This is a genomic window from Vibrio sp. VPAP30, from assembly GCF_001188205.1.
Taxonomy (GTDB): Bacteria; Pseudomonadota; Gammaproteobacteria; order Enterobacterales; family Vibrionaceae; genus Vibrio; species Vibrio bivalvicida.
On sequence record NZ_LBLS01000036.1, the window covers coordinates 1 to 230686 of the forward strand.

General features: G+C 44.2%; 205 protein-coding genes, 11 tRNA genes and 2 pseudogenes (1 of these 218 cut by a window edge). 105 read left to right on the plus strand and 113 right to left on the minus strand.

Translation table 11 applies throughout. The features are described from left to right. The first annotated feature begins 136 nt into the window (after nt 1-136). Nucleotides 137-213, plus strand: a tRNA-Asp gene (locus ZX61_RS15355). 768 nt (nt 214-981) lie between these two features. Here the strand turns inward: ZX61_RS15355 and ZX61_RS15360 are convergent. Beyond that, a complete protein-coding gene (locus ZX61_RS15360) occupies nt 982-2367 on the minus strand; it encodes a cation:proton antiporter (protein WP_200904251.1) in 1386 nt (461 codons plus the stop codon). A 91-nt stretch (nt 2368-2458) separates the two neighbouring features. Between ZX61_RS15360 and metH the strand changes: the two genes are divergently transcribed. After that, entirely contained in the window at nt 2459-6136 is a 3678-nt protein-coding gene (gene metH / locus ZX61_RS15365; protein ID WP_049845497.1) for a methionine synthase, read from the plus strand. A 63-nt stretch (nt 6137-6199) separates the two neighbouring features. Here metH and mgtE read toward each other — a convergent pair whose 3' ends face one another. The 12 genes from mgtE to ZX61_RS15425 form a co-directional block, all read right to left on the minus strand. Continuing rightward, the gene (mgtE, locus tag ZX61_RS15370) at nt 6200-7555 is read right to left on the minus strand and encodes a magnesium transporter (RefSeq protein ID WP_049845498.1); all 1356 of its coding nucleotides are present in this window, start codon (nt 7553-7555) and stop codon (nt 6200-6202) included. A 112-nt stretch (nt 7556-7667) separates the two neighbouring features. Continuing rightward, nucleotides 7668-7946 (minus strand): HPr family phosphocarrier protein, encoded by a 279-nt coding sequence (locus ZX61_RS15375; RefSeq protein ID WP_004409805.1) that lies wholly within the window; start codon nt 7944-7946, stop codon nt 7668-7670. 3 nt (nt 7947-7949) lie between these two features. Continuing rightward, on the minus strand, nt 7950-8813 hold the full coding sequence (gene rapZ / locus ZX61_RS15380; RefSeq protein ID WP_049845499.1) for an RNase adapter RapZ: 864 nt from the start codon (nt 8811-8813) through the stop codon (nt 7950-7952). Next, a complete protein-coding gene (ptsN, locus tag ZX61_RS15385; RefSeq protein WP_049845500.1) occupies nt 8813-9259 on the minus strand; it encodes a PTS IIA-like nitrogen regulatory protein PtsN in 447 nt (148 codons plus the stop codon). Before ptsN ends, rapZ begins: the two co-directional genes overlap by 1 nt. Nucleotides 9260-9263: 4 nt before the next feature. Then, nucleotides 9264-9551, minus strand: a complete 288-nt coding sequence (gene hpf, locus ZX61_RS15390; protein WP_004748604.1) for a ribosome hibernation promoting factor — start codon at nt 9549-9551, stop codon at nt 9264-9266. Between the two features lie 24 nt (nt 9552-9575). After that, the gene (locus ZX61_RS15395; protein WP_049845501.1) at nt 9576-11042 is read right to left on the minus strand and encodes an RNA polymerase factor sigma-54; all 1467 of its coding nucleotides are present in this window, start codon (nt 11040-11042) and stop codon (nt 9576-9578) included. Nucleotides 11043-11092: 50 nt separating this feature from the next. Beyond that, nucleotides 11093-11818: an LPS export ABC transporter ATP-binding protein gene (lptB, locus tag ZX61_RS15400; protein ID WP_004748600.1), complete on the minus strand. Its 726-nt coding sequence runs from the start codon at nt 11816-11818 to the stop codon at nt 11093-11095. Between the two features lie 2 nt (nt 11819-11820). Further along, complete coding sequence (lptA, locus tag ZX61_RS15405) at nt 11821-12318, minus strand: lipopolysaccharide transport periplasmic protein LptA (RefSeq protein WP_049845502.1); 498 nt, start codon at nt 12316-12318, stop codon at nt 11821-11823. Further along, nucleotides 12299-12862, minus strand: a complete 564-nt coding sequence (gene lptC, locus ZX61_RS15410) for an LPS export ABC transporter periplasmic protein LptC (RefSeq protein WP_049845503.1) — start codon at nt 12860-12862, stop codon at nt 12299-12301. Before lptC ends, lptA begins: the two co-directional genes overlap by 20 nt. Further along, nucleotides 12859-13416, minus strand: coding sequence for a 3-deoxy-manno-octulosonate-8-phosphatase KdsC (kdsC, locus tag ZX61_RS15415; RefSeq protein ID WP_049845504.1), 558 nt, complete (start codon nt 13414-13416; stop codon nt 12859-12861). Before kdsC ends, lptC begins: the two co-directional genes overlap by 4 nt. Then, nucleotides 13416-14381, minus strand: a complete 966-nt coding sequence (locus tag ZX61_RS15420; RefSeq protein WP_049845505.1) for a KpsF/GutQ family sugar-phosphate isomerase — start codon at nt 14379-14381, stop codon at nt 13416-13418. Before ZX61_RS15420 ends, kdsC begins: the two co-directional genes overlap by 1 nt. A gap of 18 nt (nt 14382-14399) precedes the next feature. After that, on the minus strand, nt 14400-15365 hold the full coding sequence (locus ZX61_RS15425; RefSeq protein WP_049845506.1) for a calcium/sodium antiporter: 966 nt from the start codon (nt 15363-15365) through the stop codon (nt 14400-14402). A 243-nt stretch (nt 15366-15608) separates the two neighbouring features. Here ZX61_RS15425 and mlaF point away from each other — a divergent pair, with 243 nt between their 5' ends. The 8 genes from mlaF to ZX61_RS15465 all read left to right on the plus strand — a co-directional run bounded on the left by mlaF (nt 15609) and on the right by ZX61_RS15465 (nt 21041). Then, nucleotides 15609-16406: a phospholipid ABC transporter ATP-binding protein MlaF gene (gene mlaF, locus ZX61_RS15430; RefSeq protein WP_049845507.1), complete on the plus strand. Its 798-nt coding sequence runs from the start codon at nt 15609-15611 to the stop codon at nt 16404-16406. Beyond that, complete coding sequence (mlaE, locus tag ZX61_RS15435) at nt 16406-17194, plus strand: lipid asymmetry maintenance ABC transporter permease subunit MlaE (protein WP_049845508.1); 789 nt, start codon at nt 16406-16408, stop codon at nt 17192-17194. Before mlaF ends, mlaE begins: the two co-directional genes overlap by 1 nt. Nucleotides 17195-17214: 20 nt before the next feature. Continuing rightward, nucleotides 17215-17691: an outer membrane lipid asymmetry maintenance protein MlaD gene (mlaD, locus tag ZX61_RS15440; RefSeq protein WP_049845509.1), complete on the plus strand. Its 477-nt coding sequence runs from the start codon at nt 17215-17217 to the stop codon at nt 17689-17691. A 10-nt stretch (nt 17692-17701) separates the two neighbouring features. Next, nucleotides 17702-18340: a phospholipid-binding protein MlaC gene (mlaC, locus tag ZX61_RS15445; protein ID WP_049845510.1), complete on the plus strand. Its 639-nt coding sequence runs from the start codon at nt 17702-17704 to the stop codon at nt 18338-18340. Continuing rightward, a complete protein-coding gene (locus ZX61_RS15450; protein ID WP_049845511.1) occupies nt 18340-18669 on the plus strand; it encodes an STAS domain-containing protein in 330 nt (109 codons plus the stop codon). Before mlaC ends, ZX61_RS15450 begins: the two co-directional genes overlap by 1 nt. Continuing rightward, a complete protein-coding gene (gene ibaG / locus ZX61_RS15455; protein WP_049845512.1) occupies nt 18662-18916 on the plus strand; it encodes a BolA family iron metabolism protein IbaG in 255 nt (84 codons plus the stop codon). The genes ZX61_RS15450 and ibaG overlap by 8 nt, the downstream gene beginning before the upstream one ends. A 9-nt stretch (nt 18917-18925) precedes the next feature. After that, nucleotides 18926-20185, plus strand: a complete 1260-nt coding sequence (gene murA, locus ZX61_RS15460) for a UDP-N-acetylglucosamine 1-carboxyvinyltransferase (protein ID WP_049845513.1) — start codon at nt 18926-18928, stop codon at nt 20183-20185. Nucleotides 20186-20300: 115 nt separating this feature from the next. Beyond that, nucleotides 20301-21041 carry a 1-acylglycerol-3-phosphate O-acyltransferase gene (locus ZX61_RS15465; protein WP_049845514.1) on the plus strand — a complete coding sequence of 247 codons (741 nt, stop codon included), beginning with the start codon at nt 20301-20303 and terminating at the stop codon, nt 21039-21041. A gap of 70 nt (nt 21042-21111) precedes the next feature. Here the strand turns inward: ZX61_RS15465 and ZX61_RS15470 are convergent, their stop codons facing one another. The 14 genes and pseudogenes from ZX61_RS15470 to mutY all read right to left on the minus strand — a co-directional run bounded on the left by ZX61_RS15470 (nt 21112) and on the right by mutY (nt 26839). Continuing rightward, complete coding sequence (locus ZX61_RS15470; RefSeq protein ID WP_049845515.1) at nt 21112-21843, minus strand: MBL fold metallo-hydrolase; 732 nt, start codon at nt 21841-21843, stop codon at nt 21112-21114. Continuing rightward, nucleotides 21785-22452 (minus strand): annotated as a pseudogene (locus ZX61_RS15475) (chemotaxis protein). Before ZX61_RS15475 ends, ZX61_RS15470 begins: the two are co-directional and overlap by 59 nt. A gap of 302 nt (nt 22453-22754) precedes the next feature. Then, nucleotides 22755-22830 (minus strand) — tRNA-Asn (locus ZX61_RS15480). Between the two features lie 38 nt (nt 22831-22868). After that, nucleotides 22869-22944 (minus strand) — tRNA-Thr (locus ZX61_RS15485). A 10-nt stretch (nt 22945-22954) separates the two neighbouring features. Beyond that, nucleotides 22955-23030, minus strand: a tRNA-Asn gene (locus tag ZX61_RS15490). Nucleotides 23031-23051: 21 nt separating this feature from the next. Next, nucleotides 23052-23127: transfer RNA gene (locus tag ZX61_RS15495), tRNA-Thr, on the minus strand. A gap of 54 nt (nt 23128-23181) precedes the next feature. Next, nucleotides 23182-23257: transfer RNA gene (locus ZX61_RS15500), tRNA-Phe, on the minus strand. A 520-nt stretch (nt 23258-23777) separates the two neighbouring features. Then, a tRNA-Asn gene (locus tag ZX61_RS15505) sits at nt 23778-23853 on the minus strand. A 40-nt stretch (nt 23854-23893) separates the two neighbouring features. Continuing rightward, a tRNA-Phe gene (locus ZX61_RS15510) sits at nt 23894-23969 on the minus strand. Between the two features lie 7 nt (nt 23970-23976). Further along, a tRNA-Thr gene (locus ZX61_RS15515) sits at nt 23977-24052 on the minus strand. Nucleotides 24053-24108: 56 nt separating this feature from the next. After that, nucleotides 24109-24184 (minus strand) — tRNA-Phe (locus ZX61_RS15520). Nucleotides 24185-24287: 103 nt separating this feature from the next. Beyond that, nucleotides 24288-25424, minus strand: a complete 1137-nt coding sequence (mltC, locus tag ZX61_RS15525) for a membrane-bound lytic murein transglycosylase MltC (protein ID WP_049845517.1) — start codon at nt 25422-25424, stop codon at nt 24288-24290. Between the two features lie 67 nt (nt 25425-25491). Beyond that, nucleotides 25492-25764: an oxidative damage protection protein gene (locus ZX61_RS15530; RefSeq protein ID WP_004742501.1), complete on the minus strand. Its 273-nt coding sequence runs from the start codon at nt 25762-25764 to the stop codon at nt 25492-25494. A 19-nt stretch (nt 25765-25783) separates the two neighbouring features. Next, nucleotides 25784-26839: an A/G-specific adenine glycosylase gene (mutY, locus tag ZX61_RS15535; RefSeq protein WP_049845518.1), complete on the minus strand. Its 1056-nt coding sequence runs from the start codon at nt 26837-26839 to the stop codon at nt 25784-25786. A 186-nt stretch (nt 26840-27025) separates the two neighbouring features. Here mutY and trmB point away from each other — a divergent pair, with 186 nt between their 5' ends. Next, nucleotides 27026-27745 (plus strand): tRNA (guanosine(46)-N7)-methyltransferase TrmB, encoded by a 720-nt coding sequence (gene trmB, locus ZX61_RS15540; RefSeq protein ID WP_049845519.1) that lies wholly within the window; start codon nt 27026-27028, stop codon nt 27743-27745. 133 nt (nt 27746-27878) lie between these two features. Further along, nucleotides 27879-28799 (plus strand): glutaminase B, encoded by a 921-nt coding sequence (glsB, locus tag ZX61_RS15545; protein WP_049845520.1) that lies wholly within the window; start codon nt 27879-27881, stop codon nt 28797-28799. Between the two features lie 281 nt (nt 28800-29080). Here glsB and hemW read toward each other — a convergent pair whose 3' ends face one another. From hemW to ZX61_RS15580, 7 genes are read right to left on the minus strand one after another with little or no spacing between them, the layout of a single operon-like run. Next, entirely contained in the window at nt 29081-30256 is a 1176-nt protein-coding gene (gene hemW / locus ZX61_RS15550; RefSeq protein WP_049845521.1) for a radical SAM family heme chaperone HemW, read from the minus strand. An 18-nt stretch (nt 30257-30274) separates the two neighbouring features. Continuing rightward, nucleotides 30275-30880: an XTP/dITP diphosphatase gene (locus ZX61_RS15555; RefSeq protein ID WP_049845522.1), complete on the minus strand. Its 606-nt coding sequence runs from the start codon at nt 30878-30880 to the stop codon at nt 30275-30277. A 34-nt stretch (nt 30881-30914) separates the two neighbouring features. Next, a complete protein-coding gene (locus ZX61_RS15560; RefSeq protein ID WP_049845523.1) occupies nt 30915-31346 on the minus strand; it encodes a DUF4426 domain-containing protein in 432 nt (143 codons plus the stop codon). A gap of 53 nt (nt 31347-31399) precedes the next feature. After that, nucleotides 31400-31690: a DUF167 family protein YggU gene (yggU, locus tag ZX61_RS15565; protein ID WP_004742508.1), complete on the minus strand. Its 291-nt coding sequence runs from the start codon at nt 31688-31690 to the stop codon at nt 31400-31402. Beyond that, nucleotides 31690-32247 (minus strand): YggT family protein, encoded by a 558-nt coding sequence (locus ZX61_RS15570; RefSeq protein WP_049845524.1) that lies wholly within the window; start codon nt 32245-32247, stop codon nt 31690-31692. The genes yggU and ZX61_RS15570 overlap by 1 nt, the downstream gene beginning before the upstream one ends. Before the next feature lie 39 nt (nt 32248-32286). Then, complete coding sequence (gene proC / locus ZX61_RS15575; protein ID WP_049845525.1) at nt 32287-33105, minus strand: pyrroline-5-carboxylate reductase; 819 nt, start codon at nt 33103-33105, stop codon at nt 32287-32289. Between the two features lie 25 nt (nt 33106-33130). Next, entirely contained in the window at nt 33131-33847 is a 717-nt protein-coding gene (locus ZX61_RS15580) for a YggS family pyridoxal phosphate-dependent enzyme (protein ID WP_049845526.1), read from the minus strand. 25 nt (nt 33848-33872) lie between these two features. On the opposite strand from ZX61_RS15580, the gene ZX61_RS15585 reads away from it, so the two are divergent. Both ZX61_RS15585 and ZX61_RS15590 read left to right on the plus strand, forming a co-directional pair. After that, the gene (locus ZX61_RS15585) at nt 33873-34910 is read left to right on the plus strand and encodes a type IV pilus twitching motility protein PilT (protein ID WP_049845527.1); all 1038 of its coding nucleotides are present in this window, start codon (nt 33873-33875) and stop codon (nt 34908-34910) included. Nucleotides 34911-34927: 17 nt separating this feature from the next. Beyond that, complete coding sequence (locus ZX61_RS15590) at nt 34928-36034, plus strand: PilT/PilU family type 4a pilus ATPase (RefSeq protein WP_049845528.1); 1107 nt, start codon at nt 34928-34930, stop codon at nt 36032-36034. A gap of 198 nt (nt 36035-36232) precedes the next feature. On the opposite strand, the gene ruvX is transcribed toward ZX61_RS15590, so the two are convergent. From ruvX to metK, 8 genes are all read right to left on the minus strand, one after another. Further along, on the minus strand, nt 36233-36658 hold the full coding sequence (gene ruvX, locus ZX61_RS15595; protein WP_049845529.1) for a Holliday junction resolvase RuvX: 426 nt from the start codon (nt 36656-36658) through the stop codon (nt 36233-36235). A gap of 18 nt (nt 36659-36676) precedes the next feature. Beyond that, complete coding sequence (locus ZX61_RS15600; RefSeq protein ID WP_049845530.1) at nt 36677-37240, minus strand: YqgE/AlgH family protein; 564 nt, start codon at nt 37238-37240, stop codon at nt 36677-36679. 52 nt (nt 37241-37292) lie between these two features. After that, nucleotides 37293-38240, minus strand: coding sequence for a glutathione synthase (gene gshB / locus ZX61_RS15605; protein WP_049845531.1), 948 nt, complete (start codon nt 38238-38240; stop codon nt 37293-37295). Nucleotides 38241-38253: 13 nt separating this feature from the next. Further along, on the minus strand, nt 38254-38985 hold the full coding sequence (gene rsmE / locus ZX61_RS15610) for a 16S rRNA (uracil(1498)-N(3))-methyltransferase (RefSeq protein WP_049845532.1): 732 nt from the start codon (nt 38983-38985) through the stop codon (nt 38254-38256). Between the two features lie 130 nt (nt 38986-39115). Further along, nucleotides 39116-39817, minus strand: coding sequence for an endonuclease (locus ZX61_RS15615; RefSeq protein WP_049845533.1), 702 nt, complete (start codon nt 39815-39817; stop codon nt 39116-39118). A 76-nt stretch (nt 39818-39893) separates the two neighbouring features. Beyond that, entirely contained in the window at nt 39894-40391 is a 498-nt protein-coding gene (locus tag ZX61_RS15620) for a SprT family zinc-dependent metalloprotease (RefSeq protein ID WP_049845730.1), read from the minus strand. A 69-nt stretch (nt 40392-40460) separates the two neighbouring features. Then, nucleotides 40461-41258, minus strand: a complete 798-nt coding sequence (locus ZX61_RS15625; protein ID WP_049845534.1) for a DUF2189 domain-containing protein — start codon at nt 41256-41258, stop codon at nt 40461-40463. A gap of 273 nt (nt 41259-41531) precedes the next feature. Continuing rightward, nucleotides 41532-42686, minus strand: coding sequence for a methionine adenosyltransferase (metK, locus tag ZX61_RS15630; RefSeq protein WP_049845535.1), 1155 nt, complete (start codon nt 42684-42686; stop codon nt 41532-41534). A gap of 323 nt (nt 42687-43009) precedes the next feature. Between metK and tkt the strand changes: the two genes are divergently transcribed. The 5 genes from tkt to mscS all read left to right on the plus strand — a co-directional run bounded on the left by tkt (nt 43010) and on the right by mscS (nt 49915). Next, a complete protein-coding gene (gene tkt / locus ZX61_RS15640; protein ID WP_049845537.1) occupies nt 43010-45004 on the plus strand; it encodes a transketolase in 1995 nt (664 codons plus the stop codon). 133 nt (nt 45005-45137) lie between these two features. After that, on the plus strand, nt 45138-46178 hold the full coding sequence (gene epd / locus ZX61_RS15645; RefSeq protein WP_049845538.1) for an erythrose-4-phosphate dehydrogenase: 1041 nt from the start codon (nt 45138-45140) through the stop codon (nt 46176-46178). A 155-nt stretch (nt 46179-46333) separates the two neighbouring features. After that, nucleotides 46334-47494: a phosphoglycerate kinase gene (locus ZX61_RS15650; protein ID WP_049845539.1), complete on the plus strand. Its 1161-nt coding sequence runs from the start codon at nt 46334-46336 to the stop codon at nt 47492-47494. 153 nt (nt 47495-47647) lie between these two features. Further along, complete coding sequence (gene fbaA, locus ZX61_RS15655) at nt 47648-48724, plus strand: class II fructose-bisphosphate aldolase (protein WP_049845540.1); 1077 nt, start codon at nt 47648-47650, stop codon at nt 48722-48724. A gap of 324 nt (nt 48725-49048) precedes the next feature. Next, a complete protein-coding gene (gene mscS, locus ZX61_RS15660) occupies nt 49049-49915 on the plus strand; it encodes a small-conductance mechanosensitive channel MscS (protein ID WP_049845541.1) in 867 nt (288 codons plus the stop codon). Nucleotides 49916-49958: 43 nt separating this feature from the next. On the opposite strand, the gene ZX61_RS15665 is transcribed toward mscS, so the two are convergent. Together ZX61_RS15665 and ZX61_RS15670 are read right to left on the minus strand one after the other, a co-directional pair. Further along, entirely contained in the window at nt 49959-50441 is a 483-nt protein-coding gene (locus ZX61_RS15665) for a YbaK/EbsC family protein (protein WP_049845542.1), read from the minus strand. 7 nt (nt 50442-50448) lie between these two features. Continuing rightward, nucleotides 50449-51075 (minus strand): LysE/ArgO family amino acid transporter, encoded by a 627-nt coding sequence (locus tag ZX61_RS15670; RefSeq protein ID WP_049845543.1) that lies wholly within the window; start codon nt 51073-51075, stop codon nt 50449-50451. A 140-nt stretch (nt 51076-51215) separates the two neighbouring features. Between ZX61_RS15670 and ZX61_RS15675 the strand changes: the two genes are divergently transcribed. The 3 genes and pseudogenes from ZX61_RS15675 to ZX61_RS23785 form a co-directional block, all read left to right on the plus strand. Continuing rightward, nucleotides 51216-52112, plus strand: a complete 897-nt coding sequence (locus ZX61_RS15675) for a LysR family transcriptional regulator ArgP (protein ID WP_049845544.1) — start codon at nt 51216-51218, stop codon at nt 52110-52112. A 96-nt stretch (nt 52113-52208) separates the two neighbouring features. After that, nucleotides 52209-52904: an oxidative stress defense protein gene (locus tag ZX61_RS15680; RefSeq protein ID WP_049845545.1), complete on the plus strand. Its 696-nt coding sequence runs from the start codon at nt 52209-52211 to the stop codon at nt 52902-52904. Between the two features lie 103 nt (nt 52905-53007). Continuing rightward, nucleotides 53008-53308, plus strand: a pseudogene (locus tag ZX61_RS23785) (GGDEF domain-containing protein); the annotation flags it as partial. A 26-nt stretch (nt 53309-53334) separates the two neighbouring features. Here ZX61_RS23785 and ZX61_RS15685 read toward each other — a convergent pair. Both ZX61_RS15685 and pykF read right to left on the minus strand, forming a co-directional pair. After that, nucleotides 53335-54003: a GntR family transcriptional regulator gene (locus tag ZX61_RS15685; RefSeq protein ID WP_049845546.1), complete on the minus strand. Its 669-nt coding sequence runs from the start codon at nt 54001-54003 to the stop codon at nt 53335-53337. A 166-nt stretch (nt 54004-54169) separates the two neighbouring features. Beyond that, nucleotides 54170-55582, minus strand: coding sequence for a pyruvate kinase PykF (gene pykF, locus ZX61_RS15690; RefSeq protein WP_049845547.1), 1413 nt, complete (start codon nt 55580-55582; stop codon nt 54170-54172). Between the two features lie 431 nt (nt 55583-56013). Between pykF and ZX61_RS15695 the strand changes: the two genes are divergently transcribed. The 11 genes from ZX61_RS15695 (at nt 56014) to ZX61_RS15750 (ending at nt 74833) form a co-directional block, all read left to right on the plus strand. Next, complete coding sequence (locus ZX61_RS15695) at nt 56014-56775, plus strand: DeoR/GlpR family DNA-binding transcription regulator (protein ID WP_049845548.1); 762 nt, start codon at nt 56014-56016, stop codon at nt 56773-56775. An 83-nt stretch (nt 56776-56858) separates the two neighbouring features. Further along, a complete protein-coding gene (gene glmS, locus ZX61_RS15700; protein ID WP_049845549.1) occupies nt 56859-58691 on the plus strand; it encodes a glutamine--fructose-6-phosphate transaminase (isomerizing) in 1833 nt (610 codons plus the stop codon). Between the two features lie 137 nt (nt 58692-58828). Next, complete coding sequence (locus tag ZX61_RS15705; RefSeq protein WP_049845550.1) at nt 58829-59659, plus strand: heteromeric transposase endonuclease subunit TnsA; 831 nt, start codon at nt 58829-58831, stop codon at nt 59657-59659. Beyond that, nucleotides 59646-61730 (plus strand): DDE-type integrase/transposase/recombinase, encoded by a 2085-nt coding sequence (locus tag ZX61_RS15710; RefSeq protein WP_049845551.1) that lies wholly within the window; start codon nt 59646-59648, stop codon nt 61728-61730. Before ZX61_RS15705 ends, ZX61_RS15710 begins: the two co-directional genes overlap by 14 nt. Then, entirely contained in the window at nt 61730-63388 is a 1659-nt protein-coding gene (locus tag ZX61_RS15715; protein ID WP_049845552.1) for an AAA family ATPase, read from the plus strand. Before ZX61_RS15710 ends, ZX61_RS15715 begins: the two co-directional genes overlap by 1 nt. 2 nt (nt 63389-63390) lie before the next feature. Beyond that, the gene (locus tag ZX61_RS15720; RefSeq protein WP_049845553.1) at nt 63391-64908 is read left to right on the plus strand and encodes a TnsD family Tn7-like transposition protein; all 1518 of its coding nucleotides are present in this window, start codon (nt 63391-63393) and stop codon (nt 64906-64908) included. Between the two features lie 10 nt (nt 64909-64918). After that, nucleotides 64919-66547, plus strand: coding sequence for a Tn7-like element transposition protein TnsE (locus ZX61_RS15725; protein ID WP_049845554.1), 1629 nt, complete (start codon nt 64919-64921; stop codon nt 66545-66547). Between the two features lie 281 nt (nt 66548-66828). Next, nucleotides 66829-68901, plus strand: coding sequence for an ATP-binding protein (locus ZX61_RS24370; RefSeq protein ID WP_082173504.1), 2073 nt, complete (start codon nt 66829-66831; stop codon nt 68899-68901). 295 nt (nt 68902-69196) lie between these two features. Continuing rightward, nucleotides 69197-70522, plus strand: coding sequence for a DNA methyltransferase (locus tag ZX61_RS15740; protein WP_049845555.1), 1326 nt, complete (start codon nt 69197-69199; stop codon nt 70520-70522). 1 nt (nt 70523) lies between these two features. Further along, complete coding sequence (locus ZX61_RS15745; RefSeq protein WP_049845556.1) at nt 70524-73046, plus strand: sensor histidine kinase; 2523 nt, start codon at nt 70524-70526, stop codon at nt 73044-73046. After that, nucleotides 73046-74833 (plus strand): hypothetical protein, encoded by a 1788-nt coding sequence (locus tag ZX61_RS15750; RefSeq protein WP_049845557.1) that lies wholly within the window; start codon nt 73046-73048, stop codon nt 74831-74833. The genes ZX61_RS15745 and ZX61_RS15750 overlap by 1 nt, the downstream gene beginning before the upstream one ends. A gap of 340 nt (nt 74834-75173) precedes the next feature. On the opposite strand, the gene ZX61_RS15755 is transcribed toward ZX61_RS15750, so the two are convergent. The 3 genes from ZX61_RS15755 to ispB all read right to left on the minus strand — a co-directional run bounded on the left by ZX61_RS15755 (nt 75174) and on the right by ispB (nt 79692). Then, entirely contained in the window at nt 75174-76253 is a 1080-nt protein-coding gene (locus ZX61_RS15755; RefSeq protein ID WP_049845558.1) for a TRAP transporter substrate-binding protein, read from the minus strand. 269 nt (nt 76254-76522) lie between these two features. Next, nucleotides 76523-78280, minus strand: coding sequence for a lysophospholipid acyltransferase family protein (locus tag ZX61_RS15760; RefSeq protein WP_049845559.1), 1758 nt, complete (start codon nt 78278-78280; stop codon nt 76523-76525). 440 nt (nt 78281-78720) lie between these two features. Next, the gene (gene ispB, locus ZX61_RS15765; RefSeq protein ID WP_049845560.1) at nt 78721-79692 is read right to left on the minus strand and encodes an octaprenyl diphosphate synthase; all 972 of its coding nucleotides are present in this window, start codon (nt 79690-79692) and stop codon (nt 78721-78723) included. Between the two features lie 268 nt (nt 79693-79960). Between ispB and rplU the strand changes: the two genes are divergently transcribed. The 6 genes from rplU (at nt 79961) to folA (ending at nt 83863) form a co-directional block, all read left to right on the plus strand. Beyond that, nucleotides 79961-80272, plus strand: a complete 312-nt coding sequence (gene rplU, locus ZX61_RS15770) for a 50S ribosomal protein L21 (RefSeq protein ID WP_049845561.1) — start codon at nt 79961-79963, stop codon at nt 80270-80272. A gap of 20 nt (nt 80273-80292) precedes the next feature. Continuing rightward, nucleotides 80293-80550, plus strand: coding sequence for a 50S ribosomal protein L27 (rpmA, locus tag ZX61_RS15775; protein ID WP_004409945.1), 258 nt, complete (start codon nt 80293-80295; stop codon nt 80548-80550). A gap of 287 nt (nt 80551-80837) precedes the next feature. Next, nucleotides 80838-82007, plus strand: coding sequence for an Obg family GTPase CgtA (cgtA, locus tag ZX61_RS15780; RefSeq protein ID WP_049845562.1), 1170 nt, complete (start codon nt 80838-80840; stop codon nt 82005-82007). Between the two features lie 115 nt (nt 82008-82122). Beyond that, complete coding sequence (locus ZX61_RS15785) at nt 82123-82890, plus strand: threonine/serine exporter family protein (RefSeq protein WP_049845563.1); 768 nt, start codon at nt 82123-82125, stop codon at nt 82888-82890. Continuing rightward, the gene (locus ZX61_RS15790; RefSeq protein ID WP_049845564.1) at nt 82887-83360 is read left to right on the plus strand and encodes a threonine/serine exporter family protein; all 474 of its coding nucleotides are present in this window, start codon (nt 82887-82889) and stop codon (nt 83358-83360) included. The genes ZX61_RS15785 and ZX61_RS15790 overlap by 4 nt, the downstream gene beginning before the upstream one ends. A gap of 17 nt (nt 83361-83377) precedes the next feature. Next, a complete protein-coding gene (gene folA, locus ZX61_RS15795; protein ID WP_049845565.1) occupies nt 83378-83863 on the plus strand; it encodes a type 3 dihydrofolate reductase in 486 nt (161 codons plus the stop codon). Between the two features lie 101 nt (nt 83864-83964). On the opposite strand, the gene apaH is transcribed toward folA, so the two are convergent. From apaH to lptD, 6 genes are all read right to left on the minus strand, one after another. Then, nucleotides 83965-84786, minus strand: coding sequence for a bis(5'-nucleosyl)-tetraphosphatase (symmetrical) ApaH (apaH, locus tag ZX61_RS15800; RefSeq protein ID WP_049845566.1), 822 nt, complete (start codon nt 84784-84786; stop codon nt 83965-83967). Between the two features lie 9 nt (nt 84787-84795). Further along, on the minus strand, nt 84796-85173 hold the full coding sequence (gene apaG / locus ZX61_RS15805; protein ID WP_049845567.1) for a Co2+/Mg2+ efflux protein ApaG: 378 nt from the start codon (nt 85171-85173) through the stop codon (nt 84796-84798). Between the two features lie 66 nt (nt 85174-85239). Next, a complete protein-coding gene (rsmA, locus tag ZX61_RS15810) occupies nt 85240-86046 on the minus strand; it encodes a 16S rRNA (adenine(1518)-N(6)/adenine(1519)-N(6))-dimethyltransferase RsmA (protein WP_049845568.1) in 807 nt (268 codons plus the stop codon). Between the two features lie 12 nt (nt 86047-86058). Beyond that, nucleotides 86059-87051, minus strand: a complete 993-nt coding sequence (pdxA, locus tag ZX61_RS15815) for a 4-hydroxythreonine-4-phosphate dehydrogenase PdxA (RefSeq protein WP_049845569.1) — start codon at nt 87049-87051, stop codon at nt 86059-86061. After that, nucleotides 87041-88339 (minus strand): peptidylprolyl isomerase SurA, encoded by a 1299-nt coding sequence (surA, locus tag ZX61_RS15820; RefSeq protein WP_049845570.1) that lies wholly within the window; start codon nt 88337-88339, stop codon nt 87041-87043. Before surA ends, pdxA begins: the two co-directional genes overlap by 11 nt. Nucleotides 88340-88392: 53 nt before the next feature. Further along, nucleotides 88393-90729: an LPS assembly protein LptD gene (lptD, locus tag ZX61_RS15825; protein ID WP_049845571.1), complete on the minus strand. Its 2337-nt coding sequence runs from the start codon at nt 90727-90729 to the stop codon at nt 88393-88395. Nucleotides 90730-90876: 147 nt separating this feature from the next. Here lptD and djlA point away from each other — a divergent pair, with 147 nt between their 5' ends. Then, the gene (djlA, locus tag ZX61_RS15830) at nt 90877-91731 is read left to right on the plus strand and encodes a co-chaperone DjlA (RefSeq protein ID WP_049845572.1); all 855 of its coding nucleotides are present in this window, start codon (nt 90877-90879) and stop codon (nt 91729-91731) included. A gap of 224 nt (nt 91732-91955) precedes the next feature. After that, nucleotides 91956-93098, plus strand: a complete 1143-nt coding sequence (locus ZX61_RS15835) for an HD domain-containing phosphohydrolase (RefSeq protein WP_235431344.1) — start codon at nt 91956-91958, stop codon at nt 93096-93098. A gap of 389 nt (nt 93099-93487) precedes the next feature. On the opposite strand, the gene ZX61_RS15840 is transcribed toward ZX61_RS15835, so the two are convergent. After that, on the minus strand, nt 93488-94324 hold the full coding sequence (locus tag ZX61_RS15840) for a hypothetical protein (protein ID WP_235431345.1): 837 nt from the start codon (nt 94322-94324) through the stop codon (nt 93488-93490). 416 nt (nt 94325-94740) lie between these two features. On the opposite strand from ZX61_RS15840, the gene ZX61_RS15845 reads away from it, so the two are divergent. The 5 genes from ZX61_RS15845 (at nt 94741) to ZX61_RS15865 (ending at nt 97572) form a co-directional block, all read left to right on the plus strand. After that, the gene (locus ZX61_RS15845) at nt 94741-95385 is read left to right on the plus strand and encodes an inovirus Gp2 family protein (protein ID WP_150115013.1); all 645 of its coding nucleotides are present in this window, start codon (nt 94741-94743) and stop codon (nt 95383-95385) included. A 60-nt stretch (nt 95386-95445) separates the two neighbouring features. Then, a complete protein-coding gene (locus tag ZX61_RS15850) occupies nt 95446-96123 on the plus strand; it encodes a YagK/YfjJ domain-containing protein (protein ID WP_049845575.1) in 678 nt (225 codons plus the stop codon). A 53-nt stretch (nt 96124-96176) separates the two neighbouring features. Continuing rightward, complete coding sequence (locus ZX61_RS15855) at nt 96177-96776, plus strand: inovirus Gp2 family protein (RefSeq protein WP_082173507.1); 600 nt, start codon at nt 96177-96179, stop codon at nt 96774-96776. Nucleotides 96777-96851: 75 nt separating this feature from the next. Beyond that, a complete protein-coding gene (locus tag ZX61_RS15860) occupies nt 96852-97052 on the plus strand; it encodes an AlpA family transcriptional regulator (protein ID WP_001211744.1) in 201 nt (66 codons plus the stop codon). Between the two features lie 82 nt (nt 97053-97134). Then, entirely contained in the window at nt 97135-97572 is a 438-nt protein-coding gene (locus ZX61_RS15865; protein ID WP_049845577.1) for a ribonuclease HI, read from the plus strand. 461 nt (nt 97573-98033) lie between these two features. Here the strand turns inward: ZX61_RS15865 and ZX61_RS15870 are convergent, their stop codons facing one another. Then, nucleotides 98034-98813, minus strand: a complete 780-nt coding sequence (locus ZX61_RS15870) for an NYN domain-containing protein (RefSeq protein WP_049845733.1) — start codon at nt 98811-98813, stop codon at nt 98034-98036. A 280-nt stretch (nt 98814-99093) separates the two neighbouring features. Here ZX61_RS15870 and ZX61_RS15875 point away from each other — a divergent pair, with 280 nt between their 5' ends. After that, complete coding sequence (locus ZX61_RS15875) at nt 99094-101700, plus strand: LysM peptidoglycan-binding domain-containing protein (protein WP_049845734.1); 2607 nt, start codon at nt 99094-99096, stop codon at nt 101698-101700. Nucleotides 101701-102173: 473 nt separating this feature from the next. Here the strand turns inward: ZX61_RS15875 and ZX61_RS15885 are convergent, their stop codons facing one another. The 8 genes from ZX61_RS15885 to radC form a co-directional block, all read right to left on the minus strand. Further along, nucleotides 102174-102410 (minus strand): hypothetical protein, encoded by a 237-nt coding sequence (locus ZX61_RS15885; protein ID WP_049845578.1) that lies wholly within the window; start codon nt 102408-102410, stop codon nt 102174-102176. 12 nt (nt 102411-102422) lie between these two features. Further along, the gene (locus ZX61_RS15890) at nt 102423-102698 is read right to left on the minus strand and encodes a hypothetical protein (RefSeq protein WP_049845579.1); all 276 of its coding nucleotides are present in this window, start codon (nt 102696-102698) and stop codon (nt 102423-102425) included. A gap of 56 nt (nt 102699-102754) precedes the next feature. Further along, nucleotides 102755-103114 (minus strand): hypothetical protein, encoded by a 360-nt coding sequence (locus ZX61_RS15895; protein ID WP_049845580.1) that lies wholly within the window; start codon nt 103112-103114, stop codon nt 102755-102757. 23 nt (nt 103115-103137) lie between these two features. After that, nucleotides 103138-103878 carry a transcriptional regulator gene (locus tag ZX61_RS15900; protein WP_049845581.1) on the minus strand — a complete coding sequence of 247 codons (741 nt, stop codon included), beginning with the start codon at nt 103876-103878 and terminating at the stop codon, nt 103138-103140. Between the two features lie 139 nt (nt 103879-104017). Further along, nucleotides 104018-104194, minus strand: a complete 177-nt coding sequence (locus ZX61_RS24145; RefSeq protein WP_150115014.1) for a hypothetical protein — start codon at nt 104192-104194, stop codon at nt 104018-104020. Between the two features lie 3 nt (nt 104195-104197). Continuing rightward, the gene (locus ZX61_RS15905; protein ID WP_049845582.1) at nt 104198-104641 is read right to left on the minus strand and encodes a DUF2787 domain-containing protein; all 444 of its coding nucleotides are present in this window, start codon (nt 104639-104641) and stop codon (nt 104198-104200) included. Between the two features lie 50 nt (nt 104642-104691). Continuing rightward, on the minus strand, nt 104692-105129 hold the full coding sequence (locus tag ZX61_RS15910) for a DUF2787 domain-containing protein (protein ID WP_049845583.1): 438 nt from the start codon (nt 105127-105129) through the stop codon (nt 104692-104694). Further along, nucleotides 105126-105599 (minus strand): RadC family protein, encoded by a 474-nt coding sequence (gene radC / locus ZX61_RS15915; RefSeq protein WP_049845584.1) that lies wholly within the window; start codon nt 105597-105599, stop codon nt 105126-105128. Before radC ends, ZX61_RS15910 begins: the two co-directional genes overlap by 4 nt. 344 nt (nt 105600-105943) lie before the next feature. Between radC and ZX61_RS15920 the strand changes: the two genes are divergently transcribed. The 5 genes from ZX61_RS15920 to ZX61_RS15940 all read left to right on the plus strand — a co-directional run bounded on the left by ZX61_RS15920 (nt 105944) and on the right by ZX61_RS15940 (nt 111408). Further along, nucleotides 105944-107596, plus strand: a complete 1653-nt coding sequence (locus tag ZX61_RS15920; RefSeq protein ID WP_049845585.1) for a hypothetical protein — start codon at nt 105944-105946, stop codon at nt 107594-107596. 10 nt (nt 107597-107606) lie between these two features. Beyond that, nucleotides 107607-108314, plus strand: a complete 708-nt coding sequence (locus ZX61_RS15925; RefSeq protein WP_049845586.1) for an OmpA/MotB family protein — start codon at nt 107607-107609, stop codon at nt 108312-108314. After that, nucleotides 108311-109441: an HNH endonuclease gene (locus ZX61_RS15930; protein WP_049845587.1), complete on the plus strand. Its 1131-nt coding sequence runs from the start codon at nt 108311-108313 to the stop codon at nt 109439-109441. Before ZX61_RS15925 ends, ZX61_RS15930 begins: the two co-directional genes overlap by 4 nt. Nucleotides 109442-109516: 75 nt before the next feature. Beyond that, nucleotides 109517-110323 (plus strand): FRG domain-containing protein, encoded by an 807-nt coding sequence (locus ZX61_RS15935; RefSeq protein ID WP_049845588.1) that lies wholly within the window; start codon nt 109517-109519, stop codon nt 110321-110323. 77 nt (nt 110324-110400) lie between these two features. Next, nucleotides 110401-111408 carry a hypothetical protein gene (locus ZX61_RS15940; protein ID WP_049845589.1) on the plus strand — a complete coding sequence of 336 codons (1008 nt, stop codon included), beginning with the start codon at nt 110401-110403 and terminating at the stop codon, nt 111406-111408. A gap of 180 nt (nt 111409-111588) precedes the next feature. Here ZX61_RS15940 and ZX61_RS15945 read toward each other — a convergent pair whose 3' ends face one another. From ZX61_RS15945 to rpsU, 6 genes are all read right to left on the minus strand, one after another. Next, nucleotides 111589-112830: an integrase domain-containing protein gene (locus ZX61_RS15945; RefSeq protein ID WP_049845590.1), complete on the minus strand. Its 1242-nt coding sequence runs from the start codon at nt 112828-112830 to the stop codon at nt 111589-111591. 165 nt (nt 112831-112995) lie between these two features. Further along, nucleotides 112996-113071, minus strand: a tRNA-Ile gene (locus ZX61_RS15950). Between the two features lie 157 nt (nt 113072-113228). Next, nucleotides 113229-115085, minus strand: coding sequence for an RNA polymerase sigma factor RpoD (gene rpoD, locus ZX61_RS15955; RefSeq protein WP_049845591.1), 1857 nt, complete (start codon nt 115083-115085; stop codon nt 113229-113231). 98 nt (nt 115086-115183) lie between these two features. After that, nucleotides 115184-116941: a DNA primase gene (gene dnaG / locus ZX61_RS15960; RefSeq protein ID WP_049845592.1), complete on the minus strand. Its 1758-nt coding sequence runs from the start codon at nt 116939-116941 to the stop codon at nt 115184-115186. A 98-nt stretch (nt 116942-117039) separates the two neighbouring features. Next, nucleotides 117040-117483, minus strand: a complete 444-nt coding sequence (locus ZX61_RS15965; protein WP_049845593.1) for a GatB/YqeY domain-containing protein — start codon at nt 117481-117483, stop codon at nt 117040-117042. A gap of 26 nt (nt 117484-117509) precedes the next feature. After that, nucleotides 117510-117725, minus strand: a complete 216-nt coding sequence (rpsU, locus tag ZX61_RS15970; RefSeq protein ID WP_001145625.1) for a 30S ribosomal protein S21 — start codon at nt 117723-117725, stop codon at nt 117510-117512. A 229-nt stretch (nt 117726-117954) separates the two neighbouring features. Here rpsU and tsaD point away from each other — a divergent pair, with 229 nt between their 5' ends. Together tsaD and ZX61_RS15980 are read left to right on the plus strand one after the other, a co-directional pair. Continuing rightward, a complete protein-coding gene (tsaD, locus tag ZX61_RS15975) occupies nt 117955-118971 on the plus strand; it encodes a tRNA (adenosine(37)-N6)-threonylcarbamoyltransferase complex transferase subunit TsaD (RefSeq protein WP_049845594.1) in 1017 nt (338 codons plus the stop codon). A 130-nt stretch (nt 118972-119101) separates the two neighbouring features. Beyond that, nucleotides 119102-119914, plus strand: coding sequence for an alpha/beta fold hydrolase (locus ZX61_RS15980; RefSeq protein WP_049845595.1), 813 nt, complete (start codon nt 119102-119104; stop codon nt 119912-119914). A 37-nt stretch (nt 119915-119951) separates the two neighbouring features. Here the strand turns inward: ZX61_RS15980 and ZX61_RS15985 are convergent, their stop codons facing one another. Together ZX61_RS15985 and plsY are read right to left on the minus strand one after the other, a co-directional pair. Further along, nucleotides 119952-120563, minus strand: a complete 612-nt coding sequence (locus tag ZX61_RS15985) for a hypothetical protein (RefSeq protein ID WP_049845596.1) — start codon at nt 120561-120563, stop codon at nt 119952-119954. 261 nt (nt 120564-120824) lie between these two features. After that, nucleotides 120825-121421 carry a glycerol-3-phosphate 1-O-acyltransferase PlsY gene (plsY, locus tag ZX61_RS15990; RefSeq protein WP_049845597.1) on the minus strand — a complete coding sequence of 199 codons (597 nt, stop codon included), beginning with the start codon at nt 121419-121421 and terminating at the stop codon, nt 120825-120827. A gap of 171 nt (nt 121422-121592) precedes the next feature. Between plsY and folB the strand changes: the two genes are divergently transcribed. The 11 genes from folB to rpoS all read left to right on the plus strand — a co-directional run bounded on the left by folB (nt 121593) and on the right by rpoS (nt 129296). Next, on the plus strand, nt 121593-121946 hold the full coding sequence (folB, locus tag ZX61_RS15995; RefSeq protein ID WP_049845598.1) for a bifunctional dihydroneopterin aldolase/7,8-dihydroneopterin epimerase: 354 nt from the start codon (nt 121593-121595) through the stop codon (nt 121944-121946). Beyond that, nucleotides 121943-122428: a 2-amino-4-hydroxy-6-hydroxymethyldihydropteridine diphosphokinase gene (gene folK, locus ZX61_RS16000; protein ID WP_049845599.1), complete on the plus strand. Its 486-nt coding sequence runs from the start codon at nt 121943-121945 to the stop codon at nt 122426-122428. The genes folB and folK (ZX61_RS16000) overlap by 4 nt, the downstream gene beginning before the upstream one ends. Nucleotides 122429-122461: 33 nt before the next feature. Continuing rightward, complete coding sequence (locus ZX61_RS16005) at nt 122462-123265, plus strand: undecaprenyl-diphosphate phosphatase (protein ID WP_049845600.1); 804 nt, start codon at nt 122462-122464, stop codon at nt 123263-123265. Nucleotides 123266-123379: 114 nt separating this feature from the next. After that, complete coding sequence (ftsB, locus tag ZX61_RS16010; RefSeq protein ID WP_004742582.1) at nt 123380-123658, plus strand: cell division protein FtsB; 279 nt, start codon at nt 123380-123382, stop codon at nt 123656-123658. Continuing rightward, on the plus strand, nt 123659-124366 hold the full coding sequence (gene ispD / locus ZX61_RS16015) for a 2-C-methyl-D-erythritol 4-phosphate cytidylyltransferase (protein WP_049845601.1): 708 nt from the start codon (nt 123659-123661) through the stop codon (nt 124364-124366). A 3-nt stretch (nt 124367-124369) separates the two neighbouring features. Next, entirely contained in the window at nt 124370-124846 is a 477-nt protein-coding gene (ispF, locus tag ZX61_RS16020) for a 2-C-methyl-D-erythritol 2,4-cyclodiphosphate synthase (protein WP_049845602.1), read from the plus strand. Nucleotides 124847-124899: 53 nt separating this feature from the next. After that, the gene (truD, locus tag ZX61_RS16025) at nt 124900-125946 is read left to right on the plus strand and encodes a tRNA pseudouridine(13) synthase TruD (RefSeq protein ID WP_049845603.1); all 1047 of its coding nucleotides are present in this window, start codon (nt 124900-124902) and stop codon (nt 125944-125946) included. After that, nucleotides 125943-126701 (plus strand): 5'/3'-nucleotidase SurE, encoded by a 759-nt coding sequence (gene surE, locus ZX61_RS16030; RefSeq protein WP_049845604.1) that lies wholly within the window; start codon nt 125943-125945, stop codon nt 126699-126701. Before truD ends, surE begins: the two co-directional genes overlap by 4 nt. Nucleotides 126702-126703: 2 nt before the next feature. Next, nucleotides 126704-127330, plus strand: a complete 627-nt coding sequence (locus ZX61_RS16035; protein ID WP_049845605.1) for a protein-L-isoaspartate(D-aspartate) O-methyltransferase — start codon at nt 126704-126706, stop codon at nt 127328-127330. Between the two features lie 2 nt (nt 127331-127332). Beyond that, complete coding sequence (gene nlpD, locus ZX61_RS16040) at nt 127333-128244, plus strand: murein hydrolase activator NlpD (RefSeq protein ID WP_049845606.1); 912 nt, start codon at nt 127333-127335, stop codon at nt 128242-128244. A gap of 71 nt (nt 128245-128315) precedes the next feature. Next, complete coding sequence (gene rpoS, locus ZX61_RS16045; RefSeq protein ID WP_049845607.1) at nt 128316-129296, plus strand: RNA polymerase sigma factor RpoS; 981 nt, start codon at nt 128316-128318, stop codon at nt 129294-129296. Nucleotides 129297-129363: 67 nt separating this feature from the next. Here the strand turns inward: rpoS and ZX61_RS16050 are convergent, their stop codons facing one another. Both ZX61_RS16050 and ZX61_RS16055 read right to left on the minus strand, forming a co-directional pair. Continuing rightward, nucleotides 129364-130635: an HlyC/CorC family transporter gene (locus ZX61_RS16050; protein WP_049845735.1), complete on the minus strand. Its 1272-nt coding sequence runs from the start codon at nt 130633-130635 to the stop codon at nt 129364-129366. A 129-nt stretch (nt 130636-130764) separates the two neighbouring features. Further along, on the minus strand, nt 130765-131559 hold the full coding sequence (locus ZX61_RS16055) for a cytochrome C assembly family protein (protein WP_049845608.1): 795 nt from the start codon (nt 131557-131559) through the stop codon (nt 130765-130767). Between the two features lie 208 nt (nt 131560-131767). Between ZX61_RS16055 and ffh the strand changes: the two genes are divergently transcribed. From ffh to rplS, 5 genes are all read left to right on the plus strand, one after another. Further along, nucleotides 131768-133150: a signal recognition particle protein gene (gene ffh, locus ZX61_RS16060; RefSeq protein ID WP_049845609.1), complete on the plus strand. Its 1383-nt coding sequence runs from the start codon at nt 131768-131770 to the stop codon at nt 133148-133150. Between the two features lie 227 nt (nt 133151-133377). Continuing rightward, complete coding sequence (gene rpsP / locus ZX61_RS16065; protein ID WP_004410028.1) at nt 133378-133626, plus strand: 30S ribosomal protein S16; 249 nt, start codon at nt 133378-133380, stop codon at nt 133624-133626. A gap of 29 nt (nt 133627-133655) precedes the next feature. After that, nucleotides 133656-134204: a ribosome maturation factor RimM gene (gene rimM, locus ZX61_RS16070; RefSeq protein WP_049845610.1), complete on the plus strand. Its 549-nt coding sequence runs from the start codon at nt 133656-133658 to the stop codon at nt 134202-134204. 27 nt (nt 134205-134231) lie between these two features. Further along, complete coding sequence (gene trmD, locus ZX61_RS16075; protein WP_049845611.1) at nt 134232-134975, plus strand: tRNA (guanosine(37)-N1)-methyltransferase TrmD; 744 nt, start codon at nt 134232-134234, stop codon at nt 134973-134975. 42 nt (nt 134976-135017) lie between these two features. Further along, on the plus strand, nt 135018-135371 hold the full coding sequence (gene rplS, locus ZX61_RS16080) for a 50S ribosomal protein L19 (RefSeq protein ID WP_049845612.1): 354 nt from the start codon (nt 135018-135020) through the stop codon (nt 135369-135371). Nucleotides 135372-135781: 410 nt separating this feature from the next. Here the strand turns inward: rplS and yacG are convergent, their stop codons facing one another. The 8 genes from yacG to nadC all read right to left on the minus strand — a co-directional run bounded on the left by yacG (nt 135782) and on the right by nadC (nt 142847). Then, nucleotides 135782-135976: a DNA gyrase inhibitor YacG gene (gene yacG / locus ZX61_RS16085; RefSeq protein WP_049845613.1), complete on the minus strand. Its 195-nt coding sequence runs from the start codon at nt 135974-135976 to the stop codon at nt 135782-135784. A 62-nt stretch (nt 135977-136038) separates the two neighbouring features. Continuing rightward, a complete protein-coding gene (zapD, locus tag ZX61_RS16090; RefSeq protein WP_049845614.1) occupies nt 136039-136779 on the minus strand; it encodes a cell division protein ZapD in 741 nt (246 codons plus the stop codon). A gap of 34 nt (nt 136780-136813) precedes the next feature. After that, nucleotides 136814-137422 carry a dephospho-CoA kinase gene (coaE, locus tag ZX61_RS16095; RefSeq protein ID WP_049845615.1) on the minus strand — a complete coding sequence of 203 codons (609 nt, stop codon included), beginning with the start codon at nt 137420-137422 and terminating at the stop codon, nt 136814-136816. A gap of 1 nt (nt 137423) precedes the next feature. Beyond that, nucleotides 137424-138293 (minus strand): prepilin peptidase, encoded by an 870-nt coding sequence (locus ZX61_RS16100; RefSeq protein ID WP_049845616.1) that lies wholly within the window; start codon nt 138291-138293, stop codon nt 137424-137426. A gap of 58 nt (nt 138294-138351) precedes the next feature. After that, nucleotides 138352-139578, minus strand: a complete 1227-nt coding sequence (locus ZX61_RS16105; protein WP_049845617.1) for a type II secretion system F family protein — start codon at nt 139576-139578, stop codon at nt 138352-138354. Further along, a complete protein-coding gene (gene pilB / locus ZX61_RS16110; RefSeq protein ID WP_049845618.1) occupies nt 139579-141279 on the minus strand; it encodes a type IV-A pilus assembly ATPase PilB in 1701 nt (566 codons plus the stop codon). Between the two features lie 5 nt (nt 141280-141284). After that, a complete protein-coding gene (locus ZX61_RS16115) occupies nt 141285-141719 on the minus strand; it encodes a type IV pilin protein (protein WP_049845619.1) in 435 nt (144 codons plus the stop codon). A gap of 240 nt (nt 141720-141959) precedes the next feature. Further along, complete coding sequence (gene nadC / locus ZX61_RS16120; RefSeq protein WP_049845620.1) at nt 141960-142847, minus strand: carboxylating nicotinate-nucleotide diphosphorylase; 888 nt, start codon at nt 142845-142847, stop codon at nt 141960-141962. Between the two features lie 131 nt (nt 142848-142978). Here nadC and ampD point away from each other — a divergent pair, with 131 nt between their 5' ends. Beyond that, the gene (ampD, locus tag ZX61_RS16125; protein ID WP_049845621.1) at nt 142979-143524 is read left to right on the plus strand and encodes a 1,6-anhydro-N-acetylmuramyl-L-alanine amidase AmpD; all 546 of its coding nucleotides are present in this window, start codon (nt 142979-142981) and stop codon (nt 143522-143524) included. Between the two features lie 249 nt (nt 143525-143773). On the opposite strand, the gene fldB is transcribed toward ampD, so the two are convergent. Continuing rightward, nucleotides 143774-144295: a flavodoxin FldB gene (fldB, locus tag ZX61_RS16130; protein ID WP_049845622.1), complete on the minus strand. Its 522-nt coding sequence runs from the start codon at nt 144293-144295 to the stop codon at nt 143774-143776. Nucleotides 144296-144434: 139 nt separating this feature from the next. Here fldB and xerD point away from each other — a divergent pair, with 139 nt between their 5' ends. The 7 genes from xerD to lpdA all read left to right on the plus strand — a co-directional run bounded on the left by xerD (nt 144435) and on the right by lpdA (nt 155528). Then, nucleotides 144435-145355, plus strand: coding sequence for a site-specific tyrosine recombinase XerD (gene xerD / locus ZX61_RS16135; RefSeq protein ID WP_150115016.1), 921 nt, complete (start codon nt 144435-144437; stop codon nt 145353-145355). Between the two features lie 40 nt (nt 145356-145395). Next, nucleotides 145396-146142, plus strand: a complete 747-nt coding sequence (locus ZX61_RS16140) for a thioredoxin fold domain-containing protein (RefSeq protein ID WP_049845624.1) — start codon at nt 145396-145398, stop codon at nt 146140-146142. Between the two features lie 67 nt (nt 146143-146209). Continuing rightward, nucleotides 146210-147949: a single-stranded-DNA-specific exonuclease RecJ gene (gene recJ / locus ZX61_RS16145; RefSeq protein ID WP_049845625.1), complete on the plus strand. Its 1740-nt coding sequence runs from the start codon at nt 146210-146212 to the stop codon at nt 147947-147949. Between the two features lie 483 nt (nt 147950-148432). Continuing rightward, nucleotides 148433-149200 (plus strand): pyruvate dehydrogenase complex transcriptional repressor PdhR, encoded by a 768-nt coding sequence (gene pdhR, locus ZX61_RS16150; protein WP_004742610.1) that lies wholly within the window; start codon nt 148433-148435, stop codon nt 149198-149200. A gap of 56 nt (nt 149201-149256) precedes the next feature. Then, nucleotides 149257-151920 carry a pyruvate dehydrogenase (acetyl-transferring), homodimeric type gene (gene aceE, locus ZX61_RS16155; RefSeq protein WP_049845626.1) on the plus strand — a complete coding sequence of 888 codons (2664 nt, stop codon included), beginning with the start codon at nt 149257-149259 and terminating at the stop codon, nt 151918-151920. A gap of 19 nt (nt 151921-151939) precedes the next feature. After that, nucleotides 151940-153832 (plus strand): pyruvate dehydrogenase complex dihydrolipoyllysine-residue acetyltransferase, encoded by a 1893-nt coding sequence (aceF, locus tag ZX61_RS16160; RefSeq protein ID WP_049845627.1) that lies wholly within the window; start codon nt 151940-151942, stop codon nt 153830-153832. A gap of 268 nt (nt 153833-154100) precedes the next feature. Continuing rightward, a complete protein-coding gene (gene lpdA, locus ZX61_RS16165; protein ID WP_049845628.1) occupies nt 154101-155528 on the plus strand; it encodes a dihydrolipoyl dehydrogenase in 1428 nt (475 codons plus the stop codon). A 119-nt stretch (nt 155529-155647) separates the two neighbouring features. Here the strand turns inward: lpdA and ZX61_RS16170 are convergent, their stop codons facing one another. Next, complete coding sequence (locus ZX61_RS16170; RefSeq protein ID WP_049845629.1) at nt 155648-156268, minus strand: LuxR/HapR/OpaR family quorum-sensing transcriptional regulator; 621 nt, start codon at nt 156266-156268, stop codon at nt 155648-155650. Between the two features lie 303 nt (nt 156269-156571). Between ZX61_RS16170 and hpt the strand changes: the two genes are divergently transcribed. Next, nucleotides 156572-157102 carry a hypoxanthine phosphoribosyltransferase gene (gene hpt / locus ZX61_RS16175; RefSeq protein ID WP_049845630.1) on the plus strand — a complete coding sequence of 177 codons (531 nt, stop codon included), beginning with the start codon at nt 156572-156574 and terminating at the stop codon, nt 157100-157102. Between the two features lie 62 nt (nt 157103-157164). On the opposite strand, the gene can is transcribed toward hpt, so the two are convergent. Then, nucleotides 157165-157833 carry a carbonate dehydratase gene (can, locus tag ZX61_RS16180; protein ID WP_049845631.1) on the minus strand — a complete coding sequence of 223 codons (669 nt, stop codon included), beginning with the start codon at nt 157831-157833 and terminating at the stop codon, nt 157165-157167. Nucleotides 157834-158251: 418 nt separating this feature from the next. On the opposite strand from can, the gene ZX61_RS16185 reads away from it, so the two are divergent. The 3 genes from ZX61_RS16185 to ZX61_RS16195 all read left to right on the plus strand — a co-directional run bounded on the left by ZX61_RS16185 (nt 158252) and on the right by ZX61_RS16195 (nt 161778). Then, the gene (locus ZX61_RS16185; RefSeq protein WP_049845632.1) at nt 158252-159922 is read left to right on the plus strand and encodes a SulP family inorganic anion transporter; all 1671 of its coding nucleotides are present in this window, start codon (nt 158252-158254) and stop codon (nt 159920-159922) included. 166 nt (nt 159923-160088) lie between these two features. Next, nucleotides 160089-161006, plus strand: a complete 918-nt coding sequence (locus ZX61_RS16190; RefSeq protein WP_049845736.1) for an ABC transporter ATP-binding protein — start codon at nt 160089-160091, stop codon at nt 161004-161006. Nucleotide 161007: 1 nt separating this feature from the next. Beyond that, nucleotides 161008-161778 (plus strand): ABC transporter permease, encoded by a 771-nt coding sequence (locus ZX61_RS16195; RefSeq protein WP_049845633.1) that lies wholly within the window; start codon nt 161008-161010, stop codon nt 161776-161778. 348 nt (nt 161779-162126) lie between these two features. Here the strand turns inward: ZX61_RS16195 and panC are convergent, their stop codons facing one another. The 7 genes from panC to sfsA form a co-directional block, all read right to left on the minus strand. Then, nucleotides 162127-163029: a pantoate--beta-alanine ligase gene (panC, locus tag ZX61_RS16200; RefSeq protein ID WP_049845634.1), complete on the minus strand. Its 903-nt coding sequence runs from the start codon at nt 163027-163029 to the stop codon at nt 162127-162129. A gap of 11 nt (nt 163030-163040) precedes the next feature. Next, nucleotides 163041-163835: a 3-methyl-2-oxobutanoate hydroxymethyltransferase gene (gene panB / locus ZX61_RS16205; protein WP_049845635.1), complete on the minus strand. Its 795-nt coding sequence runs from the start codon at nt 163833-163835 to the stop codon at nt 163041-163043. 22 nt (nt 163836-163857) lie between these two features. Further along, on the minus strand, nt 163858-164343 hold the full coding sequence (folK, locus tag ZX61_RS16210; protein WP_049845636.1) for a 2-amino-4-hydroxy-6-hydroxymethyldihydropteridine diphosphokinase: 486 nt from the start codon (nt 164341-164343) through the stop codon (nt 163858-163860). Further along, nucleotides 164340-165707: a polynucleotide adenylyltransferase PcnB gene (gene pcnB / locus ZX61_RS16215; protein ID WP_049845637.1), complete on the minus strand. Its 1368-nt coding sequence runs from the start codon at nt 165705-165707 to the stop codon at nt 164340-164342. The genes folK (ZX61_RS16210) and pcnB overlap by 4 nt, the downstream gene beginning before the upstream one ends. Before the next feature lie 81 nt (nt 165708-165788). Then, complete coding sequence (gluQRS, locus tag ZX61_RS16220; RefSeq protein WP_049845638.1) at nt 165789-166679, minus strand: tRNA glutamyl-Q(34) synthetase GluQRS; 891 nt, start codon at nt 166677-166679, stop codon at nt 165789-165791. Nucleotides 166680-166750: 71 nt separating this feature from the next. Beyond that, nucleotides 166751-167197: an RNA polymerase-binding protein DksA gene (dksA, locus tag ZX61_RS16225; protein ID WP_049845639.1), complete on the minus strand. Its 447-nt coding sequence runs from the start codon at nt 167195-167197 to the stop codon at nt 166751-166753. Between the two features lie 121 nt (nt 167198-167318). Continuing rightward, nucleotides 167319-168050, minus strand: coding sequence for a DNA/RNA nuclease SfsA (gene sfsA, locus ZX61_RS16230; protein ID WP_049845640.1), 732 nt, complete (start codon nt 168048-168050; stop codon nt 167319-167321). Between the two features lie 62 nt (nt 168051-168112). Between sfsA and hrpB the strand changes: the two genes are divergently transcribed. The 10 genes from hrpB (at nt 168113) to ZX61_RS16280 (ending at nt 184630) form a co-directional block, all read left to right on the plus strand. Then, the gene (gene hrpB / locus ZX61_RS16235; RefSeq protein ID WP_049845641.1) at nt 168113-170566 is read left to right on the plus strand and encodes an ATP-dependent helicase HrpB; all 2454 of its coding nucleotides are present in this window, start codon (nt 168113-168115) and stop codon (nt 170564-170566) included. Next, nucleotides 170563-172926, plus strand: a complete 2364-nt coding sequence (gene mrcB, locus ZX61_RS16240; RefSeq protein ID WP_049845642.1) for a penicillin-binding protein 1B — start codon at nt 170563-170565, stop codon at nt 172924-172926. The genes hrpB and mrcB overlap by 4 nt, the downstream gene beginning before the upstream one ends. Before the next feature lie 86 nt (nt 172927-173012). After that, on the plus strand, nt 173013-175301 hold the full coding sequence (locus tag ZX61_RS16245; protein WP_049845643.1) for a patatin-like phospholipase family protein: 2289 nt from the start codon (nt 173013-173015) through the stop codon (nt 175299-175301). 298 nt (nt 175302-175599) lie between these two features. After that, nucleotides 175600-178188, plus strand: a complete 2589-nt coding sequence (gene acnB / locus ZX61_RS16250) for a bifunctional aconitate hydratase 2/2-methylisocitrate dehydratase (protein ID WP_049845644.1) — start codon at nt 175600-175602, stop codon at nt 178186-178188. A gap of 278 nt (nt 178189-178466) precedes the next feature. Further along, nucleotides 178467-178838 carry a YacL family protein gene (locus ZX61_RS16255; protein WP_049845645.1) on the plus strand — a complete coding sequence of 124 codons (372 nt, stop codon included), beginning with the start codon at nt 178467-178469 and terminating at the stop codon, nt 178836-178838. Nucleotides 178839-179026: 188 nt separating this feature from the next. Beyond that, nucleotides 179027-179365 (plus strand): P-II family nitrogen regulator, encoded by a 339-nt coding sequence (gene glnK / locus ZX61_RS16260; protein WP_004742633.1) that lies wholly within the window; start codon nt 179027-179029, stop codon nt 179363-179365. A 26-nt stretch (nt 179366-179391) separates the two neighbouring features. Continuing rightward, the gene (locus ZX61_RS16265; protein ID WP_049845646.1) at nt 179392-180621 is read left to right on the plus strand and encodes an ammonium transporter; all 1230 of its coding nucleotides are present in this window, start codon (nt 179392-179394) and stop codon (nt 180619-180621) included. Between the two features lie 160 nt (nt 180622-180781). After that, nucleotides 180782-181798 (plus strand): Fe(3+) ABC transporter substrate-binding protein, encoded by a 1017-nt coding sequence (locus ZX61_RS16270; RefSeq protein ID WP_049845647.1) that lies wholly within the window; start codon nt 180782-180784, stop codon nt 181796-181798. A 175-nt stretch (nt 181799-181973) separates the two neighbouring features. Further along, nucleotides 181974-183599, plus strand: a complete 1626-nt coding sequence (locus ZX61_RS16275; RefSeq protein ID WP_049845648.1) for an ABC transporter permease — start codon at nt 181974-181976, stop codon at nt 183597-183599. Continuing rightward, a complete protein-coding gene (locus tag ZX61_RS16280; protein ID WP_049845649.1) occupies nt 183599-184630 on the plus strand; it encodes an ABC transporter ATP-binding protein in 1032 nt (343 codons plus the stop codon). The genes ZX61_RS16275 and ZX61_RS16280 overlap by 1 nt, the downstream gene beginning before the upstream one ends. Nucleotides 184631-184697: 67 nt before the next feature. Here ZX61_RS16280 and ZX61_RS16285 read toward each other — a convergent pair whose 3' ends face one another. The 14 genes from ZX61_RS16285 to hemL form a co-directional block, all read right to left on the minus strand. Continuing rightward, nucleotides 184698-186110 (minus strand): phosphoglucomutase/phosphomannomutase family protein, encoded by a 1413-nt coding sequence (locus ZX61_RS16285; protein WP_049845650.1) that lies wholly within the window; start codon nt 186108-186110, stop codon nt 184698-184700. Nucleotides 186111-186164: 54 nt separating this feature from the next. Next, nucleotides 186165-188573, minus strand: coding sequence for a GH36-type glycosyl hydrolase domain-containing protein (locus tag ZX61_RS16290; protein ID WP_049845651.1), 2409 nt, complete (start codon nt 188571-188573; stop codon nt 186165-186167). Nucleotides 188574-188661: 88 nt separating this feature from the next. Continuing rightward, nucleotides 188662-190572, minus strand: coding sequence for a beta-N-acetylhexosaminidase (locus tag ZX61_RS16295; RefSeq protein ID WP_049845652.1), 1911 nt, complete (start codon nt 190570-190572; stop codon nt 188662-188664). 10 nt (nt 190573-190582) lie between these two features. Continuing rightward, nucleotides 190583-191458 (minus strand): N-acetylglucosamine kinase, encoded by an 876-nt coding sequence (locus tag ZX61_RS16300; RefSeq protein ID WP_049845653.1) that lies wholly within the window; start codon nt 191456-191458, stop codon nt 190583-190585. Beyond that, nucleotides 191451-193178, minus strand: a complete 1728-nt coding sequence (locus ZX61_RS16305; RefSeq protein ID WP_049845654.1) for a glycoside hydrolase family 9 protein — start codon at nt 193176-193178, stop codon at nt 191451-191453. The genes ZX61_RS16300 and ZX61_RS16305 overlap by 8 nt, the downstream gene beginning before the upstream one ends. Nucleotides 193179-193239: 61 nt before the next feature. Further along, nucleotides 193240-194235 carry an ABC transporter ATP-binding protein gene (locus tag ZX61_RS16310; protein ID WP_049845655.1) on the minus strand — a complete coding sequence of 332 codons (996 nt, stop codon included), beginning with the start codon at nt 194233-194235 and terminating at the stop codon, nt 193240-193242. A 42-nt stretch (nt 194236-194277) separates the two neighbouring features. Next, entirely contained in the window at nt 194278-195261 is a 984-nt protein-coding gene (locus ZX61_RS16315) for an ABC transporter ATP-binding protein (RefSeq protein WP_049845656.1), read from the minus strand. 2 nt (nt 195262-195263) lie between these two features. Next, a complete protein-coding gene (locus ZX61_RS16320; RefSeq protein WP_049845657.1) occupies nt 195264-196289 on the minus strand; it encodes an ABC transporter permease in 1026 nt (341 codons plus the stop codon). Between the two features lie 2 nt (nt 196290-196291). Beyond that, nucleotides 196292-197278: an ABC transporter permease gene (locus ZX61_RS16325; protein WP_049845658.1), complete on the minus strand. Its 987-nt coding sequence runs from the start codon at nt 197276-197278 to the stop codon at nt 196292-196294. Nucleotides 197279-197451: 173 nt separating this feature from the next. Then, nucleotides 197452-199134 carry an ABC transporter substrate-binding protein gene (locus tag ZX61_RS16330; RefSeq protein ID WP_049845659.1) on the minus strand — a complete coding sequence of 561 codons (1683 nt, stop codon included), beginning with the start codon at nt 199132-199134 and terminating at the stop codon, nt 197452-197454. A gap of 652 nt (nt 199135-199786) precedes the next feature. Further along, the gene (locus tag ZX61_RS16335) at nt 199787-203173 is read right to left on the minus strand and encodes a response regulator (protein WP_049845660.1); all 3387 of its coding nucleotides are present in this window, start codon (nt 203171-203173) and stop codon (nt 199787-199789) included. A gap of 207 nt (nt 203174-203380) precedes the next feature. Further along, nucleotides 203381-204403 carry a 16S rRNA (guanine(1207)-N(2))-methyltransferase RsmC gene (rsmC, locus tag ZX61_RS16340; RefSeq protein WP_049845661.1) on the minus strand — a complete coding sequence of 341 codons (1023 nt, stop codon included), beginning with the start codon at nt 204401-204403 and terminating at the stop codon, nt 203381-203383. Nucleotides 204404-204482: 79 nt separating this feature from the next. Next, nucleotides 204483-205568, minus strand: a complete 1086-nt coding sequence (locus ZX61_RS16345) for an AI-2E family transporter (protein ID WP_049845662.1) — start codon at nt 205566-205568, stop codon at nt 204483-204485. A 263-nt stretch (nt 205569-205831) separates the two neighbouring features. After that, a complete protein-coding gene (gene hemL / locus ZX61_RS16350) occupies nt 205832-207124 on the minus strand; it encodes a glutamate-1-semialdehyde 2,1-aminomutase (RefSeq protein WP_049845663.1) in 1293 nt (430 codons plus the stop codon). Nucleotides 207125-207375: 251 nt separating this feature from the next. On the opposite strand from hemL, the gene erpA reads away from it, so the two are divergent. The 3 genes from erpA (at nt 207376) to ZX61_RS16365 (ending at nt 212173) form a co-directional block, all read left to right on the plus strand. Beyond that, on the plus strand, nt 207376-207717 hold the full coding sequence (erpA, locus tag ZX61_RS16355; RefSeq protein WP_049845664.1) for an iron-sulfur cluster insertion protein ErpA: 342 nt from the start codon (nt 207376-207378) through the stop codon (nt 207715-207717). A gap of 245 nt (nt 207718-207962) precedes the next feature. Continuing rightward, the gene (locus ZX61_RS16360) at nt 207963-209045 is read left to right on the plus strand and encodes an efflux RND transporter periplasmic adaptor subunit (RefSeq protein ID WP_049845665.1); all 1083 of its coding nucleotides are present in this window, start codon (nt 207963-207965) and stop codon (nt 209043-209045) included. A gap of 11 nt (nt 209046-209056) precedes the next feature. Further along, entirely contained in the window at nt 209057-212173 is a 3117-nt protein-coding gene (locus ZX61_RS16365; protein ID WP_049845666.1) for an efflux RND transporter permease subunit, read from the plus strand. A gap of 55 nt (nt 212174-212228) precedes the next feature. Here the strand turns inward: ZX61_RS16365 and ZX61_RS16370 are convergent, their stop codons facing one another. Beyond that, the gene (locus ZX61_RS16370; protein WP_049845667.1) at nt 212229-213515 is read right to left on the minus strand and encodes a peptidoglycan DD-metalloendopeptidase family protein; all 1287 of its coding nucleotides are present in this window, start codon (nt 213513-213515) and stop codon (nt 212229-212231) included. Between the two features lie 129 nt (nt 213516-213644). Between ZX61_RS16370 and tyrS the strand changes: the two genes are divergently transcribed. Both tyrS and ZX61_RS16380 read left to right on the plus strand, forming a co-directional pair. Then, nucleotides 213645-214832 (plus strand): tyrosine--tRNA ligase, encoded by a 1188-nt coding sequence (gene tyrS, locus ZX61_RS16375; protein WP_049845668.1) that lies wholly within the window; start codon nt 213645-213647, stop codon nt 214830-214832. Between the two features lie 425 nt (nt 214833-215257). Further along, the gene (locus ZX61_RS16380; protein ID WP_049845669.1) at nt 215258-216103 is read left to right on the plus strand and encodes a magnesium transporter; all 846 of its coding nucleotides are present in this window, start codon (nt 215258-215260) and stop codon (nt 216101-216103) included. Here ZX61_RS16380 and dacB read toward each other — a convergent pair. Beyond that, nucleotides 216082-217512: a serine-type D-Ala-D-Ala carboxypeptidase gene (dacB, locus tag ZX61_RS16385; RefSeq protein ID WP_049845670.1), complete on the minus strand. Its 1431-nt coding sequence runs from the start codon at nt 217510-217512 to the stop codon at nt 216082-216084. The two genes, ZX61_RS16380 and dacB, sit on opposite strands and share 22 nt — an antisense overlap. Before the next feature lie 100 nt (nt 217513-217612). Next, nucleotides 217613-218668 carry a porin gene (locus ZX61_RS16390; protein ID WP_049845671.1) on the minus strand — a complete coding sequence of 352 codons (1056 nt, stop codon included), beginning with the start codon at nt 218666-218668 and terminating at the stop codon, nt 217613-217615. A 546-nt stretch (nt 218669-219214) separates the two neighbouring features. Between ZX61_RS16390 and greA the strand changes: the two genes are divergently transcribed. Further along, nucleotides 219215-219688 (plus strand): transcription elongation factor GreA, encoded by a 474-nt coding sequence (greA, locus tag ZX61_RS16395; protein ID WP_049845672.1) that lies wholly within the window; start codon nt 219215-219217, stop codon nt 219686-219688. Between the two features lie 71 nt (nt 219689-219759). Here the strand turns inward: greA and yhbY are convergent, their stop codons facing one another. After that, nucleotides 219760-220056 carry a ribosome assembly RNA-binding protein YhbY gene (yhbY, locus tag ZX61_RS16400; RefSeq protein ID WP_049845673.1) on the minus strand — a complete coding sequence of 99 codons (297 nt, stop codon included), beginning with the start codon at nt 220054-220056 and terminating at the stop codon, nt 219760-219762. Between the two features lie 112 nt (nt 220057-220168). On the opposite strand from yhbY, the gene rlmE reads away from it, so the two are divergent. From rlmE to rimI, 6 genes are all read left to right on the plus strand, one after another. Beyond that, nucleotides 220169-220798: a 23S rRNA (uridine(2552)-2'-O)-methyltransferase RlmE gene (gene rlmE, locus ZX61_RS16405; RefSeq protein WP_049845674.1), complete on the plus strand. Its 630-nt coding sequence runs from the start codon at nt 220169-220171 to the stop codon at nt 220796-220798. Nucleotides 220799-220905: 107 nt separating this feature from the next. Next, the gene (ftsH, locus tag ZX61_RS16410) at nt 220906-222876 is read left to right on the plus strand and encodes an ATP-dependent zinc metalloprotease FtsH (protein ID WP_049845675.1); all 1971 of its coding nucleotides are present in this window, start codon (nt 220906-220908) and stop codon (nt 222874-222876) included. A gap of 48 nt (nt 222877-222924) precedes the next feature. Then, entirely contained in the window at nt 222925-223755 is an 831-nt protein-coding gene (folP, locus tag ZX61_RS16415; RefSeq protein WP_049845676.1) for a dihydropteroate synthase, read from the plus strand. A 29-nt stretch (nt 223756-223784) separates the two neighbouring features. Next, nucleotides 223785-225125 (plus strand): phosphoglucosamine mutase, encoded by a 1341-nt coding sequence (gene glmM, locus ZX61_RS16420; protein ID WP_049845677.1) that lies wholly within the window; start codon nt 223785-223787, stop codon nt 225123-225125. A 127-nt stretch (nt 225126-225252) separates the two neighbouring features. Further along, nucleotides 225253-225654: a DNA polymerase III subunit psi gene (locus ZX61_RS16425; RefSeq protein ID WP_049845678.1), complete on the plus strand. Its 402-nt coding sequence runs from the start codon at nt 225253-225255 to the stop codon at nt 225652-225654. 10 nt (nt 225655-225664) lie between these two features. Further along, nucleotides 225665-226114, plus strand: coding sequence for a ribosomal protein S18-alanine N-acetyltransferase (gene rimI / locus ZX61_RS16430; RefSeq protein WP_049845679.1), 450 nt, complete (start codon nt 225665-225667; stop codon nt 226112-226114). Between the two features lie 4 nt (nt 226115-226118). Here rimI and ZX61_RS16435 read toward each other — a convergent pair whose 3' ends face one another. Next, nucleotides 226119-228170 carry a putative bifunctional diguanylate cyclase/phosphodiesterase gene (locus tag ZX61_RS16435; RefSeq protein ID WP_049845680.1) on the minus strand — a complete coding sequence of 684 codons (2052 nt, stop codon included), beginning with the start codon at nt 228168-228170 and terminating at the stop codon, nt 226119-226121. Nucleotides 228171-228383: 213 nt separating this feature from the next. Between ZX61_RS16435 and prfC the strand changes: the two genes are divergently transcribed. Continuing rightward, nucleotides 228384-229973 (plus strand): peptide chain release factor 3, encoded by a 1590-nt coding sequence (gene prfC, locus ZX61_RS16440; RefSeq protein ID WP_049845681.1) that lies wholly within the window; start codon nt 228384-228386, stop codon nt 229971-229973. A gap of 362 nt (nt 229974-230335) precedes the next feature. Here prfC and srmB read toward each other — a convergent pair whose 3' ends face one another. Then, nucleotides 230336-230686: the end of an ATP-dependent RNA helicase SrmB gene (gene srmB, locus ZX61_RS16445; protein WP_049845682.1), read on the minus strand. The gene runs 888 nt beyond the window's last position; 351 of the gene's 1239 nt are visible here — the last part of the coding sequence; its start codon lies off the right edge, out of view — the gene reads right to left on this strand; it ends in the stop codon at nt 230336-230338.

Below are 230686 nucleotides of genomic sequence, written 5' to 3' on the forward strand. Positions count from 1 at the left end.
AAGTGAAACGAATTAGCGCCGATGGTAGTGTGGGGCTTCCCCATGTGAGAGTAGGACATCGCCAGGCTTACTTTATGTTTTCAGATTTTAGAAAAATCTAAAGGCAAAAACTTAGACTTAAATGTCTGACCAGTGCGGAGCGGTAGTTCAGTTGGTTAGAATACCGGCCTGTCACGCCGGGGGTCGCGGGTTCGAGTCCCGTCCGCTCCGCCACTTATTTAAAAACCCAGTCTTCGGACTGGGTTTTGTCGTTTTAAGGCGAAGCAATTTTCCCTTTCAGGGAACGAGTCCCGGTTGCCCGCAACCCCGAACTAGGCGTCCCCGCCTTAGAAAGCCCGTTGCTAACGCAACGGGCTTCTTGCTTTAAGGGGAAGGGAGTGGAACGGACTGCGTCCTCGGGAGCGCTAAGCTTTTGGAACGGGCTACACCCTATGGAACACTTCGTTTCGGGAAAACGGGATCGGGCTTCGCCCTGTTGGAGTGTTACGGGTTGAGAGCCTAGGATGGACAGCGTCTTCGAGAGGTAAACTGTCATTCCATAGACTGACGTAGGAAGGAGTAGGGAATTTCTCAAGGTTATCAACTCGCTAGAAGAGATCTCCAACTCACGCATCCCTCGATCTTGAGGACGACAGCAGTAAAAGGAGAGTGACACTAGCTATCTACCCTTCTATCGTTTTCCAGTTTTCCAGTTTTCCAGTTTTCCGTAGGACGAAGTCCGTTCCTGCATCCTAGTATCGTTGCCCAACACAGCTGCTAACCTTCTATTATTGCGACACCTGTTACATCTCTGCAGGGCTTATGGAGGCTCCAGTCATCACCTTATGCGTTGCACTTTCTAGTATTATCGTAAACAAACCGCGTAAATCGATGATGAAACCAGTCACGGAAATAGCTTTAGGCTACCCATGATCCAAAAGCTCTAGATACTAAAAAGGCAGCTTTGTTAGCTGCCTTCACGTTATAGATGTTTCGAAAATCCTATTCTTGCTCTGCTTCTCTATTTTCGGAATCCATCTCTCTTTGTGCGAGTTTGGCTTTTTCGATTATGGGAGTAATGGTTGAGCCTTGGATTAAGATGGAGAACACCACTACCGAGTAGGTCATGACTAGGACAATCTCTTTTACATCGATCAGTTTATCCTGAATGACCCAGATACCAGACGGAATTGACAACGCCATTGCTAACGCCAATCCACCTCTTAGCCCACCCCAAGTAAGAATCTTGACTGACCAAGGGTTATACTTGCGGAAACGTTTAAAGCCAATGTATGACATGAATACACTTAGGTAACGGGCTGATAATACCAGAGGGACTGAGAAAGCCATTAGAATCCAGTCTTCTTTATGGAATTCAAACAGTAGCATTGACATACCGATCAGGAGGAATAGAACTCCGTTAAGGAATTCGTCAACGAGCTCCCAGAAGTGATCTAGGTGATCTTCACTCTCTTTGGAGAAACCGATAAATCTTGTCCAGTTACCAATCATTATCCCCGACACGACCATTGCAAGTGGGCCTGAAACATGCAGAACTTCTGCAAATGCATAACCAGCCGTCGGTATACCAATAGTCAGTAGTAACTCCATTGAATGGTCGTCTGTTGAGCTGATGAGATAATGGAACAGTAGACCTAAAGCAAAGCCGTATAAGATGCCGCCTAGTGCTTCTTGGATAAAGAGTAGGGTTACACTGCCAACGGTAGGAGCTTCAGTACCAAATGCGATGGTAAAGATGGTGACAAAGATAACTAGGCCAAAGCCATCGTTAAATAGAGATTCACCTTCAATTTGAGTCGAGATTCGTTTAGGAGCATCTAGCTTTTTAACGATAGCAAGGACAGCAATCGGGTCAGTTGGTGAAATAAGAGCACCAAAAAGTAGACAGTAGACTAAGTCGAACTGAATGCCGATGAACTGACAAAAACCATAGAGCACAAAGCCGATAAAGAAAGTCGAGAATAGTGTTGCGCCAAGTGCTAGAGCGGTGATTTCCCATTTTTGATCTTTGAGGTTTGGTAATTTGATACCCAAACCACCGGCAAACAGAAGAAAGCCTAAGATGCCTTTAAGCAGAAAATCTTCAAAGTTGATGCTAGCAACTGTGTTTGATGCAATTTCTGACAAATGAAACCAATCGTTTTGGCCAGCGACTAGGATCAAAAGCGATAGCATCATCGACCCTGCAGTAATGGCGATAGTAGTTTGCATTTTACCTATCTTGCTGTTTACAAAAGCAATCAACATAGCAGCAGCGGATAAGAAGCAGAGTGTGTAATAGACCGACATTGGAATCTCGACATGTAACAAATTATGAATAGGAATTTTCTGCCTACTATGTATAAATAGCAAACACTTTTTTGTCATAACTAAGTCATCAATTAACTCTTTTAGACGTCTAGACTCCTTTTTGATCTGTGATAGGATGGAGTGATAACTAAAGGAATGAGGCTGTACCGTGGGAAGTAATGTAAGGCAACAGATTGAAGCTCAATTAAAACAACGTATCTTGCTGATCGATGGTGGTATGGGCACCATGATTCAAGATTACAAATTGGAAGAGCAAGATTATCGAGGTGAGCGCTTTGCTGACTGGCATTGCGATTTAAAAGGCAATAACGACTTACTTGTTCTTTCTCAGCCTCAGCTTATTAAAGATATTCATTCTGCATATCTAGAGGCAGGCGCGGATATTCTCGAAACTAACACCTTCAACGCAACCACTATTGCAATGGCTGACTATGAAATGGAAAGCCTTAGTGAAGAGATAAACTTCGAAGCAGCCAAACTTGCGCGACAAGCCGCCGATGAATGGACAGCGAAAACGCCTGATAAGCCACGCTATGTTGCCGGTGTGTTAGGGCCAACTAACCGCACATGTTCTATTTCACCCGATGTAAACGATCCAGGTTACCGAAATGTCAGTTTTGATGAGTTAGTTGAAGCATACTCAGAGTCGACTCGCGCACTTATCAAAGGTGGTTCTGATTTAATCTTGATCGAGACTATTTTTGATACATTGAATGCTAAAGCCTGTGCTTTTGCCGTCGACAGTGTATTTGAAGAAGTAGGTATCGCTCTGCCCGTGATGATTTCAGGGACGATTACCGACGCATCTGGTCGAACGCTTTCAGGTCAAACAACCGAAGCGTTCTACAACTCTCTTCGCCACGTCAATCCAATCTCATTTGGTTTGAACTGTGCATTAGGCCCTGATGAGCTACGCCCATACGTAGAAGAACTATCACGTATCTCAGAAACCTTTGTTTCAACTCACCCTAATGCAGGTTTACCCAATGCATTTGGTGAATATGATTTATCACCAGAAGATATGGCATTACATGTCAAAGAGTGGGGAGAAAGTGGCTTCCTTAACCTAATTGGTGGCTGCTGTGGTACTACGCCTGAGCATATTCGCCAAATGGCTAACGCTGTAGAAGACGTGAAACCGCGAACGTTACCAGAGCTTGTCACGGCTTGTCGTCTATCTGGTCTTGAGCCACTGACGATCGAAAAAGAAACCCTGTTTGTCAACGTTGGCGAACGAACTAACGTAACGGGTTCAGCGCGTTTTAAACGTCTTATTAAAGAAGAGCTTTATGATGAAGCGCTAGAGGTTGCACGTCAGCAAGTTGAGAACGGTGCGCAAATCATCGATATCAACATGGATGAGGGCATGCTTGACGCTGAAGCATGTATGGTACGTTTCCTCAACCTGTGTGCCTCTGAGCCTGAAATTTCTAAAGTGCCTATCATGGTCGACTCCTCTAAGTGGGAAGTTATTGAAGCGGGCCTGAAATGCATTCAGGGTAAAGGTATCGTTAACTCAATTTCACTAAAGGAAGGCAAAGAAAAGTTTATTGAGCAAGCTAAGCTAATCCGTCGTTATGGTGCTGCGGTTATCGTCATGGCATTTGACGAACTAGGCCAGGCAGAAACTCGAGAACGCAAACTCGAAATCTGTACTAACGCGTATAACATCTTGGTTGATGATATTGGCTTCCCACCTGAAGATATCATCTTCGACCCGAATATTTTTGCTGTTGCTACTGGTATCGAAGAGCACAACAATTACGCGGTAGACTTTATCGAGGCAGTGGCAGACATCAAGCGTGACCTACCTTACGCGATGATCTCTGGCGGTGTATCTAACGTTTCTTTCTCTTTCCGCGGTAACAACTATGTACGTGAAGCCATCCATGCCGTATTCCTCTATCACTGTTTCAAAAATGGTATGGATATGGGGATTGTTAATGCTGGTCAGCTTGAGATTTACGACAACGTACCCGACAAGTTGCGTGAAGCGGTAGAAGATGTGGTCCTAAATCGACGCGATGATGGTACAGAGCGACTGCTCGATATTGCTGCTGAATATGCTGGTAAAGGCGTCGGAAAAGAAGAAGACGCTTCGGCACTTGAATGGCGCACCTGGTCAGTTGAGAAACGTTTAGAGCATGCACTGGTTAAAGGTATCACTGAGTTTATTGTTGAAGATACTGAAGAGGCGCGAGTTAATGCGAGCAAGCCGTTAGAGGTGATTGAAGGTCCATTAATGGACGGCATGAATGTGGTTGGTGACCTGTTTGGTGAAGGCAAGATGTTCTTACCTCAGGTCGTAAAATCTGCCCGCGTAATGAAACAAGCTGTCGCTCACTTAGAGCCTTATATCAATGCCTCTAAGCAAGCAGGCTCGACGAACGGCAAGATTCTTCTTGCGACAGTGAAGGGCGATGTCCATGATATCGGCAAGAACATTGTTGGCGTTGTTTTGCAGTGTAATAACTATGAGATCATTGACCTCGGTGTGATGGTTCCTTGTGAAAAAATCCTTAAAGTCGCGAAAGAAGAGAAGGTTGATATCATTGGCCTTTCTGGGCTAATTACGCCATCGTTGGATGAAATGGTGCATGTGGCCAAAGAGATGGAGCGTCTTGATTTTGACCTGCCACTTCTGATTGGGGGAGCGACAACATCGAAAGCCCACACTGCGGTTAAGATTGAGCAAAACTACCAACATCCTGTTGTATATGTAAATAACGCTTCCCGTGCCGTTGGGGTATGTACCTCACTTCTTTCGGATGAGCTACGTCCTGTTTTCGTCGAGAAAGTCGACGCAGATTACGTACGCGTTCGTGACCAGCATAACCGTAAAAAGCCAAGAACTAAGCCTGTGACTCTCGAACAAGCACGTGCTAACAAAGTAGCAATTGACTGGCATAGTTACACTCCTCCAGAGCCTGCCAAGCCAGGTGTTCATGTATTTGATGATTTTGATGTCGCAACACTGCGTAACTACATTGATTGGACTCCTTTCTTTATGACTTGGTCGCTTGTAGGTAAGTATCCAGCGATTTTTCAGCACGAAGAAGTGGGTGAAGAAGCGAAGCGCCTGTTCAAAGATGCCAACGATCTGCTAGACCGAGTAGAGAAAGAAGGGCTACTTAAAGCACGCGGTATGTGTGCACTGTTCCCTGCTGCAAGTGTTGGTGATGACATTGAAGTTTATACCGATGAGTCGCGCACTGAAGTGGCTAAAGTGCTGCATAACCTGCGTCAGCAAACTGAAAAGCCAAAAGGCTTCAACTACTGCTTATCTGATTATATTGCCCCTAAACAGTCAGGTAAGAAGGACTGGATTGGCGCGTTTGCAGTGACGGGTGGTATTGGTGAGCGCGAACTTGCTGACCAATATAAAGCGGCTGGAGACGACTATAACGCTATCATGATTCAGGCGGTGGCCGATCGCTTAGCTGAAGCGTTTGCTGAGTACTTACATGAACAGGTACGTAAAGAAATCTGGGGCTACTCTGCAGATGAGAGCTTATCGAACGATGAGCTGATCCGTGAGAAGTATCAGGGGATTCGTCCTGCTCCTGGTTACCCAGCTTGTCCAGAGCATACTGAGAAGGGCAGCTTATGGGAGCTACTTAAAGTTGAAGAGACAATAGATATGTCACTAACAACAAGTTATGCAATGTGGCCAGGCGCGTCTGTTTCTGGTTGGTATTTCTCTCACCCAGACTCTCGTTACTTTGCCATCGCTCAGATCCAGCAGGATCAAGCGCAAAGCTACGCGGATCGTAAAGGTTGGGATATGCTTGAAGCAGAGAAATGGTTAGGGCCCAACCTTAACTAGTTATAAACAAAGAAACAAAAAGCGCAGCTTATAAGCTGCGCTTTTTAGTCTCTGAAAGTCTGATTAAATCATGATAGTTGCGAGTCCAAGGAAGACAGATAGACCGATAACATCAGTAACGGTTGTGAGTGCCATACCCCCAGCCAGTGCAGGGTCGATGTTCATCTTCTTGAGTAGAATAGGGATGGTTACCCCGGCAACACCTGCGACCAGTAAATTGGTCAGCATTGCCGCTGAAATAATACCACCTAACATCCAATTTCCTTTCCAGGCGACAACGATACCACCAATAATCAGTGCCCACATAATACCGTTCAATAGGCCGATAGCAGCCTCTTTCATCAGCAGTTCACGTTTGTTGGCATCACCGATGTGACCAAGTGCTAGACCGCGAATTACGAGCGCTACGGTCTGGTTACCCGCGACACCGCCCATAGAAGGGACTATGGTCATCAAGACAGCAATCGCCGCCATTTGGTCAAGCGTTGCTTCAAACATGTTTGATACAGATGCCGCAGCAAGGGCTGCGAGAACGTTGGCACCTAGCCAGATACTGCGTTTACGCGCTGATTTTACCACGGGGGCGAAGGTATCTTCGTCATCATCCATACCTGCCATACTCATCATTGAGTGTTCAGCGTCTTCACGGATAACATCGACTACGTCATCGATAGTGATACGACCAACCAAGTGTTGGTTCTCATCAATAACAGGGGCTGATACCCAGTTGCGACGTTCAAACAGGCTGGCAATGTCAGAGTCGCTCATAGTGACATCAATGGCTTCATCGGCATCTTCCATGACGTCACTGATCTTAACATCAGGCTGAGTGGTTAGCAGTGTCGTGATGGGCAGTTCACCAATCAGACGGTTTTCTTCGTCAATGACGTATAAAGCATCAGTAGCTTCTGGAAGTTCTCCTTTCATACGCAAATAACGAAGAACAACATCGACATCGACATCACCACGAATGGTGATAACGTCGGTGTTCATCAAACTACCGGCAGTGTCTTCTGGATAAGAAAGGGCGGTTTCAACCAAAAGACGCTCAGCAGTATCCATTTGTGACAATACTTCGCGAGAAACATCATCTGGGAGGCTTCGGAGTACGTAGGCTACGTCATCGGTTTCCATACCTTCCGTTGCTTCAGCAAGCATCTCCGGCGCCATTTTGGACACCAGATCATCTTTAACGTCTTCGCTTAATTCATCAAGAATTTCACCGTAGTCTTCTGGATCGGTGAGTTGCCAAAGAACTTCACGGCTTTTGCGTGGAGAGGCTTCTAAGAGATGGGCAATATCTTCTGGTTCCATGTCTTGCAGTTGGCGACGGACATGGACAAAACGACCATTTTCTAGAGCTTCGGTTACTTCTTGGAGGGCTTGGTGAGCTTGATCGAATTCTATTTGCTCTGCCATTCATTCCCCCTGACTCTCTATGCTTACAATGCTGTGAATAGTAACTTAATTTTAGAATGTATTTAATAAGTTAATGTGAAGGAAGGTAATTTAGTGGTATTTCGTTGGCGAATTACTCGTCTTCGTCAAACTTGTCTTCGATAAGATGGCAAACAGCTTCGAGTGCAGGGTGTGCATCGCTGCCTTCAGCGCTGATAGTGACATGCTCACCTTGTGCTGACTCAAGCATTAATAGGCCCATAACACTATCGGCGGTAGCTTCTTTGCCTTCATGGTTTTGAATAGTAAGAATGGCATCAAAGGATTGAGCCAGTTCGACCAATTTTACAGCAGCGCGAGCGTGGAGACCTAAACGATTTTGGATTAAGACAGTACGGCTTTGCTGCTGCATAAACTATTCCTTATGATTTTTCTCTAATGACGTGTGGCGAATTTGTACTTGATGTCCCATCTCTACAAAGTATTCGCCGATTTGCTGAGTTAAGTAGACGGAGCGATGTTTACCACCTGTGCACCCAATTGCGACGGTAAGATAGCTGCGATTGTTTTTCTCAAGCATTGGCAACCAGTGCTCAATGAACTTTTGAATTTGCTGCTTGAGGTCCATCACTTCTTGATGGCTTTCTAAGAAGGATTTGATTGGCGCATCTAAACCTGTCAGTGGCCTTAGAGCCGGCTCCCAGTGAGGATTAGGTAGAAAGCGCACATCAAACACGTAGTCGGCGTCACTTGGCAGGCCATATTTAAACCCAAATGACTGGAAGACCATGACCAAGTCTTTGCGTTCACGTCCTTCAACGCGCATACGTACTGTTTCACTTAGCTCATGCAGTGATTGGTTACTGCTGTCGATCACTAAGTCTGCATGCTCTTTAAGTGGAGATAGAATACAGCGCTCTTTTTCTATCGCCTGCTCTAAAGAGGTGTTTTCAATACTGAGTGACAATGGGTGAATACGACGAGTCTCGCTGTAGCGTTTTAGAAGTGTCTCTTTGTTGGCATCTAAAAACAGTACGCTGACATCTGAACTTTTTTTGAGCTTAGTTAATACCGCTTCGACTAGGTTAGGTTCACTCGGTAAGTTGCGAATATCAATGCTAACGGCGACATTTTGCTTGCTGGTTTTTACTGATTTAACGAATGCTTGGAGCATGTCGACAGGAAGATTATCGACACAGTAATAACCAAGATCCTCCAGTACGCGTAAAGCAACACTTTTGCCTGCACCGGATTGGCCGCTAACAACGATAAGGCGCATTATTGATTAACCATTATGTCGTAAAGCTCTTGATCTGACTGAGCTTTACGCAATTGTTTAAGAACTTGTTTGTTGCTTAGACGTTCTGCCATGCTTGAAAGAGTTTTTAAGTGCTCTTTACATTGTGCATCTGGCACGAGTAGAGCAAAAAGTAGGTCGACAGGGCGATTGTCAATGGCGTCAAACTCAACAGGAGCTTCACACTGCAGTAAGACTGCGACTGCTTTATCGCTGGATTGCATACGAGCATGGGGAATGGCTATTCCATTTCCAATGCCAGTACTGCCCATCTTCTCGCGACTGAGCATGCATTCAAAAAGTTCGGTTGAGCTTTGCCCTGTTTGCTCAGCGACAAGTTCACTGATCATTTCAAGGGCTCGTTTTTTACTAGTACATTGAACTGCACTTTTCGTGCAGTTCAATGTAAGGATTTCGCTTAGTTGCATGGTTTTAGTGGGCGTTTAGCTTTTCTTTGTGCTTGTTGAGCTGTCGAACAAGTTTGTCGACGAGCGAATCGATCGCTGCATACATGTTTTCATCATCTGAAGAAGCATGAATTTCAGCTTGATTTACGTGAAGGGTAGCTTCCGCGATTTGACGGAGTTTTTCAACTTTTAATACAACATGAATACTGTTGATGTGGTCAAAAAAGCGTTCGAGCTTTTGAAACTTTTCGTTTACGTAGTCTTGCATTGAATCGGTTAGATCAACGTGGTGGCCATTAATATTGATTTGCATAGACTTTCCTTCTCGGTTATATGCCTAAAGCAGGCGTTTGCGCTGACTTGAAGGGGCTATTCCTAAAGACTCTCGGTATTTCGCTATCGTCCTACGAGCGACCTGAATCCCTTGGTCAGCGAGTAGAGCTGCAATCTTGCTATCACTGAGTGGCTTTGCGCTGTTCTCTGCAGCAACAAGCTTCTTAATTAGCGCACGGATTGCAGTGGATGAGCACTCTCCGCCATTATCAGTACTGACATGGCTTGAAAAGAAGTACTTCAGTTCAAAAATGCCACGAGGGGTATGCATGTATTTTTGCGTAGTCACCCTAGAAATGGTGGACTCATGCATGTCGACAGCTAAAGCAACATCATTAAGCACCATTGGCTTCATGGCTTCTTCACCATACTCAAAGAAATCGCGTTGATGTTCAACAATACACTTAGCAACTTTGAGCAACGTCTCGTTTCTACTTTCTAAGCTTTTGATTAACCATTTGGCTTCTTGCAGATTACTGCGAATGTACTGGCTATCAGCATTATTGCCTTTACCCAGTGCCGCATATTGCTGGTTGACCTTAAGTTTTGGTACTGAGTCAGGGTTAATCGTCACTACCCACTTGCCATGATCTTTAAATACGGACACGTCTGGGATGACATACTCAGCGTGATCAGGTGCTATGCGGCTTCCTGGTCTAGGATCAAGCTGTTGAATCAGCTTGAGTACTTCACGTAGCTCTGCTTCTTTTAGCTTAGTCTCTTTTATGACTAGCTTGTAATCACGGTTACCTAGTTGGTCAATGTGATCAGTAAGTACTAACTTGGCTTCTGCGAGCCAAGGCGTATCTTCTGGAAATGTGGCAAGTTGGAGCAGTAAACAGTCTTGTAGGTTATTGGAGGCGACACCTAAGGGATCAAATTGTTGAATACGCTTACGTACGGCTTCAATTTCTTCGATCTCAATCTCTTCGTTGTTGAAGCTCTCGAGGATATCTTCGGTTGATACGGTTAGATAGCCATAGTCATCTATCGCATCGATCAGAGCGAGAGCTATGGTGCGGTCTGTTTCACTAAATGGAGTCAGATCTAACTGCCACATCATGTAATCATGCAGCGATTGAGTCGTTTCACCTTGGTACACTGGAGCATCATCATCAAGAGCGATGCCAGTGCTGCCTGTGTTAGCGCTGTAGACATCTTCCCAAGTGGTATCAATTTCAAGATCGTTACTGATTTCAGATTTTTCGATCAGATCAGAGCTGTCTTTTACTTCTGGCTCTGCCGATTCAACAGGTTCGACTGCCGACTCTTTCTCTTCATTGCGGTTAGTTTCATCTCCAGACGGCTCATCACTGGTTTCTTCAACCTCGAGTAGCGGGTTTGAATCCAAAGCTTCTTGAATTTCTTGTTGAAGATCGAGCGTTGACAGCTGCAACAAGCGAATTGCTTGCTGCAATTGAGGCGTCATCGCTAACTGCTGTCCTAGCTTGAGTTGTAATGAGGGTTTCATTCAGTATTACTTGCCTTAATGCTGGAGAATCTTATCGTTCTTCCCTTTAATCATAGACGGAATTGCTCGCCGAGATAAACTTGTTTCACTTGTTCGTTGTTCAGTACTTGGTCTGGCGTACCTTCTGCGATGAGGTGACCTTGGCTTACAATGTAAGCTTTTTCGCACACATCGAGTGTTTCACGAACGTTGTGGTCGGTGATCAATACGCCTAAACCGCGATCTCTTAGATGTTCGATAATCTTTTTAATATCGATAACGGAGATTGGGTCAACACCAGCAAAAGGTTCGTCCAATAAAATGAATTGAGGATTTGCTGCCAACGCACGAGCGATTTCCACACGGCGACGTTCACCACCTGATAATGCCATACCTGCGCTGTGGCGTATGTGCTGAATGTGGAATTCTTCTAACAAATCCTCTAGCTTATCTTGGCGTTCTTCGCGTGTCATTTCTTCACGTGTTTCCAAAACCGCCATAATGTTGTCTTCAACCGACAGTTTGCGGAAAATAGATGCTTCTTGAGGAAGGTAGCCAATCCCCATACGCGAACGACTGTGCATTGGTAAGATACTGATATCTTCCCCATCAATGGTAATCGCCCCTTGGTCACGCGCGACCAGTCCTACGATCATATAGAAGGAGGTGGTTTTACCTGCACCATTCGGGCCCAATAGGCCAACAATCTGGCCAGATTCCACTTGTAAGCTTACATCGGTAACTACTGTGCGGTTACCATAAGTCTTCGCTAAGTGCTCAGCTTTAAGTATTGCCATAATTATTCTTGTACTGCTTGTGGTTGAAGTACGGTCGAGACGCGATCACCTTTCTCTTTACCGTCAGCAATCAGCTTTTGCGATGAGATTTTGTAGCGAATTTTAGTGCCGCGAATCACGCTGTCATCCTGAGAAAGCATCGCTTCATCTATCATGGTTAACTGATCATCAGCCATAACGTAGTACAGCTCTTTGGCTTCGCCGTATAGCGTTTTCCCGTCATCGGTTAATTGCGAAAAAGTTGCTAAATCACCGTATCCTTCAATTTCTTGAATTGAACCATCTTTAGGATCACGGAGGACAATAACTTTGTCAGCATTGATATTGATACTACCTTGCTTGAGTTTTACGTCACCAAGGAAAGTAACTTTATTGCTCTGCATGTCTAGCTGCTGGCTATCAGAGTCGATATAAACCGGTTGGTCTTGGTCGGTTGATAACGCCATTGCTTGACTAGACAGTAATAAACAAGAAATCAGACTAAGGTGTGAGAGTTTCATATCTACTTTGTACTTGATTGTAGAGGGTAGCGTGATTGTCGGCGAAATTCCCCGTCATTGCTTGCCCTACTGTTTCAAATTGAGGCCCAACCATAATTACTTGGTTATCGGCCCAAAAGTCGCGACTGTCTAACTGAATATTCATTACATCAGTGGACAGGGTGTCAAAACCAGAATCAGGTAATAAGTTTGTCGCTAAAACGTCTTCATAGAGCGTCAAAACATGATCTTGGCTTAAAACACCGCGGACTGCTGTCACTTCCCACTCTTGAGTGGTGCCTTCCTTATATACTTTAAGGACTGGTTGATAAAAAATCGTGTCGCCACTTCTTGCAAAGTGATCGAGGTTAACCGATGTTATTACATAGCTGCGAATGCCTTCCTCGTTATACGAGGTGTTAACTAGACCTTCACCACTAAACATCGGGAGCTCTGTATCTGGCTCTACCTGAATATCATAACTCTGCTGCTTATCGAAAAGATAGTAAGCAGACCAGCATATTATGAACGCCAGGATGAGATATCCAATACGAGATAGACTCATATACTTAGACCTTTGTGAACATCGAGTTCGTTTCGTGCTTGTAGAATTAAGTCGCAGACTTCTCTTACTGCTCCATGTCCACCTCGAATAGAGGTCACGTAATTTGCTCGACGCCTTAGTAACGGGTGTCCATCAGCCACACATACTTTTAAAGCGACTTGCTCCATCACTGGCCAATCAATTAGGTCATCACCAATATAGCCAGTTTGCTCAGGTGCGATATCGAGCTTGGTACAAATATCCTGATAGGCTTTGATTTTATCGTCTTGGCCTTGATAGATCAGCTTGATACCGAGCGCCTTCATTCGGTTTTCGACAATTTGTGATCGTCGGCCAGTGATAATGGCGATTTCAATTCCTGCATTCATTAACGATTTTACGCCGTAGCCATCACGAGTGTGAAATGTCTTTAGCTCTTCACCATTGTTGCCCATGTATATTAGGCCGTCAGAGAAGACGCCATCCACATCGCAGATCAGTAACTTAATCTCTTTGGCAACTTCTAGAATGGATTGTTCCACTGGTTGATATAAAGTTTCAATCATTTTCGACATTACATCACTCCAGCTTTTAATAAATCATGCATGTTCAGTGCGCCGACTACCTTGCCATTGTCGCATAAAATCAAGCCACTAATGCTTTTATCCTGCATTAAATTTAACCCTTCAGCCGCAAGCATATTCGGCGTTGCAGTGGTTGGATTAACTGTCATTACTTCACCAATGAGGGAGGTGTGTATATCGATGCGCTTATCCAAGGTACGGCGCAAATCACCGTCGGTGAAAATTCCAATCAGTTGCTGGTGCTCATCTACCACAGCTGTCATGCCAAGTCCTTTTTGGCTGATCTCTAGCAATGCATCACGAACGACAGTACTTGGTGTGACCAATGGCAAATCTTCACCCGTGTGCATGATATCAGACAACTTAAGTAGCAATTTTCTACCTAATGCACCGCCTGGGTGGGAAAGAGCAAAATCTTCAGCAGTAAAACCGCGCGCTTGCATCAGAGCCATTGCTAAAGCATCGCCCATGACCAGTGTTGCGGTGGTACTTGAAGTAGGCGCAAGCTGTATCGGACAGGCCTCTTTTGGCACTGTTATTTGCAGGTGAACATCGGCCAGTTTTGCCATGTTCGACTTTGGCTTGCCTGTCATGCTGATGATTTTTATATTGAGGCGCTTTAATACTGGGAATAGGCCTAATATCTCTCCTGACTCACCAGAGTTGGAAATTGCCAAAACAATATCACCAGGTTCAATCATACCCAGATCACCATGAGCGGCTTCACCGGGATGAACGAAAAAGGAAGAAGTACCGGTACTTGCGAGTGTTGCGGCAATTTTGTTGCCGATGTGACCTGATTTACCCATCCCCATGACTACAACCTTGCCATCTTTATTAGCCAGGATAAGTTCACACGTCTTGATAAAATCTTGGTTCAAATATTGGTCGAGCTGTTCTAGTGCCGCGATCTCGGTTTTTAATACTTCTAGTGCCGCAGAGCGATAGTCAAACATACAGAACTCCGAAAGGGGTTAAGCGGTCATGTTCATAATTAAGTAGGCCTGATAGCCAATAAAGCAGCAAAAAAGAGCTGCACCTTCAAAACGGTTAATGCTACGCGACTTTCCGAGCGCCATAGCGACCAGCAGTAGTGATACGCCTAACATGACCCAAAAGTCACGCCCCATGGCGTACTCACTTAAAATCGAAGGGTTTAGAATGCCAGGAATCCCCATCACCGCAAGAATATTGAACACGTTCGAGCCGATGATGTTGCCGACCGCCATGTCATCTTCGCCTTTCATGACTCCGGCAAGTGAGGCCGCAAGTTCTGGTAAGCTAGTGCCAACAGCGATAATGGTTAAACCTATTACTAGATCGCTCATACCGAAGTATTGAGCGATGATGACGGCATTATCAACCAACTCGCCTGCAGCTAATGGTAAGATAATCAGGCCGATAACCACCCACATCGCCGCTTTAGCATTGCTAACACCTTCTGGGACTTCCGATTCTTGCTCTTCAATAAATGCGTCGCCATTCTTTTTTTCATTACGGCTAATTCTCAGCATAGTGAGGATAAAAGCAGCAAAAAGAGCGAACAGCAGGACGCCCTCGTAGAAACCTAAGTGGCTATCCCACAGTAGTACACCGGCCAGAATAGTCACACCAATCATTAGTGGTAGCTCACGACGAAGTACGCCAGAACTAATAGAAAGGGGCTTAATTAATGCAGTGATACCTAAAATAAGCGCTATATTAGCGATGTTAGAGCCTAACACGTTCCCGACAGCAGTATCTGTTTTTCCGTCGAGCGCCGCTGTCGCTGAAACCATCATTTCTGGCGCTGAAGAGCCCATTGCGAGGATGGTCATACCAATAACAAGAGGGGAAATACCTATGTTACGGGCAAGAGCTGCAGCACCGAAGACGAGTTTGTCGGCGCTCCACACCAAAAATACCAATCCAATTATAAGAAACACAACGGCTTCAAGCATGATGATTCCTAATCAATATACAACGAGAGAATTTAACCGTTAATTTTGACGGTTTGAGGGTAAAAAGAAAAGCAGTTCATTCAATTAATTGTTAACCAAATGCGTAATAGATGAGACTAAGTCAGAGTATACGGGCTATTGCGCCGTAATTCGAATAACTCACAATTAATTGAACAGTGCTTTAAATTCTAATTGAATGTGCTTATGATTGCCCATTCTTAAGGGAACAAATATGAGTCCAGCATGGAATCCGAAGACTTAGTTACCATAAAACAGCTTACGTTTTCTCGTGGAGAGCGTAAGATTTTTGATAACGTCAGTTTACGTGTGCCTAAAGGTAAAGTGACTGCGATCATGGGCCCGTCTGGGATTGGCAAAACAACCTTGTTGCGCCTTATTGGTGGCCAAATTTCCCCTGAAAGTGGTGATATTTGGTTTGATGGTAGCAATATCCCAACTTTAAGTCGTAAAAAACTCTATCAACAGCGCAAAAAGATGAGCATGCTGTTTCAGTCAGGAGCATTGTTTACCGACTTATCTGTATTTGACAATGTCGCTTTCCCACTGCGAGAACATACTGAGTTAGATGAGTCTCTTATACGAACCTTAGTGCTACTCAAATTAGAAGCGGTAGGGCTTCGAGGGGCTGCTCAGTTAATGCCTAGTGAGCTGTCTGGTGGTATGGCAAGACGAGCGGCTCTAGCTCGAGCAATTGCACTCGACCCAGACTTGATCATGTTTGATGAGCCTTTTGTTGGCCAAGATCCGATAACTATGGGCGTGCTGGTGGAGCTGATCCGCAACCTTAATCAAGCACTCGGTGTAACGTCAATCGTGGTCTCCCATGATGTGCCAGAAGTTATGAGTATTGCAGACTGGGTGTATATCTTGGCCAATGGCAAAGTGATCGCCAGTGGTACTCCAGATGAACTGCAGGCCAATACCGATCCGCAAGTACAGCAATTTCTTAAAGGGGATGCAGACGGTCCAGTACCGTTTCGTTTTCCGTCTCAACCTTTAGCTACGGAGCTTTTCTCATAATGGCAAGCTTAGCGAACTTTGTCGCCTCGGTTGGCCGCCGTAGTATGGCAGTATGTGAGTCCTTTGGCCGAGCGAGTTTAATGCTGTTTGGAGCATTGGCAAGTAAGCCACAACCAATCAAGAACTTACCTCTGTTGGTCAAACAGCTTTACAGTGTTGGTGTTCAGTCACTGATTATTATTGTCTTGTCAGGTCTCTTCATCGGCATGGTGCTGAGTCTACAAGGCTATGTCATATTGGTTGATTTCGGTGCTGAAGGTGCTTTGGGCCAAATGGTTGCACTGTCGTTGCTACGAGAACTGGGCCCTGTGGTTACCGCTTTGCTTTTTGCAGGTCGTGCGGGTTCGGCATTGACAGCTGAAATTGGTCTAATGAAGGCGACTGAGCAATTGTCCAGTCTCGAAATGATGGCCGTTGATCCTCTTAAGCGAGTCATTGCACCACGTTTTTGGGCTGGTGTGATTTCGATGCCACTGCTGGCAATGATATTCATGGCGGTTGGTATTTGGGGAGGGCAGCTTGTTGGTGTGGATTGGAAAGGTATCGATCACGGTAGCTTCTGGTCGGCGATGCAAGCCTCTGTCGAGCTTGGACAAGATATCGGCAACAGCATGATCAAGAGCTTAGTGTTCGCGATCACGGTGACTTGGGTTGCTCTTTTCAATGGATACGATGCGATCCCGACTTCAGAAGGGATAAGTCGAGCAACGACTCGCACGGTGGTCCACTCTTCTTTGGCTGTTCTTGGTCTAGACTTCGTACTAACGGCCTTGATGTTTGGTAATTAAATGGTGTTTGGGAACTAATCATGCAACAAACTCGAAAGACTGAATTGTGGGTTGGTAGCTTTGTTCTCGCTGGAATTTGCGCAATTCTGGTGATGATTTTTCAAGTTGCTGACGTAAAGGGGCTTGGCTCCAATGATACTTATACTCTCAAGGCTGAGTTCGATAACATCGGCAGTCTTAAAGTGCGCTCCCCAGTAAAAGTAGGCGGGGTGGTCGTGGGACGAGTGACTGATATTGGTCTGAATAGTGAGTCTTTACTGCCTATTGTGACAATGGCAATTAACAGTACATATAACCAATTCCCAGAGACATCGAGCGTGAAGATTTTAACCTCGGGTCTAATTGGTGAACAGTACCTTGGCTTAACGCCTGGCTTTGTGTTTGAAGATGAACAAATGCTGGTGGAAGGGGACTATATTGAAGACACCAAATCTGCTTTGGTACTCGAGGATTTAATTGGTCAAGTATTATATAGCGTTGGTGGCTCACAAGAGTAGGAAGAAGATTATGTGGAAAAAGTTAGTACTTACTCTGTTTTCAATTGTTTTGGCATTTAGTGCCTCTGCGGAACAAATTGATAAGACTCAGCCTTATCTAATGATGAAGCAAGTATCAGAGCATACTTTTGCACGACTTAAGGCAGAACAGGGTAAGGTTAAGCAAAACCCAGATTATCTAAAAGTGATCGTTGATGAAGAGCTAATGCCATACGTCAATGAGAAGTACGCAGCACTTAAATTGCTTGGCCCTAATCTAAAAGGGGCGAAGCGAGAGGATGTTGGTCAGTTTATCGTCGCATTTCGCTCCTACTTGGTGACGTCTTATGCTCAAGTATTGACTCAATATACTGATCAGACGATTGAGTTTGGCCCAGAGCCAAAGCTAAATTCGAACAGGAGTATTACTAGCATCAAGGTTGATATCGTTGATTCTCCACGACCTAATATCAAGTTGGAATTTAAGCTACGTCGTGACAAGAAAAGTGGCGAGTGGCAAGCATTTGATATGATTGCTGAAGGAATTAGCCTACTGTCTAGCAAGCAGTCAGAGTGGAGTGCTAAGCTTCGTCAAGAGGGTATTTTATCGGTGGCTCAAGAGCTTGAAGGTCTAGCTAAACAGCCGATTCGAATTGAGAGTAAGTCTTAATGGTGGAACCTAAATGGCAACATCATCATGATAGTCAGTACTCGCTAACAGGTGATCTTAATCGAGACTCTGTCCCTTTGTTGTGGCAATCTCTTCAAGCAACTTCATTACCGAGCGAGCAGATAGAAGTCTCGCTAGAAGGGTTGACACGAATAGACTCTGCCGGAATGGTGATGCTAATTCATCTAATTGAGAATGCAAAAAAACAAAACTGTCATATAATGTTCAGTTTCGTGCCGGAACAACTGCGCACATTATTTCAGTTGAGCAATGTCGATGAACTCATTGCTGGGCATTTAAAAAATACTACAGGGGTGAATTGTGGATAGCGCAAAAGTACAACAGATCTTAAACGAAGCACTGAAATTAGAAGAGCTGCACGTCAAAGGCGAAGGCAGTCATTATGAAGTAGTTGCTGTTGATGCTTGTTTCGATGGAATGAGTCGCGTTAAAAAACAACAGCTAATTTATGCTCCACTGATGGAATACATCCAAAGAAATGACATCCACGCCGTCTCTATCAAGGCATTCACTCCAGAAGAGTGGGCTCGTGATAAGAAGTTGATGTCACTGTAAGGTTTAATAATGGAAAAGTTTCGAGTTACGGGTTCTAACAAACCTCTTGTAGGTGAAGTAACCATTTCTGGTGCAAAAAACGCTGCACTGCCAATTTTATTTGCGTCTATCTTGGCTGAAGAGCCAGTTGAAGTGGCCAATGTGCCTCGCTTGCGTGATATCGACACAACTATGGAGCTACTAGAGCGACTCGGTGCTAAAGTCGAGCGCAATGGCTCTGTTCATGTCGATCCAAGCTGCATTAATGAATACTGTGCACCTTACGACTTAGTTAAAACGATGCGTGCTTCAATTTGGGCTTTAGGCCCATTAGTGGCGCGCTTCGGTCAAGGCCAGGTCTCATTACCTGGTGGTTGTGCAATTGGTGCTCGCCCGGTTGATCTGCACATTCATGGCCTAGAACAGCTTGGTGCGACAATCACGCTTGAAGACGGTTACGTTAAAGCTCATGTTGATGGTCGCCTCAAAGGTTCTCACATCGTAATGGATAAAGTGAGTGTGGGTGCGACGATCACTATCATGTGCGCGGCAACGCTGGCTGAAGGTAAAACAGTGCTTGATAATGCCGCTCGCGAACCTGAGATCGTCGATACTGCGGACTTCCTTAACAAGCTAGGTGCAAAAATCTCTGGCGCAGGGACAGATACGATCACAATTGAAGGCGTAGAGCGCCTAGGTGGTGGTAAGCACTCTGTAGTTGCAGATCGTATTGAAACGGGTACTTTCCTAGTCGCGGCAGCGGTATCAGGCGGTAAAGTAACTTGTCGCAATACGAAAGCGCACTTGCTTGAAGCGGTACTCGCTAAGTTAGAAGAAGCCGGTGCACTGGTTGATACAGGTGAAGACTGGATCACTGTCGATATGACGGGCAGAGACCTAAAAGCTGTGACAGTTCGCACTGCACCTCACCCAGGCTTCCCTACGGATATGCAGGCTCAATTCACGCTGCTTAACCTGATGGCAAAAGGCGGTGGTGTCATTACTGAAAATATCTTCGAGAACCGCTTTATGCATGTGCCTGAGCTGATGCGTATGGGCGCTAAGGCAGAGATTGAAGGTAATACTGTTATTTGTGGCGACGTGGACGAATTAAGCGGCGCGCAGGTAATGGCAACTGACCTGAGAGCTTCAGCAAGTTTAGTTATCGCTGGTTGTATTGCTAATGGCGAGACCATCGTTGATCGCATCTACCATATAGATCGTGGTTACGACAAGATTGAAGACAAGCTGTCTGTACTCGGCGCAAATATTGAACGTTTTCGTGATTAGAGATAGAATCAGCTAACGCTTGTAAGCCGAAACGCGAGTTTCGGCTTTTTTATGAATGATAGATCAGTTAGAGTCTGCTCTACTGAATTTTGACTCTCTATTTTGGAGAACCACAATGATTGCACTATTACGTGTATTGGCTGTTGCGATATTTGCAATTGTGATGTTTGTGTTTGGCTGTGGCTACTGCTTATTAAGCCCACGTAATCCAAAGCACGTGTTTACCTTTGGGCGTTATTTCGGAAAGATGTCTAGAGTGTTTGGTATTAAGCTTGAATTACGAATCCCTGAAGATGCTTACAAACGTGGTCAGCATATATATATCGCCAACCACCAGAATAACTGGGATCTATTTACTGTCTCATCTGCTGTGACACCTAAAGTGGTCACGGTAGGTAAGAAGAGCCTCGCTTGGATGCCTCTATTTGGTCAGCTTTACTGGCTAACGGGTAATATTCTTATCGACCGTGCTAACCGTTCTAAAGCGAAAGGCACTATTGATCAGGTCGTTGATAACTTGAATAACAGCGACGTGTCGGTATGGATGTTTCCAGAAGGGACGCGCTCACGTGGTCGCGGATTACTACCGTTCAAAACGGGAGCTTTCCATGCAGCAATCGGCGCCAAGTTGCCGATTATTCCCATTGTATGTAGCTCTACGCGCGGAATTAAGCTTAACCGTTGGAACAATGGTCATGTGATAGTGGAAATGTTACCACCAGTGCAGGTTGATGAATACGCTAAAGAAAACATTCGTGAACTTGCGAATACTTGTCGTGAACAGATGAAAGCTAAGCTAGAATCTTTGGACAAAGAAGTAGCGATGCTGAATCAGCAGCAGGGTGTTAAAGCTTAATCGCTAACTAATACGCATTAGAACAATAGAGAGCCAGTCGTGTAAGCGACTGGCTTTTTGCTTTAGAGCCTTACACTGCAATTCCAACATCCAATTCATCGAGCCAAGCTAAGAAGCACTGAACATTATCACCTCTAAATATCCCTCCGTGCTGTGGGCATATCATATCTATCTCTAGATCACGTACGCGCTCAATCCAAGCGCTTTTGGCTTTATTGGATGGCATCCAGCGACGATGAAAATATTCCATTTTAGGAATGTGCGCCTCAAAATCTTCGACAAATAAAGGAGCGTTTGGTACGTCGAGCGCAGCGCCTATATCGCCAGACATGAGTATCTTGGCTTTACGGTCATACACAGAAAAGTTGCCAGATGAGTGCATATAGTGGGCGGGAATAAATTCGATATCGATACCTGCGAGAGATAAATGCCCACCCTCATCCTTGATCGGTGAAAACGTGATGGACTCCATACCGAAGTGACGAATGAACCCTTCCCATAACCAAGGCGAGTATAAGATCGCGCTAGGTAGTGCTTTGTCCCATAAACCAAGAGAGGAAATAATGTCGGGATCTTGGTGAGAGGCAAACAAATATTTGATGTGATCAGTAGGCACCTCTTTGACGACACTACTCAGCATCGAAGAGAACATTTCGATACCACCAGGATCAAGCAGAATGGCCTGCTGATTGTTGACGATCATGTATTGATTGGTGTCGATGATTTTTTCTGGCTTATGTGGATCACGGGCAAACATTATCCAGCGGTGTTGATCGTCTCTGTATAACACTTTTGATTGCATAGCATTCCTTTACTCGAGTAATGAAAACAGCTTGAGGGATTGAAGAACATGGTTGCGTATTGCTTCCGCAGACTCTTGGACACTTTCCGCAATGGCGTTAAGTTGTCCTTTAAAGCGCTCTTCAACTTGAGAAGCCTCAACGCTAAGTAGTGTTGAGATGATTAGGGCGACTCTAAGCTCGCTATGGAGAATATTGAGTTGGGTATTAAGCTCTTTAGAACCTTGATTAAAGGTCTGGTTAAGTTGCTCTGCCTCTCTATAGCATTGAGATCGTGTGGCATCTAGGCTGTGGAGGTAGGTGGCGTTTTCAGAGCGAGTGTAGACGGTTTCAAAGTGACCAAGAACAGTGCGTGAACGTGCTTCAGCAGTAGCAATTTGGCTTAGTTTTTGCGCTTTTAGGTTGATGCTACTTGAGGCGTTAAGGGTAAGGCGGACTAACTCATCAATCGAATCTGTGATGGGGTGGAAACCTGCGGCACTTTCCCCAGCGCGCAATGCTAAAGCCCGTGCATTACTTGCGACCAATTGGAGTTGTTTTGCTATCAGCACACCACGATTAAGCTCTGCAGATATTTCCGCAGCAATGACAAACAGTTGCTTCCTAGCCATGATATTTCCTTATAAATATTATGGAGTAAATATAGGAAGTGAAGGTGGCTTTTTCCACTACGGGTTCGGATTTAGTAAGAATGGGGGGGCTTCATCGTGGCTGGTTAGGTTGGAGGCATTGGTTTGGAACAAACCAGGAGCAGTAGAAATGAAAAAGCCTCATCGTGTGATGAGGCTTTTTCTAATATGGCTCCCCTGTTGGGACTCAACGCGGGCGGCTAGCTCTGAGACATTTACTTGGTACAAGTAAGTCGCAGTTAAAAACGAAAAAAGCCAAGTCTTGCGACTTGGCTTCTTAAATATGGCTCCCCCTGCGGGACTCGAACCTGCGACATACGGATTAACAGTCCGCCGTTCTACCAACTGAACTAAGGGGGAATTATTCGATTAAGAAGATAGCTTCCTAATAAAATAAATGGTGCCGACTACCGGAGTCGAACTGGTGACCTACTGATTACAAGTCAGTTGCTCTACCTACTGAGCTAAGTCGGCACACTAAAAGTGGCTCCTCCTGCTGGGCTCGAACCAGCGACCTGCGGATTAACAGTCCGTCGCTCTACCAACTGAGCTAAGGAGGAATTGTCCATTAAGAAAAGAAATGGTGCCGACTACCGGAATCGAACTGGTGACCTACTGATTACAAGTCAGTTGCTCTACCTACTGAGCTAAGTCGGCGCACTTTATTTCTTTTCATGTTGTTGTCTTGTTTAGACACCAACAAGTAAATTGTGGTGCCCGGAGGCGGAATCGAACCACCGACACGAGGATTTTCAATCCTCTGCTCTACCGACTGAGCTATCCGGGCGACGAGGTGTATTAAACGGCTTTTCGTGCTTTAGGTCAACATTAAAATGCAAAAAAAATATCGTTTGTTGTTTTTCTATACTTAATGGGCTGTTTTTGTCCATTTGGGATATTAAATGTATAGAGGACAACAGGCGTTATACGCTCTGAGCGGGGAAATAGTCCAGTTTAGACAACAAAAAAGCGCGTGAAGAGGCGCGCTTTTTGCTACTCCAAGCCGAATTAGTGCTTAACAGTAAACTTGCTTACCCAGCTTTCTAGCTCATTAGTTAATTTTGCTAGGCTTTGAGTGCTGTTATGACTCTCAGAAACGACGCCACTTTGCTGCTTACCATTCTCTTCGACTGCATTGCGCGAGCCTTCTGGCTAACCTCACAAGCAGCAATTTTGAGGTCAGAGCAACTTAATCAAGGCAATAAGTAATATATGAAACGAATGCAGTAGATGCACTTGTGTTTAGAAGTGATTATTTTGAGATAGGAACAAAAAAAGCCAAGTCTTTCGACTTGGCTTCTTGAAAGTGGCTCCTCCTGCTGGGCTCGAACCAGCGACCTGCGGATTAACAGTCCGTCGCTCTACCAACTGAGCTAAGGAGGAACTATTCTGTTTGTGTCTTGCTATGCAAGCGCACCAAATATGGTGCCTCGAGGCGGAATCGAACCACCGACACGAGGATTTTCAATCCTCTGCTCTACCGACTGAGCTATCGAGGCAAAAGAATGGTGCCGACTACCGGAGTCGAACTGGTGACCTACTGATTACAAGTCAGTTGCTCTACCTACTGAGCTAAGTCGGCACACTAATATTCTTCTTGCTAACTTATTGATGTCTTAGACACCAACAATCAAATTGTGGTGCCCGGAGGCGGAATCGAACCACCGACACGAGGATTTTCAATCCTCTGCTCTACCGACTGAGCTATCCGGGCAACGGAGCGCTATTAAACGGATTTTCGGTCTTGTCGTCAACTTGTTTTTAGAAAAAAATTCAAAAAAGTGGTTGAGTGCCGATTATTTAGGCGTTTTTGGTGATTATGTTTTACCAGAGTTAAAATCCTTTTTGAATTTGGTAACTTTTTCAAGATAACGACGCGCTTCGGCATTGGGGTGTTTTTTGGTTAATGCCCAATAAACTTGATTTGGCTGTAGTGAGTTGAGATCGCGCATGGCACGTTTTCGATCGCTACGGTTGAAGGTGTTGAGCACACCACCCGTGCCTCCGTTGTAGGCTGAAATCATACTGTATTCTAATGAGAGAGGGTGATTAACATCTTTCAGGTAACGATTTTTCAGAATATAGAAGTAGGCGGTACCAGTATCGATATTATTCTCTGGATTAAATAGGTATTCCGGTGAAGGTTGCCCCGATTTTTTCTTTACTAACTTGAAGACGTCTTTTCCGGCTGTTTTTGGTACAACTTGCATCAAGCCATACGCATTCGCCCAGCTAACCGCATAGGGATTAAAGCTACTTTCGGTTTTGATAATGGCGTATATAAGATCTTCTGGAATGCCATATTTGCGTGAAGAGCGCTGAACAATATCCGCGTATTTGTAACTGCGAATCTCAAATTGCTCTTCAACCATGGGAATTTCGACGTAATAGGCTTTTTTAAAGTCGACATTCTTCACTTTGAGCTTGTTCGCGATGAGGTAGTCAGCGAAACGGTTAGCACGCCAAGACCATTGAATGGCTTTGTTATCTTGATCGACTACTTGTCGGTATAGAAATGGCTGACCTTCAAGCTTAATTTCTTTAGAGGAGAAAAGATCGACGTTAGCTGGATCATCAGGCGTTAACAGGGTAGTGACAATCGCTTTTCTAAGGTGTTTTTTCGGATCGGTAGGAGAGACGGTTTCTATAGTGATTAAACCTTTATCAAAGTTAACTTCTGAGCGACTAAGATAGTTGTCGATATACTTTACGTAATTGCTTTTACCCGCAAATTTGATCTCGCCTCGTCCCCAGCGTTTTTCGATATTCCCCGAAAAGCTGCTGATTAGTGCGTCGAGTGCGGCGGTATCTTTCTGAAATTGACCCGGCAATTGAGCTAAATTCTTAGCAAATCTGTTGGTGGGTTCGTAGTTGACATCATAAAGGTTTTCAACAAACTCACGGCTACAGCCTGTCAGTGTCACTGCAATTAAAAAGTACGCTAACTTTCTCATAAATCTCCTAAAAAAATGACATCATTGCGGGCAATGATGTCATTTTCTGTTCAACCTTGGCTTATATTTACTCGCTTGGTGGAGTGTAGCCTTCGATATGAACGTCTTTTCCTTCAAACAGGAAGTTGACCATTTCAGTTTCGATCAACTTTCGGTGTTCAGGATCCATCATATTCAGTTTCTTTTCATTGATTAGCATGGTTTGCTTGTGTTGCCACTCAGCCCAAGCTTGCTTTGAAATGTTATCAAAAATACGTTTGCCTAGCTCACCCGGATAGAGCTGAAAATCTAATCCATCGGCTTCTTTTTGTAGTCGAGCACAAAATACAGTGCGGCTCATAACGACTCCTTAACAATAATTAGCATTGAAGTTCAAATGGCAAGCTTTCCAGTAACTGTTTTACAGGAGCAGCTAAACCAATCTCTTCAGGTTGGGATAAGTTATACCAAAGACCTTTGCTTGCTTCCATTACCACATTAGGTTGCTTTGATAGGTCTACCAAAATTGGTGTGATATCGAGGTGGTAATGGCTAAAGGTATGGCGAAAAGCAATCAGTTGAGCCTGTTGCTTAATCATGGTTGCTGATACTCCACGAATATCAAGCTGATGTTCAAGAGCTGCATCTGGGTTTTCAGGGAAGCAGAACAAACCACCCCAAATTCCTGACTGAGGGCGCTGTTCTAGCCAAACTTTCCCTTGGTGGTGCAGCATTACAAACCAAGTTTCTTTTACTGGCTTGTCTTTCTTTGGCTTTTTGCCCGGATAATCGAGCGGGTTACCTTGTTTGTTCGCCATGCAATAAGATTCGACAGGACATAAAGTACACTTAGGTTTACTGCGAGTGCAGACCATTGCCCCCATGTCCATCATGGCTTGGTTATACTTGTCGACATCGACATCCGGTGTATGTTCTTCAGCGTACTGCCAAAGTTGGTTTTCGACCTTCTTTTGCCCAGGCCAGCCTTCTACGGCAAAACTTCGCGCAAGGGTTCTTTTGACGTTACCATCTAAAATAGCATGAGGCTGTTTGTACACCGATGACAAGACGGCAGCAGCGGTAGAGCGGCCGATTCCCGGCAGTGCCTTCATCTGCTCGATATCTAATGGAAACTGGCCATCATGTTCTTGCGCGACAATTTTGGCGGCTTTGTGTAGGTTCCTAGCGCGAGCGTAATAGCCTAAGCCGGTCCAGAGGTGGAGAACTTCATCTTGTTCTGCATTGGCAAGATCGACAACGGTCGGAAAACGCTCCAGAAAGCGTTGATAATAGGGAATTACAGTCGCAACCTGAGTTTGCTGCAACATAATTTCTGACAGCCACACGCTGTAGGCAGTTTTATCTTGCTGCCAAGGTAGGCTTTTGCGTCCATAATTTTCGTACCACTCAAGGATGGCACTGGCAAAAGGGGTCACGATATGCTCAATATTGTTGTGTAATCAGATAAAATTGCATCATAGAATGCGGGTAAAGTACAACCGATAAAGAGTAAGGGTATAAGCGAACTAAGCGGAATTTCGCTAAAAAACTTGCACCAATAGCAATTCTTTGGATAATCACAATCCCTTTGAGGCGAGACCAATTTTTAAACAGGCAATATCATGAGTGAAGTGACCACTAACGAATACAACGAAGACGGTAAACTGATACGCAAAGTTCGCAGCTTTGTTCGACGCGAAGGTCGTTTGACCAAGGGTCAAGAAAACGCGATGAATGAGTGTTGGCCGACTATGGGTATTGATTATCAAGAACAGCTTCTTGATTGGAAAGAAGTATTTGGTAATGACAACCCAGTCGTTCTAGAAATTGGTTTCGGCATGGGTGCATCGTTAGTAGAAATGGCGAAGAATGCACCTGAAAAGAACTTCATCGGTATCGAAGTGCATAGCCCTGGTGTTGGTGCATGTCTATCAGATGCACGTGATGCAGGAGTGACGAATCTACGCGTTATGTGTCATGATGCAGTTGAAGTGTTCGCTCATATGATCCCTGATAGCAGCCTAGCGACTCTACAGCTGTTCTTTCCAGACCCATGGCACAAAAAGCGCCACCATAAGCGTCGTATCGTTCAGCTAGACTTCGCTGAGATGGTGCGCCAGAAGCTTATCGAAGGTGCGGGTATCTTCCACATGGCGACGGACTGGGAGAACTACGCAGAGCATATGATTGAAGTGATGAACCAAGCACCTGGTTTTGAAAACATTGCGCAAGACGGTGATTTTGTTCCTCGTCCAGATGAGCGCCCGTTAACAAAATTTGAAGCACGTGGTCACCGTTTAGGTCACGGCGTTTGGGATATTAAGTTTAAGCGCGTAAAATAGCTAAAACGAATGCAATGACTGCCTTCTGAAGACGAGTGCAACGCATCGAACAGAATTTAAAAGCCAACATGTCTATGTTGGCTTTTTTGACCCTACAAGAAAAATAATAACTGATTGATTTTTAAGGTTGCTGATGAAACCGACACAACAAATATTACAAGAAATTCTGGAAGAGGTTCGCCCACTTATCGGGCAAGGTAAGGTTGCTAACTACATCCCCGCCTTGGCGAAAGTACCTGCTTCAAAGTTTGGTATTGCTGTTTTTACCAATCAGGGTGAAGTGATCAAAGCGGGCGATGCTGATGAAGCATTTTCTATTCAATCAATCTCCAAAGCGCTTAGCCTGACGCTAGCGATGTGTTTGTATCAACCTGAAGAGATTTGGGCTCGTGTTGGTAAAGAGCCTTCAGGGCAAGCATTTAACTCTCTTATTCAGCTTGAAATGGAGCAGGGCATTCCGCGCAACCCGTTTATCAATGCCGGAGCTATTGTGGTGGCGGATTTGCTTAATAGTCGCTTGTCGGCTCCTCGCCAGCGTTTATTAGAGTTTGTTCGCCAGCTATCGGGTGATACTCATATTTGTTATGACAAGGTTGTGGCTGCTTCAGAGATGATGCACAGCGATCGCAATGCGGCAATTGCCTACCTAATGCGCTCGTTTGGTAACTTTGAAAATGAAGTCATTCCAGTTCTAAACAACTATTTCCATGCGTGTGCACTCAAGATGAGCTGTGTCGATTTGGCAAAAACCTTTAGCTACTTAGCTAACAAAGGGAGTTCAGTTCAGACAGGAAAGCCTGTGATTACACCAACGCAAACTAAGCAGCTTAATGCTTTGCTCGCGACTTGTGGTCTATACGATGGTGCAGGTGAGTTTGCCTACCGAGTGGGTATGCCAGGCAAGTCGGGTGTTGGTGGCGGTATTATGGCTGTTGTACCGGGTGAAATGACGATTGCTGTTTGGTCGCCAGAACTAGATCCATCGGGCAATTCGTTGGCTGGCACTAAAGCGCTAGAGTTACTGGCGGAGCGTATTGGGCGATCGATTTTTTAGAGATTTGAGGAACGCTTTGCTCCGAGATCGGGCCGCGCCCGCTAGAATCGGGAACGGGCTGCGCCCGCGAGAGTATCTCCGTGTTATTGAACGGTCATGCCATAGAATGACAAAGGAGCGAATAGGGAATCTCATTAAGAGTTCGATCGCTTCAATAGATCCCCCACTCACTCGTTACTGAGGATGACGGGATTAACCTACTGAAGCAAAAAGGGTTGACGCACTGCTCCAACCCTTTAATTTTTTCTCGCTTCTCGCTTCTCGCTTCTCGCTTCTCGCTTCTACTCTTCAACCATAAACGCTTCTAGCAAGTCATTGAGGAACAGTTTACCTTTCTCGGTGATTTGCCAGCGGGTTTCACTCTCGTCGATATAACCCATCTCAATAGCCCAATCTATGGTCTCTTGAATTGCTGCAAAGCCTAGCCCTGTAGTATCTAAGAAGTCTTGCTTAGGGCACGCTTCTATTAGGCGGAAGCGGTTCATAAAGAACTCGAAAGGACGATCTGCAAAAGCGACTTCTTGTTCGCTGTTGAGATAAGGCTTAACCATATTGTCGTAAGCGGCAAGATAGCCTTTAGGGTGCTTAATCTTGGTAGTACGTACAATGCGACCATCAGCAAAGCTTATCTTACCGTGCGAGCCACAACCAATGCCTAGATAGTCACCGAAACGCCAGTAGTTGAGATTATGCTGACATTGATAACCAGGCTTGCTGTAGCCAGAAATCTCATACTGCACATAGCCTGCATCAGCTAACTTTTTATGTCCTAATTCGAAGATATCCCACAAATCATCGTCGTCAGGCAAAGTTGGCTGCTTGTAGTAGAACATGGTGTTTGGCTCGATAGTGAGCTGATACCAAGATAAGTGCGGGGGAGCGAGTTCGATCGCCTTTTCCAGGTCGCTTAGAGCTTGATCAACAGACTGATCCGGTAAGCCATGCATAAGATCGAGGTTAAAGCTATTAAGGCCAATTTTGTGGGCAAGTTTAGCAGCATTTACCGCTTCATCTTGACCGTGGATGCGCCCAAGTCTTTCTAGCTTTTGCTGCTCAAAACTCTGTACACCAACAGATATTCGAGTCACTCCCGCTTTTTGGTAACCTGCGAACCGTTCTGCTTCTATGGTACCGGGGTTGGCTTCCATGGTGATTTCGATGTCTGATTTGAATGGGATTCGCGCTTCGATACCTCGTAGCAGATTTGCGATCCCTTGTGCTGAAATCAGACTTGGTGTTCCGCCACCAATAAAAATCGAGTGTAGTTGGCGCTGATTGTCTGCAATCTGGTAGCGCTCAATATCTGCATCTAAATCCTGTAGTAGGGCAGCAATGTACTCTTGTTCGGGAATATCTGCTTTGAGCGCGTGCGAGTTAAAGTCGCAATAAGGGCACTTTTGTACACACCACGGGATGTGTACATAAAGGCTCAGTGCTGGTGGAATTAACTGATTCATAGTGGTGAAAAAGAAGACCTAGAATGCTTGTTCAGATAGCGTTGCAAAAAGCTGTTTCAATGCTTTTCCGCGGTGCGAAAGCTGCTTTTTACGTGCAGGTTCTAGCTCTGCCGAAGCGCAATTATCTTCAGGGACAAAGAACACAGGATCGTAACCAAAACCGTTCTCGCCATGTGCTTGAGTTAAGATACGGCCTTCCCATTTGCCGTGACAGACGATCGGTGTTGGGTCGTTTTCATGACGCATCAGTACTATTACGCAATGAAAGCGAGCACTGCGTTGTTCTTCAGGTACATCTTTCATTGCTTGAAGCAGTTTTTCTAGGTTCTGCTGATCGCTTGCGTCTTCGCCTGCATAACGAGCTGAGTAGATACCTGGTGCACCTTTTAGAAAGTCGACTTCAAGACCGGAATCATCGGCGATAGCGGCAAGCCCAGTTTCTTTAGCAGCATGACGCGCTTTGATGATAGCGTTTTCAATGAATGTTGTTCCGGTCTCCGCTACTTCAGACACATTGAACTCGCTTTGAGCAACAACATCAAAACCAAAGTCAGACAGTAAATCTGCCATTTCGCGAACTTTGCCTTGGTTACCGGTCGCTAGAACAATCTTATTGCTTTTCATCGTATCGCCTTATCTGTTTCTCGACTGTCGATTTCTATTCTTCGACATAAAATTTTTGGGTGAACTTTAATGCCCCTGCGCCTTTATTACCAGCGCTAACGTCAATGTTGAAGGTGAGTCGCTCTTCGTCTGAGATTGGAAACTCAGCAAGATAGTAAATAGCACTGCCTTCTTTCACTTCGCGGAAGCTGAGTTCGCGCGTTTGACCAATCAGGTTTTTTGCGCTGCCAGAAAGCTCTGCGGTGATCGCAGGTTTGCCCACTTGAGAGTTATCTAACACGCTTATATTGAGAATCGCTGAGTAACCGTTACGCTTGAGTTTGTAGCTGCGCGCGACTTGAGGGGTTAAAAATGTTGAGTTAAAGGCTGAATAATGCACTTCAACATCTTTGATGGTTTTAAACTGACCGGCCCATGCAGGTAGGGCTAGGGCTGTAGCAAGAATAAGAGTGATCCATTGTTTCATAATGCTTCCTTAGTATTGGGCGTGTGCTCTACAGGAACACAAATAAAAAGCCATCATAGGATGGCTTCTATCTCGTTAGGTATTTGGGACGGAGAGCTGATTCGGACTTGTTTATGTCTGCCCAGCTCGCCTTTTTCTATTGTTATTAATCCCTTTGCCACCTTAAATTGCTTGGCGAGATACTTACTCAGATGAGCGTTGGCTTTACCATCGACAGGAGGCGCTGTAATCGCTATTTTCAGCTCCTCGCCGTGTTGACCTACTATCTTATCTCGACTTGCTTTCGGCTGAATATAGAGCCGAATAACAAGGTCTTCACCATCAAACCAAGCTGCTTGTGACATTATAGTTGGAACCAGATAGGGCCGATCAGGTCACCCATCAAGAAGTTGGCAAATTGTAGCGCAATGAATAGCACTAGTACGCTTAGGTCAAAGCCACCCATTGCAGGAATAATACGACGAATCGGTGCCAGCATAGGCTCGGTTAATTGGTGGAAAACGTACTCAATTGGGCTACGACCTTGGCTGACCCAGCTTAGAATTGCTCGGATCAATAGCACCCAGAATAATAAACCGCCAGCGGCTTTAGCCAAAGAAAGCAAACCTAAGAACAGGAAGTCAGCACTGAAGGATACCGAACCATTTGAGGCAACCAAAATTAGCGCGACAAATTTAACAACACATAGCACGTAAGCAAATAGCAGAGTGGCTAAATCAATGCTGCCGACAGATGGAACCACACGACGTAGCGGTGCAATCACTGGCTGAGTTGCTTTAACGATAAATTGCGAAAACGGGTTGTAAAAGTCTGCACGGGCAGCTTGTAACCACATACGTAAGATCACCACCATGATGTAGAGATCAAACAGGGTGGAAATCAGAAAACTCATTGAATTCATAGGTTACCCTTATTATCTAGAGCCTATTGCTCTGGTCATTTAAAATAGTTTTTCCATCTCTTCAGCGCGTGAAACCGCCGCTTGCATCGCTTTGGCTACTATATCTGAAAGTTGGTGTTGGTTGAATGTTCGCAGTGCTTCGGCGGTAGTACCACCTTTAGAAGTCACATTCTCACGCAGGGTTGAAAGCTCTATATCTGGATTGCCTTCAACCATACTGGCAGCACCAAGCGCTGACTGCTGTACCAGTTGTCGAGCGGTCTGTTTGTCAAAACCTTGAGCGATGGCTTCTGCTTGCATTGCTTCCATAAATAGGAAGAAGTAGGCAGGTGCGCTGCCAGCTGCGGCAATAATATTGTTGATGCCGGATTCTTGCTCAACCCAGCATACTTTGCCGCATGATTTCATCAGCGCTGCGGCGAAGTCTTTATCTTGCTGTAAAACCTTTGCCGGAGCATATAGGCCACTCATACCTAGCCCGAGTTGCGAAGGTGTGTTTGGCATCACGCGTACAAGGTTAAGCTCGCAATCAAGCATTTGGTCAAAACGTGCACTTTGAATACCAGCAGCAATGGAAATAACCAGCTTTTGTGACCAGTCGATGTCTTGCAGTGGTTTACACACTTCTTCCATCATCTGTGGTTTTACCGATAGTACTACAACGTCGGCTTGCTGAGCTGCCGCAAGGTTGTCATTAGTCGTGCCAATGCCAAACTCTTGCTCTAATGGCAGTCGGCGAGTCTCTGATGGTGCGGTGGCAGTAATCAACTCCGCTGGATAACCATCGGCTACTAAGCCCGACACTATGGCTTTAACCATGTTTCCTGCGCCAATAAAGGCAATCTTTTTGTGTTCCATTGCTGTTGTGATCCTTGTGAACTGCTTACGCTTTGTTACTGTAATCTCGTGCGCCAAATATCGCTGTTCCGATACGTACCATAGTACTGCCAGCCTCAATCGCTGCTTGCATATCGCCGCTCATACCCATTGATAACGTATCAATGTTTTGGTCTGGGAGGCGCGCTGCAAGTTTATCTTTCAGTGCTGCTAGTTGCTTAAATGCTGCAAGCTGTGATGCATAATCAGAGATATTGGCAGGGATTGACATCAATCCTCTTAAAGTGAGGTTGGGAAGAGTAGAAATCAACTCTGCCAGCTCAAAGATTTCATCATCATTGATGCCTGATTTAGAGTCTTCGCCACTGGTGTTGATTTGAATTAACACTTGAATAGGCGCCATGTTAGCTGGCCTTTGCTCATTGAGTCGCCTAGCAATTTTGGCTCGTTCAACGGTGTGTACCCAAGCAAAGTTTTCAGCAACATGACGCGATTTATTGGACTGAATTGGGCCGATAAAGTGCCATTCAAGCGCTAGCTGTGGATAATTCTCGGCAAAATAAGCGACTTTGTTAGCACCTTCTTGCACGTAATTCTCGCCAAAAGAGACTTGCCCAGCTTGAGCTGCCTCTAAAATTGCCTCGACTGGCTTAGTTTTACTTACGGCCAGAAGTTGCACTGTGTCTCGACCGCGTCCACACTTTTGTTGTGCGCCCTCAATCTGTGAGGTGATCTGTTCAATGTTTTGTTGAATACTAGTCATAGCAGATTTTACTTAAGGATTTTAAATGGATATCGCCGAATTACTGGATTTTAGTGTAAAGCATAATGCTTCAGATCTACATCTTTCTGCCGGAGTATCTCCAATGGTACGGATAGATGGTGAAGTAAGAAAGCTTGGCGTGCCCGCTTTTAATCATGCTGACGTGCATCGTTTAGTATTCGAAATTATGAATGACGGTCAACGCAGTGAGTTTGAAGAGCGCCTTGAAGTTGATTTTTCGTTTGAGCTGCCTAATGTTGGTCGCTTCCGTGTTAATGCATTTAACCAAGCACGTGGCTGCGCGGCAGTGTTTCGGACCATTCCAACCGAGATTCCGACCTTAGAACAATTGTCAGCCCCGCAAATATTCGAAAACATCGCCAATATGGAAAAAGGCTTGGTATTGGTGACTGGCCCTACAGGCTCTGGTAAATCAACCACTCTGGCGGCGATGGTTGATCATATTAACCGCAACCACAACAAGCATATTCTGACGATCGAGGATCCGATCGAGTTTGTTCACAGCAACAATAAGTGTTTGATCAACCAGCGTGAAGTTCATCGAGATACCCATAGCTTTAACAATGCACTGCGTAGTGCTCTGCGTGAAGATCCAGACGTGATCTTAGTCGGGGAGTTACGTGACCAAGAGACGATCAGCTTAGCGCTTACCGCTGCCGAAACTGGGCATCTGGTTTTTGGTACCCTGCATACTAGCTCAGCAGCTAAAACCATCGACCGCATTATTGATGTGTTTCCGGGTAGTGATAAAGATATGGTGCGCTCTATGCTGTCCGAGTCGCTACGTGCGGTCATTGCCCAGAAGTTACTTAAACGCATTGGAGGCGGACGTACCGCTTGTCATGAGATCATGATGGCAACTCCTGCGATTCGTAACTTGATCCGCGAAGATAAAGTGGCCCAGATGGTCTCAGTGATTCAAACTGGCGCAGCGCATGGCATGCAAACCATGGAGCAAAATGCCAAGCAGTTAATTGCGAAAGGTTTAGTTGATCAAGAAGAAGTCGCGAAGAAAATCGAACTAGAAACGTCGATGTTCTAAGTAGGTGGTATAGAGTTATGGATATTGATGTATTTTTGCAGCAGATGAACGATCACAAAGCATCTGATCTTTATATCACAGTCGGCGCGCCTATTTTGTATCGGGTCGATGGTGAGTTGCGCGCTCATGGAGAGAAGCTCTCTCATGCAGTAGTAGGTTCTTTACTGGAAGCGATGATGGATCATGATCGTCAACATGAGTTTCATACCAGCAAAGAAGCCAACTTTGCCATTGTACGTCATTTTGGTCGATTCCGTGTTTCAGCCTTTTACCAACGAGAACTTCCAGGTGCTGTAATTCGCCGTATAGAAACCAAGATTCCTACTTTTGACGAACTGAAATTACCTGATGTATTGCAAGACCTATCGATCGCCAAGCGTGGTTTAGTGTTGGTGGTTGGCGCGACGGGCTCTGGTAAATCGACCACAATGGCCGCGATGACGGGGTATCGCAATAGCCACCGCACGGGCCATATCCTGACCGTGGAAGATCCAATTGAGTTTGTACACGAGCATCAACGCTGTATTGTCACTCAGCGAGAGGTGGGGCTCGATACTGAAAGTTATGAAGTGGCATTGAAAAACTCATTACGCCAAGCTCCGGATATGATCTTGATTGGTGAAATTCGCACCAGCGAGACAATGGAATATGCGATGACCTTTGCTGAAACGGGCCACCTTTGTATGGCGACATTGCATGCTAACAATGCTAATCAAGCGCTAGAACGTATTCTTCACTTAGTTCCTAAAGAGCAAAAAGAGCAGTTCCTATTTGATCTATCGATGAATTTGCGCGGCGTGATTGGTCAACAGTTGATTCGAGATAAGAGTGGGCAGGGACGTCATGGGGTATTTGAAATCTTACTTAACAGTCCGCGCGTATCGGATCTGATTCGCCGAGGCGATCTGCATGAACTGAAAGATACCATGGCTAAATCGAAGCAAGCTGGGATGCAAACCTTTGACCAGGCACTTTATCAATTGGTTATCGATGACAAGATCAGCGAAGAAGATGCGATGCACAGTGCAGACTCTGCCAATGATTTACGCCTAATGCTTAAAACACAACGTGGTGATGTGTCTAGCTCCGGTTCACTCAGTGGCGTTAAGATTGATATGGACTAACATCCTCTTCATGTTTGGAGTATGTCTTGTAAATCTACAGTACCACTCCATAGAGTGACGTAGGCCTTTAACAGTTTTTTACTCGCTGTAAGAGATTCCCAACTTGGTCGTCCCTCACTCTTGAGGATGACGATTTAACTGATTGAAATAAAAAGGGGCAATGTTTGCACATCACCCCTTTTATTATGTTGCTGCTCGCTAGTCGCCGTATTGCGCTTCAAACCAACTTTCTAAAATGACTACCGCAGATTGGCAATCAACATTGCCTTTGCTCAAGGCTTTATAGCCACCCATTTCGAATAGATCTGCGCGTGCTTCCGTTGTAGAAAGCCTTTCATCATGGAGCTCTACAGGTAGACCAAATCGGCCATGCAGACGGTTAGCAAATTTCTTTGCTCTAGGTGTAATGGTTTCTAAATCTTTGCCATACAGATCAGTGGGTAAGCCAACAACCAGCAAATTGGGTTGCCACTCTTTGATCTGTTTTTCAATATCATCCCAATTTGGAATGCCATCGTTAGCTTTGAATGCTTTTAATGGTGAAGCCGTACCAGTGATCTCTTGACCAATAGCACTGCCGATACTTTTGGTGCCAAAATCAAAAGCCATAATAGTTTGAGACATAGTGTTTAATCTTTCTGGTTATGCGTGGCCGATATCACTTGAGAGCTGCGAAGCATCGATACCAAGCATCTGCACTGCTTTTTGCCAACGTTCATTGATTGGTGTATCGAACATCACATTTGGGTCTGCTTCTACGGTGAGCCAAGAATTCTCTGATAGTTCGATTTCTAACTGACCCGCTTCCCAGCCTGAATACCCGAGAGCAACGATATAATGATTGGGCTCAGCTTCTGTTCCTAATACACCGAGAATATCTTTGGATGTTGTGACAGAGATGTTTTCGGTCATCTTGATACTAGATTCGTACTCATCTTTCGGTTGATGAAGTATAAAGCCACGATCTTCTGAAACAGGACCGCCATTGAGCACGGGTTTATCTAAGCTTTCGGTAACAAGTTTAGGGTGAGTAGGTTCGACATCGACTTTTTCTAACATCTTACCGATGGTGATATCGATCGGAGCATTAATCATTAAACCCATCGCGCCATCTTCATTGTGCTCACACACATAGATAACACTGCGCTGGAAATAGGGATCTTTCATCCCGGGCATTGCCACTAAAAAATGGTTGGTTAGATTCATAAAGACTCCCACTTACAAAAGGAGGGCAACCAATAGCGTTGCCCAAATATGATTAGGCTTGTAGTCGACGCTCGATGGCATCCATTAGCTTGCCTGTAATTGACACATCAAATGCAGCCTCGATTTCACGAATACATGTCGGGCTTGTTACATTGATTTCTGTCAGCTTGTCACCAATAACGTCGAGACCAACAAATATCAGTCCTTTTTCTTTAAGTGTAGGCGCTACAGCCTCAGCGATCTTTTTATCTGTTTCACTAAGTGGTCGAGCTTCACCTGTGCCACCTGCAGCTAAGTTACCGCGAGTCTCGCCTTTGGCTGGAATTCGCGCTAAGCAGTAAGGCATTGCTTCACCGTCAACAACGAGAATGCGCTTGTCGCCATTGCTGATATCAGGGACGAAAGTCTGCGCCATTGCATAGTTTTGACCGTGATTGGTCAAGGTTTCAATGATCACTGAAACATTAGGGTCGTTCTCTTTAACGCGGAAGATAGAAGCACCACCCATACCGTCAAGCGGTTTCAGGATCACATCACCATACTCGTCGCGGAAAGCTTTAATCTTATCTGCTTTGCGTGTAACAATCGTTGTCGGAGTTAGCTCTGGGAACCAAGCCGTGAATAGCTTTTCATTGCAGTCACGCAGGCTCTGAGGTTTGTTGACGATCAATGTACCTTGTTCTTCAGCACGCTCTAAGATGTAGGTTGCGTAGATGTACTCAGTATCAAACGGAGGATCTTTACGCATCAAAACGGCATCTAGCTCAGACAGTTCGATTGTTTGCTCTGACTTAAACTGATACCAACCGTTTGGGTCTTCTTTTAGCTCAACGACTTTGGTATCTGCGATTGCTACACCTTGATCTAGATGTAGGTCGTTCATTTCCATGTAGTGGATTTCATAGCCGCGGCGCTGCGCTTCAAGCATCATGGCAAAGCTAGAGTCTTTTTTGATGTTAATGGACGAGATCGGGTCCATTACGATACCTAATTTGATCATGTGTTTTCTCCGTTTAACCAAGATCGCCAAAACGAACTTGCAAGGCTGTAATTGCCGTGAGAGCTGCTGTCTCGGTACGCAGCACGCGTGGGCCAAGTAGTGTCTCTTCAAATTTGTAGTTTTCAGTCATGCTGATTTCTTCTGCCGACAGCCCACCTTCAGGACCTATCAGCAAGCGCACTTTATTCACAGGTGCTGGTAGCGTGTTGATCGAATATTTTGCGCGTGGATGAAGGTTGAGCTTTAATCCGTCATACTCTTCGCCGCACCACTCTTCAAGTTGCATAATTGGACGAATAACCGGAATTGTATTGCGTCCACATTGCTCACAAGCACTAATGGCTATTTTTTGCCACTGGGCGAGCTTCTTCTCAAAGCGCTTTTGGTCAAGCTTTACGCCACAACGCTCCGAAATGAGAGGAGTAATTGTGTTGACACCAAGCTCAACGGATTTTTGAATCGTAAACTCCATTTTGTCGCCACGTGAAATAACCTGACCAAGGTGAAGGTCAAGTGGAGACTCGGAGCTGCGTTCAAAACGCTCTTTTAGCTCAACTTCTACGGTTTTCTTTGATACGTTAATGATCTCTGCTGGGAATTCCGCACCACTGCCGTCAAACAGCAGTACTTCTTGTCCCTCTTTCATGCGCAATACACGGCCAATGTGGCCCGCAGCATCATCGTTTAGCATGAGAGGGCCTAGCTGATTAATGGCTTCTGGGTGGTAAATTCGTGGGATTCGCATTGTGTTTCGATTTCCAGCAAGAGGTTTTTAGATAACCTCTAACATGGATGCTTTTAGGTGAAAAAACAAGGGGCAGCGAGAGTTTCCAATTAATTACTGGAAACTCTCAATTTCATTACACGGGGAGAGTTTAGAGCGCTTGGCAAGCTTGGTAAACAAATGGATTGTGATTACCTTGGATTTTGAAGATTCGTTGTTCTCGTTCACATTCCCACCCATCAACGGGAAACTGTTTTTTCCAAGCGTTCATAAGTTGGCTTTGTTGCTTAGACAAGCGGAATCCATACTCTTGGCTCATATAGAGGTAGGTACGAGCTATTGAGCCTTTGGCACGGTCTGGCGGCATTACCTTACGTTGCTTGAAATTGACCTGCATCTCGCAGCGTCCGTAACTGACACCATCAATGCCGTTCCATTGACTGAAGTTGTAGTTGGATCGGTCGCCGTTCACTTCACCAATAGCTGGGGTGAGGTTGTGCAGATCGGCCTCCATCAGGCGAAAGGTTTTGTCTTTTCTTGAACAGTTTTTACGTCCACCCGCTTGCCAACACTGGCGTTGATGACCAAACTGCCAAGCTGGTACCACATGCTCCCATTCTATGCGAGAGGCACGTTTTTGCTGCTTACGCACTTGATAGCCACATGAGGCAAGATCAGGTGTTCCTTTACGGCCCTGCCAATTGATGTCACAACCACAGTAAAAACTGGTCGGATGGTCGGCGTAGATTTTTACCGCTTCTTTTTTGGCTTTTGAAAAAGATGAAGGGGGCGCGGCGTGTACAAATGCACTAGATAGCAGTGCGATAACCGATACCCGCAGAGAAGTTTTCATGATTAAGTGTTAGAAAAGTAGTAATAACTACAGTTTAACACGCAAATCTTGCTGTGATTAGCGAGATATTAGTTACTTACGATAGTTGCTTGCCAGTAAAGCTTAACGGCTGGTGGCACTGCTGGCAGCAGTAACTGGCTTGATTTCGCAGTACTTTATTATGGCGGCGGATAGAAAGAGGATAGGTTGTACAAGCGCAAAGATATTCAAAGGTTTTCCCTTGTACGGAAGTGACTTCGAAGCTGTGGGTTGTTTTTGCAGGCACTTTAAAGACGGCTTCCATCACGCCTTGCCACTCTTTCCCATGTGGTCGAACGCGCCCATAGACTTGGTAAGTGATCAAATGGGCTACTTCATGAGGGATAACTTCTGCTAAAAAAGCCAGCTTATTTTCCCTGAATAGTACAGGGTTGAGGCGAATTTGATTAAGTTGAAGGTAGGCTTTACCTGCTGCTTTTCCACGTAGTTTGAAGTTGAGGTGAGGAATAGAGAATGGACGGTTAAAGGCTAGGGATGCCACTTGAATACAGTCAGCCATTACCTTCTTTGCACGGTACTCTAGTTCTAAATCCAACATCGACTCCAATAAAAACGCCCCTAAAGCTAGGGGCGAATCATATCTTGGTTCATATGATAGTGCGAGTTATGGGAGATGTTTTTTCTTGATTGTCTCGTGATAAGCGTGCCACGTACCGTAGCCGAGAATTGGCATGGTAAACAGCATACCAATTCCGTAAGTTGCAAAGCCCACTAATATACCGCCGCATATCAATGCTGCCCACACAATCATTGCCGGGATATTCGACTTTACGGCGTTAAAGCTTGAGAATACCGCAGTCATCATATCGACGCGGCGCTCCATCATTAGTGGAATAGAGAAGGCAGAAATGCTAAATACCACGCAAGCTAGAATTAAGCCAACTAAAGAACCTATCACTAGAAATGGCATGAAGTCAGTCAGTGGTGCACCTTGCACCGATGGATAAAGCGCATGAAGCAGTGCAGCAATTCTCATCCAAAAAATCATACACACCGCCAGTAACACCGCAAACGCCCATTGCGAGGTAGAGTTACGGCTGATTGCCTTCATTGAGTGTAACAGGCTAGCATTGTGGCCTCTTTCTCTCTCCCAACTTGCATCATAGAGCCCGAGAGCAAGGAAAGGACCAATCAGCATGTAAACCACAAGACTTGGCATCACCACTAAGTGGGTGCCTTGCCATTGGACAAGTAAAACGATGCCAATTGCGGCGGCCATAAAGCACAAACCGTAAAAAGCACTGATCAGAGGCATGCGGACGAAGTCATGCAAACCGAGTGCAAGCCAGTGGAATGGAGCTGAAATACTGACCTGATTGCACTGAATAGTGCGGGCGTATTCTGAATCTGGGACCTGCTTTTGTTTATCTTTGAAGTCGTCTGAGTTAACCGTACGAGGCATACGCCCTCCTTGATCGATTCTCTACCTACACTGTGCTAGTTAAGCAGCAGTGAATGGAACTCGATGCCCGGCTTGGCGACGTCGTTGATGTAAGCGGCGCATCAGTTAAACTGTTTACGAAGCGAAATCGATGAGTGATTTTGTCCGTTAACATATTTTTAACTATTGACCCCATGGCAAAAAAATACAAATTTCTTGATGTTTTTTTGCGTACAAAAAAAGAACGTCTGGTAAACCAGACGTTCTTTAACTGTTTGTTCGAGCAATGCAAGATTATTTCAGACCAGCAAACTCACGTAGTAGTGCTGCTTTGTCTGTTGCTTCCCAAGGGAACTCTTCGCGACCAAAGTGACCGTATGCAGCTGTCTTTTTGTAGATAGGCTGAAGTAAGTTCAACATCTCTTGCAGACCGTATGGGCGAAGATCGAAGTGTTGACGTACTGCTTCAACGATAATGTCTTGCGATACTTTCTCAGTACCGAAGGTTTCAACCATTATAGAGGTTGGATCTGCCACACCGATAGCATAAGAAAGTTGAATTTCACAACGATCTGCTAGGCCTGCAGCAACAATGTTCTTAGCTACGTAACGCGCTGCGTATGCTGCGCTGCGGTCAACTTTTGATGGATCTTTACCAGAGAAAGCACCGCCGCCGTGACGGGCTGCACCACCGTAAGTATCAACAATGATCTTACGACCTGTTAGACCACAGTCACCCATAGGACCGCCGATGACGAAGCGACCAGTTGGGTTGATGAAGAAGTTTGTCTCTTTGTTGATCCACTCAGAAGGCAGTACAGGTTTGATGATCTCTTCCATTACCGCTTCACGCAGGTCTGGTGTAGAGATTGAATCACAGTGCTGTGTAGAAAGAACCACAGCATCAATGCCAACAATCTTACCTTGGTCGTACTGGAAGGTTACCTGAGATTTAGCGTCAGGGCGTAACCATGGCAGTGTGCCGTTTTTACGTACTTCAGCTTGTTTTTGTACAAGAAGGTGCGAGTAGGTAATCGGTGCTGGCATTAGAATGTCAGTTTCGTTAGTCGCGTAACCGAACATGATGCCTTGGTCACCAGCGCCTTGCTCTTTAGGATCCGCTTTATCAACACCTTGGTTGATGTCAGGAGACTGCTTACCGATAGTGTTTAGAACTGCACAAGAGTTTGCATCGAACCCCATATCAGAGTGAACGTAACCGATTTCACGTACCGTCTGGCGAGTTAGCTCTTCGATATCTACCCATGCTGATGTTGTGATTTCACCACCAACCATCACCATGCCAGTCTTTACGTAAGTTTCACACGCAACACGTGCTTTTGGATCTTGCTCTAGAATCGCATCAAGGACTGCATCAGAAATTTGGTCAGCAATTTTATCTGGATGACCTTCTGAAACAGACTCAGAAGTAAACAGGTGCTTAGCCATGTGAGCTCCACTTTTAATTTTTTAGAGAGCGCTCCCGTTATTAAAGGTGGAGCACTAATAAATAATACTGATATCTGTAGGTGTATCTACATCTAGACGTCTATTTTAGTTTTGAACGCTCGGATTACAAGCTCTTTTTTGCTATTTGATAAAACCAAACGTTTGCTTTAACTGTTCGAAATATTAGTAACTTTTGTCGATTTGCTGCGAAAGCTAAGAAATTTGTGAGCTTTTGTCTTGGAAAACGATTGCAGTGCTGGTGGTGCTTTGAGAGAATTATCGCCCATTTTATTTTGATTCGCTTAATCCATTCAGGAGCTGACATGTCTTCTCGTCAACATCTCGCTAATGCAATCCGTACGCTAAGTATGGACGGTGTACAACAAGCAAACTCTGGCCACCCAGGTGCACCTATGGGTATGGCTGATATCGCTGAAGTTCTTTGGCGCTCACATCTAAACCATAACCCGGCAAACCCAGAGTGGGCTGACCGCGACCGTTTCGTACTATCAAACGGCCACGGTTCTATGCTTATATACTCGCTACTGCACCTAGCAGGTTACGAGCTGTCTATCGACGATTTGAAAAACTTCCGTCAGCTGCACTCTAAGACTCCAGGTCACCCAGAGTACGGTTACGCACCAGGTATCGAAACAACAACTGGGCCACTAGGCCAGGGTATCACTAACGCTGTAGGTATGGCGCTGGCTGAGAAGACCCTTGCAGCACAGTTCAACAAAGAAGGCCACGACATCGTTGACCACTTCACTTATGCATTCATGGGTGACGGCTGTCTGATGGAAGGTATCTCTCATGAAGCGTGTTCACTGGCAGGTACACTAGGTCTTGGTAAACTTATCGCGTTCTGGGATGACAACGGCATCTCAATCGATGGTGAAGTTGAAGGTTGGTTCTCTGACGATACACCTAAGCGTTTTAAAGCTTACGGCTGGCACGTGATCCCAGCAGTAGACGGTCATGATTCTGAAGCGATTAACGCAGCAATTATTGCAGCGAAAGCAGATCCTCGACCAACGCTAATCTGTACTAAAACAGTGATCGGTTTTGGTTCGCCTAATAAGTCTGGTTCACATGACTGTCACGGTGCACCACTAGGCGCTGAAGAAATTGCAGCAACACGTAAAGAGCTTGGTTGGGAATACGGTCCATTTGAAATCCCTGCTGATGTATATACACAGTGGGATGCAAAAGAAGCAGGTGCAGCTAAGGAAGCTGCGTGGAATGCTAAATTCGATGCATACGCGGCAGCTTACCCAGTTGAAGCAGCAGAGCTTAATCGTCGTCTAAACGGCGACCTACCAGCACGGTGGGAAGAGAAAGCAAACGCAATCATTGCTGATCTTCAAGCGAACCCAGCCAATATTGCATCACGTAAAGCGTCGCAAAATGCTCTAGAAGCGTTCGGTGCTATGCTACCAGAATTCCTAGGCGGCTCTGCTGACCTTGCGCCTTCTAACCTAACCATGTGGTCTGGTTCTAAGTCAGTATCTGCAGAAGATGCTTCTGGTAACTACATCCACTATGGTGTACGTGAGTTCGGTATGACAGCAATCATGAACGGTATTGCTCTGCATGGTGGTTTTGTACCATACGGTGCAACTTTCCTAATGTTCATGGAATACGCACGTAACGCAATGCGTATGGCTGCTCTGATGAAAGTTCAGAACATCCAAGTTTACACGCACGACTCTATCGGCCTAGGCGAAGATGGTCCAACTCACCAACCAGTTGAGCAAATGGCATCTCTACGTCTAACGCCAAACATGAGCACATGGCGTCCATGTGACCAAGTTGAGTCGGCAGTGGCATGGAAATTAGCAATTGAGCGCAAAGATGGCCCTACTGCTCTAATCTTCTCTCGTCAAAACCTTGCACAGCAAGCGCGTAGCGAAGATCAAGTGGCTAACATCGCTAAGGGTGGCTACATCCTGAAAGATTGTGCAGGCAAGCCAGAGCTTATCCTTATCGCAACAGGTTCAGAGGTTGAGTTAGCAGTAGAAGCAGCAGCGCAACTAACGGCTGAAGGCAAGCAAGTACGCGTTGTTTCAATGCCATCAACAGATGCATTCGACAAGCAAGACGCTGAATACCGTGAAGCAGTACTACCCTCAGATGTAACAGCTCGTATCGCAGTAGAAGCTGGCATTGCTGACTTCTGGTACAAGTACGTTGGCTTCGGTGGTAAAATCATCGGTATGACAACATTCGGTGAATCTGCACCAGCAGGCGAGCTATTCAAGATGTTTGGTTTCACTACAGAAAACGTAGTCAACACAGCGAAAGAGCTTCTAGCTTAATTGTTAATTGCTTTGAAAGCCGGGTCCTTGTGACTCGGCTTTTTTGTTTTTACCCGATACGATGAACTAGATGCGATTTATAAAGCTATCAGGTAGTATTTGTGACACGAAAATGATGTAGGGCGATGGAGTTATGCTGAAAGTTGCGATCAACGGGTTTGGGCGTATTGGCCGTAATGTTTTACGGGCAGTCTATGAGAGTGGTAAAAACCAGCAAATTAAGGTCGTTGCGGTCAATGAGCTGGCGCAACCTGACGCTATGGCTCATTTGCTTCAATACGATACGAGCCATGGTCGGTTTGGTAAGAGAGTAACTAATGACCAAGAGCATATCTATATCCATCATGACGTCCCTTATCAAGGGACGGGAGAGTTTGACTCAATTCGTATTCTGCATCTGAGTGATATTGAACTTTTGCCTTGGCGCGATCTTGAGGTTGACTTGGTTCTTGACTGCACAGGTGTGTTTGGTAGCCAAGCTGATGGACAGGAACATATCAAAGCAGGGGCGAAGAAAGTGTTGTTTTCGCATCCAGGCGCGAATGATCTCGATAATACCATTATCTATGGAGTCAACCACCAGACGCTAAAGGCAGAGCATAACGTTGTCTCGAATGGTTCCTGTACCACTAACTGTATTGTGCCGATCATTAAAGCGCTTGATGATGCGTTTGAAATCGAGTCTGGTACGATTACCACTATTCACTCGTCAATGAATGATCAGCAAGTGATTGACGCGTACCATACGGATCTAAGGCGTACCAGAGCAGCAAGCCAGTCGATTATCCCCGTAGACACTAAGTTGCATAAAGGTATTGAAAGAATATTCCCGAAATTTTCTAACAAATTTGAGGCAATCTCAGTCCGAGTACCGACAGTTAACGTCACCGCGATGGATTTAAGTGTCACTATTAATACGAATGTGAAAGTTAATGACGTAAATCAAACCATTGTTAACGTATCTCAGTGTACATTACAGGGCATTGTTGACTATACTGAAGCGCCGCTCGTTTCTATCGACTTTAATCACGATCCCCATAGCGCGATTGTCGATGGTACACAGACTCGAGTTAGTAACGGGCACTTAGTAAAAATGCTCGTATGGTGTGATAACGAATGGGGCTTTGCGAATCGTATGTTGGACACTGCGCTCGCAATGCAATCTGCTGAATAAGTTGTAAAGCAGAAGCTGGGAGAATTGTTTATTTTAAACCTTGAAATAAATATTAAGCATCTCCACTATACCAACAGCGCTTAAAGAATTAATAGGTCTGGCAGGGTTGCCGGGCTACTGAAAACTTTACTTATTAAAATTTGAGAGGACACATCATGTCTGTAATCAAGATGACTGACCTGGATCTAGCAGGTAAACGCGTATTTATCCGTGCCGACCTAAACGTACCAGTAAAAGAAGGCAAAGTGACTTCTGATGCACGTATCCTAGCATCTCTACCAACAATCAAGCACTGTCTAGAAGCAGGCGCGAAAGTTATGGTTACCTCTCACCTAGGTCGTCCGACTGAAGGTGAATACGCAGAAGAGTTCTCTCTACAACCAGTTGTTAACTACCTAAACGACGCGTTAGATTGCGAAGTTAAGCTAGCAAAAGATTACCTAGAAGGCCTAGAGCTAAATACTGGTGAGCTAGTTGTGCTTGAAAACGTTCGCTTTAACAAAGGCGAGAAGAAGAACGAAGAAGAGCTTTCTAAGAAGTACGCTGCACTATGTGACATCTTCGTAATGGATGCATTCGGTACGGCTCACCGTGCACAAGCGTCTACTCACGGTGTTGGTATGAACGCACCTGTTGCGTGTGCTGGTCCTCTACTAGCTGCTGAACTTGAAGCGTTAGGTAAAGCAATGGACAATCCAGAGCGTCCACTAGTCGCTATCGTTGGTGGTTCTAAAGTTTCTACTAAACTAACAGTTCTAGAGTCACTATCGAAAGTAGCTGATCAACTTGTTGTTGGTGGTGGTATCGCAAATACGTTCATCGCAGCTGAAGGTCACAACGTAGGTAAGTCTCTATACGAAGCCGACTTAGTTGAAACTGCTCAGAAACTAATGAAAGAGTGTTCAATCCCAGTAGCAACTGACGTTGCATGTGCAAAAGCATTTGATGAAAACGCAGAAGCGGAAATCAAACACGTTTCCGAAGTTCAAGATGACGACATGATCTTCGACCTAGGTCCAGATTCAACTGCAGCTCTAGCTGAAATCATCGGCAACGCGAAAACTATCCTTTGGAACGGCCCTGTAGGCGTATTCGAATTCAAGAACTTCGAAGCGGGTACAGCGGGTATCTCTAAAGCAATCGCTGAATCTGCAGGTTTCTCTGTAGCAGGTGGTGGTGACACGCTAGCAGCTATCGACAAGTTCGGTATCAAAGCTGACGTATCATACATCTCTACTGGTGGTGGTGCATTCCTTGAGTTCGTTGAAGGTAAAGTACTTCCAGCTGTAGCAATGCTTGAAGAGCGCGCTAAGTAATTAAGTGAAAGCGGGAGAGTTAATCTCCCGCTTTCTTGTTTGCTGCACATCACACTTTTTTGCTAGAATAGCGCGAGTTGTGAGCAAACGTTTGCAAGAATTTAAACTTAACAAGTTTTATTTTTAAAACGACAGATAAATAGGATTAAATCCATGTCTAAGATCTTCGATTTCGTAAAACCAGGTGTTATCTCTGGCGACGACGTACAGAAAGTATTTGAAGTAGCAAAAGAGAACAAATTTGCACTTCCAGCAGTAAACGTTGTTGGTACTGACTCTGTAAACGCAGTACTAGAAGCAGCAGCGAAAGTTAAATCTCCTGTTGTTGTTCAGTTCTCTAACGGCGGTGCAGCTTTCTTCGCTGGTAAAGGCGTTAAACTTGAAGGTCAAGGTGCTCAAATCCTTGGTGCTGTAGCTGGTGCTAAATACGTTCACGCTGTAGCTGAAGCTTACGGTGTTCCAGTTATCCTACACACTGACCACGCTGCTAAGAAACTTCTTCCATGGATCGACGGTCTACTAGACGCTGGTGAAGAGTTCTTCGCTCAAACTGGTAAGCCGCTATTCTCTTCTCACATGCTAGACCTTTCTGAAGAGTCTCTAGAAGAGAACATCGAAACATGTGCTAAGTACCTAGAGCGCATGGCTAAAATGAACATGACAATCGAGATCGAACTTGGTTGTACTGGTGGTGAAGAAGACGGCGTAGATAACTCTGATATGGACGCATCTGAGCTTTACACTTCTCCAGAAGATGTTGCATACGCATACGAGAAACTAAGCGCTGTTAGCCCACGTTTCACTATCGCAGCATCTTTCGGCAACGTACACGGTGTTTACAAGCCAGGAAACGTTGTACTAACTCCAACTATCCTACGTGACTCTCAAGCATACTGTGCAGAGAAGTTCGGTATTGCTCCTAACGCTCTAAACTTCGTATTCCACGGCGGTTCTGGTTCTACTGAAGCAGAAATCCAAGAGTCTATCGGCTACGGTGTTATCAAAATGAACATCGATACTGATACACAGTGGGCTACATGGGATGGTATCCGTGCGTACGAAGCGGAAAACCGTGATTACCTGCAAGGCCAAATCGGTAACCCAACAGGTGAAGATGCGCCAAACAAGAAGTACTACGATCCACGCGTATGGCTACGTGCTGGTCAAGCTTCTATGGTTGCTCGTCTTGAGAAAGCATTCGCTGATCTTAACGCAGTAGACGTACTATAATTCGTCTTTACTCAGTTAAATAAAAACCCGCTTTTAGAGCGGGTTTTTTTATATCTGTCATTTACCAAAGCTCTCTACTTGAGACGTGAAAGTTATGGCATAACGGAGATTTGTTGCGTAACCTGTAATATGCCGATATCAGAGATTTATGATAAGTTTTTGTTTTTGCTCTGTTTGCAAAAACATAACTTTGAGAATAGTCAAAAATGAGATATCGTGCCAAAAAGCTGACATTGCTTCGGTGAATGTATAGGGATGTCGTTGTTGATTAGTAATTACAAGCAGTTTGGTTCATAGAATCATTTTATTGAGAGGATATAAATTATGGCAGGTGAATCAGCAGGGATTGAAACTCCTTTAGTTGATGGTTTAGGTCATGCCGAGCAGTGGTTGACTAATAATTCCGATCTTTTTGTCCAGTATGGTGTGAACATTATTTCCGCTATTCTGATTCTATTTGTCGGTAACATCTTAGTTAAAATGGTCGCTAACAGCGTGGCTAAAGTTTTAAACAAGAAGAAGATGGATAAAGCGGTTGTCGAGTTTATCCATGGCCTTGTGCGTTACCTTCTATTTGTTATTGTTCTGATTGCAGCATTAGGTCGTTTAGGTGTTCAAACCGCTTCTGTCGTTGCTGTTATCGGTGCGGCTGGCTTAGCGGTAGGTTTAGCTCTGCAGGGGTCACTATCTAACTTCGCCGCTGGCGTGCTTATCGTTGCGTTCCGTCCGTTTAAGTCAGGTGACTACGTTGAAATTGGCGGTGTAGCAGGTTCGGTAGACTCAATCCAGATTTTCCAAACTGTTCTTACCACGCCAGATAATAAAATGGTTGTCGTTCCTAACGGTAGTGTAATCGGTAGCCCAATCACGAACTACTCACGTCATGAAACACGCCGAATCGATTTAATGATTGGTGTTTCGTACAGTGCTGATTTGCAAAAGACCAAAGAGTTACTTACAAAAATCTGTAAATCAGACGAGCGTATTCTTAAAGGGCCTGGGGTACAGGTTGGCGTGCATACTCTAGCTGACTCTTCAGTGAATTTTGTAGTTCGTCCTTGGGTTAAAACCGCAGACTACTGGAATGTCTACTTCGATTTGATGCAAGCTATCAAAGAAGGCTTAGATAAAGAAGGTATTGAAATTCCATTCCCACAAATGGATGTCCACGTCAATAAAGTGGAAGCTTAACCTCCAGACATTAAATGAAAAGCGAGGCTAATTGCCTCGCTTTTTACATTTCTAGCACCTTATTCTGCAGCGAACCCAAGACCGTTTTTAATTGGTTGGCTGGGATGCCGATAGTCACCTCTGGTTTGCCAGGTGTATAAAGAATCTCATTGTGTTGATACAGTTTGCTATCAACGATAATCTCTACTTCAGTGGGTAAACCGAAAGGGCACACCGCTCCCGGTACGCAACCAATCTGCGCAATCATCTCGTCATTGCTGACTATCGAAGGTCGTTTCCCGGTTAGGGCTCTAATCCCTTTAGTGTCTAAACGGCTGTCTTTGTCGGTTAAGAGTAATGCATAGCCTGAACCTTTAAACTTGAGAAATAGGCTTTTACTATGGGTGCCTGTCCAACCTAATTGTTCCGCCACCTTCTCGTCGGTGGCAAAATCCAATATAGGTTCGTGCCGCCACTCTTGGTAATCAACGTTTAACTGTTTTAGTAGTTGTTTGTTGAAGTGATAGATCTCTTCAAGCTTATTCATTCCCCACCTACGCTAATTGATTGAGTAACTCTTTTGCCAGCAATGCGGCAATTACGTACATCATAATCGCAACCGCAATATCAATACCTTGCTTGACTCGAGGTTGTGACAATGTCGGCCCCAGCTTTGCCGCGCCAATAGAAAGAGAAAAAAACCATACCAGTGAAGCCATCATGGTTCCGATGGCAAACGCGACTCGATCTTGGCCTTCAAATTGCCCGCCTATCGAGCCGAGAATCACTACGGTATCGAGGTAGAGGTGAGGATTAAGTACCGTCACTGCTAGAGCACCTAGAATGACAGCACGCTTGCCTCTTAATGTTTGGTTGAGTTGAGTTTCTTCCTCTTGAGTTGCAAATGCACTTCTGAGCGACAGCGAACCATAAACCGCGAGAAAAGCGATGCCACCTAAAGTAACAAGCATGAGCAAGGTTTCATTTTGCGATAGCAGAGCACCACCACCGAAGATTCCTAGCGAGATAAAGACAATATCAAGCACACTACAGATAGTGGCTGTAGTCAGGTGGTGATGGCGTTTAATACCTTGATTGAGTACGTAAGCGTTTTGTGCGCCAATCGGAATGATCATACTGGCACCAAGCCCAAACCCTTGTAAAACTAACCATGCATTCACTGCCTTTACTCCAATGTGTTATTCAATTTCAATATCGGCAAGATAATTAAGCTAGAATGATAAGTAAAATTAATGATTTTAATTAATGATAAGTTATGCTAATAATTTTGCCTGGATGATTGAGGAATTAAGGAAGCACAGTGAGAGGTTTAGATTACAAATGGATTGAAGCCTTAGAGTCAGTTGTCAGTCAAGGTAGTTTTGAACGGGCTGCAAGTGAGTTGTATATCTCACAGTCTGCTGTCTCACAACGTGTTAAGCAGCTAGAAAAATTTCTAGCTAAACCAGTATTGATACGAGAAAAACCGTTACGCTTGACGACAACGGGCAAAAAATTAATGGGTTTCTATCATCGAGTTCAAATGCTGGAACGTGAAGTGTTACCTGAGTTAACCAATCAAGAAAATGCGCGGCCTATTCAAGTTTTTATTGCGACCAATGCTGATAGCCTAGCAACATGGCTGTTGCCAGCTCTCACTCCGCTTATGAAACAGAAGAAAGTGGAGTTTAATCTTTCGGTTGATCTTGAAAGTCGTACGCTAGAAAAGTTAAGAAAAGGAGAGGTGACCGGGGCAATTAGCTGGGAGCCTACTTCTATTTCTGGATGTGAGAGTCAATATTTAGGCCGTATGGATTACGTGTGTGTCGCAAACCCAGACTTTGCCGAGCGTTATTTCGCCAAAGGAGTGACGCGTGAAGCTTTAAAACAATCGCCTGCGGTCTCTTTTGATCAATATGACGAGATGCATCATCTTTTTCTCAAGCAGCATTTCAACCTCTCTCCAGAATCCATTGTTCACCATCATGTTGCGAGTTCAGAGGCCTTCGTCAATCTTGCTTTGCTGGGTGTGGCGTATTGTTTGATTCCTAGGTTACAAATCGCTCAAGAATTAGAACAAGGACGTTTGGTTGATTTGATGCCAGGCTTTCAGCTGAGTTTTCAAATGTATTGGCACCATTGGCAGTTAGAGAGTGGGATCTTACAGCAGGTGACACAAGCGATTCTTGACTATAGCCATGAGAAACTCCCTAAGTAGATTGAGTTAATTCTTTGTCATATTTTGGCTAAGCACTTGGTCAAAATGATGCTGTTATCTATGATGTATGCAGTTAATTCGATATGGTAATTGAGTATGAAAGTGATCCCTTTTGTTGTTGCAGCATTGTCATTAACTACGCTGAGTTTTGGCGCTTTGGCAAGTTCGCCTGATTTTCCTCATCTATCGACCACAGGTTACGGTGAAGTGATTGCCAAACCTGATATGGCGCAGTTCTCAGTTAAGGTAGTTGAATCAACCATGACGGCAGAGCAAGCAAAACAGTCAGTTGATAAAGTTGTGCGCACATTTCTCGATGCGTTGAATGAAGAAGGAGTCGAGAAACAGGATGTGACGAGCTCTAACCTTTACATCACACCTCAATACCATTACCCGAAAGACGGAAAACCAGAATTAGTCGGTTATCGTGCCTCGCGCAGCATTACAGTCACAGTAGAAGACTTATCAGACCTGAACCAATACCTGGATCTGGCATTAAGTTCTGGGATCAATCAAGTCGATAACATTCAGTTAAAGGTAAAAGATCAAGCTAAGTATCAACAGCAAGCACGAATGGCTGCGATCAAGGATGCGAATAGTAAAGCACAGTCCCTTGCTGAAGGCTTTGGAAAAGATCTTAACGGTGTATGGCGTATTGACTACAAAATGTCGGGTCATCAACCTGTCTTAATGCGTTCTATGGCTATGGATGCGAGAACCGAATCGAGCAGTTACCAAGACTCGACGATTGTGATTCGTGACAGTGTTGATGTGATCTATAAGATCGACTGATGGCAATATGGCCAGATTGCCTCTATTCTACTTATTTGAGTAGGGGCTTTAATCCTATTTTTTCACCACTACGCTGATCTTTTTCTCTCTGTTTTTTTTTATTATTTCTAATCGCAAAGATCTTGAAGAGCGCTTACGTATATTAAGTGAATCTGACGGGCCAATCCAGTTGTGGAACCGTCGGAAATTTGAACTGGAGTTGCGTCGTCATGCTAGATTATTAGCGCAATATCCTTCAACCCCAAGCGTTTTTAGCCTTGCTTGATATCGAGTTTTCCAAGTGAATTAACGATGAACTTGGTCATGATGAAGGCGATCGCGTGATCGTCAATGTAGCAAAGATGCTTCAAGAGACATTGCATGAGACTGATTTTGTTGCTCGTATTGGTGGTGAAGATGTCGCTTAAAATTTTTGCTTAACTGTCTTTGCCTATGCCGCTACCGATTGCTTATCAATAATGGTTTGAATTTGTTGCTTATGGTGTTCTAAATGGGCATCAAGTCTTTGTGCTGCTTGCTCAGAATCTTTAGCTAAAACCAACTTCATAATTTGTTCATACTCATCTAAGCAAGAACTGTCATGCTCTAAACCGTTCACGATTGCATAGTAGCGATAACGTTTGATCTGAATGATGAGGTCGCTAAAGAACCCGAGCATATTTTTCGAACGTGCCCCTTCTAATAAGACAATGTGGAACAGATGTTGACGCTCTTCCCATTCTTGCCAGATAAAACCCTGTTTAGCATGCTGTATACGTGAAAGTTTATGGAATGAAGTTAGCACCGCCAACTCCCAATTCTCATCGCCATTTTCAATGGCTTGTTTAATCAGTACCGACGAGACAAAGCGTAAACTCTCATACAAATCATTCATTTCATCGATATCAATGGGTGCAACCCAACAACCTTTTTGTGGCTGTAAGTTTACATACTTGCTCCAAGAAAGCTGTACTAGCGCCTCCCGAATTGGTGATGCACCGACGTCGTATTTCTGTTTTAGATCGGCAACCACCAGCTTTTCATCCGGTTGAAGTAGCCCATGCAAGATATCATGAACAATCAATTTAGCGACTTTATCTGTTAATGTCGGGCTAGACACGATGCATTCCTTATCTACTGACTTAGTGAAATCCAAGTATTTTAAACAGTATGTGATACCGATTGTTGGTTGATAATATAGCGTACGGAATGATCAAGCAAGTGTAATATATAAAAAAAGAGGGCATAAGCCCTCTTTAATAGAATGTGCAGTTGTATGCGTTTTATTATAGAACGTGTACAGAAGCAGTGTTTGTAGTACCAGAAGCTACTAGTGCACCTGAAACCATTACAACGATGTCGCCTTTGTTACCTAAGTTAGATTCTAAAGCAAGCTCTTTACCCGCCACGTAGAACGCATCAGTGCTAGTGATAGAATCAACAACTACTGGTGTTACACCTTTAGTTAGAACTAGTTGTGCTGCAGTCTTAGTGTTAGTTGTAAGCGCTAGGATGTTCGCTGTTGGGAAGTATTTACGTACTGAACGCGCTGATTTACCACCTTCAGTTGCAACAACGATCAGAGGAGCCGCTAGCTTCTCAGCTGTATCAACTGCGCCTTTACATACTGCTTCAGTGATGCGTAGACGTGGGCTATCTAGGCGAGAACCAAGCTCAGCTTTTAGTGCTGAATCAGTACGGTTCGCGATTTGAGCCATGATAGTTACCGCTTCAACAGGGTACTTACCTTTTGCTGTTTCGCCAGAAAGCATCACTGCATCAGTACCGTCCATTACTGCGTTAGCAACGTCGCCTGCTTCCGCACGAGTAGGACGTGGGTTGTTGATCATAGAATCAAGCATTTGAGTTGCAGTGATAACCATCTTACGTGCACGGTTACACTTCTCGATCATCATCTTCTGAGCGAAGATTACTTCTTCAGCTGGAATTTCAACACCTAGGTCACCACGAGCAACCATGATGCCGTCAGAAAGCTCTAGGATCTCGTCGAAGTTATCAACACCTTCTTGGTTTTCGATCTTAGAGATGATATGAATGTTCTCGCCACCGTTTGCTGCAAGAACTTCACGGATTTCTTGAACGTCAGATGCTTTACGGATGAAAGAAGCTGCTACGAAGTCAACGCCTTGCTCACAACCGAATTTAAGGTCGTTCTTATCTTTTTCAGATAGTGCAGGTAGGTTTACAGAAACACCAGGAAGGTTAACACCTTTGTTTTCGCCTAGAGCACCGTTGTTAAGAACTTTACACTTAACTTCAGTTTCAGAAGTTGCCAGTACTTCCATCTCGATTAGACCGTCGTCTACAAGGATAGTGTCGCCTACGTTTAGGTCGCTTGCGAAACCTGCGTAAGTGACTGCAACTTTGTCTTTGTTACCTACAACTGAAATGTCAGTTGTGAAAGTGAACTCTTGACCAGCGACTAGATCAACGTCATCGCCGTTTTCTAGTTTGATAGTACGGATTTCTGGACCTTTAGTATCTAGAAGAATAGCAAGCTGCTTACCAGACTCTTCCATTACTTTGCGGAAGTTCGCGATACGAGTGCCGTGCTCTTCGTAGTCACCGTGAGAGAAGTTCAGGCGCATTACGTTCATGCCTGCGTTTACTAGTTCAGTTAACTTCTCTACAGATTCAGTTTTAGGGCCAATCGTACATACGATTTTGGTCTTTTTCATGGAAGATACTCTCCGGTCGATATAGTTACAATTTGAAAGTCGGTTATTGGTCTGAAACCAAGGCTGTCGAATAGGCATTTTGTGCCTGCCAACTCTTCATGACAGCAATACATCTAGTTGGCTCCAGAACTGAAAGTCTTTCACATAGTTTAGTCATTTTATGACCAACTTGATGCCATTCAATGCCGTATTTTTGTGACAAAACTAGGATATAGTGGCCAGATTGCAAAAAAATAACGGTCAATTCTGTAATTTTTTTTCTTTTAGGGGGCGAATTCTACCACCTAATGATTTCAATATCACTGCTTAAGAATTGTCTTAGGACAAGGTTTTTGCGCTATTTATTAATTTTTTGGATCGAAATAAATGGACATAAATGTTTCGACTTGACTATAATTCCTTTCAGTTCGAAACTTATATGTGTTCATCAAATGTCGAAACGAAACACTCAACTAAGAAGGCACGCGATTTCTAATCTGGTCAATGAGCAAGGAGAGGTCAGTGTCGAAGCACTCTCCGTTCAATTTGAAACCTCTGAGGTCACAATTAGAAAGGATTTAGCTTCTTTAGAGAAAAATGGTCAGCTTCTTCGTCGTTATGGCGGTGCGATTGCATTACCAAAAGAAGTTGTTAGTGACGAAATGAATGAGAATGTTTCGATTCGAAAGAATGAGCTGGCAGAGGCTGCGGTCAAGCTGATCCGTGAGCATAACCGTATCGTGATCGACAGTGGCAGTACAACAGGTGCTCTGATCAGAATGCTTGATGGCATGCGCGGCTTAGTCGTGATGACAAATTCTCTTAATGTTGCTAACGCGCTTAACGAGCTTGAAAGTGAACCGACTTTATTAATGACGGGTGGCACTTGGGATGCTCACTCGGAGTCTTTTCAGGGGCAAGTTGCTGAGTCTGCCCTAAGATCATATGACTTTGATCAGCTGTTTATCGGTGCTGATGGTGTGGATCTTGACCGTGGGACGACCACGTTCAATGAGCTTGTTGGTCTAAGCAAGGTTATGGCTGAAGTGTCCCGAGAAGTGATAGTGATGGTTGAGTCTGAAAAGATCGGCAGAAAGATACCTAACTTAGAGCTAGCCTGGGAAGTCATCGATATCTTAATTACTAACAAAGATTTAGACCCAGAACTAAAAACAAAAATTGAATCTCATGGCGTTAAAGTGCTTTGTGCATAACGTTAAACTAATTTTTTAATCTTACTTCTCCGAATATGGCCTTTGCTTGCTGCCAAATCGGAATCAATAAATTGGAGTTGAATATGTGTGGAATCGTCGGTGCTGTTGCACAACGAGATGTCGCTGAAATTTTAGTCGAAGGATTGCGTCGCCTTGAATACCGTGGTTATGACTCTGCGGGTGTGGCGATTGTTGATGGTGAGTCGAACCTGTCTCGCGTTCGCCGTTTAGGTAAAGTGCAAGAGCTAGCCGACGCGGTAGATTCAGCGACAGTCGTTGGTGGGACTGGTATTGCGCATACTCGTTGGGCAACACATGGCGAACCTTCTGAAGCGAACGCTCACCCACACATGTCCGGTGACATCGCAGTTGTGCATAACGGGATTATCGAAAATCACGAAGAGCTGCGTGAATTGCTAAAATCTCGTGGTTACGTGTTTGAATCTCAAACTGATACTGAAGTGATTGCTCATATGGTTGAGTGGGAACTGCGTACCTCAGAGACGCTACTTGAGGCGGTACAAAAGACAGCTAAACAGCTTGAAGGGGCTTACGGTACCGTTGCATTAGATCGTAAAGACCCTTCACGTATTGTTGTCGCTCGCTCAGGCAGCCCAATCGTAATTGGCTTAGGTGTTGGTGAGAACTTCCTTGCCTCTGATCAGCTTGCCCTACTTAATGTGACTCGTCGCTTTATGTACCTAGAAGAAGGTGATGTCGCTGAAATCACTCGCCGTGATGTGTCGGTTTTTGATGCTGAAGGTGAGCGTGTTGAACGAGAGATTACGGAGTCTAACGCTGAACATGATGCAGGTGATAAAGGCCAGTACCGCCACTTCATGCAAAAAGAGATTTACGAGCAACCGACAGCACTAATCAATACAATGGAAGGCCGTATCACGGCAGATTCTGTCGTAACGGAAGCGATCGGTGTCAACGCGGCCGAAATTCTAAGTAAAGTCGAGCATGTACAAATCGTGGCTTGTGGTACTTCTTACAATGCAGGTATGACCGCACGTTACTGGTTTGAGGATATTGCTGGCGTTAGCTGTGATGTCGAAATTGCTTCTGAGTTCCGTTACCGCAAGTTTGTGACTCGTCCGAATAGCCTTTTGATTACGCTTTCTCAGTCTGGTGAAACTGCTGATACGTTAGCAGCACTGCGTTTAGCCAAAGAGAAAGGCTACATGGCAGCAATGACGATTTGTAACGTTGCAGGCTCTTCGTTGGTTCGTGAATCTGACTTTGCCTTTATGACACGTGCTGGTGTAGAAATCGGTGTAGCGTCGACTAAAGCCTTTACAACTCAGCTTTCTGCATTATTAATGTTAGTGACTGCGTTAGGTAAGCAACAAAATCGCGTCAGCAAAGAGAAAGAGCAAGAGATCGTAGCCGCGCTACATGCTCTGCCACAGCAAATCAACGCAGCACTGTCTTTTGAGAAAGATATCGAAGAACTGGCTACAGATTTTGCAGATAAGCACCACACACTATTCTTAGGTCGTGGTGAGTTTTACCCAATTGCGATGGAAGCATCTCTAAAACTGAAAGAGATCTCTTACATTCACGCTGAAGCGTATGCTGCGGGTGAACTAAAGCACGGCCCACTCGCTCTGATTGATGCAGATATGCCAGTTGTTGTTGTCGCGCCAAGCAATGAATTGCTCGAAAAGCTAAAGTCGAATGTTGAAGAAGTTCGTGCTCGTGGTGGTTTGCTGTATGTATTCGCAGACGCAGATGCTGGCTTTGAAGCGGATGAGACCATGAAGATCATTACAATGCCGCACGTTAGCGAGATCACGGCCCCAATTTACTACACTATCCCGATGCAACTACTGTCTTACTACGTTGCCTTGATTAAAGGGACAGATGTTGACCAGCCACGTAACCTAGCGAAAGCAGTAACGGTTGAGTAACGACAGGATTGGTATCTGAATAAGTGTCGTAAGACAATAAAGATTGAAACTAAACAATAAAGTTTGGAACTAAGACATTAAAGTTGAAAACTTTTTAAACCCGGTTAAGCTGATTAAAAGTTAACCGGGTTTTTGTTATGACAAAATCAAAGTATGTTTTAACTGAAAAACAAATCATCAGGCGGATTAAAGAAGGCCGAGGTTCAGGAAAGCTTTCTAACTATAAACCGTGGCTGTACGTGAATGAGGTTCCATCCGAAGGTAGATCTCAAAGGGTCTACTCTCACCTAACGGGCCGTATTCATCATGTGCTATCGGACCTCGAATTCGCTATTTTTCTCCTTCTTGATCATAACCCTGCCGTAACTGACATTCGTGAGCAGTTTCCACTCAATAGGGATGACACGCTAAATATCTGCCAGGAACATCAGCTTTGGCACCCTTCAGTAAATGGGGTTAATCAAGTGATGTCGTCAGACTTTTTTGTCAACACCTCTTCTAAAGTTCAGCCTAGATTTGTTATCCAAGCCAAGTATAAAAATGCCCTTAAAGACTCAAGAACTATCGAAAAACTTGAAATTGAACGTCGTTATTGGCAGTTAAAAAAGATCCCGTGGTTCCTAGTCACGGAAAAAGAAATAGATAAAGTCGTTGTGGATAATATTGAGTGGCTATATGGCGTCAAAGGGTATTTCGATGAATTGATTACCGATGAGCTTTTGCTAACGTTTAACCACATGAAAGCTTATTTCTCTCGCATTCCTGACAGAAAAGTGGTTGAAATTGCAAAAGAATATGAGTTGGCTTATGGACAGAAGTTAGGAGACTCTATGTTCGATCTTCGATTGATGTGCGCTGCTAGGCTTATCACGTTTGATATTCGATATCCTTTCCATAGCTTGCGAGCAAGAGACCTTGTATTTAGAGGTGTAGCTTTTGATGAGGGGCATAGCTATGTGGCGAGTTAATGAAACCCTATCATTTGATGGCAAGCCTTATCGCATTCTTTTTACTGAGACAAGCTACTTCTATTGGATTGCTATTGATGAGAACAAAGGTTTACCTGAAAGAGTCTATTTCGATGAATGCTGCAATTGGACTGATGAGGGGCGTTTAGAAAAGATCCCTGACCCCTACTCATACCTCCAAGGTGAGTCTTGGGACCAAGCATCTAGTAGTTATTTGGAAAGCCAACGCAACTATGAACTTATAAAGCCTATCGTTGAAGGTGAAGAGGCATTTGACAAGCGAGTTCGAGCGAGCAGGCTTAATCAGGTTATTGCTGAATCGGGTAAAGGAAAACCTACGCTCTATCGACTCTTGAGGCGCTATTGGCAAAGAGGTCAGATTAAGAATGCTCTTTTACCTGATTATAAAAACTCTGGTGCAGGTGGAAAAAGAAGAAACTTCACGACTAGCAAAGCTGGTAGACGGAGGATATATGGCATTGGATGCGGAGAGCCAGTAACCGAAAGTGTCAGAAAGCAATTTCGAATCATTTGTGATAAGTATCTGATGAACGATAAAGGCTTTTCAATTCGGTATTCGTATATCAAGTTTACTAAGGCTTACAAGCTCAAACATCCTGAAGCTGAAGAGCATGAAATTCCGACACTTCGCCAGTTTCAATACTTTTACAAAACCGAATATACAAAGGCCACTCAGCTCACGGTGCAGACGCCTCAAGGAAATTACAAAAAAGATGTTAGACCACTTCATGGTACTGCTACCGAGCAGGCATTAGGCCCAGGCAGTCGATACGAAATTGATGCCACCATCGCCGATATTTACCTAGTAGATGATGACGACTCAGACAAGGTTATTGGTCGACCGACCATTTATATGGTCATTGATGTTTTTAGCCGCATGGTTGCTGGCTTTTATATCGGTTTCGATAACCCGTCTTTTCCCGTTGCAATGAAGGCACTGATATGCAGCTTTGATAGCAAAGTAAAAGCCTGCGCAGAATATGGAATCGATATTTCTGAAGAGCAGTGGCCCTGTGTAGGTATTCCCGATGTTCTGCTAGCCGATCGCGGTGAATTGATGAGTCATCAAGCAAATTATTTGGTTGATGCTATAGGAGTTCGCCTTGAAAGTGCTCCTCCTCGACGGGGTGATGCCAAAGGTATCGTCGAAAGATCATTTGGTACGTTACAAGCTAAGTTTAAGCCTTATTTGCCAGGTGTCGTAACTGGTAACAAGGTTAAGAAGCATGGTGAAAAAGATTATAGAGTTGAAGCTGCTGTGGCGAGATCAGACTTTATTGAAATACTGCTCTATTCAATACTTGCTCACAACTTAAACAAACCATTAGAAAAGTACGATCGTGCTCCTGATATGCCAGAAAGCCTTCCATCGATCCCTATTGAGCTTTGGAGGTGGGGACTACAGCATCGTACTGGACGTTTACGAGCCATCGATACGGATATTGCAAAAATACTACTGTTACCGCGTCAAAAAGTCACTGTATCGGAGTTAGGCATAAAATTATGGGGATTAACCTACACAGGAAAAGAAGTTATTCAGACAGGTTGGATGCACCGCTCTTCTGAAGTCTCTAGGCCTAAAAAACTATTTGCAGCCTATGAGCTTGGTTCTGCTAATCACATATATCTGTTTCCTGAAGAAGGAAAAAATACATTTTGGGTTTGTGATCTTTCTAGTCGAAGTAGAGAGTTCCGTGATCTAACTTGGTATCAAGTATGGGAGCGTCAAGCAGATCAAAAGCAGATTTTAGCTGAAGCTAAGTATCAATTTGCACCCGTAGAACGAGATTTTGATGATCTTCTTGAAAAGAAACTGAAGAAAGCTACAAAAAATCGTAAAACCAGTACATTGAGCAACGCGCAAAAGATAAATGACATCAAAGGCAATAAACGGAATGCGCGAGAGCAAGAGAGAAAGGAACTAGCAATACAGCCCGCGAGGGCAAAACAAGAAGAAGTTGCACCGGTTATACCTATACATGGAGAGGAGGAAAGTTATCAACTGCCTGACTTCATACCGGAGCTCTTTGATGATGAGGGTGATAGCTGATGAAGAGAAATCAAGATCATCGTGTAGTTGCAGTCTATCAGGGTGCAACACTCTCAGCTTATCGAGGTAACCCGCTGATAGAGGCACTACCACCAATAAATAGTTTCTTGGACGACTCGAGTGCTCTAAAGGGCTCGTTGAGGTGTACCGCAGAAGATATCCATCGAAATGGTATTGAAAGAGCGCATAGTATCTGTCGTGTTATTGATGATTTTTTTCAACCCCTCAGTCAGCACATACAGTTGCACGAACGACTGTCACTGATGATACGGCGTGGTTATGTTGGAAGAAACCCCGAAACAGGTGATTGGGCAAGACATATACAAAATGGTTACGAACGTGTATTAACTGGTGATTTAAAGGCTATAAAGTTCACGGAAGTTAGTTCTACAGCCCAAAGTATGACATTGATTGGATGTAGCGGTAATGGCAAAACAACAGCGATCAAGCAGCTTTTGTCGTTATACCCTCAAGTTATTTACCACCCTGACAGAAACCTTGAGCAAGTCGTCTATCTAAAAATTGACTGCTCCCATGATGGATCACTTAAAGAGCTGTGCTTGAACTTTTTTCGTGCGATGGATAGAGCGTTAGGAACATCAAATTACGAAAGACAATACTCGATGAGCAAAAGACCGAGTATTGAAACACTTTTAGCAGCAATGGCTCAGGTTGCAAATGCTCACGCAGTAGGTGTTCTTATTATTGATGAAATACAGCACCTTAGTCGTTCTCGCTCTGGTGGCTCTGAGAAAATGCTCAATTTCTTTGTGACGTTAGTAAATACCATTGGTCTTCCTGTGATTTTGGTCGGGACACCACGAGCTCGTGAGATTTTTGAGGCTGATATGAGATCTGCAAGGCGAGGCTCTGGTCTTGGAGCGATTTTTTGGGATCCAATGGAAGAAGGAAGAGAATGGAAAGCGCTCACGGATAAGTTATGGACTCTTCAATGGCTACAAAAGCGTGATGAGGTGCTGTCGGATGACATTCGTTCTCTATGGTATGACCTGAGCCAAGGTGTTCTAGATATTGTGGTTAAGCTATATGTCTTGTGTCAGTTGAGAGCAATAGCGACAAAAGTAGAAAGGATCACACCTAAATTAATGCAACAAGTTTATGAGGATGAATTAAAACCTGTTCATCCAATGCTAGCAGCGCTTCGCTCAGGTGATGTTGAAGAAATGATTAAGTTTTCAGATCTTAAACTAAGCAATACTGATAAAAGGTTACTTGAGTTACAAAAACAGGTAGCAACAACTGTTAAGCAGACACCAGAGGAGTTTGCATATCAACAGCTCAGAACCGATGAAGAGCGACGTGTATATATGGCCCTAAAAGACGAGTTTGACTCAACACTTTTAGCTCCTGTAATACGACAGCTGTTTGACCTGAATCCAGATTTGACATGGGTCAGCTTATTGCCACTGGTACATGAGCAACTCACTAACCCTGAACAGTTACTATCTAAAAAAGAGCCTAAGCCAAGTAAAGGCAAGAGGGCCTCCTCAATTAAACAGGCGCAATGGCATACCCTTGATAGTGAGGATTTGAGGTTTGTTCACTCTCAATCTGATTCTGATAGCGAAGTGTACACCGCCATGTCAAATTCGGGTCTGATTCTAGACATTCAGTCATTACTAGAAAAGGCGGTTTAATATTGCGTTGCTTCCCTGTCCCTTACCCAGATGAATTAATCTATAGCTTAGTAGCTAGAGCTGGAATTCGCAGTGCGATAACAAGCTCTAAACAGCTACTAGATGAAGTGTATGGTGACAGAAAAGTGATTGCGACAATTGACCTGCCTAGTCATTTATCTTCAATATCAGAGCAGCTAGTTAACACGGGACGATTTGACGTCCAACAGCTTATTTATGAACATACAATGTTCCCGATTTACGCTCCTTTTGTTGACGAAAGCATTAGGGTTAGAGCGATGGAGCGAATGGAACATTGCGCTAAGGGCTCTGTTCATCTAATGCTAGGAGCCCCAGCTTCTATTGTAAAAACATCAGATAATTTTTGTGTTTGCCCAGCTTGTGTCGCGGAGCAAAAACAAAAGTTTGGGGAAAGTTATTGGTCTAGGTTGTGGTTTTTACCATCCTTACCTTATTGTCCTGAGCACGGCCTTCTGAATAAATCGACAACCTCTTACCATGATAGTCGGCACACGTACCATGCATGTGGCCGAATACAATGTCAGCCCTTTTTATGTAACCACCAGAATATAACAGCGCAGCGGTTTGCTTACTTAGCGAGCAAAGCCAAAGAGGTAATGTGTTTACCAGCCCAAGGCTCCCCGACTCAGCATCAATGGAGCCTTTTCTACAATCATCTAGCACACGACTTTGGGTGTGGAAAAGGCCCTAAACAGGTTGCTCACGATAAGATTGCGGACTTAGTTGTAAGCAAGATCGTTACCCCTGAGCTAACCATCAATTCTGATAGAGATACTAACTGGCTTCGCACGTTATTTCGCCGTCATCGTAAAGCTTTTAGCTATCTACAGCACTTAACGGTTTGGTGTGCTTTTATTCCTGAAATGTCGGCTAGTGAGATCATAAAAGAAGTAAAATCAAAAGATAAAGTGACGGTATCGATCCCGAAGGACAATGCTCAGCTTGTGCCAAATCCAAGTGAAGAAAAACGTGAGCTGTGGCGTCACTTAATAGGTAACGCCCCGGTTAAGAGAGCACGCAAACTTCCTGGTGGTGGTGCACTGTATGCTTGGCTGTACCGAAATGATAGAGATTGGCTATTAGCTTTCAATCGAGTCCATCAATCCCAACCTCATGTAAGGCAGAAAAAAGTAGATTGGAGAGCAAGAGACCGATCACTAACTAAGCAGCTTATTAGGATTGTAGAACGATTAGATACTGTTGTTGATGGTCCTCGAAGAAGCAAAAATTTCTTACTTAAGCAGCTAGATGATTACGGTTCGGTGAGCAAAAAACTGAACTTATTACCCTTGCTATCTTTTGCTTTGAATCGGTATCAAGAAAGCGTCTTTGAGTTTCAAGCTCGTCGGCTAGTCATAGCTGTAATCGCAAAATCAAAAACAGGTTCAGGAATGAGTCGCTGGCAATTGATTCGTTCAGCAAGCCTTCCTAAAGAAAGAATAGTGCCAATTGTCGACGACTTACTTGGCTGGCTAGCCACGGGATCAAATCTAAAATAAGGATGCACTGATGGGAGCGAGGTTTTACAAGTGTGATGATGATGTGCGTGTAGTTCATACTGGTAAGATATTGGTGCGGGAAAGTGATAAGTCTTACCGGCCTTTAATTGAGGTTTGGTGCTATCCCCCACAGCAGAAAAATAATTTTCATGCGACTGCATTTTCTAACGTTCCTGCTTTGTATCGAGGAAAAATAATTAATCAAAGAGGGTTATCAGAAAGTTACGCTAAACGAGGGCGTCATAAATTTAGAAGTAATGAGTTCCTTCGACACAGTAGCTTGAGTGAATTCCCCGACTCAGAATCAGCAGAGTCTTTGAGAAAGAAAGAGTCAGAGCAACATGCATTTGTACTAGACCGAGTATCTGCCCCTAAACTGATTATTCCTCAGCTAGAGTTGGCAAGGGTCCTATTTTATGCCAGCTCTTACTTATCGCGAGCGTCATTAATGTCTTCTCGTTTGCTTACAGACTTCAAGGTCGAAGTTAACACCAAGGGGGGCTATGCCAATATCGAAGTGTTGCAAACATCAAACTTTCCTCCTTCGGCATTTAATGATTCTGCAACAAGAGCAATGTTGAGCTGGTTGCTCGTTGATAGCAATGCAAAGCACTCATTTGAATCGATTTTTAGATATTTTAACGTCGAGAAGGACCGAGATGTATCTGCGGGGTATAAGCGCTGGCTATTTCACTTCGATCCTCCTCAAATGTCAGGGTGGTCTTTCTCGTATGAAGGTCGGCTTGATGCAAGTGGCCGCTACTTTCTGGTTGAAAAGATCACGGATATTGAAATTAATGCTCAAATGCCGTCTAGGGTCTATTTCCATAACCCTTTTTTTACGCATCCAGATGAAGGCCAAGAGCCAACTACTGGTGGAAAATGCCCTGAACCATACGAGCGCCCAGAAGATCATATTATCGATGATGATCGTGAGGCTTCCGATGCTAACCATGCATTCTTACTAGGTGAAAATACTTGTTCAGTAAGGTTTAAAAATCGTTTTTCAACGTCGAAAGCAACAACGCCAAAAAGGAGTCATCGGCCAGATAGAAGCAAAGATGAAGCTAAGAAAGCTGGTGATAAGGTCAGTACCAATGAGCCTGGTAGTAATGGCGAGATACCTTCCGCAGATATGGGCGGAGATATACAAGATTGTACTGATAGATCAGAGGAGTATGCCTCTCGTTTTACTGCTTTTAATATGATGGTGCAAATGCTAGAGGAAAAATATGCCTGCATAATCATCGACTCTTATACTCATGAATTAGACCAAGTTGGACGCAGTAAATGCCACTTGATTGACTCTGGTGCAAAGAGAACGATACGTTGTGTTGTCGTGGAGCGAAATGGGCATGTGAATTACTTACTTGAAATTGACGTAACAGGGCTGAATAAATGGATCTCAACCAAATGCGTGCGACAGATTGATACACGAAACTGGAAAGAGCAGTTTTCTCTAATCAAAAAAGGTGTGGTGACAAAGTCTCTGGGATGGCCAACACAAGAGATGGACACCATGTTTGGTTCCAAAAAGCATATTGGCATTTCTCACCCTAAATCAGTAGAGGGGCACCCGACAGGTATTCCAACCGATTCAATCTTAGATTGGGCTACCAGAGTAGCAAACAAGTTGTAAATTAATCTTTGCTAACAGATGTTACGAACGTTAGAGCATAGATATCGATTGTTTTAGCAACATTAGTGTGTTGTATTTTGACTTAAAATATAATTTTCTGTCCATTTAAAATTCAATTCAATTGAGTTCTAAAAGAAAGTATCTTAAATAGTGGAAGCATAAGTGATGCATTTATCTTTCTATTAGCTCTTTAGATCTCTTATCTGTAGCAACAAGCTAGAAAGTTTACTCCATCAGGGGTACATTACAGCTATTTATCTGTGTAAAAAGGTTACCGTTAAATGACATCTGTATCAATAAGGTTTGGTGGAGAGATTATAAACGAGCTCTCTAACAAAATTCCTACCTCCTTGTTTGCTTTGAATGAACTTATTAAAAATGCTTACGATGCATTTTCACCAGAAGTAACAATAACCGTAATACCATCCAAGAATAAGATAACTATTGTGGATAAAGGGAATGGCATGGAAAGACATGATATTGATTCTCTCTTCCATGTATCAAGAAGTACAAAGACTTATGGCAAAGAAATAACGCAAGATGGTAAAACTAGAATTACACAAGGTTCCAAAGGTCTTGGTTTTCTTTCTGCTTTTAAATTTGGTGATAAAGTCATATGGAGAACATGTAAGAATGGAGAGGTCAACATGTTTTCTGCTAGAAAATCAGATTTAGTATCTAGGGATGATGTTTCAGGAGTAGAAATACCGATAACTACTGATGTGGGAAAGGAAGATGGAACTGAAATTATAATATCAACTAGCAAAGAAGATATGGACGATTTGCTTATTGAACTCTCTGATAATAAGATATCAGAGAAGTTGGTTTCATCAATAATAAATGAAGGGTTTAATATAAAATTAAAGGTTGAAAATAGAGAAAAAGTGCTTTCATCAAATGGGCTTAAATTGTTTAAGAATGAAAGTGAAGAAAATCAATTATTTTATGTTAAGTATAATTCTTTTAAAGGGATGATTGAATTCTATCATTTAGGTAAGTTAATAAATGAAACACCATTTGATATTAGTAGAAGCGACTATAGCGTTAATGTTGAACTAATTGTTTTCCAATTTCAGAAAGGAAGAAATTCAAAAGGTATTTCTGCTTTGTATAAAAGAGTTCATGATAATGCACTTTTCCCACTTGTGTATGTCAATAATAACTTATTCAACAATGTAATGCTTTTTGACCCAGACTTACTTCGTAGGAAAAAATCAAGTGATACTCTAGCCCAAATAATAGGTCATGTTCTGATTAGAAGCGAAAGTAGTGATATTGAATTTAACTCGGATAGAACTAACTTTGTTGAAAATGGTTTAACAAAAAGCTTAACAAATGATCTTAGATCTTTAAATGAGCTGATTCAAACTAAAGGTGCAGAACTAAAGAAAGAATTAAAAAAAGATAGCAAACTGTATCCAACTGGAAAAGCGTTTCCCGAAGCTGAGCTTTGTGAGAATGAAATTAAAGTTGCATCTATATTAATAGATAGAAAGAAGCATACAAAGTTTCATATACCTTCTAGTCAAATTGGGCTAGATGACTATATATTTCAAGTAAGGGATAGTAAAGGTGAAAGAGTAGATAAGAGCAGAGTATCTATTACTATCAATGATGAAGAGTCATCCAGTAGAGTATTAAATTCTATCGAAGAACCCAAAGAGGTTATTGTTAGATACCGTTACAAAGATGAACTGACAGGCCTTGTTTCAGTGGAAGTAATTTTGTCATTTGAAAAAAAAGTATCAAATATATCTGGCAAAGTGTTAGGTAATTCATTGTTTACACTACCTTCAGCTGCTGAATATAAAATCAGGTTAGAAACAGTGTCAGATCTGATTTATGCAATTGATAAAGCTTATTCAACCAAAAAACGTGATGAGTACTTACCCCTTATAGCGTGCTCGATTAGAGCTATCTTTGAAATTTCTGCTGATAAAGTACTGAAAAAACAAAAACAACTAATTAGTATGCTTGATGTAAAAAAATTCACATCAACCACAAAAAGAGAAATTCCCGATAGCCTTAGTAAGAATGTTGTTCAAATAATGACATTAGTTAATAAAAACAGTAAACTAAGAACTAGAATCTCTGAAGTTTTAGATATTAGCTATGGGACGTTTTCCAATCTAATAGATGTCAGAAATATTAAACTAGGAGTTAAGTTGTCTCATGTTGGAGCGCATCAATCTACTAGATTTTTGTCAAAGCCCAAAATAGAAGAATGTGCTGATGCTTGTGGTTTTTTTGCGGCAGTATGTGATGTTTTGGTTCATTTAGATAAAGATGAATTGAGCGCTCTACACATAGTTAAAGTAAGTGAGAATGATATTAATCAACAGTTTGAGAATTAGTTTCTTGAGTAGAAGGGGCATGGCTTTGGTGAGACCAACGTAAGAGGTGGTTGCTAAGCGTGCTTTCAAAAGTAGTTTGCGATTTATCACCCTGAGCCATAAGAAAGGTACCCAATGGAGTCCCTGTAGAATCGATATCGGATTGGGAAACGAGAGCTGCGCCCAAGTTATGATAGATGCTTAATACGATTACTCTTCCTGGTGTCTATGCCCAAATGATGATAAAATGTCTTAGATAATAACGATGTAGATACATTAGATTCTTAATCATTCACTTAATTTGAGTTCGACCTAAATGCCTTTAACTGTACATGACAAAACAATTATCAATCAAATCAAGGCTTACTCATCAGCTGACGATTCTTACTGGTCGTTCAAAGGTCGCTCTAGTCGTCAGCATTGCCATGCTTTAATTCAATATCCAGCTATGATGGTTCCTCAAATGCAGGGCGAGCTTATTGATGCGATTCGTAGTGAAGATAACGATATTAAAACTGTATTTGACCCATTTGTGGGTTCTGGTACCACATTAGGTGAGGCAATGATGCGTGGGCTCGATTTTGTGGGCCATGACATTAATCCTCTCGCGATTCTAGCTTGTGAAGTTAAAAGCGGCCCTTTATACATCACAAAACTTCAAGAAAAAGTAGCTAACCTCCTTTTTACTATCGAAACAAGTAAAGCAGATGCTGTTGCCGTAAATTTCACTGGCATTGATAAATGGTTTTTACCAAATGTTCAAATGGAATTGAGCACGATTTATTTGGCAATTAAAGCCGAACCTTCAAAATGGGCACGTAAGATCTTCTGGTTAGCACTTAGCAATACTGTCCGTTCTACATGTAACTCCAGGAGCTCAACTTACAAGCTTCATATTAAATCTGAAGAACAAATTGAAAAAATTGGCTCGCCTGAAGAAATTTTTAAGCGAAACATTCTTAAGAGTGTTGAAAACATCAAAGCTCAAAAACAACTACTTGCTGACAACGGACATTTAGTCCGTTCAAAAGGTGTAAGCAAAGTTAGTATTAAGAATGTAGATGCAAAGGCTCGTAAGCGTTCAAAAGCGAAGTACGACCTGCTGATTAGCTCTCCGCCATATGGTGACAACGCTACTACAGTGACATACGGCCAGTTTTCATATTTACCATTGCAATGGATAGATATGAACGACATCAATGAAAGCACCCGACCACAGTTGCTGAGTCAGCAAAACACAATTGACAGCTCTAGCTTAGGTGGCTCGTTAAAAGAGTCGGCAGAAAAGCATGAAGCGCTTAAAGATAAGTCCTCTTCGTTAAAGCAATGCATCGAGACTATTTATCTAGTGAACCCAGACAATACAAAAAAGCTCATTAGCTTTGTTTATGATCTCTCTCTGGCTCTTGAAAATGCAGTTCATGAATTGCGTGACAATGCATATATGATTTGGACACTAGGCAATCGAAGAATCTCAAACATAGAAGTGCCATTAGATAAGATTATGCGTGAAGTCCTTGAAAGTTTTGGTTGCAAATTTGTTTACCAGCTAGAAAGAGACATACCCGCTAAGCGCATGCCTTCAAGAAATAAAGTCGCGACAACGATGGGCAAAGAAACTGTCCTGATAATGCGGAGATGATATGGCAACAACGTCAGAAAAAGAAAAAAAACCAGACCCACTAAAGCTTAAAATCGATGCCCATGTCATTCAGCAACTAGGCGCTGAATTGATCAGTGGCCCAGATATAGCTCTAGTTGAACTTATTAAAAACTCGCACGATGCTGATGCGAGTTTTTGCTATATAGAAGTTGATACTGAATATACCGAAACCATTGAACACGTCACAATCGTCGATGGTCAAGAAGTTAGAGAGGAAAAGAATTACAAAGGCCGAATTTCTGTAAGAGATAATGGTCACGGTATGAACAGAAATCGGATAGATCGCTCTTGGCTTACAGTAAGTTACTCAGAGAAAAAGGCAGCAAAAGAACAAGGAGTTGTAACCAAAAAGTACGATCGAACTCTAGTCGGTGACAAAGGTCTAGGTCGACTAGGTTCTATGCAACTAGGCTCTTTATGCCGAATATCAACACATGATCAAGCTAACCAACCTGGTATTGCCGTTTCGTTTAATTGGGACGATTTCTCTCACGGTAAAACCATTGACACCATTCATATTGAAGAAAAGACCCTTTCACCAAAACCTTCAAGTGGCACCATCATTGAAGCGATTGGGCTTAGAGATATAGATTTCTGGGAAAGCCAAGAATCGAACTTTATAAAGAACAAGATAGCTTCTATGGTGTCCCCTCACGGTCAAATTTCAGATTTCAAAACATTTTATGTCTGTAATGGAGTCAACGAAGAATTAGAAGTCGTTTCGAATAAACTACTAGAGCAAGCGTCCAGTATATTTGATTTTGAAGTTACTGAAACCGAGGCAATTGTAAAGGGCAAGATAGACCTTCTACCTTACAAGCCTAAGTCAACTGATGATCGAAGAGCCCCTTTTGACAATCACGTTCTTTCAGATAACGGAATTGCACTTCTAGACTACATAAAAAAACAACCTCGCTTACAAGACTATGAGTTTACTCACTCTGAAAGTAAGTATTTCCTGAATTTTGAACACAGGATTTCGTTTGATGAACTGAGTACAGCCTTAATAACTGAAAGTTTTCCTGGCATTTTTAAGGCAAAAATATTCAATTTTGTATTAGATAAAGAAGCTCTCAATGTCGAAGAAATATCTCTCAAAGCAATGCGAGAATCAATAAAAGCGATTTCTGGTGATATCTCCGTTTATCGCGATGGCTTTAAAGTTGGGTCCGGTGATAAAGACTGGCTTGGATTGTCGAAAGACATGACATCGGGTGCAGGTGGCTATTCATTAAGACCTGCAAACGTCACAGGATATGTCAACTTAAGCTGGTATGATAATAAATACTTAATCGAAAAATCTGACCGTGAAAGCTTTGTCGATAACCCTCAATTCCGTGCTTTCTATATTCTTTGTCGCCATTTTATAGTCACTGTTAACTACTTTTTGAATGAAAGTAGAAGAAGCACACACAAGTTCTTAGATGAAATGAGGCTAGAAGATGCTGGAAAACCTAAAGGCTATTCGGCAAAACAAGCGACTGTAGAGCTCGATAATATTGTCAAAAAGAGCATAAAGCTACAGCCGAAGGTGACTAAATCCACTTCACGCATTCAGAAAACATTTACCGAAAAGCGCGCTGAGATTGATAAGGCGATAGATGAAAACCAGCAAGATATGTTTAGTGATCCTATCTTAGAGGAGAAACTAGCGTCCATTAAAGATCTGGTGACATCTTTAGAGTCTGAAGTAAATTCGAGTTTAAAGCAGTATAAAGCCTTTACAGATGACTTAGCTAGCCACATTCACTCGACTACAAAAGTTATTGATGAAATTAAAAGCTACGAGAATCAAATTAAGAACTTTTATGATCACGTAGCGATTGGTTTATCTGCACAAACATTGGCTCACGAAGCCAATGAGCAGATCAGAAATACGCGATTACACCTAAATGCAGCCAAAAAACGAGTAGAAGATTTAGGTATTAAAGATGTTCCATTGACCAAAGAACTTAACGGTATTAGGGGTGACACTCAAGTTCTGTCAAAAGCTATTTCATCACTTAACCCTCTAGTAAAAGCTCAACGACAAGTAATGGAAGAAATTAGTATCTCTGATTTCGTTCATGACTATTTTGAGTTACGAGAGGGTTACTTTTCAAGTAAAGGGCTTGAAATAAAATTAGACGATAAGAAAAATTCTAAGTCAGTATCATATAACCGAGGTAAGCTATACCAAATCATCGATAACATTGTGCGAAACTCTGAGCACTGGTTAACGGTATATAAAGCTCACTACCCTCAAGACGAACATTCAATAACGATTTCTGTAGACAATAGCATCATCACAATTTGGGATAGTGCTAAAGGTGTTAGACCTGCACTGGAAGACGTGCTATTTGATATGTTCGCATCAGATAAAGAATATGGCCAAGGCTTAGGGCTATATATTGTACAAACCCTCCTAAAAGAAAGAGGGTGCTCTATCAAGTTATTAGAAGAAAGAAATAGATTTGGTAGAAGATATAAGTTTGAAATTAATTTAATCGAGGCGTTGGTGTAATGGCTGTAGAACAATTTAAACAGAGCGTTTTCGACGCAATTAAACTCGACAATGTAATTTGGGTGGATGATAGATTTGCTCCTAATAGTGGAGACTTTAAAGATGAATTTTTAGCTGAAGTTAAAAACCAATATGAAGTAACTCCAGCTTTGGTTCAGCAATTTCCACTTTTTTCAACTATAGAAAATTTACAATCGAATTTTCCTTTTGATACATGGCAAGACCAGTTACCAGAAGATGAGGATAGTATTGAAAAGTTCTACAAATATATTGAGAAAGATCTTCCTGATTTTACACCAGAAGAGTTTCAAAAGCTCAAATCTATATTTGAAAATCACACAAATAAAAGAGTACATACATTAAGTAATAAAAAATGGCAACAAGAAAAGGAATTTTGGCTTAAGAATTCTGATGAAAACCTTTTCCTCATTGACTATGATTTTTCTCGTGAAAATCTTCCTAGAGATCATGGGAAATTAATCGTTATCGATGTTCTAAACAGCCAACTAGAAAATGTTTACTGCGTTTTATTTACTAGCGAAACAAAAAACGGTTCAGAAGAAGAGAGTGAGCGTTTCAAGATAGTCAGCGATATACCAGATAATATCAGCTCTCAAAATTTTTCTGTTTTATCAAAAGATATTATGGAAGATGATAAGAAAATATGCATTACATTTAAAGCATCTGAATTTGTGAAGCGAATATTCCTACGAAAGCTAAGCTCTGAGATGGTTGAAAGTGTATCAGAAAAGCTTATTGACTCGATCAATGAACTAAAATCAGACTTAAGCCAACAATCAATTTATGAAGTAGACTCTTCAATTTTTAAAAGTTCTCTTGATGAAGGTGCTTCTGAAATTGATTTACTACACAGATTATTTTCGATTAAACAATCACAAGCTATTAGCCAATATCTTCATGATAAAAATCCTATCTTAGAGAAAATCGTAGCATATCGTTCAGTACAAACTTCGCCAATTCTTAGGGATAAAGGGTATAAAGACTACTTAAATGGGTTAATATTGCCTAATAATAATTTCTCTAAATTACGTAAACAAGAAATATTTGACAATACTATCAATTTGACCCATACGCCACTTCGCTCCGGCGACATATTTGTGTTTGGATCTCGCTCTTATATACTTTTAGGGCAAGCTTGTGATCTAATGGTTAGAGGAAGTTCTAATGGGCTTGGTGAACGCTCAACTTCGGAAGTTATACTCATCCCATTTACAACCAGCTCTATCCCAGTCAAAAAGAAAGATTCCCATGAACGCCTATTAAATTCAAAGGAAACAACTGATTTTATTGTAATACCTGAAGATAGTGAAAATAACTTGTATTATGAGTTTAACTTTAAAGAAGCAATTTCAGTTAATATTAACTGGCTAGATTTATGTGTATTCAACTCTGATGGTCGTATTAATTTTGATTATTACCAGCGATTACCAAATTTAGTATTCCTCCCTGGTTGGATAAAAAAGTTTAACGAGATTAAGGATGCTCTTCAAGCAGAAAGAAGTGTCCAAGTAAAGCCATCTCATTACTCACCTATTGTTTCATATATATCAACTACAGAACCATTATCAGAGGTGCTTGTCCAAAAATACTCTTCATTCACTTTATGTAAAGATCCCACTTTTGAACTAAAGTTACTCAGCTACAAATTGTCAATGAATGGTCAACGTATATCACATCTTCGAGAAACCTTTGCCAATAAGCTGCTACGGAACTACTTCGTGGGGTATAAAGCTCGAATCGCTTTAGAGAAAGATTTTTCAATTTAACTGTTTCTGTACAATACGTTTACGAAGTTAGTGGTTTTCGGTTGAATCTGATGACTATGATTTATGATCTGAACTTGTAGCGAGGTGTATATGCATCTCTTTGAGAAGTATTATGGTCAGGGGCAAAGCCCTTATGGAGATTAAGTAGAAGTATTCTAAAAGTTTTAAACTTTATTGTCATAACTTTAGACTTTGGAAGGTCGGGATGTTGACTTAGTTTCAATCTTTATTGTTACTTCACTCCCCGTATATCTACATAACAACAAGGTTTGGAAAAAAGAAAAGTTTTAATCTTTAATGTCCACCGACAATAAGGGCCGCAAATTGCAGCCCTTTTTGACTAGTGACTTTCTAGATAGGCTTTTGAAGAGATATCGGTCCATGCACGTACTTTAGTTAAGTATTGTTTTTGTGACTCAATGATCTCTTTCGCTAATGCGTCGCTGCTGGCTTGCTGTTCAAGTAATTCGGCGGTTGCTGTTTGCATCGCTTTTAACACTTCTGGTGGGAAATCTCTTACTTTTATATTTGGATACTCAGCACTCATCGTCGCCCAGCTGTTGGCGTTAGCATCGACGGCTTGAGTATACATATCAAATGCAGCCACTCTGAATGCGGTTTCTAAGATCGTTTGTAGATCTTTAGGCAGTGAATCCCATTTCTTTTTGTTGACTAAGAATTGAGTCTCTGAACCAGGTTCGTGCCAAGCAGTATAGTAATATGGGGCGATTTTTTGAAAACCCATTCTAAGATCAAATGCAGGACCAACCCATTCCAGTGCGTCAATAGTCCCTCTTTCTAATGATGTATACAGTTCACCGGGAGCGATATTGGTTGGTTTGGCGCCTACTTTTGCCATCACTTCACCAGCAAAGCCAGGAATACGAATTTTAAGTCCTTTTAGATCTTCTACTGAATTGATCTCCTTTTTAAACCAGCCACCCATTTGGATATCGGAGTTACCACCGGGGAAGGAGAGAAGGTTATGTGGAGCGTAGACTTTTTCCATTAGCTCCATACCTCCACCACGGTAAAACCACGCATATTGTTCAGTGGAAATCATGCCAAATGGCATAGAGGAGAAGTATAACGTGTTGGGCACTTTACCTTTCCAATAGTAGGAGCTTGAATGACCAAGATCGTATTGCCCAGATTTGACCATATCAAAAATTCCTAATGGCGCTTTATGCTTATTAGCGGAATCAATGCGGATTTTAAGACGACCGTTAGACATCTGTTCGGCAAGCTTTGCCATGTTTTTGGTCGCATCACCCAGAATGGGTGTGTTTGGGCCCCAAGTTTCGGCGAGTTTTAAGCGATAAACTTTCTCTGCGGCGATCACGGAAAAAGAGCTGATAGCAAGAGTGAGAGTGAGCGTTCCTGCTGCTAGTGAGCGCAGTATCTGCTTTGATGGCAACATAGCTAGGCGACTTCCTTATTGTTGTGGTTGTTATTTTGCTTAGCTTTTATCTTGTTGTTTTTTTCGTCAATCTCATTTTTAACTGATCCTGAACGTAATTTTGGTTTTCTATCTCTATTAATATGTTTCTAGCCAGTTTATTTCCCTAGATGTAAAGGTCGCTTCTATTGTAATCGAGCGAATAGTGAGGTGTTGTAAGCAGATAATCTGGATAACAAAAGTGCTGCCTTGGTCACGCAGCACTTAGGGAATAGGGAGGTGATGATTTTCTAGATCTCAATATGATGGGATTTTAAGTAAGCCTCAGCTTGGTTAGCACCCATATATCTCGCTAAGGTTTTGAGTGGTACATCTCTTAGATCAACCATGATCAAGCCATCAAGTGCGTTATTAAAAGCTGGATCAACATTAAAGGATACTAGCTTTCCATTTAACCCAAGGTATTGCCTCAATAAAACAGGCACGCCTTTGCCTTCATCAATTCTGGCAATCACTCGCGACAAAAGTTGTAGGTCTGCTAGGGCGGTGAGCATGCTAGTGTTCCAGTTTTGATTGGTACTTGGTAATGGATTGGATGGGGTGACAAACTCGGCCTTTTGGGCGTCATAGTGATGGAGCGTCATCGTTTGTGCAAGAAGTTGTCTCGCTTGGTCGCTGTAGTCGTTACTGATACTCACAGGTCCAAATAAGTGAGTATATTCTGGGTGCTTCTGAACATATGCTGCGATTCCTTTCCAAAGCAACAGCAACGGAGCCATGCTTTTTTGATACTTCTCATCGATCACTGAACGCCCCATTTCTATTGATTTACCCATAGTGTCGATAAAAGGCTGCTCAAAGTTAAACAAGGTTCGTGAATACAAGCCCTTAATTCCGTGTTTACTAATGAGTTTATCGACCAATCCGAGACGATAAGCGCCGACTAGACACCGATTATCCCGATCCCAGATAAACAGATGTAAATAATCACGATCAAACTCATCGAGATCAAGATCTAGGCCTGTCCCTTCCCCAACTTGGCGAAAATTGTGCTCTCTGAGTCGCCCTATTTCATGCATTAACGATGGGATATGATCGGCTGTAGTGCAGTAAACATCAAATTCTGCGCTTGAAAGCATCAAATGATCTTTGGGCAAGCCATCTAGATCAGCTTCAATATCTTTAATTGGTAGTGGTTCGGCAATCGGTAAAACAGAGCCAGAGTGAGAAAGCTGGTGTTGAATGAGTGTACTACTTTGCAAGAGGTAGGTGTTTAACCTGAGGTAATTGACGATCTGTGTATCGGTGAGACCGTTCACTTCTTTATACTTAATTGCTGAGCCGATAGAGATCTGAATTTGCTGGCTTGATTTATTGAGTAGCTCTCGGCCAAGCATCAAGGTACGTAATAGTGGGTGTACTTTACCTGCAAGATAAAAGCGTCGTGAGTTCTGACCGTCAATAAAGGTGGGAATAGTTGTTGCGCGAGCCTTGCGGATCAAACTGCTGACGGAGCGGCTCCACTCTTTATCTTCAAGACGAAGTGCTTTCCTATCCACAAGCTGTGATACTTCTCCGGCAGGAAACAGTAATAATAGCCCGCCTTCACTTAAATGCTGGTGTGCTTTTCGAAGGGCTTTTAGATTGGCTTTATGCGCATTCTGTCCTTCGAATACATCGACACCAATAAAGAGTTCATCAAGCTCAGGGACGGTTTTAAGATATTGGTTGGCAAGGATCTGAACGTCACTTCTTACTCGAAGTAGTAGCTCAGCCAGAATAACGCCTTCAACACAACCTAGTGGGTGATTGGCGACAATAACGGTCGGGCCTGATTCTGGGACATAGGAAAGAGAGCCTTTGCATACTTGATACTCGATACCGAGTATGTCGAGAGTGAAGCGAAGAAAAGCTTGGGTATCGCATCCTGGTGGGCGTAGCGCGTAAAACTTGTCGAGCTTGTTAAGACCAGTCGCCCATTCAGTAAAGCTCTCTCCTAAGCGAAATGGGGTCTTTTTCGGTAAACGAAACGGACTAGAAACTTCCATAGCATCCTCAAAATGGTATTGGGTCGAACTGAGGATAGGTAGAGGATATGACAGCTTGGCTTCAAGCATATGAGAGAACAATGATCAAATGGTGACGTTTTTATTACTTGTAGCTGAGTTATGAGGCAGGGATTGTTTCATGCAACAATGAATTATTTAATCGAGATAAAAACTATATTGCTCACAAAATGTACTAGTGCGATATCAAATCTCAATCTTTAGTGCTAGGTTTAAATTGCGGGTATGGTTATATAGTACGTTAGAGCACAAAGATTCGTCGTCTAGTAACCTGTCAAGTTGCCTTCGTTTATGCTGATCTGGAAATCTCTCGTTATTATATAGAGGGAAACGGGAACCACTTGGTTCCCGTTGTTGTATGTGCGATTTGCTGTTTTGCTGTTTTGCTGTTTTGCTGTTTTGCTGTTTTGCTGTTTTGCGAGTTAGCTAGTGCGGTGTACTGCCATATGAGCAAGGGTAACCAAAGCTTGCTTGTATTCTGAATCTTCTAATACGCTTAATTCAGCAATCGCTTTGTCTGCTTCTTGATAGGCTTTTTGACGAGTGTATTCAAGGGAACCAGTCTGCTCCATCGCTTCAAGAATTTCGTTCAAACGTTGCATACCATTGGCTTTTTCAATAGCTTCGCGAATCATTTCAGTCTGTTGTGGAGAACCATTTTGCATTGCATAGAGAAGAGGAAGGGTTGGTTTTCCTTCCGCGAGATCATCTCCCACGTTTTTGCCCATCTCTTTGCCATCTGACGTATAGTCCATCACATCATCAATCAGTTGGAACGCAGTACCGAGATATTTACCATAGTTCTGTAAGGCCAGCTCTACTTCTTCAGGGGCTTCATTCAAGATCGCTCCAATTTGAGTAGCGGCTTCGAATAAGCGGGCAGTCTTAGAGTAGATAACTTGCATGTAACTTTGTTCGGTAGTGTTAGGATCATTGCAGTTCATCAATTGCTGCACTTCACCTTCAGCAATGACGTTTACAGCGTCACTCATTAGCTTAAGGATCTTTAATGATCCTAGCTCTGTCATCATTTGAAAGGAGCGAGTGTATATAAAGTCACCAACTAATACGCTAGCGGCATTACCAAACGCCGCATTGGCGGTAGCTTTACCACGGCGCATATCTGATTCATCGACCACATCATCATGCAGCAGCGTCGCGGTATGAATGAATTCAATAAAGGCAGCTGCTGTTGTGTGAGCCTCTCCTTTGTAGCCCAGCGCTTTCGCTGATAATACAGCTAAAAGAGGACGTATACGCTTACCACCACCACTAACGATGTAGAAACCCAGTTGATTGATTAAAGAAACATCAGAGTTGAGCTGAGCGTGAATTGTTTCATTCACTTTTGCCATGTCATCGGCGGTGAGCGCTTGGATAGCTTTAAAATCCATTGTAATTCCGGCTGAAGTTAGAACGAGTAAGGTATTCTTATCTGTTTTAATTGCTGAATAATACACTAAAAAACGTTGATTAATACATGGTTAAAGGGCATCATCTGGGCACTTTTCATTGGCGATTAGCTTTTCGCCAATTTTTTCAAAATATGGCTTGTCATAGGTGCGACCTTTCTGTAGAATCTGCGCCCTATTGATGATTAGTTTAGCGCACACCCTCGATGCTCAAATAGCATACGGCTGTGCGGAAAAAGCGGAGTAAGATATGTACGCTGTTTTCCAATCTGGTGGTAAACAACACCGTGTAAGCGAAGGTCAAACCCTTCGTTTAGAGAAATTAGACGTTGAAACTGGCGCAACTGTTGAATTTGATAAAGTTCTTCTTGTTGCTAACGGTGAAGAAATTAAAGTAGGTGCTCCTCTAGTAGAGGGCGGTAAAGTAGTTGCTGAAGTTGTACAACACGGTCGTGGCGATAAAGTTAAAATCGTTAAGTTCCGTCGTCGTAAGCACTCTCGTAAGCAACAAGGTCACCGTCAGTGGTTCACGGAAGTGAAAATCACTGGTATCAACGCTTAATCGATTAGGAGAGTTTAACAATGGCACACAAAAAAGCTGGTGGTTCTACTCGTAACGGCCGCGATTCAGAAAGCAAACGTCTAGGTGTTAAGCGTTTCGGTGGTGAATCTGTTCTTGCAGGTAACATCATCGTTCGTCAACGTGGTACTAAGTTCCACGCTGGTACTAACGTAGGCATCGGTAAAGACCACACTCTATTCGCTCTTACTGAAGGTAAAGTGAAGTTCGAAGTGAAAGGTCCTAAAAACCGTAAATTCGTTAGCATCGAAGCTGAGTAATTAAACCTAGTTTAATTATTCTATTAGCTTTCAAGCTGAATTCAAAAGCCCTGCCGATTCGGCGGGGTTTTTTATTTATGGTACCAAACAGTTGCTTGGAAAAAGGAATAGATACTAAGGCACTTTGAAAAAAGTCCCTCATTATATATTCCTAAGTGGCAGAACGGTCTCAGTTTACGGGTGATCGATCTGAAATTGGAATCTGCTAGAATTTATATCATTCGGTCATGTACTGAGATGATATTTGCAACGCAGCTACGACAAGTAGCACAAGGGCGGAGTAAGAGATGAAATTCGTTGATGAAGCGGTAGTAAAAGTTCAAGCCGGAGATGGCGGTAACGGTGTAGTGAGTTTCTGGCGTGAGAAATTCGTTGCGAAAGGTGGCCCAGATGGCGGCGACGGTGGTGATGGCGGTGATATTTATCTCCAAGCTGACGAAAACCTCAACACGCTAATTGATTATCGCTTCCAGCGCTTCTATGAAGCCGAACGCGGTGAGAATGGTCGTGGTGGTAACTGTACCGGTAAACGTGGTAAAGACAAAGTACTCCGTGTGCCTGTCGGTACCCGCGCAGTTGATATTCATACCAATGAAATCGTGGCCGAAGTCGCTGAACATGGCAAAAAAGTCATGGTTGCTAAAGGCGGTTGGCACGGATTAGGTAACACGCGTTTTAAATCGTCAGTTAACCGAGCACCTCGCCAAAAGACGCTAGGTACTAAAGGTGAGATCCGTGAAGTTCGCTTAGAATTATTGCTACTTGCTGATGTCGGTATGTTGGGTTTACCAAATGCAGGAAAATCGACATTTATTCGTTCAGTATCAGCCGCTAAGCCGAAAGTGGCGGACTACCCGTTTACCACTTTGATCCCGAGCTTGGGCGTAGTAAGTGTTGTTCCAGAGAAGAGTTTTGTTGTCGCTGATATTCCTGGTCTGATTGAAGGCGCCGCTGAGGGGGCGGGCTTAGGTATCCGCTTCTTGAAGCATCTAGAGCGTTGCCGCGTTTTACTGCATATGATCGATATTATGCCGATCGATCAAAGTGATCCGGTGCAGAATGCGCTAACCATTATTGATGAACTAGAGCAATACAGCGAGAAACTAGCAGGCAAGCCGCGTTGGCTGATCTTCAACAAGGTTGATCTGATGCCTGAAGAAGAAGCGAACGAAGTGATCGAAAATATTCTTGATGCTTTAGGCTGGGAAGAGGACTACTACAAGATCTCTGCAGTGAACAAACAAGGCACCAAAGAGCTTTGTTATAAGCTAGCTGACTTTATGGAGCAACTACCTCGCGAGCAAGAAGAGATCTCTGAAGAAGAGAAAGTCGACTTCATGTGGGATGACTATCATAAAGATGCTATCGCAGGTAAAGATGTTATCACCGAAGATGACGACTGGGATGATTGGGACGATGAAGAAGATGACGGTCACGTTGTCTACGTCCGAGATTAACAGTACATAAAATTCATAGCCGCAATATCTATTGCGGCTTTTTTGTGTCTAAATCAAATCATGCCTGAGCATTTGTCTGCAAAATAGGTGCATTCTAAAGGAGTAGGATAGAATCATGGCATCCAAACAACGAGCCGTTTCTCGTTTAATCGCCCAAGCTGGGCAAATGCTTTTGGCTCATGGTGCTGAAAGTACATTGGTTGGCGATCTTATGCGTCGCTTCGGCTTCGCCGCCGGAATGAATGAAGTCGAAGTTTCACTATCAGCCAGTTCATTGGTGGTCACCACGGTTTATCAAGAGCACTGCATTACAACTGCTCGCCGTTGCCCTGATCGAGGCATCAACATGCAGGCAATTACGCAGGTACAACGAATCTGCATTATGCTCGAACGTGGTATTATCGACTATTCTATGGCGCAGCAGCAGCTTGATAAGATTAATCCTGAGCGTTACAACCGTTGGTTGGTAGTGTTTATGATTGGATTGTCATGTGCCGCATTTAGCCGTTTGGCCGGGGGAGATTGGGTTGTATTTACTATGACCTTTATTGCCTCTTCGGTTGGTATGGTGGTTAGACAGGAAATTGGCCATCGCCATTTCAATCCATTGATGAATTTTACTGCTACGGCATTTGTGACCACTGTTGTTTCAGCACAAGCCGTTATCTATGAACTGGGTAACTCTCCTTCACTGGTAATGGCCTCTTCCGTTCTGATGCTCGTCCCTGGTTTTCCTTTGATCAACTCTGTGGCGGATATGCTCAAAGGTTACATCAATATGGGTATAGCACGCTTTGTTATGGCCAGTTTACTGACATTGGCGACAAGTCTGGGTATCGTCGCAGCGATGAGCTTGGTTGGTGTTTGGGGGTGGGTGGCATGATCTCATTGGAACTTTTACTAGGCTTGCTCAATGACATGCTGTTTGCTGCTATCCCCGCAGTTGGATTTGCATTAGTGTTCAATGTTCCACACAAGGCCTTAATCTATTGTGCATTAGGCGGTGCTATTGGTCATGGCTCGCGTTACTTGATGATGCATTTCGGTATTCCCATTGAGTGGGCAACTTTCTTCGCGGCAATAATCGTTAGTATGGTTGGTATTCATTGGTCGGCACGCTTTTTAGCACACCCGAAAGTGTTTACCGTTGCTGCGCTAATTCCTATGGTTCCAGGTGTCTTCGCCTTTAAAGCTATGATTGCCTTGGTAGAGCTTAACCATAGAGGTTACAGTCCTGAGCTCGTCGCTATGCTGATGGAGAATTTCCTCAAAGCGATGTTTATTATTGCTGGACTCGCTGTTGGCTTAGCTATGCCGGGCTTGCTATTCTATCGCCGTAAACCCATTGTATAGAACCTTAGGAGTAGTGAATGATCATTAGTATGGTCGCCGCAATGGCACAGGATCGAATTATCGGAAAAGACAATCAAATGCCGTGGCACCTTCCTGCTGATTTCGCTTGGTTTAAGCGCTGTACTATGGGGAAACCTGTAGTAATGGGACGTAAAACCTACGATTCGATTGGGCGCCCGCTGCCAGGTAGGAAGAATATTGTGATCAGCCGTGATACATCTCTAGTGATTGAAGGCGTTACTACAGTAACTTCTATTGAAGAAGCACTACAAACCGCTGGAGGTGTGGAGGAGGTAATGATTATTGGCGGTGGAACCATCTATCAAGCTTGCTTACCGTATGCACATAAGCTTTACGTAACTTACATCGAAGCACAAGTTGAAGGCGATACTCAGTTCCCAGCATGGAGTGATGAGTTTTCTGAAATCTACTCTGAAAGCTATGCTGCGGACGAGAAGAATGCTTATGATATGCGTTTTGTAGTTTTGGAGAGGAAGAACTAAGTTCACGTCAATACTACGGAAAACTAGAGTTGATTTCTACAGCTGACACAATTCTAGTTTTCTAGTTTTCTAGTTTTCTAGTTTTCTAGTTTTCTAGTTTTCTAGTTTTCTAGTTTTCTATCTAACGCTTTTTGGGTGAAAAACTGCTTATCTTCCCAGCGCAGCATAGTCAGATGACCGCCCCAGACACAGCCAGTATCAAGGCCAATCACCTCTTCCCCTTCATAACCTTCAAGCGCCGCCCAGTGACCAAAAAGCACTGTTTTTTCAAGTAAGACACGGCTTTTAACGTTAAACCAAGGAACGAGTTTAGCGCTGTTGATTTCATTTGGAGGGAGTTTACATTCCATATCCAATCTGCCATCAGTAAAGCAGAAACGCATCCGGGTAAATGCGTTGATAATATAGCGATAACGCTCGATACCGTGTAAAGAGCTAGTCCAAAGATCGGGCTGATTGGAATACATGTTTTCAATTAGCCAAGGCCAATCGTCACTATGTAGGATTGCCTCGACTTCTTTGGCTGCGTGACGGGCTTGCTCCAAAGACCATTGCGGAGAAATACCGGCGTGGCACATGACGAACTCATTATGTTCAACGAGCAGAGGTTGCTGTCGTAACCAATCAAGCAGTTCTTGTTTATCATCAGCTTTAAAAATTGGCGCGGTCTTGTCTTTGTTCTTGATTTTGAACAACCCTAAAGAGACAGCTAGAAGGTGTAAGTCATGGTTACCTAAGATCACTTTGGCCGCATCACCCAAAGATCGAACAAAACGCAATACTTGTAAAGATTTTGGCCCTCTAGCGACCAAGTCTCCAGCAATCCATAAAGTGTCTTGTTTCGAGTCGAAGTCGACTTTATCTAACAGTAATAGCAGTTCATCAAGACAACCTTGTAGATCGCCGACAATGTATGTTGCCACGGTTGTACCTTAATTAAGAATGTTGGGGATAGCGAGTCTAAAGGGGTCAATTTCAGCGATGAACTCGCTGCCATTTTCGTCATGCATGATGTACTGTCCCTGCATTACACCTACTGGTGTTTCTATAACAGTGCCACTGTTGTAGGTGTACTCATCACTTGCGGAAATAAACGGTTGTTGCCCAACTACACCTTCCCCTTCAATTGTCATTTGTTTCCCATTGGCATCGGTAATTAACCAGCGTCGGCTGATAAGTTGCACGTTTTGTTGACTAAGATTTTTTATCGTAATGATATAAGCAAAAACGTAACGTTTTGCGTCAGGTTGAGATTGGTCTGGAATGTATTTGCTGTGGACTTGGACTTTTATACAAGGGGTAGCTTCCATGTAAACTCCTATGCAAAGTCAAAAAGAGTGATAAATCTGAGATCTATCACTCTTAATATAGTGTGCTTATCTGTGTTTTGCGTCTAGCCAGTTTGCCATATCAACAAATTGCTCTAGCGTCAGGTTCTCTGGACGCATACTAGGGTTGATGCCCAGCTCTTCTAGTGTTTCTGCGCTCATTAGTGCTTTATAACAGTTACGAACCGTTTTACGACGTTGGTTAAAGCCTTCTCGACAGACGCGATCTAACCACTTTAGGTCATTAACTGGATAAGGGATCTCTTCGTAAGGCACCAAACGCACTACCGCAGAGTCTACTTTTGGTGGCGGAACAAAGGCGCTTGGCGGTACTTCTAAAACAGGAACGACTTTACAGAAATATTGAGCCATTACAGTAAGACGACCGTATGCTTTAGTGCCAGGACCAGCAGCTAAGCGGTTGACCACCTCTTTTTGTAGCATAAAGTGCATATCTTGAACGTCTTTATGGAACTCAAAAAGATGAAACATCAATGGCGTCGAAATGTTGTATGGCAAGTTTCCAAAGATACGTAGTTTGTTGTTTGGTTTTACCAACTGAGTGAAGTCGAAGCGCATTGCATCGCCTTCGTGGATAGTCAGCTTGTCACCTAAATCTGGGTGGTTGCGTAAACGTTCAGCAAGATCTCGGTCAAGCTCAATAACAGTAAACTTATCAACTTCCTTACCTACTGGTTCGGTAATCGCGCCTAGACCCGGACCAATTTCAACCAGGTTTTGTCCTGGTTTTGGGTTGATTGCAGAGACAATCCCATCAATGATGTACGGATCATTAAGGAAGTTTTGACCAAAGCGTTTTCTTGCTTTGTGTCCTAAGTGGACATCGTTTCTCATAGTATTCTCAAGTTAATTCGATTTCTTATCGACTAGCTCTATCGCATGAGCCAAAGCCGTTCTAAAGCTTCCTGTGTCCGCATTACCCGTCCCTGCAAGGTCAAGTGCGGTGCCGTGATCAACGGAGGTCCTTATAAATGGCAAGCCTAGGGTGATATTCACCGAGCGACCAAAGCCTTTATATTTTAATACAGGAAGTACCTGATCGTGATACATTCCTAGCACTGCGTCTGCATCTTGCAGATATTTTTCGTTGAAGATGGTATCTGCCGGTAAAGGGCCAATAAGATTAATTCCTTTCTCCTGACGCAGTTTGTCTAGCGTTGGAGTGATGGTATTAATCTCTTCTTTACCGAGTACGCCATCTTCTCCTGCGTGGGGATTCAGTCCACACACGTAGATGTTGGGTGAAGAGATTGCAAATTTTTCAATCAGATCCTTATGTAGAATCTCGATGATTTTCTCTAGTCTCTCTTTTGTAACTGCCTGCGACACATAAGCAAGTGGAATATGTGTCGTGACTAGTGCTACGCGTAGGCCTTCAGTTGCCAACATCATCACAACCAGTGGTGTGTTTGATTTCTCAGCAAAAAATTCCGTATGCCCACTGAATGCCACACCGGAGCGGTTTATCACCCCTTTGTGCACAGGGCCGGTGACAATAGCATCAAATTCACTATTCATACAGCCCAAAGCGGCTCTTTCTAATGTTTTTAATACGTACTGTCCGTTAGCTTCATCGAGTTGGCCAGCGACAACACTATTAGCAAGAGGAATATGCTCGACAACCAGTGTACCTGCTCTTTGAGCAACAACTTGACTATCGGCTTGATAGTCAAGCAGTTCGACTGTAATACCAAGCTGGGTCGCACGTTCTGCCAGCATCTGCTTGTCCGCGCACACCACAATTTGATGGCTCCAGTTTTCTGTGGAGAGGGCGAGCACTAGATCAGGTCCAATCCCTGCTGGTTCGCCAGCGGTAACAATGATGCGTTTAACGGTCATCTTGCTTGTCTTCCTCAACGACTTCGACAAAGGCGCTGGCGCGAATTTCTTGTAACCAAGCACTGGCTTCTTCGTTGAACTTGCGGTTAAACAAAATTCGGTAAGCTTTATTTTTTAGTGCAGAGTCAGTACGGTCGACTTCACGGCGATCCATCACTTCAACAATGTGCCAGCCATGAACGGTTTTAAAGGGTTTGCTAATTTGACCGACTGGCAAAGTATCGACTTGGTGTTTAAATTCCGGAACATACAGATCAGAGGTTTGGTAGCCAAGTTCACCGTCTTGCGCGGCTGAGCCTGGATCTTGGCTATATTGCTGAGCCATTTCACCGAAAGTAGATTCGCCAGACTTGATACGACGAATGATCTCGTTGAGATCGTTTTGCACGCCTTCATCGCTAAGAATTACAGTCGGTTTGATCAAAATATGACGAGCGTTAACTTCAGTTACAGCGATGGTTTCTAGCCCTTTGACATCTTCAATTTTGAGGATATGGAAGCCTACGCCGCTTCTGAACGGGCCAATAATACTACCTTTGTTTTGCAGTTTGATCTGATCTGCGAATATGGTCGGCATTTCTTCTTTACGCATCCAACCCCAATCACCACCTTGCAGTGCTTTTGGACCCTTAGAATAGGTGTATGCCATAGTGCTAAAATCAGCGCCATTTTTTAGTTCTTCGACTAGCCGATTGGCTTCTGTTTCAATAGCTGGTTTATCATCCCCATCATCGACGCGCAACTGAATATGACCGATCTTATACTGCACTGTCGCATTGGTCTCTTGAGCAAGAATGTTGGCTAAGTTATCGACTTCTGCTGGCAGGATATTGATGCGTCGGCGCACGAGTGCATTCCGTGCTTCACTTGCAGCGATTTCTTTACGAATTTGCTCACGAAATTCCGCATAGCTTAAGCCCTCTTCTGCAATTGACGTTCTAAGCTGTTCTGCGGTTTGATTGCTGTTCTTGGCAATATCTTTAATCGCTTCATTAAGGCGGTTATCGTCAATACGCACACCGATACGTTCCGCTTCTTGTTGCTGAATGGTATCAACGATCAGTTTCTCAGTAACCTGTTCAACTAAAATGTCTTGTTCTGGTAATTGTTGACCATTCTTCTTGGCATTAGCTTTCAGCGTTTTTATTGATACGTCAATATCACTTTGTAGCACTACGCCTTCATTAACGATCACTGCCACTTTATCTAGTGGTACTGGCTCAGCTTGCACTGTGCTCATTGCACTTGCCGTTACCAAGCTAAGTAAAGTGTGTTTCCAAAATTTCATTGAAAATCCTATTAAATAATTAGCTCGCTATGGTTAGGCAGCGAGCTAATAAATTAGTTACTTAAAGAGAATGGGCGACCGTAGCCTAGAGAGTTACCTGCGTCATCAAGCCCTGCTAGGCCAGAACCAGCACCAATTGCAGTACCAAAGCCTATAATACCAAAATTGAGAGTAAAATTATTCTCATATAGTGGCTGTGGAGGGGTGGATAGGAGGCCGCTTTGCAACTTCTTACTATAGGTGAATCCAATATACCAGCAATCAGACGTGTAATTAAGTTGCCCCATCCATTCAAGAGCGCTACTGGTTGTCAAGTCGTAAAAATACTGTGCGCTGGCGTTCCAATTACGAGTAATTTGATAGCCTGCTAATAGGCCAGTTTGCGAAATACCATCTTTAGTAATATTGTCGAGGTTTCCAATACTGTCTCCCAACGTAGCTTCGATGTACTCTCTTGTTACATAACGATAGTTACCTTGGATATAGCCGTCACTAAAGCGATACTCTAATGTGCTGTTGCCTAATTGAAGTTCACTGGACTCGATGTCGTATTGAACTCCACCATGATAGAACAAGTAGTCGTCATAGTTAAAATCCATCTCTATCGCCCAAGCAGAGAAATTCGATTTAGAGTCGGGCGCTTTGTCCTCTCTGTCTAAATAAAAAATTTGACCAAACGAGAGATTAAGGCGTTCTTTGTAGGCATCATCAAAAAAGCGTGTCGAAGCCCCATAACTAAATTGATTGGCATCTTTGATCTCATCAACGCCGCTGTATTTTCGGCTACGGAATAAGCCATAGTAATCGGTTTGTAATAGGGTGGTGTCGTACTTACCAATATTAGTCTGATCTTTTTCTGGAACATACAAGTATTGAACCTGTGGCTCGAGGGTCTGAGTGTAGTTGTTAAAAATAACAGTATCTCGCTCTAGTACAATTCCTGCATGAGTTCGAAACTCTGGAATAATTCGCGAGACAGTTTCCTCTAAGCCGTAATATGGGTTGGTTGCCTTGCTGCCAGAAGTGGTATCTACCCCTTCTAAATCTTGCTGATAGTAAGTCCCCAATAGGCGCGCTTCAGTTGTCCAGCTTCCCCAGGTTGTACCAACCGGGAGCGTCAAGCCTGGTTCTACATGCACACGAGTTGCTGAAGGCTGGCCTTTGGCATCGGTATCAAATCGAGAAATATGACTAATCGTATTGAAGTCTAAATAACGCATTAGCTCTGGTGCGTAGTAATTAAAGCTAAGCTGCGGTAGTAAGCGATAGGGTGTTGCGCCTGGAGTTAAGGCTTGAAAGTCGCGCGCGAGTAGCGACGCGTCCCAGTTTTCTGAACGGTATGAGGCTCGGCCTTCTTGAATTAGCTGTCCATCTTCTTGCTTACCAATGCCGGAGTCCATATCCGAAAAGTAACCGATGTCACTGACTTTGGAGTAGTCGATTTCAAACTTCCAGTTTTGCTGGAAAATACCCGAGTGTTGCCATTGAAAACCCCAACGGTCGCCAAGCTCTGGATTTTTCTTGTCATCAACTAAGTATTCAGACTTAAGGGTGCTATAACCAAAATCGGATAAGTAGCGGAACTCGCTATCAAGTTGATTGCCACGATTCTGCATGTGCTTAAAGGTGGTTTTTAGATCGTAGTTAGGTGCTAAGTTCCAGTAGATTGGAACTTCCATCTCGAAACCATCACTTGAGCCATATGAGACTGTTGGATAGAGGAAGCCAGTTTTACGTGTATCGCCGATCGGTACGGTTAGGAATGGCAGATAAAAAACAGGCACGTTAACAATCTCAAAGCGTGGATTGTAGAAGGTTGCTTCCTCTTCATTCTGGTCAATATCAATGCTCGAAGCTCGCATGCGCCATGAGCTATCTCCCTCAGGACACGAAGTGATAGTACCATCTTCAATTTCGTATATTGCCTTGCCAGTTTTCGCAACGTATACCGCGTCACCACGACCAGGCTCACACAGGAATTTATAGTTAGTGTTCTCAAGCGTCACTTCTTCAGTGTTGAGATTGTTGGTGGCTTTTTCAGAGATTGTTTTTACTTCACCATCACTGAAGGTCACATTGCCTTCAGCGACAACAATGTTTTCTTGTTGGTGCATGGTGACGTTGTCAGCCAGCATGCGTTTTTTGCCTTGAACGACAACGACATTGCCACGGTATGTTGCTTTATCACCGTTTATGGCTTCTAAGCTGTCTGCTTCAACATTAACAGGCAGTTGATTAGGATTTTCTGCCTCAGGTTCGTTGATCAGGCATTGATCTATAGTGGGCAGTTCCTGCACACTATCGTCTGATATAGTTTCTGCTTGAGTCAGAGGCACTACAAAAGCAGCAGTGATTGAAGCGGCTAGCAAGGTGCGTTGGAAACGTAACATCGAGTTTTACTATCCTGTTGAACTTGATATATCCGGTGAATAGGGACCGAATGAAAAATAAATCGGCCCTTATAATAAAGTAATTTACAGCTTACGGCACTATCAGACCGCTACGTGAAGAAAAAATTCAGAGATTGAGAGCACATAATGCATATTTTTGGCAAAATTCTCGGCACATTCTTTGGTTTCCTATTTGGAGGCCCTTTTGGTGCTGCATTCGGTTTATTTATAGGCCACCAATTCGATAAAGCACGCCGCTTACGTCAAGCTGGGTTCCACTCAAGCTTTGGTAGTGGGCCAAGCCAGGCCGAACGACAAGAAGAGTTTTTTAAAGCAGCATTTGCGGTTATGGGGCATGTCGCTAAAGCGAAGGGCCAAGTTACGCGAGAGGAAATTCAACTTGCCATGACTATGATGGAGCGTATGAACCTTCATGGTGAGCAGCGTAGAGCGGCACAGGATGCGTTCCGTGAAGGCAAAGAGAGTGACTTCCCGCTTGAGACTGTTCTAGAGCGAGTGCGTATCTCATCTGGAGGTCGGTTCGACTTAATGCAGTTTTTTTTAGAGCTGCAGATTTCAGCGGCGTTTGCTGATGGCGATGTTCACCCTAGTGAGCGCAATGTTTTACATAAGATCGCCCGAGGACTCGGCTTTTCATCAGAGCAACTTGAGCAACGTTTGCGGATGCAAGAGGCCGCGTTTCGATTTCAACAAGGTGGCTTTGGAGGCCAAACGGGTGGGGGACAATCACATCAATCAGGCGGCAGTTGGCAGCAAGCATCTACCGCTGATCAGTTAAGTGATGCTTACAAGCTACTCGGTGTTGATGGCAGTGCTGACTCGAAAACGGTGAAACGTGCCTATCGCAAACTAATGAATGAGCACCACCCAGACAAGCTAATGGCGAAAGGCCTACCACCAGAAATGATTAACGTTGCTAAGGAAAAAGCGCAAGAAATTCAGAATGCCTATGACTTGATAAAAAAAGCAAAAAGTTTTTAATCAGCAGAATTGGATTGCAACAGCGAATCGTAAAAATGAGAGCATAAGGAGAGTGCTTTCTACCTATTTACACTCTAAACCAAATCCGTTTGGAAGTAGATCAACAGTTAAACAAGAGCTTATCTGTTTTAGATCAATTTAGTGTTTAATTTATCAGTAGGATCATGGTATGAGAGTGAGATCTACATCTACACTTACGGTAATGTAATCTAGAGTGATGAACCATGATGGAAACAACTACAAGGAAAGTTGAGGGGATTGGCAGATGTCGGTTCGGTTTGAACACTCAATTAGCTGACATTCAGACGCGGATGCAGGTCCATATCCCCAAACTCGATAAAGTGTGTTTTGCCCTGTATGATGCGCGTGAGCACCTACTTAGAAGCTATGCAGATAGTTCTTCATTATCACTGAGCCTAACCCACTATGAAGCTCCGTTGAGCTCACTACCATACTTAAAAAAAAGTATCGAAAGTAGGTCTCCGGCGGTTCTCAATGACGTTAGTCGATTGCATCCATCTCCTCATGTTAATTCCCTTATAGAGGAGGGATACTACTCTTCAGTCGCTATTCCTACCTTTTTAGAACAGATCTTTAGAGGATTTATATTCCTTAATTCGCACCAAAAAGACGCATTTTGTCCGAGTGATATAGAGGTTGTAAAACCATACTTGAGAATTCTCGAAACGGCCATATTCTCTGAGTATCAGTTAGTCACGGCGTTAATCGATAAATCTAACAAACTGGTTGCGCGTTCTCAGGTTTACCAAAAGGAGTCATTCAGCCACAAGCAGCGTGTCTCCACTTACACCAATATTATTGCTTTGGCGTTAGCTGACGACTATGGATTTGATGATGAGTTCGTTGAACATCTCACTCTGTTTTCTCAGTATCATGATATGGGCAAAGTGATGGTTCTTCCAGAGCTGCTTTGTAAACAACAGCCACTTACCTGGGAGGAAACGGATACTCTACGTAAACATATTATTTACGGTGAAGAGATTGTTAATCAGTTTATCAATGATCTGAATGCATCTGACCATCTAAGTGCACAACTGATGCGTGATGTTGTTTCCTATCACTATGAGTTTTTAGATGGTAGTGGTTACCCTCATCACTTGAGTGGCAATGCTATTCCTATTAGCGCTAAGATTGTCTGTGTTGCTAATATATTTGACGCTTTAACGACACATAAGCCCTACAAACAAGCTTGGTCAGTACCGTATGCACTTTTAGAGTTAGAAAAGATGGTCTGCGATGGCAAACTGGATGCGGATTGCGTCAATGCTTTACGTGATCACCAGCACCAACTTAAATCCATTATTCAACGTTATCCGGAGAGAGATCCCTTAGAGGGGCTCTACTAACTAATATCACTTAGGTGATTAGAACGCTATATAGCGAAAAGGCGTAGTAGGTATTAACCTGCTACGCCTTTTTAAATTTGGTGGCCCTCGCAGACTCAACTTTAATTATTAAGCTTTTGTAATAATTAAATTTTCTTTGTTTTTGTTCTTCTTGTTGGTACATTTGGTGGTACATTGTGTTACAGGTGCAATAATCCATAAATTATACTTAGAACAATTTGAAATATTAATTGTGTTTAATATTTCAATGTTTAAAGTGCTCTAGAGCTTTTGTTGCGTGTTGTGCAACAGTCGCAGCTTTTTATTGTTTGTATTTAAACTTCATGCCTTCTATCTTTGTACATCTTTTTTGTGAAAATACAGGTAAAAGATTCTCGGCTTCTTTGGCGCTACAGCAACGCTTTGTATGCTTCTACTTTTACTTGAGCACATACATTAGGATTTCTAGTTAACTCGAGTAACCTCACTTTAAGGGTATAGATTATATCTCTGTATTCAAAGTGCCCTTTCTCACCGTAAATTTGATAGCTGAGTTCTTCTGTCTGTTCAGCAGCCTTTGAGGCTAAGTATTGCTCGTAGTTGATATGATCCTTGTTACTAAAGAATGATGTGAAGTTGAGTAAAAAAAACGGCGTCAATTCAATGAAGCCAGTTAATCTGGTTTTGTCTTTTTTCGAGAGTCTTGAGCATCGCCGAATCAGGTTCATATCTTCTAAATCCTTTAGCCGATCACTTACTTTATAGGTGTTTGTGCCGAGCTTATCTGCTATCCATTTTCCTCCTACAGGGATTCCACCAATCATTAAATCAAAGTTCTTAGCTAACAACATAGTGACAATAATAAGGTTCTGGGTTCTCTGCTGGCGAAACCCCCTGTCTTGAGCTTTTTCCTCTATGTATTGGTAAATGTTGTCGTACTCAACTAGTGATGCTCCCATTAAGTGGCTCTGTCTTGTTGATTCACTGAGTGGGTGAGAGGGTAGAACATAGATCTCAGAGTTTGGTTCAAAGGGCTTCGTCATTGGCTGAAAATCAGACCATGAGTTGAGCTGGATAAGTGATGAAGGAGTGTGTTGTTTACGCGCAAATCTACCATCTGTTTTTTGGGTATCAGTAAGCACTAAAAACTCATTTTGACGATCAAATGGATTAATAAAGTTGTGCAACGTATGTTGATCAATTGCTGTTTTTTTTGAGTTGTTTTGGGAGGCTTCATTGTTGTGCATAGAGTAAGTTTCCAAGTTTTTTTCGATCTTACGAGATCTGTTATTACAATACTAACTGTTCCAACTTGATTGATTTTTATATGAAAATCTATTTTTTAATAATCCTATTTTATGTGAGTAAATTCCAGAAGCAAAAATGCATGAACCGAGATTTTTACAAAAAAAAGGGTTGGCTGGATGGATTTAGTTGGTGTGAAAGCTCTGTAATCACCTAAAAACAGAGGGTGAGTAAATCGAGGAGGAACGGTAATTAATAATATATATACCCACCCATCTACTAACCTAATCCCACACCTCAACCAACTACCTCATCACTCGATATCTTGGTAGGGGAACCCACCCCCTACCCAAAGAGAGACTTAGAAAATAACGTCACTCTTAGTACCTATGTCAGAAACAAAACATAGGTCACCATCATGTCTAAGAATCTAACCATCACACACGAATCCACTTTCAACGGAAACAAGATATACATCGACAAGGAGGGTTTGGTCGTTGAATACCTAGAAGGGATAGACTCAGTCCTTGAGAAAGCTCTAGAGCAATACGCGAGACTTTTTATCGTTCGAGTAGACCTTAACTTACCAACAGATTTTAGAGGGGATGATTCAGCAGTCATTACTCGTTTCTTCCGATCTCTGAAATCTCAGATAGCGGCATATCGAAGACGAAGTGCTCGGCTAAATGACAAACCTTATCGTGAAACCACCATTCGATATGTCTGGGCGAAAGAGTGTGATACCTCAACAAGCAGCCACTATCATGTTGCACTTATCTTTGACAGAAACGTTTTTCGTTCTTTAGGGGATTTTGGTGAATATCAGCAAAGTTTGGCTAACCGTATCCGTAATGCTTGGAAGCGTTCTGTGGATGCTATCTACTCAGGCAAAGAAAAACCAGCCATACACTTCTCCAAACAAGGTCAGTATCACTTGCTACGTAACTCTGAGGAGTTTGAGGCGGTGTTTCAGTCCGTCTTTTATCGACTGAGCTATCTAGCGAAGAGAAGAACGAAGCACTTTGGAAAACGAATGAACAACTTCGACCATAGCCGTAAATAGCTTAAAAATAACAGCAGTCACAGTTCCTGTGGGATTAACAACAAACTGCAGGAACTCATCATGCCAAATCAGCTCAACGCTACTCACAACCGCTTAGAAGCGTCTAACCACCTCACCATCACCCATGACAGAACGTTTAATGGAAAACCACTCTACTACCACAAGAATGGTCTTATCCTTGAATACCTGGAGGACATCGACCGAGTGCTGACTGAAGCGCTCGGCCAATATCCTAAACTTTGTGTCGCTCATTTTAATGTACGTCTACCAAGTGACTTTGATGGAAACCATTTTGAGGTATTCAGTCGTTTCTTTCGTACCTTGGAGTTGGAAACCAATGAGTTGTGCCTAATGAAGTACAGGCGTAGGCCTCACCAATATCATCAAACGGTCATACGCCATGTTTGGTTCAAGGCGTGTGAGTCCACCAGCCAGTACCATATTGTCTTGTTCTTTGATAAGAGACTTTATCTTTGTTTAGGCAAAAGAGGAGAAGGGAGGAGTCGCTACCTGTCCAGAGTCAGAAAAGCGTGGGATAGAGCAGTCGAAACCGACTACGGTAGAAGATGTTCAGGACTGGCGTATTCTCCATCTGATGACGTGTACGAACTTCTAAAAGGGGATGAAGCGTTTCCATTACAGTTAAATGAACTCTTCTATCGAATAAGTCGTCTCGCGAAGCCCACCACCGAACACGCCGATAATCGGAACTTTGGTTGCAGTCACGACTCACCTTAAAAAATACAGCGCGAGTAATACCTATGTCATTCACACACTCAGAGGTATTACTCATGTCTAACAATACTTACCTTCCCAACATTACCCATTCAAACACGTTCAACGACTACCCCGTGTTTTTCAGTGACAAGGGGTTATACGAATCTGCCTTAACCAGAATGACGGAAGTCTTTGAACAAGCAACGGAGGCGTTTGACGCGGCCTTGGCAACACGTCTGGATTTGTTTCTACCAGAAGACCATCAAGATACCGACCTCAGCATTATTAACGATTACTTTGCGCTGCTTAAAGAAAAGCTCGATACGGATTCATTGTTCTATGTATGGCGCAAGCGAGAGGACAAGGTGCCATCCCACAACTATCGCGTGATGCTGTTTACTGACTACAGCCAGCATTTTGGCACCGCCATTTGTTGGGAAAAACGCAACGAATTGGTTGAGCACCTTAAAACGGCTTGGCAAGAAGCGATAGAAAAGCACTACAGCGGCAAAGCGCGCTCATTGGTATTTCTCAATGACCGAGGCAACTATGGCTTGGGAACACGCTGTAGGGAGCAGGACAAGAACATCAAGCGGACTGTCTTTCATCGCATGAGCAGTCTTGCTGAGGCATGGAATGAGCAGCGTTACTTCTTTGGCTCTAGTTCAGAGTAGAGCGACTGCATTTTTTTACAGTGGCGGCTTATCTCATGGGTATATACAAAGCACAGGAGAAGATTCCCGATGACAATGAGATTTCTACGACTAAAAGAAGTGATGTCACTAACAGGGTTAGGCCGTTCAACTATCTATAAGTTTATGGCTGATGAAACCGACTTCCCAAAGAGTGTGCCACTCGGTGGACGAGCTGTGGCTTGGGTAGAAAGTGAAATTGAGGAATGGATGGAGTCGCGTCTGAGTATGCGAGACAACCAAGAATCTTTTCAGTAACACAAACATCAAATCACACCATCAACGGGGCGCTGGCTAAGTAAAGTCATGCGCCCTTCTTCAATTAGAGAGAGATAAAAAAATGAGTTATTCAATTTACGTAGACGGCGCAGCACCAAACAACCAACACGGATGTACGCGAGGAGGTATTGGGCTGGTGGTCATGGATGAAGACAATGAGATTGTTCATGAAGAGAGCTTCACCATCAATCGAAAAACTGACAGTGCTGAGCTTGAGCTACTGGCCTTAATTGAAGCATTGGAATACGCAGAGGATGAGGATGTCATCTATTCGGATAGTGATTATTGTGTAAAAGGTTTCAACATCTGGATGGACGATTGGAAAGACCGAGGTTGGCGTCGAGCGGATAAGAAACCCGTCAAGAACCGCCAATTGTGGCAACAAGTGGATGAGTTGAGTTCTAGGAAGTATGTCGAGGTACTTAAAGTCAAAGCACACTCTGGTATCGAAGGGAATGAGAGAGCAGACTTGTTAGCGGTTGAAGCCGCTACGCTATAACAGTTGATAGGCGCAGCTTGTGGGATGTATTCCACAAGCTGCTATTCTCATTTGTTTTTAGTATTGATGAGGCCGATGACTTCTCTTAACGTGCAGGTATTTGCTGATATACGCACTGTTTATGAGAGCGCTTGATAAGGAGGGTTGCTGTGCGTTACCTGATATCTATACGACAAATCGTTACCATCGTTACTACCAACACCATGCTTACTAGGCTGCACTAAAGCAGCCTAGGGCCGCTTTTACTTTTTGCTTGGTGGGTTATTGGTGCGACCTCCACCTGATGGATTCGAGGTGCCATTTTTGGTCGGCCATAGCGGGGCGTTGTTTCCTGATTGTTGTTTATTTCTCATGGACTGCTCCTTTTTGTTGAGGTTGCTGACGAATATTCGTCGACAACCATCATGCATGAATACGGAGAGTTATCGGGAGGGGGAAAGAGCGACAGTTACTGGGAGTGACTAAGTGTTTTTTCGTTGATCTCTAATGTAGATATGTACCGCACCTGCTTGAGTCTGCCTTCTGTCTATTTCAAACAGTTCAGTCGCCTCAATGAGCTGGCTCAGAGTGTTGAAGCCGTAGTTTTTTGAACTGAAATCCGGGTATTGTCTTTTGATTAGGCCACCACATTGGCCCAGAAAAGACCAGCCGTCCTCGTCTTGGTATTCACTGGCAGCGCCTCGTAGGATATTCAACAGCTTCGTATCACCTCGTAGTTTATTGCGAGTCTCTCGCGGTTCTACTTTCTTGGGTTTCTCTGAAATGACAGCAGTGACTTCTTCTTTTGGCGCGTATCGCTCTTTAAGGACTTCAGTGTAAATAAAGTCATCACACGCATTACGAAAGGCGATTGGTGTTTTCTTCTCACCGACACCAAAGACATAAATTTGAGACTCTTTGAGGCGTGAAGCCAACTTGGTGAAATCACTGTCGCTACTGATGAGAGCAAAAGCATCATACTTATTTGAGTAGAGTAAATCCATGGCATCAATGATCATGGCAGCATCAGAGGAGTTTTTGCCCTGAGTGTACGAAAACTGCTGAATTGGATTGATTGCCAACTCATTGAGTGGTTGTTTCCAGTTCTTTAAACATCCTGAACTCCAGTCTCCATATGCTTTTTTTACCAGAATATGTCCGTGTTTAGAGAGCTCTTTGAGCACAAAATCTAAAACTGCATATTGTGCGTTTTCTGCGTCAATTAAGACGGCAATTTTCTTTTCAGAGTCTATATCAATCAAATCCATGTCCTTATGATCAAGCGATGTATTAAAGGTGAGCACACCTAGGTGTGATTCAATGATGCTGCGTGTAAGGCTGGGAAGCAACGAGTACAGCTACAGAGTTATCTATTTGAGTGTTGATGCACGAAAGAGATAAAACCTATTGATGAGTGAGTTACTAACATAAGAGGCTGAAGGAACAACGGTCACACTCTAGCGCATTGCTGAGAACAAATAGAGGTTATCAGTCCTGCTTCCTTTATGGATTGAGTAGAATATGCCTCATTAAAAAGTGGCGGTGGGATTAACAGTGAGTTATAGAGTGGTACGGCTAACGGAGCTGATGACGCATGAGTTCGGTCAAGTCGAAGGGGATATAGAAAGGTTAACGGAAAGGGCACTGAGTTCTGCAATCCCTCATGGCATGAGTTTCTCTCGCTTTATGGACAAACTCAAAAGTGGTGAATTGGCCCTGTTGACGGACACACCATCTAAGCCAGTGATGCTCAGAGATGGAATGAGTAAATCGTGGAGCTTGTCTGCTGAAGGACAAGAGGCACTGTCACCGGAGGCAAAAAATGCCTTTCTCTCTAGAGCGAAGATGTCTGGTGGAGTGGCTGGCGGTTCTGCCCCAAGCCGAAGTTCCGCTGGTTATGCGTCTAACATTGACGAAACTTATGTTCCAGAGCCTGTTAAGCCTGATACCTCTGATGCACCACCTAAGCTCAAATATGAATATTGTTTTGAGGTCGCTTGTTCCGATGAAACGTTGAGAAAAAGCGTAGGCTGTGCGTTTCAACTGGGCAAGACTAAGCAAGAAGCCATGATTGGTCGCTGGCAAACCGAGTCCACTGAAAGCGGTACTAAATACACCGCCCATACTGCCTTTGATGAGCCGAAAAAATTGTTTGCGAAAGTGGCGGACAGCTCAATGGGTATCAGTGTACCTGAAAGTGTGCAGGTTAAGCCTATAGGCTCAGGTCTAGTGAGGGAGGCTTTCATTCCAGTTATCCCATCAGTGCAGTTAGGGGAGCGTTTAGGACTGCCAACGGAAGGTTACTACTACCACTTTCATAACGACCGGTTAGTTCAAGAATACAAACTGCTGGGTGAGGGCAAGTGGGCGTTCTATGCCACATGCTCCACTCATGAACGATTGAATGATGAGCAGGGTTACAACGTCTACCAAAGTGCCATTCTGGTTTACTGGAAGCTCGAAGGTAAAGAGATTGAAAACCAACATCTGATTTACTTAGAAAAGCAAATTACCCGAGAAGAGCTTGATAGCCTTAATGAGGATTGGTTGGTTGAACACGGTATTAAGCTTGATATCAACGAACTGCTTGCAGCACCTAAACAGCCTGTCGCGGAAAGGCAAACCACTCAACTTGTGGAAACAGATAAAGCAGAGGCCAAGCCAGAGACGCATATCGTTGCTACAGACTCAAACACCCATCAACGTGAGTTATGGGGAGCGATTGCAGAGCAGTATGGTTTGTCGGCTAAGCAACTACTTGATTTGAACCCGCAGTATGATGCTGACCCTATGAAATTGAAGGTTGGTGACCAATTAGTAGTAAGTAATAAGGCCGAGATTGAACAACAGACCGATTTAAAGTACGGGAAACCAAGTGTTGAAGTGAAGGAGTACAACAAGCCCTCAAACTCAATTTATGACTATTCAAGTTCTTACATCAAAGGCTCCACATTTAAGTCGATGAATTCTGAAGGTGTTGTTCACGATGATCTCACCATTGCTAACTTAAAAGAGATTGAAGAGCAGATAGAGTTCCAACTTGGCTTTGCGAGGGTTGAAGAGTCTCAGTCCCTTAGTGATTATTGGGAACAAGCGCTAATTGGTGTCTCTTCGAAAACGAAATCTCTGATCCAAGAACATAACCAACATCTGAATGATCCCCTAATTCCTGGAGAAATGGTTATCTTCCTAACTAAGGAGCCGTCTTCAGAAGAGGACAAGGCCAAGCTAAAGTCATTAAAAGATAATTTAGTGCTAGCGAGTGAAGAATTGGGCAAGCTGAGCCCCGATCAAATCGAGTTGCATCAAGCTTACTTTGAAGTAATAGAAAATAAGCTGGTGGAGTATTGGAATACGGGTAAGCCGTCGGACTCATTCGCATACATGGGAGCAGCAGTTGGAACAATAGCGCCAGCAATGCAGAAAAATCTGGAAAATGTATCGTCATCACTTAAAAAGATGGATCGTCTTTACCTCGATCTCCTAGCTAAAAAAATCGAACGATCAAGCTTTGTTCGACAGAGGCAAGGTTTGAAGAAAATCCTCGATAAGCAGTTGGATAAACTTACGCAGCGTACTCTGAAGATACCAGTCGACCAAGGCTTAAAGACAAGTTTGGGCATAGACTCTACTAAGTCACTCATTCACAATGCTGATGAAATATTAAAGGCAGGTTCGGTTCCCGAGCTGGGAGCCCGTGTAGCCAATACCGCGAAGTGGATAACTTATGCGGAGAAAGCAGGAAAAGTTGCTATAGGGCTCAGTGTAGCTAGCGGTGTGTATAACGTGTCTGAGAATTGTGGGAGTCTTGAAGCTTGTGCACGTAGCACTGCTAAAGAGACTGGCGGAGTAATTGGAGGCTGGGCTGGAGGTACTGCTGGTGCTGCGGCCGCTGGGGCTTTTGTTGCTTTTGTTGGGATAACTTCCGCGCCCGTTGTTATGCTTGTGGTTGGAGTCGGAGCTTTGGGAGCAGGAATCTATGGTGCAGGCTCTGGTAAGGATATAGCGGAAAAGGCTTATGAATTTTTCGAGTTAGACCTATTTTTGAAAGAAATTGAAAGCAATATTGAGAAAGATATACCTGATGATATCGAAGAGTATATAAATAAGCAGATTTTCAATGATTTCAGTGTTGGATCGAGTTTCTAGGGGGATAAATGTTGGGCATAAAACCACTATTAGGGTTGTTATTTTTCGTGTGGGGGGGCGTCTATTTTTATCACCTTGTCGTCTATTCCTTAGGAGATAAAAAACGTATCAATCAATTAGTAGACAACTTAGCGAAAGAGCCCGAAAGCTTTAAGAGTAAAAACTACATTGCTATGAATAGCATGGGGGCTGGTGGTTTATTCTCATACTTTTGCCTAGTTTACCCTCTTGTAAGACATCGAAGAAGAGAGAAAAAGTGTTCTTCTGACGTTTTTATGTTTTTAAACTGGTTGTTTTTTATGACCGTGCTTTATCTATTTATTTTTGTATAAAGGATAAATATCGCGATCATTTTGGGTACGGATAAGCATTTTTTATAGATAACATATACCTTCAAACAGATGCGTTGAGACAAAAAAAGAATGGGGAGCAATTTCGCTCCCCATTGTCATTTTTTACCGTTGCTGGTGGTATTACTTTTCTTTGATTACTTCACAACCAGCAGGAACGGTGATAGTCGATGCGTCCTTACCTGCTTCTTGCGCCGTTTTTACATCCATTTTGTATTGAGTGCACTTGCCTACACTGACGTTGACCGCACCTGTTTCTATAGATGGGTTACCTCCTAGTGCTCCTCCTCCCTGAGCGAAAACAAAAGGCGTTATTAGGGTTGAAAGTAGAACGAGAATGTTCGTTGTAGTGTGATTCATGGTGTTTCTCTCCTAGTGACTTTCAGATTCATCAGAGGTTGACTTGGTTTTAGGCAGGCATTGAGTGACATCAGAGACTTGTCCGTTCAACTTGCCGCACACATCAGCAGTCCAGTGAAGCAATACGCCAGCAACGAGGGTGGATTGTGGGCCTTGTTTACCATTCCACTGTTTTTCTAAGTATTCCTTAGAGACGTTAGGTGCACCGCCGAGTGCTGCGGTGGCTATAGATGAAGTAGTCATTGAGGCAGCGACTAGAGCTGCAAAAAGGAGTCGGTTTAGATTCATGATGTTGTCCTTATTAAGTAGTAATTTATGGGTTGTTAAAGTTGAATTACCGAGAGTTAGAAGGTGTAGACAAAGGTGCCAGCACTGGAAGTGACTTCGATTTCTTTCACGCTGTCTACGGTGCAGTTGTTACTGTATCCGGTGTAGGTTTCACCGAATTGCAATGAAACGTTTCTAGAAAGCTCTGAGCTTGTTCCAGCGGGCAGGCGGCAGTTACCTCGGTTGACAATGACATTGCTTACTACTGTGTTGTCAGTGATAGCTTGAATCTCAAAGGTCAATGTTCCCCAATGTGGGTTGGTGGATATCGACACTTCAATATCGGCGGTGACGGTTTGCGCTTCTTCCTGTTCGCTGCAAGCGGTGACTCCGAGGAACAGTACACTCAGCATAATGGTCCGAGTTAAGGTATTCATAGGTATCTCTCCGTAGTGGTGAGTCAAATTTGGGATGCACGGATTTCAGCGTGTTCACGCATGAACTGCTCTAGATTGAAATCAGTGGGATAGATAAAAGAAAACGTCGATACACTGGCCTCATCAATCAAAGGCAAGGCTAGGGTGCGTATCGTGGGTTGACCGGATAAACGAAAAAGCAGCAAGAGCGCGTCACATTGAACCGAGAGTCCCAGTGGTTCGATGAGCGCTTTCTCTTGCTGCAAAACTTGACTCGATATGTTGAGCATACGGTTGTTGAGTAATGCCGTGTGTACCGCATTCAGTACTTGCCGCTGCTCATTACTCCACTCACGAATATTGGGTAGTGCTACATGGATTTTGGCTAACCATGCTTGCTCTTTTGAATACGCTGAACCCTTGTGGGGTAAAGGTTTGTCTCTCTCCGAGGAGCGACCTTGCCCATAATTCAGTGCATCGGGAATAAGCGGCAGTAAGTACTTATTCGTCAGTTGCCAATAAAGCATTTCCTGCTTGTTGAGCTTCAGTAATTGCTCTGAAGTTTTCCGATAAACATGAGGCATGCTCATCGAATCACACTCCACGTTAAACACGTCCACAATGATTTCATCGAGATAGCGTTTAATGCTGCGAGTGGTGCGGTGGATATCGAGTTGGGCTAACTGCTGCTGCAACTCCCTAACGGTAATCCAACGATGTTGAGGAATAAGCATCAGCGTGTGCAGCAAAGCGGATAACCCTTCAATGCTGGTTTTATTGCTCATGACTACACTCTCAATACATCAAAGCTCCAAGACCGGAGGTGGACATTTAATGTCGGGAGAGTAGAGGTGAGTCAGACACATAATGTCCAACGGTGAAAATGCCATCAATCGGCAACACGAAAGCGTGAGCCGATTAACATTAACGAGGCTTATGCTTATCACTGAACTCGGCAATCGCTGCCAATAACCCAATCAATAGCACCACTAGAAACCCTAAAGTAGATAGGGTTCCAATGGCACCGAAGAACGGAGATAGTGAGAACAGTGTGATGAGGGCAGTGACAAGTTTGATGGTTTGTAGAAGAAGGGAGGTCATGAGCTATTGCGGGGTGACGGCTATCTCGTTGTAAGCGTCCATATCGACATAAGCAAGAAAGTTACACTCCCACAATTGGTACAACTCTTTGGCATCACGGCTACCCTGCATGGGTAGCCAGCCACGATAAGCCACAAAGAACTGTCCAACCCGAAAGTCGAAATCTAAGTTTCGCTCTAGCTCAGGGTAATGGTTCCCCATATAGGCAAAGTCGGTGATGTACTCAATGCTCCATTCTCCTGTTGAGGTGTGGCAAATTGCAATCTCAACCGGATGAAAACCGCCTTCTTCCGCGCTGTAACTTTTATCGCGAAAGTTAAACACTAGATAACGGTTGGTGGTCATTGCTTTATCACTCAGCAAATGAGCGGTGAACTGTTCACTTAGCAGCGTGTGCAGAGTGTTAGAGACAGGTAGAGTAGATGCAGTAAAGGTTAATTTGGACACAGTGAGTCCTCCTTTTTTCAGGATTCAAATAAGAAATGAGAGAGTGAGAATTATTGGAACGTTCCGACCATCTTCAGTTGCATGTCGTCAAAGACGTTTCTGGAAAGATGACGAGCAAAGGCTTTCATCCATGCTGAGAGCAGATCTTGTACCTCTGGGTGGGATAAATCCGTGCTCCCCACATCGGGTTGATAGCACCAGTGATTAGCAAGGTGAAAGTACAACTCAGGCTCAACGGTTGTGCTGTTGCCATCGGGATAAGAGAAGCTGGCAAAGAACACCACCAGCCAAGGGCTAGTGCCTGACTCTCGTTTGAGCTGTACCTCTATCGGATGTAAACCTTGTCGATGTCGGTAGTAACTCATTTGGCGGCAGTTCAGAACGAGTCTCTCGGCGTTCTCTGGGAGAGTGTATCTATTCAAAAGTGCTTCCAATGACGCATGTAAAGCATCATCAATGCACAGTTCTCCGTAATGTTGTTCAATCATAACCACCCCCTTTCAGCAAATGAGGTGCAGATATCACCCGTTACGATGTGGTCCAATACACGGACATCCACCAGTGCGAGCGCGTCTTTAAGTCTTTCGGTTATCCGTCTATCGGCTTGGGAGGGGGTGGAATCTCCAGATGGATGGTTGTGCGCGAATATCACCGCTGCGGCATTCACATCTAGTACCGCTTTCACCACTTCACGCGGGTAGACGCTGGCCGCATCTACGGTGCCATGAAACAGCTCTTTAAATTCAATCAGTCGGTTTTGGTTATCCAGTAGCAATAAGGCAAACACTTCACGCTCATAGCTGCCTAGCTTACAGCGAACGTACTCTTTAGTGGCTTCGGGTTTGGTTAGGGCATCACCACGCACGTAGCGGTTAGCTAGTATCTCAGCGGCATGCTCTAGGATTTCATTTTCCTGATAGCGTTGCTGCTTTTGGTAATTGGAAGTTTTGGGATTCATTTCAGGCTCTTAACGAATGTTGTTTACGTGGGTTCACGTCAATGACATATATTTGATTTTTCTTTGAATAAGGGCTTATGAATGACTATCTGAGCTAACTTCTAAAATCTATCGTCTTTGGTTATATGTAAGTCATGACTCGATCTTTTGATGAGCATGTTGATGTAATGAATGATAGTATCCGAATATCATTGCTTAATGATAAGTGTTTTATTTATCAATAACTTGCCAATCAAGTGTGCTGATTAAAAATAATAGTTGGCGTACTTTTTTTGTACTGAAATGCTGGTTGAACCATGAGTATGCGGGGAATCCAGTGTTTCAGGCACTCAATTGAGGTTTTTATGCTTACATCAATATTCGAAGCACTATTGAAGGGTGCTAGTGCAACAGCAATAACGGATGTGTTCCTGATAGCGTTAGCTATGATTTTTTTATTGTCTATGTGGTGGAGGCAATCTGGTAAGCACCATTCGTTTACAAATTACACACCAACTTTATTGACCTCTTTGGGAATACTCGGGACTTTCACTGGGATCATCTCAGGTTTGCTAGATTTCAATACTACTGACATTAACAATAGTGTCGGCCCCTTGTTAGAGGGGTTGAAAACAGCATTTATCACAAGTTTGGCTGGAATGTTGTTGTCTATTATCTACAAGGTAGTTATCTCTTCAGGCGTATTCAGCAAGGTGGTTGAAGGTGGTGAGGTGGAAGAGGATATAGATGTTGTAGATCTATACAAAGCAATGACCCTACAAGTTGAAAGCATCAATCAGTTACGTAAATCAATATCTGAGAACGACGAATCTAGTTTAGTTGGTCAGATTAAACTTACTCGGGCAGATCTAAATGAGAATCATAAATCTGCGGAAAAACTACTTTCAAGTGTTTCAGGGACCCAGCAGGAAACATTCAGTCAGTTTGAGAAAGAACTTTGGAACAAGTTGGATGAGTTCGCAGATATGATGTCTAAATCGGCAACGGAACAAGTTGTTGACGCTTTAAATCAAGTTATACAAGACTTTAATAATAATCTTACGGAACAGTTTGGTAGTAACTTCCAGAAACTCAATGATGCTGTGCTTGAGTTGGTCACATGGCAAGAGAACTACAAAACTCAACTGATGGATATGAAGCACCAGTATGACCAAGGAGTCTTGGCAATATCCAAAACAGAAGAATCTGTATCCAATATCAGTGAAGATGCCAAAGTTATTCCAGATACGATGAACATACTGAAAGAAGTCATGCAGGTGAATCAACATCAAATTCAAGAACTAGATAAACACCTAAATGCATTTAAAGATGTAAGAGATAAAGCGGTAGAAGCGGTGCCTGAAATTCGAGAGCAAATTGAAAATGCAATTGCAGGTGCTAAAGAAGCGAATGACAAACTAGCTGTTGGGATAGTTGAGAGTAGTGAGCATATCAGAACTGTTATATCAGAAGGTGCGGATAGTTATCGTGATACTGTGGATCAGACACGGGCGGCTTTAACAGAATCTGCTCAAGCAACAGCAAACTCGAGTGAGGAAATTAAGGATAGGTTAGCTTCAGCCTTAGAAGATATAAATACCCAGATGCATGGACTTATTATTGAGCTACAACAAGGGAATCAAACTCTTACGAGTAATTATAAGGAAGCTAGTCAACAAATACTTTCTGATACTGACAGAGTTAGAGATACGTTTACTGAGAGTATGGATTTAATGAAGAAAAGTTTATCTTCCACAATTGAAGAACAAGCGATAGAGCATAAAAGGCAGGCAGATAAAGTTTTTGCAGGCTTAGAAAAAACCATCGAAGAAACACTCTCACAGACAGGTGAATCGGTTCAGAAACAGGTCAATATGATTGATCAGACAATGGGAGAAGAAATTGAAAAAGTTATGCAATCTATGGGTACAGCTCTGACTTCAATCAGCGGTCGATTTACCGAAGACTATAGTCGGTTAGTGAAGAGAATGTCGGATATCGTGACTCAGCAAGTTTAGGCCAAAATGAATGAATTCAATTTTCGAACGTAAGCAAACTGAACAAGACGAATCCCATTGGTTATCTGTGTCTGACTTGATGGCAGGCTTAATGATGGTATTCCTATTCATAGCTATTGCTTTAATGCAGAGTGCTTTTAAAGAAAGAGACAAAATTAGAGAGGTTGCTGTAGCTTATCAGGAAAATCAAGTCGCTATTTTTGATGCTTTAATGCTGGAGTTCAATGACGATCTGAAAAGGTGGAACGCAGATATCGACGAGGAAACTCTAACATTTACTTTCAAGGCTCCTGAAGTGTTATTTAGTGGGGGGAGCTCTGAGTTAAGTTTAGCTTATCAGGAGCTTCTGGATGAGTTTTTTCCGAGATACATGGAGGTTTTAATGCCATTTAAGGAGTCTATCAATGAGGTTAGGATAGAGGGGCATACAAGTAGTGACTGGAAGGGACTGACAAAAGATCAAGCTTATTTTGAGAACATGCGATTGTCACAAGAAAGGACTAGAACAGTTCTTAACTACGTTTATAAACTTGATAGTACAAAAAACTATGCGTCTTGGCTCAAAAGTCATTTTTCTGCTGTTGGCTTATCTTCGTCAAAGTTACTTTATAACGATGATGGTACAGAGAATCAGTCTAAGTCGAGACGAGTCAGTTTGCGAGTGCTTACAAATGCTGATATTCAGATTAAGCAAATCCTACAAGGTGGATCAACATGAAGTTAAATGTTGATTTGTCTTCACTTTGGACGAAAGTGAATGAAATGGGAGCAGAGATTACCGACTTTGATATCGGGGTTGTATGGAAAGACAGTGATATCGAGTTCGATGATGAGCTAGAGAGTGGTGTCGATATTGACATATTAGATCTTTCTTCTGAAGCTGGCATACTTAGTGTTAAAGGAAGACAAGTTATACTCTTTATCCCTGACCATACTTTCAGAATAGAGAAAGCACTCATTAATGGTGCTGATGGTAATAAGTTTCATATAGCTGATTGTCAAAAGCTAGATGAGATGCGTCGAAAAAATCGTTTTAAAGAACGATATAAAATCACGAACAATCTATCAGGAAGTTTCCCTATTTACGGTGACTCCAACTACAAAGGTAGGTTGGAGGGTGAGGCTCAGCTCAATGTGTGTAAATGGTGTTTGAGCCAACTCAATTATCAAGGTGCAGCTAATGCTAGCTCGAAAGAAAGGGATGCCATAGTAGAACGATTTAGTATTGAAGAATTCTTTAAAACTTATAGCTCACTATTTAGGAAACTACCCAAGCAATATGTTGAGTTAGCTAAAAAAGGTTATTCTGAAGATTGGGGGGCTGTTTCTTCAAAAGTAAGGAAGAAAGCCGACTATGTTTGCCAGTATTGTTCTGTAGATTTGAAATCGGCCAAAAGATTGCTGCATGTACACCATCGCAATGGAGACAAGTCTGATAACTCTCCCGACAATCTCGTTGCTCTATGTGCGGATTGCCATAGGAAAGAGCCATTTCACGGACATATGTTTGTGAAACATGAAGATATGGTAAAAATAAACCAATTACGAAGTGATCAAGCTGTTTATGCTCAATGTGACTGGAACACAGTAAAAAGAAAAGCAGATCTATCGTTACAAGGGGTTTTAGATCATTGTGAAAAAGGTGGCTATACAGCCCCAGAAGTGGGTTATCACCTTAAAACGAATAATCACCTTGAAGCATTGATACTGGAGCTAGCTTGGCCTAAACGGAAGTTTGGTATTGTTCTTTCCGAACCAGTAGAGGTTGATGATTGGACTATTTTGTCTTTGAAAGAAGCCTTAGAATTTTTTGGGAAAAGAAGCAATCGCAAGCGTAAGCGATAATAAATTAAATGATACGAGCACTTTATGGTTGATATCCAAATAGTTGGCAGAGGTTTTGTTAAAAGTTGGTTCTAGATGGTAAATACAATTTCAGAATATATAAGTGAAGTTATCCGAGTTCTTCCTCGTTTTGCTCAAGATGGAAAATTGCCAGACAGAAGCGGTGTAGTTTGGTATCGAGGGGTTGGCTCGTTGGAATATGAATTGCTTCCACAACTAATTTGGTCGAAAAGGTTAGTCGATGAGAGTTCATATACACATAATTTTTTAGTTAGTTACAAATCAGTTTTGGGTAATAGAGTTGAAAATTCGTGGGAGTTATATGCGCTGATGCAGCATTACTCTCTGCCCACGAGATTGTTGGATTGGACTAAGTCGCCGTTAATCGCCTTATTTTTTGCGATCGAGCAATGGAAGCGGATACCAAAAGATGGGAATAATATAAATCCTTACGTGTGGTTAATTGACCCATATGGGCTTAACGACGTTTCTCTAGGGGTTCCTCTAGTGATTTGCCCAGATGAAACTAGGTTAAGAAACGGAAAGCTGCCAAAAGGGCAAGTAGATATAGACAAGTACTTGCCAGTCCCTTTGAATCCGATAGATCTTGAGCAAGACTACCCAGACAAACCTATTGCCATAGAAGCTTCTGCTACAAACCTGAGAATTACGACTCAACAAGGGTGTTTTACTCTTCATGGAGCAGATCAACGTCCTATAGACCAAATTATGGGTGAAGAAGGGAAGAGAATATGCAAGATCGAAATTAATAGGAATGTTATTGATGAACTGTCACGCGAGTTGAGAGTAATTGGTATAGATGATTTTCATGTTTATCAAGATCTTGATAGTCTATCAAGGCACCAAAAATTGTACTTTTAGGCTTCATGAATATGTATGTTTACCCTTCAAGCCCTTTGAAGAATCCGGCATGAGCCGTTGTTTGAGTGGAGAGTGATATGAACTTGAGAGAAAGTATCTTTTGCCATGAAATGTTTCTTGCTTCTAATGTAAGTTCAAGTTGTAGCTACGGTTCTAGTCATATTCGACAAATAGAAGAAACTTGGGATTTCGAAGACGACGAGTTTTATGACGAAATCAAGAGTCTTGAAATGGAAGGCTTGATAAAAAAAGATGGGGAATATTTTCAGGCAACGAAACAAGGACTCATTGCTCGAGAGAAAAGCTACCAAGAAAGAGGGCTGCGTCACCCTGTTCTACAAGCGCAAGTAGATAGTGTTTCGGACCTGATTATCGCACTTATGTCGAGCAACGAAAGAATGGGATTTGAGGCGCTAGAGTATACAGAATTTGAATTGGATGCGGTTAATATTTACTTGTGGAAGCTGTCTACGGAAGAGATTGATTCTGCGGTTAACTATTTATTAGATAATCAATTTATAGAGAAGGAAGCGTTTGATTTTTATAATGGAAATTATCACCATCTTACGGCTAAAGGTCGTAGGTATTATGCGAAAACAGTTACTGAACTTCTCAATATATCGTCTCCTCGTACTATTCTAAGTGCTGTGCCGGATTATGTTGAGCCCCCTGTTTTTACTGGTGATTATGCAGAAAATTTAGTCTATCGTTGGAATGAAGCAGAAAAATGCAGGGATGCAGAAGCTTGGTTATCTGCCACAACTATGTATGGCTCAATTTTGGAAACAGTGTTGATTTCTGTCTTACAAAAGAGAGAAGAAGACGCATATGCCTCCAGTTATTCACCAAAAAGAAAAATTTCGATAGAGCGATGGAGGCTTGATGATATGCTAAAGGTTGCTAATTGTATTGGCATCATCGATAACACATTAGCTGGGTATGGTAATGTGTTGCGAGATGCTCGAAACTTAATACATCCTTCGAAGCAGATTAAGGAAGCCAGCTACCCGGATAAAGAAAGCGCAAAAATTGCGGCTGAAGTTGTAAGGGCTATAGTCGCAAAAACTACGCAATTGTATGTTTAAACACAAATGTATAGAATTTGAACCGAATTTTTACTAATGCTACATAGTGTCGTATCCAGTTTTACTGGAGCAGATCAACTGTGTTGGGATTCTAGATAAGTTTGCATAGTTGTTGAAGTTATAAAAATGAGGATTCAATGGTCCCCTCCGAAGAACTTTTGGTTCATCGGAGATTTTGTTTTAACTGACTAACTTTAGTCCTTTGTTACCTGCTAGTGATACATTTCCTTCAGCAGCTGCGGTAATGTGCTCACTCCACCAGAACATGAGCTTCCTACGCTGTTCTAGGTACTCTGCACGGTTGTATGCCTTCCTAACGTCATTTCTGTCAACATGGGCTAATGCGGCCTCTATAACATCAGGATTAAAGCCTTGCTCGTTTAGAGTAGTACTTGCTAAAGCTCGTAACCCGTGGGAGACCAACTCCCCATCAAACCCCATTCTTTTTAAGGCCATATTAGCAGACTGGCTGTTTACATGACTTTTCGGTTTTTTGTTACTTGGAAAAATGTAATCTCTATGACTACTAATAGGCTTCATGATATCCAAAAGCGCCAATGTTTGCTCTGTGAGCGGGATAGTGTGAGGGCGCTTCATCTTCATTCTTTCTTTGGGAATAATCCAAACGCTATTTTCGAAATCAATGTCTTGCCAACGGGCTGTTGCGCTTTCAATTGGCCTTGTCATTGTGTGTAATTGCCATTCAAGTAAGCAGCGAGTAGATAGCGTAATGTTCGCATTCGCGATAGCTTGCATTAACTCAGGCAACCTTTCTGGTCTGATGGTTGCCATATGTTTACGCTTAGGTGCTGGAAATAGTTTGGTTATGTCTGCCAGATAGTTAACTTCTATATGCCCAGACGCTACGGCAAGGCGCATTACTTCGTTGATGATGCGACAGAGTCTTTTTACTGTTTCTAACGTTCCTTGAGCTTTTACAGGAGCAAGAATGTCTAGTACCAGTTTAGGCTTAATATCCTGAATGGGAACATTAGCGAGTTTAGGAAGGATATGCTTCTCAAGTGCTCGATATGCTTTCTCTGCTGTTTCTGGCTTCACACTTTCTTTTTTCAGCTCCAGCCACTTATCAGCAAGTTTGCCAAAGGTATTCTCAAGCTCAGCTCTTTCCATTAAGAGCTGTTCATCTTTATGTTGCTTAGGATCAATGTTGTGAGCGATTAGCTTTTTTGCATCTGCTCTTCTTTTTCTTGCTTCAGCAAGAGGTACGTCCGGATAACTACCGAAACTGATGTTTGTTCTTTTTTTCGTAATTGGGTGGGTGTATTTCAGAATCCATAGCTTTGTACCATTGGTTTTGATACGTAATTGAAGTCCATCACCATCAGAGAGGGTATATTCTTTGTCAGATTCTTTAGCTTGTTTGACTTGAGTATTCGTTAAAGGGACAACTCTTTTTGCCATGATGTACCACCAATATTGTCGATTCTTAGCCGTTGGTACATTCGATGGTACATCAAAACGTGGATGTTACAAGATGAGTATAGATTGCCATAGACAAGGATTAATTGCTGCGTATTGATTTTACTAGGGTGGGTAGACGTTGGTAGACATGTGTAGAAGAGAAAGTGGTGGCCCCTCGCAGACTTGAACTGCGGACCAATCGATTATGAGTCGACTGCTCTAACCACTGAGCTAAGGGGCCGTGTAGGGCAATGATTATAGGGGATGAAGATCTAGCTGTCTAGACGCTATCTAGGGTAAATGCGCTTAGATTTTATCCACTTAAATCGAGAAGTAACAAAAAAGGCGAGCTAGTGCTCACCTTTTCATCAATTTCAGCCAAGCTAAAAAAGAATAGACTACTCGTCTAGGAAGCTGCGCAGAGTTTCTGAGCGGCTAGGGTGACGAAGTTTACGTAGTGCTTTCGCTTCGATCTGACGGATACGCTCACGCGTTACATCGAACTGTTTACCAACCTCTTCTAGAGTATGGTCAGTGTTCATATCGATACCAAAACGCATACGCAGTACTTTTGCCTCACGAGGTGTAAGACCTGCAAGAACGTCTTTGGTAGCTACTTTTAGGCTTCCTGCAGTTGCAGAGTCTAGTGGTAGCTCAAGCGTAGTATCTTCAATGAAGTCACCTAGGTGTGAATCTTCATCATCACCGATTGGTGTTTCCATTGAGATCGGCTCTTTCGCGATCTTGAGTACTTTACGGATCTTGTCTTCTGGCATTTGCATACGCTCTGCCAGTTCTTCCGGAAGCGGCTCGCGCCCCATCTCTTGCAGCATTTGGCGTGAGATGCGGTTTAGCTTGTTGATCGTTTCGATCATGTGCACCGGGATACGAATAGTACGTGCTTGGTCTGCAATTGAGCGAGTGATTGCCTGACGGATCCACCACGTTGCGTAAGTTGAGAACTTATAACCACGACGATATTCGAACTTATCTACCGCTTTCATCAAGCCGATGTTACCTTCCTGGATAAGATCCAAGAACTGTAGACCACGGTTGGTGTACTTTTTCGCGATAGAGATTACTAGACGTAAGTTCGCCTCAACCATCTCTTTTTTCGCTCGGCGAGCTTTTGCTTCACCGATAGACATACGGCGGCTGATGTCTTTGATGTTCTGTACTGTTAGTGATGTCTCTTCTTCGATCACTTTCAGTTTCGCGATAGAGCGACGTATATCATCTTCACTACGACGAATCTTCTCAGCGTACGGCTTATCAGAAGATAGAATTTCGTCTAGCCATGCTTCGCTTGATTCATTACCAGTGAACAACGTAATGAACGACTTCTTCGGCATCTTGCCGTACTCAACTGACGCTTTCATGATTAAACGTTCTTGAGTACGTACGCGTTCCATAGAAGTACGCAGTTCTTCTACTAGGTAGTCGAATTGTTTAGGCGTTAGACGGAACTCTTTGAAGACATCAATAACCATTTCATGGGCAAGCGTCGCTTTCGGGCTTTCGCTGCCATACTCGTTACAAGCCAATTGGAAGTTTTGGAAAGTGTTACGTAAAGCCGTGAACTTCTCGAGAGCAAGCTCAGGGTCGATACCTGTATCTTCCTCTTCTTCCTCATCGTCCTCTGACTCTTCTTTGTCTTCTTCTTCAGCGTCTTCATCTTCAAGGTCTGATTCAGCAAGTTCAGAACCAATGTGCGTTGCTGTTGGTGCAGCAGTTTCATCAGCATCTGGGTCTACAAAGCCTGTAATAAGGTCTGTTAGACGTAGCTCTTCAGCTTGAACTCTATCAAATTGCTCAAGAATGTATGGGATAGTACCTGGATACTCCGCCACTGAGTTTTGAACTTGGTTAATACCATCTTCAATACGCTTCGCAATATCGATCTCGCCTTCACGAGTCAATAGCTCAACGGTACCCATTTCACGCATGTACATGCGTACTGGATCAGTAGTGCGGCCGATTTCGTTTTCTACGCTTGAAAGCGCAGCAGCAGCAGCTTCAGCTGCATCTTCATCGGTAATTGTATCGTCATCATTCAGAGCAAGATCATCAGCATCAGGAGCAGTTTCTACTACTCGAATGCCCATGTCATTGATCATCTGAATGATATCTTCGACCTGCTCTGAATCGACGATTTCTGCTGGCAGGTGGTCGTTTACTTCTGCGTAGGTCAGATAGCCTTGTTCCTTGCCTTTAATGACAAGTTGTTTTAGCTGTGACTGCGGATTTTGATCCATAGACGGTATCCAACTTAGTATCTGGTGAAGGAATTAGTATGCGAGTTGCAAACCACACATCTTAACAAATTTATTTATTGCTGACTATTCGAACAGGGTTACGCTTTTAAATCTAGCATTAAAGCTAGCAGCTCCCTTCTTTCTTCGGTTGATAAACCGACACTTCTTTCTTTGGCCTGCAGATTTTCAATTTGCTTTTCGACGCACTGGGCAAGAATCTTATCCAGTGAATCTAAAAATATATCTTGTTCATTATCTTCATCGAGGGGGATTTTCCACCCAGCGAGACGAGATAAGAGTGCCTCATGGCTACTATTTCGCCAGCGTTCTAATAACTGGCCCGTAGTGATATTGGGGTGCTGGTGACAATAATCAAGCACCTCAACAAATAAACTTAATCCCGGTACTGTTAACTCTCTCACAGTTGAGAGGTCTGGTACCATTTCAGCATAGCTCGGATTTTGAATAAGCAAAGCGATCACTTCGCGCATTGGCGTACGTTTGATCTCTTTATGCGGTTGAGGTCGAGTTTCGCTGGTCTTCTTACGTGTCTGACGTAGACGATTGTCAAAGCCAGTACGCTCATCCAATAATTTTTCTAGTAGTTCTTGGAAGTAGGGATCGGGAATCTTATCAATCAATGCACTGGCATGGGCACGTAGTGCTGACTTACCCTCATGACTGCCAAGATTCAAATTATGGATTTCTATCAGGTTATCGAACAAGTAGCTAGATAACGGTGTTGCATGCTCTATTTGTTGTTCAAACGCTTCTTTGCCGAACTTACGTACGTAGCTGTCTGGATCTTCGCCATCGGGCAAAAACAAGAATTTAAGCGTATTACCTGTTTTCAGATATTGCAGCGCATTTTCCAGCGCGCGCCAGGCCGCTTCTTTACCCGCTCGGTCACCATCGTAACAACAAACCACTGTGTTAGTTTGACGAAACAACAGTTGTACATGGTCACCAGTGGTTGATGTACCGAGTGAAGCAACAGAATAGTCGACGCCATATTGAGCGAGGGCGACAACGTCCATATAACCTTCTACCACCAAGATTTGTAGTGGCTCACGGTAGGCTTGCATCACCTCATAGAGGCCGTATAGTTCTTTGCCTTTATGGAAAATAGGTGTTTCTGGAGAGTTGAGGTATTTTGGTGTGCCATCACCAATAACCCGACCACCAAAACCAATTACCCTTCCTCGACGGTCTCGAATTGGGAACATTACTCGACCACGAAAACGGTCGTAGCGGTTGCCTTTATCATTCTCGATCAGCATGCCACCAGAGACTAGCATCTCTTGTGTTTGCGGCGTTTGACCAAAGTTCTTTCGAACCAAATCCCACTCATCTGCCACATAGCCAATACCAAACTTCTGCACAATTTGACCAGACAAACCACGGTCTTTGAGGTAATTAATCGCGTCTTTACTTTTCGGTTGCTTAAGCTGGTCTCGATAAAACTGACCAATACTGCCCATCAAGTCATACAGATTACGCTTTTGCTCAGAGTTTGCTTTGGGTTGGTTAGACTGAAAGCCGCCATTTTGGCGCTGCTCTCTTGGCACTTCTAACCCCAGATAAGAAGCCAGCTCTTCTATTGCTTCGACAAAATCGAGGCGTTCGTACTCCATCATAAAATCGATGGCATTGCCGTGCACACCACAGCCGAAGCAGTGGTAGAACTGTTTATCTTGCGAAACACTAAATGAGGGGGTTTTCTCGTTGTGGAAAGGGCAACAAGCGCCGTAGTTTTTGCCTTTTTTCTTAAGTTTTACGCGAGCGTCAATAATGTCGACAATATCAAGTCGAGCGAGGAGGTCATCAATGAAACTTCGAGGGATGTGTCCTGCCATAAAACCTTAGAAAAACGCACTAACAAATAGAAAAGGTAGATACAAACAAGCCGCGCATTCCGAAGGATAGCACGGCTTGTTGCAATTGGTTTGGGCTATTAAGTCAGTTTAGAGCGAACTAAACCACTTACTTTACCCATATCTGCGCGCCCTTGAATCTGAGGCTTAAGAACGCCCATCACTTTACCCATGTCTTGCATGCCCGCAGCACCTGATTCAAGTAATGCACTTTCAATCAGAGCAGCGACTTCTTCATCGGTAAGCGGTTGAGGCATAAAATCCTCAAGTACAGTGATTTCAGCTTTCTCAGCATCGGCGAGATCTTGACGACCCGCTGATTCAAATTGAGCCACAGAGTCGCGACGTTGTTTAACCATCTTGGTCAACACAGTAAGAATGTCGTCGTCGCCCAGAGTGATCTGTTCGTCAACTTCACGTTGCTTAATGGCTGACAGAGCTAAACGAATAGTACCAAGGCGCATTTTGTCCTTGGCTTTCATCGCTAATTTTTGCTCTTCTTTGAGATTGTCAATCAGAGCCATAACTATAATCCTTTAGGACTTAGCTATTAGTACAGGCGAACGCGACGAGCGTTTTCGCGAGCTAGCTTCTTAGCGTGACGCTTTTGAGCTGCTGCTTTAGCGCGTTTGCGAACTGTAGTTGGTTTTTCGTAGTGCTCACGACGACGCACTTCAGAAAGGATACCTGCTTTTTCGCAAGAGCGTTTGAAACGACGTAGTGCAACGTCGAACGGTTCGTTTTCACGTACTTTAACTACTGGCATATGCCTTTCACCTCAGGGGTTAATTCGTTAATGCTGACTTCACAGTACTTAGCTTAGCAGCTAGGTCTACATTCAGCTTGATCAAAAATGGTGCGGAATTTTAATCCGATCACACTAGCTTTGTAAAGTATTTTGTTGGGTAGAGTTTGCACAAAATTTGTTTGATAGGCGAAGGCACGGTAAGATTGCGCCAATTTTGAATAATAGACAGAGACATCCAAGGTAAACCATGCGCATTATTGGTATCGAAACCTCTTGTGATGAAACAGGAATTGCCATTTACGATGATGAGAAAGGACTACTTTCCCATCAGTTATATAGTCAGGTTAAATTGCATGCTGATTATGGCGGAGTAGTGCCTGAACTGGCTTCACGCGATCACGTCAAAAAAACCATACCGTTAATAAAAGCGGCAATGACGGAGGCAAATTTAACGCCCAAAGATATTGATGGCGTTGCCTACACGGCTGGTCCAGGTTTAGTTGGTGCGTTGCTTGTTGGAGCGACGATTGGACGCAGTATTGCTTATGCTTGGGGCGTACCTGCTGTGCCTGTCCATCATATGGAAGGGCATTTATTAGCTCCTATGCTTGAAGACAACCCACCACCTTTCCCATTTGTCGCAGTTTTGGTTTCTGGCGGCCATTCGATGATGGTTGAAGTAAAAGACATCGGTGAGTACAAAATCCTTGGTGAATCTATAGATGATGCCGCAGGAGAAGCTTTTGATAAAACGGCTAAGTTGATGGGACTAGATTATCCTGGAGGCCCTCTATTATCTAAGCTTGCAGAAAAAGGCACGCCTGGCCGCTTTAAGTTCCCACGTCCGATGACTGATCGACCTGGACTTGATATGAGCTTCTCTGGTCTCAAAACCTTTACTGCCAATACTATTGCCGCCAATGGCGATGATGAGCAGACTCGCGCCGATATTGCTTTAGCCTTTGAAGAGGCTGTGTGTGCGACTTTAACGATTAAATGTAAGCGAGCGCTAGAGCAAACAGGCTTTAAGCGCATCGTGATTGCAGGTGGAGTCAGTGCGAATCGCCGTCTGCGCGCTGACCTTGAGCAGCTAGCGAAGAAAATCGGTGGTGAAGTCTACTACCCACGCACTGAGTTTTGTACCGATAACGGTGCAATGATCGCTTATGCAGGTATGCAGCGTTTGAAAAATGGCGAAGTGGCTGATCTTTCAGTACAAGCCACGCCACGCTGGCCAATTGATCAATTAGAGCCGGTCAAATAAAGGTCAGGCCCAATAAAGAAGGTCGCTCAAGTAGCGGCCTTTTGTTTATCTTTACTTTAGTGTTCAGAGCTGTCGATAAGACAATCAATGATAAGCTCTTGTTTGATATAAATAACCAATGGGTAGAACCATGAAAAAATTTGTTGTCGATAATCGTGAAATGGCATATCAAGATATTGGTCAAGGTCCTGTAATTGTTTTTGGTCACAGCTATCTTTGGGATAGTGAAATGTGGGCACCGCAAGTTAAAGCTCTAAGTCAGCAATACCGCTGTATTGTTCCGGAGCTATGGGCACATGGTCAATCTGATTTTGCTCCTGAGTCGACGCGTTCTTTAACGGACTACGCCAAGCAGATTGTGGCTTTAATGGATCATCTTGATATTGAAACCTTCTCTATCGTTGGCCTGTCGGTTGGTGGTATGTGGGGAACTGAAGTAGTGAGCTTAGTACCACAGCGCGTGCAATCGTTGGTACTGATGGATACCTTTGTGGGCTTAGAACCTGAAGTAACTCATGCGAAGTACTTTGGAATGCTTGATACCATCAGCCAGCTACAAGCCGTGCCAGAACCATTGGTTGAAGCGGTGACACCACTGTTTTTTGCTAACAATGCACAGCAAGATAACCCTGAATTGGTTGAACGGTTTACGGAATCTTTGCGCTGTTTGAAAGGTGATAAGGCGGTTGAGGTTGCTCGTGTAGGGCGTATGGTATTTGGCCGTCGCGACCAAATTGAAGAGATCGAAAAATTCGCTTTACCGGTTTTGATTGCGGTAGGCCAAGAAGACAAACCTCGTCCGGTTCTAGAGTCATATCTGATGCACGATACCATTTCAGGTTCTGAATTGATTCAGATTCCGAAAGCGGGTCATATCTCCAATCTAGAGCAAGCTGATTTTGTTTGCAAAATGCTGATAAATTTTTTCGCTAAGACTTTATAACAAAAGAGAGCGAGCCCACTGGGCTCGCATTTTTAGATTACTCGTCGTCTAAGCATAAAGAGACTAACGGGTATTTTTGGTACTTCATTCGTTTGACACCAACAGATGGATCCATTGCTTTTATTCTGACATCATCCAATGTGGCACTGGTCACTTCCACCTCTTCCCACTCTTCAACTTCAGGGAACATATCGCTTAATGCCATACTTGCTAGCTCGACTAGTTCTGAAATTTCGAGTGAGCCAGTACAGTTAGCGCTCATGACATCATCGACTATTTCAGGGTCTTCACAGCTATAAACAAGCTCATTGGTTTGATCTTCTTCTTCATCAAGCATACTTACGGAGAAAGAAATAGAGAACGGGTAGTCTGTTAGGGTTACTGTCGGTTCTGCAAGATTGTCTGTTGCAGAGACAGTGACATTGAGATCAGCGTCACCACCAAATTTAGTGTGAGGGGGGCTGTCTTCACCACCTGTTTCCCAGCTCCACATCCATTCCACATCCACCATTGACACTGGGTCATCGACGTCAGTGGTACAGCTTACAGGTTCAATGTCGACTAAGGCAGGTTTTGCTGGCTTAGCTTGAACGTACGTAGCGGAAACGCATAGTGCACTTATAGCAAAGGCTAGGGCTGTCGGTTTCATAAAACCTCCAAATGTTAACGAAACATATACTTGGTTAATTAATAAACTTTAGGTCTAGGTTAGGCCGAGTCGAGGTAACCTTTTGAGCATAGAATTGGTGCTGTTGAGGGCAAGCGTAATGGTTAGAATAAAGTGCTATATAGTCAATAAAATACAAAGTTTCATATGCTTTAAATTACTTGTTTGTAATTAGTGGCTAAGTGAACATTTGGATAAGGGAGGAGATTGGGAGTCTCTGTTTTTCAAACTTATTCGATATCGCTATATCGATTTCTTTTCACCCACTTTGGGTTCTGTTCCTTCAAACAGGCGCTTGATGTTTTGATGATGGCGGAAAATTATCAAGCAGCACAGCATTGCAACGGGCAGTGTGTATTGCGGCTTAACCATCCACGTATAGAACGGTGCAAGTAAGACAGTGACAATTGCGGCAAGAGATGAGTAGCGAAACAAAAAGGCAACGCTTAGCCATGTTGCGATGATCATCCCTGTTAGATCCAACCCAATAGGGGCAATGGCACCCAAAGCAGTCGCAACCCCTTTGCCGCCTTTGAAGTGAAAAAACAGCGGATACATGTGACCTAAACAAGCGGCAATCGCAATAACTCCGAGAATGATAGGATCAATATCAAGGAAGTACCCCCCCCAGACAGGGATAGTGCCCTTCAACATATCACACAGAAGAACAGCGACTGCTGCCTTTTTTCCACCAATTCTTAGTACGTTAGTCGCCCCTGGGTTATTGGAACCGACGCCGCGAGGATCAGGTAAGCGCAATACGCGGCAAATAAGCACAGCACTCGAGATCGAGCCTAGAAGGTAGGCAAAGATGATCATTATCAGTGCTAGTGGGGTCATAGTAGAGTAACTCGTCCGAAACAGGTGTTAGCCAAGCAAGTAACTGATATCATATCGCGCTTGACGCTCTCAAACTACAAAATCTGTCCAGTTTGAGCTGCAAATAGTACGACTTTTTATTTAACTTGGGTATCCGACCTCTATGGTATCTGACCCTACAGGAAGCAACAAATGGATAAAGTATTTATTGAGCAACTCGAAGTGATTACCACAATCGGTGTGTATGATTGGGAGCAAGAGATCAAGCAAAAACTGGTGCTTGATATCGAAATGGCTCATGACAATCGCCCTGCAGGTAAAAGTGATGATGTGGTTGATGCGCTCGATTATGCCCAGGTTAGTCAAGCGGTACTATCACACATTGAAGCTGGCCGCTTCCTGTTGGTTGAGCGTGTTGCAGAAGAGGTGGCCGAACTGATTATGTCTCGCTTCAATGTACCTTGGATCAAGATTCGTTTAACTAAGCCGGGAGCAGTCCCTCAGGCTGCAGGTGTGGGTGTGGTGATCGAAAGAGGCACTGCATGATCACCACCTATATCGGTATTGGTTCAAACATTGAAAGACGCAAACATATCCAAGCCGCGATTACTGAGCTAAGCGCGATAGGCTGTGATATTCGTTTGTCGACTATCTATGAGTGTGAGTCAATTGGCTTTGATAGCAATGCTTTCTACAACCTTGTCGTAGAAATGAAAACTTCGTTAACTTTAACGGAATTTTCACGACAACTGCGTAAAATTGAGCTCAAATGGGGCCGAACTGAGAACGCTGGCAAGTTTGAGCCTCGCACTGTCGATCTCGATATTATCCTATTTGGTGATCAAACTTGTTCATCTAAGCCTGAGATACCGCGTGGTGATATTTTCAAGTATGCCTTTGTACTCAAGCCACTGTTTGAGCTTTGTCCGCAATTAGTGGTACCTCAGGATGGCCGGACGATTGAACAAATTTGGCAACAGGCCTCGTTTGATACTGATTTAGAAGCCATTCCCTTATGGTTTGACTAAGGTCACAAGACCTGAAAACGTGATGATATTTTAATGAGTTATTTTGAAGCTTTTGTTCTTGCTTTGATTCAAGGACTAACTGAATTTTTGCCTATTTCTAGTTCTGCGCATCTGATTCTTCCATCTGCCATTCTGGGTTGGGAAGATCAAGGCTTGGCGTTTGATGTCGCAGTGCATGTTGGTACTCTAGCTGCGGTGGTGATCTATTTCCGCAAAGAAGTGATCAGCCTGCTCTCAGCATTCTTAGGTTCGATTTTTAAAGGCGAGCGCAGCAAAGAAGCCAAGTTAGCATGGATGATTATCTTGGCAACTATTCCTGCTTGTGTATTTGGCTTGCTGATGAAAGATATCATTGAGCTGTATTTACGTAGTGCTTGGGTGATAGCAACGACCACTATCGTGTTTGGCATACTGCTTTGGTATGTCGATAAGCATTCCAAGCTTGCAGATGATGAGTACCAGGCGGACTGGAAGAAAGCGTTGTTTATTGGTATTGCTCAAGCCTTGGCTATGATCCCTGGAACCTCTCGCTCTGGGGCAACCATCACAGCAGCACTTTATTTAGGCTTTACTCGAGAAGCGGCAGCACGTTTCTCATTTTTAATGTCTATCCCAATCATATTATTGGCTGGAGGATATCTAGGCCTCAAGTTGGTGACTAGCGGTGAACCCATCCACTTAGGCTTTTTGCTGACAGGTATAGTGACTTCTTTTATTAGTGCCTACATCTGTATCCATTTCTTCTTGAAGCTTATTTCGCGTATGGGCATGACACCATTTGTTATCTACCGTTTGATTTTAGGTGTCGGCTTGTTCGCGTTTTTGATGATGAACTAAGTCTCTCAAATAGATACACAATCTTTACTAAGACCACATAGTCCAATCTCGCTTGCACCGCGACATTGTGATATATATGTGGTCTTTCTTTATCTCTCTTCTTTGATTGACGGTATGCGGATTTTTGCACTGACCCTAACCCTAGTTTTAGGCTGGCTACAATTTGAGCTGTGGTTCGGCAAGAATGGCATTTCCGATTTTCAGGCCGTGAATGCTGAAACTCAAGTTCAGCACCAAGTTAATGGCAACTTAAAAACTCGCAATGATGAAATGTTTGCGGAGATCGATGATTTACGCCAAGGGCTTGATGCGATTGAAGAACGCGCTCGCCATGAGCTTGGTATGATCAAAGAAGGGGAAACTTTCTATCGTATCGTTGGAGAGGACAATTAAATGTCTTCGACCCGTCAAATGTCTGTGGTAGCTGTTGTCCCAGCCGCTGGTGTGGGTAGTCGCATGAAAGCGGACCGCCCTAAGCAGTACCTCCAGATCCAAGGTCATACAGTATTAGAGCATACTGTTGAAAAACTTTTGCTCCATCCTATGGTCAATAAAGTTGTCGTCGCGATTACAGACGGTGACCCATACTATCCAGAACTTTCCTTAGCAGAGAACCCGAATGTTATTCGAGTGTCGGGTGGTAAAGAGCGGGCAGATTCAGTGTTATCCGCTTTGCAGTACATCGAGCAAAATCAACTCGCCGAATGGGCGTTAGTTCATGATGCGGCGCGGCCATGTTTCGCGCTAGAAGATGTCGATCGTTTGATGACAGAAGCTGATAACAATCAGTTGGGCGGTATTCTCGCGGCGCCAGTGAGAGACACGATGAAACGAGCGGATAGTGAGCAAAATATTGATCATACTGTCGAAAGAGAAGCATTGTGGCATGCACTGACTCCACAACTGTTTAAAACTCAGCCGCTAACAGAAGCATTGACGAAGGCGCTCGCAAGTGGTGTTGCCATCACTGATGAAGCGTCAGCAATGGAATGGTTAGGAGAAAAGCCCGCCTTAGTTCAAGGACGCGCTGACAATATAAAAATAACCCAACCAGAAGATTTAGCGTTAGCTGAGTTTTATCTAAATAGAAACAAAGGATAACTCATGATTCGAATTGGCCATGGCTTTGATGTGCATAAATTTGGTGGCGAAGGCCCTGTTATAATTGGTGGTGTTGATGTTCCTTATGAACAAGGGCTGATAGCCCACTCGGACGGTGATGTTGCTCTGCATGCACTGTGTGACGCGTTGCTAGGTGCAATCGCTGCTGGTGATATTGGTCGTCATTTCCCTGATACCGATGACAAGTGGAAAGGAGCCAATAGCCGAGATTTATTGCGCGATGTTTACCGCCGAGTGCGAGAACAAGGCTATATTCTTGGTAATGCTGACGTCACTATCATGGCGCAAGCACCTAAAATGGCGCCGCATATTGAATCCATGTGTCAGGTGATTGCCCAAGATCTGGAAACAGATATCGGTAACGTGAACGTGAAAGCAACGACGACTGAGCGTTTGGGTTTCACAGGGCGTAAAGAAGGTATTGCAACTGCAGCGGTTGTGGTGCTGATTAAAGTATAAATAGATTACTGGTTGCCTTGAGTTGTTTAGGCTGCCAAGTAACGGAAAAAACTATGTCTGATATTTTATCTCCATTGGCTTACTTAAATGGTAAGCCAGTTGCAAAGGGCAAACTAAAAGTAGAGCCTGAACACTTTCAAGTGAACGAAAACTTAGGTTTTGACTTCACTGGTAGCGGTGAACACCTTATGGTGCGTATCCGTAAAACGGGTGAAAATACTAGCTTTGTCGCTAACGAATTAGCCAAAGTATGCGGTGTCAAATCTAAAGACGTGAGCTGGGCTGGTCTTAAAGATCGCCACGCAGTCACAGAGCAGTGGCTTAGTGTCCATTTACCAAAAGGAGACACGCCAAATTTTAGTGCTTTCCTAACTCAGTATCCGAGTATTGAAATACTGGCGACAGACAGACATAACAAGAAGTTGCGCCCGGGTGACTTGGTTGGCAATGAATTTACGCTGACCATCACTGAAGTGAGCGATGTGCAAGATGTTGTGTCACGTTTAGAGTCTGTGGCTAAAACAGGAGTACCAAACTATTTTGGTAGCCAACGCTTTGGCAATCAGGGGAATAACCTTAACGAAGCTCGCCGTTGGGGGCGGGATAACGTCCGTACTCGCAACCAGAACAAACGTAGCCTTTATTTGTCTGCTGCCCGATCTTGGATCTTCAACACGATTCTATCAGAGCGTATTGAGAAAGATCTTTTCGCTCAACCAGTGATTGGTGACATTGTTTTGCAAGGTGATGAGCGAGTGACTATCACGCAGGACAATCTAGCTAGTGTGACGGAGCAATTGAGTTTAGGCCAAGCGCAAATTACTGCCGCAATGGCGGGCGACAACGCTTTACCGACTCAAGAACAAGCACTAGAGCTTGAGCAGCCGCATTTGGATGCAGAGCCTGACCTAATGGCTTTGATTCGTGGTAATCGCATGCGTCATGAGCGACGTGAGATTTCATTAATGCCTCAAGACCTCTCTTGGGAAGTTAATGGTGACCAAGTGACTTTGAAGTTCTCCTTAGATGCAGGCTGTTTTGCGACTGCCATTGTTCGAGAGCTAATTGAAGAGGTCGAAGTGGAGCGTCACTATCAATGAATGATAAGCCACTAAAAATCCTAATTAGTAACGATGATGGTGTTCATGCTGAAGGGATTCATGCCTTAGCCGATTCGTTAAGAGATATGGCAGAGGTGACGATCGTTGCGCCTGACCGTAACCGCTCTGGTGCTTCTAACTCATTAACGTTAGAACAGCCCTTACGTGTGACTGAAATTTCACCGAAGATTTTTTCAGTTCAAGGGACACCAACGGACTGTGTCCACTTTGCGCTCAATGAGTTGATGAAAGATGATTTGCCAGATCTCGTGCTAGCAGGAGTGAACCACGGTGCAAACTTGGGTGATGATGTACTTTACTCGGGGACTGTCGCTGCAGCAATGGAAGGTCATTTTCTTGGCGTACAAGCGATAGCATTCTCGCTGGTGGGTAAACACCATTTTGCAACCGCAGCGACCATTGCGCGCGAGTTAGTCTCTCAGCATGCAGCTAAACCTATTCCAACCAATAGACTTCTCAATGTTAATATTCCGGATGTTGAGCTTTCTCAGTTGAAAGGTACTCAGGTGACGCGACTGGGTGCGCGTCATCACGCTGAAGCGATGATTAAGCAGAAAGATCCGCGTGGTCATGATATTTATTGGTTAGGCCCTCCAGGTAAAGAACAAGATGCTGGAGAGGGGACGGATTTCTTTGCGATTGAGCAAGGCTACGTGTCAGTAACACCGCTGCAAGTTGACCTGACTGCGCACGAATCTCTGACAAGTATGGATAACTGGTTAAAGGAACAATAACAATGCTAAACCCACATGCTGACAGATTAATCGACTTTCTTGTCGCGAGTGGCATTCAAGATCAGAAAGTGCTCGATGCTATTTATCGTTTACCGAGAGAGCAGTTTGTTTCTCAAGCGATGATGCATCAAGCCTATGACAACAATGCATTGCCGATTGGGCAAGGGCAAACCATCTCTCAGCCTTATATTGTTGCTAAGATGACGGAAATGCTCGCTTTGACCAGACAAAGTAAGGTGTTGGAGGTCGGGACGGGTTCCGGTTACCAAACCGCAGTATTGGCTCAGTTGGTGGAGCACGTATTTTCTATTGAGCGGATTAAAGCTTTGCAATGGGAAGCAAAACGCCGCTTAAAACAGCTCGATATCTATAATGTTTCAACTAAGCACGGTGATGGATGGCAAGGCTGGAGTGCAAACGCACCATTTGATGCCATTATTGTCACGGCAGCCGCTGAATCTGTACCTTCGGCATTGCTGGGGCAGTTAACAGAAGGTGGGGTGATGGTGATTCCAGTCGGGCTTGAAGAGCAGCAGCTATTGAAGATAACCCGAAAAGGTGATGGGTACCTTTCTGAAGTGATAGAGATGGTGAGGTTTGTTCCTTTGGTTGCGGGTGATTTAGCGTAACAATGAAGCAATGGTCTAGTTTTCTTCTGGTTTTGGTTCTTTGCAGTGCATTAATAGGATGTGCTGCTCACTCTCCTGCGCCAGTAACTGGATTAAAGAAAGACTACAGTTCCGTTTCGCGCGGTAGTTATCGAGGCAGTTACTATCAAGTTGAAAAGGGCGATACGCTGTATTTTATAGCCTATGTCACAGACAAAGATGTAAAAGAAATTATTAATTACAATGGATTACAGTCGCCTTACACCATCTACCCTGGTCAAAAACTAAAGCTTTGGCAGCCTGCTTATACTGCACCGGCGTTTGGTGGCACTGGGGCGGGGGCTGTTGCCGCTGCGGTAGCCACACCGTCTACTCCAAGTAATAAGTCAAGTTCGAGTAAAAACTCGAATCAAAAGGTTAGCTCAACTCAAGCAAAGACAGGTCACAAAACGACCAAAAAAGATCCTCCTAAGAAGGTTGATCAATCGAAATCAAAGGAGTATGTTGGTTCTACAGGTAAACAAAATGTTAACAAGGTTGTTAGCAAACCAACGACCAACAATAAAAAAATTTCCAAGTGGTTATGGCCAACAAAAGGGAGAGTAATCAAAAACTTTTCTGCTGGAGATCAAGGGAATAAAGGCATTGATATCGCAGGACAGCGAGGTCAATCCGTCGTATCAACAGCAGGTGGCACCGTCGTTTATTCAGGCAATGCGCTACGTGGTTACGGTAATCTTGTGATTATAAAACATAACGACAATTACCTCAGTGCATATGCACACAATGACAGGTTGCTAGTACACGAAGGACAAAGTGTAAAAGCAGGCCAAAAGATTGCAACAATGGGCAGCTCAGGAACAAGCAGCGTTCGTTTGCACTTTGAAATTCGCTATCAAGGTAAGTCAGTGAATCCAAAACGCTACTTACCGTAATAATTTACTGTTAGGTAAAATAGCGACATTAGACGTAGTAATGTCTTGCTAGCTCGCCAGGGGGAGGCGCTATGAGTATCAGCAATACAGCAACGAAAGTCGAAGAATTCGAAATCGGTCAAGAAACGATGGAAACGTTTCGAGCCGAAAAACCAGCAAAACCCACTCAAGCTGAAGAAGCCAAAGAAGAGTTTGACGCATCGACAAAAAGCCTTGATGCCACACAACTTTACCTAGGTGAAATCGGTTTTTCTCCACTACTTACCGCTGAAGAAGAAGTTCTCTATGCGCGTCGTGCATTACGTGGTGATGAAGCAGCGCGTAAACGCATGATCGAAAGCAATCTTCGTTTAGTAGTGAAAATATCTCGTCGTTACAGCAACCGTGGCCTAGCACTTCTTGATCTGATTGAAGAGGGCAATTTGGGCTTGATCCGCGCGGTTGAAAAGTTCGATCCAGAACGAGGTTTTAGATTTTCAACCTACGCCACATGGTGGATTCGCCAAACCATTGAACGTGCGTTGATGAACCAAACCCGCACGATTCGCTTACCTATTCATGTAGTTAAAGAGTTGAATATTTACCTGCGTACTGCACGTGAGTTGTCACAAAAACTTGACCATGAGCCAACAGCAGAAGAAATTGCGACTCAACTTGATAAGCCAGTTGACGATGTAAGTAAGATGCTGCGTCTTAATGAACGTATCAGTTCTGTCGATACCCCTATTGGTGGTGATGGTGAAAAAGCGTTGCTTGATATCATCCCGGATATCAACAATTCTGACCCAGAAGTTTCTACCCAAGATGACGACATTAAGAATTCGTTGATCCACTGGTTAGATGAGCTGAATCCAAAACAAAAAGAAGTATTAGCACGTCGCTTTGGCCTTCTTGGTTATGAGCCTTCGACTTTAGAAGAAGTAGGACGTGAGATTAATCTGACTCGTGAACGCGTACGCCAAATTCAAGTGGAAGGTTTACGTCGACTTAGAGAGATTCTTATCAAACAGGGGCTAAATATGGAAAATCTATTTAGTGTGACTGAAGATTAATCCTGAGGCTGATAGCAAAAAGCCTTGGAGTTGTTCCAAGGCTTTTTTGTTGTGAGAGAATAGCTAATTATTCGGCTTTTAATGCTGGGAACACTTTAACCAGTTTGATCCGGTTCTCTTCTAGTTCCACAATCTCCATTGGGTGACCAGAGACTTGAACGCTAAGATGGCTCTCAGGAATATCTTCTAAATGCTCAAGAATCAAACCATTGAGGGTTCTTGGTCCGTCGGTAGGTAGTGTCCACTTCAGTCCCTTGTTAATATCGCGAATGTTTGCGCTGGCTTCAATCAAGAAGCTACCATCGCCTTGTGGAGTGATCTCATCAGATAAGCTTGGCGCGATGGAGGTAGTAAACTCACCAACGATCTCTTCTAGAATATCTTCTAATGTTATCAGGCCAATAATGTCGCCATACTCATCGACAATAAGACCAATACGCTCTTTATTACGTTGAAACTTCAGTAGTTGTACGTTCAGAGGAGTACTTTCTGGAATGAAGTAAACTTCATCGGCTGCACGTAATAAGGTCTCTTTGGTGAACTCATTTTTCTCTAGCATCAAGCGGTAAGACTCGCGCAGACGCAGCATACCGACTACTTCATCGATTTGATCGCGATACAATACTACTCTGCCATGTGGTGAATGAGTTAACTGACGGACTATCGATTTCCAATCATCGTTGATGTCGATACCAGTGATTTCATTACGAGGTACCATGATGTCATTAACCGTGACATGCTCTAAATCGAGAATCGAAATTAACATATCTTGGTGACGACGTGGAATCAGGCTACCCGCTTCATTCACGACGGTTCGCAGCTCTTCAGAGCTTAAGTGATCATCGCCGCCATGATCTGCGTTGATCCCTAATAAGCGAATAAAGCCATTGGTGATAAAGTTAACCAACATTACCAATGGAGATAGAACCTTCATTAAAATAGTCAGTAAGATGCTACTCGCGTAAGAAACCCTCTCAGGGTACAAGGCTGCGAGTGTCTTAGGGGTCACTTCGGCAAAGACAAGAATGACTAAGGTGAGAACGCCTGTCGCGATGGCGACTCCGAGATCACCGAATAGACGCATACCAAGAATGGTAGCGATTGCTGAAGCAAGTATATTGACGAGGTTGTTGCCGATGAGAATCAAGCCGATTAAACGATCAGGGCGATCGAGTAGTTTTTCAACTCGTTTTGCCCCTTTGTGGCCAGTATTTGCTAGGTGCTTGAGGCGGTATCGGTTCAGAGCCATCATCCCTGTCTCGGAACCTGAAAAATATCCTGAAATAACAATAAGACACGCGAGGAGCGTAAACAAGATACCCGTTGAAATGTCGTCCAAAGCCAATCTTTTCCTTGTTATGTTTGGTTAATTTATGACCTAATTTTGGGGTTAAGTCAATTTTCAAAATAGAACTGGATATTGTAAAAGAAAGGTGCGTTCAACGTACCTTTGCTGATACGAGTGAAGCTAACGAAGAATGATCTCTCGTACAAATCGGCTACCAAAATAGGCCAAAGTAAGCAACGTCGCACCTGCGACAGAAAACCATGTGACTTTTCGGCCACGCCAACCTTTTTGATAGTGCCCCCAAAGTAGCACTGAGTAGACCACCCACGCGATAAAAGAAAGGATGCCTTTATGTGCTTTCCCTTGGGCAAACATATCTTGCACAAAAACAAAGCCAGTCAGCAATGTACCTGTTAACAATAAATTACCAATCAAGATGATATTAAATAGCTGTCGCTCGACCATTAAAAGCGGTGGCAGGTTTGGATTTATTGCCAGTGCCTTCTTCGCTTTGAGTTTGTGGTCTAACCAAGCGAGTTGCAGTGCGTATAGTGCACCGATAGTAAGGGTTGAATAAGAAAACAGAGCAAAAGAAATATGAATCAGCAGCTTAGGATCTTGTTCTAGATGGGTAATAAAAGTACTCGGTAAGAAGGCAGCAGCTATGAGGTTAAGTGCTGAAAAACTATACACCACAGGTAGCAAGAACCAAAGGCGAGTTTTCAGCATAGCACCACTCATTACTAAGGAGATGATAAAACCAATCAGTGAGGCGACATTTAGAATACTAAGGTTCTGGCCGGAGCTACCTAAGATAAGATCGCTGAGCAGCCACGCATGAAACGCCAACGCTAGGATGGCACTAACGAAGACAGTTTTTACGCGGATACCTGTTTGATGTACAAGTCCCGGAACTATGGTTGCAATCGCTAGTAGATACAGTATTGCGGCAACAATGGCGATTAAGTTGTCCATTATTCTCTATGAGCTGGTGAATTTTTAACAAATTATACCTTGCATCAACGGCTTGAGCTATGACTTATCACTTTCAATTGCGTGACTTGAGATATCAAAGTTCATCTAGGCGGTGTCAAGCATGGGTTGGCTAAGGTATACTCATAGTAATTTTTCGCCAATATTGACTGGCGAGCCCCTTGCAAACCGTGTGGGTAAAGAGACTAAGATGTTTGAGAATTTAACGGATCGCTTATCCAAAACGCTGAAAAACATCAGCGGTAAAGGTCGTTTGACCGATGACAATATTAAAGAGACGTTGCGTGAAGTGCGTATGGCACTTCTTGAAGCAGACGTTGCACTTCCTGTTGTACGCGAGTTTATTAAGCGTATTAAAGAGAGTGCCGTAGGTGTTGAGGTATCTAAATCCCTCACTCCAGGGCAAGAGTTCATTAAGATCGTTCAAGCTGAACTTGAAGCGGTGATGGGGGATTCTAACGAAGCGCTTAATCTAGCAGCTCAACCCCCTGCGGTAGTCTTGATGGCAGGTCTGCAGGGTGCAGGTAAAACCACTTCGGTTGGTAAACTTTCAAAGCTATTAAAAGAGCGCGATAAGAAGAAAGTGCTGGTGGTCTCTGCCGACGTTTACCGTCCTGCAGCGATCAAACAGCTAGAAACACTTGCTTCAGATGTGGGTGTTGATTTCTTCCCATCTTCAGCAGATCAAAAGCCGATTGATATCGCTAATGCCGCCATCGACCACGCGAAGAAGAAATTCTACGACGTGCTGCTTGTCGATACGGCGGGTCGTTTAGCTGTCGATGAGCAGATGATGGCTGAGATTCAACAGCTACATACTGCGATTAACCCTGTTGAGACACTATTTGTCGTCGATGCGATGACAGGCCAAGATGCGGCGAACACCGCTAAAGCTTTCGGTGATACCTTACCTCTAACGGGTGTTGTTCTGACCAAAGTTGATGGTGATGCACGCGGCGGTGCAGCGCTGTCTGTTCGCCATATCACTGGCAAACCAATTAAATTCTTGGGTGTTGGTGAGAAGACCGACGCGCTAGAACCCTTCCACCCAGATCGTGTCGCATCTCGTATTCTTGGTATGGGTGACGTGCTGTCGCTTATCGAAGATCTACAGCGCAACGTTGATACTGAAAAAGCCGAGAAGCTAGCCAAGAAGTTCAAAGAAAAGAAAGGTTTTGACCTTGAAGACTTCCGTGAACAGCTAGGTCAAATGCAAAACATGGGCGGCATGATGGGTATGATGGATAAGCTACCTGGTATGAGCAACTTACCGGACAACGTTAAAGATAAAGTTGACGACAAGATGTTTAAGCAGATGGAAGCGATTATCAACTCAATGACGATGAAAGAGCGTCAGCGTCCAGAGCTGATTAAAGGTTCTCGTAAAAAACGTATCGCCGCGGGTTCTGGGACTCAGGTGCAAGATGTTAACCGCTTACTAAAACAGTTCACTCAGATGCAGAAGATGATGAAGAAAATGCAGAAGGGTGGCATGAAAGGCATGATGCGTAATATGCAAGGCATGATGGGTGGTGGAATGGGAGGCGGTGGCTTCAATCCATTTGGTCGCTAATTTCACCCAGCAATAAAAATTTCAAGGTGTTAGCTAGCTCACAAACTTAGAATCCCCCAATTGTTTTGGAAGAAGAAAAGTTGTTGGTGAAAAAGTAGCTAAATACCTTGCATTGCTTCGGAATAAGAGTAAAATTCCGGAGCTTTATTTTGGCACGAGCCCCAAACTGTTTAGCGATAAATGGTTTCTGGGGTTAATTTTATTTTTGAGAAAGCAAAGAGGACGACATGGTAACCATTCGTTTGGCACGTCACGGCGCTAAGAAGCGTCCATTTTATCAAATCGTAGTAGCGGACAGCCGCAATGCAGCAACTGGCCGTTTCATCGAGAAAGTTGGTTTCTTCAACCCAACAGCTCAAGGTCAAGAAGAAGGTCTACGTCTAGACCTAGATCGTGTTAACCACTGGGTTGGTCAAGGCGCATCTCTATCTGACCGCGTAGCTAAGCTAGTTAAAGACGCTCAAAAAGCGGCTTAATTCTTATTTTAAGAAGTAGAAATTAGCTTATGTCGATGAAAGGTAAAGAAACAATGAGCGATGACAAGATTGTTGTAGGCAAGTTTGGTGCTACTTATGGCATTCGCGGTTGGCTCAAGGTTTTTTCCTACACAGACAATGCCGAAAGCATATTTGATTACTCGCCTTGGTTTATTAAGCAAGGTGAAAAGTGGGTCGAGTACAAAGCAGAAAGTTGGAAGCGCCATAACAAAGGTTTGGTGGTGAAGCTTGAAGGTCTTGATGTGCGTGAAGAAGCGCAGCTCATGACCAACTTTGAAATCTCAATTGACCCTGCCGTATTACCAGAATTGCCATCAGATGAATTCTATTGGCGTGATTTGATTGGAATGCACGTAGTAACTGATAAAGGTTACGATCTAGGCATCGTCTCTGACATGCTGGAAACGGGCTCCAACGATGTTCTCGTAATTAAAGCAAATCTAAAAGATGCTTTTGGGCAAAAGGAACGATTAATTCCGTTCCTTGAAGAGCAAGTGATCAAGAATATTGATCGCGAAGCTCAACGGATCGAAGTTGACTGGGATCCTGGATTCTAAACTCCAAACTACCAGAGCGAGATAAACATGTGGGTTGGCGTAATTAGCCTATTTCCAGAAATGTTCCGTTCTGTTACTGACTTTGGAGTAACAGGTCAAGCGGTTAAAAAAGGTCTTTTGTCGATTGAAACATGGAATCCTCGTGATTTCACGCACGACAAACATCGCACTGTTGATGACCGACCTTATGGTGGTGGCCCTGGTATGCTAATGATGGTGCAGCCTTTGCGCGATGCTATTCAGGCAGCCAAACATGCCTCACCAGGTAAGACGAAAGTCATCTACCTGTCTCCTCAAGGTCGAAAACTTGACCAGCAAGGGGTAGAAGAGCTGGCGACAAACGAGAACTTGCTTCTTATTTGTGGTCGTTATGAAGGGGTAGATGAGCGCATCATCCAATCTGAAGTTGACGAAGAATGGTCAATTGGGGATTTTGTGATGACGGGTGGTGAAATACCAGCCATGACGTTAATAGATTCTGTCTCTCGGTTTGTTCCGGGTGTATTAGGAGATTTCGCGTCAGCAGAAGAAGACTCTTTTGCTAATGGCTTGTTAGATTGCCCTCACTATACGCGCCCTGAGGTGTTAGATGGAAAAGAAGTACCAGCGGTACTCAAGTCTGGCAACCATAAGGACATTCGTCGCTGGCGACTAAAACAGTCGTTAGGCCGCACTTGGCTAAGAAGACCAGAACTCCTGGAAAACCTAGCTCTGACTGACGAACAGGAACAATTACTGGCCGAATTCATTAAAGAGAGTCGAGCTAAGTAACCTATTAAATTTAGTATCAGTTTATTCTAGGAATTTATTAAAATGAGTAACATCATCAAGGCTCTTGAAGAAGAGCAACTAAAATCAGACCTACCTAAATTTGCACCAGGTGACACTGTTGTAGTTCAAGTTAAGGTAAAAGAAGGTGAACGTGAGCGTCTACAGGCTTTTGAAGGCGTTGTAATCGCAATCCGTAACCGTGGTCTACACTCTGCTTTCACTGTACGTAAGATCTCTAACGGTGAAGGTGTTGAGCGTACGTTCCAAACACACTCTCCAATCGTTGATAGCATCGAAGTTAAACGCCGTGGTGCAGTACGTCGTGCCAAGTTGTACTACCTACGTGAGCGTTCTGGTAAGTCTGCTCGTATTAAAGAGAAACTTGCTAAGAAGTAATGCTATAACTAGCGTTCTCATAGTATTAGCGGAGACCAATTGGTCTCCGCTTTTTTTTGCGCTTCGCATAGAGAGGCGAGATTCGAGAACGGACTTCGTCCTATGGAACGCTTCGCTTTTGGAAAGCGGGAGCGGGCTTAGCCCTACGAGGGGGAATATTGACGGAGGAAGGAGTGGGAATCTCTATAACTCATCGACTAGCTTGAAGAGATCCTCAACTGACTCGTACCTCGTTCTAGAAGATGATATGGTAACTTGTTGAAATCAAAGGGTTGATGCTAAATGCCAACCTTCCAAAAGTTCTCCAGTTCTCCAGTTCTCCAGTTCTCCAAAAAACAAAAAAGCCGATGCTCTAATCACATCAGCTTCTCTTTAATCCCGTAGCGCAGCGTTCTCGCTTCTCGAATCTATTAGTACTGATCTTCCGACCATCCGTCTGCATCAGACATATCTGGTGCACCAGGGATAGTGTTCTCTTCATCAGCCCACTCACCGAAATCAATCATCTGACATTGCTTACTGCAAAACGGGCGGAAAGGGCTCTGCTCGCCCCATTTAACGTCTTGACCGCATTGAGGGCAAGGGACGATGGTAATCTTAGACATGGTGTTTCTCTGAACTTAAACAAAGGTGTGGGCTTAGTATAGCTTGAATATGAAATATGTTGTTAGCTACACACGGCGAGTTTGAACTCAACGTTAGCTACTGATGCTTGACCGGATTCAAACTCAATGAACTTTATAGCGAAGCGGTTCTTATGCCCAGAAATCATAGGGTAGACACCAAAGTGCATTGGGATTTCTAAGCGGAGAATATTGGCTTCATCTGCATCACTTTGATAGAAGCCAGAGTTGGCTTGAATTACGCGGAAGTGACCCGTTTCACGCGTGAGCTTAAGCCAGAGTTTAAGGGCTTCAGCAAGTGGTCTTAGGGTTGAAAGCCACTGGGATGCATCGGATTCTTTATTTTCAAGTGGCAGGTGAAGCCAGTGATGAAGTGCTGGCAGATCAAAGCAACATGAACCTCCTGGGAGATTGAAACGTTGTCGGATAGCACTTAGGAACCTGTCTTCCTTAAGACTTTGTCCGAAACGCTCTGCACCCATTAGGTCACTGTGTACAGCATCGACTTCATTTAAGATATTTTGCAGCATATCTTGATCAACTCCCTCGACATTGAGCCATGAGCGATATGTTAATCTTTGCTTTTCAATATCTTTAGCCAGCTCACTTTTAAGTTGGATTTGTTCGAAAATCTCTAACAGATCGAATAAGGAGCGGTAGAAAATCAGGTGCTGCGTATCATCACTAAACTGAGCAGCAACATCCAGTTGGTTCAGCAAGGCTTCAACGCGGAGGTAGATGCGAGTTTTCTCGTTTAGTGGATGTTCAAAATAATGCGTGGTCATCAATATGCAGCTCTGTATTTTTCAATCTTTATTCTCACCGATTTTCCCTACCGATTTCTAGGAACTTTTTATGTAATTCTGTGATTTGAGACAAAAGTTTTTGGTTTTCTGTATTATTTTTAATCACATAATCCGCAATGGCTAATCTCTGCTCTCGTGATGCTTGAGAAGAGAGAATCGCTTTGGCTTGCGCTGCGTCTACATGGTCGCGTTCTATCGTACGTTGAATTTGAGTTTTTTCATCCACATCGACGACGAGTACCTTATCTGCAAGAGATTGTAGGTTGTTTTCAACCATCAAAGGTATGACTAATAAAGCATAGTCCGATTTAACTTCAGCAAGTTGAGTCATCATCTCGGTTCTAATCATCGGATGAAGCAAGTGGTTTAGCCACTTTTTTTGGCTCGGGTTACTAAAGATAATTTTTCTAAGCTTAGCGCGATCTAGCGTGCCGTCTTGTTGGATGACACTGTCTCCAAAGTGCTGTTCAATGGCTTTTAAGCCTTGGCTCTCGGGTTCAACAACTTGCCTAGCCACGATGTCTGCATCCACAATTTCAATGCCAAAATTCTGATGGAACAGGTCTGCAACGGTTGTTTTACCACTGGCAATCCCCCCCGTTATACCAATAACTAGAGTCATGTTAGATTCCTAGAAAATTGCTGAAATACCAGTTGAGGATGTCATTTCCCCACATCATGCTTAACCAGCCTGCAATGGCTAAATACGGACCAAAGGGAAAGGCTTTGTCTATCCCTTGGCTTTTCAGTTTTAGTTGGATTAAACCAAAGACTAAACCGACCAGTGATGAGAGGAGGATGATCATTGGTAAATACTGCCAACCCAGCCAAGCCCCTAACGCCGCAAGCAGTTTAAAGTCGCCATAACCCATACCTTCTTTGCCTGTTGCAAGTTTAAAAAGCCAGTACACAGACCATAGGGCGAGATAGCCTGCCATTGCACCAATGACCGAATCTTGCAGCGAGACCGGGCTTATTTGAAATAGAGCAAGTGCGACTCCCGCCCATGTCAGAGGTAGTGTCAGTTGATCCGGCAGTAACATAGTATCGAGGTCGATGAAGGTGGCGGCGATGAGAGTAAAGGTGAAAAATAGGAGTGCAATTGCGAAATAGCTGAACTCAAATTGATAAGCAATAGCAAAACAGAGCTCAGCACTCAGAAGTTCGACTAGCGGGTAACGAGCACTGATCTTGTTGCTGCATTGACGACATTTCCCCTTGAGAATTAGCCAGCTTAGAACCGGAATATTGTCGATAATTCGAATAGGAGCCTTGCATTTCGGGCAGGTTGAATTTGGCACGCTAAGGTTATACGTCCCTTGTGGCGGTGTAATTTGGTATTCAGGGAAGCTATCCGCACATTCTGCTCGCCATTCGCGTTCCATGATCACGGGAAGGCGATGGATCACAACATTCAAAAAGCTGCCTACGATAAGACCGAAAAGCGTTGCTAATATAGGAAAAAGCCAAGGGTAGTAATGAAAAATGTCCATAAAATAGGTGCAGCTCTTAGGTTTAAAGCATTCAGTTCAAAGAGGGTAACTCTGTATCTTATCCTATGACACTCATCAAATTAAAGATAGGTAAATACATCGCGACGACGAGACCGCCGACAACCACGCCGAGAAAAATGATTAATATCGGTTCGAGGATCCGACCTAGATTATCTACGGTGTTATCGATTTCAAACTCGTAAACATCAGCAATTCTGTGCAGCATTTCGCCTAACCGTCCTGATTCTTCACCTATCATCACCATCTGTAGAACCATCTCAGGAAAGCAGTGAGTATGGCGCAGTGCAACGTAGAGCGGCATTCCTGTTGTGGTATCGAGTAACACCCTCTCTAAAGCATTTTGATAGTGCTTGCATTGTGCGGTTTTTGCCGATGCTTTTAACCCTGCCAGTATTGGTATGCCTGCGTTAAAACTTGTTGCTAGTGTACGGCTAAATTTTGCTATTGAAGCTTTGATGATTATTTTGCCAATAACAGGGGCTTTAAGTGTTAAACGACTCAGGATTAACTGAACTCGACGCGACTTTCTTAAGACAACTCTGAGCATATAAAATATCACTGCGAGAAGCATTAGTCCCATTCCTGTATATGCTTGGGCAAAGTCAGATAGGAGCAACACTTGTTGGGTGAACCAAGGTAGTTGTGCACCAAAGCCATTAAACATATCTTTAAACTGCGGAATCACCTTAGTGAGCATCAGGTAGGCAACGGATAAAGCAGTCAAAATAACCATCGTTGGGTAGATGAGTGCTTTGACAACTTTAGCACTGAGTTGCTCAGACTTTTCTCTGTAGTTGGCGATTCGCGCAAACACTTCGGCCAGGTTACCGGATTGCTCACCCGTTGCGACTAGGTCGACATAAAGTGAGTCGAACAGGGGATTTGCACTACGTAAGCTTTCAGATAAGGGATGCCCAGATTCTATCTGCTTAGTGATGTGACTCAGGACTGATCTCATCTCGGCTTTAGAGTGCCCCTTAGTGATGATGTTTAATGCTTGAATAATAGGAATTCCTGTCGCAAGCGTGGTGCTTAATTGTCTGGTTAATAAGGTAATGTCTTTTCTGTTTATCTTTTGCGTAAGACGAGTCAATACAGAAAGCGAACGCCTTTTTAGTGTTTTCAGGCTAATTGATTGTTCACTAAGCCGCTCTCTAACTTCGTGATCGTTTAAAGCAAGTGTGTAACCAGAGACGAGTTTGCCTTTGTGATTAACCCCTTTCCAGCGGTAGCGCTTAAGTTGATTGCGAGAGTGCGGTTTCATCTAGTCTACCGATAAGTAGAGCACGCGTTGCAGCTCTTGATAGCTAGTGATGCCGGCGAGTAGTTTTTCAATTCCGGCTTCTTTTAAGGTTTGCATCCCACGTTTTTTGGCAGCATCTTCGATGGTTTTGGCATTTGCGTCTTGATTAATGAGTTGTAGCAAGGTGTTGTCTATGTCCATCACTTCATAAATACCGGTTCGACCTGAATAACCTTGATTGCACTCACTGCACCCTTGTACGTTGGCTGTAAATACTTCACTTTGTACCGCGATACCTAACTGCTGACACAGCGCGCTAGGTAAGGCGTGTTCAATCTTGCAGTGCCGACATAGTTTTCTTGTTAGACGCTGAGCAATGACTAAGCTGAGAGAGGAAGAAATATTGAATGGGGATATACCCATATGCTGTAAGCGGATGATGCTTTCTGCGGCAGAGTTAGTGTGTAAAGTTGAAAGTACTAAATGACCTGTTTGTGCGGCTTTAACTGCAATTTCAGCGGTTTCAAGATCTCGTATTTCACCGACCATGACAATATCCGGGTCTTGGCGCAAAAAAGCTCTAAGTGCTTGCGCAAAGTCTAGGCCAATTTTAGGGTTGATTTGAACTTGATTGATTCCCACTAAATTAATCTCGACAGGATCTTCAGCCGTTGCAATGTTGACGAGGGGGGTATTGAGAAGCTTTAGCCCTGCGTAGAGTGAAACCGTTTTGCCACTTCCGGTTGGGCCTGTCATTAATATCATCCCCTGTGGTTTAGCAAGCGCCTGATGGTATAAGGCTTGCTGCTGTTGATTGTAGCCAAGGACGTCGATATCTAACTCGGCACTGTTGCTATCGAGTAGACGTAGAACGATTTTCTCCCCCCATAATGTCGGAAGTGTTGAGATACGGATATCGACAGCGGTATCAGGGCTTAGCTGCAATTTGATTCGGCCATCTTGCGGTAGGCGTCGCTCTGCAATATCCAGTTTTGCGATGATTTTTAATCGAGCTGAAAGGCGACGGCTTAGTGTATGACTTGGCTGTTGAGTCTCAATTAAGATGCCATCACAACGAAATCGCACACGGTAAGAGGCTTCATAAGGTTCAAAGTGTATGTCTGAAGCGCGCTTTCTGATCGCATCAAGCAAGATCTGGTTTATATAGCGACTGACGGGGGAGTTGTCAGTGTTTAGGTTTTCAGTCTTGCTTAGTTCGTCGTCAGACAATTCAACTAGGCTGGCAAGCTCTTGCTCATTAATCTCTTTGGTATGACTTGAGACCTCACCGGATATTACCGTGCCATATAGATGACGAATTGCCCCCTTGAGTTGCTTGATATCTGCCAGCACCAGTTCTATTTGTTTTCCGGTCGCAAAGCGAAATTCCTCTTCGAGCGCTGCATTAGTTGGATCAGCAACTGCAACGAGCAGTTGGTGCTTACTTTGCCGAAGCGGAACCGCACAATAGCGGTGAGTGAGTTCACGTAAGCCGAGCTTGTTGCACACAGCTTGATAGTCATAGTTAGCGAAATCGATAACGGGTAAGGCAAATATTTGCGAAAGGTGAGAGAGCAGTTGTGTGGGCGTTAACCAACCTAGCTCCAACAATACTTCAGGGGCCGTTTGACCTGAAACATTAAGCCGTTCATCCAGCAAAGCTTTCTGAGTAGTATCAAGAAGCTCTGCTTGGCGCAAGATAGCGGGAAGGTTGGTTTGCATATAGATTATGAACAACCGTCTAAAGAAGGGACAGCTCCCGCTTTTGAACAAGACCAGCCTGTACTAGAGTTGCGAGAATAAGTAATGGTGTCGCTGCTTCCCATTGTGCTATCTAAGCCGAATGTAAATTTTAGCGTTGGTACGGCTGCAGAGCCGGTACCTGAAATTGTTGAAGCTATGGTTCCCAAATTATTGGCACCACTATCAATGCCTAAATTGGATAGGGTTGCAGCAGAAGTGGTGCCATTTTCTTGATAGAAAACTTCAGCGGGTGTTATGAGGCTTTTTAACGTCGCTAGTGCTGAAGCTGCCTCAGATTTTCTAACATAGTCTTTGTAAGCAGGAATCGCCATAGAAGCCAGTACGCCAATGATTGCGACCACAATCATTAATTCAATTAGAGTAAAGCCTCTTGTTTTGCGACCTTGTAAAGTTTGCATTGTTTCTCTCCGTGGGTAAAAGACTGAGTTAGGGAGAGAGTAGTGACGGAGTGTGTGGGCAGGAATTATCGCTGGCGTGGTTTCCGATCAATTTAGATAAAAATAGTACTTAGTTGCATATTGAATGCAAATTGATCCGAGGCAGGGCAAAATTGAAGTCATTGAGACTATTCACATACAAAAATAGAGGCTTGGAGCCTCTATTTTTATTTGGTAAAGCGTCTTCTTTGCTGCTGATAGCTACTTAAAGCGCATCGATAAATCCATCGCCTTTAGGTGTTTAGTTAGCGCGCCAACCGAGATATAGTCAACGCCAGTCTCAGCGTATTCACGGATAGTCTCTAGCGTGACATTGCCTGAGTTTTCTAGCGCTGCGCGGCCTGCGTTAATTTTTACTGCTTCACGCATCATGTCGGTGGTGAAGTTGTCGAGCATGATGATGTCGGCACCTGCTTCAATCGCTTCTTGCAGTTCTTCAAGGCTCTCTGTTTCGACTTCAACCGGTTTTCCTGGGTTTAGCTCTTTGGCAGTCTTGATGGTTTGAGAAATACCACCGTTAGCAATAATGTGGTTCTCTTTGATTAGGTAAGCGTCAAACACACCAATACGATGGTTAAAACCACCACCACAGGCTACAGCATATTTAAGCGCGCTGCGCAGACCAGGAATGGTTTTACGCGTATCAAGTAGTCGACAACCTGTGCCCGCAATTTTCTCTGCGTATTGGGCAACGACAGTTGCGCAGCCAGAAAGAGTCTGGATAAAGTTCATCGCATTGCGTTCACCAGTAAGAAGAGCGCGAGATGGGCCTGATAGAGTACACAACACTTGGTTCGGCTCTACTTTATCGCCATCTTCTACATTCCACTCTATCTTTACTTCGCCGCCTAGCTGTTTAAATACTTCGTCAGCCCAAGCTTTGCCACAAAAAACACCATGTTCACGAGTGATAATGGTTGCTTCGTTGTGTGCATCTGCTGGAATTAGACTTGCGGTAATATCAGCGTCTGGGTCTAGAGTACCACCCAGATCTTCCTTGATGGTATCCGCGACAGCGCGGGATATCTCTAAGGGAAGTTGCTGTTTCAAATATTCGAGACGTTCTTGGCTATTGTGTGTGTTTTTCATCGCAAATCTAATACGCAGTTGGACAAGAGGTGGGCATGATACGCTGACTGAGTGTGAAATTCAGCCATTAATCTCGCATTTCATCGCCAAACGGATAAAATCAGAGAGTTAGTTATGATAATGAGCCGCTTATGATCGATGAAAATGGTTGGTACAACAAAGCTAGGCATGTACCTTCACCTTTTTTTGACCACAGAACAGACGCTACAGACATCTCTCTTTTGGTTGTGCATAACATCAGCTTACCGCCGGGTCAGTTTGGTGGTCCGTATATTGAACAGTTTTTTACTGGGCAACTAGACCCGAATGAACATCCGTTCTTTGAAGTGATCCATAATATGGGTGTTTCGGCTCATTGCTTGATCAGACGTGATGGGGAAGTGGTTCAGTTTGTGCCGTTTATTGCCAGAGCATGGCACGCAGGTGTCTCGAGCTTTGCGGGGCGAGATAAGTGCAATGACTACTCAATCGGAATTGAGCTAGAGGGCAGTGACTACGTTGCCTACACTGATGAGCAATACCAAGCGTTAACGGAGCTAACCAAGCAGATTCAAGTCAGTTACCCGAAAATCACTCTACCGCGCATTACTGGTCACCAGTACATTGCTCCACTGCGCAAAACCGATCCTGGGTTAGTGTTTGATTGGGGGAGGTTCAGAGACGGACTGCACCCTTAGGAACGCTGCGCTTCGAGAGTCGGGAACGGGCTTCGCCCTTTGAGAACACTACGTTCCGAGAATCGAGACCGGACTTCGTCCTTCGAGAGTTATTCGTTCCCACATCCCGAATCCATAGCGAAGCGTTCCTAAATAAAAAGGATTGACACTTGGTGCCAATCCTTTAATTTTTCTCGCTTCTCGCTTCTCGCTTCTCGCTTCTCGCTTCTCGCTTCTCGCTTCTCGCTTCTCGCTTCTCGCTTCTCGTTTTTACAGCGTCTCTTGATACTCGACCAAAATCTGCTCAACCCAAGTGGCGATACGTTCATCACTCAGTTCATATTGAGAGTCTTCATCAAGTGCTAGGCCGACAAATTTGCTGCCATCTTCGGTAAGTGCTTTTGAAGCTTCAAACTCGTAGTTGTTATCGTTAGGCCAGTAACCAACAAAGTTAGCTCCGGTCTTTTTCAGCTCGTGGTGCAAGAGTCCCATAGCATCCAGATACCACTCGCCATAGCCTTCTTGATCGCCTAAGCCGAATAGTGCAACGGTTTTGCCATTTAGCGATACGCCATCGATTTGATCCCATAACTCATTCCAGTCTTCTTGGATCTCACCAAAATCCCAGGTCGAAATGCCGACAATTAGAAAATCATAATCTTCCATCAAAGAGAGTGGTGATTCTTTAACGTTGTGAATATCAACTAGGTCTTCACCGATGATAGCGCGGATTTTCTCTGCTGCCATTTCGGTATAACAAGTTGTTGAGCCGTAAAATAGACCGATTTTCATAGCATGGTTTTATATTTTGACAATTGATGGTGAATTCTAACCACAAAATGGCGAGCTTTGCAGCGAATATCCGCTTTTGAGATGAATTTTTATAGCTTTATTGCTTTGTGGCACTTACATTTGACCGCACAACGAAATTATGAGGTTTGCAGTGTCAGAACAATTGTCGCCTGATCAAGGGCTAGTTGAACAGTTTTTAGATGCTATGTGGTTAGAGCGCGGCTTGTCTGAAAACACCCTTGCATCATACCGAAACGATCTTTTTAAACTGCTACAGTGGATGACACTACACAACTACCGTCTCGATTTTATTAGCTTATCTGGGCTGCAAGACTATCAAGGCTGGTTAGCTGATGAGGGGTATAAGCAAACTTCACGAGCAAGAATGTTGTCCGCGATTCGACGTCTGTTTCAGTATTTGCATCGTGAGAAAGTTCGCAGTGATGATCCGAGTGCGCTACTGGTAAGCCCAAAGCTACCTAAACGCTTGCCAAAAGATTTAACGGAAGATCAAGTGGATGCTTTGCTCAATGCACCTGATCCTAATAATCCAATGGAGCTGCGTGATAAAGCTATGTTAGAACTCTTATACGCGACGGGGTTGCGTGTGACGGAATTGGTTAGTTTGACGATGGAAAATGTCAGCTTGCGTCAGGGGGTGGTTCGGGTTACTGGTAAAGGTGGCAAAGAGCGTTTGGTACCAATGGGTGAAAATGCTGTTGATTGGATTGAAACTTTTATCCATCAAGGCAGGTCAGAGTTACTTGGGGAGACAACCTCTGATGTGGTATTTCCGAGTAAGCGAGCAAGACAAATGACTCGCCAAACGTTTTGGCATCGCATAAAACACTACGCAGTATTGGCAGGGATTGATACTGAATTACTCTCGCCCCATGTATTAAGGCATGCGTTTGCTACTCATTTGCTGAACTATGGTGCAGACTTGCGCGTGGTACAGATGCTGCTAGGGCATAGTGACTTGTCCACAACACAAATTTATACTCATGTAGCAACAGAGCGATTGAAACAGCTACACAGTGAACACCATCCAAGAGCCTAACCGCTCGTGGCTACAACTAAATCGATTTAAGGTGAATTGAATGAGCGTATTACGCCGAATGACTCTACTTACATTGCCACTTTTACTTGCTACACAAACTGTTTCGGCAGGCGATGTTAAATTTGATAAAGCACAGCTAGAAGAGCGTTTTGCCAAGCTAGGGTTAGAAGTAAAAGAGGTTGTTCCGGCAGAGATTGACGGCCTAATCGAAGTGCAAACCAGTGGCGGGGTATTGTTTGCTTCGCCAGATGGAGAATACTTTCTAGCGGGTACATTATACAAACTTGATTCAAGCGGTAAGTATGAAGACGTACTCGCTAAGCGCCAAGCGCCAATTAATGCGAAAAAAATAGAAGCCTTTAAAGATAGCATGATCGAGTTTAAGGCAGATAACGAGAAATATGTAGTAACTGTGTTTACTGATATTACTTGTGGCTACTGTGTACGTCTTCACAGCCAAATGAAAGGCTACAACGATTTGGGTATTACGGTTCGCTACATGGCTTACCCTAGACAAGGCGCAACAGGAACCGTTGCGGATCAAATGGCGACCATTTGGGGGGCTAAGGATCCTCAAGCAGCGATGCATAATGGCAAGGTGAATCGAGAGTTTCCTGAACAAAGTGAAGATTTCACTAAATATCAGCAGATTATCAAGCAACAATATACATTAGGTCGTGAGTTAGGCATTAGCGGTACGCCAGCGATCTTCTTGCCAAATGGTGAAATGGTCGGTGGCTACCTCCCGCCTGCTCAGTTAATTCAACGTTTAGAGCAAACGCAATAGCACTCTCTTCACCATTCCTCTTTTTGAGGAATGGTGTTCTCCTTCCTTTAGATGCTGCCATAAGATAATGATAGAAATCCAACGCCGTCCTGAACCTGATTTATCCCTACTTTCAATAGACTCTATCGCGCCATTACTTAAGCGTATTTATATCAGTCGTGGAATTACATCGCAGCAGCAGCTTGATACAACGGCGCGCGCACTGCATTCGTACCAAAAGCTGCATGGTATTGACGCCGCAGTTGAACTGTTATTTGAATCTATTCAACATAATAAGCGAATTATTATTGTTGGTGACTTTGATGCTGATGGAGCGACAAGTTCAGCGCTGTCGGTATTAGCACTGCGCATGCTTGGCTCAAACAATGTCGATTACCTAGTGCCAAATCGTTTTGAAGACGGCTATGGCCTTAGCCCTGAAGTGGTAGACCAGGCGATTGAAATTGGTGCTGAAGTGATTATGACGGTCGACAATGGCGTCTCTTCAATTGAAGGGGTACGTTATGCCAAACAGCAAGGCTTAAAGGTACTAGTGACCGACCACCATTTGCCGGGGCATGAACTACCAACCGTAGATGCTATGGTTAACCCTAATCTGCAAGAGTGTGCGTTTCCATCAAAAGCGCTGGCAGGTGTTGGTGTTGCGTTCTATTTGATGATGGCGCTGTGTGTTCATATGCGCAAAATAGGTTGGTTTGCCAAGCAAGGGATGACAGAGCCTAAGTTGATGGAGCTGATTGATTTAGTTGCACTAGGTACGGTAGCGGATGTAGTGCCGCTGGACGAAAACAACCGTATTTTGGTTCATCAAGGCTTGCAACGTATCCGCGCGGGCAAAGCACGCCCGGGGATTCAAGCTCTAATTGAAGTGGCCAAGCGAGATTCCCGTCGACTGGTTGCTTCTGATTTCGGGTTTGCTTTAGGGCCGCGCATTAATGCTGCTGGTCGTTTGGATGATATGTCCTTTGGTGTCGAGCTATTGATGGCCAATAACATTCATGCAGCACGTCGTATGGCGAGTGAATTAGATGGGTTAAACCAGACACGCAAAGAAATTGAAGAGGGCATGAAGCAAGAGGCGATGGCTTTTTGTGAGCGTCTGCAGTTCGGCGAGCAAGATATGCCTCATGGTCTCGTGCTTTTTCAGCGTGATTGGCATCAAGGCGTAATAGGTATCTTGGCATCACGCATCAAAGAAAAGTTTCATCGCCCAGTCATTGCATTTGCTGACGGTGGTGAAGGTACGATTAAAGGTTCATGCCGTTCAATCCCTGGTTTGCATATGCGTGACACCTTAGATCGCATCGATACACAAAACCCAGGTTTGATACTCAAATTCGGTGGACACGCGATGGCAGCGGGTCTGACCGTATTGGAGAAAGATTTTGAGCGCTTTTCTAAATTATTTGATGAGGCAGTGAAGCAGGACTTGGACGACGCGGCACTTAAAGGTGTTATTTTGTCTGATGGCGAATTAAAGCCTGAAGAGTTCTCTATGCATGTCGCTGAGATGCTTCGTGCTGGTGGACCTTGGGGCCAAGCTTTCCCTGAGCCGCTGTTTGATGGTGAATTTAAAGTGCTTCATCAGAAGCTGGTTGGGGAAAAGCACCTGAAACTTATGCTAGAACCTCTGCATAAAGGTCATCCAACTAATATCATGATTGATGGTATTGCATTTAACGTTGATCTGCGTCGCTGGCCTGATGCCTCGGTGAAAACTGTTCGTTTAGCATACAAGCTCGATATTAACGAGTTTCGTGGCAATCAGTCGCTGCAACTGATGATTGATCATATCGAGGCTAAATAGAGTACGGCATAGCCCTACAGAACGCGTTGCTCCGAGATCGGGCTACGCCCGCGAGAATCGGGAACGGGCTTCGCCCTTCGAGAAGGGAGTAGTGTAAGTAGCTCGGATTCTTCTGCTGGGGTTATTCCATAGAACGACGAAGGAGTAAGTAGGGAATTTCTAAAGGTTTCCTACTTGCTTCAATAGATCCTCAACCCGCACTTTTCTTCTCATTCCCTAATAACCTTTCATATTCCTTTAAAACTAACCAATTAAACTGTGATACCTAGCACGGTTTATTCCCATCTGTTTATATTTTGTAATTGGTCAGACCAATTTGATTGCTGTTTTAATCAGCTATTGTTATCAAAGTGTTGATGCAAGGCTTGTTCTATGATTTGGGTCAATTTTTGTCTGGAACTTGCGTTTTATTTATGTTAATTTTCTCGCCAACTTAAAATTGGTAATACCAATTGACTGCAAAAGAGTAGAAGAAAAACAACTATGGCTTATCAAAGGATTCGTCAGCCAAAACTTTCTGATGTGATTGAACAAGAGTTAGAAAGGCTGATTGTGGAAGGAACATTGTCTCCGGGGCAACAATTGCCGCCTGAGCGAGAACTGGCAAAACAGTTTGATGTTTCCCGTCCTTCAATCCGAGAAGCGATACAGCGTTTAGAAGCGAAACGTCTTCTTACTCGTCGTCAGGGTGGTGGCACTTTTGTTAGCGAGAACATCTGGACCAGCTTTTCAGATCCTCTGCTAAATTTATTGTCTAGCCACTCCGAAACTCAGCTGGATTTGCTGGAAACGCGTCATGCGATGGAAGGTATAGCCGCTTACTTTGCAGCAGTTCGTGGTACCGAGGAAGACTTCGCTCGTATTCAGGCTTGCCTGAAAAACATCAGTGAAGAGCAAACTAAGAAGAATGTCGAAGCAGAATCAGCTGCGGTTATGCAGTTTTTGATCGCTTTAACCGAAGCTGCCCATAACGTGGTACTTCTGCACATTGTTCGCAGCCTTGCACCTTTACTAGAGCAGAATGTCTTGCAGAATTTAAAGCTCTTACATCGCCGCGATGAAGTGGTCGAAAAAGTAAGTAAACACCGAGCTAATATTGTGGATGCGATTGTTTCAGGTCAGCCAGAAAAGGCGCGTGAAATGTCTCACTCACACTTAGCTTACATTGAAGAAACATTGTTGGATTTGACTCGTGAAGAGTCGCGCAGAGAGCGCTCTTTGCGTCGAATTCAACAAGGTAACGATTCTTAAAACAAGAAACGGTTACTTTAAATAAGTAGATCCAACCAATAGAAGGATAGATCGCCATGTCTGATATGAAGCATGACGTAGATGCACTGGAAACTCAAGAATGGCTACAAGCACTTGAGTCAGTTGTACGTGAAGAAGGTGTAGAACGAGCTCAATACTTGCTAGAGCAAGTTCTAGACAAAGCACGTCTAGACGGTGTTGATATGCCAACAGGTATCACAACGAACTACATCAACACGATTCCTGCAGATCAAGAACCAGCTTACCCAGGTGACACAACTCTTGAGCGCCGTATTCGTTCCATCATCCGTTGGAACGCAATCATGATCGTTCTACGTGCATCTAAGAAAGACCTAGAACTAGGCGGCCACATGGCGTCTTTCCAGTCTTCTGCTGCATTCTACGAAGTATGTTTCAACCACTTCTTCCGTGCTCCAAATGAGACGGACGGTGGCGATCTAGTATACTACCAAGGTCACATCTCACCAGGTATCTACTCTCGTGCATTCGTTGAAGGTCGTCTAACTGAAGATCAGCTAGATAACTTCCGCCAAGAAGTAGACGGTAAAGGTATTCCATCATATCCGCACCCTAAACTGATGCCTGAGTTCTGGCAATTCCCGACAGTTTCTATGGGTTTAGGTCCAATCTCTGCGATCTACCAAGCGCGTTTCCTTAAGTACCTAGACGGTCGTGGTATGAAAGATACTTCGGCTCAACGTGTATATGCGTTCTTAGGTGACGGTGAAATGGATGAACCAGAATCACGTGGTTCACTATCTTTCGCAGCGCGTGAGAAGCTAGACAACCTATGTTTCCTAGTTAACTGTAACCTACAGCGTCTAGATGGCCCTGTAATGGGTAACGGTAGCATCATCCAAGAGCTAGAAGGCCTATTCAAAGGTGCTGGCTGGAATGTTGTTAAAGTTATCTGGGGTAGCAACTGGGATGCACTACTTGCTAAAGATACGTCTGGCAAGCTTCTACAGCTAATGAACGAAACTGTAGATGGTGACTACCAAACATTTAAATCTAAAGACGGCGCTTACGTACGTGAACACTTCTTTGGTAAGTACCCAGAGACAGCTGCACTAGTAGCAGATATGACTGATGACGAAATCTTCGCACTTAAGCGTGGTGGTCACGAGTCTTCTAAGCTGTACGCAGCATACAAAAACGCGGCAGAAACTAAAGGTCGTCCAACAGTAATCCTAGCTAAGACTGTTAAAGGTTACGGTATGGGTGAAGCGGCTGAAGGTAAGAACATCGCGCACCAAGTTAAGAAGATGGACATGACTCACGTACTACACCTACGTGATCGTTTAGGTCTTCAAGACATCCTAACTGACGATGCGGTTAAAGAGCTTCCGTACCTGAAACTTGAAGAAGGTTCTGCGGAATACGATTACCTACACGCTCGTCGTAAAGAACTAAAAGGTTACACGCCACAGCGTCTACCTAAGTTCACTCAAGAATTCAAAGTACCTGAGCTAGAAGAGTTCGCACCGCTACTAAGTGAGCAAAAGCGTGATATCTCTACAACTATGGCTTACGTTCGTACGCTTAACATCCTGCTTAAGAACAAGAACATTGGTAAGAACATCGTTCCTATCATCTGTGATGAAGCACGTACGTTTGGTATGGAAGGTCTATTCCGTCAGATCGGTATCTACAACCCACACGGTCAGGAATACACGCCAGAAGATAAAGGCATCGTTTCTTACTACAAAGAAGCGACATCTGGTCAGGTATTACAAGAAGGTATCAACGAGCTAGGCTCAATGGCTTCTTGGGTTGCTGCTGCAACGTCATACAGCACTAACGATCTACCAATGATCCCGTTCTACATCTACTACTCAATGTTTGGTTTCCAACGTGTAGGTGATATGGCGTGGATGGCGGGTGACCAACAAGCTCGTGGTTTCCTACTAGGTGCTACTGCTGGTCGTACAACGCTAAACGGTGAAGGTCTACAGCACGAAGATGGTCACTCGCACATCATGGCGAACACAGTACCTAACTGTATCTCTTACGACCCAACATTCGCTTACGAAGTTGCAGTTATCATGCAAGACGGTATCCGTCGCATGTACGGTGAGAACCAAGAGAACGTGTTCTACTACCTAACAGTGATGAACGAAAACTACGCAATGCCAGCAATGCCAGAAGGCGCTGAAGAAGGCATCCGTAAGGGTATCTACAAGCTTGAGTCTTACGCAGGTGACAAGTCTAAAGTTCAGCTAATGGGCTCTGGTACTATCATGAACGAAGTACGTAAAGCAGCGACTATCCTAAGCGAAGAGTACGGCATCGCCTCTGACGTGTTCTCTGTAACCTCGTTCAACGAGCTAACTCGTGACGGTCAAGATGCAGAGCGCTACAACATGCTTCACCCAGAAGGCGAAGCAAAAGTACCTTACATTGCACAAGTGATGGGCAGCGAGCCAGCTATCGCAGCGACTGACTACATGAAGAACTACTCTGAGCAAGTTCGCGCGTTCATGCCTTCTGAGTCATACAAAGTACTGGGTACAGATGGTTACGGCCGTTCTGATAGCCGTGAGAACCTACGTCGTCACTTCGAAGTTAACGCAGGCTACGTGGTAGTTGCAGCGCTAACTGAACTGGCTAAGCGTGGAGATGTTGAGAAATCAGTAGTTGTTGAAGCGATTGCTAAATTCGACATCGACACAGAAAAAACTAACCCGCTATACGCTTAATTAAGAAGGTAAATAAGAAATGGCAATCGAAATTAATGTACCTGACATCGGTGCGGATGAGGTTGAAGTTACTGAAATTCTTGTAAGCGTTGGCGACAAGGTTGAAGAAGAGCAGTCTCTTATCACAGTTGAAGGCGATAAAGCTTCTATGGAAGTTCCTGCTTCTCAAGCGGGTATCGTTAAAGAAATCAAAGTTACGGAAGGTGACTCAGTTTCTACTGGTTCTCTTATTATGATCTTCGAAGCCGAGGGTGCAGTTGACGCTGCACCTGCTACGGCAGAGGCTGCACCAGCAGCGGATCCAGCTCCAGCAACCCCTTCTGTTGCAAGTGAACTGAAAGAAGTTCACGTACCAGATATCGGTGGCGATGAAGTTGAAGTGACTGAAATCATGGTTGCAGTTGGCGACAGCATTGAAGAAGAGCAATCTCTTCTAACGGTTGAAGGCGACAAAGCTTCTATGGAAGTACCTGCACCATTCGCTGGTACTCTAAAAGAGATCAAAGTAGCAGCAGGCGATAAAGTTACGACTGGCTCGCTAATCATGGTATTCGAAGTAGCAGGCTCTGGCGCTCCAGCGGCACCTGCAGCAGTAGAAGCTCCAGTGGCAGCGGCTCCAGCAGCATCAGCAGCGAAAGAAGTTAACGTTCCTGATATCGGCGGTGACGAAGTTGAAGTAACTGAGATCATGGTTGCAGTTGGCGATACGGTGGAAGAAGAGCAATCTCTAATCACTGTTGAAGGTGACAAAGCGTCAATGGAAGTTCCTGCTCCATTTGCTGGTATAGTTAAAGAGATCAAGATTGCAGCAGGCGACAAAGTGTCGACTGGCTCGCTAATCATGGTCTTCGAAGTGGCGGGTGCAGCACCTGCTCCAGCAGCAGCCCCAGCTCAAGCGGCGGCACCTGCAGCAGCACCAGCTCCTAAAGCAGAAGCTCCAACTGGTTCTGCATCAACTGGCGACTTCCAAGAGAACGGTGACTACGCACATGCATCTCCAGTTGTTCGTCGTCTAGCGCGTGAATTTGGCGTTAACCTGTCTAAGGTTAAAGGTACTGGTCGTAAGAGCCGTATCCTGAAAGAAGACGTTCAAGCTTACGTTAAAGATGCACTTAAGCGCCTTGAGTCTGGCGCAGCAGCATCGGGTAAAGGCGGTGACGGCTCTGCGCTTGGTCTGCTTCCTTGGCCAAAAATTGACTTCAGCAAGTTCGGCGAAACTGAAGTTCAGAAGCTTTCTAAGATCAAGAAGATCTCTGGTGCTAACCTACACCGTAACTGGGTAATGATCCCTCACGTTACACAGTGGGATAACGCAGACATCACTGAACTAGAAGCATTCCGTAAAGAACAGAACGCAATCGAAGCGAAGAAAGATACTGGGATGAAGATCACTCCATTAGTGTTCATCATGAAAGCAGTAGCGAAAGCGCTAGAAGCGTTCCCTGCGTTTAACTCTTCTCTTTCTGAAGATGGCGAAAGCATCATTCTTAAGAAGTACGTGAATGTAGGTATCGCAGTAGATACGCCAAATGGTCTAGTTGTTCCTGTATTTAAAGACGTGAACAAGAAAGGCATCTACGAGCTATCTGAAGAGCTAATGGCTGTGTCTAAGAAAGCACGTGCAGGTAAGCTAACTGCGGCTGACATGCAAGGCGGTTGTTTCACAATCTCAAGCCTTGGCGGTATCGGTGGTACTGCATTTACACCAATCGTAAATGCGCCAGAAGTTGGTATCCTAGGTGTATCTAAGTCTGAAATGAAGCCTGTGTGGAACGGCAAAGAATTCGAACCACGTCTACAGCTTCCACTATCTCTATCATACGACCACCGTGTGATTGATGGTGCTGAAGGTGCGCGTTTCATTACGTTCCTAAATGGTGCGCTATCAGACATTCGTCGTCTAGTTCTTTAATTAAAGATTGGATGATTTAGAGGCGGCATTAGAGCCGCCTCTACTACTAATAATTATCAGACAATTTGAATGCAGACCTTAGAGTCAATAAGGTTTTCACAAGCGAATTGTTGTCTAGCTCACAGGCTAAATTGATTTACTTTTCACACCATTAACATCTCTGTAAACTGATGGCGGTCTGAAAACAATTGTTTAAAATAAACTGACTTGAACATATAGAATCAATACCCACTCAGCCTGTTAGGGATAATGACTACAAGAGGTCAAAATGAGCAAAGAAATTAAAGCCCAAGTAGTAGTACTTGGTGCAGGTCCTGCTGGTTACTCTGCCGCTTTCCGTTGTGCAGATTTAGGTCTAGAAACTGTACTTATCGAGCGTTACAGCACTCTTGGTGGTGTGTGTCTAAACGTGGGTTGTATCCCATCTAAAGCACTACTTCACGTATCTAAAGTTATCGAAGAAGCAAAAGCACTTGCTGATCACGGTATCGTATTTGGTGAACCGCAAACGGATATCGACAAGATCCGTAAGTGGAAAGAGAAGGTTATTAACCAACTAACTGGCGGTCTTGGCGGTATGGCTAAGATGCGTAAAGTGAATGTGGTTAACGGTTTTGGTAAATTCACTGGCCCTAACACTATCGAAGTGGAAGGTGAAGAAGGCAAAACTGTTGTCAACTTCGACAACGCAATCGTTGCAGCGGGTTCTCGCCCAATCAAACTACCATTTATCCCACATGAAGACCCACGTATTTGGGACTCTACTGACGCTCTAGAGCTGAAGGAAGTACCAGGCAAACTGCTAATCATGGGTGGTGGCATCATCGGTCTAGAAATGGGTACGGTTTACCACTCTCTAGGTTCTCAAATCGATGTAGTTGAAATGTTCGACCAAGTTATCCCGGCAGCGGATAAAGATATCGTCAAAGTTTACACTAAGCGTATCAAGAACAAGTTCAACCTAATGCTAGAAACGAAAGTAACAGCTGTTGAAGCGAAAGAAGACGGTATCTACGTTTCAATGGAAGGCAAGAAAGCACCAGCAGAAGCTGAGCGCTACGATGCTGTTCTTGTTGCTATCGGTCGTGTACCAAACGGCCAACTTCTTGATGCAGAAAAAGCGGGTCTAGAAGTAGACGAGCGCGGCTTCATCAACGTTGACAAGCAAATGCGTACTAACGTTCCTCACATCTTTGCTATCGGTGATATCGTTGGTCAACCAATGCTTGCTCACAAAGGTGTGCATGAAGGTCATGTTGCTGCTGAAGTTATTGCTGGTAAGAAGCACTACTTCGACCCTAAAGTTATTCCTTCAATTGCTTACACTGAGCCAGAAGTGGCATGGGTTGGTAAGACAGAGAAAGAAGCGAAAGCGGAAGGCATCAACTACGAAACTGCAACCTTCCCATGGGCTGCTTCAGGCCGTGCAATCGCCTCTGATTGTGCAGATGGTATGACTAAGCTTATCTTCGACAAAGAGACACACCGTGTAATTGGTGGTGCTATCGTTGGTACTAACGGTGGTGAACTACTGGGTGAAATCGGTCTGGCAATCGAGATGGGCTGTGATGCTGAAGATATTGCGCTGACAATCCACGCTCACCCAACTCTACACGAGTCTGTAGGTCTAGCGGCAGAAGTGTTTGAAGGTACAATCACTGACCTTCCAAACCCTAAAGCGAAAAAGAAGAAGTAATCAACTCTTCTATCTGAATCCAAAAAACCGCTGAGCTTTCTCAGCGGTTTTTTTGTGCTTTAAATAACAAAGCCTGCTCAATGATGAGCAGGCTTTGTATGCGTCAGGCTTAATTTAGGTTACGCGTTTTTCGCGTGTTTGTAGATGCAAAGCATGTCTAAGTAGCTTTCTGTTAGCTTCTTCATACCTGTTTCATCTTGTGTACGGTTTGCTTGAACAAACAGTGAGTAGAAGATGCCGTGGAAAAGAGTCGCCAGCTCGGCAGGCTCGTGCTCCTCACACACCTCGCCACGTTCAACTGCTTTAACAAACATATTTTGCACCAACAGTTGGTTGGTACGGTTTGTTGAAACAAACAGTGGCCATACTTCGTCACGAGTTGATGCGCTCCACTCAAACCACACTTTAAGCCAGTGGCAATCGTTGAGTACTAATTCAACCATCGCTGAAGTTAGGTTATTTAGGTTCTCTTTCGCATGAATATCTAAATCGATATTGTCAGATAGGAAGTTAGAGAATTGACGAACAACGTAGTTTAGAACGTCATCAACTAAATCTTCACGAGTAGGGAAGTAGTTGAAGACAGTCGCAACAGAAACTTGAGCAATCTCTGCAATGTCAGCATGACCACCGCGGCCGATGCCACGACGAGCGAACACTTCCAGTGCGATTTCCATTAGTTGTTGTTTTCGTTTTTGCGGTGAAAGACGCGTACGCGGTCTTTTAGCAATAGAGTCCATAGTTAATTTCCTTGCCAAATGAGTTGTTTATATTTGTTTGGGCTTTTTGCCCTATTTATTAGATTATAATTTGCTGACGCCCTATGAGTGTAATGGTGCATATGATTAAGGTCAACGGTTTCAGACTATTTTATAATCACTTTTGTTAATATCGTGCTAAAGATCAATAAGAAATAACCTTGCGTTGCATGAATTATTTAGGCAAACGTTTTTCCTTGCTGCAGGCTGGTGGTAAACTACGCGCCTAAATCTTGAGTGACTATAATTACGCTCTATACAGCTAACGTGAAAAACGAGATTGGTATGAAACATACAGTAGAAGTAATGATTTCTGAGCAGGAAGTCAGTGAACGAGTTAACGAGTTAGGCAAGCAAATTAGCGAGCATTACGAAGGTAGCGAAGATCTCGTCCTCGTAGGCCTATTGCGCGGTTCATTTGTGTTTATGGCTGATCTAGCTCGTAAAATTGACTTGACGCACCAGGTGGATTTCATGACTGCTTCTAGCTACGGCAATACAATGGAAAGCTCACGCGATGTTCGTATCCTGAAAGACCTTGATGATGATATTAAAGGTAAAGATGTACTGCTCGTTGAAGATATTATCGATACTGGCAACACGTTGAATAAAGTCAAAGAGATCCTTAGTCTTCGTGAACCTAGATCGATTGAGATCTGTACATTACTCGACAAGCCTTCTCGTCGTGAAGTTGAGGTAGGGGTAAAGTGGATTGGCTTTGAGATCCCAGATGAGTTTGTTGTCGGTGTAGGTATCGATTACGCACAAAAATACCGTCACCTACCGTACATTGGTAAAGTGGTTCCTCAAGAATAATGCAACTGTAGATGCATGCAAAAACGCCCGCAAGTTTGCGGGCGTTTGTTTATCTTAGGTGGTTAGCGACACAGAAGTTTATGGTGTGGGTTGAGGACACTTTCCATCGCTTTTTGATAAGAGCTCTCTACGCTTTCACGAGAGTTAGAACGAGCACCTAGGTATTCTAATTTTCCATCACCAATACCGTAGACAACACCATGTATTTCGATATCTTGCCCGCGTTCCCAGGCATTTTGCATAATCGTCGAATTGGCTAAGTTGTAGACTTGTTCTACCACGTTGATTTCACCTAGCTTATCTGCACGATCTTGTTCTGGCATTGCTTCGAGATAATTGCGGTGCTTAAAGAAAAGATCGCGAATATGCAGCAACCAGTTGTTGATTAAACCTAGTTGAGGATTATCAATGGCGGCTTTGACACCACCACAGCCATAGTGACCACAAACTATGATGTGTTTTACTTTCAACACATCGACAGCGTATTGTACGACTGATAGGCAGTTAAGGTCGGTATGAATCACCTGGTTAGCAACGTTACGGTGAACAAAAAGCTCGCCAGAGTAGAGTCCCGTTAATCGCTCAGCAGGTACTCGGCTATCTGAACAACCGATCCAGAGAAACCCTGGGCTTTGTCCTTGTTCCAGTTTGGTAAAGTATTCAGGGTGCTCTGCCTTGATTGACTCTGACCATTTCGAATTGTTCTCAAATAACTGTTTAATTTCCGGCATCTTACTCACAACCCTTAAAAAAAATCTTTCATCACTATACACAATGTTACAATTTCGTTCCTGTCAAAATTAGGTGAAATGGTACTCATCTGACGTGTTTGAGCGCCAAAAATCATAAACTTAGCCGCTATCCTAACTAATGGTCATAACGTATGAGTGATGAGATGTAATTAACACTTATCTCTTACAAGTAACATTTGTTAAAGTGATGAAATTGGCTACATTTCGCAGCAAATCACTTACATTTCGCGTAAATTTTAGCTACAAAAACTAAGGTTATTCCTTTCGGTTTCTCTCAGTAACCAGAATAACTTAAAACCAGTATGTTGTGATCAAGTTCAGAGGAACCTGTCGTTCTAAGTAAAGTTGTAGGCGCAGCAATCTCTGAGCAATGACATGTGAGACATGGAGTAAAGTTTTGTTTTTTAGTCGTTTTGAAGATATGAATCTCAAAGGAGATTTATTTGGTGGTGTCACCACGGCTATTATCTCGTTGCCTTTGGCGTTAGCCTTTGGTGTAGCTTCGGGTGCAGGAGCTGAAGCGGGTTTGTGGGGCGCGATCATGGTGGGTCTGTTCGCTGCTCTGTTTGGTGGGTCAAACACACTAATCTCTGAGCCAACTGGCCCTATGACCGTTATCATGACTGCGGTGTTGACTAGCATGATGGCTAAGTATCCTGAAACGGGCATGGCGATGACCTTTACTGTGGTCATGATGGCTGGGGCATTTCAGGTTTTATTAGGGACACTAAAGTTAGGAAAATACGTAACTTTGATGCCATATAGCGTAATTTCTGGCTTTATGTCGGGAATTGGCGTTATCTTGATTATCCTCCAGATATCCCCTTTGCTTGGACAAGCGGCTCCCGCAGGCGGTGTGATGGGCACTTTGTCAGCGATTCCAGATATTATCGCCAACATGAAGTTTAGCGAGCTCTTTCTCGGGCTTTTAACGCTAGGTATTCTATTTCTCTTTCCTAAAAAGTACCGCCGCTATGTACCAGCCCAGCTCGTCGCCTTAGTTGCGGTCACCTTGCTATCAGTCATTATTTTCGATACAGATTCTATTCGCCGTATTGGGGAAATTCCTGCGGGATTACCATCACTTGTTATTCCGCATATCGACGCCGCGATGTTCACAGAGATGGTTATAGATGCTTTAGTACTTGGTACATTAGGCTGCATTGATACCTTGTTGACAGCAGTTATCGGTGATTCCTTAACACGCAAGGAGCATGACTCTGACAAAGAGCTGCGTGGCCAAGGTTTGGCGAACATTATCTCTGGCCTGTTTGGTGCGCTACCGGGTGCTGGAGCGACCATGGGCACAGTGACCAACATACAAGTTGGCGCTCGCTCGCCGCTTTCAGGAGTTGTCCGTGCACTGATGCTTGCTCTGGTTGTACTGGTTGCAGGTGGGTTGACCGAACCTATCCCAATGGCTGTACTAGCGGGCGTTGCGGTGTACGTGGGCTTTAATATCCTAGACTGGAGCTTTATCCAACGTGCTCACAAGGTTAGCTTTGCGGGTATGGCCGTGATGTACGGCGTAATGCTGCTGACGGTATTCGTTGATTTGATTGTGGCTGTTGGCCTTGGGGTCTTTATTTCCAACATCATTATCATTGAGCGGCTAAGTCGTGAACAGGCTCGTCAGGTTAAAGCTATCAGTGATGCCGATGAAGATGATGTGCCGCTAACCGACAGTGAACGCGGGTTGCTTGATATGGCGAATGGTAAGGTGCTGTTCTTTTATCTTTCTGGGCCAATGATCTTCAGCGTTTCAAAAGCGATTTCTCGGCAACATACCAGTATTTCAGATTATGAAGTGATGATCTTAGATCTGACCGATGTGCCAATGATTGACGTGACGGTTGGCTTGGCTCTTGAGAATGCCATAAAAGATGCACTCGATGCGAGCTGCCAAGTTTATTTGTTATGCCCAAATGAAAAAACTCGACAGCAGCTAGAGAAATTCCATGTGATAGATTTGGTTCCTCAAGACAATACGTTCAAGTTCCGCTACGAAGCACTTAGAGCGGCAGTTAAGCATGTTGATACCGACGAGTATCAGTTAGAAGCTGTATAAACAACGAGTTATTAAGATATCTAACGCCACTAGAGGCAACCCTAGTGGCGTTTTTTGTCTTGATAAAATTCATTTCCAAACTATTCGAAAGGTTTAATTGTAATCATCGTTATTCAACGATAAACTGATTTACAAATAAGATGTAGCAATGGCAATCGTAAATAATATGTATGCATTAGAAATTGAGCAGCTGCGTAAAACCTATGCTGGTGGGTTTGAAGCGCTTAAAGGCATTAGTTTAAATGTCGCCCAAGGGGATTTTTATGCCTTGCTTGGGCCAAACGGAGCTGGTAAGTCCACTACCATAGGTGTTATCTCTTCGCTGGTGAACAAGACTTCAGGCCAAGTTAAGGTGTTTGGCTATGACATCGACAAAGATTTAGAACTAGCCAAGCAAAATCTTGGCTTAGTACCGCAAGAATTTAACTTTAACCAGTTTGAAACCGTAGAACAGATTGTTCTGCAACAAGCGGGTTATTACGGTGTTTCTAAGATACTTGCTAAAGAAAGAGCCCAAAAGTATCTAACTAAGCTCGATCTTTGGGGAAAACGTAGTGAGCGTGCGAGAAATCTTTCTGGTGGTATGAAGCGCCGTTTGATGATCGCCCGCGCGCTCATGCATGAACCACAACTGCTTATTCTCGATGAACCGACTGCTGGAGTTGATATCGAGTTGCGTCGCTCAATGTGGGAGTTCTTGAAAGAGATCAACTCACAGCAAGGTATCACCATCATCTTAACCACCCATTACCTAGAAGAAGCTGAAATGCTGTGTCGTAACATAGGTATCATCAATAAAGGTGAGCTGATTGAAAACACGACGATGAAGGATCTGCTCGGCAAACTCCATGTTGAGACTTTTATCCTCGACTTAGCGGAAGGTAGCCCAGAACCTCAATTGTCTGGTGTAAATAGCCAGACATTTACCAACGGGTCTTTGGAGATTGAGATTGAAAAAACAGAAGGTTTGAATGCGATCTTTACTCAACTTACCGAGCAAGGTGTGCAAGTACTTTCGATGCGTAACAAGGCCAACCGATTGGAAGAGTTGTTTGTCAGTATCGTCAATGAAGGAGGACAGTAGAATGTATCATCTATACTGGACCGCCTTTTGTAGCCTGCTGACAAAAGAAGTCAATCGTTTTACTCGTATTTGGGTTCAGACTCTGGTCCCACCAGCGATTACCATGACGCTGTACTTCATTATCTTTGGTAGCTTAATTGGCTCACGCATTGGTGAGATGAACGGCTTTAGCTACATGGAATATATTGTGCCGGGCCTTATTATGATGTCGGTGATCACTAACTCATACTCGAATGTCGCTTCTTCGTTTTTTAGCTCAAAATTTCAAAAGAACATTGAAGAGCTATTGGTTGCGCCAGTGCCTAACTATGTGATCATTTTAGGCTATGTGATGGGCGGTGTTGTACGTGGTTTACTGGTTGGCACGATCGTGACTTTCGTATCGTTATTCTTTGTTGATCTTCAAGTGGAACATTGGGGGATTATTATTGCGACTGTGTTTATGACTTCTGTTGTGTTCTCCCTGGGCGGATTGATCAATGCGGTGTTTGCCAAAACCTTTGACGATATTTCAATTATCCCAACTTTCGTCTTAACGCCGTTAACGTATTTGGGTGGTGTGTTCTACTCAATCAGTTTATTGCCTGAATTTTGGCAAGGAGTGTCAAAGATCAACCCGATCGTTTACATGGTTAATGCATTCCGTTACGGATTCTTAGGTGTATCTGATGTGGGGATTTTGACTTCGTTTAGTGTGCTTGGGGTGTTTGTTATCGCTTTGTATGCTGTGGCTCATTACCTAGTGACACGTGGGATTGGACTGCGTAGTTAGCAACGGACTGCGTTCTAGAGATCGGGCTGCGTCGCGAGAATCGAGAACGGGCTTCGCCCTTTGGGGTTAATCGTCATTCCCTAGACTGACGAAGGAAGGAGTAGGGAATCTCTTACAGAGAGTCGGTAGTTTGATGAGATCCCCAACTCGTTCGTTCCTCACTCTTGAGGATGACCGTAAAAAACAAAAAGGGTTGATACTTTCATATCAACCCTTCAAACTTTTCTCGCTTCTCGCTTCTCGCTTCTCGCTTCTCGCTTCTCGCTTCTCGCTTCTCGCTTCTCGCTTCTCGCTTCTCGCTTCTCGCTTCTCGCTTCTCGCTTCTCGCTTCTCGCTTCTCGCTTCTCGCTATTCAGCGCTTTCTGAAGGCGTCTCAGTTGCCTCTTCTTCCTTAGCTTCAACAGCCAATTCAACTACTTGGTTGTCGATAAGGCGTGCTTTACCTAAGAAAGCAGACATTAGAATCACCGCTTGAGGTGTTTCGGGAGTGACTGTTTGCAGAGTGCGTGCATCGCGAATAAATATTTCATCAGGCTGCAGACCGGCAGCACGCAACTGATCACTTGCATCTTCAATGATAGACGCGTAGTCGTCACGGCCACCTCGAATCGCACTGCTAATCCAACGCATGGTGCGTGCAAGCACAGGAGCACGCTGGCGTTCATCAATGGTTAGTAAGCCATTACGAGAACTCATTGCTAAGCCGTCCATTTCACGTACCGTTGGCACGCCAATGATGTCGATATCAAGTGCCAAGTCTTCGCTCAGTTTGCGGATCACTGCAAGTTGCTGGAAGTCTTTCTCACCAAAGCAGGCAACATCTGGTTGAACTATATTAAACAGCTTGGTTACTACGGTCGCGACGCCGCGGAAGTGACCTGGACGAGACGCACCTTCAAGGATGTTTGAAAGTCCTGGAACTTCAATCGAAGTTTGGCTCTCAACACCATTCGGGTAAATGATCTCTGGCGTTGGGGTGAAGATAACTTCTACTCCTTCGCTGTTTAGCTTGCTGAGGTCATCTTCCAAGGTACGAGGATAGTTGTTCAAGTCGTCAGCGCGATCAAATTGCATAGGGTTGACGAAAATGCTAACTACGACGATCTCTGCGTATTCACGCGCTTTGCGCACCAATGTTAAGTGACCTTCGTGAAGGTTGCCCATCGTTGGAACAAAAGCCACCTTACGGCCATCTCGCTTGTACTGCTTAATCTGCTCACGAAGAGCGCCAATTTCAGCAAAAGTTTGCATGACTATAATCCTTACGCGATTGTGTGTTCATCGTCTGGGAAAGTACCGCTTTCAACGTCTTGCTTGTATTTGGTTACAGCTTTACGCATGTCACCCGTTTCAGCAAGGAAGTTTTTCGAGAATTTTGGCATGTAGTTCGCTGCAATACCGAACATATCGTGCATAACTAAGATTTGACCGTCAGTGACGTTTCCTGCACCAATACCAATCACTGGCACATCACACACTTCAGTGATTCGTGCGGCGAGTTCTTTTGGAACACATTCAAGCAAAATGATTTGTGCGCCTGCTTCTTGCAGAGCAAGTGCATCACGAACCATACGATCGGCTTTATCTTGTTCTCGGCCTTGAACCTTGAAACCACCAAAGATATTCACTGACTGAGGCGTTAAGCCTAGATGAGCACAGACAGGAACCGCACGTTCTGTAAGCATCTTCACCGTGTCAACTAGCCAGTCGCCACCTTCAATTTTTACCATGTTTGCACCAGCACGCATCAGAGTCGCGGCATTTTCGCACGCTTGCTCTGGTGTGGCATAGCTCATAAATGGCATATCAGCCATCAATAAACAGTTAGGGCTGCCGGCACGAACACAGCGAGTATGGTAAGCAAGCTCTTCTACTGTCACGGGTAGCGTTGAAGTTTCGCCTTGAAGAACCATACCTAGCGAGTCACCTACTAGCAGTACTGGCATTTCTTGGCTTTCGAATAGCTGAGCGAAGCTTGCATCGTAAGCGGTAGAAGTTGCAAATTTACGACCTTCTTGCTTCCATTTCATTAGGTCGTTGATAGAAATTTTTTTCATGATTTTTCCTTACAGGAGTTGGCTATGATTGCCAAATACGCAGACCGTTTTGATCAACGACTTTCAGTAAGTCTTCCAGTCTGGTCCCACATGGGAGGGTTAAATCTGGTGCGATTTCTGCGAGCGGGTAGAGCACAAATTCACGCTCTTTCATTCCGTAATGAGGAACGACTAGGCGCTCGGAATCCATCACCTCATTGCCATAAAGAACAATATCGAGATCTAGGGTTCTTGGACCCCAACGCTCTTCTTTACGGACGCGCCCTTGTTCTTGTTCAATAGCTTGGGTGCAATCAAGCAGTTCAAGTGGCGTTAATTCTGTTTTTACTTCCACTACGGCATTGATGTAGTCAGGTTGGTCTTGAGGGCCCATCGGTGTACTGCTGTATAACGAAGAGCTACGTATAAACTCTGACTTTGGCAGTTGTTTTAATGCATCAATAGCCGCATTAGCTTGTGAGACAGGATCGCTAAGATTACTACCTACAGCGATAAATACCGTGATCATGATGATGCCTTCGGCTTTTTCTTACGGTAGTTCTTGCGCCTACGCGGCTTTGGTTGACCGTCTGCAGATGCATCGAGATCGGCAACCATAGCTTGACGCATGTTACGGCCCGCGTTTTGGAAGGTTTCCCACCATTTAGCCAGCTGCTCGGTATCACCTTGTTCAATTTCACCGCGCATCTCTAAGAAATCAAAACCTGCACGGAATTTGTTGAGTTCCATTAAACGGAAGGCTCGTTTACCGTTGCGGCGTGGCATGCGTAATTGCAGTTGCCAAATTTCGCGGATGGTCGCGGTATGACGGCGGGGAATCGCTATGGTACGGACCTGATCATCAAGAACATAGTTGCTGGCTTCCATAATCGCATCATAGAAAGCAAGCTTTCGTGTCTCCATCAACTGTTTAGCTTTCTCTTGTAGTGGGTACCAAAGCATAGCGGCGAACATAAACGCAGGGTTAATACGCTTGCCTTCTTCAATTCGTTGGTCAGTAGAATCCAATACAAGGTCAAGCATCTGCTCAGTCTGTGATGAGTAGTCCTCAGTGAAGAACTCAGCAATGGCTGGAAATAATTGCTGGAATAAGTTGTATTCACGCATCAGGTGGTAGGTTTCTAAGCCATGACCCGATTGCAGCATCTTCAGTGATTCTTCATAAAGACGTGCTGGTGGGATGTCTTGCAGTAAAGTTGACAGAGCTTCAATCGGCTCTGCAGTGTCTTCTTCGATGTCGAAGTCGAGTTTTACGGCAAAGCGGATAGCGCGTAACATACGTACTGGATCTTCGCGATAGCGCGTTTCAGGATCACCAAGCAAACGAATCAGCTTGTCTTCTAGATCTTCATTACCGCCGGCGTAATCATGAATTGAGTAGTCCCCAATGCTGTAGTACATAGCATTGATGGTAAAGTCACGACGTTCGGCATCTTCATCAATGGTGCCGTAAACATTGTCACGTAGCAACATACCTTCTTTCGATTGTTGCGAGACATTTTTGCTCGGTTCCTGATGATGACCACGGAAGGTGGCCACTTCAATGATGTCGCGACCAAACATAATGTGGGCTAGGCGGAATCTACGACCAATTAAACGGCAGTTTTTGAATAGCTGTCTGATTTGCTCTGGCGTGGCATTAGTTGCAATGTCGAAATCTTTCGGCGCTTGGCCAAGAAGTAAGTCTCGAACACCACCACCAACAAGATATGCGTCGAAGCCTGCACCATGAAGACGGTATAGCACCTTCAATGCATTATCACTGATTTTTTTGCGCGAGATGTTATGCTCTTGGCGAGTAATAATATTTAAATCGAGCTCAGTAATTGCTCGAGATTCGCTGGGTGTATAGTCGTTTTTATTCATGTGCATCTGGCAATCATTGGTTAAACCAACCTTGCGTGAGTTTAGTTTCCTAGGCCCGCAAGGGGCGAATTTGCGGCTTATAATAGCCTACAGCGAGCGGTTTGAGAATAATGGTGTGATCTCAGTCGATGAAGGCAACTGAGTAACATGCCAGTTCTTCACACCCCATTCAATGATTTCATCTATACTTGACCGACGAATTTCTTCCGTAATATCAAACCCTAAGAACTGCATTGCATCAAGTAGTGCGGGCTTAGGGTTATCGTTATCTACCGCTTTGGCATGGTTTTGTTTGGACAACTTATGACCATTTGTATCAAGCGCCAACGGAAGGTGCAAATAGTTTACAGGTCTACGATCTAGCATTTGATAAAGGCTTATTTGTCTGCCCGTTGGCTCAATTAAGTCTGCTCCACGCACTACCTCTGTCACTCCTTGGTCAATGTCATCCAATACTACAGCAAGGTTATAGGCGAACAATCCATCGCGGCGCTTGATAATAAAATCTTCATTTGCCAGTGAGGCAGGGATAGTTAACGTGCCGTGGCGCTTATCTTCAAACTGATAAACTGGCTGAGTCATGCGCAAACGAATCGCACATTGGTCATGATTGGTTAAGTCAAGATCGCGACAGGTTCCTGTATAGAAGCCACCGAGCGCTTTAATTTGCTTACGCGTACACTGGCAATAATACGCTTGTCCAGATTTTAGCCAGCGTTCTATTTGCGATTGATACAGCTCATACCGTTTGCTTTGATAAACCACTTCGCCATCCCAATAAAGATGGTAAGCCTCTAAGGTTTGCAAAATCAACGCAGCGGCCCCTGGCATTTCTCGTGGAGGATCTAAGTCTTCAATTCTCACTAGCCATTGGCCATGATGAGCTTTGGCTTGGAAATAACTGCCCAGTGCAGCAATTAAAGAGCCAAAGTGCAAAGGGCCTGATGGGGATGGAGCGAAGCGACCAATATAACTCATACTGTTTTTAAATCGTGATACAAACCAAAAAGGGAGCCACAGCTCCCTTCAATAGTTATTGCAAGTCTGTATTAACCTTGCATTTGCTTCTCTTTGATTTCTGCAAGAGTCTTACAGTCAATACAAAGATCTGCGGTTGGGCGAGCTTCTAGACGACGAATGCCGATCTCGACACCACAAGATTCACAGAAGCCAAAGTCATCTTCTTCGATCTTGTTCAACGTCTTTTCGATCTTCTTAATCAGACGACGTTCACGGTCACGGTTACGTAGCTCTAAGCTGAACTCTTCTTCTTGAGAAGCACGGTCAACGGGATCTGGGAAATTTGCTGCCTCGTCCTGCATATGGTGTACAGTGCGATCAACTTCTTCCCTGAGCTGGTTGCGCCAAGCTGATAGAATTTTTGTAAAATGAGCCAACTGCTCAGGTGACATGTATTCTTCACCAGCTTTCTCTGTGTATGGCTCAACCCCTGCAATGGCTAGGATGCCTAGCGCTTTTTTCTTTGATTCTGGCATGCAGCATCTCCTACTAACACCTAGTCAACTGCGCTCGCAGTTATTTTTAAGGCGGGTATCTATAGCAAAAAGAATCATTGGAGGCAAATACTGGAGACTAAACTTACTGTCATTGTGAAGGTCACATCATTTTTGGCCGTGAATGGCTAAATTTGAGTGACTTGACCAGTTTGATCTCATCGCTTGAAAGCTCTGCTTTGTAGCACAGTACTTCCACTCCTTGTTCTTGAGCGTATTTCAGTAATTGTGAATATTTGGCGTCTATATGGAGTGCAGGAGAGACTTTTTCAATCCCTGAATGTAAAACAGTGAACAAAAGTATCGCTCTGCTTCCAGATTGCACCATTTCTGTGAGTTCTCTCAGATGTTTTTGTCCACGAGTAGTGACTGCATCTGGGAAATACCCTTGGCCTTGTAATTCCTCATCTAATAAGGTGACGCTTTTAACCTCTATATAGCATTTTGGTTGATTTTTTGAATTGAGCAAGATATCAATCCGGCTATTTTCATTACCATATTTCACTTCTGTTTGAAGTTGGTCATAGCCCTGTAGCTCTGCAATCACTCCCGTTTCTATTGCTTCTACCGCCAATTGGTTTGCGCGCACGGTGTTAATACAGATGCGATGGCCTTGACTTGTTTCTGTTAGCTCCCAACTGTTTGGGTATTTACGCTTCGGATTGTCAGAGGTTGAATACCATACTTTATTACCGGGCGTCGCACAGCCAGTCATAGCGCCAGTGTTAGCGCAATGGATTGTGCGCTCACTGCCATCTGGCAAAGTAATGTCGGTGAGAAAGCGTTTATAACGCTTAACTAACGTAGCTGAATCTAAAGGGGGATCGAACTTCATTTGGGACTAGTTACTGTTTTTATGTACAATAGTTGCCAACATTACACCATAAGGTCATCCCATTGTCACAACTGCCTATTGAAGGCGTGATGCCAGAATTACTTTCTGCTGTTCGCACTTGTTCTCAATTGATCCTTAAAGCGGCACCTGGTGCGGGTAAGTCAACCTATTTTCCACTGCAACTGCTTAGGCAGAAAGTGGTGAAAGGCAAGATCATTATGCTTGAGCCAAGACGACTGGCGGCGCGAAACATTGCTCGATATCTCGCCCTGCAATTGGGTGAAAGAGTCGGGCAGCGTGTCGGTTATCGCGTTCGTGGTGAGAATCAGACCAGTGAGCAGACTCAATTAGAAGTGGTTACTGAAGGCATTCTAACACGCATGATTCAGTCTGATCCTGAACTGATAGGTGTTGACCTGATCATCTTCGATGAATTTCACGAGCGCAGTATTCATGCTGATACGGCTCTGGCGTTTTGCCTAGAGATTCAGGAAGTGCTACGTGATGATCTCAAGCTAGTGGTGATGTCGGCAACGTTAGATCAACATGCTCTATCTCGTTTACTCCCAGAGTCAGAGTACGTTGAGTCACATGGACGTAGCTATCCTGTTGAACATCGTTACGTGCTTCCCAAGCCAAATGAGCGTTTGGAAGACCAGATGGCAAAACAGATTTCTGCTCTGATGAGCAGTGAGTCAGGATCTTTATTGGCTTTTCTTCCCGGCGTAGCGGCGATCAAACGTGTCGAAGAGCGTTTACAGCAGTTGACGAGTGACATTCAGGTGTGCCCACTATATGGACAGCTCGACTTTTCCCAACAACAAGCGGCTATACAACCTGTGGCGAGTGGTCAACGTAAGGTGGTGTTGGCCACTAATATTGCCGAAACCTCACTCACAATCGAAGGCATCAGGCTAGTGGTTGATTGTGGTTATGAACGAGTGGCTAAGTTTGACCTAAAAAGCGGTGTTACGCGTTTAGAGCAGACTCGAATTGCTCAATCTTCAGCCGAGCAAAGATCTGGACGGGCTGGACGAATCGAACCGGGTATTTGTGTACGCTTATATTCCGAAGGACAACTCGCTCAACAACCTTATGTGCCTCAGGCGGAAATTCTGCATTCTGATTTGTCTAATCTGGTTCTTGAACTTGCTCAGTGGGGAGCGAAAACTCCCGCTGAACTGGGCTGGTTAGATGTACCACCCGCTAGCGCTATAAACCAAGCCAAAGCGCTGCTTGTGCAACTTGGGTTATTGGATAACAAAAGCCAGTTAACAGAAGCGGGAAAACTTGCCTCGAAGCTAGGTTTAGAGCCGAGGTCTTGCGCTATGCTCGCCAAAGCGAACTGCTCGCTAGAAACAGCCTCAGCGATTGTCGCTCTGTTGGAAGAGCCAGAGCGCAATACTCTCGACTTTATGCATAGCATGCATCGTTTCAAGCAAGGCAAGCATAGCAAACAGAAAATGGTTATCGAGCGAGCGAAGGTGATAGCTAAGCGAATGGGCCATCGTTTTTGTTTAGATGATGTCGATGAGTCAAGGGTAGCAGTGTTGTTAGCGCAGGCTTTTCCTGATCGAATTGCTAAGGCGAGAGTGAATCAGATTGGTAGGTTCTTATTGGCTAATGGACATGGTGCGCAAATCCAAGATACGCAAAGGTTGGCGAGTAGCGACTATTTAGTGGTGTTGGACTTAATGCGCAGCCACTCAGAGTCCTCGCAGGTTTTGACAGCGGTAGAGCTAGATGTGTTTGAGCTGCAAAATCACTCTCCGGAGTTGTTTAGACGGCAAGAGGTTGTGGATTGGGATGAGCAAAAAGGTCGACTCGTTGCTCAGCGACAGACAAAGATCGGTCGCTTAATCACTGAGACAGCATCGCTTCCTGAACCCTCGCGCGAAAAAATGACGCAAGCTTTACTTAATTACGTTCAACGCAAAGGGCTTTCGGTATTAAATTGGAGCGCGCAAAGTATCGAGTTATTGGAACGAATTCGCTGTGGGCAGGAGTGGTTACCTGAGCAACAATGGCCTGCGCTTGATGAATCTGGACTGTTGGACAATCTGGCCATCTGGCTAGAGCCGTACTTAACGGGTGTTGGCTCTGTAAAAGCATTAGCGAAAGTCGACATCGAGGCTGCTCTAATGGCCTATTTAGGTTGGCCGTTAAATCAAGACATAGAAAAATGGTTGCCGACACATTACCAAGTTCCTACGGGCAGCAAGAAAAAAATACGCTATCAGCAAGGGCAAGAACCTGTTCTATCCGTTCGAATGCAAGAAGTTTTTGGTGAGCAAGATTCGCCAGAAATTGCCTTGGGTAGAAAACGTTTAGTTTTAGAGTTGCTTTCTCCTGCACAGAGGCCACTTCAGGTAACGCGTGATCTGGCGAGTTTTTGGAGTGGGGCATATAAAGAAGTGCAGAAAGAGATGAAAGGGCGCTACCCGAAACATGTGTGGCCTGACGATCCGGCTAACCACGTAGCGACAACGAAAACCAAACGACAAATGAACTCATGACCAAAAAAAAAGCCTCGACAGGTACCAAAAGCACCGCTAAGAAACCTGTTCGTAAACGTGCGTCTAAATCGCCGAAACGCAGTCCGAAAAAGAAACCGCAACGTTCTTGGTTGAAGGCAATCTGGGGCTTTAGTTGGAAGCTGACTTTGGCGGGATGTGCCGTCCTACTAGTGGTTGGGATCTATCTCGATAGCTTGGTAAAACAGCGTTTTGAAGGACAGCTTTTTGACTTACCAACTGTGGTTTATGCGCGTATTCTCAACTTAGCTCCCGGTGATGCGATTACGATCCAAGAAGTCCGTAATGAACTGGATGTTCTCAATTATCGTAAGGTGCGTCAGCCGCGGTTTCCCGGCGAGTACTCTTCATCATCCACCAAGATAGAGCTTATCCGCCGACCTTTTGAGTTTTCTGATGGCCCTGAGCCGGATCGTCATGTGATGCTATATTTCTCGCAAAGTAGTTTGCAACGAATTGAGTCACTGGAGAAAAAAGGTGATTTAGGTTATCTACGAGTTGAACCTAAGATGTTGGGAATGCTCGAGAAAAATCACGATGAGCAAAGGTTGTTTGTTAAGCGCGAGCAATTCCCAGAGGTGATGATTGATGCCTTGCTAGTGACTGAAGATCGCGACTTCTACCAACACGAGGGGGTGTCTCCACTCGCGATTGCACGAGCCTTGGTCGCTAATGTCAAAGCCGGACGAACGGTTCAGGGGGGAAGTACGCTTACGCAGCAATTGGCGAAGAATATCTTCCTATCAAGTGATCGCACCTTGTGGCGAAAAATCCGCGAAGCGTATATTGCGTTAATACTCGACCATCGTTACAGCAAAGATCGGATCTTAGAGGCGTATCTTAATGAAGTTTATTTGGGGCAGAGCCACGGACAGGCGATTCACGGTTTTGGCTTAGCATCACGGCTTTACTTTGGGCAACCGATTCAAGAATTACGTATTGATCAGCTCGCCTTATTAGTAGGTATGGTCAAAGGGCCTTCATACTACAATCCGGTTCGTTTCCCTGAGCGAGCAAAAAAGCGCCGCGACTTGGTGCTGCGTCTGATGATGCAACACGATATCTTAACGGCGCGCCAATATGACATGGCAGCAAGTCGACCGCTGGATATCCAAGACAACCCACGTATTGCTAGCCGTCAGCCTTCCTATTTCCAGCAGTTGAACATTGAACTAAAACAGAAAGTGGGTGAGGCATTCCAATCGGATGTTGGTTTAAAAGTCTTTACCTCACTAGACCCTGTATCTCAGCAAGAGTTAGAGCAGGCGATCGCTAAAAAGATCCCGCAACTTGCCAATGTTGCGGGTAAGTCTCTTGAAGGTGCCGCAGTCGCTGTAGATCGCCATAGCGGAGAAATTCGCGCCATGGTCGGCGGTAAGCGCACTGGCTATGATGGCTTCAATCGAGCGCTGAACGCCAGTCGCCAAATTGGTTCTTTAGCCAAGCCAGCTGTGTACCTAACCGCACTGGAGCAACCGGAAAAGTACAACCTAGCGACAACCTTGCACGATAAACCGATCAGCTTAAAAGGTAGTAAAGGCAACGTTTGGTCCCCACGCAACTATGACCGTAAATTCCGCGGTGATGTGCCTTTGTATATTGCATTGGCAAAGTCACTCAATGTACCAACAGTTGAGCTTGGAATGCAGCTAGGCATCCCGAGCGTGGTTAAAACGTTAGAAAAGCTTGGGGTGGATAAAAACGAAATTCGCCCAGTACCTTCTATGTTCCTTGGCTCATTCACATTGACCCCCTTCCAAGTGGCACAGATGTATCAAACCCTGACTAACTCAGGCAAACAGGCAAGACTATCGGCATTACGTTCAGTGATCGACCTTGATGGCAATGTGCTGTACCAGTCTTTACCTAGAGTGTCGCAAACTGTTGATCAACAAGCAGCTTGGTTAACGACTTACGCGATGAAACGCGGCGTATTAGAAGGAACAGGCCGTTATCTCAATAGTCAGTTTGCTTGGGCGGCGCTTGCTGGTAAAACAGGCACCAGTAACGACACCCGAGATAGTTGGTTTGTTGGCGTTGATGGGCGAGAGGTCACCACTATCTGGCTTGGCCGCGATGATAATAAACCGACCAAGCTAACAGGCTCTAGCGGGGCATTACGCGTGTATGCAGAATATCTAAAGCATCGAATTCCGGAGAAATTAACCCTGCCTTGGCCACAAGGGGTGAGTACCTTGGGTTTTGCTAAAACCGCGCAAGGCAGCCTAGATCTCGACTGCTCGAATGAGTTTAAGTTGCCTATCTGGGATGTCAGTGGCCGTTTACAAAAACAGTGTGATAGTCAGCCGAAGCAGTGGTTAAAGAAATTATTTAGTTGGTAGCAATCATTGTGTTGAATATTAATGCTTTACGATGATCAACTCTGCCAGTATAAACACAGCATAGGCTTTAGAAAGGAACTCGAATCGTGACCAAACTCATTGGCTTCCTAGCATGTGTTATCGGAAGCATTACATTTAATGCGTTGGCTCAAGCAGAATCTGCCCAAGAGACAAGACCGAAAGTGGCGCTTGTGTTGGCTGGTGGTGGAGCAAAAGGGGCGGCACATATTGGTGTATTGAAAGCGCTTGAAGAGCTAAGAGTTCCTGTCGACATTATTACTGGTACCAGTATGGGATCATACGTTGGTGGTTTGTATGCGACAGGTATGAGTGCGGATGAAATCGAGTCTTTTATCCATACAGTGGATTGGAATAGCGGCTACCGCGACAGGGTTGATCGCAGCCAGCGTAAAGTGCAAGACAAAGAGTACGAAGATAGATACCAGTTAACCACTGATTTAGGGCTGCGCTGGGGTGAAATTCGCGGCAAAAGAGGTATTGTTCAGGGGCAAGGAATGTTAAAGCTGCTGCGTGAAACCGCAGGGAACTTGCCTCCATTTGAGTCTTTCGATGAGTTAGCGATTCCTTACCGCTCAGTCGCGACCGATATTATCGACCTTGAACCTGTTGTGATTGATCGTGGTTACTTAGTCGATGCTATGATGGCGAGTATGTCAGTACCCGGAGCCCTACCACCGTATAATCTTGATGGTCGATTGCTTGTCGATGGTGGGGTCACAAATAATATGCCGGTGGACGTTGCCCGAGATCTTGGTGCCGATGTTGTGATTGCCGTTGATATTAGTACTGAATACAAGGATGAAGAAGACTTTACCACGCTATTTACTGTTGCTGATCAGCTATCTAACTATCTAGTACGAAATACCACTAATCAGCAGGCAGAATTGCTTACTGAAAAAGATCTGTATCTACGCCCTGAAGTCGGTGATATGGAAACGACGGAATTTGCCAAGATGCCTGACGCTTTTGAAAAAGGTTATCAGGTGACAATGGAGAACAAAGAGTTGCTCAAAAAGCTCAGTCTTTCCTCTGGGCAATATCAAAAATACGTTGATCATAAGGAAGATGTGCGTCGTGAATTAAGATATGGAGATGAAATCACAGTGCAGAATGTGGTGATAAACAACAAAACTCACTACGCTGATGAACTGTTAGAGCAGCGTCTAAGGTTGGAGCCCGGTAATGAGTACTCTTTGGCCGAGGTAGAACAAAGTGTTCAAGACTTGTATGCTTTAGACCGCTTTGAGCTGATCAAATATCGCTATGACGTTGTTGATGGACAAGATAGCTTAATTGTCGATGTTAATGAAAAGTCCTGGGGACCAAACTACGTTAATTTTCGCTTTTTCCTAGAAGATGACTTTACAACAGATAGCCAGTATTCGATTGGCATATCGAGTAATTTTACCAACTTGAATGACTTTGGCGCAGAATTAAGAACCAATTTTGAAATTGGGACAGACAAGCTGTTTCAAGCGCAGCTGTATAGTCCTTTCTTTTCCAGTCAGAAAGCATTTACCACTTTTGGGGTCACGTACAGTAGCGAGAAACGTAACCTACCTGATTCTGGATTTGAAGATACGACGCTATCAGCAACAAAAAATTATTTCCCATTAACTTATAGCGAATGGACCGCGGAGTGGGCGTTAGGCTATCAAGATACCTTATGGCGACGATTTAAAACTGGCGCAAGGTATGTTGATGGAGATGGGGAGCTATCGACCCTGCCGTCATATCTAGATTTAGACTATAAGCGATTGGGTGTTTTTGCCAATTATCGAATCGATACTCTGGATAACTACAGCCTACCACGCAGAGGTTTATACCTTGATTTAGATTATTTAATCTCTCACGATGAAAGTGTCGGTGGAACCTTGTTCAGGGAGACTATGGTAGAAGAAGACACTGCGTATGAGTTTGGTGCGAAAATGATCGCAGCACAGACTTTTGCTCGCCATACTTTGGTTGCAAATATAGATGTAGGGTTCGTAAACAATAAAAACTCATCTATCCCAATTGATCCTAAAGAAATTGGTGGTTTTCTAAATTTATCGGGGATCCCACGTAATAGCTTAATTGGGCAAAATAAAGTGTTCGGCAGCCTTGTTTACCGTTACCGGTGGTTTGATAACGATTTTGGCTTATTTACTTCACCATTCTATATTGGTGGTTCAATGGAATATGGCGGCGTCTGGAATGATCCCGACTTAGATATTGATGATGCACCGTTATATGCTGCTGGTTCAGTGTTTGCTGGAGTGGATTCGCCAGTAGGTCCCATTATGTTTGGCTATGGCCGCACTGAGCAGAATTTTGACTCATTCTACTTAATCATAGGCACTACATTTAAGTAACGTGAGTTTCATTAAACGCCATAATATCCCATTGTCATCAAGTAGGACTTTGGCAGATTTAACGGGAAAAATCATAGAACTTTAGTCTTAAGTTGCTATGTTGGTCAAAATGATTAGTTTTTAATTTAACGTTAAATTTGCTATCCTACCGCCCACAGTTTGGCCTCTCTGGCACTGTTTATCAGTCAGCATTGAATGAAAAATATGGCAAGGAGAGCCAAGTTTCCAAGGATGTTCACTCCCTTATTCTTTGAATAAATAGCATAAGAGGGAGGAACCGCAATGAGAGGAAAAAGTCGTGCTTGAAGCCTACCGTAAACACGTCGAAGAGCGTGCTGCTGAAGGAGTTGTTCCTAGACCACTGGACGCTGAGCAAGTTGCCGGCCTAGTTGAACTTCTTAAAACCCCACCTCAAGGTGAAGAAGCATTTATTCTTGACCTACTAGAGAATCGTATCCCTCCTGGTGTTGATGAAGCTGCCTACGTTAAAGCTGGTTTCCTAACGGCCGTCGCAAAAGGTGAAGTGGAATCGCCGCTTGTTAGCCGTGAAAAAGCAGCTGAACTGCTTGGTACCATGCAGGGCGGTTACAACATCGCTCCACTCGTTGAGTTGCTAGAAGATGAGGCGTTAGCGCCAATCGCAGTTAAAGCACTTTCACACACTCTACTTATGTTTGACGCTTTCTACGATGTAGAAGAGAAAGCGAAAGCTGGTAATACTTACGCGCAGCAAGTTCTTCAGTCATGGGCTGACGCTGAATGGTTTACTTCAAAAGAGAAAGTTGCTGAAAAAATCACGGTTAAAGTATTTAAAGTGACCGGTGAGACGAACACCGATGACTTATCTCCAGCACCTGATGCTTGGTCTCGCCCAGATATCCCTGTGCACGCAAAAGCGATGCTTAAAATGGAACGTGACGGCATCAACCCTGATGAACAAGGTAGTGTTGGTCCAATTAAGCAAATTGAAGAACTACAGAAAGACGGTATTCCATTAGCATACGTTGGTGACGTAGTTGGTACCGGTTCTTCACGTAAATCTGCAACCAACTCAGTGCTTTGGTTTATGGGTGATGATATCCCATATGTACCAAACAAGCGCACTGGTGGTGTGTGTCTAGGCGGTAAGATCGCGCCAATCTTCTACAACACAATGGAAGATTCAGGTGCGCTACCGATCGAATTGAATGTACAAGACATGAACATGGGCGATGTGATTGATATCTACCCATACGAAGGTGTTGTACGTAAAGGTGGTGCAGAGATTTCTAGCTTCGAACTGAGCAAAGTGCTACTTGATGAGGTTCGTGCTGGTGGTCGTATTCCACTTATCATCGGTCGTGGCCTAACAAGCCGTGCTCGTACATCTCTAGGCCTAGAAGAGACGGATCTATTTGCTAAGCCTGTTGATCCATCAGCTTCAGATAAGGGCTACACACTAGCTCAGAAGATGGTTGGTAAAGCATGTGGTGTTGAAGGCGTTCGCGCAGGTCAATACTGTGAGCCTAAAATGACAACGGTAGGTTCTCAGGATACAACGGGTCCTATGACGCGTGATGAGCTAAAAGACCTTGCTTGTCTTGGCTTCTCTGCAGATCTTGTGATGCAGTCTTTCTGTCATACATCGGCATATCCTAAGCCAGTTGACGTTAACACTCACCATACTCTACCTGATTTCATCATGAACCGCGCAGGTGTTTCTCTACGTCCGGGCGATGGTGTTATCCACTCATGGTTAAACCGTATGCTTCTACCTGATACAGTAGGTACAGGTGGTGATTCGCATACTCGTTTCCCACTAGGTATTTCCTTCCCTGCTGGTTCTGGTCTTGTGGCATTTGCTGCTGCGACAGGTGTTATGCCGCTTGATATGCCAGAATCAATCTTGGTGCGCTTCAAAGGTGAAATGCAGCCAGGTATCACGCTACGTGACCTAGTACATGCAATTCCGCTATACGGTATCAAGCAAGGTCTACTAACTGTAGAGAAAGCAGGTAAGATCAACGAATTCTCTGGCCGTGTCCTAGAGATCGAAGGTGTTGAGCACTTATCTGTAGAGCAAGCATTCGAGCTTTCTGATGCATCTGCAGAACGCAGCGCAGCAGGTTGTACCGTTAAGCTATCTCAAGAGTCTATCGAAGAGTACTTAAACTCGAACATCACCATGCTTAAGTGGATGATCGCAGAAGGTTACGGTGACGTGCGTACAATCGAACGTCGGATTACTGCAATGCAAGAGTGGCTGGCGAACCCTGAATTACTATCTGCAGATGCTGACGCAGAATATGCGCACGTTATCGAGATTGATCTGGCTGATATCACAGAGCCAGTACTTTGTGCACCAAACGACCCTGATGACGCGCGTCTGCTGTCTGAAGTTCAGGGCACTAGCATCGACGAAGTGTTCATCGGTTCATGTATGACTAACATCGGTCACTTCCGCGCTGCGGGTAAGATGCTTGAAGAGTTCAATGGTTCCCTAAGCACTCGCCTATGGGTTGCACCACCAACTAAGATGGATAAAGACCAGCTAACGGAAGAAGGTTACTACGGTATCTTTGGCCGTGCGGGAGTTCGTATAGAAACTCCGGGTTGTTCGCTATGTATGGGTAACCAAGCACGTGTTGCCGACAAAGCGACAGTCATGTCAACATCTACTCGTAACTTCCCGAACCGTTTGGGTACTGGTGCGAATGTTTACCTAGCGTCAGCAGAGCTTTCTGCTGTGGGTGCGATTCTAGGTCGTATCCCAACTAAGGAAGAGTACTTGGAGTACGCTCAGAAGATTGATGCAACGGCAGCGGATACATACCGCTACCTGAACTTCCATAAGATGGAAGAGTACACTAAGAAAGCGGATGAAGTAATTTTTCAAGAGCCAGTCTAACGTTTAGTCGCGGTTCAAGAAATGATATAGCGCTCGCCAAAAGGTGGGCGCTTTTTTTAGACCATGGGAACGGACTTCGTCCTATGGAACGCTTCGCTCTAGATGCGAGAGTAGTAGGATCTATTTTAATTCTGCCATTCCCTAGACTGACGAAGGAAGGAGTAGGGAATCTCACTAAGCTATCTACTCGCTTGAGGAGATCCCCAATTCTCGACCCTTGATTCCCGACCCTGTATACTCCCGCCGATTAAGTTTGGCAGAACTACAAGAGGCGCCCTATGGAATTCGAGTTTATTAGGAACACTTTAATGGGCGAATACTATGTGAAGTCCAGTATGGGGCACGAAATTGTTGCACGTTGGCTGCAGGAAGAAATTGGTAAAGATTGGCAGAAAATTGATCGCGTTGATCATTTAATTCGCGAAGCACGCTCTAACCCTCAACAAGAGCATGCCTTAGAAGGCACTGAAATTTCCCTAATGATTCAAGGTGATGAAGCAACGGTTCAAGAAAATGTACTTGCTCATGGTCAGGAGATGGACGCAAATAGCGAGTTTGATTTTTATGACAGTGAAAGTACAGCTAACTGTGGGTTGGAAGACTTCGAAGATCTAATTGAGCAATGGAAAACTTTTCTCACAACCAAGTAATGCACTTTTGTGGTGAGCTATCTTAGACTTGCTTTAATTTTGTGAAAAGGGCGCACCGAGTTGGTGCGCCCTTTTTGTTTGTTGAGCTATATTTGAGGCTTGTTTTTATTTAAATCAATAACTTAATAAGTTGGCACGTACCTTGGATTACTAATAAGCAAAAGGATGACAGCTTCAGAGAGGATGCGATGAAACTTATAAATGCGATTATCAAACCGTTCAAGTTAGACGATGTTCGTGAGGCCCTAGCCGATGTTGGTATTGAAGGGATGACAGTATCAGAGGTTAAGGGATTTGGCCGTCAGAAAGGTCACACCGAGCTTTACCGTGGTGCTGAGTACCAAGTTGATTTTTTGCCGAAGGTAAAACTTGAAATAGCAACTCAGGCAGAAAATGTAGACCGCGTGATTGAAGCGGTTTCAAAAGCAGCACACACCGGAAAAATCGGCGATGGCAAAATTTTTGTTTATGACCTTAGCCAAGCGGTACGTATTCGTACCGGCGAAATGGACGCCGAAGCGCTTTAAGAATTCAAAGGATTGGAGACAATAAGATGGAATTAACAACAACAGTAACAGAGTTACGTTACGCACTAGACACCTTTTTCTTCCTCATTTCGGGTGCGTTGGTAATGTGGATGGCAGCAGGTTTTGCCATGTTAGAAGCGGGTCTGGTTCGCTCAAAGAACACCACTGAGATTCTGACCAAAAATATCTGCTTGTACGCGATCGCTTGTACTATGTACCTCATCGTTGGTTACAACATCATGTATGTTGATAATGGTGAAGGCGGTTGGTTACCATCATTTGGTGCACTCATCGGTACTCAAGGCGAAGGGGCTGACCATTCTTTAGAGTCAGACTTCTTCTTCCAAGTAGTGTTTGTCGCGACCGCAATGTCAGTTGTCTCAGGTGCTGTTGCTGAACGTATGAAGCTATGGTCTTTCTTAATCTTCTCGGTAGTACTAACAGCATTTATCTACCCAATGGAAGGTTACTGGACTTGGGGTGGTGGTTTCCTATCAGAAGCTGGCTTTAGTGACTTTGCAGGGTCAGGTATTGTTCACATGGCAGGTGCTGCTGCAGCTCTCGCAGGTGTTCTACTTCTAGGTGCTCGTAAAGGTAAATACGGTAAGAATGGTGAAATCTACCCAATTCCTGGGTCAAATATGCCTCTTGCAACACTAGGTACCTTTATCCTATGGTTTGGTTGGTTCGGCTTCAACGGTGGGTCTCAGCTAATGGTATCTGATTTTGAAAATGCTACCGCAGTTGGTCAAATCTTCTTGAACACGAACGCAGCCGCAGCTGCAGGTGCAATTGCAGCGTTACTAGTGTGTAAAACAACTTGGGGTAAAGCGGATCTGACTATGATTCTTAACGGTGCATTAGCAGGTCTTGTTGCTATCACTGCTGACCCTCTATCACCATCACCGCTTTACGCTGTTGCAATCGGTGCAGTATCTGGTGCGCTAGTGGTATTTAGCATTATCGGCCTAGATAAGCTTAAGATTGACGATCCAGTTGGTGCGATTTCAGTACACGGCGTATGTGGCTTCTTTGGTCTAATGGTTGTGCCACTAAGTAATAGTGATGCGACATTTGGTGCTCAGCTACTAGGTGCGCTGGTGATTTTTGCTTGGGTATTTGGTGCAAGCCTAGTGGTTTGGGCTGTGCTGAAAGCAACAGTGGGTATCCGAGTCTCTGAGGACGAAGAAATGGAAGGAATGGACATGCACGACTGTGGCGTAGGTGCATATCCTGAATTCGTTACGGTGAAGTAATTACACTAAGTGTGATGTTACATATAGTTACAAATAAAAGTATCAAAAACCTGCTCTAATGAGCAGGTTTTTTTGTTTCGCATCATTGTTTTCTAAATTGTGATGAATATAATAACGCAACTGATAAACGTTATCATTACGAAGTTAAAGGACTGAACCAATGAAAAAACTGCTGACTCTTTCTGCACTAGCTTGCGCGACAATCGCACCTACAGCGGCGATCGCTGCAGAAGAAGTGAACGTATACTCTTACCGTCAACCTTTCCTAGTTGAGCCAATGTTCAACGAGTTCACTAAAGAGACAGGTATTAAAGTAAACGTTAAGTTTGCTAAGAAAGGTCTAGCAGAGAAGCTAGCTCAAGAAGGTGAATACAGCCCAGCAGACGTGATTCTAACTGTAGATATTAGCCGTCTATCTGAACTGACTAAGAAAAACCTTGTTCAAGCGGTTGAAAGCGAAGTTCTAGAAAAAAACATTCCAGCTCAGTACCAAGATACTGACAACGAGTGGTTTGCCCTAACAACTCGAACTCGTAGCGTTTATTCTTCACGTGACCGAGTTGGCCGTTTAGGTGAAGACTTCACTTACGCTGATCTAGCTAAGCCTGAATTCAAAGGCAAAATCTGTACTCGTAGCGGTAAGCACCCTTACAACGTATCTCTAGTTTCTGCAATGATTGCTCACGAAGGCGAAGCCGCAACTAAAGAGTGGTTAGAAGGCGTTAAAGCTAACCTAGCGCGTAAGCCACAAGGTAATGACCGTGCACAGGTTAAAGCAATCAAAGAAGGTCTATGTGACGTTTCTCTTGGTAACAGCTACTACCTAGGCAAGATGGTTAACGATGCAGAGCAAAAAGCTTGGGCTGATGCAGTTTACATCAACTTCCCTAACCAGAAGACGACAGGTACTCATGTAAACATCTCTGGTATGGCGATGGCTAAACACTCTCCAAACAAAGAGAATGCAGTGAAGCTTATGGAGTTCCTAGCGGGCGATAAAGCACAAAGCATGTATGCTGAAGTTAACTTCGAATACCCAGTGAAAGATGGCGTTAAGCGTTCAGAACTGGTTGCGTCTTGGGGTGATTTCAAGCCAGATACTATTTCTCTAGATGATGTTGCTAGCCACCACGAAGCAGCGATCAAACTACTAGACGAAGTTAAGTTCGACCTATAATAGTTTTTTGGTGAGTCATTGACTCTCTAAATAAGCACAGCCTCAAGTCGCTCTTTTTGTAGGGTTACTTGAGGTTGTTTGTTTATAAGGGTATAAATACCCTAAACTATTAAAGGGATATGAGAGGTATTTGCAAACGCATTTATATTTCATAATTCCTGGTTGTAAGTAGGCGATGAAAGAAAAAAATTATTTATGGGGAACCAGTAGCGGAGCGCTTGCTTTACTACTGGTTTTGCCGATCTTAGCGATATTCATGACAGCTGTTGGTGAAACCGATGAGCTTTTTGCTCATTTGATGTCAACGGTAATGCCAACTTACACGTTTAATACTGTGGTACTGGTTATTGGTACTATGGTGTTGTCTCTCGTGTTTGGTATTCCTTCCGCTTGGATTATGGCGATGTGCCGAATCCCCGGAGAGCGAGTCCTTCAATGGGCTCTGGTACTTCCGCTAGCGATGCCGGGGTATATCGTTGGGTATATTTTTACTGATTGGTTTGACTTTGCCGGACCAGTTCAGATTTTGCTGCGCGATCTGACGGGGTGGGGGCCAGGGGAATATTGGTTTCCTGACATCCGTACCCTGAGCGGTGCGATTATTGTTCTTTCGTTAGTCTTCTATCCATATGTTTACCTTTTGTGCCGTGCTGCTTTTATGGAGCAAAACGTCTCTTTGCTTCAATCTGCCCGTCTATTGAAATGCTCGCCTTGGGAGAGCTTTCGCCGTATCTCTTTACCTTTAGTTAGACCGTCGATTGCGGTTGGTTTGTCGCTGGTAGCAATGGAAACCATTGGTGATTTTGGCACGGTGAGCTACTTTGCGGTCAATACGCTAACCACTGCGGTTTATGATACTTGGCTTGGTTATTCGAGCTTAACGGCTGCGGCAAAAATTTCTGCGATAATGTTGGTTGTTGTCATACTCCTACTCAGCTCCGAACGCTACAGTCGCCGCAAGCAAAAATTATTTCAAAACCAATTCAGTAGCCGTGAAGACTTCCGCTATGAGTTAGCTGGTTGGAGAAAGTGGCTAGCATTGTCTTGGTGTTGGGGGCTTGTCTGTATCGCGTTTATTTTCCCGCTTGGGCAGTTGATTATCTATGCTTACAAATATTTCGGCCAAAGTTGGACGGCGGAATTTCGTGAGTATGCGCTTAATAGCCTGTATGTTTCCCTAACCGCTGCCATTATTGGTGTTGTGGTCGCATTGATTGTCAACTTCTGCCAACGCGTCAACCCTGGGCGTAAGAGCCTTGCATTTATGCGCTTATCCTCAATGGGATATGCAGTCCCTGGAACTGTCCTCGCTATAGGTGTGATGGTGCCTGTGTTATTTATGGACCACTTGGTCAACGACATTGCTAAATTCATGGAGTGGGGCAGACCAGGTTTGATTTTTTCTGGTTCTATGTTTGCTTTGATCTTCGCTATGGTCGTGCGTTTTTCTGCGGTCGCAATAGGCAGTATTGAAAGCAGTTTAAGTAAAGTATCTCCATCGCTTGATATGGCATCAAGAACCATGGGTTGTAGTGCTAATTCCATGCTGTGGCGCATTCATTTCCCGTTAGTTCGTCGAGGCGCTTTGATCGCGGGTCTGTTGGTCTTTATCGAGTCAATGAAAGAGCTCAATGCGGCTCTGCTGCTGCGCCCATTCAACTTTGAAACTCTTGCAACTTATGTTTATAACTTTGCCTCTGATGAGCATCTAGAACTCGCTGCATTACCTGCGGTGCTGTTAGTGCTGGTTGGTTTGGTGCCTTTAGTTATTGTTAACCGTTCACTGGAGCATTCCCACTAATGAACTGCGCATTATCAATTAAAGACTTAACGTGTAAATACGATGAGCAAACGACGGTGCTAGAGTCACTGTCGCTAGAAGTTGAGCAAGGTGAAATTGTTTGTCTGCTTGGGGCAAGTGGTTGTGGCAAAACAACGTTACTTAAAGCGATAGCAGGGTTGTTACCATTAAGTTCTGGCACCATGAGCCTAAACTGTATGACCATTGATGACGGTGCGAACTGGCTTCCTCCAGAGCAGCGTAATATCGGTATGATCTTCCAAGATTACGCGCTTTTTCCACACTTAACCGTGGCAGAAAACGTTGCCTTCGGCTTACGTAAATTACCGTTCGGTGAGCAAAAAGCGAAAGTCGAAGAAATGCTTGAGTTAGTGCATCTTGATGGTTATAGCGAGCGCTATCCGCATCAATTGTCTGGTGGTCAGCAACAGCGTGTTGCTATTGCTCGCTCCCTCGCTTATAAGCCAGACTTATTACTGCTCGACGAGCCTTTCTCAAATATTGATACTCAAGTGCGACACGAGCTGATTGCCGAGATCCGTAAGATCTTTAAGAATCAGGGGGTAACGGCGATTTTCGTAACTCATAGCCGTGAAGAGGCGTTTGCTTTTTCTGACAAGATGGCGGTTATGAATCACGGTGTGATTGAACAGTATGGCACAGCGAGCGAGCTGTATTACCAGCCATCAAGTAAGTTTGTCGCTGACTTCCTCGGCGGAGGTAGTTACTTAACTGCTAAACGCTCTTCAGAGTCAGAATTTGAAACTGAACTAGGCTTAGTCGAAGCAACTGCCCAGCAACATATTCAAATCGGTGACAGTTGTGAATTACTGCTTCGCCCTCAGCATGTTCAGATTAGTGCGGCAGAAGACAGCAGCGTCACCGTATTAGAGCAGCAATTTATGGGTGATCACTGTCGTTACGTGATTGATGCGAGTGGAAGTCGTTTGCTAGCGAGTTCTGCCGAGCCTCTTACCATAGGCCAGCAAGTGTCGGTCAAGGTCGAAACTCAAGGTGTGTTAGCTTTCTAGATAAAAAATGCCCGGCGAATGAAGCCGGGCCAATTATATCCACCTATAGGGTAGTGAATTCGATTAACTAGAGTTGCAGAAACTCTTTTACTTGCAGCACAACTTGTTCCGCAGTTTCTTTATCTGCCATCTCGGCAAAGATACGCAATAGCGGCTCAGTACCAGAGAAGCGAGCAATCACCCAGCCACCATTTTTGAAGTAAACCTTAGCGCCATCTTCGTAGCTGACTTTATCTATTTCAAAGTTAAACTCTGGCAGCTGCTTTGCAACATAAATTCGGTTGTATAGCAGTTTTTTTTGCGCTGGCTTAAAAGTGCAATCTCCTTCTGCGGTATAGGCATAGCCATACTTACTGTATATCTCATCCAGCAGTTCTGAGAGCTTTTTGCCCGTTACTGAAATCATTTCGACCAGCAGACTTGAGGCAAATACGCCATCTTTACCTTTGATGTGACCGCGAATCGTTAAGCCACCGGAGCTTTCACCGCCGATCAGTGAGTCATCTGCTTCCATCTGTGAACTGATATGTTTAAAGCCTACAGGTACCTCAAATGATTTCTCGCCGTGTTCGGCAGCGATCTTATCGAGAATGTGAGTCGTAGCAATGTTACGCACCACAGAGCCCTTCCAGCCTTTGTACTCTAATAGGTAGTAGTAGAGTAGGATCAAAACTTCATTGGGGTGAATAAAGTGACCTTTCTCATCAATGATACCTAAACGGTCAGCATCACCATCGGTTCCGATACCAATATCGTAGCCTTCAGCGGCAACTAGGTGTTTTAACCTGTACAAGGTCGCGGCGCTCGGTGAGGGCATTAAGCCGCCAAAGTCTGGATTTTTGCCATCATTGATCACGTCGACATCACAGCGACCGTTGATAAGAACAGTCTGCAAGGCATTTTTAGCAACACCAAACATCGGGTCGATCAGCACGCGTAGATTGGCCTCTTTAATGGATTCAATGTCGATAAAGTTAATGATTGAGTCGACAAACTCGTTCATTGGGTTAATCACTTCGATTAGCTTATCTTCAACTGCTTGGTCGAAATCGACCGACTTTACTTTTGCTAGTGTTAGCTGTGCGATTTGCGTTTCGATCTTTTCAGTGATTACCTCATCTGCATCGCGTCCGCCTTCAATAAACACCTTAATACCGTTGTAGTCGGCTGGGTTGTGTGAAGCGGTGATACACGCAGAGTAGGCACAGCCCATCTCTTTGGCTTTGAACATCACGATAGGGGTTGGGACGAACTTATCAATAAAGCTCACCTTGATAGTGTTTGCTGCGAGCACTTCTGTAAACCAGCGGCCAGCTTTGTCTGATAAAAATCGGCGGTCATAACCGACGACAAAGCCTGTATCTGCGACTTGTTCGTTGTTAATGATGTTGGCCAGTGCTTGGGCAACAAGTTGGACATTGTCTTTGGTAAATTCTTCGCCGATAAATGCGCGCCAGCCACCTGTTCCGAACTTAATCATGGTTTTAATCCTTTAAGTAAACAAAGAGCCTCTGTGAAGAGGCTCTAGCGACAATTAACCTAATACAACAACAACGTCATTGATGCTGTCATCAGCCTGAACCGGAACAGCGTTGCCAGTGATAAGTTCACCGTTAACAGTGATTGATTTAACGCCTTTGCTCACTGAGTTCGGATTCTCAACTTTGATGTTGTAAGTCGCGCCTAACCATTGACGAGTTACCTCGAAGCCAGGCCAGTTCGTTGGGATACATGGATCAATCGTTAGACCATCGAAACCCGTACGTACACCTAAGATGAAGTTGGTTACGGCGAAGTATGCCCAGCCAGATGTACCTGTTAACCAAGGGTGGTTTGCACGGCCGTGGTCTTGGTGGTCACGACCCATGATGAACTGAACGTACGAGTATGGTTCAGCGATACGTTTTTCGATGATGTCATTTTGGTTGTATGGGTTAAGTGCATCGTAGAACTTCATTGCACGGTCACCGCGACCAAGTTTCGCCTCTGCAACCCATGCCCATGGGTTAGGGTGAGAGAAGATGGCTCCGTTCTCTTTAACGCCTTGGTATACGCGGGTTACGAAGCCGATATCATCGTTAGGTGTAGCGAATGAAGGTGAGTTCAGGTGCAGGCCGTATTCAGAGAATAGGTTCTCATCTACCGCATCCATCGCTTTTTCGCCGCGCTCTTGAGAAACTGCACCAGAGAGAACCGCTAGTGTGTTTGACTCTAGGTGTACACGACCTTCTGCTTGTTGCGCAGTGCCAATTTTGTCACCATTTTTTGTTAGGCCTCGGATATACCAACCACCTTCGTCATCCCAAAGGTGACTTTCACACGCTTCACGAACGTTCGCTGCCATTTCAGTGTACTTAGCTACATCTTGCTCTTTACCAAGGAACTTAGCTAGGTCGATAAACTCTTGTAGAGCCCAGAAATGTAGGAATGAAACCATTGATGATTCACCACCACCTAGGTTTAGACAGTCATTCCAGTCCGCACGCAGACCTTTACAGATACCCGTTTGGCCAACGTATTCAGCAGAGAAATCCAGCGCCGCTTTCATATGGTCATAGACAGAAGCGTCTCCACCGTCTGCGTATGGAATCATCTCATCAAAGAAGCTGTGCTCACCGGTTTCCATTACGTACTTACAGATGGTAGGCACTAGCCATAGGTGGTCATCAGAACAGGTATCTTCGATACCGTGGATCTTATCTTCGTCTGAAGGTGTTGGGACAACCGTTGGTGATTTTGATGGTTCAACGTCTGCTTTCTCTGGATCGAACCAGTCTGGATCAAATAGATGCAGACCGTAACCCGCTTTCACCTGACCACGTAGTAGATCAATGAGGCGTTTGCGCGTCATTTCAGGGTTTGCATGAGGGACTGAAATCGCGTCTTGAGCAGTATCGCGGTAGCCTAGACCTGTACGTCCGCCGACTTCGATAAATGAAGCGAAACGAGACCATACGACACAGGTTTCAGCTTGGTAAAGAGTCCAAGCGTTGATCATGGTGTCTAGACCTTCGTTTGGAGACTTCACCTGGAATTTCTCACAACGTTCGTTCCAGTGCTGTTTAATACCAGCAAATGCTGCATCAACATTGGCTAGATCTTGGTATTTCTCACGTAGGCGCTCACCATTGCCTTTACCGATACCTAGAATGTAAGCAAAGCGTACTTCTTCACCCGGCTGGATCGTGAATTGTTTGTGGAGTGAACCGCAATGGTTGTAACAAGTTTGCGCTGTGTTTGAACACTTACCTTGTTCGACGGCAATTGGGTTTGCTTCATCGCGGTAAAGACCAAGGAAGCTATCACGTTGGCCATCGTATGAGTCAGGGCTAAATGTTGACGCTAAGTAATAGAAGCCTTCAAAGTCGTTGGTGTTGTAGTACAAGTCATACTCAATCACGCCATCCTTGTACTCAGTACCTGCTGAGTATAGTGACATTTGGTGGTTTTGGTTATCAGATTGAATATGGCTAAATGAGAACTCGACAAATGAGAATGCACTGATGGTACGTGGCTTGTCGGAAGTGTTTTTGATCACTACATCCCATACTTCAGCGTCTTCACCTTTAGGTACGAACAGTGTCTTCGTTGCGGTGATACCACTGTATTCACATTTGAATTTAGAGTAAGACAGACCATGACGAACTTCGTAGTTTGCTTCGTCTAAGCTTTTTGCGACTGGTTGCCAAGAAATTGACCAGTAATCACCAGTTTGGTCATCACGCAGGTAGACATAATGGCCCGGTCGGTCAAAGGTTGCATTGGGGCGGAATTTGGTAACACGGTTATATTCAGGAGAGTTGTAGAAAGAGTAACCACCTGCATTGTGCGAGATGACAGTACAGAATTTCTCTGTGCCCAAGTAGTTAGTCCATGGCGTAGGTACGTCTGGTCGAGTGATGACGTATTCACGATTGTCGTTATCGAAATAGCCGTATTTCATGTTAATTTCCTTTTTACCAAGCTGCCACTTTAGCAGCCAAAAATTTAAAGCTAGTGAAAACCGCGAATGTTCACCATTCGCTCCAGTGTTATTTCCACGGTTGACGGAAGTTAATGCCTTGTTTTTCGAGTAAAGGCAGGTGCCCTTTCAGCCGTGCTAAGTAATCTTCCCAATTCCGTTGAGGTTTCTCTGTCCAACAGGCTTCAGCCATTGCTGTTAGCCTTGGGAAAACCATATAATCCATTCGTTTCTGTTCAGTGATAATTTCGCTCCAAAGAGCACACTGAATGCCTAAGATTCGTTTTCTTATCGGGTCGCTATCGGGCACTTGAGCTAATGGTTCATAACGATAGGCGTTTTCAAGTGGGATCACAGCGGCCCAATCGACGCCGGGTTCATCTGGGCTATAGTCTTGAGTCATATCCAAATAAGTAGATTGGCCCGGTTGCAGAATGACATCGAAGCCTTGCTTAGCGCAGTTGAGGGCTGCTTCTTCGCTAAGCCATGAGTAGATAACGGTATCTTTGCTCACTTTGTTGCCGTGTTGAGCTTCTTCCCAGCCCACCATACGTTTACCCAACGAGCGAAGTTTTCTTTCTGCATAACCCAATAGGTGACCTTGTAGCTCTTTAGGGCTTTGGAAATTTTTCTCTTGCATCAGTTTTTGGCATGCAGGGCTCTCTAGCCAGACACCGTCAGGTACTTCATCAGCACCGATATGAACCCAAAGAGAGGGGAATAGCTCAGCCACCTCTTCGAGCACTTTATCGAGAAACTCGTATGTACCGGCTAGGGCAGGAGAAAGAACATTGTCGTTGTAGTGCTGGATGCTGCGATACTGCGAGCGATCATTGGGATCTTGCAGTAGCTTAGGCAGAGACTTGATCGCAGCGCGGCAATGACCTGGAATGTCGATTTCTGGGATAATATTGATCCCGCGTTCTTCTGCGTAAGCAATCACCTCTTTGACTTCTTCTTGGCTGTAGTAACCGCCATAAATGTCAGCTAGGTGGCTGTATTGAGGTTCCAACTGTGTTCCGACTCCACGATATCCACCCACTTGTGTCAGCTCAGGCAAAGCCTTGATTTCTAAGCGCCAGCCTTCGTCATCAGTAAGGTGCCAGTGGAAAGTATTGAATTTGTAATGTGCCAGTTGGTTGAGCAGGCGCTTAATCATATCGACGGAGTGAAAATGACGTGCACAGTCGAGCATCATGCCGCGATACTTAAAGCGTGGAGTATCGATGACTTTAATAAACGGAATGGTTAGGTTTCGTTGATCATTTTTTGTAATCAACTGTAATAGCGTTGCACTAGCGTGGACAAAACCGCTACGAGACCCCGCTTCAAGACGGACCCCAGAGCTTGCAACGGTAAGTTGGTACTCACCTTCATCAAGTGTTGGATTATTGCGGTAAATAATCTCGCTATGACCTATGGTTTGCGCTTTAAAATCAAATAACCGTTCTAGCTCTAATTGCAACCAAGTCGCGGCTTTCTCGGCCAGATTAGCTTGCAATGTAATTTGGCTTGAGCGAGTCAGTTGGAACTCGCCATCAAAATGTTCAACCTTATTTGGTTTTGGAATCAGGGCTATGGCTTGCTCAGCAACCTGTGGAAGTTCAGCACGCTCGCGATAAGGCGAGGCTAGGGCTATTGGTGTCAGTACGACGGTATGCTTTACCTTGCCATCATCGGTGATAATAACCGCGTCTTTAAAACCATCCGTGTAGAAACGAAGTGGCGCAGTATTGATACTGAACTCGCAGTAATAATGTTGGTTGGCATCGAGAACTTTGATGTCAGGTCTGACTATACAGAAACTGCCTATCTGTTCGATTTCCCCGTGAGTAAAGCTATCTGGCAAAATGAAGCGGTCTATGATGAATTGCAGTTGCCAATTTTGCAGTGCTTGGTCAGTAAGGTTGTGTAAAGTTAAACCAAAACGGCAAAACTGCTTTTGTTCGGATAGGACGGCTAATTCGACGCGAAAGCTCATATACTTATCCTTAATACAGGTTGTGCTTAGGTTGACCAGCAATCATGATCGCGCCTTCGATGGCATCAAATTGTGGTTCAACTACCCAAGACTGAATAGGTGGAGATAGCCAAGCTTTGATGCGCTCGGCAATACTGCCCATTAAACAGATGCGAGTAGCACCTTTACGATTAAGTACCACTAGGATCATTTCAATGTCACTGGCGGTTTGCTTAAGCATTTCAATTGCTAAGTTGTCACCTTTATTAGCGTGTTGAAAAATTGCTGGGGAGAACTGCCCGTAATCTCGTGGCAAGGCTGATTTAGACCATGCCACGATTTGGTCTACATCATGGTTAAAATGAGCGAGAACGTGCTGAACAAGAGGGGTTACTTCACCAATGCCGTCTTGAGTAAGGAGGACTTTTTGAATAAGGCGTAGACCCATAACAGCGCCACCACCTTGATCAGAGATTGGAAATTCGCGTCCACCGACGATGTGCTGTTGACCATTTTCAAGGTAGATACCGCAAGAGCCTGTTCCTGCAATCACAATCGCCCCAGCGTCACCATTATGAGCACCAATACATGCGCCGTACGCATCGGTATTGAGTACCATAGACGCAAACGAGTGTGACTGATCCATAAATGCTTGCCATGCTGATTTTTGCTCGGCACCTGCTAGAGCGAGACCAAGGTGCATACGAGCAAAATCGCCTGTGTTTAAACCACCCTCAATAGCGGCTACAGTAATAGCTTGCATGATGGAAGCCATTGCAACCTCTATACCAAGTAATATATTGGCGCTTCCGCTTTTCGCTTCGCCGATGAGTGTGCCTTGCTCATCACGAATTCTGGCGCGGCAGGATGTACCGCCGCCATCAATACCGACAAATAGCTTATTCATTGGTTGTCTCCTCAGTATTGAAGTAGGCGAACTGACTGAGTATCGCGAGCAAATACCAAGCGCCATGAGGAATCCATTGCTCCCCCCAACGCCAGTTTTGTAGCATGTCGTCTTTCTGTTTCACTGGGTTAAAGGCGATGTCGTTTTCATCTTCGAAGCCTGCGGTAATACCGTTACAAATTCCGCCCTTTGCATTAAAGAATCCAAGCTGCGGTAGGTAATCTGGGTTGTTGATACCATGTCCATCCAGCATGCACATATGGTAAGGGTTAAGACCTAAGATCCAGTTGAGATTGTTTTGCGCGAACGTCAGCAGTTGCTGTTGCGTTGTATGGTCTTCAATATGCGCTAGGGCCAAAAATGCCATGCTGCTTAGTGACCCTAAACGAGCGTTCTCCCCTTGCCACCAGTAACCAGTTTCATTGTTCTGCGCGACAAAGAATGCATCACGTTTTTCACCATCGACAGATTTGACATATTGGCGAGGATAACCAAACGGGTTTGCAACCATATTGCTAATCGTAAGTTCAAACTTTACCGCTTGGTTGATGACCTTGATTAGGTGCTGCTTTCTGTCCTTATTGGGTTCGATATTGAGGTATTCGCACAAGGCTATAACTGGTAACCCTGATTCTGCCGCGTGGTAATATGGTCGGCTGCCGTCTTGATTTGCTGCCCAAAAGTGGGTGAAGTTTTGGTCGCTTTGCTGGTGTGAGATAAGCTGGTCACTCCAGTAGTGACATTCTTCAAGGTACTGTTTACTTGCCGTGGTACGGAAAAGCTCGGTCGCAGCGAGCAGAGCGCAGTATTCGTCAATGATATTTTCTTGGCCATCATCTAAGTATTGACGGTTGAATTCTTTAAGGTGCCAGTAACCTTTTTCTGCCGCAGCTAAATAGTCTTGATTGCTAAAGTGACCGCTTTCTTTCAAGCGAGCGGCACTTGCTAGAGCCGCAATCGCAATGCCACCGCCTTGCCTAAAGCCCGATTGATAGTTTTCAGATTTGTGACCATCTTGCGTGGCGTAAGCGCATATCTCGCGTTGATTGATATCTTTTGACCATTTATCAAATACCGTCATGTAAAAGTAGCCTGCTTGATTTTGCATGCGCACGAGAAAATCTGCGCCAAACAGTGCTTCTTCGGTGAGACGAATCTTAGAGAAGGCTGGCAGGCTTTCACCATGCTCAACAAGTTCTAGACCCTTTAGCATGTTCCACACCACCATAGGTGTTTGCTGAGGGTTTAGGTAGTTGGCGTAAGAGAGATGGCTAAGGTATTTACTGACATCACCTGATGCGTCGTACCAACCACCTTGAACATCAACGGTTTGATCACTACCGAGAATAGGGACCTGTTTATCTTGCTTGTCAAAGCGGCCACCACAACGTTGTGACTTGAAGTAGTGGAGCAGGTCGGAAAAAGTCGTTTTGAGCAATAGGCCTTGCTCAATCGCAAACACTTCAGAACGGAGATTTTCAATTCTTAGGTAGAAGCGTCCAGCTTGTTCAAAATCAGAGAATTCAATACGAAAAAAACTCCCTTGGTGCCAATTAGCGACCTTTGTGCCTTTCTCAATAGCAAAAGTTGCCACAGTTTGATGACTGTAGGCACAAACTAACAACGCAGTGGTAGATGAAAGTCGTGTCTTGCGAGTCATCAAAATAGCCTGCTTTGGCCCAAGGGCTTCATAACCAATATGGTTAGTAAGTAGCAGCATTAAAATCTCCGAAAAAATCTTGGTATAGGTTGAGCCAAGGTTTTCCTTGGCTCTATTGGTGTTAGCTTTCGTATAGGTAACAGCGAACAAAGTGGTTGTCAGAGAGCTGAATGACTTCAGGCAATTGCTCGCGGCATTTGTCTGAAGCATGCTGACAGCGTCCTGCAAATGGACAGCCTGCCGAGGCTGGTGTCCATAGAGGGATCTCCCCTTTGTTGCCTTTCAGTTTTTCATGAATTGATTTGCTTGGATCAGGCACCGCTGATACCAATAGTTGTGTATAAGGGTGTTGAGGGTTGTGAATGATTTCTTCTGTGTCTCCCCACTCAACCATGTGGCCAACGTACATTACCGCAAGGTCTTCTGCGATGTAGCGTGCAGTAGCGATGTCGTGGGTGATATAAAGTAGAGACATCTGCTTCTCAAACTTCATTTCTTCCATCAAATTCAATACACCAGCACGAATAGACACATCAAGCATGGAGGTGGGTTCATCAGCCAACACCACTTCCGCACCAACAGCAATGTTACGTGCTAGGTTAACCCTTTGACGTTGTCCACCCGATAACTGATGTGGGAACTTCTGTGCGGTCTCTTTTGGTGGGATCAGACCGACCTGCTCCAATAAATCATAAACGCGTTCTTCCTGCTCCTTCTTGTTGCGAGGATCGACTTTTTTGTGGATCAGCAATGGTCGAAGGATGTGATGGTAAATGTTATGGGTTGGGTTTAGTGAACCAAATGGATCTTGCCAAACCATTTGCACGCCTTCGCGATAGGCCATTAAATCTGAACGTGAATCGATCGTTTGGATATCACGCCCTTTGTATTCGATGATGCCATCTGTCGGGGCATACATTTTGGCGATCATCTTGGCAGTGGTTGATTTTCCTGAACCTGACTCACCAACCACAGACAGACCGCGGCTTTTGTACATTTTGAATGATACGTCGTTGATGGCGCGCATCATCGGCTGTTGTAAAGAGTTACTCGTTATTGGAAAATCTTTAACTAGATTTTTCCCTTCTATCAGTAGCTCGCCATATTCTTTGCTCATAATTGTCTCCAGTAATCTTTATAGTTATTTCTCAATGGCTCGCTAGAGTTTATGTTGAGCTATCGGTTCACCGTAAAGGTGACAATTTGAGAAACGATTAGGCTCGATTTGTCTTAACTGAGTTGGAACGCGAGTACATGCCTCGTGCACGCGATTACAACGTGCTTGGAAACGACAACCTTGTGGAACTTCTAGCAGGTTGAGTGGGTTTCCAGGGATGCCAGTTAATTTAGTTTTTGGCCCTGTTAATGGAGGGAAAGAGCTACCTAGTCCTTTAGTGTAAGGGTGATATGGGCTTTCCAGAATCTGTTTAGATGGAGCGACTTCAATCAGTTCACCCGAATACATGATCCCGATACGATCTGAGAACTCGACCATTAACGAAATGTCATGAGTAATGAACAGGATAGAAAAACCAAACTCTTCTTTTAGTGCATAGATTTTTTGCAGTATTTCGCGTTGTACTACTACATCTAGCGCTGTTGTTGGTTCATCCATGATGATCATTTTGGGATTGAGAGCGAGAGCAATTGCAATGACTAAGCGCTGACGCATACCTCCAGAAAATTGGTGCGGGTAGTCCGTGAGTCGACTAGGGTGAATATCAACGATTTCCAACAGACCTTCAGCGCGTTTGCGTGCTTGTTCACGAGTCATATTCGTGTGACGCATGATAACGTCGCAGAACTGCTCTTCCATCGTCAATACAGGATTCAGAGCATTCATGGCACTTTGGAACACCATCGACATTTCACTCCAGCGGAACGATTGCATACGTTGGTCGCTGTACTTGAGGATATCTTCACCGTTGAAGATGACCTCACCTCCAGTGATAAATGCTGGTGGCTTATGCAGACGCATGAGTGAGAAGGCGACCGTTGATTTACCACAACCAGATTCTCCAGCTAAGCCAAATACTTCACCAGGGGCGATATCGAAGCTGACATTGTTACAAGCGCGAACGTCGCCAGCATCTGTGATGTAATCAACGCAAAGATTGCGGATAGAAATTAGTGGGCTAGTCATAATTATTTATCTCCGCTCCAAAGTGCATTCTGTGGTGGCATTTCTGGCGTGCGTTCTTTTTGGTCTTGCGCAGCAAGTTTCTTCCAACGCTTCATACCTTTGTGAGAACGTAATTGTGGGTTAGCAATTTCATCTACTGCGAAGTTCAGTAGTGAGAGACCTGTTACCAGTAGTACCAGTGCAATACACGGTGCCAATACTTCCCACCATGCTCCGATAAGCATTGCTGAAGATTGGTTCACGTTATACAACATGATGCCCCAACTGATGGTATTTGGGTCGCCAAGACCAAGGAACGAGATAATGGATTCCATACCAATTGCATACATAACCGAGCCAATAAAGCTCGCGCCGACGATTGGAATCAAGTTTGGTAGGATTTCAACAAAGATAATTCGAAATGAAGATTCACCCAGTACTTCTGCTGCCTTTACAAACTCTTTCTCTCGCAAGGCGAGTGTTTGCGAGCGTATGACCCTCGCGCCCCAAGCCCAGGAAGTACAGCCAATAATAATGGCGATGGTAAGTGGCCCTGCTTCACCTATAAAGGCAGCCAAAACAAACAACAACGGATATTGTGGAATAACCAGCATGATGTTCATCGCGGCAGTCAGTACATCATCGACTCGACCACCAAAGTAACCAGCTGAAATACCAATTACAGTGGCAAGGAAACATACGGTTAAGCCAGCGCCAAAGCCCACACCTAACGAGATTCGTGCTCCGTAAACAAGTTGTGACCAAACATCACGACCCATACGGCTAGTGCCTAGTACATGCTCAGCTTTTTTTGACATGATCATAGTTCGTCGATCAGTGGCTAAGTTTTCAGCGATAAAACCATCCGGATTCGTTTGCGCTGATTTGACGACAAAGCTCGGATACTCGTGTGGATTACCAGTGCGTTTATCTGGAGCATGTTGAGTCAGCAGTGGTGCTGCTACCGCGACAAAGATAAACAAAGAGACGATAACTAGGCCGATGCGTGCATATGCATTGCCTAGGATCAGTTTAAATAGATCTTTCATGATTATTTCCCTCCCTTACGAAGGCGAGGATCTAGTACAACGTAAAGCATGTCGGCAATGAGGTTAAATGACAGCATAAACAGCGTCATAATGATCAATTGCCCCTGAAGAACTTGATAATCACGAGCGTGAATCGCATTAAGAAGAACTGTACCTAGACCTGGGTAGTTAAAGATGATTTCTACAATCAACTGACCACCAATCGCCATACCTAAAGACATTGATAGGGCGGTAACACTTGGTAGCAGTGCGTTACGTGCTGCGTAGTTAAAAACCACTCGGTTTTCACTTAGGCCCTTACCTTTCGCCATCGTGATGTAATCTTCTGCTAGCAGGTTAATCATGTTGTTACGCATGTTGACCAAGAAGCCGCCAATCTGAATGATTGAAGCACAAAACAGCGGTAAAACGGCATGGTAAGCCACGTCTTTGTAGAACGCCCAACTGGTCCAGTCTGGCACTGTTCCTGCCGTGTAGGCGTAACCAGTAGGGAACCACTTTAGACCGATAGCGAAAGTGAAGAGAGCAAGCATAGCGATAACCACTTGCGGTACTGCTTGAACAATCAACATGCCAGGAGTTACAAAGGCATCATATTTACTGCCGCGCTTCCATGCAGCGAAAATGCCCAGTATGGAGCCAATCGAAAAAGAAAGAATTACAGCGCTGCCGGCAAGGAAGAGTGACCAACCAAAAGCACCGCCGAGTAGTTTATTTACCGATAGCGGATAGAACTGAATAGATGTTCCCAGTTCCCAGCTAAGAATATTTTTCATGTAAGCAATGTACTGAACAAAAAGGCCACCATCGACAAAGCCTAACAGTTCTTTCATTGCTGCAATGCGTTCGGGTGTTACTTGAACTGATGCATTGGCAAACATCATGGTCACCGGATCACCCGGCATTGCACGAGGAATAATAAAGTTTAGTGTCGCAGCAACTAACAGCGCGACTAAATAGAATGACAAACGTCTTAAAAAATAACCCATAACTCACACCTTACTTACCCAGATTTTCCCTGTTTCTGGTTTCAGGTCGCTCCTAGCGAAAGTTGAAATTTAGAGCGAATAATCCCCTGACGACTGGCGCCATACTTTAATCAACTTAAAGAGAGGGGGATTAGGCGGCGCACAGAAGATGCGCCGCAAGATAGAACAACTACTTACTTAACTGGTTTTAGATCCAGTACGTGAAGTAGACGCTCTGGGATACCGGCCCAAATGTTTGGACGGCCTTTTGGATTTTCTTCGTTCCACCAACCAGTAAAGCGAGTTGTGTTGTATTGGAACATATAAGCACCTGACAACACTGGAATCGTTACTTGATTGGATGCAATGATTTGCTGGATACCATGAGCGATTTCTAGCTGTTCGTTCTTGTCAGCTGTTTTGTAGAAGCTGTTAAGTAGGCCATCTAGTTTATCGTTCTTGAAGTAGTGCATAGCAAAACGAGGCATGCCGTCGCCCGACTGTAACTCTGAGTTGTAACCACTGTTCCAGTATAGATGTGGATCTGCACCGTGGAAGTAGTTGGTGTATGCAACGTCGTAAGTACCTTCTAGCATTGCTTGGTTGTACACAGAGAAGTCTGGAGTACGTGCTTTCGCTTTGATACCTACTTCAGCTAGCTGCTCTACGGCTAGTTGAACCGTGTTGTTAAAGTCAGTCCAGCCATTTGGTGACTGAACTAATAGCTCGAACGACTTACCAGATGGAGTATCAACGAAGCCATCATTGTTGACATCTTTAAAGCCCGCTTTCTTAAGTAGCTCTTTTGCACCCTCTACATTGTACGTGTTGTAACCCTTGTACTTGTTGTGAGTAGTTTCGTCAGACCAAGTCTTAAATGCGTAACCTAGACCAGAAGCGAAATCATTTACTGTACCGCCGCCGTAGAACGCGATGTCGATAATTGTTTGACGGTCGAGAGCCATTGAGAATGCACGACGGAAATCAACGTTTGATAGCGCTTCGTGCTTCGCGGTATCTGGATGCTTGAAGTTAACAACGAATGCTTGTGTACCTGCTGGCGGGTACCAGTAGTGGTGGTTAGGGCTCGCAGCAGCGTAAGTACGGTCGATATCTGGAATGAATGATGAGGTCCAGTCCATTTCGCCGTTTACTACTTTACCTAGGAACTGATCATTGTTCGCGATTTGTGGAACACGTAGACAGTCTACATCTAGGTTATCTGCATCCCAGTAGTTCGGGTTTTCACATTGAATGTAAAGCTGTGGAGTGAAAGTTGCAATCTCAGTAAATGGACCAGAGCCTACAGGATTCTCGTTAGTGAATGTCGAAGGATCCTTAATCTTACTCCATACGTGTTGTGGTACTACAGGTACTTTTACGATTTCGTAAGCAGCATTTGAGTTAGCTTCCTTAATGTTGAACTTAACTTGGTAGTCGTTCAATTTCTCAACGCTAGAAACCCAAGAGTTGATACCGCTTTGATCAAGTTCTGGCTTCTCTTTAACTAGGTTGAAAGAATATACCACGTCGTCTGCGTTGAATGCTTCACCGTCAGACCACTTCACACCTTTACGTAGGTCAAATACAACGCTTAGTAGATCGTCTGCAATTGTGTAGTTCTCTGCTAGACGGAATACTGGAGTATTACCGTGCATTTCGTTGAAAACAACGAGTGGCTCATATAAGAAGTCCGTTGTTGTATGTAGGTTTGTCGCACCTAGGTATGGGTTAAAGTTACGGACAAAAGTGGTGTATTCTTTAGGGTGGATAGTTAGTTCACTGCGTTCAGCTGCAGCTGCTACTGAAGTAAAACCAGTGGTTGCTGTTGCAATAATTGCTGTTGCTAGTGCTGTTTTTTTAATGTTGGCAAGCATAGCTGTTCCTTACTATTTGCTTTCATTTCACTAATGGATGGAATGTCATCAATTGATAAACACTCACTAAGGCCTACCTCTTGTAGGTAACTTCATGTCGGAGGTGACGGGAAGTTTAGAGTGGCCTGTAAGCCTTAGGCACAGTAAGAAAACACTGTTACGTTAATTTTCGCAATCGCCATTCCCGTTAAAAACGTTAAAAACTGCCTTTGCGACGTCAATAATGTCAAAAATAACAGAGATGTGGTTTTTTTAAGCGATTTCTTGGATTTGAACTAAGTCGCATAGCTTCCTTCTTTTTTTATTAATGTAAGTGTTTACTAACGCTACTGGGCTTATAGTTTGGCTTCTTTTTGCTGTATTTAAGATCTTGAGATCTTAATCACCTAGCTTGAGTAGTGTTAATTTTTATCGATAAATTAAAACTGCCGTCTTGTTGTGATTGGCTTCGCAATCTGCGCTATTTTTGTTCGTAAAGCAGTCTATAGCGCCACTTTCTGCAAAAAGATATCACTTCACGATCGGTGTTTTTGTTGTCTTATTAGAGTTGTTTTACGCAGCGTATTAATGGCTAAAGACCAATGTAGAGTTGGAAATGAGGGAAATAAAAAAGCCTGCGTGAGCAGGCTTAGGAGGAGAGAGGTATCTGAGACTAACTGGTCAGTAAGTGTTGCAACTTGTCACGTAACCCCTCAACGTGAGTTCGTTCCGGGCTATACTCATTGCAGTGTTCAAGAATGTAATCCAAAGAGCTGAGTACTGTTCGCCAGCGTGGCGTTTTTGGTAATGTCTCTGGACGAAGGTATTTATCAAGAGTACGCGTTTGTAAGGTGCTCCGGTCAAGGTAGACGCGCCACAAACCACTTTGTTCGGCAAAGGTAAACTTGCTTTGTCCTGTGACTGATTCCCAATAGGCGAGGGCACTTGTCATCGCATCCACTAATACCTCACGCATTACCTCTTGCTTAGACTTATTATCATTGGTTGCTCGGTCAGCTAAACGAGTAAACTCACCGCCTAACTCTTTAAGCTCTTGCAGTTTGGCTTTGTCACCTTCAAAAGCAAAGATCGATAATGCTTCAATCGCTGTCTCTAGATTATTCATTCTGGTTGCATTGATACTGCCGCCTACGTTGAAGATGTATATAGAGCGTAGCCCAGCACCATCAGGTAACTTCAAGATGTCTGCCGACAGATGTTGTCTGACATCTTCAACGTAGACATCAATGGTGCCACAATAATGCTCTTGTTCTACATTGAGGAATTTAGGCGCAATGATTTCCTCAGCACTAGAGCGTTTTAGCTGTTCCGTTGAGCGTTTGAATAACCTAGATGCTGCCTCATTAGCAAAGCGAATTTTGTGGTCTTCACGTACACAAACAATCGCTTCAGGTGCTGTCTCTAGTTGCTCTAATAGGCGCCCTTGTGTTTCAAGTAAGCTGGCTTCAACGATGGCTCTTTGCTTGAGTTCTTGGTGAAGCTGTTGGTTTTCTATACGTCGTAGTTCTGCCTTACTTGCGGTAAGGTGTGCGACAATTCTAGCTGCAAGTTCTTGCTTATTAAAAGGTTTAGAAAGATAGTCGTTTGCTCCTGCATTAAAGCCTCGCACACGATCATCGGTTTGATTCAATGCCGTGAGCATTATGATAGGCAATGCAGCATGGTCATAGGTTTCTCGTAGCGTTTGGCATACTTGGTAACCACTCATTCCTGGCATCATAATATCGAGCAGCAGCAGTTCGGGTTTTTCTTTGCTAACGGCTTCGAGTGCCTCATGACCATCTTTGGCAGTTCGAACACGATATCCCTCAAGACGCAAGAAACTATCCAGAACGCGAAGGTTGACAGGTTCATCGTCGACCACTAAAAGCAGAGGGCCATCCGGGTTTTCGGGTAGGCTGGTTGGCTCCTCTAACTCAATATCACCTGTGTTTGGTGCTTTAAAGTGCGCGGATTCATAGTGGTTTGCTTGTTCTATTTGTTCAACACTAGCAATAGGTAAGGTAAAGCTAAAGGTGGTCCCAACCATAGGTTGGCTACTTACATAGAGCGTGCCATGCATTAGCTCAATTAACTGTCGGCTAATCGATAGACCTAACCCCGCCCCTTGACGATAACGACTTGAGTCACTTCCGGCTTGAATGAGAGGTTCAAAGATGTGGTCAAGCTGATCCGCTGGAATACCTTGCCCAGTATCAACCACCTGAACGCGGATATTGTCATCTACTACGCTTGCAGAAATGACGATTTTACCTTCGCTTGTGTATTTGATTGCGTTACCAACTAAGTTATACAGCACTTGCTCCAGTCGCTGTGGATCTGCGCTAACCCAAACGGGATCATCGGGAACTTGGTTAATGATACGCAGTGGCTTAGAACCAATAAGGTGGGATGACAGCTCTAGTACCAAGCGGGTTGAACCAGCAAGATCAACTGCACTTGTGTCAATGTCGAGATTTCCATAACGCATTTTATGGTAGTCGAGCAGGTCGTCGACCAAAGTAGCCAATCGTTGACCGCTATTAATGATGATATCGAGCTGATACTTATGCTCTGAGGTGAGCGGGCCGTTAGCACCTGAGGCTAACGCTTCCGCAATACCCACCATTCCATGTAGTGGTGTGCGAAGCTCATGAGAAGTCGTTGCTAAAAACTCATCTTTCAGCTTATTGGCAAGCTGCAACTCTTCATTTTGCTTTTGAATCAGCGTTAGGTTGCTTTCTAGCTCCTCATTTTGCTGCTTTATCAGTTGAATCTTTTCTCTGATTGAACGCTGCATACGTTCAAAGCTGATGGCTAGGCGGCCGATCTCATCTTTGCGTTGAGTATTGTTCATGTCGGCATCGAGATCACCAGCTGAGACTTTTTCTGCTGCCCAAGTGAGCTGTAGTAGTGGGGAGGTAATAAAGTTCGACAAATAGTGAGAGGCCATCACCACCAAAAGAATGGCAGTGAGCATGGCGAAGATGAATAGGGTTTCAAGCTGATGGACGCGAGCGAAAGCAACATTTTCGGGTACTTCAACCACTATTGCCCAATCAATGCTCTTAAACGAGATAGGACTATAGGCTGCAATGATCGCTTCGTTTTCCGTATTGCTATAAGTGCCCACGTCGGTGGCACCTGCGAGCGCTAAGTCGATCACTTGACGACTTTTATCTATGTCTTGTTGTTGGTAGGCAAGGGTTCGAGAGTGATGGTCTGAGCCAACTAGCAAAGTTTTCATCGAGGTTAGATTATTGTTGTCTGCGATGAGTTTAGTAATGCCATTATTTGGCAATCTAAACATCGCGTAACTGTGTAGATAGCCTTGTTGAATAATTGGCGCACCTAACCAAGCGACCGTCTTTCCTTGTTCTTGTGAGAAGTCAGAAATAATCAGCGGTGTATAATCTTCATTGGTTTTGCGTTTATCGGTAACCAAGTTACGTAGCTTGGTGAAGGTTTTGCCCAAATTGTCGTCTTTGTATTTTCCCGTCAATAAGTTGGTGCCGTAGTTATCATTCTTATAGATCGAGTAAGTGACGTTACCCTCTCTATCGACGAGTAAAATGTCATCAAAGTCAGAGCGTTTTAATAGCTCTAGGTAGGCCCAATGGTAGCGCTTGTGTAAGAGACGGTATCGCTCTGTGCCGTTATAGACGCTCGACTGAGGTAAGATTGAGGTCTTGATCTGGTCACCGGAGCCTTGAATGTAGCGACGTTGGGCATATTCGCGAGCTTGTTCTATATCCAATCCTAAACTACTAAACGCGTTGACTAAGCCATAGAAACGCCCGCCACTGGCATAAGCCAATTCTGAACGAACAAAACCCATTACTTCAGATTCTTTAGCGTATAGGTAATCAATGACCTGTTGACGCTTACTGTCTCGCACAGAGATAAGGTGCGAAGTACTCTGCTCTTGAAGGTCTTGAGTGTGGGATTGTAAGAAAAAGATCGCAATAACCGTCAGAGGAGTAATACTTAACACCAAAAATGCCAGCATCAATGTACTCTGAAGGCGTTTAAACTTCTGTTTTCGATAAAACTTAAACATAGCCTGAGTAATGTTTCCGTGAGAATACGGCTTAGTGGGTATCGGCACCCAAGTAAGCTAGACAAAACGTTATTTTCCTAAGATGACAAAATTAACGAGTTTTTTTACTTTGACAAGTAAGTTGCTAGTAAAGCGTGGAGAATGGCGCAATTTTAGTATGATTAGGTGGGATGTAACCCAATCCAAGCGCTGGATTGGGTTGTTTGACTATTTTTTTGCGTGATAGATGGTGAATTTATTGGTCTTATTTATCGTCTCACAATTACCGTAAGCTTGCTTAATAATCGGCGGGTACTTGAGGAAACTGTTCGCGACAATATACAAGTTGCCCTGTTTAGCACTATGTTTTGCTCCTTGAGCAAGTAAGTCTTCTGTTGCGCTGTAGCTGGTATCGAGCCCGGCGTGGAACGGTGGGTTACTGATGATAAAATCGTAATCATTGCTAGTGTCAGAGTAGACGTCGGAGGCAAACACTTTACCGGTAAATCCGTTGGCTGCTAGGGTCGCTTTGCTGGATTCTACGGCCAGTGCGCTAATATCACACATTTCTAGTTCGATGTTTGCGTTTAACTGTGCCATCACGCTACCAATTACGCCAGCTCCACAGCCAAAATCGAGTACTTTACCGCTCAGTTCTGGTAGCGTATCGAGCAGCAACTTGCTACCAATATCGAATTCACCATGACTAAATACTCCTGGCAAACTTTTAATTGTGAGCGATGTTTGCTGGTACTCGACTTGGTAGGTTTTAAACCATTCTTGTAGATTGAACGCTTTAGGCGTTTGAGTACATTGCCCCCAGTAAAATGAACAGCGGCGCGCTGAGTCGTATTTAGTAATTAGGCCATACGGCTTAAACATCTTTTCGATGCTTTTTACTCCTGAGCGGTTTTCACCAACGACAACAATTTCTGTCTCTGCGCCTAGCTTTGCCATCAGCATTGCCAGCAAGTACTCCGCTTCGGCTTTCGCTTTCGGCCAGTAAAGCAGCACCAGATCGGCTTGAGTTTGCTCGTGGAACTCTGCGCCAAATACACTTTTCACTTGTGGATAGGTGCTCAACTGTCGATGGTAGCCATAGTTGGTGGTGAATACAGTAACAGAGTGACAGTGTTGGGTTAGTTCAATAGGAAAAAGATCCTCAGCTTCTCCAGCGACCAAAACATGCTTGCCTTCGAAATAGGCGAGCTGTCTTTCAGCAATTTGACTTGGTGCAATATAAGCAGACATAGCAAACTCAGTGTAAAAAAAAGAGGGAGGATTTTCGCACAATCCTCCCTTATCTTGAAGTGATAAACGGTATTAGGCGTTAGCTGCGATCTTGTCGATCAAGGAAACCTTGGAACTCTTCTTCATAGATATTAAACAGTACCATTGTCACTGCAAAGATTATTGGACCATAAATCAAACCGATCAAACCAAATAGATGTAGGCCACCAAGCAGTGAGAAGAAGATCATTAGCGTGTTCATCCCTGCACTGCCTTGCATCAGCAGTGGACGGAGTAAATTGTCAATCGAGCCAACGATTGCCACACTCCACACAGTAAGGAAGATTGCCCAAGTGGTATCGCCGGTTAAGAACAAGTAAATAGCGGCTGGAATCCAAATCAACGCAGTACCGACGACAGGAATAAACGAGGCAAAGCCCATCATGGTACCCCAGAACAGGCCAGGGAAACCAGCTAGCCACATTCCGATACCCCCTGCAAAGCCTTGAGCAATAGCCGTTAGGAAAGATCCCATAACAGCAGATTTCGCCACTTGTTCTACTTCATCAAGCAGCTTATCTTCTTGGCTTCGCGAGAGGGGCAAAATATGCCGAATCGCGCTGATGATCTTGTCATGATCGCGAAGTAAGAAAAACAGTACGAACAACATCAAAAAGAAGTCCATTAAGAAGTTGGTCGCATCGCCTAAAATCTTTGCGCTGATACCAACAAGGTTACTGCCGAAGGAAGTGGCAAACTGCGCCACTTTTTGCGCAATTTCTTGTGGACTAATGGTATCGAACGGCAAATAGGTATTGATCAACGAAAGACCGTTCACGACCCAAGGGTGTTCAAAGATGGTTTGAATACCACCGTGTGTGACCCATTGGTAAACGTTTTGCGAGAATGATGAGCCTTGTTGAACGATAGCGGCAAAGACAAACAGCAGTGGAAAAACGATGATGAAAGTTAACACTACACAAGAGAGTAGGGAGGCCAAGTTGGTGTGCTTTGGCATACGCTTCTCTATCCATTCATGAATAGGGAACATCAGTAATGAGATGATAAACGCCATCACAATTGAGTTTATGTATGGCTCAACCAATAAAAAACACGCGAGCCCAGCAGCAAGTAGTGCAACAATCAATACCCAATGGCTGGAAGTTAATTTGATTTTATCTGACACATTTATTGTCCAAGTAATCGACACTGTATCCGTATAATGGCGGTAAACGTTAGTGTGTTCAACGCAAAATCAAAATGTTATTTGTGGAGTGAAAAAGTATGGGCTGTTGCGAGAAAGAGAATTGCAGTGATAGTAAGCGTAAGACCAAGCGCACTATACCTTGGTTTTCTTTGCTTTTATTTGGGTTGGCTATCTTGGTCGTTGTGAACTGGAAATAACAAAGGCTGCATTAGGCAGCCTTTGTTCTGTCTATGAGCGAGAGCCTAAGCTTCTTCAGCAAGAATGGCGAAACAGCGGTCGGCTGCTTCTAGTGTGGCTTCGATCTCTTTGCTGCCATGAGCCAGAGAAGTGAAGCTTGCTTCAAATGCAGAAGGGGCTAAGTAGACACCGTGCTTTAACATTAAGTGGAAGAAGCGTTTAAAGCGTTCAATATCGCATTTAGCCACGTCTTCGTAACTTGTAATGCACTCTTGTTCCGTAAAGAAGAATCCAAACATGCCACCAACCTGATTCACCACTAATGGGATGTTGTGGCTGTCTGCTAGTGCTTTAAAGCCGTCCGCTAACTGCTTCGTTTTAGACGCAAGGCGTTTTTCATTACCTTCTTCTTTTAGTAGGTTCAAACAAGCGAAGCCGGCAGCCATTGCCACAGGGTTTCCTGAAAGGGTTCCCGCTTGGTAAACAGGACCTGTCGGAGCGATGTATTGCATCACTTCTTTGCGTCCGCCAAATGCACCCACTGGCATGCCGCCACCGATAACTTTACCAAGTGTGGTTAGATCTGGCTTAATGTTGTAATGACCTTGTGCGCCACCAAGAGCAACACGGAAACCTGTCATCACTTCATCAAAAATCAGCAGTGCACCTTCTTCATCACAGATTTGACGCAGGCCCTCATGGAAGCCTTCAACTGGTGGGATACAGTTCATGTTACCTGCAACAGGCTCAACAATAATACAGGCGATCTCACCTTTATTTGCTGCAAACAGTTCGCGAACAGAATCTAGATCATTAAACCTTGCCGTTAGTGTATGTTTAGCAAAATCAGCAGGTACGCCAGGGGAGCTAGGTTGACCCAGAGTCAAAGCACCAGAACCAGCTTTGACTAATAGGCTGTCTGCGTGGCCGTGGTAACAACCCTCAAATTTCATGATCTTGTCGCGGCCTGTGTAGCCACGAGCAAGGCGAATCGCACTCATGGTCGCTTCTGTGCCTGAGCTTACCATGCGCACTTGTTCCATCGATGGTACTAGCTCTGAAACAAGTTCAGCCATAGCAATTTCCATTTCTGTCGGTGCTCCAAAGCTCAAACCACGTTGCGCCGCATCGATAACTGCTTCGCGAATGACTGCATGGTTGTGGCCAAGAATCATTGGTCCCCATGATCCTACATAGTCGATGTAGGCTTTACCATCAGCATCAAAAATCAATGGGCCGTCAGCACGCTCCACGAAGATTGGTGCGCCGCCAACGCCGTTAAAAGCACGTACTGGAGAGTTTACGCCACCAGGAATGGTTTGCTGTGCTTTTTGAAATAGGTCTGCTGATTTGGTCATGGGATATCCTCTTTTGATTGCTCGGACCAATTTGGCTCGCATTGTACCTGCCCTATCCATTTCAATAAAACGCTTTGCGCCACATTCTGAATACTTTGTCAGCAAATAAACTCGATATAGTGTAAAAAATGGCGAGAAAAGTGGTGAATACTTGAACGCTTCACTCAGGTATTAGATAATCACTACACTATTAAAATTAAAGTTCCAGATGGTGAGTGCAGTCTGGATGTAGAAGACTGAGAGAGGTCATCGTGAGCGAAGTAAATATCCCATTAACATTTTCAGATGCAGCGGCTCAGCGAGTCGGCGCTTTAATTGCGGAAGAAGAAAACCCAAATCTAAAACTACGTGTATATATCACAGGTGGGGGCTGTAGCGGGTTCCAATATGGCTTTACGTTTGATGAAGCGGTTAATGAAGGCGATACCACCATTGTCAATAGTGGTGTCACGCTAGTGGTTGATCCAATGAGCCTGCAGTACCTAGTGGGCGGTCAAGTTGATTATACTGAAGGCCTTGAAGGTTCGCGTTTCTTCGTCAATAACCCTAATGCGACAACAACTTGTGGCTGTGGTGCATCATTTAGCGTTTAATCGCCACTTATTTTCCTGAGGCTGCATTGTGCAGCCTTTGTTTTATCTGCGATTCTCGTCTAGAAACTGAGACCTACTCTAAAATACTGTCCAACTGTATTTTCTTTTTATTTGGTTAATTTATATCCTGAATAGTACTTCTCGTAATTAGTTTACGAGCCTATATCTATGGCTTACCTATTGACTGCATAACTGATGTGAAATAGCAGCAATTTGGGTGCGATATAGAATCACTAAGGATAGTTATGGCTAGAATCTCTCCGTTTCGTTTTATCGCGACAAGACCGTACCTTGTTTCTCTTTTTTTTATCACCATGCTCACGCTCTGGCTAGGAGTCGGTATGCTTAATGCTGAAGACGCGACTCCACAGCAGAGTGAGCAAGAAATACCACTCGCAAAAGTGGCGTTTACTTCCTTTGTGGCCAGTCCGACGCATAAGAATATTGACCTTTATGGCCGCACTGCACCTAACAAGCAAGCCAAATTAGGTGCGGAAATCGCAGGGAAGATAACCCAGCTTAAAGTGTCCAAAGGAGATAGCGTTAAGCAAGGGCAAGTGATCGCCCTGATTGATAAAGGGGATCTTGAGATTCAGCTAGATCGTGCCAGAGCCATGCTCAAGGTCAAAGAAAAAGAGTTTAACGCAGCGAAATCACTGCAAAGTAAAGGGTTACAAGGTGAGGTAGCGTTTACCAATGCCCAAGCCGGGCTGGTTGAAGCAAAAGCCATGGTAAGTAACGCTAAGATTGCGCTAAGAAATACCGTAGTAACTACGCCCTTCAGCGGTATTGTTGAGCACCTGTTTATTGAAAAAGGGGATTTTGTCGGTGTCGGTGATCCTGTTGCTAGCTTGCTAGATTTGAGCAAGATAGTGATTGAAGCCGATGTAAGCGAGCGGCACATTCAAGATCTGGTCTTAGGCCAACAAGCAAAAGTACGTTTTATTAATGGTCAACAGGCACAAGGTAAAGTGCGTTACATTTCCCGTATCTCTTCTGATTCTACCAATACGTTCCCAATTGAAATTGAACTGCCAAATCCTAAGCAGAGAATTCCCGCGGGAATTAGTACAGAAGTGTCTTTGAATCTGCAAGAACAATTGGCGATCAAAGTGACTCCGGCGATGCTCGCACTCGATGAGTCGGGAAACTTAGGGGTGAAAACTTTAGTTGATGACCGGATTAAATTTGTACCGATAAACCTTGTTAAAGCTGAACAAGACGGGGTTTGGCTGACAGGTCTCGGTGAGAAAGTCGACATCGTGACCACAGGTCAGGGCTTTGTTCGAGATGGCGATCAAGTGATCGCGGTTGAACAGCAAAACTAGGAGGCGCGACGATGTTTGCATTGATTGATGCTGCGCTTTCTCGTACTCGAACTATGATTGTGCTGCTGATGTTTATTTTGTTTGCTGGTGTGGTGACTTATGTAACGATTCCGAAAGAGTCTAGTCCAGACATCACTATTCCTATTATCTATGTGTCAGTAGGGCACCAAGGTATTTCTCCATCTGATGCTGAAAGGCTACTTGTCCGCCCGATCGAACAAGAGTTGAGATCGATTGAGGGTGTAAAGGAAATGACCTCGACGGCTTCAGAAGGCCACGCTTCAGTGATGCTCGAGTTCAGCGTTGGAGTGGATCTTAGTAAGGCGATGGCCGATGTGCGTGAGGCGGTCGATCTGGCTAAACCCAAATTACCAAGCGATAGTGATGAACCAACGGTTAATGAAGTCACGCTTGCGTCGGAGGAGCCGGCTCTTTCAATTGTACTTTATGGTACGGTTCCCGAGCGCACCATAGTTCAAATTGCACGGCAATTAAGAGACAAGCTAGAGAGTTACCGTCAGATCCTTGAAGTCGATATTGCAGGTGATCGTGAGGATATCGTCGAGATTATTGTCGATCCTTTATTAATGGAAAGCTATGGTCTTGATCAGGGTGATATCTACAACTTAATCGCGCTTAACAACAAAGTGGTCGCGGCAGGTTTTGTTGATACAGGCTACGGACGCTTTTCGGTCAAAGTACCGTCAGTGTTTGACTCTTTAAAAGATGTGCTTGAACTTCCCGTAAAGGTCGATGGCAAGCAAGTGATTACGTTTGGTGATGTGGCGACAGTCAGACGTGCATTCCGTGATCCTGAGAGTTACGCCAGACTTGATGGTAAGTCGGCATTAGTACTCGATGTGAAAAAACGCGCTGGTGAAAATAGTATCGAAACAGTGAGCTTGATAAAAGCGGTACTGGAAGAAGCGCAAAAACGCCCAGATTGGCCAAATAACTTATTGGTTAAATACACTTGGGATCAATCCAAAGACGTTAAAATGATGCTTAATGATCTGCAAAACAATATTTTGTCTGCAATCATTTTAGTTGTCATCGTCATTATCGCTATCTTAGGTGTACGCACTGCGTTTTTAGTTGGTGTGTCAATTCCTGGTTCGTTCCTGACGGGTTTGTTAGTGCTGTCGGTATTTGGCTTAACGGTCAATATTGTTGTGCTATTTTCGTTGATCATGGCCGTGGGTATGTTGGTTGATGGTGCGATTGTGGTCACCGAATTTGCAGATCGAAGAATGCAAGAGGGGACACCAAGGCGAGATGCCTATCGAGATGCGGCAAAACGCATGGCGTGGCCGATTACTGCTTCAACTGCAACCACCCTAGCAGCATTTGCCCCACTGCTTTTCTGGCCTGATGTTACGGGTGAGTTTATGAAGTACTTGCCGCTTACTTTAATCGCAACATTGACGGCTTCGTTGGTGATGGCGTTATTGTTTGTCCCTGTGTTGGGTAGCTTGATTGGTCGACCTCAGCACGTGACTAAAGCGCAAAGGCAGGAAATGGTCGCGTTGCATGAAGGTGACTTCTCTAAGGCGACGGGTATTACTAAGCTTTACTTCCATACTTTAGATATTGCCATACGTCATCCTTTAAAAATTCTGTTTAGTGCGATACTCCTTGCAATAGGCGTTGGCTTTACTTATGCCAAAGCAGGATTGGGCGCCGAGTTTTTCCCTGCTGTTGATCCACCTTTTTTTACCGCTAAAGTGCGTTCTTATGGCGATCTTTCTTTGGACGAGAAAGATGTCATTATGCGCGACATTGAGGCGGTGATGCTTGGACAAGATGAGTTTGAAAGCGTCTATACCAAAACGGGAGGGGATGACGAGATAGGTCAGATTCAGATCACGCCAGTCGATTGGCAATATCGCCGTAAAGTGAAAGACATTATCGAAGAGCTTAAACAGCAAACGGATCAATATGCGGGGGTAGAAATAGAGTATAAATTCCCCGATGCAGGCCCACCAGTAGAGCACGATCTGGTGATCGAAATGTCGGCGCGAATCCCAGATGAGCTAGATGGAGCCGCCAAGTTGGTTAGACTGTGGGCGGACAACTACCCAGCGTTTACTAACCTTAGTGATACATCGAGTAAAGAGGGCATTGACTGGCAGATTGATATTCGTCGTGATGATGCCTCGCGGTTTGCTGCCGATGCTACCCTAGTGGGCAATACGGTTCAGTTTGTGACCAATGGTCTGAAGATTGGTGACTATCTCCCTGATGATGCGACCGAAGAAGTGGATATATTGGTTCGTTACCCAGAAGAAAAACGCGATATTGGTCGTTTTGATCAATTGCGAGTCAAAACACCGGCTGGCCTTGTTCCCATTACCAACTTTGCCAATATTATTCCTGAGCATAAGCAAGATACGATTCGTCGTATTGATGGCCATCGAGTGATTAACATTATGGCTGATATAAAAGAGGGTTATAACCTCGCATTAGAGTTGCCGAAGATTAATGAGGCGGTGTCTGGTCTTGAACTCCCTGCCAGTGTTGAATTTAGAATACGTGGTCAGAATGAAGAGCAAGAAAACTCTTCTGCCTTCCTGCAAAACGCTTTCTTGGTTGCCTTGGTGGTGATGGCACTGATCCTGATCACCCAATTCAACAGTTTTTATCAAGCATTCTTAATCTTAAGCGCTGTGCTGTTTTCTACTGTTGGGGTGTTTGTTGGCTTATTGGTCTTTCAAAAGCCGTTTGGCATTATTATGTCAGGCATCGGTGTTATCGCGTTGGCGGGCATAGTGGTCAATAACAACATTGTATTGATTGATACTTACAACCAACTACTAAAGCGGGGGCTCGATAAGCGAGAAGCGATTCTGCGTACCGGTGTGCAGCGTTTAAGGCCGGTATTGTTGACTACAGTAACGACAATTCTCGGATTGCTACCTATGGTACTAGAGATGAACATTGATTTAATTAATCAAAAGATCGAGTTTGGTGCACCAAGTACCCAATGGTGGTCGCAGCTAGCAACCGCAGTTGCAGGAGGGTTGGCATTCGCTACGTTGTTGACCCTAGTGCTGACTCCGTGTCTGCTTATGTTGGGGCGAGTGCATAAAGTGGAAGAGCAGGCGAACCAAGTCATTGAAGCTGATTAGTCCTCAATAGCCCAATCATAAAAAAGACCCGCATGTAAACTGCGGGTCTGCATGTTTATGGGGTAGCAAGTAACTCGCCATAACGTTCAAGTTTTTCAAGCCTCAACTTAGCGTTGGCAATATAGGTGGTCTTTGATTTACCCGTCAGTGACTTGGATTGGGGTAGTTTCACCGTTCTTGCGTTTTTGTGGACACCGTTAACTAAGAATTCGTAATGGAGGTGTGGGCCAGTGACGCGACCTGTGCCTCCTAACGTACCTATTGTTTGTCCTTGCTTAACACGTTGCCCTGTTTTGACCTTACGCCGTTGTAGGTGCAGGTATTTGGTGATGTAAGTATTGCTGTGTTTGATGAATACATAGTTGCCGTTGAACTGGTTGTAACTCGATTTAAGCACTGTTCCGTCACCTGCTGCCCAAATCGGTGTACCGACAGGTGCCGCGTAATCAGTGCCTCGGTGAGCGCGAACTTTTCCGGTCACTGGGTGGCGACGGGTCGGGTTAAAGTTCGAAGTGACACGACGGAAATCAAGCGGTGAGCGTAAGAAGGCTTTTTTCATCGCGCGACCATTTTCATCATAGTAGTTGCCAGTTTTATCATCGAGAATCGCTTTAAAGGTATCGCCTTGGTTTTTGAAGATAGCAGCGATGATCTTGCCTCGGCCAACCACTTCTCCTTCAACCACTTTTTCCTGATAAAGGATCTTAAAGTGGTCTCCGCCTCGAATATCTAGAGCGAAGTCAATATCCCAACCAAAGATCCCGGCAAGTTCCATAATCTGATTGGGTGTTAAACCTGCGTTAACACCGGCATTCCAGAAATTTGAGGTGATGTCGGCCTCAGCGTAGTTGTATTGATAGTGAACTTCTTTTTTATCGATCGTTGAGGAGTAACCGCTATCGGATTTAGTGACAAGAAATGTCTCGTATGGGCTAATCACGCGTTTGAGTTGAATTAATTGGTTGTTTTCATCAAACCCAAGTTGAAAGGAATCACCAGGTCTAACCCGAGTTAATTGGCGTTGAATGTCTTTATTGGTTGAGGTTAGTTGGTATAGCAGGCGAGAAGAAAGCCCTGCACGCTGGAATAGTAGCGCCATACTATCCCCAGAACCAATCGTATGTTTTTCCCAACGCAGTACAGTGAGCTTGTGGGCAGATTCTTGTAATGCGAGCTGTTCAAGATCAATAGCTAATGGGTAGGCTTGGCCTACTTGATAGTTACTCTCCTCTTGGCGGAGATCTTTGGGCGCAGGCAGTAACAGTGCGATAACGATAAATGCGCTAAATATGGCGATAAGGGCTCGATGAATCCATGGTAATCGAGCGAAAAGAGACAACATCTTATGTCCGTTCTAAAAAATTCAGTAAAAAAGCTTAGCTGTTTAGTCTAACTGGTTTCAAAAAGCATCGCTATTCAAGTAAGATGACCAACTAACAAATTTTTGCCAAATCTGTGGGAGTGAACAAGAATGGCGAGCATTGAAGCTGCACTAGCCGAGATTAAGCGCGGTGTTGAAGAACTGATTCCAGAAGAAGAACTGATTGCTAAGTTGAAAGAGGGGCGTCCTCTTCGCATTAAATTAGGTGCCGATCCTACCGCACCAGATATTCACCTTGGTCATACAGTGATTTTCAATAAGCTTCGTGCATTTCAGGAGCTAGGCCACGACGTTACTTTCCTAATCGGTGACTTTACTGCGATGGTCGGTGATCCAACGGGCAAAAACAATACCCGTCCACCACTAAGCCGTGAAGACGTACTGCGTAACGCTGAAACCTACAAAGAGCAGGTGTTTAAAATCCTAGATCCGGCTAAGACTAAGATTCAGTTTAATTCTGAGTGGCTGTCTGAACTAGGAGCTGAAGGTATGATTCGCCTTGCTGCTAACCAAACTGTGGCACGTATGCTAGAGCGCGATGACTTTAAGAAGCGCTATGCTGGTGGTCAGCCTATCGCGATTCATGAATTTATGTACCCACTGCTACAAGGCTACGATTCAGTTGCAATGGAGACGGACGTTGAGCTTGGCGGTACTGACCAGAAGTTTAACCTGCTAATGGGACGCGAGCTGCAGAAATCTAACGCTCAGAAGCCTCAAGTTGTGCTCATGATGCCACTTCTTGTTGGTCTAGATGGCGAGAAGAAGATGTCTAAGTCAGCAAACAACTACATTGGTATCAGTGAAGCGCCGAGCGAAATGTTTGGTAAGATCATGTCGATCTCTGATGACCTAATGTGGAACTACTACGACTTGCTTTCATTCCGTCCACTTGAAGAAGTGGCTCAATTGAAAGCGGGTGTTGAAGCAGGTCAAAATCCACGTGATGTGAAAGTAGCTCTGGCCAAAGAGATCATTGCGCGCTTCCACTCTCAAGCAGAAGCTGACATGGCAGAACAAGAGTTCGTCAACCGTTTTGCTAAGAACCAAATCCCTGATGAAATGCCAGAGTTTGCATTTGATGCAGGTTTACCTGTAAGTAACCTGCTTAAAGAGGCTGGGTTATGTGCCTCGACATCTGAAGCGATGCGTATGGTTAAGCAAGGTGCGGCTAAGATTGATGGTGAAAAGGTCGCAGACTCTAAGTTTGCCCCTGAAGCAGGAACTTACGTATTCCAAGTAGGTAAACGTAAATTCGCTCGCCTAACAATCAATTAGGCGATAGCATTCAGCAGTACTATGTTTGATAGAAGCGCCTTAATTAGGCGCTTTTTTGTTTTCAAAGAGATAGATTGAATATCTAACTTTTTTGCCCAATTAGGCTGATTTACAACATAACTTTTGTTATCATCCTCGCGCTGCCAAATCGGCAGTTTTTTCGGAGACTTTTATGAACAATATCGACCATCCTCCTAGTATTAAAGGGGAAAAATAGTCCGCTTCGGTATTGTCGTCTCATGTCTCTACCTTTGCGGTAGAGTGCTTCTTATCTGTTTGTGAATCCTCACGTTTTTCTCCTCTAAATTCTAGAATCCTATACAGTTCTCTGTACATTCATTGTGCAGGCAGTGCGTTTGTTTATTCGAAATTGACGTGTGACTGTATTTGATGGTCGTTACCAATTGCCAATCGGGAGATTCGCCATGACGGTAATGAGCAATACTTACATTGAAAATACCCCGCACTTTTCTCAAGAAGAAATAGGTGCTGCTCGCAATGCATTTTTGCAGTACGAGCAAACCCAGCAGGTTCATTTACTCACAGTGATGCCAGTAGAAGAAGCTGTTGGGATTTTACATCACTGCTCAGTGGGCTATGTCCAGCAGTTGATATCTGCGCTTGAACTTGGTGGGCACGACAAGTTAGCCCGACACTATGCGCATCAACTGGGCTTTATTCACTCAGAAGTGGAAACATCCAGCAGTTATCTAGATACCTCGGTCATTGAGCATGTTAAGCAGCGCATAGGCTGGATCATTGCTCTTGCTTTACTGGGGATAGTCTCAGGTTTAATTATTGCCCAGTATGAAGATACATTAAGCCAGTTGGTGCTATTGGCTATCTATATGCCGGTAATAGCAGCGGCTGGTGGTAATACAGGTACTCAAGCGGCAACCTTAGTTATACGAGCCTTGGCGACTGGTGAGTTACGTAAACGGCAGTGGCTAGAGGTGTTTTGGAAAGAGAGTCGAGTCGCTATTTGTTTGGCTTTTGCCATTGCTTTGGTGATTATTGGGCGCATCTTACTCTTTAGTGATAGCAGTAGTACCGGGGGTTTTGAGCTCAATACCATCGCACTTGCTATCGCGGTTGCACTGTTTATTCAGGTGACGATGTCGACCACACTAGGTGGATTACTGCCTATCCTAGCGCGTGCATTTAAGCTTGATCCTGCCGTGCTGGTAAGCCCGGTTTTAGCGTCTATCGTTGATATCTCGGGAATGTGGATTTACTTCACTGTGGTGAACTACTTTTTAGGTATCGCCTGACTGAAGTTAACAATATCTTTGTAGAACAAGGTTTCAAACTTGGTGATCGGGGCGATGGTAGGTTTATCATCGCCCTTTGTTTTTGGTGGGTGGTAGTCAGTTACAAACTGAACAAACAGCGTACTCGGCTTACCTGAGTTATCTAACCCATAGCCCGCCATATTATAGCTGCCATACACTGAACCACTTTTGGCAATCAGCTCACCTTTAATTGGTGCTTTACGCATACTGCGACGATATTTAAGTGTTCCATTGGTGCCCGATGTTGGCATTAAGGAGATCAAGTCAAGTTCACTGTCATGTTGCCAAATATAGCGCAGCACCGCCGCCATATTTTGACTGGTAAAGCGGTTATTACGTGATAAACCTGAACCATCTGCCAACGGGGTATGTTCAATATCAATACCTGTTTGAGCAAACAAAATCTGCTTGATAGCCTTGGTACCGTTAGCAAAACTGCCGGGTTGTATAAAGAACTTGGCACCTAAGGTTTTAGTTAGGTTGTCGGCGATAAGGTTATCTGATTTCTTTAGCATGGTTTCAAGTAGCTTAGGTAGTGCCTTTGAGCGATGGGTTGCAATCACTTTACCTGGTTGTTCGGGAGCACCAAGCCGAATACTACCGCTTAACTCGATATTAAGTTGAGTAAGAAGTGTATTAACAATTCTCTGCGTATACAGAGCAGGATCTTGAACTGCAAATTTAAGCGGGAGCGGCTTGCTACGGTTTTGCAAGCATCCTTGAAGCTGATAGTGGTTGTCAGGTGAAGAAAGTAACTCTAAATCGCATTGAGTGCTCTCTTGTTCAATTTTAGAAACCGAACTTGCCACTGTGGTGACATAAATTGGTTGATGCTCGGGCACATAGACTCGAGTTTTGCCATCTTGTTGAGTATAAATAGAGGCTTGAACACAGTTTTCATCCAGTGAAATTGCACTCGCCGGAGCGCTGTAACAGACACCAAGAATATCCCACGGCCAGCCGACCGCCCGGTCGTAGCCAGTAAATGCGCTATTATCGAGCCAAAGATCTCCGCTTATCCTCGTGATGCCTTGATTACTAAGCTTACTCAGTAATTGTTTTAAATCTGGTGTCGTTAAAGTCGGATCGCCACTAAAACGTACGACGACATCTTTACCTGCTTGCTCAATATTAGTTTCAAACATGAAGTTGTCACCGAGTTCTAGTTTAGCGGCAAGTGCAGTGACGATTTTTAAAGTACTGGCAGGAGGAAAAAGCTGGCTCTGATTGTCAGTTTGTTGAAATTGAGTTTGGTTTTTCAGCGCCTCAACCGTAATTGCCGCACGACTACCTAGGGGCAGTTCATCAAGAGGGGAATATGCCCATGCAGTCATGCTGATTAGAAAGAGTAAGCAAGCGGAAGTAACACGATCAACACAGCACAGCATAAGAGATTCACGATTAGAGGCAAAGAAGGTCAGTATAGCGGGTAAAAAAAACGCCTGCTAGAGAGCAGGCGTCTTAGGTTCATGACTTAATGTCAGGAAATTAGAAGTCGTAACGTAGACCTAGAGCTAGCTCGTCTTCTGCACCAGCTTTACCTACAGTACCAGTTGCTGTCTTATCATCTTTACCAAGTAGGTTGAAGTTGTAAGAGATGTAAGTACGGAAGTTTGGCTTGAAGTAGTATGTTGCATCGATCGCTACATTGTCAGCTGCATCATACGTAGTGCCTGAAGTTTTCTCTTCTAGCTTATTGTATGTTGTAGTGAATGCTACTTTTTCTAGAGTGTAAGCTGCTGCGAATTCGTAACCAGTTTTATCTGTTTTGCTTGAACCATCTTTGTCTTGACCATCAGTAAACGTACCAGCGAAGTAGAAATCGCTGATGCGGTAAGATGCAGCAAGCATGTACTGATCAGAAGACTTGCTAGCGCCAGTATCTTGATCTGCATAACCACCACCTAGCTTAACACCAGTGTCGCCGATTGCGTAGATTGCAGATAGAGAGTAACCATCTGTTTCGTTGTCAGTGTAACCACCGTTAACAGTGTCTTCTACACGGTCAGCAAAGCGGTAGCTCGCTTTAAGACCTAGATCTTCAAATTGGCCTTTGTATGACAGCATGTTGTCTGTACGGTCAGCTACAACTAGTTTGTAAGCAGCAGTGTTACCGTGGTAAGACATGATATCAGTAAAGTCAGTGATAACGCCTAGTGCACCGTCGTTTTTACCGTAAGTTACTTCACCGAAGTTACCGCCAATACCAGCGTAAGTGTAACGATGATCGATATCGTTCTTATCGCCATCTGTAGCGTTGTCATTTGCGTTGTACTCTGCTTCGTAGAAACCTAGGCCGTATAGGTTATCATTGATCTGAGTTTTACCAAGGAAGTTTAGACGCACGCGAGTTTTGTCTTCAGCTTTACCATCTTTTAGAGACATACGAGCTTCAGCACGACCGCCGATCTCTAGAGAGTTACCGTTTGAGCTGTATACTGAAGTACCTTCGATACCGCCAGCTTGAATACCATCAGCTGATGCGTGTGCGCCTGTAGCTACTGCTGCAGCTGAAACTGCTAAAGCGATCAGAGTCTTGTTCATCTTATTAGTCCTAATTTACTGTCCATAAATAGTTATATAGCGAGGAGTATCGCCACTATTGGGTGAGTCCTCTGTTTATCAGCGCTAGTAATCCAGTCTCATAGCCATGCGTTATAGCAAGTTGTTGAGCAATAAGGACTAATCCCGCTGATTGGGTCAGCTAAGGTTTTAACGCAAAGTTCCATTATGAGTTAGTAAAATGATATAAATTGAATATATGAACAGTGTTTTATTTAATATAAAATAATATCAAGTATTTGATTATATACGTTTTATTCTCCTTGTTGATAGGTTGCTTTTTATCCGATCATTTATTTTTTTTTAGGTGAAAAATGTTTGAAGGCGCGATCAAATTCAAAAATAGCGTCACTTTTTCAACGGCTTATCTAAGTTAGTTTGGGATTAAGATCACATTCAATTAATTTGAGTGATTTAGACGCCAAGTTTGTTTACACTAGAGGCAATTGATTAGCTAATGCATCTACCTAGTCCACTGGATTAGGTAGTTTTGTTTTGTCCAAAGATTGCTTTGGAATGAGGTATATAATGGAAAAAGTGCCAATGACACTGCGTGGCGAACAAAAGCTACGTGAAGAACTAGAACGACTATTAAAGCTTCGCCCACAGATTTCTGAAGCCATTGCAGAAGCGCGTGAGCTAGGTGACTTAAAAGAGAACGCGGAATACCATGCCGCGCGTGAAGAGCAAGGTATCTGTGAAGCACAGATCCGTGATATTGAATATAAGTTGTCTGTCGCTCAGGTTATCGACGTAACGAAAATGGATAACACAGGTAAAGTTATCTTTGGTTCAACAGTCGCCTTGATCGACTGCGATACAGAAGAAGAGAAAACATACCAAATTGTTGGTGATGACGAAGCAGATATTAAAGCGGGTCGTATTTCAGTAAGCTCGCCAATTGCTCGTGGCCTTATCGGTAAGATGGAAGGTGACGAAGTGGTTATCTCTACACCTGGTGGCGACCGCGACTTTGAAATCGATAGTGTCGAATATATCTAAGTGAATTTATTACACTGAATATCAAAAAAGGTCGCGCAGGCGACCTTTTTTCTTGCTCACTGAAAGTTAAATTACTTGCGTGGCAACTCGATTTTACGCTCTTGTGATTGGCGGAAAAGAACTAAGGTTTTACCGATTACTTGTACTTTCTCTGCACGAGTTTCACGTACAATAGCTTCAATAATCAGGTTCTTAGTATCGCGATCTTCCGACGCGACTTTGATTTTGATTAGCTCATGGTGGTCAAGAGCAATTTCAATTTCCGCTAGAACAGCTTCAGTTAGTCCGTTTGCGCCCATAAGCACAACAGGTTTTAGACTGTGCGCTAGGCCTTTTAGATGCTGCTTTTGTTTGGTGCTTAGGTTCATTACACGGCCAATTTTCTTTAATATAAGGGTTGAAAAATACCATTTTAACGCCATCTAACCATGAAGACTATAATTTATTGGGTTAGTTGTTCCCTCTACTATTAGGTAACAAATGAGTAAACAGAAACATTCCGCTAGCTCAGGTCGCTGGTTGAAAGAGCATTTTGATGATAAATACGCTAATGAAGCCCGTAAAAAAGGCTACCGTTCTCGTGCTTATTTCAAGATGGAAGAGATCCAAACTAAGGATAAATTGCTAAAACCTGGTATGACTGTGGTGGATTTAGGTGCAGCTCCAGGCGGTTGGTCTCAATATGCTGCTAAGATAGTAGGTGAGGATGGGCAAATCATTGCATGTGATTTGCTGCCAATGGACCCGATTGCAGGTGTGAGCTTCTTACAGGGCGACTTCCGTGAAGATACTGTTTTAGAAGCACTGCTTGACCGTATTCAACCTTCTATGGTCGATGTGGTGATGTCGGACATGGCGCCAAATATTGCAGGTAACAATTCTGTCGATCAACCTCGCGCAATGTATTTAGTTGAATTGGCTTTAGATATGTGTCGACAAGTTCTAGCCCCTAATGGTAGCTTTGTCGTAAAGGTGTTTCAGGGCGAAGGTTTTGATCAGTTTGTCAAAGAAGTCCGAGATACATTTAAAGTCGTAAAAATTAGAAAACCAGACTCATCGCGAGCTCGCTCAAGAGAAGTCTTTGTTGTAGCCACTGGTTACAAAGGTTAACTATTTGCCCTTTGATGGGCGAGTTAACACTATAGCTACAGGTTATAAACTGTAGTACCCTACCTTTAATTACAATTAGTTATCGAGAGGCTGACACCTTGAGTGACATGGCAAAAAATTTAATTCTGTGGCTTGTTATCGCTGTCGTATTGATGTCGGTTTTCCAGAGCTTTGGCCCTGGAGAGAACAATGGCAGAGCAGTGGATTACACCACGTTTGTACAGGAAGTTGGCCAAGGCCAGATTCAGGAAGCAACTTTTAAAGACGGTGAAATCACTTTCACACGTCGTGGCGGCGGCTCGCGTTATGTGACTTACATGCCAGTCTATGACCAGAAGCTACTTGATGACTTAATTAACCAAAATGTGAAAGTACAGGGCACTCCTCCAGAGGAGCAAAGTCTGCTAGGTACTATCTTTATTTCTTGGTTCCCTATGATCTTACTGATTGGTGTATGGATTTTCTTCATGCGTCAGATGCAAGGCGGCGGTGGTAAAGGCGCTATGTCTTTCGGTAAGAGTAAAGCTCGTATGATGAGCGAAGAGCAAATTAAGACCACTTTTGGTGATGTTGCAGGTTGTGACGAAGCAAAAGAAGACGTAAAAGAGCTAGTAGACTACCTGCGCGATCCAAGCCGTTTCCAAAAGCTAGGTGGTAAGATCCCAACAGGTGTTCTGATGGTTGGTCCTCCTGGTACGGGTAAAACGCTACTGGCTAAAGCAATTGCCGGTGAAGCGAAAGTACCTTTCTTTACTATCTCTGGTTCTGACTTTGTTGAAATGTTCGTTGGTGTTGGTGCATCTCGTGTACGTGACATGTTCGAGCAAGCGAAGAAAGCCGCACCATGTATCATCTTTATTGATGAGATCGATGCAGTAGGTCGTCAACGTGGCGCAGGTGTAGGTGGTGGTCACGATGAGCGTGAGCAAACCCTTAACCAAATGCTGGTTGAAATGGATGGTTTCGAAGGTAACGAAGGCATTATCGTTATCGCAGCGACTAACCGACCAGATGTACTCGATCCAGCGCTACTTCGTCCTGGTCGTTTTGACCGTCAGGTCGTGGTTGGTCTACCGGACGTTCGTGGTCGAGAGCAAATACTTAAGGTGCACATGCGTAAAGTGCCACTAGCAGGGGATGTTGAGCCATCGCTTATTGCACGTGGTACTCCGGGTTTCTCGGGTGCAGATCTTGCTAACCTTGTTAACGAAGCAGCACTATTTGCGGCTCGTGGTAACAAGCGTAACGTTTCAATGGTTGAATTTGAACTGGCGAAAGACAAGATCATGATGGGTGCTGAGCGCCGTTCTATGGTGATGTCGGAAGAGACTAAAGAGTCTACCGCATACCACGAAGCGGGCCACGCTATTGTTGGTCGTTTGGTCCCTGAACATGATCCTGTGTATAAAGTATCGATTATTCCACGTGGTCGTGCGTTAGGTGTGACTATGTACCTCCCAGAGCAAGATCGTGTAAGCATGTCTCGCCAGCATCTTGAGTCAATGATCTCAAGTTTGTACGGTGGTCGTTTGGCTGAAGAGCTAATTTACGGTGCTGACAAAGTATCGACAGGTGCTTCAAACGATATCGAACGAGCAACAGATATTGCGCGTAAGATGGTGACTCAATGGGGTTTCTCGGAAAAGCTTGGTCCTCTTCTTTACGCAGAAGACGAAGGTGAAGTATTCCTTGGTCGAAGCGTTACACAGACCAAGCATATGTCTGATGATACGGCGAAGCTTATCGACAATGAAGTTCGCCACCTTATCGACACCAACTATGAGCGTGCTAAACAGATCCTTGAAAACAACATGGATATTATGCACGCGATGAAAGATGCTTTGATGAAGTACGAGACTATCGATGCTGGTCAGATTGATGACCTGATGGAGCGCAAAGCAGATATTCGTGAGCCAGCGGGGTGGGGTGATAGCCCAAGTAATAAACCGGAAGCTAAGCCAGAGGATAAGTCAGAAGGCAAAGTGGAAGCACCTGCTAACGAAGCAAAGGCTGATGACGCTGCTGCTTCGCAAGAAAACACTTCAGAAGAAGTGACTGAGAAGAAAGACTCAGAATAGTTGATTTAATTAAGAGAAACCCCGAGGAAACTCGGGGTTTTTGTATTTATGATTCTAAAAGCAAACAATAAAACGCTCGACTTATCGCACCCTCAAGTGATGGGAATTCTTAATGTCACCCCTGACTCTTTTTCTGATGGTGGAAAGTTTCGCACACTGGCTGATGCTCTTGCTCAAGCGCAGCGAATGATAGACGTAGGTGTGACGATTATTGACATCGGTGGTGAGTCTACTCGTCCTGGAGCGCCAGATGTGGAGTTAGAGGAAGAACTACAACGAGTTATTCCTGTGATTAAGGCGATTCGCGCGCAGTCTGATGTGTGGATATCAGTAGATACCAGCAAAGCAGAGGTGATGCGCCAAGCTGCCGAGGCGGGAGCTGATATCATCAATGACGTGAGGGCTTTGCAAGAACCTGGAGCACTCGAAGTCGCAGCGAAAACCGGCTTGCCTATCTGTTTAATGCATATGCAAGGGCAGCCTCGTACTATGCAATCGAATCCGCATTACGATGATCTGTTAAAGGAAGTCGGTGAGTTTTTACAGCAGCGCATTAAGGCGTGTTCAGAAGTTGGTATCGAGCGTGAAAAGCTGATACTTGATCCTGGGTTTGGTTTTGGTAAAACGCTCGAGCACAACTATCAGATGTTGTCTCACCTTGAAGAATTTCATCAATTTGGCTTGCCAATCCTTGCTGGGATGTCGAGAAAATCTATGATCTTCAAATTACTCGATAAAGCGCCGGCGCAGTGCGTGGCAGCGAGCGTAAGTTGCGCTACAATCGCCGCTATGAAAGGTGCGCAAATTATTCGCGTGCACGATTTTGAACAAACGCTTGATGCTATGAAAATTGTCTCAATGACCAAAGCGAATCATTGAGCAAAATAGAAAGATAAAAAGGAACAACCATGTCTGATAAGAGACGTTATTTTGGTACGGATGGTGTACGTGGCAAAGTGGGCCAATACCCAATTACTCCAGATTTTGTGCTTAAGCTAGGCTGGGCTGCAGGTCGCGTATTGGCGAAGCAAGGCACAAAGAAGGTGATCATCGGTAAGGACACACGCATTTCAGGTTATATGCTGGAGTCGGCGCTTGAAGCAGGCTTAGCCGCTGCTGGCCTTAAAGCCACTTTTACGGGGCCAATGCCAACACCAGCGGTTGCGTACTTAACGCAAACTTTCCGTGCTGAGGCGGGGATAGTGATTTCAGCATCACACAACCCATACTATGACAACGGTATTAAATTCTTTTCTTCAGAAGGAACCAAACTACCTGACGATATTGAGTTAGCAATAGAAGCTGAGCTAGATAAAGATATCGAGTGTGTCGAGTCTTCATTGCTGGGTAAAGCAAGCCGTCTTGACGATGCCGCAGGTCGTTATATTGAGTTTTGTAAAAGTACCTTCCCTTCAGAGTTAAGCTTAGCGGGCAAGAAAATCGTTGTCGATTGTGCTCATGGTGCCACCTACCATATCGCTCCAGCGGTATTTAGTGAACTTGGCGCTAAAGTGATTGCGATGGGGATAGAGCCAAATGGCACCAACATTAATGCTGAAGTCGGTGCGACAGATGTGCGTGCACTACAAAAGCGCGTGGTTGAAGAAGGGGCTGAGCTAGGTTTAGCCTTTGATGGTGACGGTGACCGCATCATCATGGTTGACCACTTAGGCAACAAAGTTGATGGTGACCAAATCGCTTATATCATCGCTCGTGATGCGCTGCGTCGCGGTGAGCTAAGAGGTGGTGTGGTTGGTACGTTGATGACTAACCTAGGTATGGAAAATGGATTGAAACAGCTAGGTATTCCATTTGTCCGTGCCGCGGTAGGTGATCGCTACGTAATGGAGCAATTACTTGAGAAAGGTTGGAAAATCGGTGCAGAAAACTCAGGTCACGTTATCTTACTTGATAAAGTGACTACAGGTGATGCTATCGTTGCTGCTCTTCAGGTGCTTGCTTCAGTGGTGGGTAGCGAAATGTCGCTACATGAACTTTCGCAAGGAATGACGCTGTACCCACAAGTTCTGGAGAATGTACGTTTTTCTGGCGACTCTAATCCACTAGAAGCTGATGCCGTAAAAGCGTCGGTAGTTGAAGTGGAAGCTGAGTTAGGTGACAAAGGCCGCGTATTGCTGCGCAAATCGGGGACCGAGCCACTGATTCGCGTGATGGTTGAAGGTGAAGATGCTGAGCTTGTTCAGTCTTCTGCACTTAAGATTGCCGAAGCGGTGAAGTCGAGCTTTTAAACCGTTACCTTAAATAAGACTCATAAGCGCTACCTTTGAGTAGCGCTTTTTTAGTGCTGAACAAAGCCTAATTCCATTTAGCGATTTTGTGATACGATTAGCGCGGTTAAACGAGTAGTGATAAGACATGGCGCAACTAGAGCAACAATATCTACATGAAATGGAAATCCAGTGCTATAAACTGGCACACCCTGAAAGGTTATTGGGTTACCAATCACCTCTACTCGTATTACCTGAAAACTGTAAATTGTTGCTTGTTTCACCTCAGCTTCCCCAAGATAAAACGGCTGAGATGTTTGAGCGTGTGCTAAATAGCATCAAGTTGCCTCTCGAACACGCTTTGCATATCTACCCTGAACAATTGAGCCAACTAGATAGTCATCATATTGAGTGGGTTTGGTTTGCAGGATGCCAGCAAGATTCTGAGATTGAAGCTAAAACCTTAGTTAGCCCATTATTGACCCAAGTTGATGGTAATAATGAGCAACGTCGAGCGCTGTGGCAACAGATTTGTTCCTACCAAAAATGAGCGATAATTCATGACCCAAACCACGATTTTACCGCTATCATCTGAGCATCTTGACCAAGCATGGATGATTGAGCGCATTGCTCATTCTCACCCTTGGTCTGAAACCATGATTCGAGATATCAATAGCCGAGGTGCATGCCACCATGTTTTAGTCGTGGACGACGTTGTTGTTGGCTACTTCTACGCCCAGAATATCGTTGGTGAAGTCACTTTACTGAATATTGCAGTCAATCCCAGCGAGCAGGGTAAAGGTTACGGTAAACAGCTTATGGATGCGTTCTTGGATATTTGTCAGCAAAACCAAGCGGAAAGTGCTTGGTTAGAGGTGCGAGAAAGCAATATTGGCGCCTTTGGTCTGTATGAATCTATGGGGTTTAATGAGGTTGACCGTCGCATCAACTACTACCCGACTACGTCAGGTAAAGAAGATGCGATTATCATGAGTTATATCTTTTTCTAGATAGTTACTTCTGCACCGCTTTTACCACAGATGGACTATCTACTGGGTAGAAGTTCTTTTCAAATCGTTCATTAAGCTCTGATGCAGGTAGCGGTTTATCAAACAAGTAGCCTTGGAATTGTACACAGCCAAGCTGTTTGAGGGCATTAAGCTCATTGACATCTTCTACCCCTTCCGCAATCACTTCTAAATTTAGTCTTTGCGCTGTCATAATAATCGTATCGACGATAGCTTGATCGCTTTCATCCAGATGCAATTGAGTGACGAAAGAGCGATCAATTTTCAAAACATCAACCGATAAGTGTTTCAAGTAACGTAAAGATGAGTAACCTGTACCAAAGTCATCAATCGATGTTTTTAGGTTGTGCGCTTTTAGCTCTGCCATTTTTTGAATCGCAGCTTCAACGTTTTCAAGTAGTAAATTCTCGGTAATCTCTAGCTCTATATGTTCGCCGTCAATTCCTGCTTGTGCTAATGAGTCAACGATGTGTTCAACAAATGAGGGCTGAGAGAATTGAAGCGGGCTGATATTTATCGCCAGTCGACGGAAGGTCTCAGGGAGTATTCCTTGCTTTTTCCAGTTAGAGAATTGGTAACAAGCTTGTTCAATGATCCAATTACCAATCTGGAGAATTTGTCCAGTTTCCTCTGCAATAGGCATAAATACACCAGGAGGAAGTAGCCCTTTTTGTGGGTGGTTCCAACGGATCAGGGCTTCGACGCCAATGATATAATGGTTGTCATCAACCTGAGGCTGATAATAAAGCTCTAGTTGACCTTTGTTGAGTGCTTCATGAAGACCTTTTTCGATTTCGAGGAAAGACTCCACCTGTGCCTGCATTTCTGGTTCATAGAACATGTATTTGTTTCTGCCAGCCGTTTTAGCACGGTAAAGGGCAGTGTCTGCTTGTCGTAGCACATCGATATTGGTACTACCCACGGATGGAAATACCGCAATACCGACACTCACGGTGCAGTATAGCTGGTGGTCATCAATAGAATATGGGTTCGAAATAAGGGCGAGTAACTGCTGAGCAAACTCATGGGCCTTATCAGCACTTGTATTGGGTAACAGTAAGGCAAACTCGTCACCACCGATTCGGGCAGCAGTAAAATCTTCGTTCAACCATGCTTCGATACGCTTTGAGATTGCTTTAATTAAGTTATCACCAATAGTATGACCAAGGGAGTCATTGATGGTCTTAAATCTATCCAAATCCAAATAGAATAATGCACCCGCTTGATTGGTTCGGCTTGACTCGCTAATTGAATCTTTGAGCATTTGCAGTAACAAACTACGGTTTGCCAGCCCGGTAAGAGAATCATAGTAGGCAAGCTGATTTAGCTGAGCCGTAGCGGACTCTCTTTCAACCCAAAGGGTATGGAAGGTTTTAGCCAATTGTCCAAGCTCATCGTCTCGATATTGCGTTGGAGGTGGTATATCTGTCTTAGCATTTTGCAGTGAACGAACCCAGTCAATCAAAGTGATCAGAGGTTTCGACAGTTTTTGATAGAAGAACATCAATAGTATTGATGTCAGAAGAATATTTCGAAATAGATCAAACAGCAGGATCCGGCTTGTTTTGGCGATAAAGTCTTTGGCAATGTTGGCGCCGTTGACTGAAAAACTTAGTGTTCCCACTACAACATGAGAGTTGGGTTGGTGTAAATCTGTCGTATAAATGGGTGTAGCGGGTGTTAGGTAACTGGAAAGTGCTTCAATGAAGTCACCTTGCAATGAAACTGATCGCTCTTTTTCAGTCAACGTGTCACCAAAGTCATCGACAAGTTGCACTTTGTACACCGCGTTGTCCATCATTAGGCTTGAGGCGACTTGCTCAGCCAACAGTTGATTGAGGTGATAGGCAGCTTGGCTAGCATTGGAATAGTTCTGTAACAGCTTGAACTGGTAATGTTCTTCTATGCGCTTTTGCTCCTGATGGAGATCCACCAAAATATGATAGAAGCTAAAGCAGATCCCTAGTATCACAGAGACTAAGAATACTGTTTTCGCTTGACGAAAAGCTAATGAGTTAATTTTCTTGCTTTTAGGCATAGTTCAGATCGGTTCCCTCTACTCCTTTAGTTATAGCCCATAATCATTGATATTTTAATAGGCAGGGAAATTGACGTTGAATTTGATCCATTTTCATCGTTGAAGTTGCCCCACAGTCCATTATAAGCGAAAATACCGCGCAAAATTGAATCGACCATTTACGCTAGGGTATTTCTTGCCTGCTCTAGCGCTTAGACAGAAGAAGAACCTTTCATGTCAAATACTCCATTTCTAAGCGAAGTGTCTAAACGTAGAACATTCGCTATCATCTCGCACCCTGATGCGGGTAAAACCACAATTACAGAAAAAGTACTACTGTTCGGACGCGCAATCCAAACGGCAGGTACTGTTAAAGGTCGCGGCTCAGCTCAACATGCTAAGTCTGACTGGATGGAGATGGAGAAAGAGCGTGGCATCTCGGTAACAACCTCTGTTATGCAATTTCCATTCAATGATTGCTTGGTTAACCTTCTCGATACCCCAGGACACGAAGATTTCTCGGAAGATACTTATCGTACACTAACTGCTGTTGACTCATGTTTGATGGTAATCGACGCGGCTAAAGGTGTCGAGGATCGTACTCGCAAACTGATGGAAGTAACACGTTTACGCGATACACCAATCGTAACTTTCATGAACAAGTTAGACCGTGATGTCCGTGACCCAATGGAAGTGCTGGACGAAGTTGAGAGCGAGCTAGGTATGATGTGTGCTCCAATCTCTTGGCCAATCGGTTGTGGTAAAGAATTTAAAGGGGTTTATCACATTCATCGTGATGAAACGATTCTTTATGAATCTGGCCATGGGCATGAGATTCAAGAAGTACGCACGATCAAAGGGCTTGATAATCCAGAGTTAGATGAAGCGGTGGGAGCAGACCTTGCTGAAAGTGTCCGTGAGGAACTTGAGTTAGTCATGGGAGCTTGTCCTGAATTTGATCTTGAGCTGTTCCTGCAAGGCGAACTAACGCCAGTATATTTTGGTACTGCACTGGGTAACTTTGGTGTTGATCACATGTTAGAGGGTCTTACTAAATGGGCTCCAGCACCTCAAACGCGCGAAGCTAACGAGCGTTCAGTGGAAGCGACAGAAGAAAACTTCTCAGGGTTCGTATTTAAGATCCAAGCAAACATGGATCCTAAGCACCGTGACCGCATCGCTTTTATGCGTATTGTCTCTGGTACCTACAAGCAAGGTATGAAGATGAACCATGTTCGTCTTGGTAAGCAAATCAATATTTCTGATGCAGTAACCTTTATGGCGGGGGACCGTTCTCGAGCAGAGAATGCTTACGCAGGCGATATTATTGGTCTTCATAACCACGGTACAATCCAGATTGGTGACACCTTTACTCAAGGCGAAGCGTTGAAGTTCTCAGGCATTCCTAACTTTGCGCCAGAGCTATTCCGTCGTATTCGTCTAAGAGATCCGCTGAAGCAGAAACAGCTACTAAAAGGTCTAGTACAGCTGTCTGAAGAAGGTGCAGTACAGGTATTTCGCCCATTACAAAACAATGACTTAATAGTAGGTGCCGTCGGTGTGCTTCAGTTTGACGTAGTTGTTGCGCGCCTGAAAGCGGAATACAACGTAGAAGCGATTTACGAGAGCGTAAACGTAGCAACCGCACGTTGGGTGGAGTGTGAAGACGGTAAGAAACTGGATGAGTTCCAGCGTAAGAACCAAACTAACCTAGCACTAGATGGTGGCGACAACCTAACCTATATCGCGCCAACTATGGTGAACCTGAATCTGGCGAAAGAGCGTTTTCCAGATGTGGAGTTCCGCGCAACTCGCGAGCACTAATCTTCTGCGCCTTTGCTGCGATAGCGGCGTTGACTGCGTAAACTCACCTTAGTCACGTAGCGTACTACGCTCCCAAGGCTGAGTTTACTTGTCGCCTTGCTCTCACAGCAAACGCTTTGAAGAACTGTTTCCGAAATACCGCCTTATTAAGGCGGTATTTTTTTAGTCCGTCATTCCTAAGAACGACGGAGGAGTGAGTAAGGAATCTTTTAAAGCGAGTCGCTATCTTGATGAGATCCCCAACTTGTTTGTATCTCACTTTTGAGGATGACGTTGTTTTAGATGATTTATGTACTCTGTTCGGAAAAAGAAAGGGTTGGTGCTTTCACACCAACCCTTTGAAGTTTTATCGAATCAAGACGTTACTTTTTCTTCTTAGCGACTTTCTTCTTACCTTTAGCGGCAGTTTTCTTCTTGTCGTCTTTCTTCTTGTTCTTTTTCTTAAACACAGGCTTTTTGTGTTTAGGGCGCATCTCTTTGATAAAGCGCTCTTTGATCTCTTCTTTTACATAGCGGGCAACACGGTCTAGCATTGGTTGATCGTGTGCTTCTACTAACGAGATCGCGTTACCTTTTTTACCCGCGCGAGCAGTACGACCAATACGGTGTAGATAAACGTCGGCACTGCGTGGCATATCGTAGTTAATCACGTGGCTTACATCCGGTAGATCTATACCACGCGCAGCAACATCGGTTGCAAGTAGTACATTTAC

Coding starts and splice junctions, on each gene's coding strand:
- truD (WP_049845603.1), top strand. CDS start 124,900: ATGTCTGATATTTTATCTCCATTGGCTTACTTAAATGGTAAGCCAGTT.
- ZX61_RS16270 (WP_049845647.1), top strand. CDS start 180,782: ATGAAAAAACTGCTGACTCTTTCTGCACTAGCTTGCGCGACAATCGCA.
- ZX61_RS15755 (WP_049845558.1), bottom strand. CDS start 76,253: ATGTTGCCATCAAAGCAGATACTGCGCTCACTAGCAGCAGGAACGCTC.
- ZX61_RS16140 (WP_049845624.1), top strand. CDS start 145,396: ATGAGCGTATTACGCCGAATGACTCTACTTACATTGCCACTTTTACTT.
- rpoS (WP_049845607.1), top strand. CDS start 128,316: ATGAGTATCAGCAATACAGCAACGAAAGTCGAAGAATTCGAAATCGGT.
- mgtE (WP_049845498.1), bottom strand. CDS start 7,555: ATGGCAGAGCAAATAGAATTCGATCAAGCTCACCAAGCCCTCCAAGAA.
- ZX61_RS16390 (WP_049845671.1), bottom strand. CDS start 218,668: ATGAACAAGACTCTGATCGCTTTAGCAGTTTCAGCTGCAGCAGTAGCT.
- mlaD (WP_049845509.1), top strand. CDS start 17,215: ATGCAACAAACTCGAAAGACTGAATTGTGGGTTGGTAGCTTTGTTCTC.
- ZX61_RS15740 (WP_049845555.1), top strand. CDS start 69,197: ATGCCTTTAACTGTACATGACAAAACAATTATCAATCAAATCAAGGCT.
- ZX61_RS15940 (WP_049845589.1), top strand. CDS start 110,401: ATGAACTTGAGAGAAAGTATCTTTTGCCATGAAATGTTTCTTGCTTCT.
- ZX61_RS15900 (WP_049845581.1), bottom strand. CDS start 103,878: ATGAGCAATAAAACCAGCATTGAAGGGTTATCCGCTTTGCTGCACACG.
- ZX61_RS16320 (WP_049845657.1), bottom strand. CDS start 196,289: ATGAAAGATCTATTTAAACTGATCCTAGGCAATGCATATGCACGCATC.
- glmM (WP_049845677.1), top strand. CDS start 223,785: ATGTCTGATAAGAGACGTTATTTTGGTACGGATGGTGTACGTGGCAAA.
- mltC (WP_049845517.1), bottom strand. CDS start 25,424: ATGAGAAAGTTAGCGTACTTTTTAATTGCAGTGACACTGACAGGCTGT.
- panC (WP_049845634.1), bottom strand. CDS start 163,029: ATGCAAACTTTTGCTGAAATTGGCGCTCTTCGTGAGCAGATTAAGCAG.
- ZX61_RS15555 (WP_049845522.1), bottom strand. CDS start 30,880: ATGAAAAGCAATAAGATTGTTCTAGCGACCGGTAACCAAGGCAAAGTT.
- metK (WP_049845535.1), bottom strand. CDS start 42,686: ATGGCTAAGCACCTGTTTACTTCTGAGTCTGTTTCAGAAGGTCATCCA.
- pilB (WP_049845618.1), bottom strand. CDS start 141,279: ATGCAAACCAACCTTCCCGCTATCTTGCGCCAAGCAGAGCTTCTTGAT.
- ZX61_RS24370 (WP_082173504.1), top strand. CDS start 66,829: ATGACATCTGTATCAATAAGGTTTGGTGGAGAGATTATAAACGAGCTC.
- ptsN (WP_049845500.1), bottom strand. CDS start 9,259: ATGCAACTAAGCGAAATCCTTACATTGAACTGCACGAAAAGTGCAGTT.
- kdsC (WP_049845504.1), bottom strand. CDS start 13,416: ATGTCGAAAATGATTGAAACTTTATATCAACCAGTGGAACAATCCATT.
- aceF (WP_049845627.1), top strand. CDS start 151,940: ATGGCAATCGAAATTAATGTACCTGACATCGGTGCGGATGAGGTTGAA.
- ZX61_RS15695 (WP_049845548.1), top strand. CDS start 56,014: ATGTCGAAACGAAACACTCAACTAAGAAGGCACGCGATTTCTAATCTG.
- ZX61_RS16290 (WP_049845651.1), bottom strand. CDS start 188,573: ATGAAATACGGCTATTTCGATAACGACAATCGTGAATACGTCATCACT.
- pcnB (WP_049845637.1), bottom strand. CDS start 165,707: ATGCACATGAATAAAAACGACTATACACCCAGCGAATCTCGAGCAATT.
- ftsB (WP_004742582.1), top strand. CDS start 123,380: ATGCGGATTTTTGCACTGACCCTAACCCTAGTTTTAGGCTGGCTACAA.
- surA (WP_049845570.1), bottom strand. CDS start 88,339: ATGAAATTTTGGAAACACACTTTACTTAGCTTGGTAACGGCAAGTGCA.
- coaE (WP_049845615.1), bottom strand. CDS start 137,422: ATGACTCTAGTTATTGGTATAACGGGGGGGATTGCCAGTGGTAAAACA.
- ZX61_RS16300 (WP_049845653.1), bottom strand. CDS start 191,458: ATGAATAAGCTATTTGTCGGTATTGATGGCGGCGGTACATCCTGCCGC.
- ZX61_RS15375 (WP_004409805.1), bottom strand. CDS start 7,946: ATGCAGCAGCAAAGCCGTACTGTCTTAATCCAAAATCGTTTAGGTCTC.
- dnaG (WP_049845592.1), bottom strand. CDS start 116,941: ATGGCAGGACACATCCCTCGAAGTTTCATTGATGACCTCCTCGCTCGA.
- glsB (WP_049845520.1), top strand. CDS start 27,879: ATGAAACCGACACAACAAATATTACAAGAAATTCTGGAAGAGGTTCGC.
- ZX61_RS16190 (WP_049845736.1), top strand. CDS start 160,089: ATGTATGCATTAGAAATTGAGCAGCTGCGTAAAACCTATGCTGGTGGG.
- rsmA (WP_049845568.1), bottom strand. CDS start 86,046: ATGAGAAACGATGTCCACTTAGGACACAAAGCAAGAAAACGCTTTGGT.
- ZX61_RS15985 (WP_049845596.1), bottom strand. CDS start 120,563: ATGAAACCGACAGCCCTAGCCTTTGCTATAAGTGCACTATGCGTTTCC.
- ZX61_RS16035 (WP_049845605.1), top strand. CDS start 126,704: ATGCTAAACCCACATGCTGACAGATTAATCGACTTTCTTGTCGCGAGT.
- rimI (WP_049845679.1), top strand. CDS start 225,665: ATGACCCAAACCACGATTTTACCGCTATCATCTGAGCATCTTGACCAA.
- surE (WP_049845604.1), top strand. CDS start 125,943: ATGAATGATAAGCCACTAAAAATCCTAATTAGTAACGATGATGGTGTT.
- ZX61_RS15585 (WP_049845527.1), top strand. CDS start 33,873: ATGGATATCGCCGAATTACTGGATTTTAGTGTAAAGCATAATGCTTCA.
- rapZ (WP_049845499.1), bottom strand. CDS start 8,813: ATGCGCCTTATCGTTGTTAGCGGCCAATCCGGTGCAGGCAAAAGTGTT.
- ampD (WP_049845621.1), top strand. CDS start 142,979: ATGATCGATGAAAATGGTTGGTACAACAAAGCTAGGCATGTACCTTCA.
- ZX61_RS15395 (WP_049845501.1), bottom strand. CDS start 11,042: ATGAAACCCTCATTACAACTCAAGCTAGGACAGCAGTTAGCGATGACG.
- ruvX (WP_049845529.1), bottom strand. CDS start 36,658: ATGTCTCAAACTATTATGGCTTTTGATTTTGGCACCAAAAGTATCGGC.
- murA (WP_049845513.1), top strand. CDS start 18,926: ATGGAAAAGTTTCGAGTTACGGGTTCTAACAAACCTCTTGTAGGTGAA.
- ZX61_RS15680 (WP_049845545.1), top strand. CDS start 52,209: ATGAAAGTGATCCCTTTTGTTGTTGCAGCATTGTCATTAACTACGCTG.
- ZX61_RS16330 (WP_049845659.1), bottom strand. CDS start 199,134: ATGCTTGCCAACATTAAAAAAACAGCACTAGCAACAGCAATTATTGCA.
- ZX61_RS16265 (WP_049845646.1), top strand. CDS start 179,392: ATGGAATTAACAACAACAGTAACAGAGTTACGTTACGCACTAGACACC.
- zapD (WP_049845614.1), bottom strand. CDS start 136,779: ATGACCACGCATTATTTTGAACATCCACTAAACGAGAAAACTCGCATC.
- ZX61_RS15710 (WP_049845551.1), top strand. CDS start 59,646: ATGTGGCGAGTTAATGAAACCCTATCATTTGATGGCAAGCCTTATCGC.
- ZX61_RS15600 (WP_049845530.1), bottom strand. CDS start 37,240: ATGAATCTAACCAACCATTTTTTAGTGGCAATGCCCGGGATGAAAGAT.
- mlaF (WP_049845507.1), top strand. CDS start 15,609: ATGGAATCCGAAGACTTAGTTACCATAAAACAGCTTACGTTTTCTCGT.
- ZX61_RS15920 (WP_049845585.1), top strand. CDS start 105,944: ATGCTTACATCAATATTCGAAGCACTATTGAAGGGTGCTAGTGCAACA.
- ZX61_RS15760 (WP_049845559.1), bottom strand. CDS start 78,280: ATGGAAGTTTCTAGTCCGTTTCGTTTACCGAAAAAGACCCCATTTCGC.
- ZX61_RS15840 (WP_235431345.1), bottom strand. CDS start 94,324: ATGCACAACAATGAAGCCTCCCAAAACAACTCAAAAAAAACAGCAATT.
- rpsP (WP_004410028.1), top strand. CDS start 133,378: ATGGTAACCATTCGTTTGGCACGTCACGGCGCTAAGAAGCGTCCATTT.
- rsmC (WP_049845661.1), bottom strand. CDS start 204,403: ATGTCTGCTTATATTGCACCAAGTCAAATTGCTGAAAGACAGCTCGCC.
- cgtA (WP_049845562.1), top strand. CDS start 80,838: ATGAAATTCGTTGATGAAGCGGTAGTAAAAGTTCAAGCCGGAGATGGC.
- ZX61_RS15790 (WP_049845564.1), top strand. CDS start 82,887: ATGATCTCATTGGAACTTTTACTAGGCTTGCTCAATGACATGCTGTTT.
- ffh (WP_049845609.1), top strand. CDS start 131,768: ATGTTTGAGAATTTAACGGATCGCTTATCCAAAACGCTGAAAAACATC.
- recJ (WP_049845625.1), top strand. CDS start 146,210: ATGATAGAAATCCAACGCCGTCCTGAACCTGATTTATCCCTACTTTCA.
- ZX61_RS16425 (WP_049845678.1), top strand. CDS start 225,253: ATGGCGCAACTAGAGCAACAATATCTACATGAAATGGAAATCCAGTGC.
- ftsH (WP_049845675.1), top strand. CDS start 220,906: ATGGCAAAAAATTTAATTCTGTGGCTTGTTATCGCTGTCGTATTGATG.
- tsaD (WP_049845594.1), top strand. CDS start 117,955: ATGCGCATTATTGGTATCGAAACCTCTTGTGATGAAACAGGAATTGCC.
- ZX61_RS15895 (WP_049845580.1), bottom strand. CDS start 103,114: ATGAATACCTTAACTCGGACCATTATGCTGAGTGTACTGTTCCTCGGA.
- panB (WP_049845635.1), bottom strand. CDS start 163,835: ATGAAAAAAATTTCTATCAACGACCTAATGAAATGGAAGCAAGAAGGT.
- hemL (WP_049845663.1), bottom strand. CDS start 207,124: ATGACCAAATCAGCAGACCTATTTCAAAAAGCACAGCAAACCATTCCT.
- mlaC (WP_049845510.1), top strand. CDS start 17,702: ATGTGGAAAAAGTTAGTACTTACTCTGTTTTCAATTGTTTTGGCATTT.
- dksA (WP_049845639.1), bottom strand. CDS start 167,197: ATGCCAGAATCAAAGAAAAAAGCGCTAGGCATCCTAGCCATTGCAGGG.
- ZX61_RS16380 (WP_049845669.1), top strand. CDS start 215,258: ATGACGGTAATGAGCAATACTTACATTGAAAATACCCCGCACTTTTCT.
- ZX61_RS15930 (WP_049845587.1), top strand. CDS start 108,311: ATGAAGTTAAATGTTGATTTGTCTTCACTTTGGACGAAAGTGAATGAA.
- hpf (WP_004748604.1), bottom strand. CDS start 9,551: ATGCAAATCAATATTAATGGCCACCACGTTGATCTAACCGATTCAATG.
- ZX61_RS15860 (WP_001211744.1), top strand. CDS start 96,852: ATGAGATTTCTACGACTAAAAGAAGTGATGTCACTAACAGGGTTAGGC.
- folK (WP_049845636.1), bottom strand. CDS start 164,343: ATGATCACGGTATTTATCGCTGTAGGTAGTAATCTTAGCGATCCTGTC.
- ZX61_RS15570 (WP_049845524.1), bottom strand. CDS start 32,247: ATGAATTCAATGAGTTTTCTGATTTCCACCCTGTTTGATCTCTACATC.
- ZX61_RS16055 (WP_049845608.1), bottom strand. CDS start 131,559: ATGGACAACTTAATCGCCATTGTTGCCGCAATACTGTATCTACTAGCG.
- lptC (WP_049845503.1), bottom strand. CDS start 12,862: ATGAGTCTATCTCGTATTGGATATCTCATCCTGGCGTTCATAATATGC.
- mlaE (WP_049845508.1), top strand. CDS start 16,406: ATGGCAAGCTTAGCGAACTTTGTCGCCTCGGTTGGCCGCCGTAGTATG.
- ZX61_RS15465 (WP_049845514.1), top strand. CDS start 20,301: ATGATTGCACTATTACGTGTATTGGCTGTTGCGATATTTGCAATTGTG.
- ZX61_RS15750 (WP_049845557.1), top strand. CDS start 73,046: ATGGCTGTAGAACAATTTAAACAGAGCGTTTTCGACGCAATTAAACTC.
- tkt (WP_049845537.1), top strand. CDS start 43,010: ATGTCTTCTCGTCAACATCTCGCTAATGCAATCCGTACGCTAAGTATG.
- nlpD (WP_049845606.1), top strand. CDS start 127,333: ATGAAGCAATGGTCTAGTTTTCTTCTGGTTTTGGTTCTTTGCAGTGCA.
- ZX61_RS15450 (WP_049845511.1), top strand. CDS start 18,340: ATGGTGGAACCTAAATGGCAACATCATCATGATAGTCAGTACTCGCTA.
- ZX61_RS15650 (WP_049845539.1), top strand. CDS start 46,334: ATGTCTGTAATCAAGATGACTGACCTGGATCTAGCAGGTAAACGCGTA.
- yhbY (WP_049845673.1), bottom strand. CDS start 220,056: ATGAACCTAAGCACCAAACAAAAGCAGCATCTAAAAGGCCTAGCGCAC.
- gluQRS (WP_049845638.1), bottom strand. CDS start 166,679: ATGAGTTATATTGGTCGCTTCGCTCCATCCCCATCAGGCCCTTTGCAC.
- lptB (WP_004748600.1), bottom strand. CDS start 11,818: ATGGCAATACTTAAAGCTGAGCACTTAGCGAAGACTTATGGTAACCGC.
- dacB (WP_049845670.1), bottom strand. CDS start 217,512: ATGCTGTGCTGTGTTGATCGTGTTACTTCCGCTTGCTTACTCTTTCTA.
- ZX61_RS16360 (WP_049845665.1), top strand. CDS start 207,963: ATGGCTAGAATCTCTCCGTTTCGTTTTATCGCGACAAGACCGTACCTT.
- folP (WP_049845676.1), top strand. CDS start 222,925: ATGATTCTAAAAGCAAACAATAAAACGCTCGACTTATCGCACCCTCAA.
- ZX61_RS16305 (WP_049845654.1), bottom strand. CDS start 193,178: ATGCTGCTACTTACTAACCATATTGGTTATGAAGCCCTTGGGCCAAAG.
- sfsA (WP_049845640.1), bottom strand. CDS start 168,050: ATGAAGTTCGATCCCCCTTTAGATTCAGCTACGTTAGTTAAGCGTTAT.
- ispF (WP_049845602.1), top strand. CDS start 124,370: ATGATTCGAATTGGCCATGGCTTTGATGTGCATAAATTTGGTGGCGAA.
- ZX61_RS15745 (WP_049845556.1), top strand. CDS start 70,524: ATGGCAACAACGTCAGAAAAAGAAAAAAAACCAGACCCACTAAAGCTT.
- folA (WP_049845565.1), top strand. CDS start 83,378: ATGATCATTAGTATGGTCGCCGCAATGGCACAGGATCGAATTATCGGA.
- folK (WP_049845599.1), top strand. CDS start 121,943: ATGATCACCACCTATATCGGTATTGGTTCAAACATTGAAAGACGCAAA.
- aceE (WP_049845626.1), top strand. CDS start 149,257: ATGTCTGATATGAAGCATGACGTAGATGCACTGGAAACTCAAGAATGG.
- yggU (WP_004742508.1), bottom strand. CDS start 31,690: ATGTCACAAGCAGCTTGGTTTGATGGTGAAGACCTTGTTATTCGGCTC.
- ispB (WP_049845560.1), bottom strand. CDS start 79,692: ATGGATTTTAAAGCTATCCAAGCGCTCACCGCCGATGACATGGCAAAA.
- ZX61_RS15910 (WP_049845583.1), bottom strand. CDS start 105,129: ATGATTGAACAACATTACGGAGAACTGTGCATTGATGATGCTTTACAT.
- ZX61_RS16365 (WP_049845666.1), top strand. CDS start 209,057: ATGTTTGCATTGATTGATGCTGCGCTTTCTCGTACTCGAACTATGATT.
- ZX61_RS15785 (WP_049845563.1), top strand. CDS start 82,123: ATGGCATCCAAACAACGAGCCGTTTCTCGTTTAATCGCCCAAGCTGGG.
- pdxA (WP_049845569.1), bottom strand. CDS start 87,051: ATGACCGTTAAACGCATCATTGTTACCGCTGGCGAACCAGCAGGGATT.
- ZX61_RS15890 (WP_049845579.1), bottom strand. CDS start 102,698: ATGAATCTAAACCGACTCCTTTTTGCAGCTCTAGTCGCTGCCTCAATG.
- ZX61_RS16170 (WP_049845629.1), bottom strand. CDS start 156,268: ATGGACTCTATTGCTAAAAGACCGCGTACGCGTCTTTCACCGCAAAAA.
- ZX61_RS15865 (WP_049845577.1), top strand. CDS start 97,135: ATGAGTTATTCAATTTACGTAGACGGCGCAGCACCAAACAACCAACAC.
- ZX61_RS15855 (WP_082173507.1), top strand. CDS start 96,177: ATGTCTAACAATACTTACCTTCCCAACATTACCCATTCAAACACGTTC.
- rlmE (WP_049845674.1), top strand. CDS start 220,169: ATGAGTAAACAGAAACATTCCGCTAGCTCAGGTCGCTGGTTGAAAGAG.
- ZX61_RS15470 (WP_049845515.1), bottom strand. CDS start 21,843: ATGCAATCAAAAGTGTTATACAGAGACGATCAACACCGCTGGATAATG.
- lpdA (WP_049845628.1), top strand. CDS start 154,101: ATGAGCAAAGAAATTAAAGCCCAAGTAGTAGTACTTGGTGCAGGTCCT.
- ZX61_RS15885 (WP_049845578.1), bottom strand. CDS start 102,410: ATGAATCACACTACAACGAACATTCTCGTTCTACTTTCAACCCTAATA.
- radC (WP_049845584.1), bottom strand. CDS start 105,599: ATGAATCCCAAAACTTCCAATTACCAAAAGCAGCAACGCTATCAGGAA.
- ZX61_RS15980 (WP_049845595.1), top strand. CDS start 119,102: ATGAAAAAATTTGTTGTCGATAATCGTGAAATGGCATATCAAGATATT.
- rsmE (WP_049845532.1), bottom strand. CDS start 38,985: ATGCGAATCCCACGAATTTACCACCCAGAAGCCATTAATCAGCTAGGC.
- mrcB (WP_049845642.1), top strand. CDS start 170,563: ATGACCAAAAAAAAAGCCTCGACAGGTACCAAAAGCACCGCTAAGAAA.
- ZX61_RS15705 (WP_049845550.1), top strand. CDS start 58,829: ATGACAAAATCAAAGTATGTTTTAACTGAAAAACAAATCATCAGGCGG.
- rpmA (WP_004409945.1), top strand. CDS start 80,293: ATGGCACACAAAAAAGCTGGTGGTTCTACTCGTAACGGCCGCGATTCA.
- ZX61_RS16195 (WP_049845633.1), top strand. CDS start 161,008: ATGTATCATCTATACTGGACCGCCTTTTGTAGCCTGCTGACAAAAGAA.
- gshB (WP_049845531.1), bottom strand. CDS start 38,240: ATGATCAAATTAGGTATCGTAATGGACCCGATCTCGTCCATTAACATC.
- yacG (WP_049845613.1), bottom strand. CDS start 135,976: ATGTCTAAGATTACCATCGTCCCTTGCCCTCAATGCGGTCAAGACGTT.
- ZX61_RS15850 (WP_049845575.1), top strand. CDS start 95,446: ATGCCAAATCAGCTCAACGCTACTCACAACCGCTTAGAAGCGTCTAAC.
- ZX61_RS15725 (WP_049845554.1), top strand. CDS start 64,919: ATGGGAGCGAGGTTTTACAAGTGTGATGATGATGTGCGTGTAGTTCAT.
- tyrS (WP_049845668.1), top strand. CDS start 213,645: ATGGCGAGCATTGAAGCTGCACTAGCCGAGATTAAGCGCGGTGTTGAA.
- ZX61_RS24145 (WP_150115014.1), bottom strand. CDS start 104,194: ATGACCTCCCTTCTTCTACAAACCATCAAACTTGTCACTGCCCTCATC.
- ZX61_RS16275 (WP_049845648.1), top strand. CDS start 181,974: ATGAAAGAAAAAAATTATTTATGGGGAACCAGTAGCGGAGCGCTTGCT.
- ZX61_RS16115 (WP_049845619.1), bottom strand. CDS start 141,719: ATGCAAACTTTACAAGGTCGCAAAACAAGAGGCTTTACTCTAATTGAA.
- ZX61_RS15945 (WP_049845590.1), bottom strand. CDS start 112,830: ATGGCAAAAAGAGTTGTCCCTTTAACGAATACTCAAGTCAAACAAGCT.
- plsY (WP_049845597.1), bottom strand. CDS start 121,421: ATGACCCCACTAGCACTGATAATGATCATCTTTGCCTACCTTCTAGGC.
- pdhR (WP_004742610.1), top strand. CDS start 148,433: ATGGCTTATCAAAGGATTCGTCAGCCAAAACTTTCTGATGTGATTGAA.
- hpt (WP_049845630.1), top strand. CDS start 156,572: ATGAAACATACAGTAGAAGTAATGATTTCTGAGCAGGAAGTCAGTGAA.
- xerD (WP_150115016.1), top strand. CDS start 144,435: ATGAGGTTTGCAGTGTCAGAACAATTGTCGCCTGATCAAGGGCTAGTT.
- ZX61_RS16335 (WP_049845660.1), bottom strand. CDS start 203,173: ATGTTTAAGTTTTATCGAAAACAGAAGTTTAAACGCCTTCAGAGTACA.
- apaG (WP_049845567.1), bottom strand. CDS start 85,173: ATGGAAGCTACCCCTTGTATAAAAGTCCAAGTCCACAGCAAATACATT.
- lptA (WP_049845502.1), bottom strand. CDS start 12,318: ATGAAACTCTCACACCTTAGTCTGATTTCTTGTTTATTACTGTCTAGT.
- lptD (WP_049845571.1), bottom strand. CDS start 90,729: ATGTTACGTTTCCAACGCACCTTGCTAGCCGCTTCAATCACTGCTGCT.
- ZX61_RS15425 (WP_049845506.1), bottom strand. CDS start 15,365: ATGCTTGAAGCCGTTGTGTTTCTTATAATTGGATTGGTATTTTTGGTG.
- ZX61_RS15935 (WP_049845588.1), top strand. CDS start 109,517: ATGGTAAATACAATTTCAGAATATATAAGTGAAGTTATCCGAGTTCTT.
- ZX61_RS16310 (WP_049845655.1), bottom strand. CDS start 194,235: ATGAGCAAAGAATATGGCGAGCTACTGATAGAAGGGAAAAATCTAGTT.
- rplS (WP_049845612.1), top strand. CDS start 135,018: ATGAGTAACATCATCAAGGCTCTTGAAGAAGAGCAACTAAAATCAGAC.
- ZX61_RS16280 (WP_049845649.1), top strand. CDS start 183,599: ATGAACTGCGCATTATCAATTAAAGACTTAACGTGTAAATACGATGAG.
- ZX61_RS15625 (WP_049845534.1), bottom strand. CDS start 41,258: ATGCCTCGTACGGTTAACTCAGACGACTTCAAAGATAAACAAAAGCAG.
- ispD (WP_049845601.1), top strand. CDS start 123,659: ATGTCTTCGACCCGTCAAATGTCTGTGGTAGCTGTTGTCCCAGCCGCT.
- rpsU (WP_001145625.1), bottom strand. CDS start 117,725: ATGCCAGTAGTTAAAGTACGTGAAAACGAACCGTTCGACGTTGCACTA.
- ZX61_RS15845 (WP_150115013.1), top strand. CDS start 94,741: ATGTCTAAGAATCTAACCATCACACACGAATCCACTTTCAACGGAAAC.
- ZX61_RS16370 (WP_049845667.1), bottom strand. CDS start 213,515: ATGTTGTCTCTTTTCGCTCGATTACCATGGATTCATCGAGCCCTTATC.
- ZX61_RS16285 (WP_049845650.1), bottom strand. CDS start 186,110: ATGATTAAGTTCGGAACAGGTGGCTGGCGCGCATTTATCGGCGAAGAA.
- mscS (WP_049845541.1), top strand. CDS start 49,049: ATGGCAGGTGAATCAGCAGGGATTGAAACTCCTTTAGTTGATGGTTTA.
- ZX61_RS15360 (WP_200904251.1), bottom strand. CDS start 2,367: ATGACAAAAAAGTGTTTGCTATTTATACATAGTAGGCAGAAAATTCCT.
- ZX61_RS15580 (WP_049845526.1), bottom strand. CDS start 33,847: ATGACTAGTATTCAACAAAACATTGAACAGATCACCTCACAGATTGAG.
- glnK (WP_004742633.1), top strand. CDS start 179,027: ATGAAACTTATAAATGCGATTATCAAACCGTTCAAGTTAGACGATGTT.
- greA (WP_049845672.1), top strand. CDS start 219,215: ATGGAAAAAGTGCCAATGACACTGCGTGGCGAACAAAAGCTACGTGAA.
- djlA (WP_049845572.1), top strand. CDS start 90,877: ATGCATATTTTTGGCAAAATTCTCGGCACATTCTTTGGTTTCCTATTT.
- ZX61_RS15835 (WP_235431344.1), top strand. CDS start 91,956: ATGATGGAAACAACTACAAGGAAAGTTGAGGGGATTGGCAGATGTCGG.
- ZX61_RS15965 (WP_049845593.1), bottom strand. CDS start 117,483: ATGGCTCTGATTGACAATCTCAAAGAAGAGCAAAAATTAGCGATGAAA.
- epd (WP_049845538.1), top strand. CDS start 45,138: ATGCTGAAAGTTGCGATCAACGGGTTTGGGCGTATTGGCCGTAATGTT.
- ZX61_RS16295 (WP_049845652.1), bottom strand. CDS start 190,572: ATGAGCTTTCGCGTCGAATTAGCCGTCCTATCCGAACAAAAGCAGTTT.
- pykF (WP_049845547.1), bottom strand. CDS start 55,582: ATGAAAAAGACCAAAATCGTATGTACGATTGGCCCTAAAACTGAATCT.
- ZX61_RS15590 (WP_049845528.1), top strand. CDS start 34,928: ATGGATATTGATGTATTTTTGCAGCAGATGAACGATCACAAAGCATCT.
- hemW (WP_049845521.1), bottom strand. CDS start 30,256: ATGAATCAGTTAATTCCACCAGCACTGAGCCTTTATGTACACATCCCG.
- ZX61_RS15715 (WP_049845552.1), top strand. CDS start 61,730: ATGAAGAGAAATCAAGATCATCGTGTAGTTGCAGTCTATCAGGGTGCA.
- ZX61_RS15420 (WP_049845505.1), bottom strand. CDS start 14,381: ATGTTTGACTATCGCTCTGCGGCACTAGAAGTATTAAAAACCGAGATC.
- ZX61_RS16255 (WP_049845645.1), top strand. CDS start 178,467: ATGGAATTCGAGTTTATTAGGAACACTTTAATGGGCGAATACTATGTG.
- can (WP_049845631.1), bottom strand. CDS start 157,833: ATGCCGGAAATTAAACAGTTATTTGAGAACAATTCGAAATGGTCAGAG.
- ZX61_RS16435 (WP_049845680.1), bottom strand. CDS start 228,170: ATGCCTAAAAGCAAGAAAATTAACTCATTAGCTTTTCGTCAAGCGAAA.
- ZX61_RS16325 (WP_049845658.1), bottom strand. CDS start 197,278: ATGGGTTATTTTTTAAGACGTTTGTCATTCTATTTAGTCGCGCTGTTA.
- fldB (WP_049845622.1), bottom strand. CDS start 144,295: ATGAAAATCGGTCTATTTTACGGCTCAACAACTTGTTATACCGAAATG.
- prfC (WP_049845681.1), top strand. CDS start 228,384: ATGTCAAATACTCCATTTCTAAGCGAAGTGTCTAAACGTAGAACATTC.
- ZX61_RS16105 (WP_049845617.1), bottom strand. CDS start 139,578: ATGAAACCGCACTCTCGCAATCAACTTAAGCGCTACCGCTGGAAAGGG.
- ZX61_RS15615 (WP_049845533.1), bottom strand. CDS start 39,817: ATGAAAACTTCTCTGCGGGTATCGGTTATCGCACTGCTATCTAGTGCA.
- trmB (WP_049845519.1), top strand. CDS start 27,026: ATGAGTGAAGTGACCACTAACGAATACAACGAAGACGGTAAACTGATA.
- ZX61_RS16100 (WP_049845616.1), bottom strand. CDS start 138,293: ATGGACATTTTTCATTACTACCCTTGGCTTTTTCCTATATTAGCAACG.
- proC (WP_049845525.1), bottom strand. CDS start 33,105: ATGGAACACAAAAAGATTGCCTTTATTGGCGCAGGAAACATGGTTAAA.
- ZX61_RS16005 (WP_049845600.1), top strand. CDS start 122,462: ATGAGTTATTTTGAAGCTTTTGTTCTTGCTTTGATTCAAGGACTAACT.
- glmS (WP_049845549.1), top strand. CDS start 56,859: ATGTGTGGAATCGTCGGTGCTGTTGCACAACGAGATGTCGCTGAAATT.
- ZX61_RS15560 (WP_049845523.1), bottom strand. CDS start 31,346: ATGAAACAATGGATCACTCTTATTCTTGCTACAGCCCTAGCCCTACCT.
- ZX61_RS16315 (WP_049845656.1), bottom strand. CDS start 195,261: ATGACTAGCCCACTAATTTCTATCCGCAATCTTTGCGTTGATTACATC.
- trmD (WP_049845611.1), top strand. CDS start 134,232: ATGTGGGTTGGCGTAATTAGCCTATTTCCAGAAATGTTCCGTTCTGTT.
- fbaA (WP_049845540.1), top strand. CDS start 47,648: ATGTCTAAGATCTTCGATTTCGTAAAACCAGGTGTTATCTCTGGCGAC.
- ZX61_RS15530 (WP_004742501.1), bottom strand. CDS start 25,764: ATGAGCCGCACTGTATTTTGTGCTCGACTACAAAAAGAAGCCGATGGA.
- nadC (WP_049845620.1), bottom strand. CDS start 142,847: ATGAAAAACACACACAATAGCCAAGAACGTCTCGAATATTTGAAACAG.
- ZX61_RS15925 (WP_049845586.1), top strand. CDS start 107,607: ATGAATTCAATTTTCGAACGTAAGCAAACTGAACAAGACGAATCCCAT.
- rplU (WP_049845561.1), top strand. CDS start 79,961: ATGTACGCTGTTTTCCAATCTGGTGGTAAACAACACCGTGTAAGCGAA.
- rpoD (WP_049845591.1), bottom strand. CDS start 115,085: ATGGATCAAAATCCGCAGTCACAGCTAAAACAACTTGTCATTAAAGGC.
- ZX61_RS15665 (WP_049845542.1), bottom strand. CDS start 50,441: ATGAATAAGCTTGAAGAGATCTATCACTTCAACAAACAACTACTAAAA.
- rimM (WP_049845610.1), top strand. CDS start 133,656: ATGTCGATGAAAGGTAAAGAAACAATGAGCGATGACAAGATTGTTGTA.
- folB (WP_049845598.1), top strand. CDS start 121,593: ATGGATAAAGTATTTATTGAGCAACTCGAAGTGATTACCACAATCGGT.